The sequence below is a fragment of the Maledivibacter halophilus genome, assembly GCF_900167445.1.
Classification (GTDB): Bacteria; Bacillota; Clostridia; order Peptostreptococcales; family Caminicellaceae; genus Maledivibacter; species Maledivibacter halophilus.
This window is the reverse complement of record NZ_FUZT01000004.1, coordinates 114,973-345,658: the sequence shown is the minus strand read 5'-3', so window position 1 is coordinate 345,658 and position 230,686 is coordinate 114,973. Positions and strand designations below refer to the sequence as shown.

Genomic DNA, 230,686 nt, shown 5'->3' with positions numbered 1-230,686 from the left:
ATCAGAATATCACCATAGACTACTTGTTTTTCATCCATAGTTAATATCTTTCCGTTTTTTAAAAGCAGCATCCCGTTTTCCTCCAATCAAAGCCAACTATTTATATTTAACCTTCATAAACAATAATCCCATTAATGATAGTCATAACAACATTTGTTAAGGACTCTAAGGGCTCATTATCAAAAATAACTAAATCAGCATCCTTGCCTTCTTCTATACTCCCAATCCTGTCATCAATGCCTAAAGCTCTCGCAGGATTTATAGTTAAGGCCTTTAAAGCTTCCTCTTGACTAAATCCATATTTAGATAATAATCCTGCATATAGGGGCAAGTATTTACAATTAGTAAAGGGATGATCGGATATTAATGATACTAACATCCCACTATCTCTCAATATTCCTGCACACTTAGCTGATGCATTTTTTAGTTCATCCTTACTCCTAAAGGAAAATAGTGGGCCTATCATAACCGGAAAATCTTTATTCTTTAAATAGTCCTTTATTAAATACCCTTCCGTACAATGATCTAGGGTTGCCTTTAAATTGAACTTTTCAGCAATTTTTACAGCCATAGATATATCATCGGCCCTATGGGCATGGATTTTTAATGGCATTTTTCCTTCAAATACAGGAATAAAGGCTTCTAGCTTAGCATCATAGTCAGCTGCATTGCCTTCTTTTTTTTCCTTAAAGTACATATATGCTTTAGTTAATAATTCCTTTATAAGGGAAGCTGTAGCCATCCTGCTGCTTGGACTTTTGCCTTGAGCACTATATACATTCTTAGGATTTTCTCCAAATGCCATTTTCATAGCTGCCGGGCTTTTTACAATCATTTCTTCAACATCTTCACCCCAGGTTTTAATTATAGCTCCTTGCCCTCCTACTGCATTACCACTTCCAGGGCAAACCATAACTGTAGTTATCCCAGATGCATATGCATCCTTAAATGCAGTATCCATTGGATTAACAGCATCTATAGCCTTCATAGTAGGCGTCATAGGCTCAACGCATTCATTTGCATCATTACCTTTTTCAGTAAGGGTCCACATACCAATATGGGAATGGGCATCAATAAACCCTGGACATATTATTTTTTCTTTTACATCAATAACCTGTATTTTTGAGTCATGAATATCTATATTAGAGCTTACCTGCAAGATTTTTTTGTCACCTATAAGTATATCTTTGTCTATGTAACTACCAGTATCACAATCAAATATAGTCCCATTTTTTAGTAGTATCATCCTATACACCTTCCTTGTAAAGATAATCAACTCTAAAGTATTATAAATTCCATAGAAAAAATGTAAAATATTTCTTTATTTTCTATGAAATTTATATTAAGTTCTAATGTTGGTTATCTATATTAATCATAAACAAGCATGTCTAAAACCATTCCAGCATAGACTTTGGCTGCATTAATTACATCCTTTACATCTACAGTTTCATTGTAGGAATGAATACCTTCAGTATTAGCAGGACCATATTGAATGGTTGGAATACCTGCACTCCTAAAATACCTCGCATCGCTTGAAGCCCATTGATAAGTGGCTGATATATCAATACCTAGGACATCCTTTGTATTTCTTTTAACGGCCTTAACTATTTCACTGTTTATTGATACATTATTAGGCTCAGACCTCCAGCTGTAGGTGTATGTTATTCCTTTAAGATTTAAATCCTCTATAACCTTATCAATATTATCGATTACCCTTTGAGTACTTACTCCAAGGGGAATCCTTATATCCACATCGGCCTGGGCAGAATCAGGAACCATATTAGTTTTTGTTCCTCCTTTAATTTGACCGATATTCACAGTAACATGATCAATTATATTTTCTACTCCAGGTTTGTTTAAACATTCCTTAGCTGCTATTTTAGATTCCTTAATAACTTCCTTTACTTCTCCTTCATATTCACCATGCAATTTTGTAAGACATTTAATACCTTCTAAGACTTTAATAAGCTTTTCAATTGCATTGTCTCCAACATATGGTGAAAGACTTCCATGGGCAGATGTACCTTCGGCTTTAAGATTAACCCATAGAGTTCCTCTTTGCCCTACTTCGCAATTGTCATATCCCGTTGGTTCAGCTACAACACATGCATCTCCAGTTACTATATTGTTTTCCACAATCCATTTCGTTCCTAACTCCCCACTTATTTCTTCATCAGGAACAACAGTAAGAAACATCTGCCCATCTAGTGGTATTTTCTTTTCTGCTAAAAGCCCCATAACAAAAATCACTCCGCCAAGGCCTGCCTTCATATCGCTTGTTCCTCTTCCAAGAATCTTTCCATCCTTTACCTTTCCACAATATGGATCAAAATCCCATTTAGATAAATCTCCAGCAGGAACAACATCGGCATGTCCATTAAATATAAGTTTTTTACCTTTTTCATTTCCATATTTAGCTACAATATTAGGCTTATTTGGCTTTGGCCTATGTACTTTATTTTCAACCCCAAATTTTTCTAAATATTTGCAGATGAACTCTGTTATGTCCTCCATCTCTCCTGGAGGATTCTCAGTAGGCATTTTTATTAGCTGACAGCATAAATCAATAAGCTGCTCCTTTCTATTATCAATTTCCTTCCAAAGTTCTTTTTTAATATTCATTCTAATTCACTCCTTATGAATTTGAACTATTCAATTAGAATTTTTTTAATTACTTTTTTATTTGTATAAATAGCAGGCAACCTTATGATTATTAGCTACACCATCTAAGTTAGGGCTTACTTCCATACATTCCTTTTTAGCATAGGGACATCTATTATGAAAATGACATCCTTTAGGAGGATTTAAAGGACTAGGAATTTCTCCTTTTAATGCTATCCTATCTACCTTTACAGTAGGATCTTCAGTTGGAATAGCTGAAAACAATGCCTTGGTATAGGGGTGTAATGGATTTTTGTATATTTCATTGGATTCTCCCATTTCCACAATTTTTCCCAAATACATTATTGCAATTTCATCACTTAAATACTTAACCACACTAAGATCATGGGATATGAATAAATAGGTTAATTCAAATTTCTCCTGTAATTTCTTAAAAAGATTTAGTACCTGAGCTTGTACAGAAACATCCAGTGCAGAAGTAGGCTCATCACATATTAGCACCTGGGGATCTAACATTAAAGCCCTTGCAATATTAATTCTTTGTCTTTGACCTCCACTAAACTCATGGGGATATCTATTCATAAAATAATAACTAAGTCCTACAGTTTCCAATAATTCCTTTGCCTTTTCCATTCTTTCCTTAGGCGTTCCTATTCCATGAATTTGCAAAGGTTCCTTTACAATATAATTAATTCTTTTCTTAGGGTCCAGGGAAGAATAGGGGTCTTGAAATATCATTTGTACGTTTCTTCTAAATTCCTTCATTTTATTTTTATTAAAGCTGGTAACTTCTTCGTCTTTAAATTTTATAGATCCACCACTAGCTTTATTTAAGCCCATAATTGCCTTTCCAACTGTGGATTTACCACATCCTGATTCTCCTATTAGTCCAATGGTCTTTCCTTTTTGCACATCAAATGATATACCATCTACAGCTTTTAAATATCTATTTTTTTCGAATAATTTACTTCCGTGTACGGGAAAATATTTCTTTAATTCCTTTACCTCTAGTATGGGTTTAGTCAATTTAAAGTCCCCCCTTCCTTACTAGACGACTATCCTTAGTCTGAAAATGACATGCAGCAAAATGATTTTTTTCAATTTCTATTAATTCAGGCTGCTTTTTTCTGCAAATATCCTTTGCATAGGGACATCTGCCAACAAAGTTACAGCCTTCTCCGGTTGTCCTTAAATCCGGTGGATTCCCTTCAATAGTATTCAGAGGCTCATTTTTTTCAATATTTCTTTTTGGAATAGAGTCTAACAGTCCCCAAGTATAAGGATGTATAGGATTTTTATATAAACTTACTGTATCAGTGTATTCAACGGTTCTACCTGCATACATGACCATAACATAATCGGCAACTTCCCATATAACGCCTATATCATGGGTAATGATTAATATTGAAGTATTAAGCTGATTTTGCAGGTTTTTCATTAATTCTAAAACCTGAGCTTGAATAGTAACATCTAAGGCAGTTGTAGGCTCATCTGCAATAAGCAATTTAGGATTACAAGCCACAGCCATGGCTATCATAACACGCTGTCTCATACCACCGGAAAATTCATAGGGATAACTATTGTACCTTGAATCGGCATCAGGTATTCCAACTAATTTTAGCGCATCAACAGCCAGTTTTTTTGCTTCTTTTTTAGATATATTTCTATGGGCTAAAATAGCCTCTCTTATTTGAGATCCAACAGTAAATACGGGATTTAAAGCTGTCATGGGATCCTGAAAAATCATTGCTATATCCTTACCTCTTAAATCTAGAAGATCATTTTTTGACATATCTATTATATTTTTATCTTCAAAAACAATTTCTCCATCAACTATTTTACCAGGAGGCTGAGGTATTAATCTCATTATTGAAGAAGCAGTAACACTCTTTCCCGAACCGGATTCGCCAACTATCCCTAAAGTCTTCCCTTTATCAAGAGTAAAGCTTACACCATCTACAGCCTTTACTACTCCCGAAGCAGTATAGAAATATGTTTTCAAATTATTAACAGTTAATAGTCTATCTGTCAACTTTATCACCACCTTGCTTTAAAATAATTATTTATTGAGTTTAGGATCCAATGCATCCCTTACGCCGTCTCCAAAAAGATTAAATCCAATTACTGTAATTAATATTGCAAGACCTGAGAAGGTTGCAATATGAGGTGCAGTCAATAAGTAATCCTTTCCCGATTTTAATATGTTTCCCCAGGAAGAAATTGGAGGCTGAATCCCAAGGCCTAAGAAGCTTAAGCCTGCTTCCGATATAATAGTTCCGGCAATATTCAGTGTTGCATATACAATTATTGGTGATGCTATATTAGGAATAATATGATCCTTAATAATCTTAAAATTAGACGCTCCTAAGGCCTTAACAGCTTGACAATAGTCCTCTTCCTTTGCTATTAAAACCTGTCCTCTTACAATTCTAGCATAATAGGGTATGTTAGCTATTCCTATGGCAAAAATTACATTTTGCAGTCCGCTTCCTAAAACAGTCATCATAATTATTGCCAAGAGAATAAAAGGAAAGGCAAACATACCGTCCATAAATCTCATTATGATTGTATCTACTTTTCCACCTTTGTATCCCGATATTAAGCCTATTACAATACCAATTAATGCACCAAGTGCTGTTGCACACACACCCACAATTATGGAAATTCGTGATCCATATATCACACGACTGAGCATGTCTCTGCCAAATTCATCGGTACCAAGGATATGACCTTCTGTTCCAGGCTTTAAACATGGTTTTACAAGATTAATTTTATTTGGATCATGGGGAGCAAGTAAAGGTGCAAAAATAGCAGTGAAAATAACCACAAGAATTATTATTAATCCAGCCACAGCTGTTTTGTTTCTAAATAATTTCTTAATAAAGCTATTTGCCTTTGCCTCTCTTTTTATTATCTCTAAATCTTTTTTCTGCTGATCGACAAAATTCTTATCACTTTCTTTAGTCATCATTTTTATTCACCGCCCTTCATTCCCTGAAGTGAAGCTTTTACCTTAGGATTTAAAAATCCGTATCCTATATCTACTATTAAATTGACAATTATATATATGAAAGCCATATATATAACGCTTCCTTGAACTAATGTATAGTCTCTGTTTTGAATTGAATCAACTATAAGCTTCCCTAATCCAGGCCAGCTAAAAATAGTTTCTGTAAGAACTGCACCAGATAACGCAGCTGAAAATCTCATGCCTACGATAGTTGTTATAGGAGGTAGGGCGTTTTTAAATGCGTGCTTCCAAATTACTACTCTTTCCCTTAATCCTTTTGCCCTTGCAGTTTTTACATAATCCTGCTTCACAATATCTAGCATACTTGAACGGGTAAATCTGGCAAAAACTGCTGTTGGACCTGTAGCTAGACATAGAGAAGGAAGTATTAAATGTTTAACTGAATCAACAAAACCTCCATAGCCCATACCAACAGATGGGAGCCATCCTAAATTTACGCTAAACAATAACACAAGCATCATACCTAGCCAAAATATTGGCATGGAAATACCTATTAGTGCAATAACCATAGATATATAATCAAAGGCAGAATACTGCTTGGTAGCAGAAATAACTCCAACTGGAATTCCTACTAGCAATCCAATTATTATACTTATTACTGCCAATATTAAGGTATTGGGAAAGTGTTCTCCAATAAGCTTTGTCACCGATTCATTATAATAATAGGACTTACCTAAATCACCTTTAAGAATATCCTGAAGATAATGTCCAAATTGTTTAAGTATACTATCATTTAGTCCTAATTCCTCACGAAGTTCATTAACAGCTTCAACACTTGCCTGGGGGCCTAGCATAACTGCAGCAGGGTCTCCCGGTATTATACGAGTAATTGCAAATACTATGAACACAACTACAAACAAGGTAGGAATAAGCTGTAAAATTCTCTTTAATGCAAATCTAAACAATTTTATTTCACCTCTATTCTTATGAGTTGAGGAAATTGCAGTTATGCAATTATCTCATTTGAAAATTATTCAAAAACCCTATATGAGATAATATAGGGTTTTTGAATTTTATATTAATTAAAAGGGGATAATCAATAACAAATATTATTTTTGCATCCAAACATTTACTTCTGGATTAACTATAAAAATGCTTCCATCGGCTCCACGTTCAAAGCCGTGAACCTTGTCACTATATGCATCTATAATTTTTCCATTAGCAAAGTTTAATCTTCCATAATTTTCTGTAATGATTTTTAAAGCTTTTTTATAAAGTTCAGCCCTAGCCTGTTGATCTGCTGTTTCTGATACGGCCTTGTCAAGCAGCTGATCTACTTCAGGATTATTATAGCCTTGTCCATTTCCTAAAGATCCAATTTGATCACTGTGGAACATTTGATATAAGAAGAAATCAGGATCAGGATACCATGTCCATGACATACTATAAAGTGGTGCTTCGCCTTTAGAAACTGTTTCACTGAATGTTCCCCATTCAAGCAAGTTAATATTTACATCAATATTTAAATTTTCTTTTAGATAGCTTTGAATAATTACCCCTGCTTTATCACTACCTGATACATAAAAATCGATTTCAAATCCATCTTCATATCCTGCTTCCTTCATTAATTCCTTTGCTTTTTCAGGGTCATATTTAGGAATCAATGCTTCTAAGGATTCATCATATCCCCATGATCCAGGAGGCAATGATAAATATGCTCTTTGAGCTTCACCATATGGATAAAGTCCCTTAACCATTGCATCAACATCTATAGCTGAAAGAATTGCCATTCTAACTCTTTCATCCTTAGTAGGACCATTATCTAAATCCATTGACATATAAATTACCTTAAGTGCAGGTTTTTCATTTAATACTAAATTGTCGATTTTTTTAATTGCTGCAATACTTTCACCCTGTAGGTCTGTGGCAACATCAATTTCCCCAGTTCTTAGAGCATTTGTCATCATATTTACATCATTTATAAACTTAAATGTAACTCCATCAAGATTAGGCTCTTCTCCCCAGTAATTATCTGATTTCTCAAGTATTACACAGTCTCCCTTTCTCCATTCCTTAAAGGCAAATGGTCCAGTTCCAACTAAATTTCTACCAAAATCGTCTCCCCAACCTTCTACTTCTTCCTTAGGAACTATTACATTTCCTGAATCAGTTAATACTGTTAAAAATGCTGCATTGGGTTCATTTAAATGTGCTACTATTTCTGTATCAGAAATAACTTCCACATGGTCAAGCATTCTAAGTCTTTTCATTACAGATTCCTTTGCTGATCTTTCAAGACTGTATTTCACATCCTCTGCAGTCATTTTTCTTCCATCCTGGTATTTACCCTTTTGAAAATATACATCATCTCTAAGCTTAAAACTGTATTGCATTAAATCATCTGATATTTTCCACTCAGTTGCCAATCCTGGTATGATTTCATTTAAATCTTTATTATAATAAACTAGATTGTCACAAACACTATGAATAACATTTCCTTCATAAATACCTGTATATTTTACAGGATCCAATGTTTTAGGAACTGCTGCTAAAGCAACTGTAAGCATACCTCCATCTTGAGGCGTATTAGAATCACTTTCAACATTTGCATCTTCATTTTGACTACTATTAGCTGGATTCTCCTCTTGACTTTCAGTTTTATTACTACATCCTGTTAAAGCAAAAGAAAAAATTACAGCAACAACTAATACTACTGATACTATTTTGTTTCTCATTATTTGTCTCCTCCTTTAAATATATTTTTAAATTCCCCTTTTAATATAGATGTGTGATTTTGAAAATCAACTTGCTCCAGTAGCTACTGAGAATCCTTTTGGCTCATGTAATGAACCTGCAAGGAAACCTCAGAGTCTACTTCCGTTTCTTTAGTTTCTCAGCCACATATCTATATAGGGATTTAAGTAAAGACTTTAATTTGAAATTTGGTACTATTTCAATATAAAAAGGTTAAAAATTATGCTGAAACTATTTTCCCTTTGTTTGAAATCTCTTATTATCACCATAAAGCCTTAATAATGTTTCAAATTCATTTTTATCATAAAAACTACATTTACCTTCTCCAAAATCCTTTGCCACCTCAATTGCAAATCTTCCTGCTGCTTCAACATCTGCAAAATGAGTTGCTCCAGTAGCACATCCAGCAACCGATGCTTCTGTAGTTATTGCAACTCCAACAACCGGTGCTGTAGTAGACGTTGCCGGTTGAAGTATGCTATTTAAATGATATAAATCATTTCCATAGGGAGTAATATCCTGTTGAGAAAGGGGAAATACCTTTGGAAGCTTTCCAGTTACCCTTTTCATAATATTTGTTAAATCATGACTAACCTTTAAAATATACCCCTCTTTAACTGTTGGAGATATTGAAAAACCATTATAATTCATAATTTCATTTCCCTTGGTTGTATCTATGGCTAGAACAACATCCATCTCTTCTGTAACTTCAAGCTTATTCATAGTCTCCATATCAACTGGCGAATCCATAAAATAAACAGGAAAATGCTCTTGAGTTGGTGCATCTGGACAAATATGAGTTGTTACGATTATATCTCCCTCAAGTACATCACCATTTTTATTCATTTGAGCAAGTTTTAGTCCTGCAGATAAAGCTGTTAAAGCTCCATCTCCATCTGATACAAATCCAGTTTTTTCAGGTCTAGCCCCAAGCCCCCCTAATCTTCCTACTATACCAAGGGTTGGAACACTACCTTTATTACTTTTACCATTTTCTCCCTTAATTAATATTTTAACAAAATCAGTGCTACCTTTATCGCCTTTTACAGTATTTACTGTTACTTCACAATTTCCTTTACCCTTAAAATATTTTGATACTTCTTCACCATTAGCATTTGGTTTATCTAGAAGCTCAAATATTTCAATTACTTGTTTCAAAATCATTTTTTTCCTCCTAGCATAGTTAATTTTTAGTCATTTAAATTTATTTCTATCTCTTCCACATCCAATATAAGAACTTTATAAAAACCCATACAATTCGATCTTAATATTTGGATTTTAGTGGAAATATCAATAACTGCTTTTATAGATTTATCCCTTTAGCTTAAAGATAAAATTAAATCTATATAACCTCTGGATATATTAAAAAAAGATAAATTATTTTAAATATATCTTAATTGAATGTATTATAAATTTTCTAAAAATTTATAATACATCTCTCTTGTTCCTAATATTTAAAATTTTTAAAGATAAACAAATTAAGTTTTTAGATTGTTTATCTTTAGCTAAAAAGATTTTTATTAATTGAGGAAATTGCATAACTCTAATTTGGCAAAATTGCATATGCGAATATTATTCTTAATTTAATTATTTACAATAAAATATATTTTGATAGTATAGCTTCGAAGATTTTAAAACAATATATAGTAGTTAGTTTTTTTAAGAAGGTAATTATGCAATTTGCTCAATTATTAAGCAGTTGTTTTATAAAGATTATTGATGCATTTTGATATATATTGTCGAATCTATTATAAATATTATTCTTTTCCTAAAGTGGTTTTTCCTTTGTATAATTGAATATAAAAACACATAAAGCAATGTGCATAATGCACATTGCTTTATGTGTTTTTCCTTTATAGTCTTTAAAATCAAAGTAATGAAGACCTATTTAAAGTTTTAAATAGGTCTTCATTACAGTTTTAAATCTATTCTATCTTTATATAGGATTTAATTAAAATCTCAATTTTCATTATGTAAATCCTACATCAAGAATTGTATAATCATGACTTTATAAAATTAAATATTCACACACTCTTCAATATAATTATTTTATCCTAATATGGACTAGTTTGATAAGTAACTCCCTCTGCTGCTTTTCCTAAATCAAATTTAATCACTTCCCCAGTGCTTCTATCAACCACTACATTTACTTTCTTATTAGTATCATTTTCATCTTCATAGAAAAATGCAGCGGAATCATGGTCAAAACCACTAGTAAGACCATTCATATGACCTTGGAATTCTTCCTGTTTTACTAGTTTTAAATCTTTAATTCCATTAAGCTTATTGTTTTCTAAAAACTTTTCAGCTGCATTTTTAGCTTCTTCAATACTAATAAAGCTTTCAGCATCAACTGATCCAGAACCATCTTTAATTTCATAACCGGCACTTAATATTTCTTTAGTTTTATCATCAAATTTTACAGACCAGTACCCATCTTCTGATTCCCAGTTAAGATATATATGTCCATATTTGATTCCTTCCTTCATTTTTTCAAATCTTTTTATACTTTCCTCATTATTATTAATATTATTTTCTAAAACTTTTTTAGCTTCTTCAATACCTTGATTCTCTTTTATAGAGTAAAATCTCATAAGATTAAGATTTTTTATTAATTTATCCTCATCTTTCTCATTTTTATCAAATTTTTCTGAAGGCTTTTCTATATTATTAAGATCAATCTCCTTCAGGCCTTCTAGCATTTTTTTCTTGACATCAATTAGCCTATTAAAGGCTTCCATTTTATCCTCTTTAGTCTCTGTACTTGTATTAAACTTAAGCTTATCAAAATCTGGTGTTTCCTTAAAATACTTTTGCAAAGCTTTAACAGCTTCATCCTTTAGATCTACATTTGTTACTTCCTGACTTTTTTCAGCGTAAACCACATTTGGTCTAATGCTCTTTGCTATAATGCTTTTTCCTGCAAGATCGTAGATTCCATATCCTGACCCCATTAAAACACCTACTGCCAACATTCCTACCATAATTTTTTTTGCTTTCATTTACATTACCTCCATTAAATTATTATTTTGTTTCCTGCTGTGATTTTATTATACTTTTAAAATATCATGAATATTTCTGGAAGTTGTAAAATAGTTGTAAACTCTATTGAAATATGATTTTCACTTTTGTACCTTCATTTTCCCTGCTTTCTATTTTAAGTCTTGCTCCGTGGATTTCTACAATCCTTTTACATATAGCTAGTCCTAATCCAGCCCCGTTGTTTGCCCTTGTCCTTGATTTATCTACAACATAAAAGGGCTCTAATATCCTATCGATATTTTCCTTTGAAATTCCTATTCCATTATCGGCCACTTCAATAATTCTTTTATCGCCATTTTCATAATAAGACAATTGAATTTTTGAATTTTTTTCACAGGCTTTAATGCTGTTATCAATTAGATTTGTAAGAAGTATTTTCATTAAATCCTTCTCCAATGTCACTTCATCATTCTGCCCACTAATAATTAATTCGATATTTTTATCTTTTAATTTAGGCTTTAATCCTTTTTTAACTTCTTCAAAAAGATTTATGATTTTTTCTGACTTAAGTTCAAAATCATCGGCCCTTAGAAGAATTAAATCCATCATTTTAAAGGACAATTTTTCAAGCCGCTTCCCTTCTGAATAAATAAAATCTACTGAATCCCACAATATTTTGTCCTTTACTTTCCTAGTACGTAATAAGTCGGCATATCCTATTATAGAGGTCAAGGGTGTCTTTAATTCATGGGTCAAATTTTCTATAAACATCTTTTTTGCAGCATTATTTTTTTCAAGTTCATTGATTTTTTCTTCTATCTCTTGAGCCATTTTATTAAAATTACTGGATAATGTCCCTAGCTCATCCTTGCTGGTAATCTTTACCCTATCACAATAATCCCCATCGGAAATTTTTTGTGTAGTTCTAATCAATCTATTAACGGGTTTTGTTAACATATTACTAACAAAATAAATGAGAACAGCAAAAATCATGCAAATATAAAATTCAAATATAAAGAAAAAGCGATACTGATCTTTTCTTTCCTGATAAATATAGGATACATCCTTAATATAGGATATTTTATAGTCTTCTCCTAAATCCATTATGCCTGTTACAAACAAATAATTTTTATCATCTATTGTTCTTATAATGTATTTCCTTTCGTTTCTTGATAGAGCTTTTAATTCTTCCCGATACTTTGGAGGATTAAAATCCAGATTAGAAAAAATCTCTTCGTTCTTCATATCCAATATTTCTATATATTCTCCTCCTGTTCTAAATGTATTTACATATTCCTTTATAAGATCCTGTATAGATTTGCTTGAACTACTATGATCTATGCTTCTAATCCTATTGAACATATGAATACTTATATCAATTTCAGACACTATATTTTTATGCTCATCTAAGCTTTCTTTTACCTCTCTGTTAATTGATTTGTTATATATTCTTTCTATAATTGCAACTCCTGCCAGATTAAAGGATATGATAAAGCATATAAAAAAAATAATATAGATTTTTTTCCAAAGTTTCATTTTTTTTAATCCTCCAATCTATATCCTACTTTATATACTGTTTTGATATTTTTTGTAAGATCTAGCTTCTTTCTCAGCTTCTGGATATGATTGTCAATGGTTCTTGTTTCTCCAAAATATTCATATCCCCAAACCCTTTCTAAAATTTGATCTCTAGAAAAAACCATATTCTTATTTTTAAATAATAAAACCAATAGTTCAAATTCCTTTATAGTCAATTCAATTATCTGTTTATCCTTTTTAACTATTCTTTCTTCTAAATTAATAGTCAAATCCTTAAATTTTAAGATATTATTATCCTTAGAATAACGCCTTAAAACGACTTCTATCCTTGCAAGAAGCTCAAGAGATTCAAAGGGTTTTATTATATAATCTTCAGCTCCTAATTTCAGTCCCTTTACTTTATTTAAGACAGTATTTTTAGCGGTAAGAAATATTACTGGTATTTCAAGATGCTTAATTTTTTCTATAAGCTCAAAGCCATCTATATTTGGAATCATTACATCCAAGAGAATCAAATCAAAGGATTCCTTTTGGAGTATGTTATATGCATCTAATCCATCATATGTTTTTTGGGTTTCATATCCTGCTACATTTAAATTTATTTCTATCAAGTTAGCTATAGGAAATTCATCTTCTACAATTAATATTTTCTTATTCAAAATAACATCTCCCCTTTTTATAAAACACAAGTCTAAATTATATAAAATTGACAAAGGCTTATTTTTCAGAATAAATCTTTGTCAAATCCTTTGGTACATATTTTTATTTTTTCTTTCCTAATTGTTTCCATAACTGCACAAATGAAATTATCAAAAGAATAAACAATACTGGATAAATCATAACTAAATCTACTCTAATAATAGGGTCTGATTTGGGAAGTTTTTCTGCCCATATATATACTGCTCTTTCCCATATAGCATAAGCAATAAATGCTATAATAGTAGCTATTTGTATCTTGGTTATTCTATTTTTCATATTCTTCTCTTCCTTTCGCTATCTACATATCTCTTTATAATTCTATTTCCTATGGATGACCATAGTAAATATCGATGCTTCTAGGATTTTTTAAGGAAATATTATAATCCCTGATATAGAAACTAGTGCAACGAGTTGATTTATTAAAATATGATTCTTATTGCCGTTCCTTTATTCAGCTCACTTTCTATTTCTATTTCAGCCTTGTGTACCTTTACAATTTCAACACAAATAGAAAGACCTATTCCAGCACCATTACTTGCTCTCGCCCTAGATTTATCAACCATATAGAAGGGCTCAAAAACCTTATTTAAATCTTCCTTAGAAATTCCTATTCCCTCATCCTTTATTTCAAGAACAACTTTTGAATCATCATTTTTATATAAATTCAAATAAATTTTTGAATCATCATAGGAAGCCTTTATAGCATTATCTATTAGATTAATCACTAGGTTTTTTATTAAATCCTTTTCTACTAAGACTACATATTCTTCTGCTGAAATAATCAAATCTATGTTTTTACTTTCCAGTTTAGATTTTAATATTTCTTTTGTTTCTAAAAGTATATTTTTAATATTTTCCTTTTTCATGATGAAATTTTCTTTTTTAAAAAGTATTAAGTCCATCATTTTATCAGAAAGCTTTTTAAGTCTTTTACCTTCATTTATTATATAATTAACAGACAATAAAAATGTCTCTTCATCATATTTAGTTGACTTTAAAAACTCTGCATATCCAATTATAGAAGTCAGTGGTGTTTTTAATTCATGGGTCAAATTATCTATAAATCTTTGCTTTTGCTTGACACTTTTTTCCAGTTCAAATATTTTATCTTCTATTGTATCTGCCATTTCATTAAAATTTTGTGATAAAATTCCTATTTCATCATTTGTACTTATATCTACTCTCTGAGAAAAATTTCCTTCCTTTATTCTTTTAGTAGAATCTACTAGCTTATTAATTGGTTTTGTTATATGTTTACTTAGAGCATACATCCCAAGAGCCAATATAATGCAGATTATAATTTCCAATCTAATAAAGAAAGCAAGCTGTTTATTCTTTTCTTCATAAATATAAGTTATATCCCTTATATATGTAAATTTGAAATATTCTTTATCTGCCTTCAATAAATTGGTTATAAACATATAGGTTTTATCTCCTACATCCCTTATAATATATCTTCTTTTGTTTAAAAGAGGATTTACAAGCTCTACCCTTCTTCCCTCTATTTCAATATCCAAATCACTAAAAATTTCTCTATTATCACTATCTAAAATTTCTATATAGGTTTTTTTATCATTAAATTTATCAATGTAATCTTCAAGTACAAGATATATAATTTTTCTATAAAACAAATCGTCCAATTTACCTGTTATTGAATTTATTGAAGCTATACTGCTGGTTACTCCGGAGTAAATACTCAAATGTTCACTTAGACCTCTATCTACTTCTCTATTGAGACTCAAGTCATGACTTTTTTGTATTAAAAAATATGCTCCTATATTAAATATAATTAAAAATATAATTACTGAATATATAAGAATCCTCTGCCAAAATTTCATTTAGTCCTCCAATCTATAACCAACTTTATACACAGTTTTTATTTCATCAGATAAATCCAATTTTTTTCTAAGCTTTTGAATATGCATATCAACGGTTCTTGTTTCTCCAAAATAATCATATCCCCATACTTTCTCCAATATTTTATCCCTAGACAAAGCTATCCCTTTATTTTGAATTAATAATTTTAAAAGCTCAAATTCCTTTACCGTCAAATCTACTATTTCACCACTTTTCTTTATAATTCTTTCCTCTGAAAAAATTTCCAAATCTTTAAATTTTAAAGTACTGGCTTTCTTTCCATATCTTTTTAAGATAACCTCTATCCTTGCCAAAAGCTCTATGGCTTCAAAGGGCTTTACTATATAATCATCTGCTCCCATTTTCAATCCCTTTACCCTGTCTGAAAGGGAATCCTTAGCCGTTAGGAAAATTACAGGTGTATCTACGTTATTTATTTTCTCCATTATGCTAAAACCATCTAACCCTGGAAGCATTACATCTAGAATTATTAAGTCAAATTCTTTTTCTTCTATTAATTTTAGCGCCTTTTCTCCATCGTAAACTTGTTTTACTTCATAGCCTACCACTTTCAAATTAAGCTTTATTAAATCTGATATACCTAAATCATCTTCTACTATTAATATTTTTTCCAATTTAAAAACACTCCTTTTGTATCCTCAATAAGATACTAATATACCTATTATACATTAATCTTATAGATACATATTAATTTAGAATTATCCTATTTTTCCCTTCTAATCTTAAGGAAATTCATGTATTTAAATATTATTCACTACAAAAAGGCATTGCAATCCTGCAATACCTTTTATTTTATGGAATCCCATTACCCCAGTGCATTGGGATTTGGTTTATTTGTTCTTTCGTGATCTTTACTTTTCAATTGTTCATCGGTTTCAAGAACTTTGCCCATACTCCATATCTCTTTTGTACGCTTATTTACAGTAACCTTTATAACCTTTGTCTTCCCTGTTTTCTCATCCTTACCATATATGTAATCCACATGGAATAAAACTATTTGGGGATCTGCGTTCCAATATCTTAAAAATTTAATATCATCTATATTTTCTACGTACCCATGTTTTTTAATAAATTCTAAAGCTATTTTCTTACCTTCTTCTGTATCAAACTCTGGAAAAGTATTGGATTTATGTTCTTTTATAATATCATTTATATAGGTTATTGCTTTTATTTCATTAGTTTCCTTATCTATTGTTACACTATAGTTTATTGACTTTGTCTCTTTTATATCCCAATTCGTTTCATTATCCCAAAAAAATTTCCAACTGTCATCCTCCAAGCTTATTTCTTCATTTAAATTTGAAACATCTACTTTTTTTCCTGCAAATTTCTCCAGGGCATTAATAGCAATTGCCTTTTCCTTCCTTTTAACTTCTATTTCCTCTACTTCCTTTCCATATATATCCTCATCTTTAGCTCTATTTCTTATTCCTATTTTCTCTATATTACCCTTTCCTGCTCCTATAGCATAATAGGTTATAGCTTTATTATATCCTTTTTGGAGTTCCTTAATTTCTTTAAGTAATTTTTCCTTTTCTTCTTTTGAAATCTCTTTACCTCTCATATCAAACAATTTTTTATTAGCATCATCCAAATTTTTTTCATCAAAAGTCGACCAGGAAACCTGCCAGTAACCCTCATCTGATATCTCTATGTATTCAAATAAATCTTCTATGTCTACCTTTTTGTTAAAATATTCTTCAAATTTCTCGAGAACTATTTCCCTCAATTCTTGTTTACTTAAATTTTCCGCTGACTGTGTTTTTTGAATTGAACCTTCTTCTGTTATTAATTTATCTTTTTTAATCGACGCTTCACTTTGACAGCCTACTGTCACTAACATGCTTCCTACTAAAAATAAAGACATCGCTTTTTTCATCTTCATAAAAGCCATAGTTTGCTCCTCCTATGTATTCAACTTGTTCATTTATCTGAGCAAATTGCTTAATTACTTTCTTAAAACGCTAACTACTACATATTGCTTTAAATTTTTCAAAGCAATATTATATATATTATGCAATTTCATCACTTAAATTTATTATACAGATAAAATATATAAAAACTATATTTTTTTTGTAAAAAAGTTGTAAAATTATTTTTAAAATCATCTAAATTAAAGTTTTAATAAATTCCCCTATTTATATTCAATTACCCTTTACCCAATTTCTTTCCAAGGAGATTTTTCCACATTTTCTTTCTCTACTTTATATTCTTCCCTAGGTACATTCCCTTTATCTAAATACTTTTCAAGCTCTACTAATATATAATCTAATGATTTCTCATAATATTTAGAAAGAAGGGTATCTTTTTTAAGAAAATATTTCTCGGTATTTACTTTTCCATTTGTTAGTTTATGATTATTCTCTTTTTGATCCTCACAAGCTATGATATTTAAACTTATTAAAATAATTAATATAATTATAAATGCTCTTTTCATTTAACTTCCCCCTCTAGAAAAAAGCCTTTTTTAAAAGGCATTGCATCTTTGCAATACCTTTTATTGTATAGAATCCTATTACCCCAATGCATTTGGATTTGGTTTGTTTGTTCTTTCATGATCCTTACTTTTCAGTTCTTCATCACTTTCAAGAACTTTACCCATACTCCATATCTCTTTTGTACGCTTATTTACAGTAACTTTTATAACCTTTGTCTTACCAGTTTCTTCATCTTGACCGTAGATATAATCCACATGGAATAAAACTATTTGAGGATCTGCATTCCAATATCTTAAAAATTCAACATCATCTATCTTTTCCACGTATTCATGTTCTTTAATAAAATCTAAAGCTATTTTTTTACCTTCTTCTGTATCAAACTCTGGAAAAGTATTCGTTTTATGTTCTTTTGCAATATCATCTACATATGTTACTGATTTTATTTCCTTAGTTTCCTTATCTATTGTTACACCATAATTTATCGACTTTGTCTCCTTTGCATCCCAATCCGGTTCATTATCCCAGAAAAATTCCCAACTGTCATCCTTCATACTTATTTCTTCATTTAAATCTGAAACATCTACTTTTTGTCCTGCGAAATCCTCTAGAGCTTTAAGGGCGATTTCCTTTTCTTCCTTTTTAACTTCTATTTCCTTTACTTCCTTTCCATATATATCCTCATCTTTGGCTCTGTTTTTTATTCCTATTTTCATTATATTGCCATTTCCATTTCCTCTGGCATAATAGGTAATGGCTTTATTATAGCCTGTTCTTAGCTCCTTGATTTCCTCAAGTAGCTTTTCCTTCTCTTCCTTTGTAATTTCCTTATAATTACCCTTCATATCAAACAATTTTTTATTGGCCTCATCCAATTTTTTTTCATTGAAGGTTGACCATGAAACCTGCCAATAACCCTTATCTGATATTTCTATGTATTCAAATAAGCTTTCTGTATCTACCTCTACATCAAAGTGTTCTTTAAATTCCTTAAGAACCATTTCCTTTAATTTTTCTTTACTTAATTTTTCTACCACCTGGGTATTTTGAATTGCATTTTTATTTAATGCTAATTCATCTTTCTTCATTGCTGCTTCACTTTGACAGCCTATTGTTACTAACATCCCTCCCACTAATAATAGTGTTACTCCTTTTTTGATTTTTGTTAGATTCATAATTTCAGCCTCCTATATTTTAAATCTGTTTTTCTGGACTTATTATACAAATAAAATATATAGGAGTTATATTTTATTTGTAAAGAAATTGTAAAATAAAATTTAGATTTGTTTCATTATGTAAACTCTATATAGATATTCCAGTAAAACAGTTAATTTATACATATCAAAAATCCTTAGAAACATTGGATATTGTGATACGTATAAATTAAGTTTTACTATTGGAAATCTATATAATTGAGGAAATTGCATAACTCCAATTTGCTCAATTAAAAATAAAACTCCTCTATGGTTATAATTTGAAATACCAAATAAACCATAAGGAGTTTACTATACAAATTTACTAATAAATATATTTATAACTCTTCATTTAAAATATATTCTTCTAAAGTAATATCTTTTTCAAATATATCCTCTGCTGCTTCTTTCCCTACATATCTTATATGCCAAGGTTCATAACTATATCCTGTAATATGCTCCTTACCCTTTGGATATCTTATTATAAAGCCATATTTGTGACAGTTTTCCTTTATCCATTTACCTTCTTTTGTGCTTCCAAAGCTTTCAACTAATAAATTCCTACTGCCTGGACTGGATATATCCATGGCAAGACCAGTTTGATGCTCACTTTCTCCTGGATAGGCAACAAGTCTATTTGCTTCTTCTATACCTGCTTTTCTCACTTTATTATTGTAGATAGCCTCCTGCCTTTGATATGATCTGTACCCTGATATAGCATAGAGCTTAATCCCTTCTTCATTAGCTCCTTTAAACAAATTTTCCAAGGCAGTAGCTGATTCCTTTCTCATCTGCTTTTTAGAATGATATTCCTTAAAAGGAAATTGTACATTAGGAACTATTAAATCCTCCGGAGTATAATCCGACGATAAGGAATGATTTTTATTTACTAAAATAAGCTTGTGGCTATTTTCTATTGTTTCTTTTAAAGAGTCATCCTTTGCTTCGGTGAAATAGTTTTTATCTATTGCAAAGGTAATACTGAAAAACATCGTAATAAAAATAAATGCCAAAAATATTCTTCTTCTCTTTCTTTGTCTCATCCTTCTCTGTATTTTCTTTCTTATCAATATTGTTCTTCTTTTTCCTTCGTTCATAGTACTTACCCCCTATTCACCAACATTATAATACTAAATTTTATTAGAATTATATAATTGTTGTAAATAAGTTGTAAAATTATATATAAATTTGTCACTGGGCTATTCTTTTTTTAATATCTTCATATGTTTTACAACTATTTTACAACTTATTGATTATTTCAATACAACTATTCGTTATACTTTGATTGTGCATAATCAAGATGTACATAAAATTATTTTTAGGAGGAATGAATTATGAACTTTAAAAAAATCACAAGTCTAGCATTGCTAGGAACAATCTCAGTAGGAATGTTAAGTTCCAGTATTCCTGCATTTGCACAGTCTACACAATCTAATATGGAGGCTACTATCCTTAATGAGGCTGAGGAAATCAAGGCATTTGTACATCCTGCAATTCAAGGTAATACCATTAATGAAACCAATGAACAGCAGGCAACTAAAGAAGTGGTGGATACATTTGAAAAATATTTTGGAAAAGATATGCAGCCAAATGCAATAGAAAATCTTAGTCTTGTAAAAGGGTCTAAGGAACATGGGTCATACTTTTATAGCAAAATAGTAGATCAATCTAAACCAAAGGATGAAAATGATATAAATAAAGCTCTTGTTAAAATAAACCCTGAAACAAAAGAAATTGAAAATATTAGCATTTATTATACAATTGATTTTGAAAAATCTAAAAATCAAGAGGTAGAAACAGAGAAGGGTAAAAAACTGGCAGAAGATTTCATAAAAGAACATAACTTAGTTGAAAACACAGATGAAATAGAATATTTAGGAGAATTTAGAATGGGACCCCTTAGTGCTTCCATGATATATAAATATGGAGAAAATAAGGCTATACGTATTGTAATAGCTTCTACTGCCAAGCCTAAGGTTTCTGGATTCTACTATATTGATGGAGAACAGGCTAATGAATATGTAAATTATAGAGATTACATAGAAACTGGAGAAATTGGATAAGACTTAGTAGTATTAATAAAAAACTCCTTTTTAATTTATACTAAATTAAAAAGGAGTTTTTTATTTTAATTTTTTTTGTAATAGATAATTAAACTTCACTTTTATAATAATCAGCCTCTTGTTTACCTTCATAATATACTTTCCTTGTCCTCAAATTCTTTTTATCTTTGTAATTACCCTAATGCAACATCTAAAATCATCATTACAGAAAATCCAATCATAGATCCAATAGTCGCAATCTCTGTTCTTATATGTTCTTCACCCTGCTGAGCTTCTGGAATTAATTCCTCAACAACAACATAAATCATGGCTCCAGCAGCAAAGGATAGAGCATAAGGTAGTATAGGACGCATAGACACAATAGCTAATGCTCCAATTACACCTGAAATAGGTTCAACCACCCCAGAAGCCTGACCATAGAGAAATGCTTTCTTTCGAGAAAATCCTTCCCTTCTAAGGGGTATTGAAACTGCTGCCCCTTCCGGAAAGTTTTGCAGACCTATTCCAATCGCTAAAGCAACTGCTCCTGCCAATGAAGCCGAAGGCAATCCATAGGCAACAGCACCAAAGGCAACACCTACTGCAAGTCCTTCAGGAATATTGTGCAAGGTAATAGCTAATACTAAAAGCACACTTCTTTGCCAACTTGTTTTTATACCTTCTGCTTGAGAAGTATCTTTCCCTATATGTAAATGAGGTAAAAATTTATCTACAGCAAATAGGAAAGCTCCTCCAGCCAAAAATCCAACTGCAGCCGTCAGCCAGGGAATTTGACCTAATTCCTCTGCCATTTCAATACTAGGCGCTAATAAGGACCAAAAACTTGCTGCTATCATAACACCTGCTGCAAAACCAAGCATACCATTTAATAAATTTTTTTTAATTGTTTTAAAGAAAAATACTAAAGATGCTCCAAGGGCTGTAACTCCCCAAGTAAATAATGTACCAATTAAAGCTTGTTTAACTGGAGAAAATCCAGATAACCATTCAAACATATTTTTTCCTCCATTATTTTTTTTTAGCTATTCTTATAAATACCCAAAATTTTTCATTATAAATAAACAAATTTCAAATTTAATTTGTTTTTTCCTTCAAGTTTATATAAAAAAACGGGTTTATTGCATGAACAAAAAGGAAAAGTCGTAGCTTTTTTATACTACGACTTTTAGAAACAACATTTATAACCTCTTACAAATTAATTTTCTTTTCCAACAAATATCCCGATAGTAAAGTTAGTAATCCACACAGAACAATAGCTGTAACCATTGCAGGTGCAAATATATTGAGCATATCACTAACTTGAGGCACTTTTGTTATAGGTTCATAATTAGAATAATCTAATACATTGTAAGGAATTGTATGGATTTTTCCAGTTATATAATTAAGCAGAAGAAAAATTCCAAAGCTAATTAATCCTTTAAATTTAACATTAGATAAAATACTTTTTCTTATTGTAATAGCTGAATAAATGGTTAGTAAAAATTCAATGAACATAAGTAACACCGCTGTTAAAAATATAAATATATTAATAATAACCTCATTAAAAGGAATATCTATATTATGAAAATTCATATTAAAAACTTCACCTATTCCATGGACTATAGTACTATTTAATGTTATAACTAAAATAAAAAATATTAGCATAGCAAAGCCTTCTAATAATGCCGTTATTACCTTAGAGCCAATGATTGTATATCCACTATTTGGTGTCATAAAAACCATATAGCCGGTTTTTCTATTTATATCCTGGCTATACATCTGAACAACATCTACTGCATAAAGTATAAACAATCCAATTGATAGTATTACTGCAAAGATAGGAATTCCCATTTCCTCAAACTTAAGGCTGGTAAATATACCCGCTAGAATAGTTGTAATAATAACAATCATAAACATCTTATATTTTTTAACAAACTCATACTTTATTAAATTTAACATAGTTAATATACCTCCTTATATAAAGCTTCAATAGATTTTCCATTTTCTTCACGCATACTTTCAGCATCTCCCTTGAGCTCTATTATCCCATTTTTTAGAAATACAACTTCGTCTAAATAGGTTTCAAGTTCACTTACTAAATGGCTGGATATAATAATTACCTTATTTTCATTAAAGGCTTCAGATATTAAGTTCATTACTTTTTCCCTTGAAATAGGATCAAGACCATTTAATGGTTCATCAAACATATATATTGATGCATCCCTTGCAATAGCCAATGCTACCTTTAATCTGCCCTTTAATCCTGTAGAAAGCTCTGAAACTTTATTTTCTTTACTAATTTCAAGTTTTTCTATTAAATTAATGAATTTTGCTCTGTTAAAATCTTTATACATATCGCTAAAATATTTACCCAATGTTTTTGCCTTCATCCAAGGATACAAAAAGTCTTCTGTTGGCATAAAGGCAACATCTTTTTTTGTTTTATAGGATATGGGATTACCATTAACAAATACCTGACCTGATGTTTGTTTGTGGAGACCAGCTATGACCTTCATAAGAGTTGTTTTTCCACTTCCATTAGGACCTAGTAATCCATATATTTTTCCTTGTTCAAAGGAAATAGATACTTTATCTAATGCAACTTTATTAAAATACTTTTTAGTAAGCTCTTCCACTTTTAAAATATTTTCCATTATTTTTCCTCCTGATCATAATTCTTATATTTTTCTTTTTTGGTTATAATAATCTCTATCATCTCGTCGTATGAAAAACCTAATTTTTTCATACCTTCAATAAAATCTTCAATTATTTGGCTGGCCATTTCATCCTTGATTGTTTTAACTATATCTTCTGATTCTGTAATAAATGTCCCTAAACCTCTTTTCTTAAAGCATAGTCCCAATGCTTCCATTTCTTTATATACTCTTGATGCAGTATTAGGGTTCACATTAATTTCTTTAGCTAAATCTCTAGTAGATGGAAGCTTATCGCCAGGATTTAGCTTACCAGTAATAATATCCAATTTGATTTTTCTGATAACCTGTAAATAAATAGGGATGCTATTGTCAAAATCCATTAACTCCACCTCATTAGTTGTTTAATAGTGAACTAGTTATATAGTACACTATTGTTTTCAATTTGTAAAGACTTTTCTAATATTTTTTTAATTTAACTCGTTGTGCTGGTTTCCATATTAAAATCTCTTAAATTATATTTGATGTTAAATATTTAATTTACTAACACAATAGGTTAATTTAATACAGAAAAATAGCCAGTACTCTTTGGTTTATATAAGTATAAAATTACTATAAACCAATTAAGTTACTGACTAATTATAAATTCACTCTTTGTGCTAGTTGTTATGTCGGGAGTATTAATATTTCCTAGGTTATATTTTAATTTTAGAACAAAGAATTTAATAAGGAGGCTTACATTGTTCTTTCAAAGCTATTCTTATTTATTTAAATTCTTTTTGATATCAGTTTCACCATATATTGTATAACTGGGCTTTGATACCTTCTTTGCTTTATACATCGCTTCATCTGCTTTCTTTATAAGTTCTTCTAAATCTTCACTATCTAGTGGAAAAAAACTGCATCCAATACTTGCACCTACAACCACATTTATATTTCCACTTAGTTTTACTGGTTCAATAATTATTTTAATTATCTTTTCTATGATTACTGATATATTTCCTTTTTCTTTGATATCTTTAATTAGAATTATAAACTCATCTCCGCCTATTCGACATACTATATCGGTTTTCCTTAATACTTTTTTCAGCCTTTCACTAATCTCAATCAATAAAATATCTCCTGCATCATGCCCATAAGTATCATTAACAGATTTAAACTTGTCTAGGTCAACAAATAAAATGCCTAGTAAATCTTTGTTTCTTTTTGCATTCAATAATTCATTTTCTCCCAATTCCATAAACAATCTTCTATTCGGGAGATGGGTTAAGGGGTCATAATATGCTATTTGTTTTATGGCTTCTTCTGCTTTTTTTCTTTCTTCGATTTCTTTTTCTAACATTTCATTTGCTCTTTTTAAAGAATATGTTCTTTCATTTACTAATTCTTCAAGTTCCTTATTTCTTTTTCTAATTCTTATGGTCTTATATTTATATATCCAGATTCCAATTATTAAAAGGGTAAGCACAATCAAAATATTAAACCACTCTGTCTGCCAGAAAGCAGGAATAATATTTACCTTAATGGCTGCTTCCTTTTCACTCCATTTACCGTCACTATTGGTACCTCTAACACTGAATATATATGTCCCAGGCAATAAATTACTGTAGCTTACATATCTCCTATTTTCAGAATAGATCCAATCTTCATCAAGCCCTTCTAGTTTATAGGAGTATGTGTTTTTTTCCGGAGCAGAAAAGTCCAATGAAGAAAATTCAAAGGATATAAAATCGTCTTCATAGGATAATTCAATATAATCCGGTTCACTATCAGATAGGGGTTTTTCTGGTGTTATTTCCTCATTATATACTTTAACACTAGTTATGGCCACATATGGATTATAGTCACTTGTTTTTATATCTTCCGGATAAAATGAATTAAAGCCATTGACACCACCAAAGTACATTTCTCCATCCTTCGCCTTGTAATAAGCTCCATTATTAAACTCATTATTTTGCAATCCATCATTTATATTAAAATTTGTAAAGGTTTCATCTTTAGTATTGAACTTCGAAATTCCATTATTTGTACTCATCCATAAATTGCCTTTAGAATCCGATAATATTCCATATATAGTATTGTTGGGCAATCCTTCCTTTTCAGTATACAATTCAAAATCCTGAGTTTCTTCATCTAATATATTCAATCCCCCTCCAGTTCCTATCAAAATCTTTTTATCCTTCCACTCTAAAATAGATAAAACATTATTATTGACCAAACTGTTTTTATCTTCATTGTCATTCTGATAATTCTTAAAGCCTTCTATTTCTTTATCATATAAGCTTACTCCTCCTAAAACAGTACCTATCCATATTCTTTCCCTATTGTCCTCGTATATAGACATAATTCTATTGCTTAATAGACTATGTGGATTTTTAGGATCATGTTTAAAGGTCATAATCTTTCCTGTATCCGGATCAAGCTTATTTAATCCATTACGAGTTCCAACCCATATATTTCCATTGGAGTCAGCTAAAACCCTCCAAACCATATTGTTTGCAATACTATTTGGATTTTTGGGATCGTGGAAATAGTTGGTAAAATTCTCTGTTTTCATGTTAAATTTTGATAGTCCTCCATGGGTAGCTATCCATAGGTTTCCATTGCCGTCCGGTGATAAGCTTCTAACTGTATTATTAGGCAAGCTATTGGGATTGTTGGCTTCATAGGAATAATTAGTAAATTCCCCTGTTTTTTTATCTAATTTATCCAATCCCCCTTCTGTTCCTATATATAGGATATCATCATCTGTTTTATAAAAAGCTCTAATAGTATTGTCTTTAAGACTATTATCATTCCACCATTCTTTTCGATAGAGGGCAAATCGAGTTTTTTTACTGTCATATTTATTAACTCCTCCTACAAATGTTCCCACCCATATATTCCCATTGTCATCTTCATAAAAGGATCTTATATAGTTATCATTTAATGAATTTTTGATACCTTCCTTTGATTTATAATTATAAAATTCCTCATTTTCTCTATCGAATAGACTTAATCCTCCATCTTCCCGCATACCTATCCATAATCTTCCTAAACTGTCTTCAAACAGGGTATGTAATTTATTAGAACCAATACTATTTTTATCACTTTTACTATACTTATATACTGTAAATTCTTCAGTTTCCTTATTAAATTTATTTAGTCCTCCACCGTTTGTAGCTATCCATATTATATTCTTTTTATCAATTAACAGTCCATATACAGAATCACTACTTAAGCCATTAGTATTATTCTCATCATATCTATAGCGAGTAAAGGTTTTTGTTTTTTTGTCAAAGGCATTGAGTCCCCCATATACTGTTCCAATCCAAAGAATACCATCCTCATCCTCTACAATAGTTCTTACTTGGTCATTACTTAAACTGTTTGGGTCATTAGGATCATGTCTATAATGGGTAAATTCTCCTGTTTCTCTATTGAGTTTATTAAGACCGCCACCATTAGTTCCTATCCAAAACTCTCCATCTCTATCCTCATATATCGCTCTCACCTCATTATAACTAATGGTTTTATCATTATTCGGATCATGCTTATAGTGAAGAAAAGTCTCCGTCTTTCTATCAAAACGACTTAAACCTCCGGAATATGTTCCGATCCATAAATAATCATCTTTGTCCTCATATAATACATTGATTACATTGTCTGATATTCTGGTTGTATTATCATCCTTCTCTTCCTTCCTGTAAATCTTAAAGGAATAACCATCATATCTGTTTAACCCATCCTGGGTGGCAAACCACAAATATCCATGTCTATCTTGTAAAATTGAATTAACTGTATTTTGTGATAACCCCTCTGCTACAGTAAGATTTTCAAATATTAATTTGTCATATATATTTGAAGCAAATGAAATCTTGGGTGTTATAATATAAAATATTAGAACAACAGTAATAATAAGATTAAATTTTTTATGCATTTTTTTCACCCTTTCTCCAAATCTAAAATTGCATAGTCGTATTTTTATATTATTAATATTATAATATTAATGTCAAGTTTATTTGCTCTTGCTATAGCTATGTTAATATATAAATTTAAATCTGAATTGTTTTAATCGACATAATTCTGCTCTTATTTACAAAATAAAAAGTTTTATTATTTATAAATACCCAATCACCATATCATCAATCTGACACATACTATGGCAAATCTATAACATAAATTCAATTCTTTTTTATTTTTATCATAAAAATAAAACTAGCCATCAAAATATGATATGATACTTCCAAAGTAGACACTGTAATTAATTAAATTACTTGTCTACTTAACATGAGTCAGTTCATATTCTTACAGCTAGTTTTAAAAAATTGAATCATATATAGTTTTTGCCACTTAATTTTAAATACAAAAATACATTGTTTCACTATAATTCATTTCTTCATACTTATACTAATTATACGTGCTGTATTTTCTGCAGAGGCTTCTAAATTTTCTTTTCCTTTGCTTAAAGCCTCATCAAGACTTGATACCTCAGATAAAATCCCTACAAAGGCATCTATGCCCAGTTCATATAATTCTTCATATCCTCTACCAAGCTTTCCTGCAAAGGCAATTACAGGAATATTGTATTTCTTGGCAGTTTTTGCAACTCCAAAAGGGGTTTTTCCAAACTTAGTTTGGAAGTCGATACTTCCTTCTCCTGTAAATACATAATCTGCATTCTTTATTTTTTCCTCTAAATTAGAATATTTAACTACTAAATCTATTCCTTTTTCTAATTCGCAATTGCAAAAACCTATTAGAGCTGCTCCAAGTCCTCCCGCTGCTCCTGCTCCTTCAATATGGTCAACTTCTTTTCCTAAAACTTTTCTAATTATGTTTCCATACTGCCTTAGGTTTTTATCCAATATTTCTGCCATTTCCAAAGTTGCTCCCTTTTGAGGACCAAATACATAACTTGCCCCTTGCCCTCCTGAAAGAGGATTCTTAACATCACAGGCTCCCTTTATTTCTATATCTAGAACTCTTCTATCAAAATTACTCAAATCTATTTTCTCAAGACTTCCTAAGCTTCCTCCTCCAAAGGCAAGCTCCCTTCCTTCTTTATCTTTCAGGCTTACTCCAAGGGCTTGAAGCATTCCTGCTCCTCCATCATTAGTGGCACTTCCACCTAATCCTACTACTATCTTTTTTACTCCTTTATCCAGGGCTGCTTTTATAAGTTCTCCCGTCCCATAGCTGGTTGTAACCAATGGGTTTCTTTTTTTACTTTCAACCAGATGAAGTCCACTTGCCTGAGCCATTTCTATAACTGCCGTTTCTCCATCTCCTAGGATGCCAAATTTGCCTTCTGTTTTATTGCCTAAAGGTGCTGTAACTTCTACAGTATACAGCTTTCCTTTTGTAGAATCTACTAAAGCTTCCATTGTCCCTTCTCCACCATCTGCCATAGGCACATAAATACACTCTGCATCTTTAAATACTTTTTTTATACCCTTTTCCATGGCAATACAAGCTTCTTTGGCTGTCATACTTTCCTTAAAGGAGTCCGGTGCTAAAACAAATTTCACTTTATCCACCTCGATTCATATTATAAATACCTATAGCTATATTATATGAGCAAATTGCATAATTACCTTCTGTGAAAACTATCTACTACATATAGTTTAAAAATCTCCAAAGACATGCCATCGAAATATATTTAATTCTAAATAATTAAATTAAGGATAATATTCGCATATGCAACCCAGCCAAGTTAGAATTATGCAATTTCCTCATATATTTACTAACTTTATCTTTCACATGATTTCCCTTATTCAAAGAAGCTTAATAATTCTATTTTTCCTTTCAAAACCTATATAAAAATTTAGTACAGGAAATATTAATACTCACGATATACGACGAGTTCATTTGGTAAATCGCAATATATTTCATTTCATCACATCATAATAATTTATTAGTTTAATCTTTTTTTCTTTAATCAAATCCTTTAATTTTTGTGAAATAAGAAATTCTAACTCTTCTGTTCTTTGTATATTATAGGATGAATTTTTCATTACATAATTATCAACATAGCCTGGATGGCTCATTATTTCTACATGTTCATATTTTAATATATCTTCAATATTTTCTAATATATAATTTAACCCGGATCCTGAATTGAAACTTCTATGTTGTATAAATTCAACATGCTTTGTAAAATCCAAATCAAAGTTCCTCATGGGAATTCTTTCTTCTATGGCAAGCTCACTACATAGCATTCTCATCTCTGGTATTTTGTCACTACTAAATAAATGAGTGTCTATATGGGAAGGCTTCTTTCCAACCACTTCTATGAAACGATTATATTGTGCCTCAATTTCTAATCTCAGTTCTCCTTTATCATACCTATAGCCTTCTTTTAAGTTTTTCGGTTTAATAAATTTATTATTATTCCCCACTAAAGTTTTACCCTTAGTAATAGGTTCCCCTAAAGATATATTTAAATGAAGTCCAACTGCTAAACCTTTATTTTCTCTCATCAAATCAACAGCATGTTTTGTTCCAGGCATTGTTACCATTAATGTTGTCGATGTTAATACTCCACTTTTAAAGGCCTCAATAATACCATAATTTATACCCTTACTGTATCCAAAATCATCTGCATTAAATATTATTTTTGTCATAAAAACCTCCAGCAAAAAATTTTTATAGAAAATCAGTGATTTATAAATCACTGATTTTCCTCTATTATTTCAATTCTGGCCAATAAGCTTTATTGGCCTTTATTAATCTATCTAAAATTCTTCTTGCCTTCTTGGCATCTACAATTGTTCTATTTAAAGTCAATGCCTGTAGAGCTTTAGTATAGCTACCTTCAAAGAAAGCTTCCACCGTTAACCTTTCATATCCATATTGGTTTTCCAACAGACCTTTGTAGAATACATCAATTTCTCCCACATGAAAAGGAATAGGTCCTCTATTTCCAAGTACACAGGCCACCTCTACTATTGCATCTTTTGGTAAATTCGATACTATACCATTGTTTTCCACCATGACAATATAGGTTTTTTCTTTATTATTGTGTATAGTATCTGCTATTTCTACTATCATTTCTCCATGGGCATCGTTATGTACAACATTGCTGCCAAGTGTTGTTCCTGCTTTAACAGCATTATCACATTCTTCAAATACTCTCTTTTCCCTTCCATTTATCACTTCATTGGCCCTTGTATATTTAGGGTCTAATTTCTTTGTCTTATATTCGGGATATAAATAATATTGAACATAGGTGCTTGGAACATATTCAGGAAAATCCCTTACCATATCTTCCACCAAGGCATAGGTATCTAGCCATGACTTATCTCTTTGTTCAGCATCCTTAGGACTAAATCCCTTTTGGAGTATTTTTTCTTTCAGCTCCGGCAGTAGGTCTTGTCCATCTTTATTGTATAAACCAGTAAACCAGCCAAAGTGGTTTAGCCCAAAATATGATGGCTCAAGGGATTGTTCATCAACTCCAAGTATTTTTCCTATGGACATCAACATATTTATAGGCTGGTCACATATATTTAATATTCTTTTATCTTCCTTAAATTTCTTAGTTAAACCATAGGCCACTATTGCTGCGGGATTAGTGTAATTTAATATCCATGCATCTTTGCTGTACTTTCTCACATCCTCAACCATTTCTATCATATCCCTTAAGGATCTAAGTCCATAAGCAAATCCTCCTGCTCCACAGGTTTCCTGTCCTATAACGCCCTCTTCTAAAGGAATCTTTTCATCAAGCTCCCTCATCTTATACCCACCAGTTCTCATCTGACAGAAGATATAGTCAGCATTTTTATAGGCTAATTCCTTATCTGTAGTATATTCAAATTTTACATCGGGACATAGTTCATTAAATAATAATTTGCCAAATTCCCCAATATGTCTCTGTCTCTCTTCATTTATATCATATAATACTATTTCTTTAAAGGAAAGTGATTCTTTATACCTGGTCATTGCCTTTAATATACCAGGGGTCCAGGTTGATCCTCCACCAACTATAGTAATCTTTGTCTCTTTTAAGTTCATATCTTTTCCTCCATACTGTGTATATTTCTATATATTTTTTAAATAGGATTTAACATCAGTGGCTATTTGATCTACCTTAAGTCCATATACTATTTGTATATTATCCTTTGTAGGTCTTACAAATCCTGAAGCTCCTGTATCCTTCAATGCCTTTTCATTGATTAACTTTGGATTAGCCACCACAACTCTTAATCTTGTCATGCAATTTTCCACACTTAATATATTATCTTTACCGCCCAATGCATTGACTATAAGCTCAGAAAGCTTATCATCCTTCACTGCTTCTGTTATTGGCTCTTCATCTTCTTCCTCATCTTCTCTTCCAGGAGTCATTACATTAAATTTTTCTATAATAAATCTAAATCCAAAATAATAGACTACTGCCATTATTGCACCAATTACAAGGACTAAATACCACTTAGTATCTATCCCTCTAAATAGTCCAAATACTGTAAAGTCTATTAGCCCTGCTTGAACACCACCTACAGCTACTCCTAACACATCCATAATCATAAAACCCAAGCCATACATTATAATATGGAATCCAAATAAAATTGGAGATATAAACATAAATGTAAATTCCAATGGTTCTGTTATACCCGTTAATATAGATGATGCAATCCCTGCAGCAATTAAGGCTTTAACTTTCTTCCTATTTTTATCCTTAGCACAATGAATCATAGCTAGTCCAGCTGCTGGCAAACCAAACATAACTGAAATCATATGACCCTGACCCACATATCTACTTCCAATAGAAACTATATCATTGGAAACTCCTGCCACTGAGCCTATTGCTGAGTTAAATATATTAAGGGCTCCCACCACTGTTTCACCATCAATAACTGCAGTACCTCCAATTGGAGTAAATCTTACAACCTGATTTAATATATGATGTAATCCAGTAGGTATAAGCAGTCTATTTAATGAACCGTATAAATAAGGACCAAAAGCACCTGCATTTTCTATACCCTTACCTAAAGTTGAAATTATTGAATCTACTATAGGCCAAGCATAATATGAAATAAATGCCACAACTGGAATCCCAACAAGGGTTACCAGTGGAACAAATCTCTTTCCACCATAAAAATTGATAGAGCTTGGTAATTGAATTTTATAAAATTTATTATGGAAATATGTAACAACAAGGCCAACTATAATACCGGCAAATACATTCATTCTATAGGTAAAGTATCCTAAAACTGTTCCATACTTGGCATTTATAATACTTGCATCTACTTGTGAAAGCCCCTGATTCTCCATTAAATACTCTAGTGAAGTTGTTGCTGCTGTTAATCCATCTAATTTTAAAAGATAATTAAGGGTCAGATGAAAAACTAAAAATCCAATTAAAGAAGAAAATGCTGCTGTTGCTTTTTCTTCTTTAGCCATTCCCAGTGCAATTGATATTGCAAAGAATACTGGCAAATTTCCAAAAACCAATCCTGATAATTTTCTAATAAATCCTATGAAATTTTGTACTCCTTCCATACTTGCAAATGCTTCTCCAACAATGGCACTATTCTGTAGTGCTGCAGCCAAACCTAAAAATACCCCTGCTGCTGCTATGGTAGAAATAGGCAAAAGCAAGGATTTAGCAAATTTTTGCATAAAGCTTTTCATATCTTAACCTCCGTATATTAGTTTGATATTTAAAACATGCATGTTTACATTTACTAGTATAACAAGGGCTAAAATTTATAACAACGCTTACAAGACATGTTATACTTTTTACACAGTATAATACTTTTTTACATTTTGTGATATTTTTTCACAAATCTTATAATCAAAGGATTTTGACCTTGTATTTTAAAAAATCTTTAAAATATACAAGCTTTAGAAAATAAAAATACAGTATTAATTGGAAACAAACCAGATAATGTTATAATGAATAGTGATGGAAATAATAATATTCCTTAACTTAATTCGTTGTGCTAGTTCTTATATGGAGGCTTCTAATATTTCCTTTTCGTCCATGTAATAAACTAGATACATTTATATAGAAGGGAGAATTAAATTAATATGAAGTTTTTTGATTTGATTTCTAAGGATAATATCAGCATAAACAGTACCGAAAAACGTATTGTGGAATATATTTTAGAAAACTACAGCTCCTTTTCAAAAATGAAAATTACTGATATGGCTAATTCCCTTTATATTTCATCTAATACTATTATTAGACTATGTAAAAAACTTGGATATTCAGGATTTTCGGAATTAAAATATGATATTATTAGCTCAAACAACCTCCATGAAGGTATAAACTTAAATTCAGATCATATTTCAATACATAATTCTATTATCCAAACCCTCTCTTTAAATAGTTCTGAAGCTATACATGAAGCAGCAGAGCTTATACATAATTCAAATAGAATAGTTTTCTTCTCCTTGGGTTTATCTCAATATTCGGCTTTATCATTTTGTAAAAGGATACAATATTTTAATAAGATGTGTTTAGTTCCAAAGGATAGGGATGAAAATATCTTGTTTGCCAATAACTTAGGGAAAGGCGATCTCGCATTTATGATTAGCGCATCTGGCGAAACAGATATAATAAAGAAAATTATTGGAATTGTAAAAACAAAGAAGGTTAAAATTATTTCTATTACAGGTCTTTCACAAAATTTTTTATCTCAATTAAGTGATTTAGCCTTGTATGCTTATTTAAAGGAATACCATATAAAGAATCATGATCTTACATCAAGGCTTGGCTTTAATATAATTTTAGATTTAATTTTTGAAAAATTTACCAAATTACAGAAATGAAAAATAGTGAAACAAAGTAAAATGTACAAATTAACCTTTCAATTTGTTTCACTATTTCACTATATAATAAAACAGCAGCACATAAGCTTTTTATGTTTTATTAAAACATATTTTTTTACAAGGATTCTCTATATATTTTAGCCACAACTTCCTTTGTTGCTTCTATAGGTGAGCAATTTAAAAGCAACCCTAAAGACGGAGTATTAAAAGCAAGCTCTACTAATCTTTCTATATTTTCTTCTTTAAAGCCTAAATCCGATAAAGTTTCATTTATTCCTAAGGATTTTAACCATTTTCTTATTCCATCTCCTGCCTTTTCCCCTTCATCTTCATCACCCTTTAGCCCTGGAACAATAGGAGCTAGAACTTCTGCTAAAACTGCCGCCCTTGCCTTATATATATTTTTCACTACAGCGGGCAATAATAAGGCCAAACCTAAACCATGAGCTAAATCAGGTTTTATAGCACTTAACGGATGTTCAAGGGCATGGGTTAAATGAAGCATTCCATTGTCAAAGGCTATACCAGCAATTGAAGAAGCATATACAAGATAATATCTTGCTTCTAAATCTTTACCATTTTCTATTGCCCTTGGAAGATATTCTGATACCAAATCTACTGTTTCTTTTGCTAATAATACACAATATGGACTAGATACATTTGTAGTACAAGCTTCTACAACATGATTTACAGCATCAACAGAAGTAAATACTGTTTGCTTTTGTGGCAATGAAAGCATGAGCTTTGGGTCATTTATTGAATACATTGGATAGCTTAAATCATAGGCTATTGCCGGCTTATACTCTTTACCTTCTTCCAGCACACTTACAACAGCAAATCTATCGGCTTCAGTACCAGTCCCATGGGTTGTATTAATGGCTATAACAGGCAAAGCCTTTTTAGGAGTAAATTTATATTCATAAAGGTCTGCCGTTGTATATTCTGGATATAGAGTCATAATTGCAACGGATTTGGCTGCATCTATAGGACTTCCTCCTCCTATTCCTATTACAGCCTTTGCACCTAAATCTATTGCCTTTTTTGTAGCTTCATCTACATGGCCACTTTGAGGATTGGGAGTTATCCCATTGTACAAAATGTATTCTATATTATTTTCCTTTAAAGCCTTCTCAATTGGCTCCCAAGCTCCACTTCTTTTATAAGATGATTTCCCTGTAACAATAGCAACCTTATCAATACTCTTTTCCTTAAGTTCCTTGGCTATATCAAATATCTTTTCAATAGCTCCAGTACCTAGAAAAACACTTGTTTTTCCTCGTATTTCTCTTACTTCTCTAATAGGCATAGTTTTTTTCCACATTATAAATCATCCTTTCTTTTTTCATTTTTCAATTTTGAAAGAAAACATATAGATTTTCCATAGCAAAACTCAATTTATCCATATTAAAATAGCCAATGCTTTCATGGATTTCAAAGACAATCTTAGTATTCAGAATTTTGCTTTCACACACTTTCAAAATTATGTTTGTTATTTTTTTAACTAACATTTCATTTATGTATTCTTTTAGATATAGTAGACCACCTCCCTACTATAAATAATATTTATATATTATCATTTTTTATACATCAATATATTTGTATCTACAATTGAGATAATTAAAGGAATTCTAAAAACTTGAATTTAGCAAAGAAATGCAACTTTTTTTAATATCTAGATAAGATTCATCTATTGCCAAAATTTACATTTTAATTTTATTATAAAATTTTACTATAAATTTAAATAAGAGTTTTAATATTTCATTTGAGTGATTTTTATAAACCTGTTTTTCCCTTATAGATTTGTGATTCTGAAAATTAATAAAAAGAACGCTCAATATAAAACCTCTAATTTAAATCTCATTTAAATCTATATTATATTTTTTAATTTTTCTATATATTGTAGATTTGCTCATATTGAGATTTTTACCTGCTTGTATAACATTTTTCTGACATTTCATGAGCATCTTTATAATATTGTTTTTCTCTACATTTTCTACAGAAATAATTGGTGTATCGATAACTTTGTGAATACATTTTCTTTCCTCATTTAAAATAAATTCCGGCAAATGTTTTATTGTTATAAGGCTATCATCACATAAATAGTATGCTCTTTCAATAATGTTTTGAAGTTCTCTTACATTCCCTATCCATCTGTAATTTTCTAAGTATCTTATGGATTCTTCATCAACGCTCTTAAAGTTCCCTTCATTCTGTTTATTTAAATTATTCAAAAAATAATTTACACATATTCTTACATCTTCTTTTCTTTTCCTTAAAGGAGGTATTTCCAATTTAAATACATTTAATCTGTAATATAAATCTTCTCTAAAGTTCTTCTTTGTAACTTCTTTTAATAAATTTCTATTTGTTGCTGCTATTATACGTATATCTAAATTTTTCTCATAATCTCCACCTATTCTTCTTACCGATAAATTATCCAACACCCTTAAAAGTTTGGCCTGAAGCTCTAATGGAAGTTCTCCAATTTCATCTAAGAAAATGGTGCCTCCATTGGCAAGCTCAAATTTTCCAGGCTTACCTTCTTTTAAAGCTCCAGTAAATGAGCCCTTTTCATATCCAAATAGTTCACTTTCAATTAAATCCCTAGGCAAGGACGCACAGTTTATAGCCACAAATGGTCCAAGAAAGCGGCTGCTATAATTATGGATTGCATGAGCAAATAATTCTTTTCCCGTTCCACTCTCTCCTTCAATTAAAATACAACATTTAGTCTTTGCTATTTTTTTAGCTGAATTAATTAATTGTTTCATTTTTTTACTTTTGGATATAATATTTTCAAAGGTATAGATGGCAACATTTCCAGTTACTCTATTTACAGTTTTATGAAGATATTTTGTTTCTTTAAAAACTATGGCAAAACCAATAATTTCATTATTAGTAATCATTGGTACTATATTAGCGCTGCAAGCTATTCTTTTTCCATTTATATAGGCATTGCAATCAGTAAAATAGGCATCTTTTCTTTTATTATAAAAATCCATATCAAAATTAAAATTTATATCTTTAAATATTTCTCTTACATCTAGTTTATGAATATCTTCCTTGCTAATATCCAAAATTTTCAAAGCCTTTTCTTTAACCTTTTTAATCTTATAATCCTTATCAACTACTATAATTCCATCTGAGGTACTTTCGAAAATCGTTTCAACTAATTCATAGGATCTTAGCAGTGCAATTTGTTTTTCAATTGTATATGCTGCTGCAACAACAATCCCCAAAGTATGGGAATGGACCTTACTCCTATCACCAGACATATTTAAACACCCTATTACATTTCCTTCACCATCGTGAATTGTTGTTGCAGAGCATGTCCAGGGATGATGTGTTATGCAATAGTGCTGCTCTCCAAGGACTTGAATGGGTTCATCAATAGCTAGTGTAGTACCTATAGCATTTGTCCCTACAGCTTCTTCACTCCACAAGGCTCCCAAATTAAATCGAATTTTATTTGCTTCATTTTTTACAATGTTATTTCCTATTGTTTCTATAATATGTCCATTTTTATCTGTAAGAACCAGTGCAAAATCTGTGCCTACTACAATTTCATGGAGATTTGCCATAATTGGTCTCGCCACTTCCAAAAGCTCTTTATTTTCTTTTAAAATATAATCTAATTTTGCTGTAGACACTTTTTTACCTATTCCCTTTAAAGGATCTACTCCATATTTCTTACATCTTTTCCATGACTCTGCAATAACTGGGCTTACAGAAGAGTCTATATAACCTTCATTAATAAATCTTTTCCACACCTCTTTCCCATTATTATAATTATCCAAAATACCACCCTTTCAAAATGAAATAACAGGTTAATTTAATCATAATCTTCAAATCGAAAAGTATTATATTTATATATTACTATAAAAATACAATCCTAAAAAGGTCTTTAACATATAAAAACCTATTAGAATTTTAGGACTTTAACGTTCTAATATTTATCCGTCAAAGTCCTAAATATTTTATATTTACTTTTTTATTTAAATTTTAACATTGTCTAACTTTGGTAAATGTATGGCTAAACCGTGAACTGAGTGGGCTGCTTCATGCAGGGCTTCTCCCACTGTTGGATGGGCATGAATTGTTGTTATAATCTCGTGAACTGTTGCCTCTAATCTGAGAGCCAATGCCCCTTGTCCAATTATATCCGTTGCCCTTGGTCCTGCCATATGCATCCCTAATATTTCATCGGTTCTAGCATCTACCACAAACTTTACAATTCCATTTGACTCTCCCATAATCAATGATTTGCCGTTGCCATACAAAGGAAAATTCCCAACTTTTATCTCATAGCCCCTATGTTTTGCTTCTTTTTCTGTAAGGCCTACAGCTGCCAATTCCGGTTTAGTATATACTGCATAGGGTGTAGTATTAAATTTAATTTTAGACAATCTACCCATAATATTTTCTGCTGCCACTATCCCTTCAGCTGATGCAACATGGGCAAGCAAAACCCCTCCATTACAATCGCCAATGGCATATATATTTTTCACACTGGTTTCCATTGTCCTTCTATCAACTACAATAGCTCCTCTATCAACTTTTATTCCTATCTTCTCAAGTCCTAGGTTTTGAACAGAGGGTTTTCTTCCTGCCGCCAATAAAACTTTCTCTGCAGTAAATATTTTTTCCCTTCCTTTAACGATGGTATCAAGAATTAGCTTATTACTATCTTCTCTAATTCCTTTTACTTTTGTTTCAGTATATATTTCTACCCCCAATTCATAAAATTGATTTTTCAATACATCAACAATCTCTTTATCCATTGTAGGCAAAATATCTGGGAGCATTTCAATAATTGTAACCTTTGTGCCTAAAGAAGAATAAACACTGGCAAATTCACTGCCAATTACTCCCCCTCCTATAATACACATGCTTTTCGGTATTTCTCTTAAAGATAAGGCTTCATTACTTGTGATAACTCCCTCTAAATCAATCCCATTTACAGGAATTCTTGAAGCCTGTGAGCCAGTGGCAATTACTGCTTTATCGAACTTGATAATTTGCCTTTTTTCATTAGATAATTTTATTTCAATTTCCTTATCATTTATAAACTTTCCTTCTCCCTTTATTATTGAAATGTTGTGGGATTTCAAAAGAACTTCCACGCCACTTACCAACTGCTGAACTACAGCTTCTTTTCTATTTTGAAGTGCAGTCCAATCTATATCAATACTATCTAATTTTATCCCCAGCTCCTTAGATTCTTCTTTCATTGTATTGTATATCTCACTGGTATGTAGAAGTACCTTTGTTGGAATACATCCAACATTGAGGCATGTTCCTCCTAAAGCTTCTTTTTCTATAATTGTAACATCTGCTCCAAGTTGCGCCGCCCTAATTCCACATACATATCCTCCAGGTCCACCACCAAGAATAACTACTTTCATATATTTACGCTCCCCTCTATAGCATTAGTATTTCTGGTTTTTCAACATATTGTTTGACTTTATAAAGGAACTGAGCGGCAACTGCTCCATCCACTGCTCTATGATCTGCTGTAAGAGATAATTTCATAAAGGGTTTATTTATAATATTTCCATTTTCCAGCACAGGAGTTTCCTCTATTGTATTAACTCCAAGTATTGCTACCTCAGGTTGATTAATAATTGGTGAAAAAGAAGCTATTCCATACATTCCAAGATTGGTAATAGTAAAAGTACCTCCAGTTAAATCCTCAGTAGAAAGTTCATTATTTCTTGCCTTAAAAGCAAGCTCTTTAATTTCAGAAGAAATTTCCTTTAATCCTTTAACATTAGCATATTTAACTACTGGCACTATAAGTCCATTTTCTAATGCAACAGCTATACCAATATTTGTATAATTTCTATATACTATTTCTTCATCATCTATTGAGCAGTTCAATAATGGAAATTCTAAAAGAGCTTTTGAAAGAATCTTAACTAAAAGATCGGTATAAGTTACCTTATGAATCTCTTTAAGTTCATTTTTTAATCTCCTTAGATTAGTAATATCCACCTTTATATCATAAGTAACAGAAGGCGATCTTTCCCAGCTTTGAGACATCCTTTGAGCTATAACTTTCCTCATTTCATCCATGGGAACTCTTTCTTCCCTTGGGCTGGCTGCTTCAATTAGTTTAAGATTCCTGTCAAAACTTAATACATCACTTTTCATTATTCTACCGTCTTTATTGATATCTGAAAGTTTTACATTCAATTTTTCAGCATATTTTTCTGCCATTGGAGAAGCTTTAACTTTATCTTTATTTTCTATATATTTTTCTATATCGCCCTTTACTATTCTTCCCTGGGGTCCTGTTCCAACAACCTTTGTAATGTCAACACCATTTTCCTTTGCTAATTTCTTAGCTACAGGTGAAATTTTTATTCTCTCTGATTTACTTGATTTTTCATCTTTTTCTTTTGCTTTTTCTTTATCATTAGAAACTTTATCTGCCTTTTCTTTATCAGAATCTTCCCTTGAATTTAATAATAATGAAGATATATCTTCATCACTATCCCCTATAATAGCAATAGGTTCTAAACAGGGAACAACATCACCTTCCTGAGCTAACAGTTTTCTAACAACGCCACCTTTAATTGCTTCTATATCATTTGTTAATTTATCCGTTGCAACCTCAAGTAAGGTTTCACCTTCATTAATTTTATCTCCTTCAGATTTACACCACTTAACTATCTTTCCTTCCTTCATAGTAAGGCCAAGCTTAGGCATTACAACAATTTCTGCCATTAATATACCTCCTTGAATTTAATATTGTCTTCAAATAGTTTTAGATATTAAAAAATTTATTCTTTTGTGCTATTTCTAATGTCTTTATAATATCCACATGAAAAGGTCCATTTCTTGTTATTTTAAAAGTAAATTCATCACCTTTATTAAAAGCCACTTCTCTTTCACCATCTAAAGCGATTATCCCTTGATTCTCCAATACATATTTATACTCTTTATCTATTTCAATTATTTCAGGTTCCCCTAATGTTATTTCCTCCACCAGTCCAGCCGCTATAGGTGCCTTAATTTTATATTTGTCCTGTGTTAAGTCAATACAAATACCAAAATCATCTTCTTCCTTAACTATTTTCTTACATCCAACTAAGGAGGAAAAACCTATACTCGCTGGATGACCTCTAGTTACCATTATTTTTAGTATATCCCTACTATTCCATATTGCCTTGGCCCCTATAAATATATTTTTTGATAAAACAACATCTACTAAAGCAATATCAATAAGCTTATTGTTTTTGTATATCTCAATCCTTTTATCTCTTTTACAAATATCTTTGATATTATATTTCTTTGAAGCAGCTACTGCAGCTGCCATACCTGCCACTGTTCCCTCAATCATCTTTGGATAGACATTATTGGTACCAGTAGACAATCCTATAAATGGTATGTCTTTTATTCCTTTAGCAACAAGTCTGCATGTTCCATCTCCCCCAAGGGCAACTATACATCCTACCTTTATTTCTCCCATAATCTCAGCTGCATTTATTGTATCAAGTTGATTCCCTCTAAATTTCATTTTTAATACTTCTATATCAATATCCAGCTCCCCTGATGTAATTAAATTGTCCTTAACTTTATATCCTATTTGATAAGTATCCGGCATTATATACACCTTTGTAACGCCACATTTTTGTGCAGCAAGTGCTATTCTTTCCACAATATTGACTTTTTCGTTATTATCTACTACCGTGGCATGGGATACAAGCCTTCTAATATCTTTGCCCGATGCAGGATTCGCAATTATACCTATTTTTATCACGGATATTCTCCTTTAAAAGAGATAGCACCTGCTATCCCTTTCATATTCTTTCTTATATCATTTTCTTAATAGCATTAACTATATCTTTTTCATTTGGAATTACATAACTTTCAAGAACTGGTGAAAATGGTATCGGAGTATCTAGAGCTCCTATTCTCATTACAGGCCCATCAAGATAGTCAAAATATTCTTCCGAAATCATTGCAGAAATTTCTCCACCATAGCCACCTCGTTTGTTTTCTTCTGTAACCACCACCACTTTATTAGTTTTTTCAATGGATTTAGATATTGTTTCCTTATCAAGGGGATATAAAGACCTTGGATCTATTACTTCTATCTCTATTCCCTCCTGAGAAAGTAATTGAGCTGCCTTTAGTGCATCATGAACCATTTTTCCAGTTGCTATTACAGTAACATCTTTTCCTTCTCTTTTTATATCTGCTACCCCTAGTGGAATTGGCTTAACATTATCTTCAACTTCACCTGTAACAGAATATAGTAATTTATGCTCTACAAACATCACAGGATTATCATCTTCTATAGAACTCAGCATCAGGCCAAGGGCATCCTGTGGTGTCGATGGATAAACCACCTTAAGACCAGGCACATGGGTAAGCCAAGCTTCTAGAGACTGAGAATGCTGTGCTGCTGCTTGAACGCCTGCTCCAGCCGGTAATCTAACCACCATGGGAAGGGTGATTTTTCCACCAAACATATATCTCATTTTTGCAGCCTGGTTTACAAGCTGATCCATTCCAACTGTTAGAAAATCTATAAACATAAGCTCTGCCACAGGCCTTAATCCTGTAGCTGCCGATCCAACTGCACATCCTATTATAGCTCCTTCAGATATAGGAGTATCTCTTACCCTTTTTTCTCCAAATTCATCAAAGAGTCCAGCTGTTACTCCAAAGCATCCACCAAAGGCACCGACATCTTCACCGAAAATAAATACATTTGGGTCTTCTTTCATTTTTATTCTCATACCTTCTCTTATGGCCTCAGCATATGTCATTTTTCTCATCTTATTCTTACCTCCTCTTTTATGTCAGTGTATATATCTTCTACTACAGATTCTAATGAAGGATAGGAACTATTGTTTGCAAATTCTACAGCTTCCTTTATTTCATTATCAACTTCCTCATTTAAATTTTTTAATTCATCTTCCGTTACAATTTTATTATCCAGCATAAACTTCTCAATCCTTGGTATAGGATCCTTTTCTAACCACTCTTTTTGCTCTTCTTCTGGCTTATATGCACCAGGGTCCCCTTCAAAATGTCCTCTATGTCTATAAGTTTTACACTCTATTAATGTTGGGCCTTGTTTTTTTCTTGCTCTTTTTATTGCTTCATTCGCTGCTTCATAAACTGCAAATACATCATTTCCATCTACCGTAATCCCCGGCATATTATATGCGACAGCTCTGTCGGAAACATCTTTTATTGCCTGGTGCCTGCTTTGACTAACAGATATTCCATATAAATTATTTTCACAAACAAAAACCACAGGAAGCTTCCATACACTTGCAAGGTTTAATGCTTCATGAAATGTTCCCTGATTTGTAGAAGCATCTCCAAAGAAACAAACACAAACCTGATCAGTTTCTCTATATTGAATACTAGCTCCAGCTCCTACAGCAATATTATGGCCTGCTCCTACAATGCCATTTGCTCCCAATATACCCTTTGTGGCATCGGCAATATGCATTGATCCACCTTTACCTTTACAATAACCTGTTTCTTTTCCATAAAGCTCTGCCATCATATATTTTAAATCTCCACCCTTAGCTAATATATGTCCATGTCCTCTATGGGTACTTGTTATGTAATCATCGTCCTTAAGATTTGCACATGCCCCTGTGGCAACTGCTTCTTCTCCAAGGTACAAATGTACAAATCCTGGAATACTTCCCTGTGCAAAAAGATTCATAGCCTGGGTTTCAAACTTTCTTATTCTTATCATAGTTTTATACATATCAATAATTTTTCCATTTGATAAAGTCAAAATTAGTCCCTCCCATTTCATTGTTTTAGTATTTCTACCTCTATACAAGCCACAGCAACTTCAATACTATCATCTTTATCTCCAAAATTTGGAATATATAAACCTAAAACCGAATTCTATAATAAATCTTCTAATTTAACTGCCTCCTTTCATATTTTTTTATAAACCTTTCTTTAAAGCTCCTAGGCAATTTTTACTATACCTTTAAGACTGTCTTCCCTCCTTAACCATTGGAAATTCCTTTCACAAATAGTAAGAGCAAATTATATGCCAATTTAATAAATCAATAGAACAATGTCTATAATTATTTTATATACTGTAAATAAAAGAGCTAAATTTCAATATTATAGACTCATAAATTTTTAATGTTTTCTTTATTATATTTTCTATGTAGGGCTTGTTAAATTTTAAATAAGCCGTTTTTCCCAAAATTGACACTAGCCTATTCCCAATTTTGATACTTTTCCCAAAAACGGGAATGGTTTTAACTATACAATTTTTACAATTAGAAATAACAATAAAGAATCCTTTGACTATTTTAATAGTCAAAGGATTCTTTATTGTTATATCCATTTTAACAGTCCCACAAAGATCAAAATACCTCCAGGCAAAAGAGACGCCTTTAAACTTTTTTTATAACTCTTTATGGAGCTCCCCAAATATTTTCCATATAAAATTGAAAAAAAGTTAATACAAAACACAAAAAAGAGGAAATATGAAGGATTTATTCCCCCCAGTGAAATTCCAAAACCTGATCCTAGGGCATCAACTGAAAGTACTAATCCCAAATATAGAGCTTCTTTTATATTTATATCCCCCGATACATCCAAATCTGCTTTTGTGGAATCTAAAGCAATGTCTATTATGATCCCGAGCTTTGGTATGTACAATTTACCTAACCTATTACTGGACTTATTTTCAACCTTATATTTAATATATCCTTCTAACATAAAAAAAGACCCTAATCCAATTAATACAATACAGCTTATCAGTGAAGCAGTACTCTCTGAAATATATTGCTTTACCAATTGCCCAAAGGAAATAGATATCCCTAGATTAATAATAGTTATTAAGCTAATTATTAATATTGAAATCTTTGACACTTTGATTTGCTTAATTCCATAGGTTATCCCCAAAGCAAAGGAGTCGATACAAATAGCTATTGCTATTAACAAGGCTTCAGTCACTCTCACCACACCCTCAATAAAACAGGAAGTAATTATCAATTTCCTCAAACATAAAAGTTGTTTATTTTTATATTTGTATTTATATTATTCGCAAATAGTATTAATGTGACAGAAATAAGTTTTATAAATAAATTCTATACAATATAGTTATGTATGCAACATAAATAAACAGTAAAAAAGCAGATTGAACCCTGCTTATCCTGTTTCTTAAAAAACAGGGTATTGTAAGAATTAAAATCATTAAGAAGGATACGGGAAAATCCAAAAACAAATTTTGTTTCACTACTTTAAGGGGATTTACTATTCCAGAAACTCCTATAACTAATGTTATATTCAATATATTTGCCCCTATTACATTTCCAACCGATAGGGCTGTATGACCTTTTTTTAAAGCGGTTAGTGCTGTAGTCAGCTCCGGTAGGGAAGTTCCTAGAGCTATTATAGATAAACTTATTACTGATTCTGGAACACCTATAAATTCAGCAAGGATTACCCCATTATTAATAAGTAGATTTGAACCTATTACAATTCCTAATAAGCCTATGGTAAAAGATAGAAAAATTTCAAATTTACCTCTTAATCCAATTTTCATTTTATTATTTTTTAAATTTTGATTCTTTTTATATTTTAGTACAAATCCCTCTAATATTATGTATACAAATAAAAGTATTAGTAATATTATAGAATCACTAATATCAATTAGACCATCGTAGGATAAAATAATAATGATAATAAAATAAACTATTATTAGAACCGATTTCATTTTAAAAAATCTTCCCTTGATTTTACCGGGAATAATAATATTGCTAAACCCTAATACTAAGCCTGTATTGCATATTGTAGAACCAATTGCATTACCTATACTCATTGAAGTATATCCCTTTGCTGCTGCTGTAATAGATACAATGCCTTCTGGAGTTGTAGTAGCTATACTTACTATTGTGGCACCAATAAATATTTCTGGCAAATGGGTAGCTCTGGCTATATTAACTGAAGATTCAACAAACATATCTCCACCTTTTATAATTAATATTAGACCAATACAAAATAATAATATAGTCATTTCCAAATCAATTTCCTCCTTAATTCAAATTTTATAATTCTCATATACTTAATAATTTCTATGAAATTTCTAATTATAATATTCAATTTTAATTACCTTGATAAGTTAAATTTGATATAATTTTACTATACAATAATGATAAGGGGTTATGATTACTATGAAGTTAATGTTAATAGACTTAATTTACCGAGTTGGATTTATCATTATGCTTGCACTGATTCTCTCAAAGGCTAAAGTTTTCAAAAATATATTTGCAAAAGAAAATCAAAATACTAATGAAAAAATATTTATGGGTATTTTCTTTGGATTTCTGAGTATCGTTGGAACTTATACGGGTATATCTATAAGTGGTGCAATTGCCAACACCAGAGTAATAGGTGTAGCTGTTGGCGGCTTGCTAGGGGGACCACTAGTTGGAATATTATCCGGCGCAATTGCCGGCATTCATCGATTCCTTATCGACATTGGAGGCTTTACCAGTTTTAGTTGTTCCCTTTCTACTTTTACTGAAGGAGTTATCGCTGGACTAATGAGCTCTAGATTCAAAAAAAATACAAATAAAATAATTTATGCACTAGGTATTGGTCTGATACTTGAAACCCTACAGATGGTTATAATACTCACATTGGCCAAGCCCTTTGAAGTAGCAGTAGATCTTGTGGGAATTATAGGAATACCCATGATTATCAATAATTCTATTGGAATAAGCGTTTTTATTATGATTATACAAAACATTAAGGATATAACCTCAATAGAAGCAACCCACAGTGCAAAACAATCCCTTTTAATAGCCGATAAAACCCTTAAGTATTTTAAGAATGGCCTTACTTTGGAAACGGCAAATAAAGCAGCTGAAATAATTTATAGGTCCACCGATTTTAACGCAATAGCAATAACAGACAAATCGAAAATTCTAGCCCATATCGGTGTGGGAAGTGACCATCATCTTCCAGGAACATTCTGTAAAACAGCCGTTACTTTACAAACCTTAAAATCCGGCAGGATGACTATTGCAAATACAAAAAAAGGAATCGGCTGTACAAATAAAAATTGTAAATTAGTTTCATCAATAGTGGTACCTCTTAAGGATGGTTTAGAAACTAAAGGAGCCTTGAAGCTTTATAAAACAACGGCAGAAATATTGGCCCAGGATATAGAGCTAGCCAAGGGCCTTAGAAATTTATTTTCATCACAACTGGAACTAAGTCGCCTAGAAGAAATTTCAAAAGCCGCAGTTAAAGCTGAAATTAGGGCCTTACAAACTCAGATGAATCCTCATTTTTTATTTAATGCAATTAATACTATTATTTCTCTTAGTAGAACTAAACCAGAATCAGCAAGAAATTTATTAATTCATTTAAGCGATTATTTTAGAATGAATATGCAAAACAATAAAGCCTTTATTAGCTTAAAGGAAGAATTAAACCATGTAAAAGCATATTTAATCATAGAAAAAGCTAGATTTGGTGAAAAGCTTAATGTTAGATACGATATTAATTGTAGTATGGAATATCTCATTCCTCCCCTATCAATTCAGCCCCTTGTAGAGAATGCAGTTAAACATGGTGTTAACAAGAAAGTAGACGGTGGAAATATAAATATTAAAATCACCGAATTAAAATCATTTTACACCGTTGAAGTTACTGATGATGGTATCGGTATGGATAATGAAAAATTGGAAGAAGTAAGGAAATATGATGAAAGTACTGGGATTGGAATTTCTAATGTCTATAGACGTATAAAAAGTTGTTATGGAGAGAGCTGCAAATTTAGTATAGAGAGTACTATTCATTCTGGAACATCAATAAAAATGACTATTCCTAAATGAAAGGAGAGAAATATCTTTGATTAATTGTATTGTTGTAGATGATGAAAAACCCGCAAGGGATGAATTGAAATTTCTATTAGACAATCATAAGGATTTCAAGGTTATTGGAGAAGCTGAAAATGGAGTAGAAGCTTTGAATTTAATTCTGACACTTGAACCCGAGGTCGTATTTTGTGATATTAGCATGCCACTATTAGACGGTATTGAACTGGCTAAAAAAATCCTAAGTAAAAAAATAGATACCTATATTGTATACGTAACCGCTTATGATGAATATGCAATAAAGGCCTTTGAATTAAATGCTGTAGACTATCTTTTAAAGCCATTAAAAGAAGAACGTTTTTTAACATCACTTTCTAAATTGAAGGGATTAAAGGAACAAAAAAAGCTTAATATGAATAAAGTAGATAAATTTCTTAGTGAATTCAGTTTATCTCAAGAACGCAAAAGCCATTTATGTTTATATAAAGATGGTGTTTTATTTCCAGTTAAATCAGAGGACATAGTTTGTATTTACATTGAAGATAAAACCGTAAAAATTGTTACTTCAGATAAAGAATTTGAATGCTATAAATCCCTGTCTGAAATTGAACAAATATTGCCTGAAGATGAATTTTTGAAATGTCATCGCTCTTATATTATTAATTTAAATTATATAGAATCAATAATTCCCTGGTTCAATAGAACCTATAGAGTAAAATTAAAAGGGTTTAATAAGGAAATTCCCGTTAGTAGGAATCAAACTGCAGAGCTTAAAAACCGGATGCAAATTCTATAACCATTTAACTTATGATTTGTACTTTTCAATACTAATTATGTTCATTTTGGTATTAAATGTAATTAATTTTATCCGCTTCCTGTATAATTATATATAGGAGGCGGGTTTTATGTTTTTTGAACAAACACTAAGAAGAAAATTAGAGACTTATTATAATTTGGAAGATAATTTTTCCATAGCTGGCAAAGATTTTAATTTTATAGCCCGCTATAATCAAAGAAATTCTAAATATATACTTCATAAAAAAATAGAATTATATGCCTTTGAAAATAATGAATATATTCTATATAAAAAACTAGATAAAGGATTTGCTGAGGAAACTTTAAATGAAATTAAAAATTTAATCAATAATCACTATTCTCAAATAATTGATGTAAATGACGAACATATGTCTAGTACCATCATATTTATATTTGAAACAGATTTGCCAACAAATAAAAAATTAATTAACTCCATTAAAAAATTCAATTTTTATAAAAGTTTTAAATTTGGATTAAAGGGCTGGATTAATGTTGGACTTGTGCTGATAAATCCCGACAATAAAGAGGGATTATCAAATAAATACGCTAAGAAGGAACTTAAAAAGATTCTATCTTAGCAGAAGGAGGATTAATTTTTATGAACTCATTTGTATTACTTTTAATTTCAGCAATTGTTTTTTTCATTGCCTATGTAACCTATGGTGCCTACTTAAGCAAAAAGTGGGGCATTGACCCTTCTAGGAAAACACCTGCCCACACCATAAATGATGGTGTAGATTATGTACCAGCAAAGGCTCCTGTATTATTAGGACATCACTTTTCTTCTATTGCAGGTGCAGGTCCTATAGTTGGACCTATTAGCGCAGCCATCTTCGGATGGGTTCCTGTATTTTTATGGATTATAGTTGGATCAATCTTCTTCGGCGGTGTCCATGACATGGGTGCTCTATTTGCTTCAGTAAGGCATGAAGGAAAATCCTTAGGAGAGGTAATTGGCGTAACAGTTGGTAAAAACGGTAAAAAACTATTTGCTATCTTTGCATGGCTCACATTATTATTAGTAGTAGCTGCCTTTGCTAATATTGTGGCCGACACCTTTGTATCTGTACCTGAAGCAGCAACCGCTTCAGTATTATTTATTGCTGTTGCAATTGTCTTTGGTTTCTTTGTATATAGGAGAGGTGTAAGCCTTGGAATCGGTAGTGTTATTGGTGTGGCACTATTACTCCTAAGTATCTATCTAGGAACATTATTCCCATTACAGCTTGGAAAAACAGCTTGGCTATTTATTTTACTTGCTTATATCTTTATAGCCAGCGTAACACCTGTTTGGATTTTATTACAACCTAGAGATTATCTAAATTCATTCCTGTTATATGCTATGTTAATAGGAGGATTTATTGGTGTAATCTTTATGAGACCTACATTACAGCTAGCTCCAGTAACAAGCTTTACTATAGGAAAAGCAACACTTTTCCCAATGTTGTTTGTAACCGTTGCCTGCGGTGCTATATCCGGATTTCACTCCCTTGTTGGGTCTGGAACAACTGCAAAGCAAGTAGATAATGAAAAGGATGTTAGACTGATTGGTTATGGTTCAATGCTTATTGAAGGTATCTTAGCAGTGCTCGCTATAGTAACTGCTGGTTATATTGCTGGAGATAAATTAACTGAATTGCTTAATAATGGCGGACCAGTAAACGTATTTTCAAGTGGTGTTGGTAATTTTATGACTTCATTTGGATTACCCTTTGCCACAGGAAAAAGTTTTGTAGCCCTTGCAATATCAGCTTTTGCTTTAACAAGTTTAGATACAGCAACAAGACTTGCAAGATTTATATTCCAGGAATTCTTTGATACATCAGGTGAAGGTCAGCCATCTCCAATGACAAATAGATATGTATCAACATTAATTACAGTGGCTTTAGGTGGAGGCCTCGCTTTTAAAGGCTGGCAATCTATTTGGCCATTATTTGGATCAGCCAACCAATTATTAGCTGCCCTTGCACTATTAGCCCTTGGAATTTGGTTGAAAAAATCAGGTAGAGAATATAAAATGGCAATTATACCAATGGTATTTATGTTTGCTGTTACCCTCGTTGCCCTTATTCAATTGATGATTGCCAACCTAGGAAATATACTGCTATTATTATTATCTGTAGCATTATTCATATTAGCTATTGTTTTAATAATACAATCTCAAAAGGCCTTTAAAGAAATAGATTCTGTTGCTAAAGAATAATAGTTAAAGTTAAAAAGAAAAACAAATAATTTTATAGTGGGAGAAAATTGTAATTTTCTCCCACTATAATAATTTTTAAAAATTGCATAACTCTGATTTGGCAAAATTGCATATGGGAATATTATCCTTAATTTAATTATTTATAATTAAATATATTTCGATGGCACAGCTTCGAAGATTTTAAACCAATATGTAGTAGTTAGTTTTTTGAGAAGGTAATTATGCAATTTGCTCATTTAATTGAAAAGTGGTGATAATCATTGGGATAGTAGAAGCATTAGAGAATATAAAGTTATTTTTTGTTGGAGCTTTAGATATGCAGGGAAAGGCCCATGGTCATATAGAAAATGAAGCCTTTGAAACTATGGACCAATTTATGTTATTATGTTTTGGTGACTTACTGGGAATAGATTTACCTACAACTTATTATGCATTAGAGCTATTACCCTATTTAGGAGAAGATATTGTAAAATGGAATATGCGAATGTCGGACAAGAAATCAATATGGGAAGAAAAAGCAGGTAAATTAGACATAGACCCTTAAAGGAGATTTGTTATGGGAAAAATAATTTTTTTTGGTGGAAAAGGTGGAGTTGGGAAAACAAGCTGTTCTACAGCATTTGCCCTTTCAAAGGCTCGAAATGGATTGAAAACATTGCTTGTATCAACAGATCCTGCTCATTCAATTTCAGATTTATTTCATTGCAAAATCCAAGATAAAATGACTCAGCTGGAATCTAATTTATTTGGTATGGAAATTAACCCTCAGAAAGAAAGTAATGCTTATATAGAAAAAATAAGAAGAAATTTACATTCCATTATGAGTCCAATCATCATGGAAGAATTAAACAAGCAGCTTGACGCTGCCAGTGTATCTCCAGGCACCCACGAATCAGCATTATTCGATAAAATGATTGAACTTATTATTAATACATCTAAAGATTTTGACTACATTGTTTTTGATACTGCACCTACAGGTCATACTTTAAGATTATTATCACTCCCTGAAATGCTTGGTACATGGATGGACAGTCTAATTAATAAAAGAAGGAAAACCCTGAGCTTAAAAAAGATGATGGGAAAAAACAAAGATGATAAAGACCCGATAATTGAAATACTATCCAAGAGAAAGAAAAATCTTACCCTTGCAAGGGAAATAATGATCGATGGAGAAAACTTACAATTCATATTTGTATTAAATGCTGAAAAAATGCCTATAGAAGAAACTAAAAAAGCTGTAAAAATGCTGAAAACATATGATATAATAGTAAATTCTCTGGTTGTCAATAAGATTTTACCAGACAACAGTTCAGATGATTTTTGGAAGAGCAAAAAAGTTAAGGAAGAAAAATATCTAAAAGTTATTCAAGAAGAAATTCCTGTAAATAAAATATATAAAATACCTCTATTTAAGTTTGATATGGATGAATATACAATTAATGAAATGGTTCAGTATTTTCTTTAAAATTTATTAATCTTTAAAGTGTACGCTTATCAATAGATTCATAATAGCAAAACTTAATTTATGCATATCAAAATATCTGGTGTTTCTGAGAAGTTTTGATATGTATAAATTAACTGTTTTGCTGGAATATCTATAAAAATACTTTCAGTATTTTTTATCTAAAGATAAAAGTTTTTGTTATTGAAATCTCCGATTATTAATATAATTTACAAAGAACAAATTACTCTATTGGAGAATGATTATATGGAATCGGTTATAACTTTTTTGGATATCATAAAAGATATACTTAACTTTGTAAATAGCAAAATACTCATAACTGTTATATTACTAAGTATATGGTGGCTAATTCGTAAATTAATCAATAAAATTATTGAAGAAAAAATAGACAAAGTAAAAAAAATCCATAAAGCAAAAAAGAAAGCCTCAATCATTACAACTGCTTTAATTATTTTTCTATTATGCCTATTATGGGTTAAAGATTTTACTCAATTCATAGCAATTTTATCGGCGGGATTATCTATCACATTAAAGGAGCCAATAGAAAACATCTTTGGCTATTTCTTTATTTTGTTAAAAAAGCCCTTCAAAGAAGGGGATAGAATAGAGATTAATGGTGTTTCTGGGGATGTAATAAGTATAACGGCCTTTCAATTCACTGTTATTGAAATAGGTAACTGGGTTAATCCCGATCAAAGTACAGGGAGAATAATACACGTTCCAAATGGTAAAATTTTTTCTAAGGATTTAGCTAATTATACTAAAATATTTAACTATATTTGGGACGAACTAGAAGTATTAATTACCTTTGAAAGCAATTGGGTATCTGCTAAAAAAATTCTTTTAAATATTGTTAATAAATATTGCTTAGATGAAAGTAAAAATGCTGGTGTTAATTTAGATGAAATTTCTAAAAAACATATGATCTACTATAAAAATCTTACCCCTATTGTCTATACCGATGTAAAAAATAGTGGTATACTATTAACAGTTCGTTATCTTTGTAAGCCTCAGCAAAAAAGGATTTATCGCTCTTTAATATGGGAAGAAATGCTGTCTCAATTTAACACCAATAAAGATATAGAATTTGCTTATCAGACTATTAAAGTAAAATAGACATTGACAATACCTTCAATTAGATGAAAAGAGAAATTATATATGGGATTCTCCCCTTATAAAATCCGATATTATTAATATATAGTTTTCATATTTTTCTCCCCCATATTCCAATTCCTTTAATTTAACTTCTCCCCCCAGATATTCAGTTAATTTTTTTTTGATTTTTTCCTTGTCTAGTTTTCCATTTGTTTTTCCATCAATATAGTCTTTTATATAATCTACACTGACTTCAACAAATGCTGATTCAGAAGATACTGCCCAAACTGACATTCTTCCTCCCATATCTTTCTCTGATATTTTTCCCCTTGTCTCCTTAATTATATATTCAATATCGCCTTCTTTATCCTTTGGTATTTCTATTCCTAGGGCTTGAGGAAAGCCATGCTCTGGAGAAAGACAGCACCATGGATATATTCCTTCATTTTTTCTAACTAATGTACTTAATAATTTATCTACACTATAATTAGTAGTATAGAATATAGTTTGTTTACCATATTTTTCTATATTCTTAGGAACATCTTCAATAATAAATTTCTCAATCCCCGATATACTGCTTTCACCTCCAGGATCAGGAATCATAGCATCTATAAATTTAATTCCCAATTTTTCACAACCTCTTTTGAGAATATCTCTTTTTTGGGAAAGTAATTCATAGGACATATGCCTTGGAAAAGAATAATGTACAAAGGTTTTTGCTTCCTTTTCATTGGCAAATTCTAATATTTCTGAAGCAGTACCTATTGTATCTCTACTAAGTACAATATCAGCTTTAGAGGCTATAACATCGGGATCTTCTCCCGGAGAACATACAATTATTAATAAATCATTCCTTTTCTCTCTTATTTTATCTATTGCACCTGTTACACCAGGAATTCCCTGGGCTATAATAATTCCCTTTACATTAGGGTCTAATGCCATAAGAGTAATCTTATCTATAATTGCTTCCTGTTCAAGGTTGAATTTAACGGGAAAAACCTTATGTATTATACGGTCTTTGCCGTATCTCTTCACCATTTGCTCTGCCGACCTATATCCATCTTCATTTGCAATAAGGGGTGAAGTTATTAAACCTATTTTCCAATTATCTTTTTCTATAGAAGTTTGTTTATTACATCCAAAAGTACCTACTATCAACAGGGTAGTAATAAAAATTACGATACACTTTTTAAACATAAAACTTCCTCCTTTTATATTAAAATAGATTCTTACTAAATCCACCTTTATCCCATTATATTCCATAAGTTTATTGCTTTCAATATTTTTCAACATAAAGAACACTAGCTATCATTTTATTACAGCTAGTGTTTTTTGCCTCCTACTTGCCATATATCTTTACTTTCACTTCCTTGTGGCTAAAATCTCCTTTTCCATTTCTAATACTTCACTTTTTACTTCGTCACTCAATTTAGAAAAAATCTCGTTCCTATAAATTCTACTTAATTCTCCTTTATTTTTCACACCTTTTTTTATAACATCAGTCCAATAGGTTTTTCTTCTTTTATGGTATAAGTCAAGGTCAACAATTCGTGTTCCATCTTCTAAGTACTCCAGGCCTAATAGTATTTTCTTTATATATTTGGGATCATAATACGTGAAAAATCTGATTCTATATACACCTACCGACATTAAAATAGTTGCTGCATCCTTACCCCAAGCTTCTCCAAGTATAAATCCTACTTCCAGCTGCTCAAGAACTTTTAAAAGTCTTTTATAATGGAGCATATACTCTCCATAAATGTCATAGATTTTTATTATTAGCTCATACCAATCTTTATTGTCAAATCCAGTATTAAGATACTTTAAATCATGTATTTTCAATTCTTTTAGTACACTAGGATATTCTTTATTGATTATAATAGCTCTTTCATGAATCTCCGATAAAGAAATAGGTTCATTTAAACGTTTTTGTGTGAAAACAATAATTGTTCCAGTATTATTATTTTCAAGTATTTCGTGGAATTTTCCAATCTCTCCATTATAGTCCTCTGATATTTGTTTTATTACCTTCTCTGTATCTCCAAAGGTCTTCATTATAATTATCCTTGGTGCCATTCTTGAATAAGATATTAAATTATATCTATCATCATTTATTATTTTACATAATACTGACTCTGACTGATATTTTAAAAACAGAACTTTTGCAATATCTTTAGGCTTTATTATTTCTTCTTTTTTATCGGTCAAAAATATGATAGTTGTATTTTCTGTAGATTTCTCAAAGGCTGTATTCACATCATAATCTTCAGCTTCAAAATCCTCAAGAAATAAATTTCTCAACACATCCACATCTTGACTTTCTAAAACAATAATCTTAGGACCACTTCGAAAAATGGATAACATTTAAAAAACCCCCTTTAAAGGCCAATATTTGATTTACACATTCTAGCATCATCTGTTCCATAAGGATAGGGCAAAACAAATATCTTCTTGCTCCTTAATGTTATTATATTTATACCTATTATTCCATTTAAATAAACTATATCATTTTCCGTATCGGAAGTCATAGATAAATCATGACCAAATAAATTGTATTTTTCTGGTGATTTGCTGATTTCGCTATAAAAATGGCTAATTTTATAATTTTCCTCATCTATAACCATAATATCGCTTCCTTCAACTATAATACTCCTATTTATATATTCTGTTACAATGCTTGAATCATCATGATTTCCAATAGTTAAATATATTTTATGAGCAAAGGAATTTTCCAATATTTTTATTAGGTCCTTAACTTTTTTTCTGTACATATTTCTTCTCCTAGGATATAATTCAAGCTTAATATTATCAACTAAATCTCCCGTATGAACAATATATTTGGGTTTAAGCTCTTTGATGAGCAATTCTAAACTAGAATAAAAACTTGCTGGAGTATCAGAAATATGTAATAATATATCTTCACCAGATTCAAGAATATCTCTAGGTATATAAACTCTACCTAATAAAGAAAACAATATGTTTTTTATTTTTTTCATTTTTATCCTTTCTAGTTTGGCATTTTTACCTTTATATATATTATTATAGATAAACAAGATTGTCATTCAAAATAAATTTTATAGCTCTGACTTGACAAAATTGCCTAATTATATATGGGATGGCTTTAGGTGCTTTAAAACCATATGTAATAGATAGTTTTTAAAGAAAGTAATTATGTAATTTGCTTAATTGATACAATTTAGAGGCTTCTTTCCATTTAATGCTGCAATAATATTATCTGCTGCCATAACAGACATTTTCGTCCTTGTTTCATCAGTTGCACTTCCAATATGAGGACACAGCACAACATTATCTAATTCTTTAAGCTCCTTCTCTACCTTTGGTTCATTTTCATATACATCCAACCCAGCTCCCCAAATTTTCTTATACTTTAGAGCTTTTACCAGTGCTTTTTCATCTACTACCGGACCTCTTGATGTATTAATTAATATTGCTTCTTTCTTCATTATATTGAATTCATTATCACCAATCATATGCTTTGTATCCTTAGTTAGAGGTGTATGGAGGGAAATATAATCTGATTTTTTTAGTACTTCTTCAAATGATACAAACTGTGCTCCAGTTTCCTTCTCAAATTCTTTCTTTCTAGATCTATTGTAATACAAAATTTTCATATTAAAAGATTTTCCTCTTTTTCCAAAGGCTCTTCCTATACGTCCTGTTCCTATAATTCCAAGTGTTCTTCCACTAACATCCTTACCTAATAATAATTTTGGAGACCATGCTGTAAATTTATCATTTCTAATATATTTATCTCCTTCAACTACTCTCCTTGCCACAGCAAACAACAATGCCCATGCTAAATCAGCAGTTGCATCGGTTAAAACATCAGGGGTATTAGTAAGATATATATTTCTCTCCTTAGCTGCCTCTATATCCATATTATTATATCCAACTGCATAATTAGCAAATATTTTTATATTTGGCTCTATATCCATCAGTTCTCTATCAATTGTATCTGCCAATTGACATAAAACTCCATCCTTTCCCTTAACTTTCTTCTTTAACTCTTCATAGGTAAAAACCCTATCTAATTCATTAACTTCCACATCAAAATGTTCAAGTAACTTTTTTATTCCTTCTTCAGGTATTTTTCTTGTTACTAAAACCTTTTTCCTTGACATAATATCTCCTCCATTTTTTCTTTATAATATAATTATTGTATCATTATAATATGATTCTTTAGAAATGTTTTTTTAAAATTTTAATTTTACTGTATCCTTTAAATATTCTAGGGAAATAATAATTTTGAGGTGATTCATATGAAAAAAATCAAATTTATATTAATATATTTTTTGATGGCCTTTATTATTATAATGTCAGTATCTTCATGTACTCAACAAGCTCCTAAAAAACCAGCACCAACGTCTGATGAGCCAAAAGAAATGCCTAAGGTTGTGGAAGAAATTGAATCAGAAATCATAAGTATAATGTCTGAAGTAGATATGATCCCTTATTATGAAAAACAAATTCAAGAAAAACTTAAAAAGAACAAAGAGAAAAAAGAACTTTCTATTAAAATGGGAATGACCTCTCAAAGTGATAGTAGCCAAAGTCAAGAAGGCAATGGTCAGCAAGAGGGTACAGAAAAAAAGGAAGCAGGAGAAATTGACAAACTAGTTGAGTTTGAACCAAAGCCAATAACAATAAATGATATTCTACTATCTGAAATATTAGAATCTGAAACTCAAAAAATAAAAGGAAGCAATACTCAAGAAATTCCAAATCATATTGATTTTATTTGGGATAAAATAAATAAAAAGATTAGAGAGTTACATAAAAAGTGGAATTCTCTTGAATCTGACGTTATTAAATCAGGAGTTTCCCAAGAGCCTGTAATGGGATTTGAAAAGACTTTAAATAATCTAACCATTTCAGCAAATAATTATAATTTTTTAGATACCCTTGTTTACAGCAATAAATTAACCTCTTATATTCCCGATTTAGTAGAAAATTTTAAAAAGAAATTTCCAACACCTATATATTATATGAAATATTACCTTAGACAAACAGTATTGGCTTGTAAAATTAAAGATTATAATAGTGCGTCAAGCAACTACAGCAAATTAAATATTTACAAAGATGCTTTAGTATCCCAATTAGTAGATAAGAAACTTACCGAACTTGCTAATAAGCTCAATACTTCAATCAAGGATCTGGAAGATTCATTATTGCTAAAGGACTTAAATGTCATTAAAATAAAGGCCAGTGTAGTCATGAGTAATATACAATTAGTAAAGGAAGAATTATCAAAACAATAAATTTTAGGGAAATTGTATGATAAGTCTGTACAATTTTCCTAAATAAATAATTAATTTATATTGATTGAATATCATACCTTATTTATAATAATTATATAATTATTATATAATTGATATATACTTTCTTAAGAAAGGAGATTTATTGTGATTAAAATATTATTGCTTGCTGCTGCAAGCTACCTAATTGGAAGTATTCCTTTTTCTTTCCTGACAGCTAAATTTTTTGGCGGAATTGATATAAGAAATTATGGAAGCGGTAATTCCGGTGCAACAAATGTTTTCAGAACACTTGGCAAAAAGGCTGGAGCAGTGGCTTTTTTAGGGGATTTTCTTAAAGGTTTCATTACTATTCTTATTATTAAAATTTATATTGGTATAGATATATCAGTTATATGTTCAGCCTGTGTTGTCATAGGACACTGCTATCCAGCCTTTCTTAGATTTAAAGGAGGTAAAGGGGTGGCCACTGCAGGTGGAACTATATTTGCACTATATCCACTGGTTGGATTCATTCTATTATTTTCTTTAATTGTCATAGTCAAAATATCTAAAATGGTTTCTCTTGGGTCAATTTCAGCAGCTATATTGTTTCCTGTTATATCCCTACTATTGAAGACTCATAAATATTTTCTCTTTTACTCTATTGTAATTGGTTTATTTGTCATATACAAACATAGAACAAATATAAGTAGACTATTATCGGGTAAAGAATCAAAAATAAGCTTTAAAAATTAAACTTTTATAGGTGTACATTTGTATAAATTTCCCATAAGAAAATTTAATTCATTTATATCAAAATATCCAGTGTTTCTGAGAAGTTTTGATGTGTATAAATTAACTATTTTACTGGAATATCTATAGTTAGTTTTTAAGAAGTATTTATTTATACCATCAAACGCAAAAAGAGAATCCATCATAGAGGATTCTCTTTTTTATGGTATTAAATTCTATTCTGTCTAAATATTAAAAAATTGGCGGGAATATGTGGGAATCGAACCCACCTAAGAGGCTCCTAACCCCTCATGCTGGTTTTGAAGACCAGAGGGCACACCAGCACCCATCTACTCCCAAAATCCCTTTGTTTTTTGCGACTATTACATTATAGCATATAGATATAATCTGTCAAGGGGTGATTGGATCAGTGAATTTTGCCAGTTTTAATTGATGATTTAAATGTAAAGCAAAACGAGCTAATCTATTTTAACATTTCTTGGTTTTCTTTATAGAATTCCTTTTTAAAATTTTTAAAACGTTTAATTACATCGGGATTATTGTATAAAAATTCATTTAGCATATATATTTTTTTTAGAGTATTAATACTTACATCATGCTCTATCATTTCTGTATCCTTTAAAAGAGTTTTTTCTACTCCAAGGTTTTTCAGAAACTCTTCTATAATTCTATGTCTTTTTAAAAGAAATCTCCCAACTTCTTTTCCATTTTCAGTAAGCTGTACTATTCCATACCTTTGATAATCTACTAGTCCCATTACATTCAATTTTTTTACTACTTTAGTGGTTGATGATGGACGTACATTTAATTTATGGGCTAATTGATTAATACGAATATATCCCTCTTTAATACAAACCCGATAAATCATTTCCAGATAATCCTCCATACTGGAAGTCAATAATTTATTTTCTGAATTTAACATTTGGTATCCTCTTACAGTATGAAATTCCCTATCTTTTTCCATATCCCTCTTCCTTTCTTTTTTTATATTATATGTAAACAATATTGTTACTTAAGAATAAATTTCAAATAATAAATGCTCTCCTATTTTTTATTTGAAATTTATTAAACCTTAAAGCTCTTTATCTTTAAAATAAAAATTTAACTATAAGTGTAACAAATATAAATATTAATACATATTTTAATTATTAGCTAAAACCAATAAAGTTTCCTATGACTAACTTATGAAATTAAATTATAAAAAATTAATAAAATGGAGGTTTTTTTATGGAAAAAAATTTAATTCCTTTACATGAATTACCTAATGGCTCCTTTGGTATAGTTAAGAAACTTACTTCAAAGGGAAATGCTCGCAGAAGAATGTTGGATCTTGGTCTAATCCATAATACCTGTGTAGAATCATTAATGAAAAGTCCAGCAGGTGACCCCACAGCATATCAAATCAGAGGAGCTGTTATTGCTCTAAGATCAGAAGAGGCATCTAAAATTTTTGTTGAATCAATTCAGTAGTTTATCATAAATTTCATTGATTAAAGGCGTTTATTGACCAAAGCGGTCATTACCATAAAACTTTAATTAACTAGGGGGTTATAAAAATGGGTTTGACAAATAAATCTACTGGAATAGGAGCCTTAAATGAAATGTTTGAGGTTGAATTGGAATCACCTGACGATATTGTTGTTGCATTGGCAGGTAATCCTAACACAGGTAAAAGCACTGTATTTAACAGTCTTACAGGACTTAATCAACATACTGGAAACTGGCCAGGTAAAACCGTTACCAATGCCCAAGGAAAATACACACATATGGATAAAAAATATGTATTAGTTGATTTACCAGGAACATATTCTTTATTGGCTAATTCTGTAGAAGAACAAGTGGCTAGAGATTTTATTTGCTTCGGGAATCCACATGCAACGGTAGTTGTTACCGATGCAACTTGCTTAGAAAGAAATCTTAACTTAGTTCTTCAAATAATGGAAATAACTGATAAAGTAGTAGTTTGTGTAAATCTTATAGATGAAGCAAAGAGAAAAAAAATTAATATTGATCTAAAGAAACTGGAGAAGCTTTTAGGGGTACCAGTAGTTGGAACAATTGCAAGAAGTGGTAAAGGGCTGGATGAATTAAAGGATAAAATAGAAAAAGTTGCTTATGGAAAAATCAAAACTAACCCAAGACAAATAAATTATAGTGAAGTACTTAATAAAGCCATAAAAGAAGTTGATCCCCATATCAATGTTTTAGTGGGAAATAAAATCAACAGTAAGTGGACCTCTCTTCGTTTGATCGATGGAGACAGTAGTTTACTAAAATCAATAAATGAATATCTCAATTTTGATTTATCAAAGGATATGTTATTGAATAAAAAACTGTCTATTGCCCATCATGAGTTGAAAAAGGAAGATATCGAATTAGAAGTTCTAAGAGATCATATTGTTTCTAATATTGTTAAAACTGCTGAAAACATTAGTAAAGATGTAATTTCCTTAGAAAATAAAACCCATAATCATATTGACCGTAAAATTGATAATGTTTTAACCTCAAGATTATTTGGTATTCCCATTATGATTGCATTATTAGGTCTTGTTTTCTGGATTACCATTGAAGGTGCCAATATTCCTTCTGCTCTACTGGCAAATGGATTGTTCTGGATAGAAGGTCATTTAACTCTATTTTTCAACTGGCTTGGTACCCCTGATTGGATTCATGGTATTCTTGTATTGGGGGTATATCGTACATTGGCATGGGTTATATCTGTGATGCTTCCACCAATGGCAATCTTCTTTCCATTGTTTACTTTATTGGAAGATCTAGGCTATCTTCCTCGAATTGCCTTTAATCTGGATAATTACTTTAAAAAGGCTTGTGCCCATGGTAAGCAAGCATTAACAATGTGTATGGGGTTTGGCTGTAATGCAGCAGGAATCATTGCATGTAGAATTATTGATTCTCCAAGGGAAAGATTAATAGCAACTATTACTAATAATTTTGTACCCTGTAATGGACGTTTCCCAACCTTAATAGCCCTTGCCAGTATTTTTATTGGATCTGCCGCCGGCTCCTTTAGTTCTTTGGCAGCTACATTATCCATATTAGCAGCTATTGTGCTGGGTGTTATACTCACTCTTTTTATATCCAGATTATTATCAAAAACAATTTTAAAAGGATTGCCTTCCTCCTTTACTCTAGAATTACCTCCCTATAGGAAACCTCAAATAGGTAGAATAATTGTACGTTCTATATTTGACCGTACCTTATTTGTACTGAGTCGTGCTATTGTTGTTGCTGCCCCTGCCGGTTTTATTATCTGGGGTATGGCTAATATAACTATTGAAGGAGTAAGTATACTTACTCATTGTGCGGAGTTTTTAGATCCCTTTGGTAGATTAATAGGATTAGATGGATATATTATGATGGCCTTTATATTAGGTCTTCCTGCCAATGAGATTGTGGTTCCTATACTAATTATGAGTTATATGTCTAAGGGAGCTATGTTAGAACTTAATAGCTTAACAGAAATGAAACAATTATTTATCGATAACGGATGGACTTGGTTAACTGCTGTTTGCATGATGCTATTTTCTTTAAATCATTGGCCATGTGGTACTACACTTTTGACAATTCGCAAAGAAACACAAAGCTGGAAATGGACCTGGGTGTCCTTCTTGATTCCAACAGCCACAGGTATTGTTGTATGCTTTATCGTTGCTCAAGGAGCAAGACTGCTTGGTTTAGTATAGCAGAGGAGAATAATTAAGAAAAACAACTGTCTATATAACATTTGACTAAAATAATAAAGTAAATATAAGCTTTTCATACATCTAAAGCTACTATATAGCATCTTTAGATTGTAAAACCTGTATCAAAATAAAACATATGTTTTATTTTGATACAGGTTTTTGCAAACTAATCTTATTCTAGTGTTCTAAAAAAAAACATTTATATATAATATGAATAATACACAATAAATTTTAGTTTTTTATATTTTTTAAACAAAAAATTATATTAAGTAATATCAGTAAATTCTCTCTTTTAAAGATTATATTGGCATAAAAGTTGCTAGTAAATATAATATATATTTTGTTTTAGGGGTAACTTTTTTGTTTAAAATATTATTCTTTTTAGGAGGTATCAAATATGAACAAAGAAAAACAAAAAATTAATGGGATTATATGTGAATTTTTAATTTTACTTTTAGAAAAAGAAGCCAAGGATGTTTCTATAAAAATCAATGAACATGCAAATGAAACTAAAATAGAGATATCAAGTGAAAAAATAATTCTTAACAAAGATACAATATATGAGATTAATCAAATATTGAGCATGGAAAGAACTCTGGAAATTGAAAGCCTTTATTGGGGTTTATTGGGCAATATATATAAGAGCAGCAATCTTCATATAGTTGCAAATATGATAGATGATGCTGAAACATACTACCACGATAATAAATTCAAAATAATATTATCTCGAAAAAAAGATATCCTATAAAAACTTCAGGAGGACTCAATGGTAAATATTATGACAAATTATAAACTATTTATTACGCTTTTCATCTTTTGGATACTGTTAACTTTTGATTTCAGTTATTTGAATATAGTAGCTGGAATTATTGCCTGCTTTGTAGTTACTAAATTATCATATAAAATTCTCTATACTGATAAAGGCTTTGTTTTTAAAACAATAAAAATAAGTATTTTAATAAAATATTTCTTTAAATTAATATTTGAAATATATAAATCTTCATTCAGCTATATAATGCGTATAATAAAAAAAGACTGTGAACCTCGTATAGTTGAGATTCAATTGGATATTACCGACCCTTTAGCAATTACAATAATATCTAATTCAATAACCCTAACACCTGGAACTTTAACAATGGATGTCAATGATAATAGGCTCACTGTTTTATCACTACAACCCTGTAATATAGATGATAAAGCTATTGAAGCAGAAATAAAAAATAAATTTGAAAAATTCTTTATTGATGACTAATAAATACAAATAATGAAATTCTAATTACTATACTTTATACTTTTCCCATAAGAAAGGATTGTGAAATTATGTTTCTTCAAATTACTATGCTATTGCTAGTCGCAGCTATGTTTATTACTCTAATTAGAATGATAATCGGACCTACTATATGGGAAAGATTACTTGCATTTAATCTTTTTTCTGCAAAGATTTTGCTTCTATTATCTGTACACGGAGTATATAAGCAAAAATTGATTTTACTGGATATTGCTTTTACCTATGGAATTATAGGCTTTTTAACAATCACACTACTTTCAAGACTAATTTTATCAGGAGGTAGAGAAAAATGATAGGAAATGTACTTTTAGTTTTATCCTGGATTTATATTGTATTTGGAATAATCGGTATATTCCGCTTTTCAAATATGTATTCAAGACTATTAACCAGCAGTAAAATTGATACCGTTGCAGCTATAACTACATTTATAGCTTTGATTTTTTACAGCGGATTTAATGCCTTTTCTATAAGACTTGCTTTGATTATGCTATTTGTTATTTTTACAACACCAATAAGTAACCATGTTATTGCTAGATCAGCATATTTAAATGGAATTATTATTGAGAAAGAGGTAAAAAAATGAATTTTTTAATTGAAAATATGCTACAAATTATTCTCATAATTGTTACAATAACTATCGTAAAAAGTAAAAATAATATAAGACTAGTTGTACTTTTTTCATTATTTTCCCTTATCACCGCAGCTTTATATTATCTTAATAAGGCCCCGGATGTGGCTCTTGCTGAAGTGGCTATAGGCTGTGCCATTATCCCTCTAATTTTTATTATATCTATATCGAAACAGCAGGAATTTGTAGTTATCAATCATACAAATGATAATTTTTTAGAAAGTGAAATAGGACTGGGATATAGTTTACTACAAGACTTTACAAACCATTACAATTTAAAGCTTAGTATATATAATATTGGGCCCGATAATTTAAAGGGTGTATTCAGAAGTAGAAATGTTGATTTAATAGTAGAAAAATCCCAGTCCGATGATAAATATATTCTAAAGGGTAAGGAAAGTACTATTCTAATAAATAAACTTGAGCAAATGACTAAGGATATATCTAATATAGAAATTATAAAAGTTAGTGAGGATGAAACCTATGATTAAAAAAATACTTTTATTATTAATGCTCATCACATTATTTGTCTGTTTTTATGTATCAGTATATGATATCTCAGATTTTATTAGCTATTCCAGTAAAGAATATTTTATAAATAACGCAATTTCAGAAACTGGCTCTAATAATATTGTAACAGCAATTTATCTTGATTATAGACTCTTTGACTCTATATTTGAAGCTAGTATTCTTCTTATTGTTGTTTCAGGAATAATATTTATATCTAAAAAGGATGATGAAATAATATAAACTTTGATTTGAAAGGATGTATGCAATATGAAAATATCACCTCTTTTTATTTGTATAGGTAGGATACTATTTCCCTTTATGCTCATATTTGGATTTTATATAATAATAAATGGCCATGTCTCTCCTGGAGGAGGTTTCCAGGGAGGAGCAATATTGGCAACTGCAGTATTAACGAGTAATTATATATATCCTAGGAAAATTAGCAACTTAAATTCACTTATAAAGCTTGAAAAATTATCTTTTATATTAATATTGATTATTTCTTCATTAAGTTTCTTTACACGTAATGCCTATTTCACTAATTTTGTACCCCTTGAGGGATCTATAGACTTTAAAAAGGCTTTCCTCATAACATTAAACTTTTTAATTGGTATAAAGGTTGCTCTAGGCTTTGTTACTATCTTTTCAACTTTTATAAAGGAGGGAGAAAGCTAACATATGAATCTATTACTTTCATTTATTATTGTTTTAATAGGTATATATGGTCTAGTTACCAGTAGAAATATTATTAAGTCAATAGTTTGTTTAAATATTACTCAAACAGCAGTTATACTTCTTTTTTTAAATTTTGGAAATATTAATAATGGAAGTATTCCTATAATCAGTGACGGTACACTGGAAAATATTGTAGATCCTCTACCCCAAGCTTTAATGATAACTGCAATAGTGATAGGGGCTTCTATCACTGCCTTGTCCTTAATGGTCAGTATAAAAATATTTCATTATTATGGAACATTAAGCTGGGAAAAATTACTTGAAAGGAAAGGATAAAATGTCATTTATACCTATATATTTAATATTCATCCCCATAGTAGCAGCAATGATAATATACTTAATACATAACAGATATATGAACTATATAGTTTTTCCTGCTCAATTGAGCATCAGCATACTGGCTTTTAAGTACTATGATATTTACCATGGATTAAGTATACCCCAAGTAATTTCTTTAGGTAACTGGGATAAAAATATAGGAATAGCGCTCAAAAATGACCAGCTTTCAATGGCATTTATTTTTCTATCCATCTTTCTCTGGTGGGTTATATTAATCTATTCCTGGGACAAAAGAAAAAAAGATTTTAAGTTTCTTTTTTTCCTAATGTTTCTTGAAGGTACTTTCTTAGGCCTTCTTCAAACAAATGATCTTTTTAATTTATTTGTCTTTATAGAAATTATAACTATAATATCAACAATATTGATATTATATAAAAAGGACGGTCATTCTGTCAGAGCAGGTCTTTATTACTTGTTATTTAATACCGCAGGAATGCTCTTTTATTTGCTAGGATTAATATTAATATATAATGTTTCTGGAACCTTAAACATTGATATTATTGCTGAAAAGATAGCATCAATTAAAGATACTAGCTTTATTAAGCTAGGTTATATTTTTATTATGTCTGCTATTGGTGTAAAATCAGCATTTTTTCCAGTTTTCAACTGGCTTCCAAGAGCCCATGGCGCTGCTCCCTCATCGATATCAGCACTACTTTCAGGACTTTTGGTAAAAAGTGGACTATATGCATTTATTAGATTAAACGTGATATTTAAAATAGCAAATTTAGTAGACTTCTTTTTCTTTCTGGGATTTTTCACAGCCCTATGTGGAGTAGTATTTGCCTTAAGTCAAAAAGATATAAAACAAATCCTTGCATTCCATACTATTTCCCAAATCGGTATAATGTTAATGGGAATAAGTAGTTTAGAAAGCAAAATTTATATTGGAGGTCTAATGCATATTTTTAACCATGCCATGTTTAAATCATTACTATTCTTAGGAGCAGGAGTAATAATAAACACCTATGGCGTAAGGCAAATTACAGAAATAAGAGGTGTTTTTAAGAAACTGCCTTTTATATCCCTTTGTATGATAGTAGGTATGCTATCTATAACCGGTGCACCTTTATTTAATGGTTTTGTAAGCAAGTCCATTATAAAATACGGTATCCAATATTCTAGCCTAAAAACTATAATGCTATTTATTATAAACCTGGGTACAAGTATATCATTTATAAAGCTTTCACAAATATTTTTTGGGAAATCTAAAAAGAAGAATCCCATAGATATAAATATTTCTCTAGCTATGGCTTCTCTTACTATTATGTGTATAGTCTTAGGAATATACTATGTACCAATAATGAGTGCATTCTTTGGAGTAGATATTTCTTATATACAGGTATTTAAAATAAAAAATTTCATTAACTATATTTTTACTATGACAATCGGATATATAATTTATAAAAAAATTATAGAAAAGGATTACAGAATAATAAAATATTTTAGGCATGTTAATATTTCCTTTGCAAGCACAAATTTCCTTCTTATTACCTTTATCTTTATAATGATTTTATGGATTAGATGATAATATATCAATTTAAATCATTGGGCTAATTTATATCTCAGAGTTTTAAAAATAAAAATTTTATTTGCCAGTTTTTATTCTTAAAAATGAAAGGAATTGCAGATTGCAACGCCTTTCATTTTTACATAACTTAACAGTATCTTCTATATCTATACGGGCGACAAGGTCTACGGCATCTAGAATAATAGGTTGGACGTCGACATCGACGTGGACCATAATATCCTCCGCCAAATAGAAAAAGAAAAGGAATTAGATAACCGCCTCCACAGTAACCAAACATCAACTATACCTCCTCTTTTATAGTTTGTCTTGGTTCAATAGTATATTATTCCAAACTTTAGTAATATGTTAATCTTTGTATATAAATATAACCAACTCTAAAGTATTATAAATTTCATAGAAAAAATGCAGAAACCTTCATTATTTTCTATGAAATTTATATTTAGTTTTAATGTTGGTTATATATAGGTAATGTTGATCCTGCTGCAGGCATTATCATTATTTTTGACTTTGGCCCTAACTCTTCTAATGCCCTATCAACAGCCTCTTGTATAGTCTTAAAGGGTTTAAAATTTATTTTTTCTATTAATTTATCTTCCAAATCCGATACTATATATATCTGTGCTTTTTGAAGTATCATAGCTATTGCCGCTGCCTTGTGACCGCCAAGTTTAAAGTTTTCCTTTATTTCCTTAATCATTTCCTCAGGTGTTTTATTGAGCATCCATTTTTCAAAGGTTTTTTCTCCAAACCCTTCTTTTGCCGAAGCAACAAATATTATTATACCGCCTTCCCTAACAGCATGCTTTGCATTATCCAATCCTTTTTGTGATTGATATATATTTATATCCTTTGGGAAACCACCAGGAGATACTATAACTATATCAGCCTTTTCTTCTATTTCTATTCCATACATTTTGTCTAGAAATTTACATCCTTCTCTATGGGCTTTTATGTAATCCCCAGCCACTGCCTTTACTATTTCCTTTTTACTGTTTAATACTACATTTATTATAAAATCTATTTTTATAAAATCACCAGTTTGATCTATGTCCTGTCTTACTGGATTATTCTCCAGATTTCCTGCATGTGCTTCCTTTTTTACCATATTAGAATGGTTTGCCTGTATTGCTTGATGACTTGACACTCCAGGCATCAGTGCCTTTGATCCTCCGCTATAGCCTGCAAAATAATGGTATTCTATATTTCCCATGCATATTATTCTATCGGCCCTAGCAACGGGTCTAAATATATCTACTGGTGTTCCGTTTTTGCATTTACCAAGATTTATACATTCATTCATATTACTGTCTAATATTTTTATATTACTATAATATATCTCCTTTCCTACTAAATCTATTTTTTCTTCTTCAGTGTGGCCTCTATGACTTCCAAGGGCCAAAACTATAGTAATATTTTCTTCTTTAGCCTTTCCCCTCTTCAATTCCCTTATCACAGATGGGAGTACTCTAGAGCTTGGCATTGGTCTTGTTATATCACTAGTTACTATTACTATCTCTTCATTCTCTTTCACAATATCCTTTAACCTTGATTTTCCTATAGGATTCTTTAAAGCCCTTTCGACTTCTTCCTCATTTTTTAAATCACATTCAATTTCCTTTGGTAACAATTCCCCCATGAAGTTTTGATCATTGATTTCAAATTCAACTATACCTTTACCGTATTTTAATTTATATTTCATTAATCTCCTCCATAAATAATGTTCTAATAGTTTTATATTAAAGATAAACAACTTTGATGCTTAATAAATTTTAAGTCTTAATGTTAATACAAGCTATTAATATAATCCTCCTTATCTCCTAAAACTATTTTAATTTCATCATTTACTTCTATTAGCTTCCATGCTTGATAAAACCCAATTTCCTCATTTGTATTATCCTTTGAATATTTTAATAAAATAATCGTCTTATCACTATATTTTTGAGTGTTGTAAAGTACTATTTCATAGCCTCTTAGCTCTTTAATATATTCCGACATAAAAGTTATAAATTCTTGAAATCCTATTCTCATTCTACTTTCTTTGTCTAACATAGAATAGGCTCTATCATACCTCTCCATAAGCAAACTATCCAAGAAATCCTTTACAATTGTAAAATGAGTAACATTACGTTTTTGTATCAATTCTTCGTTTCTTGAAAAGGGTTGATTCAGTAAATCTTCATCATCCAAAAACTCAATCTTCTCACCTTCAACTAAGATTTGTACTTTTTGTATATAATCCAGCTGGGTTAAGGAATTTACAAGAGACCATATTACCAAGGGTTCTCCTAATTCCCGCAATTTATTATTTTTAATATATTCACTTGAAAAATTAACATAACATATATTTTCTATGGTTTCTATTGACAACAATCTAGTATCTTCTGGGATCGTTGCAGCCAATGTTTTGTTTCTGGGTCCATTAATTAGCTCTTCAACTATAACCTTTTCAAATGACATATTTTTCGTAGTAACAGCTCTATTTTCTACTGCTAAACTATTATCATTTACAAAATATAATTTAAATGTGGATTTTATTTCTTCAGGAACTGGAGGAATTGGTCTTACATTTTCTGATATACTAATATCCTCTCTAAAGGTTACTGCAAATAAAATTATCCCACAAAAAATAAGTAAAAAAACATACAATCTATAAAATGATTTCAAAAAATAACCCCCTAATTTAAACAGCTGACCTTAGTGGCAATATTATATAGAATGTACTCCCTTTATTTACTGTACTTTCTACTTTGACTTCTCCTTGATGTAGGGCAATAAGCTGCTGAGTTATTGATAAACCTAAGCCTGTTCCTCCTGTCTTTCTTGCTCTAGCTTTGTCAACTCTGTAAAATCTATCAAAAATAAAGGGTAATTCATCCTCTGGAATACCTATTCCATTGTCCTTAACCTTAATAACAAAACTATCCTGCTGGGTATATAATTCCACATCAACTCTTCCATTTTCAGGAGTGTATTTTATAGCATTTCCTATAATATTAATCAAGCTTTGTTGAACTTTAAATTTATCAAGCATAACTTGTATTTTAACCTTCTCATCAAAATTTAACGTTATATTTTTCTTATCGGCCAATGGCTTTAAATTACTTATTATTTTTTGTATTAAATAATTAACATAGGTTATTTGATAATCTAAATGAATATTTTCCTTTTCTAGATCTACTAAATATAATAGATTATCAATAATTTTATTTAATCTATCAACTTCAGAATCAATATCCTTTAAAAATTCTTTATATATTTTTTCTGGTGTGCTTTCTTGATGTATAAGTGTCTCTGATAATATTTTTATAGAGCTAAGGGGTGTTCTAAGCTCATGAGAAACATTTCCCACAAATTCTCTTCTTTGTTTATCAACCTGCTCAAGCTTTGTTGTCATTAGATTGAAGGCCCTTCCGAGATTGCTTATTTCATCACTTCCATATACCTCTACTTTTTGATTAAACTTCCCCCTTGCCATTTGCTTAACTGCTTCAGTTAATTTTTCTATTGGTTTAGATATTATATCAGCAAAAATAAAACTAATAAAAGCCGTTATCATTAAACCAAAAAAAGACAATATCATAAATTTTCGCATTGTGGTTTTAATATTTAAAAATATATCTTCTAATGAAGAAGATATAAAAACCGCTCCTAAAATCTTTCCTTTGTTTACTATTGGAACAGCAACATACATAACCTTACCATATTCTTCTAAATAATGGTGTCTTGCCACATTTTCTCCTAGTAAAGCAAGAGAAAGTTCTTCTTCATTTAGTGTATCCCCTTCTAATGTATTATATGAATCAACTAAAATATTTCCATCTAAATCCGAAACCATTACCCTGGATTTTATATCCATACTGGAGCTCTTTACTATTTCCCTAATAATTTCATTAACATATTTACTATTTATTTCCCTAATATAGTAAGATAACCTATCAGCAATAATATTGCTTTGGGTAAGAAGACTTATCTTCTTCTCGGTGATATAATTCATTCTAAGAGATTCATTGATAAAGGAATTTATTAATAAAATTGTTAGAAGTACCAATAATAAATAGGTGGAAACTAATTTCCACCTCAATCCTTTAAATTTTTTATTTATTTCTAAAATAGTAACCAACTCCCCATTTAGTTAAAATATATTCAGGTTGGCTGGAATTTGTTTCTATCTTCTCTCTGAGTCTTCTCACATGAACATCAACAGTTCTAACATCTCCAAAATATTCGTATCCCCATATTGTTTCCAGTAGAGCTTCTCTTGAATAGATTTTGCCTGGATTAGTTGCCAGTAACAATAACAAATCAAATTCCTTTGCTGTTAAATTTATCTCTTCCCCATGTAGGCTGACCTTTCTTCCTAGGGTATTAATAGTAAAGTCATCAATTTCTAACATATTAGTATGTACATAATTTTCTTTTAAATCAACTCTTCTAAAAATTGCCTTTATTCTTGCCTTTAATTCTAAAATATTAAAGGGTTTTGTTAAATAATCGTCTGCACCGTATTCCAGTCCCAGTACTTTATTACTATCTTCACCCTTCGCAGTTAAAATTATAATTGGAACCATTGACTGTTCTCTTATTTTTTTGCATACTTCTAATCCGTTCATTTTAGGAAGCATTAAATCTAAAACTATTAAATCATAAGTATTGTTAATGGCTTTTTCATATGCCTCTATTCCATCAACAGCAGTATCTATTTCATATTTTTCTTGTTCTAAGCTATATTTTAAACCTTTCAATAAAATCTCTTCATCATCTACAACTAAAAGCTTTTTCGACATTAAATAATCACCTCGATTCATCTATTTATTATATACCTAAAAAGTAATTCTATATTCAACAATACAAAACTCTTTTATTTTCAATTCGTTTAGTAAGTTTAATAGCATCAAAATGCTCTAAAAGCGGCAATACATATTTTCTAGATGTATTTAAAAGATCACGATACTCAGCTAAAGTTATTTCCTTATTTTTTGATAAATAATTCTTAAGCAGTTCCTTTGCTTTATTATAGGCCTGTGCATGAAATAAAATATCATCACTAATTTTAACTAATATATTCACATTTATCATAAAGTCAATAATATTTTTATCCTGTTTTGATATATTCATTGAATTAATAACATCCTTTAGTAAAGGGGGTTTGAACTCATTCTCTTTATATAAATTTTCTATTTTTTCCTTTAAAACAGCTTGTTTCTTTGACAGCTCAACTTCAAACCCTTTCAAAGCCACCACATCACCAAGAATTTTTAAAATATCATTCTTATAGTATACTTCCATTATTTCATCAAATAATTTTCCTTTAATATTATTAAAAAATCTACTTCTTATTTCTTCCTTTGACACTCCAGGTCTTAAAGTATTTTTTGTGTGAAACTCAGTTAAAAAGCTTATTAAATCTTCTTCATTACTTTCAATAAAATTTCTATGGACATATGTTCCGTTAGAAAATTTTACAGCTATTTTTTCCTTAACAAATTCTTGGAAAGCTTTCTCTACAAGCTTTTCAGACAGTCCAATTTGAATAGATATAAACTTAATATCGGGAAACTTGCTGCTGAATTTATTTAAAGCTCTTTCAATTATTAATTCTTTATTCCCCTCGCTTTTATCCTTTAGTTCATTTATTACATCTTCATTAGACATTTTATGTTTAATTGCATTTGGATCTAATATAACTCCGCCCCCTATAGTTTCTAGGGGAGAATAGTACCTCACTACAAATCTATCTCCATATTTACAAGCAGTTTCTTCCTCCAGACGTAATTGAGCATAGCAGCTTTCTCCAGGATTTAATTCATCTTTATCAAGTAAAACAACTCTACATAAAATCTCTTTTGTTCCATGGTAAAATCTTAGCCTTGTCCAATGTTCTATTTTTCTATTGGAGTTCTTTAATAGGTTCAATTTTACATCTATAATCATTGTATTTTTCATAGAATTTTCAGCTGCAAGAATATCTCCTCTAGATATATCTTCCTTCTTTACCCCAGTTAAATTTAAAGCCACCCTTTGCCCTGCATAAGCCTTGTCAACAGATTTACCATGAACTTGAATATTTCTAACCTTTACTTCCAGCTCTTCTGGATATATCATAAGTGACTGCTTCTCCTGTATAGTCCCTTCAATTAAGGTACCTGTTACAATTGTACCAAATCCCGAAATTGTAAATACCCTGTCTATTGGAAGTCTTAATGGTTCAGCAACATTTTTTTCCGGTATATCTTCGGTTAACTCAGCAATATACTTCTTTAGCTCATCAATTCCAGTACCTTCCATAGATGATACTGAAACAAGTGGTGAATTTTCTAAAAATGTTCCCTTTACTTTCTCTCTTATATCTTCCTTTACGAGACTTATCCATTCATCATCAACCAAATCACATTTTGTAAGTACAATAATTCCCTTCTCTATATCTAACATTGATAAAATATCTAAATGCTCTTGTGTTTGAGGCATAATACCTTCATCTGCAGCAATTACCAATAAAACCAGATCTATTCCACTAACCCCTGCAAGCATATTCTTTATAAATCTTTCATGACCAGGAACATCAACAATTCCTGCTTTTTTTCCATTGGGAAGTTCAAAAAAAGCAAAGCCTAACTCTATAGTTATTCCTCTTTTTTTTTCTTCTTTAAGTCTATCAGTCTCTATTCCAGTAATAGCTTTTATTAATGTAGTCTTTCCATGATCTATATGACCAGCAGTTCCTATAATAATATTTCCCATATTTACCTCCTGTTTTCAATGGCTCTAAGAGCCTTTACAATAATATCAAAATCATTTTCCTTTATTGTTCTTACATCTAATAACACTTTGTCATCATTGATTCTAGTAATTATAGCTGGATCATTATATCTTAAAAGCTCTTCTGTTTTTTTTGTACTTAAATCACTGGATTTAAGAGAAATTAAAAATGTTGGTAAATTAGTTAGAGGCATTGCTCCTCCTCCTACTTGAGAATAGCCCTCTGTAAATTCTACTATAAATTTACTTACCTCTTTTATTATTTTATCATATAAAACCATAGCCTTTTCTCTAATTTTCTCTTTATCCATAGTAAGCATTCTTAAAGTAGGGATATTATTTAAAGCTTGATTTTCATCCAAATATAATCTAAGGGTAGCTTCTAAGGCAATTAAAGTCATTTTGTCGACTCTTAAAGCCCTTGTGAGCTGATTTTTTTTCATCTTATCTATATATATCTTCTTGCCAACAATAACTCCTGCCTGTGGCCCTCCTAAAAGCTTATCTCCACTAAAAGTAACTATATCTGCTCCCTTCGAAAGACTTTCTAATACAGTAGGTTCATATGTTAATCCATATTTTGACAAATCTATTAATGTACCACTTCCTATATCTTCAATAACAGGTATATCAAATTTTTTTGCTAACAAACACAATTCCTCAATCTCTATTTCCTTTGAAAATCCTAATACCTTATAATTGCTTGTGTGCACTTTTAATATTGCAGCAGTTTCTTCATTTATATTGTTTTCATAATCAAAAAGATGGGTTTTATTTGTAGTTCCAACCTCTTTTAATATAGCACCACCCTGTAGCATAACTTCAGGTACTCTAAATGAACCTCCTATTTCAACCAACTGTCCCCTTGAAACAATTACCTCTTTATCCTTAGCAATTGTATTTAATACTAATAATACCGCTGCTGCATTGTTATTAACTACCAGTGCTGACTCTGCTCCAGTTAGTTTACATATTACTTCTTCTACATGGGAATATCTCGATCCTCTTTTTCCAGTATCAATATCAAATTCTAATGTTGAATAATTACTAGCCACTTCTGACAAATCCTTTAAAACTTTTTCGCTAATTAATGCCCTGCCAAGGTTTGTATGCAAAACTACTCCTGTCGCATTAATTACTTTTCTAAGCTTCATTTGATTTTCTTTTTCAATAACTCCTATTATATCATCAACTAATATATTTAAGTCTATTTCAAATTTGTCAAGATTGTCATTACTTGTATTTAAAATAAGTTTTCTTGTTTCATCAATTTTGCATCTAATTGCATCAACTACTGTAACTCTTGGAAATTTCTCCATTATCTCTTGTATCCTTATATCATTTAATATGTCATCCACCTTTGGTAGTTTTATAAGTAAGTCCCTTTTATTCATAATTCTCACCCCTATAATTAGTCTAAATCAATTTTTATAGATAACTTAACTCATTGTGCTAGTTCCCATATCGAGAGTTTTAATATAAATTTTGCAGAAAATAATGAACAAATTTACATTTTTTCTAGAAAATTTACATTACTTTAGAGTTGGTTACCTATATAAATATACGCCAATAAAATTTAAGAAAGAAACCTAATTTAACATCCTAAAATATCCATACTTATATGATCTTTTGATGTATAAATCTACTTTTGAATTTGTTTCATTATATATTTAAGATTATAAGTTTTTATCTATAAAATTATAACATAATTTTGTCCTTTTTAATAAAAATATCGGTGTTTTTAGAATATTTTGATATACATAAATTAAGTTTTGCTATGGAAAATCTATATGTATAATCAAACTAAAATAAATGCTCCTGTATTTTTTATTTGAAATTTATCAAGCATTAAAGTTGTTTATCTTTAAATACATAGTTTTCTAAAATTTTGCAAAACATATTAGTGAAGAAAAAAGTTTAAATTAAACACAATAAATCTATAAATATTATCTATATAAGGAGGCTTTTTTATGAATATATTTGATTTAATAATTAGCAAAATTAACAATTTTGCTTGGGGAGGCTTTATGATTGTCTTTCTAGTTGGAACTGGAATTATCCTTACGCTAGGTACAAGAATAGTTCAATTTAGAAAATTAGGATATGCATTTAAGCTTCTTTTTTCAAAAGAAGACATTGGCGAGGGAGATATTACACCTTTTCAAGCTTTAATGACTTCTTTGGCTGCCACTATTGGTACAGGAAATATTGCGGGAGTTGCTACAGCAATTGCAGCAGGAGGTCCAGGTTCTGTATTTTGGATGTGGGTTACAGCAGCTTTTGGTGGAGCAACAAAATACGGTGAAGCATTGCTGGCCATAAAATATAGAATAACAAACGAAAATGGCGAAAAATCAGGTGGACCGATGTATTACATAAAAAATGGTATGAAGGATAGATACGGTGGAAACTTTGCTTGGTTAGGCTGGTTATTTGCTTTATTTGGTTTTTTAGCTTCATTTGGAATTGGAAATATGGTACAATCCAACTCAGTTGCAGAATCCTTACAAACAACCTTTGGAATAAAACCAATTATATCTGGCATATTTATTGCTGTTGCAGTAGGATTAGTAATTCTTGGGGGGATTAAAAGTATAGCAAACGTTACTGATAAGATAGTTCCAGCTATGGCTATTATTTACATTCTAGGTTCTTTAATTGTTTTATTTAATAAAGCAACCTTAATACCAACGGCATTTTCCTCTATTTTTTCAAATGCCTTTACAGCTAAAGCTGTTGGAGGTGGATTAATTGGAACTGTCATTCGATTTGGAGTTTCCCGTGGAGTTTTTTCAAATGAAGCAGGACTTGGAAGTGCACCTATTGCCCATGCTGCCTCTAAAAATGATGATCCTGTTAAACAAGGTATAATAGGTTCTCTAGGGTCTTTCTTGGATACTTTAGTTGTTTGTACAATGACGGCTCTGGTTATTTTAGTATCTGATTTAATACAAATAGGTAGTGACAAAATAATGCTGGTTGCAACAAATACCGGTAATTTAGTTAAAGCAACAGAAATACCAGCAGGTGGAACTGAAGCTTTTACAAATTTTGTAGCACAATTTGGAGAGCCACTTACAGGAGCTGCCCTTACAACAACTGCCTTCAGTAGAGCTTTGCCTGGCTTTGGTTCATTTATAGTATCCTTAGGACTAGTCTTTTTTGCTTTTTCAACAATTCTTGGCTGGTTCTATTACGGTTCAAAATGTCTTGAATACATAGCAGGAGTAAAAATTGTTGGTGTCTATAAAATTGTATGGGTTATTTTATGTTGGATAGGTGCATTTATACCTTTAAGATTTGTATGGAATCTTTCTGATACATTTAATGGCTTAATGGCAATACCTAATTTAATTGGATTATTAACTTTAAGTCCATTAATATTTAAAATGACCTCTGATTATGAAAAAAGATAGAAGAAAATAGTAAAATAAGCACTCAATGTAAGTGCTTATTTTACTATTAAGTATTTATCCTGTTTTTCTGTTACTTCGCCAACTACATTAAATTCAGTCTTCAATTCTTTGCTATAATAGTCCAACAATTTCTTCGACTTTTCCTTTTTAAGGGAAATAAGTAATCCCCCTGAAGTTTGAGGATCAAACAGAATATCTTGAATATAAGTAGGTATATTCTCCTGAAATTTGATACTTTCTCCTAAATATTCCTGATTTCTATATGCTCCTGCTGGTACCAATCCCATTTGAGCATTTTCTATAGTTCCTTCAATAATAGGAACCTTATCTGAATCTATTACAATTGACACTTCACTTCCTTTAGCCATTTCAAAGGCATGTCCCAAAAGTCCAAAGCCTGTTATGTCTGTACATGAATTAACTTCAGTCAGCTTCATACCCTCAGCAGCAATATCATTTAAGCTTCTCATTGTATCAATTGCTTTTTGCTGTATATTTTCATCAAGCATTTCAGCTTTAATTGCAGTATTTAATATTCCAAGGCCTATGGGTTTTGTTAAAATTAAAATATCTCCAGGCTTTGCATTTGAATTACTTAAGACTTTGTCCGGGTGAACAGTTCCAGTTACCGACAATCCATATTTAGGCTCTTTATCATCTACACTGTGACCTCCAACCAATAAAGCTCCTGCTTCCCTCACTTTGTCGCTTCCACCCTTTAATATTTCAGCCAGTATATCCATGGATAAACAGGTTGGAAAACAAACTATATTCAAGGCCACTATTGGCTTTCCTCCCATTGCATATATATCGCTCAATGAATTTGCAGCAGCTATTTGTCCAAAAACATATGGATCATCTACTACTGGAGTAAAAAAATCTAAAGTTTCTATTAAAGCAGTATCTTCATTTAATTTATATACAGCAGCATCATCGGATGTATCTAATCCCACTAAAAGCCTATCACTTTCAAACTTTGGTAATTGACACAGAACCTGTGCCAAGGTCTCAGGACCAATTTTAGCTGCTCAGCCAGAACTGCTGCTTAACTCTGTAAGTCTTTTATTTTTAATGTCCTTCATTGATTTCACCTCCGTTAATTAATTTGCAAGTCATGTTTTATAAATTAAACAAAATAAACTATAAAAATCTTGCCACATCATTATCTTAACATATTTTACTTAACTTTTATACTATCTTTAATCTGATTAAACTTACTCTCTCCTATTCCACTTACTTTCATAATTTCATTTATATCTTTAAATCCTTTATTTGTTTCTCTATATTTTATTATTCTTTGGCTTATAGACTCTCCTATTCCATCTAACTTTATTAATTCCTCTTTGGAGGCAGTATTTATATTTATCTTTTCATCTATTCCTATATTATTTGATTCGTTAATTGTTTCTATATTAATATTTTCACCAATTTCTGGTATAATAATCTTTTCACTGTCATAAACATATTTAGATCTGTTAATTCTTAATATATCTGCCTTATCGGTAAGCCCTCCAGCCTTATTTATTGCATCCAAAATTCTATCGCCTTCCTTTAGAACAATCACTCCAGGCTTTTTAACAGCTCCACATATATCAACTTTTATATCAGCTGGTTTAGAAACTTCTTTTTCGGAATCTTCAGTACCTTTTTTATTGCTTTCCACATTTTCCCCATCTGCATTTTTACTTTCTTCACTATCTAAGCTTTCTTCTATTAAGAGTTTTTGGTTCATCTTAAAACTAAAATCTTTAATATTAAAAAATATAATTCCTAGAATTACTATTATAATCAAAACTATTTCCTTTTTCTTTAATTTTTTCAAACTATATTCCTCCTATCCAAAATATGCATTCCATAAAAGTTATATTATGGTAATTGTAGTTATTATTTCTTTTTTCTTTCATTAAAACCTTCTTTTTACCCTAAGAAAACCTTAAATTTTTATTGTTTTTTTGATATACTATATATGTTATGCTATTAATCCAGATTTCGCTATGCCAATCCATATTTAGACTAGAGGTGAAAGTTATGAAACGTTTATTTGTAATACTATTTATAGTTACTGTTCTGATTTCGTCTTCATTCAGTAGTTTTGCAATTACCCCAGCTGAAACAATAGATATTTCAGCAGAAAGTGGAATACTTATTGATTTTGAAAGCGGAGATATTCTATTTGAAAAAAATCCTCACAAACAAATGTATCCTGCCAGTACAACTAAAATCATGACTGCTATACTAACCCTAGAAAATACCAACCTTGATGATAAAGTAGTTATAGATAAAGAAGCGCCTTTTATAGGAGGTAGTCGTATATACGTTAAAGAAGGAGAAGTTTTTACTGTAGAACAATTGTTAAACGCTTTGCTGATTGAATCAGCCAACGATGCTGCTGTTGCATTAGCAAAACATATTTCAGGAAGCACTGAAGAATTTGCTAGGCTTATGAATAAGAGAGCTAAAGAATTAGGAGCTCTTAATACTCATTTTACAAATCCTAATGGTTTACCCGATGAAAAACATGTAACTACAGCTTATGATTTAGCTATGATATCTAAATATGCCATGACAATTCCAAAATTTAAAGAAATTGTTAAAACTGTAAGATATGAAATACCTGCAAATGAAAAAACTCCTGAAATTAGATATTTTAGAACTACAAATAGACTTCTTTGGGGAGTAGGTCCAAGCAATAGGATAGAATATAATGGAAAATGGGTTAATATTAAATATGATATAGTCGATGGCATTAAGACTGGATATACTGATGCGGCTCAACAATGCTTGGTTTCCACTGCAGCAAAAGATAACAGAAGAGTAATAAGTGTTGTCCTAAAAGCTATTAGAACAAATGTGTATGTAGATTCAAGAAAACTTATTGATTATGGTTTAGATAATTTTAAAATAATAAATCTTGTGAATTCTGGTACTTCACTAAAGACTATTGAAATTGAAAACGGAATAGAAAAGGATTTATCTCTTCTGGCTCAAGATAATATTACAAAAACCGTACCCAATAATTATAATGAAACAAATATATCATCAAAAATCGAATTGGATCCTGAGATTAAAGCCCCTATAAATAAAGGAGAGGTACTTGGAAAGGTTAGTTTCAGTTTAGACGGTGCAATTATAGGAGAAACAAATCTAATTGCCAATAAATCAATTGAAGAAAAGCAAATATATAAAATTATTAGAAATATTAAAGATCCAAAAAACATGTCATTATTAAAAATAATTCTTTCTCTAATACTTATTTTTATAGTTTGGAGAACTATAGTTACGGTAAAACGAATAAGAAGGAGAAGAAGAAGGTGGAAACTTTAAACTTACAACTTTGAATTGTAAAAGAGGTGCCTAAGGCACCTCTTTTACTAAACTACTGCTATCATTTCTATCTCCACATTCACATCCTTAGGTAATCTGGACACTTCAACACATGCCCTTGCTGGTTTATGATCATTAAAATACTCTCCATAAACCTTATTAATCCTATCAAATTGATCCATATCCCTAATAAAAACTGTTGCCTTTACTACATTTTCAAGGGAGGTACCAGCTTCCTCTAAAATTGCCTTTACATTCTCCAAACATTGTCTTGTCTCATCTTCAACATTACCCCTTACCATTTCCCCTGTTTCGGTATTAAATGGCATCTGACCAGATACAAACAATAAATTGCCTGCTGAAACACCTTGTGAGTAAGGTCCAACAGCTGCTGGAGCCTTATCAGTATGAACAATTTTCAATTTCATAGCAAAATCCTCTCCTTTTATAATAATTATTTATTATTAACTCTTATTTCATCTAAATAATTATAAATAGTGTACCTAGAAACACAAAGAACCTTCGCCACATAATCTATTGCACCCTTAATTAAAAAGGCCCCTTGATTGTCTAATTTCTTTACTATATTTACCTTTTCTTCTTTCCCCATGTATGCCACAGGTTTACCACTTTCTTCCAATGTAAGTTTGACTATATCAGTCAAAACATCATTAACCCTATTCCCACAATCATCTGTAATTTTCTCTTCCATAGAGACCTCTGTTTTAGTAAGATCATCTATTACTTTTTTCGCTACTACAAGCTCTGATAAATCAAAGTTAATACAAAGACAGCCTATAACTTCCTCATTCTCATCTTTAATAAACATTGTAGATGATTTTAAAACTCTTCCTTCAAGACTTTTACCCGTATAATTTATTATATTGTCTTTGGTATTACCTCTACGAACTGCCTTCAATCCTACTTCAGTCATAGGGCTTCCTACACTTCTCCCTGTAACATGTCCATTTTTAATAGCTATGATTGAGCTTTGCATTTTACTAAAGTCATGCAAAACAACTTCACAGTTTTCACCAAAGGTTTGGGCTATTCCTTCTACAACATGAATATAACTCTTTAAAATTGGATTTATTTTATTCAAAATCTAATTCTCCTCCTTGCATACTCATTATTTAGCTACAATATTAACTAGTTTTCCTGGTACACAAATTACTTTGACAATTTGCTTTCCATCAATAAAAGATTTTACTTTTTTGTTGTTTAAGGCAATTTTCTCAAGCTGGTCTTTGGAGGTATTCTTGCTAACTTTACTTCTATCCCTTACTTTACCATTTACCTGTATTACTATTTCTATCTCTTCCTTTAACAATGCTTTGTTATCATATTTAGGCCATTTCTCGTCATGTATGCTTGTTCTTTTGCCAATCTTATTCCAAAGTTCCTCTGTTATATGAGGTGCAAAAGGACATAAAAGCACTAATATAGTTTCTAAAGCCTTTGTGGTTAAATTTTGATTTATTTTTTCTTTATCATTTTCTTTATATTTATAAACTTCATTTACAAGTTCCATTATAGCACTGATAGCCGTATTAAAATTAAACCTCTGACTTATATCCTCAGTAACTCTCTTTATGGTATTATTTATGACAAAGTTTAATTCCTTATCTTCTTTACTAACAATATTATTAACTGTATTGGCTGAAGAAATACTATCTTTAAATTCGTCTACTAATCGCCAAACTCTATTTAAGAATCTATAAGATCCTTCTACCCCTGTATCACTCCACTCCAAATCCCTTTCAGGAGGTGCAGCAAACAATATAAATAATCTTGCAGTATCAGCTCCATACTTTGTTATAATTTCTTTAGGGCTTACTACATTTCCCTTGGATTTAGACATCTTTGCTCCATCCTTAAGGACCATCCCCTGGGTTAATAAATTCTTAAAAGGTTCATCTACCGGAGAAAAACCTATATCATAAAGAACCTTTGTGAAAAATCTTGCATATAAAAGATGAAGAATTGCATGTTCTACTCCACCAATATATTGATCTACATCCATCCAATATGAAGCTTTTTCTTTATCAAAAATCTCATTTTCATTTTTAGGATCAGTGTATCTTAAAAAATACCAAGATGAATCAAGAAATGTATCCATTGTATCAGTTTCTCTCTTAGCTAGTGAACCACATTTGGGGCATGGGGTGTTTTTAAAAGATCCACTTGTTGTGAGGGGAGATTCTCCTTTTCCACTAAACACAACATCAGTTGGTAAAAGCACAGGTAAATTCTCTTCAGGTACAGGAACAATGCCACATTTATCACAGTAAACAATAGGTATAGGAGTTCCCCAATATCTTTGTCTTGAAATCAACCAGTCTCTAAGTCTGTAATTGGTAGTTCTCTTTCCAAAGCCTTTATCTTCAATAAACTTTATAATTTTTTCAGAACCATCTCTATTTTCCAATCCATTAAATTCACCTGAATTAACCATTATTCCAGGCTCTGTATAGGGTAGCTCAATATCTTCAACTTTTTCTAACTCTTCTGGTTTTATTACAGGTATTATATCAATATCATATTTATTAGCAAATTCAAAGTCTCTTTCATCATGGGCCGGCACTGCCATAACAGCTCCTGTACCATAATCCATTAATACATAATTTGCAATATAAATTGGAATTTTATTATTATTAAGGGGATTAACAGCATATCTTCCGATAAAAATCCCTTCCTTTTCTACATTTCCTCCTGTTCTTTCAAGCTCTGATAAATGCTTTAATTTGTCAACAAATTCAGTAACTTGATCTTCATATTCTGTCCCCTTGACCAGTTCATTTACAAATGGATGTTCTGGGGCTAAAACCATAAAGGTAACACCATAAGTAGTATCTGGCCTGGTAGTAAATATTTCTAGGCTTTTATCACTACCTTCAATCTTAAATTTCATTTCTGCTCCATAGCTTTTTCCTATCCAGTTTTCCTGCATTATTTTAACCTTATCGGGCCATCCTTTTAGCTTTGATATATCATCTAATAGTTTTTCAGCATAATCTGTAATCTTAAAGTACCATTGGTCAAGATTTTTCTTAGCAACAACTGTATCACATCTTTCACATCTTTCATTGACAACTTGCTCATTTGCAAGGACGGTTTCGCAGGATGGACACCAGTTTACAGGAGATTTTTTCTTATAAGCTAATCCATGTTTATAAAATTGTAAAAAAATTGATTGTGTCCATTTGTAATAATCTGGAAGACAAGTAGTAACTTCTCTATCCCAATCATAGCTAATTCCTAATTCCTTTAGTTGCTTTTGCATTTCTGCTATATTTTCTCTCGTCCATTTATCAGGATGAATGTTGTTTTTTATTGCAGCATTTTCCGCTGGTAGTCCAAAAGCATCCCAACCAATTGGATGTAAGACATTATATCCATTCATAGTTTTGAATCTTGCAATAACATCTCCAATAGAATAATTCCTTACATGTCCCATATGGAGTTTTCCGGAAGGGTAAGGGAACATCTCTAAACAGTAGTATTTTTCCTTTTCAAATTCTTCATCTACCTTAAAAGCATTTTCCTCTTCCCATTTATTTTGCCATTTCTTTTCAATGTCACTAAAATTATATTTAGTCATTAATTTGCCTCCTTAAAATTACTATCTTGTTATTTATATGGATTTTTTCTACAAATAATAAAAAAGTGGCACCACAAAATCATCATCCCTTATTTATAGGGACGAGAAATTTCCCGCGGTACCACCCTACTTGACACTGTTGTCCACTCATATGGTTTTTTAAAGGTCACCAGCCTATATATTATTCTAGGTAAGTTCAAAAGCTAACTATATCGATTCCCACCAACCATCGACTCTCTGAAAAAGATTTTTATAATAAAACCTTAAATAGCATCACCTTCTAATACTCCTATACATTAATTTTTATATTAATATTAAATTTTCAAAAACATTTGCTGTATTATTCTTTATTGTAATAATTTTATTCATCTATGTCAATATCTAATTCAACATATTTTGCACCTTTCCAAATTCTTTCTATATCATAAAAACTTCTTTCATCCTTGGTAAATATATGAATAATTATATCTAAATAATCTAATAATATCCAATTACCTTCATCATGACCTTCTTTATGGTTTATAAAAATTCCATCTTTAGATAATGTTTTTTCAATTTCATCAGCTAAAGCTGCAGTATGTTTTGTTGAATTACCTGTTGCAATTACAAAATATTCTGCAAAGGTTGCTAGCTTTCTAACATCAAGTAATACAATATCATTTCCCTTTTTATTATCAATTATTCTGCAAACTTTCAAAGCAAGGTCCGATCCCATTTCTACCATCTAATATCCTCCCTTATATCTGGACAAATGTTTCCTGATGCATTCATTTCTAAAATCAAATTATTCCTAGCCAACAAACTATTACTGTGCAAAAGTAATCCCTTTATAATAATATATTTAATGGTATTGTCCAATGCCATTAATGTGGCTTTGTTTAAATCCTTTAATGCCATTTTTCTAATTTCTTCAATGCCAGGAAATTTTCTATTAGGTTCTATATAATCAGACAAATATATTATTTTTTCTAAATTTGTCATTTCCTTTCTTCCTGTTGTATGATATCTTATTGAATTTAAAATGTCTAAATCTTGAATTTTAAATTTGCGTTTAACGAGTTCCGCACCAATTAAGCCATGGGCTAAATCTTTTTGTGAATTTATAACTTCATCAATTTCTATTTTAAATTCTTTTATATATTTACACATTTCATCATTGGATAAATACTTTGCATAATCATGCAATAGACCTGCAATTTCTCCCTTGTCTTTACAAACATTATAAACTCTGCAAAGCTTTACTGCAGTATTGGAAACATTCAGTGAATGAATATATCTTTTAAGTGGTAATTTTCTTTTTAATTCTTTCTTTACTAATTCTAAATCAATCAAATTTTGCACCCCAATTTAAAAATTTTTCAAATGATATAATATTATAATTCTTAATATATCACATTCTATCTTATTTGTTTCTCCCTATATAAATTGTTTTTATATATATAGTACTCCACTGATTCAGGTAATATATATTTTATACTCTGACCTTTTTTTATTCTTTCACGTATATCAGTAGATGAAATGGCTAAGGCAGGAACAGAAGTTTCAATAATTCTACCATTATATTTTTCATTTAACATATGTATTTTTTCACTCAATTTATTTTTATCAACCCCTGGTCTACTTGCAGCAATAAAACTACAAAGTCCTAGAAGCTCCCTTACATTTTTCCATGTTTCCAATTCATATATTGCATCAGCACCTGTTATAAAATATAACTCAGAACTATTATCGATTGTTTCTCTAAATTTTTTTATAGTATTTACTGTATAGGATATATTGTCATCTTCAATTTCAATTTTAGATACTTCAAAATATGAATTTGTTATGGTTCCCAGCAATGTCATAAAATATCTATCCTTGCTGCTAGATATTTCCTTTTGCTTCTTATGAGGTGGAAGCCCAGCAGGAATAAAATATATCATATCCAATTTAAACCTAGTTCGCACTTGTTCAGCCAATACTAAATGACCATAGTGAATTGGGTCAAATGTTCCACCCATTAAACCAATCTTTTTCATTTTTTCCTCCAATTTTTTAGGCTCATAAATTATTATTAGTAATATTAATTAGGCAGATCAATTTTAGGATTATTTTTTGATTTTCTATATAAAACAAATTTTCTTCCAATGGCTTGGACAAATTCTGAACCTGTTAGTTTAGCTATTTCATTAGCAGCTTTCTTTGTATCAAGGATACTATTCTTTTGTATACTTACTTTAACAATTTCCCTTGCTTCCAGCGCTTCATCCAATTGCTTTAAAAAACCATCTGTTATACCCTCTTTACCTATATAAGTAATAGCTTCAATATTATTAGCTAATCCTTTTAAATATGATCTATTTTTGCTCGTTAACATTTAAATCTCTCCTTTCTATAAATAATTTCTAACCATAATATTCAAATTCAATATCATAGACTTTTACAATATCACCATCATTAATACCCAGCTTTATAAGTTCATCAAATACTCCTCGTTTTTTTAGAATGCTCTGAAATCGTCTTATGGAGTCTATATCACTAAAGTCCGTTGAATAAACCAGCTTTTCTATTGACTTACCTTCTACTATATAATTATTGCCTTCCTTTTTAACAATTAATTCATCTCTCTTTTCTTTTCCTTCTAATTTGAAGGTTCTATGGTCCGCCTCAACAGCTTCTATTGGAATATCTTCTATTTTATCCAGCTGCTCGGTAACATACAGCATTAATTCTCTTAGTCCTGTTTTAGCTACAGCAGATATAGGGAATACTTTATATCCTTTTTCTTCCATATTCAATTTGAACTTCTCAAATTTTCCTTTATCATATAATAAATCAATTTTATTTGCTGCAATTACTTGCTGTCTCAAAGCTAACTTAGGATTAAAGCGAGCCAATTCATTATTGATTTTTTCAAAATCCTTTAATGGATCACGACCTTCAATACCCGAAATATCTACAACATGTATAAGTAATTTTGTTCTTTCTATATGTCTTAAGAATTCATGTCCTAAACCAACACCTTCATGGGCACCTTCAATCAAACCAGGTATATCAGCCAAAACAAAGCTTTTTCCATCTATAACATCAACTACTCCTAAGTTAGGTTTAATAGTCGTAAAATGATAGTTAGCTATTTTAGGAGTGGCCTTAGTAACCACTGAAAGTAGAGTGGATTTTCCCACATTCGGAAAACCTACAAGACCCACATCTGCCAAAAGCTTAAGCTCTAGTATAACCCATCTTTCCTCGCCATAGTCTCCTGCCTCAGCAAAATTGGGAGCTTGTCTTGTAGATGTTTTATAGTGAACATTACCCTTGCCCCCCTTACCTCCTTTAGCAATCACCGCTCTTTGTTTATGGGTAGTTAAATCTGCTAATATAGCTCCAGTTTCTTCATCTTTAACAATAGTACCAGGAGGTACTCTTAGAATCAAATCTTCTGCATCCTTACCAAACATTTTCTTTCTTCTTCCGTTTTCTCCTGATGAAGCAATATACTTTTTCTTGTACCTAAAATCCATTAATGTCTTTAGTCCTTCATCAACCTCAAATATTACACTACCGCCTTTACCTCCATCTCCTCCATCAGGACCTCCAGCTGGTACGTATTTTTCTCTGCGAAAGGAAACGTTACCATTTCCTCCTTTTCCACCTTTAACAAATATCTTTGCTTTATCTATAAACATTATCATCACCTTTAAGTATATATAGAGATTTAAATAAAAACTTTAATTTATACATATAAAAACCATGAGTGTTTTTATATGTATAAATTAAGTTTTACTATGTAAACTCTACATAAGTATTTTTTTCCAAGATAATTATATCAATAATATTGTACAGTTCCAAGGTTTAAGTTATAGTCTTGTTAATTATAAAACTTTGTATTTTAGTTTTCCCTTATATCATTATGTAATTCATTACTGTACTTTAAATATTATACATTATTTTTTAACTATAGATATGTGATTCTAAAAATTAATCAAAATCTTCTTCATAGTTTTTAGATGTGGATTTTTCTTTTCATTGCTTTTTTAAGCACGCACATATCTATATATTTAAAAAACCCATACCTTGAAGTATGGGTTTTAGTTCCATTATTGTGCACTTGCTTGTTCAACAGAATATACACTAACTTGTTTTCTGCTTTTACCTTTTCTTTCGAATTTTACTACGCCATTTACCTTAGCAAAAAGGGTATCGTCTCCACCTCTGCCAACATTATTTCCTGGATGTATCTTGGTCCCTCTCTGCCTAACAATAATACTCCCAGCATTTACAAATTGTCCGTCTGTTCTTTTAACACCTAATCTTTTTGCTTCACTGTCACGACCGTTCTTAGAAGAACCTACACCCTTCTTACTTGCAAAAAGCTGAAGATTTATTTTAAATAGCATGGATTTACACCTCCTCATATTGAAGCTTTATATATTCAGAATACATTTCCAAAGTACCTTTTATTCCAATAAGCATAGTATCAAGTATTATATTAGCTCTCTCTCTCTTTAAACTGTCAATATTATCTGGAATTTGACAATATAGCCATCCATCTTCCATTTCATATACAATATCTATATCTGCAACTTCATATAGGGCTAAAACTGACGTTTGAGTAAGAATTGATATGCTAGCACATACTATATCCTTACCGTATTCATCGGCATCAGCATGTCCTTCAACACTAAAAGATATTATATCTTTATTTTCGTTTTGAATAATCCTTATTGTAATCATATTTAATGACCTTATGCATTAATCTTTTCAATCTTTATCTTTGTATGTGGTTGGCGATGTCCTTGTTTTCTTCTATAGTCTTTCTTAGATTTATACTTAAATACAATTATTTTTTTGCCTTTACCTTGTTCAACTACAGAAGCTGAAACCTTTGCTCCTTCAACAAAAGGTGTTCCTACAGATAATTTTCCTGCATTGGACACAGCTAAAACCTTATCAAATTCTACTGTTTCACCAGCATTACTATCGATTTTTTCAACAAATAAAGTGTCGCCTTCCTCTACTCTATACTGTTTTCCACCAGTTTCAATAATTGCGTACATACTTCCACCTCCTCAGTCCAGACTCGCCAAATCTAGGTAGATAAATCTTTTAAGACCTGATTTGAGCGGCTACAAGTGAATATTATTTAATCTAACATCCACAACACATATATGTTATCACAGCTAAAAGTCATTGTCAATAATATTATTTCTCGCCTTTAAGCATCTCTTTTATTTTGCTTAGTCTCCCCATTTCCTTAATTTTATAGTGATTAGAATGAATATTACTATTTCCATTTATAAAAATTCTTAAATTTAATGCCTTTTCCAATTCACCTAGGTAATCCTTTCTTTGATTTACCAATACTTTTTCTACCTCTAGATTTACTTCCACTATGACTGCTTCTGAATTAGTGTGCAGGGATACCCTTTTAAGCTCATTCTCTAAATTGTTTATAACAGTATCAGGGGTTAGTACCATTCCTAATCCGCCACAATATGGACATTTTTTTTCCAATATTGAACTAATACGATTACTCACCTTTTTTCTAGTCATTTCAACAAGCCCAAGCCCTGTCATCCCCACAATATTTGTTCTTACTCTATCCTTGGATAATTCCCTAGATAGTAGTTTTATAACATTCTGTTCAGCCTTCTTATCTATCATGTCAATAAAATCTATTATTATTATACCTCCTATATCTCTTAATCTGATCTGCTTAGCTATTTCTTTAGCCGCTTCTTTATTCACTTTAATGATAGTTTTTGATAAATCATTAACTCCAACGTATTTTCCTGTGTTTACATCTATAATTGTAAGGGCTTCCGTTTTGTCTATTACAATATATCCCCCACTTTTCAGCCATACTTTACTGCTTAATGCTTCTCTTATTTTTTTCTCTATTCCATAATAACTAAAAATATTTATACCGGGATCAAAATACTTTACTCTACCTTTTAACTCGGGAGAAATGAGATCTAGAAAATCTAAAATCATGTTATAATCATCTTTATCATTTACTACTAACTCATTTATATCATCTGTAAACAAATCTCTAATGGTTCTGTGAATCAAGTCCAAATCCTTATAGAATATCTTAGGTGGAAAGCCTAGGTTCTTTTCTTTTTCAATTTTATGCCAAAGTCTTAAGAGATATTTTAAGTCTTCTTCAAAATCCTTTCTATCCTTATTCTCTGCCTCTGTTCTTATGATTATACCCATACCTTCAGGTTTTATTTCTTCAACAATTTCCTTAAGTCTTTTTCTTTCATCTTCGTCTTCAATCCTACGGGATATTCCCACATAATCTACCTGAGACATAAGTACTAAATACCTTCCCGGAAATGAAAGATGAGTTGTCACTCTGGCCCCCTTCTTATCCATAGGCTCTTTAGTTACCTGAACAATAATTTCTTGTCCATTTTTAACAACATCTCTAATCCCAATATCCTTAATGTCTACTTTTTTATCAATTAATAGCTCTCGTGGAATGGCATCCTTAACGTACAAAAAAGCATTTCTTTCTAAGCCTATATCAACAAATGCTGCTTGCATTCCAGGCAAAACATTTTTCACTCTACCTTTATATACATTTCCTACAAGTCGTTTTAAACTTTTACTTTCAATATAATATTCAACCATTTCCTCATCTTCTAAAAGCGCAACACGACTTTGGCTGAATCCAGAATCAATAACTATTTTATTCATTGCTTAACCACCCTAATAATTAAATTGTAGCATCAATAGGAAGTAGTTTTTTATCTCCCTTTGATGAAAAGGTTTCTAACCTATGTACCCTTACTTTTTCTAAATCTATTTCTATTCCTTCCAGCTCCATAAGCTTTTCAAAAGCAACTTCAGGTTTTAAGTTCCCCTTACTTCCTGTGGAAACAGTTGTTTTGAAAATAATTTCATTCTCCTGCAGTGATAAAATAATTATTTCTTTAATATATTTTTTTATATTCACTATTTTCTCTTTTCCTCTTTTTCCAATTTTCTTATAAAGTATTTCTTCTCTTTTTAGAAATTTTTCTATAAATTCATCTATTTCTTTTAAGTCATATTGATTTTTTGTAATACATTTAACAATATAGGTAGATTCTTCAACTATGCTCATTAATGACTTGCTTTTTGGATCAATATATTTGCATTTAATAAATTTTATTCCCTCTGGCAGTTCCATATTTAACTTTTTTTCAAAATCTTTAACATTTATTTCTTTATTAATTTCTACAGTTAAATACTCTCCTTCACTTGAAACTCCCACTGCAAGGGGGGCAGCAAAGGAAATTTTGGGGTGTGGATTAAAGCCTTGAGTAAATCTTAATGGTATATTAGCTCTCCTAAGCGCTCTCTCAATTACCCTTATTAGTTCCAGATGAGATAAAAACTTCATTCTATCCATTTTAGTAAATTTTGCTAAAATCTTGTACATTAACAAACCCCCCCAATAAAACCATTGTTGATACCACAACCAGTACAACTTAATCTACAATCTCTAGTCAATTTTTCATCTTTAGCTTTTTCATTCTCATTTATTAAATATTTTTTTGTAACCCCAACATCAATATGGTCCCAGGGCAGAATTTCTTTATAGTCCCTTTTCCTATTTGCATAAAAGTGAGGATCAACTCCACACTCAGAAAAGGCTTCCATCCATCTATCATATTGAAATTGCTCTTGCCAACCATCAAATCTACAACCTTTTTCAAATGCTTTTATTAGGACATTACATAATCTTCTATCTCCTCTGGCAAATACTCCTTCTAAAAAGCTTGTCTTAGAATCATGGTAATTATATGTGATTTTCTTTAGCTTAAGTTTGTCTTTTAGATACATCTGCTTTTCTACCAAAGTATCTATTTCATCTTGAGGCTCCCATTGAAATGGTGTAAAAGGCTTAGGAACAAAGGATGAGGTGCTTATAGTAACCTTAAGGCCTTTCCTTCTATTCTCTTTAGGAGTTTTATAATAAATATCAACTACTTTTTTAGCTAAATCTGCAATTCCATCTAAATCTTCGAAGGTTTCTGTAGGCAAGCCTATCATAAAATATAATTTTACACTATTCCAGCCTAATTCAAATGCATTGGTTACTGCATATGTCAGATCCTTTTCTTCTATACCTTTATTTATTACATCCCTCAATCTTTGGGTTCCAGCTTCAGGCGCAAAGGTTAAGCCTGTTTTTCTTACCTTTTGTATTTCTTCTATAAGTTTTATTGAAAAGGAATCTAATCTCAATGATGGTACAGAAACTCCTATTCTTTTGCTTATATATCTGTCTATCAAACCTCTAACCAATTCATTTAACTGTGAATAATCACTTGTGCTCAGGGATGATATAGATATTTCTTCATATCCTGTACTTTTCAATAGTTTATCGGCTAATTCAAGAACCTTATCTGACTTTCTTTCACGAATTGGTCTATATATCATTCCAGCCTGACAAAATCTGCAGCCCCTTGTACAACCTCGGAAAATTTCTACCATAGCCCTATCATGAACAATATCTGCAAAGGGTACTATAACCTTTTCTGGATAAAAAGTTTTATTTATATCCTTCACAATTCTCTTTTTAATTTTAGCAGGATATTCTTCATTCTTAGGCACAAAAGCCTTTATTGTACCGTCTTCAGCATAACGAAATTCATAAAAGCTTGGTATATAAACGCCTTCTATTTTAGATACTTTCTCTAAAAGTTGTTTTTTTCCAAGTCCATCCTTCTTTATTTTTCTATAGATATCAAAAAATTCAATTAAGAGTTCTTCCCCTTCCCCCATCAAAAATATATCCACTATTTCTGCCAAGGGTTCAGGATTATATGCACAAGGTCCACCGGCGATAACAATAGGATCAGATTCATTTCTTTCTGAGCTCCTAAGAGGTATTCCTCCAAGATTCAGCATATTTAATATATTACTATAGCTAAGCTCGTATTGAAGAGTAAATCCTATAATATCTAAATCCTTTATTTGAGTATAGGTTTCTAATGTAAAAAGAGGTAAATTCTCTTTTCTTAATATTCCCTCCATATCTATCCAAGGTGCAAATATTCTTTCACAAAATATATCATCTACTTCATTTAGTAAATTATAAATTATATGCATACCTAAATGGGACATTCCAACTTCATATATATCAGGAAATGCAAATCCAAACCTAATTATATTTTCATTTATTTCTTTTTTATAGCTGTTCTTTTCTCCTCCAATATATCTACTGGGTTTTTCTACTTTATAAAGTATTTCTTCAATTTTTTCTTTCATTCATGTTCCTCCTTAATAATACGGGCTTATCTTTAGTATTGCATTATTGTATATTATACATGCTTTTTTAATTTAAAGATATATATTTTCAGATTTGAGAAACTTGCATAATTAACATTATTAATTTTAGAATACAATATGTAGATAACTCACCTGACTCTCTCTACTGTATTTTGTATTTTAAAATTCTTCACATGTATTATGCAATTTCCTCATTTATTTATAAACACAAAACCATTTTAACATCTTTTTCTAATTATTTGTAGGTTTTATAGAGATTTAAGTAAAGACTTTAGTTTATACATGTTCAAAACTCCCAGAAGCACTGAGTATTTACACCTGTATAAACTAAGTTTTACTACGTAAACTCTATATTGTTAGATTACAGTTCTTATTAAAATATATATTATATACTCACCGTACTATAATCTACATATAATTCAGGATCAACTGCCTCATCATTGATCCATAGTTCAAAATGTAAATATGAGGTCTTTATATCTCCTATTTTACCAACTCTTTGTCCACGTATAACCCTTTCATTTTCCTTTACATATATGCTTTCCAAATTACCGTATATTGAAAATATACCATCACCGTGGTCTATTTTAATAAATTTACCTAAGTTTTCACTTTCACCAGTTAGTATAACTACTCCATTTTCTACTGACTTAACTATATCTATATCTATTGCTTTTATATCTATTCCCCTTTGAAAAGTTTGTTTTTCAGTAATAGGATTCAATTTTTTCCCATATGATGAAATGATTATTCCATTTATTGGAGGTGACATTTTAAAATTTCCTTCTGTCTTTTTGAAAACAGGAATAGTTTCCGATGCATAATCTTTAAACTGAATTGCATATTCTTTTATTATATTAATACTTTTCTTATAGTTAAATTCAGTATACATTACTTTTTTTATAAAAGAAGATGTATTATTTCCAACTGCTGAGTCAATATTTTTAAGTAAAATTATAATTGATACAATTAAAATTGATACTAATATTTGAATTAATATTTTCCTTAATATATTAGAAGATTTTTTATTTCTCCTTTTAGAACCATATCCATAATAATTTCTCCTTTGTCTATTTACTAAATTTCGTCTATATGACTTATCCATAATTCCCCTCCTTATGTTTGGTGATTACTACAATATATTTTTAAGAAGGGATTTTTATTACTAAATATAGTAAAACAATGTCAAGCTTTAATTCATTCTCAATAAAAAAATTCCTTAATATTAAGGAATTTTTTAAAACCTAATTTTTTTCTTTCTCATTGAAACATTTAAAACTAATCCAAGGGCAATCATACTTGTTATTAAGGAACTTCCTCCATAGCTGAGAAAAGGAAGGGTTATTCCAGTAACAGGCATAATTCCTACAGTCATCCCAATGTTTTCGATTATTTGAAATGCAAACATAAATGTAATACCAGTAACAACTAACTGACCATAAATATCTTTAGCATCTTTAGATATTTTCACCATTTTATACAAAAATAGAAAATATAGTAAAAGTATTATGGTACAACCTATCAGGCCTAACTCTTCCCCTAAAACCGCATATATAAAATCAGTTTCCTGTACAGGTAAAAAGTCCCCTCTATGAAAAGTCCCTTTAAATAAGCCCTTTCCATATATCATTCCCGAGCCAATTGCTGTTTTTGATTGAGCTACATGATAATTGCCTGGTAAAGTAGGATCAGAAGGATTTAAAAAAGCATCAATTCTTTGTTGCTGATGAGGCTTTAAAAAATTATAAACTAACGGTAAGGATGATATCCCAATTAACCCACCATATAGCACAAGCTTGATATTAACACCTGCAACAAAGAGCATTCCAAAGGTTATGACAATAAATACCAGAGCAGTACCTAAGTCAGTCTGTTTTAAAAGAAGTATTACAAAAGGCAATACAAAAAGCATAGGTCCAATTAAATCTTTGATGGTCTCAAGCTTTTCATACTTCATTTCCAAATATTTAGCAAGAGACAAAATAAAACCCAATTTTGCTACTTCCGATGTTTGAAAATCTAAAGGCCCCAAATTGATCCAACTCCTAGCCCCTCCTCTAACTACTCCTAAGCCTGGAATATATACCATCAGCAATAATATAATTGATATGACATATAAGGGTTTATATGCATTACCAAAGCTATTATAATTTATAGTTAAGGTAGCTAATACAGCAATTACTCCAATAATGAAAGCAATTATTTGAATTTTAGGCTGTCTTTTAAGGCCGATGTCAATAATTTCACCTATACTTTCTTTGAATGTTGTATCCTTTGATAAATCTATAACATTAGTAGCACTAGTAATTATAATAACTCCAATAAAAAATATTACTATAACTACAGCAATTAGTCCAAAATCAATATTTTTAATTAATCTTCTTTCAATCATAAAGCACCTCTTAGTAGTTGTTGTATCTAAGAAAATTGTATAATTGTTTTTAGCACCTTAAGAAATTATAACATAAAAAACTTACTCTTCTCAACACTAATGTAAAACTAAAATATATTAATTGAGCAAATTGCATAATTACCTTACCTAAAAATTATCTACTACATGTGGTTTTAAAATCTTCAAAGCCATACCATATATATTATGCAACCCAGCCAAATTAGAATTATGCAATTTCCTCAATTATTGATTCAAACCAATAAAAATAAAAACCCCTATACTGGGGCCATATAATTACTATCTATTCTTCATCTTCTTTATAGGAATATTAGCAACAAGTGCAGGCATAATTTTGTCATCATCTCTTTTTGTCTTTGTAATTTTAATATCTAATCCCTCTTCGTCGATTTCCATATAGTCAGAAATAACATTAAGCAAATCTCCCCTTATCATTTCCAAAAAACTGTCTGAACAATTGGTTCGGTCATGAACCAGTACTAATTTTAACCTCTCCTTTGCCAGCTCTTTGCTAGTACCCCCCTCTTTACTAAAAAACTTAAATACATCTAACATATATTATCCCCCTTACTTATTTATCCCAAATAGTTTGGCAAGTTTCACCATAAAACCTTCTTGTATATCTAGTTCCATAAACGGTACATCTTCGCCAGTAATTCGTCTTGCAATATTTCTAAATGCTTGTCCTGCCATTGAATTCTCATCCTTGGCAGCAGGCTCGCCTTTATTGGTAGATATAACAATATACTCATCATCTGGTACAATACCTAAAAGGTCAATTGCTAGAATATCTGTCATATCCTCAATATTCATCATATCACCTTTTTTAACCATATCTATTCTTATTCTATTTATTACTAGCATAGGGTTGTTCAATTCAGCGGCTTCTAAAAGTCCTATAATTCTATCAGCATCTCTAACTGCTGATATTTCTGGAGTAGTTACTACTATAGCTCTATCGGCACCAGCTATAGCATTTTTAAATCCTTGCTCTATACCTGCAGGACAATCTACTAAAACATAATCATATATTTCTTTAAGTTTATTACAAAGATCCTGCATTTGTTTAGGTGATATAGCGTTCTTATCCTTCGTTTGTGCAGCTGGAAGCAGATAAAGTCCTTCAAACCTCTTATCTCTTATCAAACCCTGCTTTAAGCGGCAAACTCCTTCTACCACATCAACAAGGTCATAAACTATCCTATTTTCTAAACCCAATACAACATCTAAATTTCTAAGACCTATATCGGCATCAATAACCACAACTTTTTTTCCTAATATTGCTAAACTAGCACCAATATTAGCAGTGGTTGTTGTTTTACCAACTCCGCCTTTTCCAGATGTAACAACAATAACTTCGCCCATTATAATTCCCTCCTAATTATACATTATCTATTTTTTGTAAGGTACGGTTCAATCTGAATCATATCATCCTTTATAAAAGCTATTTCAGGATATTTAGGATCATATCCCCCACTATCTGGAGCTCTCGCTATATATTTTCCGATTCTTAACTGTGTAGGTAACAATTTTAATGCAGATACAAAAGCTTTATCATTACCATTTGAACCAGCATGGGCTGTACCCCTTAAAGCTCCCATTACAACAATATTGCCATAGGCAATAACTTTTGCCCCTGGGTTTACATCACCCATAATAATTACGTTACCTTTAAATTCAATTTTTCTACCTGACCGTAGGGTTGCCTTTACAAATTTAGTCATACCTTCCTCTAAGCCTGTAAATACTTCTTCTTTTTTCAAACATGTTATATTATTTTCTATCATAATCATTCCAAATCTGTTATTTATTAAATCAATTATTTCATTTTCTTCATCACTACTTAAATTTTTACCTTCTATTCTAGCTATTTTGGCTCCTATAAAAAAATCCTTGGCTTTTTCTAATCTTTCTATTAACTGTTCCTTGAGTTTTTCATATTCACAGGATTCATTGAAATGAATTATTAGTCCATCCTTTGTCCCTTTAAATTCAATATTATTCTTAAAACCCATCTAAATGCTACCTCCAAATCCATATATATCTGTATATAGATATTTAACCTCAAGCTATCTATATTTAAATACTTTGATTCTTTAAGCCTTATAGATTTGTATAAATTTAAATTTTACATCATTTAAGTTTAGGTACGATAAATTTGCTATATTAATAATTCTTCAATTAATAAGATATTCCTTCTTTTATAATAATAAATTTATTATAAATAATGCTGAGGTACTAGTATAATCCTCAGCTTTTATTTATTTATTACGTTTCTTTACATTATTCATCTAAATTCTGGTTATTTTTCATTGTAGCTCCATTTTTCGACTCCTGATATGTTCCAATTATTTCCTTAGCTATAGGTGCTCCATATCCTCCATGACCACCTTGAAATAATAATACTACAACTGCTATTTCTGGCTTTTCATAAGGAGAAAATGATGTGAACCATGCAAAATTATCATAATCGCTTTTAAACTGGTCAATCATTTCATCTGTGACTCTCTTATCAAGTCTTTTTATTGCTTCCCTCATCACTGAACCTTCTTCAAAATAGCCCCTTGTTAATTTGCCTATTATTTCATTATTCACTCTATTTTTTTTGCTCTTTAAATTTTCGATTTCATCATCTCTATTCTCATTAGCTTCTTTACCAGATACTTTCTCATTCTCTTGTTCCAATTCTTCAATCTTTTGTTGCAGCTCTTCCAGCTCTTTTTGCAATGACTCTAGTTCCTTTTTTCTTTGATTAAATATCTTATTGGATTCTTCCATTATTTTATCTAATGATATATTAGGAGCAATATATTTTAAATGTTTCTTTATATACTCTACCTCATCTAAAGGAGGAATTTTACCATCTCTTTCCGCTGTACCAGTTTTTCCAGCAACACCTTCAAAACCACTAAATGCGCTTCTTCCTGTGCCAGTTTCATTAACCCGTCTCATTCCTTCTCTTATATACTTAAGGTTATCATTATTATTAAGAGGAATTTTTTGTTTCTTATCGGCCTTAGATTGTTCCTCATTTCCAATTCTTTTTATTAGTGTTAATTCATTTAAGTATCCGTCATTGGCAATTGCAGAAATATATCTAGCCATTTGAACTGGTGTATACGCATGGGCTCCCTGTCCAATTGCCAGATTAAATGCATCTCCTTCTTTAAAATTCATTTGAATAAAATAGTCAAATTTTATAATATCAGCAAGATCATTTGCCTTAGATTCTTCTATGCCCATCTCTTTAAGCCTACTTAAAATAGTGCCCCTAGAAGGATTGTCCTTGGCCCAGCTCAATATTTCATCGATACAATTTTTGATTTCATCTTCATCCTCTAATATATTAGCTGGCAAATAGTCTTCACTAATTTCATAAAGTCTTCTTTCCAAATATAATAGCATATTTCTTGATTTTTTATCGGGATCCGGAGCTCCCGCTACAAACTCTGATATTTCTAAGCCAGTTGTTTTACCTAATCCAAACATTTTTATATATTCTATTAATTTATCTACATTCATATCTATTCCTAAAGGCTCATCCTTATAATAATCATAGCCATTTACTATATCATACATATAATAATTACAGGATTCTTCCAGAGCCTTTATTAAATCAACATAACCATGACTCGTCTTATATTGGTTCCAAATCCAGCAGCCAAAGGTTTCTGAACCTCTTCTAATAACACCGCCATCATAGAGTTTTCTATTAGGGTCCAACCCCTGATCTATAGCAGCTAATCCTGTAATCATTTTAAATATTGAGCCAGGCTGTACAGCTGTAATTGTGGCAATATTTAACATTGGGTTCGGCGCTATAGGATCTCTTTTGTTTTCGGGCTGCAAATTCTGCCACTCTTCATTAGATATCCCTGTAGAAAAAAGATTGGGATCATAGGCTGGATAACTTGCTAAAGCAAGAACTTCGCCTGTATTTACATCAGTAACTACTACAGCTCCCGTTTTTGCATTTGGAAAGCTTTCTTTGTAATCATAATCTCCCCATTTGCTTTTAAAGGCTCCACCTTTTTGTATTTCCTCTAATCCACGCTTTAAAGCTTCCTCTGCCACTTTTTGAAGCTTGGTATCTATAGTTAAATATATATTTTTGCCAGGCTTTGGTTTTTTTTCATATTCTAACTCTTTTACTGTTCTACCATAGGTATTAACCTCTACGGATTTCGCTCCATTCTCTCCTTTTAAGATTAGTTCATATTTACCTTCAATACCTGTTTTTCCAACAATATCACTTTTAGAATATTCATTTTCTTCAACATATTTTTTTATTTCACTTTCATTTGATATCTTCCCAAGAAAGCCAAGTATATGGGAAGCCATCTCACCGTTGGGATAGTATCTTTTAGGTTCTATAGCCACACCTATTCCTGGCAGATCCATTCCAGCTTCTTCTATAAGTATTGCAGTTTCTTCCGATATATCAGAAGCAATTCTAAGTGGCTTATATTTTAGATACCCCTGACTTGTTAAAGCATGTCTTATTGTTAAAATTTTTCTAGCATCATCATCCGTATATTCATCACCTATTTTATATTTCTCTCTTAACTCTTCAAATGCTTTCTTGGCATCAATATTAACATCCAATCCATAGCTTTTTAAAAAATCTTCTTTTTTCATCTGTGGTAAAAATTTCATTTTACTTATAGATATAGGTGGCGTTATTCCCATGGCTATTAGATATTCTTGTGCTTTCAGCTTATCTAAATTCTCAATGGGTAAATTATCTGAAACAATTTTATTAAAAACGGCTTCAGCATCTTTTAAATTATAATATTCTTCTCCCAAAGACAAAAGCCAATTTTCAATTTCTCTGTCGTAGGAATAAACAAAATTATTATTTTCTATTATTATTGGAAATTCTATATGCTTTTCATTGTTTTCTTCTAATATATCAATTACTTTGATAGCAACTTCATGAAGATCTTCTATAGGTAATTCGCTTCTGACTAATTGAACAGTAAAGCTAGGAATATTCCCAGCTATTAAAACTCCATTTCTATCTCTAATTTCACCTCTTGGTGCTACAATTGAAATATCCTTTATACGAATATTCTCTGATCTTTCTCGTCTATTTTCTCCTTCAACAATAGTAAGATTCAAAAGCCGAACAAATATAATAAAAAAAATTACTATAAAGCTAATTATAATTTGATTGTTTCTATCCTTTAATTTATCAAGCATATTTTTCCTCCAACTCCAACTTACTTATACCCATAAACACGATTAAAAAAAATCCTATATATTAAAATTCCTACAATTGAATTATAGATACTTTCTGTAAAAATAACCGTTCTTAAAATAGATATGTAATCTACTCGATGTCTTAAAAAATGCATTAATACGAAATATATACCATGATAGAAAAAGGTCGATAAAATCATAAGAATTAATGGGGTAATATAATTATCCTTAAACAATCTACTTTCTAATCCACCTATTAAATATCCTAGAAAAGAATATATCAGAATATTTATGCCAATCGCTTTACTAAAGAAAATATCCTGCAATATACCCGCTATTATTCCAGCTGTAACGCCTTTTTTCCTTCCTGACAATATACTTATGGAAACAACAATAATTAACGCCGTATTCGGTAAAATTCCTCCTATACGAAAATGTTGAAAGACTGTAGATTGTAAAATGAAATTAATTATAATTATAACAAACATTGAATATCCGCTCATCTTAAGCTCCTCTAATTTTCACTATTTTCTTTTTTGCTATTATTTGGTATTACAAACACCCTATCTAATTTCTTAAAGTTTACATTAGGCTCAACTATAATGTTTTCTAAAAGTTCATCTTCCTTTACTATAACGTCCTTTATCTTACCTATAATAATTCCCTTAGGATGTAAACCCAGTCCAGATGTTACTATGTAATCGCCAATCTCAGCCTTAGTCTCGGTATCAAATAAATACCCCTTTAAATTTTTGTCTCCACTTCCATTGATCAGTCCTATATTACTATTTGTATCACTAAGGATTTCAAAACTCACTCTACTTCTATTATCAATAATAGTTATAACCTTAGCCCATGTATCCCCAACTTCATATACCAGTCCAATTAAACCGTCACCATTCATTACCGTGCTATTTTTAGTTATACCATCCTTAAGGCCTGCATCTATTGTAAATAAATTAAACCAATTTCCTGGATCCTTGGCTATAACATTACAGGTAACATAATTCTCGATATTCTTCTCCTTCGCATAATTTAAAGCATTATAAAGATTCTCTAGATCATCAATTTCTTGCACCTTGAGTTTCAATTTAATAATTTGATTTTGAAGCTTAATATTTTCTTCTCTAAGCTTTTTATTTTGTCCATCAAGCTTCCATACGTTTGCAACAGGATGTATAAAATCTGATATGAAATCACTTCCAAGATAAAAGAACTTTTGAATTGGCGTTAGTATGTTTCCTGCTAAGTTTTCACCACTTGTTATATTATCCCTTCCTCCAAAGGTAATTCCAATTATAATTAGTAAAATGATAGTAACAATTGTTACTATCATTACTTTACTTTTAAAAATATTTCCCATCTAACTATCACCACTTTAACGATTTCTTCTTGGAGATATGAAAACTCTCTTAAGTAAATCATAATTTTCTAATGCTACACCTGTTCCTGAGGCCACACAGTCCAGAGGCTGTTCAGCTATTCTTACTGGCATGCCTGTTTCTTCTTTTATAAGCTTGTCTAATCCGTCTAATAATGCACCACCACCAGTAAGCATAATACCATATTCCATTATATCTGCAGCAAGTTCAGGTGGAGTTTTTTCCAATGTGATTTTTATTCCTTCTAAAATAGAATTAACTGGTTCATTTAATGCATCTAAAATTTCAGTCGATGTAATTGTAAGAGTTTTCGGTAGTCCAGAAACTAAATCTCTACCTCTTATTTCCATTCTTTCTTCCTTAGTCTTTGGAAAAGCTGATCCAATGGTTATTTTAGTTTCTTCAGCAGTTCTCTCACCTATCATCAAATTATATTCCTTTTTTATATAGTGAACAATTGCTTCATCCATTTCATCTCCACCGATTCTAATGGATTTGCTAGTAACTATCCCACCTAAAGAAATAACTGCTATTTCCGTTGTACCTCCACCAATATCAACAACCATACTACCCGTAGGGTCAGCAACCGGGAGTCCTGCTCCAATAGCAGCAGCCATTGGTTCTTCAATCAAAAATGCTTCTTTAGCTCCAGCCTGCTCAGTGGCATCAATAACGGCCCTCTTCTCAACTTCTGTAACTCCAGAAGGCACACAAACTAACACTCTTGGTCTAAAAACAACTGAATTCTTAGGATTCGCCCTTTTGATAAAGTACCTTAACATCCCTTGAGTTGTATCAAAATCTGCAATAACTCCATCCTTTAAAGGTCTAATGGCAACTATATTTCCAGGTGTTCTACCTATCATTTTCTTAGCTTCCAGTCCCACAGCAAGTACATCCTTAGTGTCTTCCTGTATTGCCACTACAGATGGTTCACGAATTACTATTCCTTTTCCTTTAACATTAATTAATGTGTTAGCAGTTCCCAAATCTATACCTATATCTTTAGTAAATAAGTTGAATAATCCCATTCATTTACTCCTTCCTAGTTGTCAACGATGACTATGGCTTTTATTTTATATTAAAGATTCTTCCTTTAAACTAAAGTAATTCCCGTCGCCAATAATAATATGATCCAATACTTCTATCCCAATTATTTGACCAGCCTCAATTAATCGTTTTGTAATATTAATATCTTCTTTACTAGGCTGTGGATTACCACTAGGATGATTATGTAGAAGTATTATTGACGCACTGCTCTTTTTTATTGCTCTTTTAAAAACCTCCCTTGGATGTACTATCGAAGCGTTCAAGCTCCCTATTGAAATGGTTTCAAATGTTATTATTTCGTTTTTAGTGTTAAGAAAAATTACTTTAAAATGTTCTTTTTCTAAAAAACGCATATCGTTAATAAACATATCAGTTACATCCTTTGGTGATTTTATAGTTCTTTTTATTTCTAATGAACTTCTTGATAATCTATTTCCAAGCTCTACTGCTGCAAGAATCTGGCAAGCTTTACTCGTTCCGATTCCTTTTATTTCACTTAATTCTTCTACTGTACAATTGGCTAAATATCTAATCCCTTTCTCATGATGACTTAACAAAACATTAGCAAGCTCAAGGGCCGATTGTTCCCTTGAACCAGTTCTAATTAGTATAGCTAAAAGTTCAATATTGGACAATGTCTGTGGACCATACCTTATGAGCTTTTCTCTTGGCCTTTCATTTTCTGGCATTTTTTTAATAGTCACGTTATATTTGTCCATATTTATCACTCCAAAGCTTGCTTAAATTTCAAAGTCATCAACTTATTTTTTGTCAATACTTTTTAGTCTCTTACACAAACTTTATAACTCTAAGTATATATTATAACAGATTATTTGTGGAATTTTAAGAAATGAAATATTTTATTTATTCTTGTCAATATCAAAAATATCTATATTAAAATAATTTAATAATATATTATCAAGCTTTGATACTGGTAAACCAACAACAGAAAAATAATCTCCCTTAATCCACTGTACAATAGTTCCTCCAAACCCTTGAATTCCATATGCTCCAGCCTTATCCCACACTTCACCAGTCTCAATATACTTCTTTATCTTAGTCTCAGATAATTTTTTAATCTTAACCATAGTCTTTTCATATGTAACGTATTTTCTATCAGTACCTTTTTCTATTACAGCTAATCCTGTATATACATAATGTACATCATCCTGCAATAAATTTAGCATATTAAATGCATTATTAAATGATTTAGGCTTTCCTAATACTGTATCTTTATAAACTATTGTATCAGCAGCTATTATTATTGTGTTATTTTCCACAGAACCAGCCACATCTAAGGCTTTTTCAAAAGCTAAAGCCATAACTATATGCTGTGGCTTTTCATCAGATCTAATTTTCTCATCTAAATCACTTTTCACTATTCTAAAGCATAGCCCTAGGTTTTTCAATATTTCTCGTCGTCTAGGGGAAGCTGAAGCTAAAATAATTTTTTTATTCATATAGCACCTACAGTCTATTAAATATTAATAATGCAATTATAAGGCCCAAAATACTTGTTAAACTAATGTTCATAGTAAATCCAAATGTTAGTTGTATAACATTTAAATCAAGAGTAGCAGGACTGATTCCTATAGATTTACTGTATCCAAGCCACTTTATACTATCTCCAAATATGTCTCCAATAACTCCACCAATAACTAAGCCTACTAATAGTAAAAGTAACAAAAGCCATGGATTCCTATTTCTTGATCTCACTAGAGATGCCCTCCTTCACAAGCTATTATATAGATTTTCCATAGTAAAACTTAATTTATACATATCAATATATCCAATGCTTCTAGGGATTTTTAATGTGTATAAATTAACTATTTCACTGGAATATCTATAATTACACAACAGAAATAGTTAAAATAAATTTAAAAGAAAATAGTGAAAACTTCTGCACTTCTATTTCAAATTTATTAAACCTTAAAGTTGTTTATCTTTAAATACATCTATTATGATAGTCCTATATATAATATAAGATGATTTTATATAGAAAAAATTGGATGCTTTTTATGTATAAATTAAGTTTTACTATGAGCTCTATAGAGATTCAAGTAAAGACTTTAATTTACACATATCAAAAACCCTTAAAACCATTGGATATTTTCATATGCATAAATTAAGTTTTACTATGAACTCTATATAGGTTATTATATCCAACTTATCCTGTATTATCTATTATTTCAATTTGAATGAAAAGAATTTATTGCTCCATTATAATTAGGAAACCATTGGAAATCTCGGTTTTAAACTTAGTACACAATTTAAGTTTAGCATTTAGGAAAAATTATTACAAGTAGTATTTTTTACAAATCAAAATAGAAATAAAAAAACCTATGATATCTTGACCAATAGGATATCATAGGTTTTTACAAATTGTCATTTTTGTAATTTATTTCATTTTTATTGCTTTTTTAGGACATTTTGCTTCACATGCACCACAGCCAATACATTTGTCCTCTATAACTTTATGCTTAACCTTTACTTCCCCTTCAATTGCTTCTGCAGGACAAACTTTCTTACACAATGTACAACCTATACAATCTTCTTCAGAAATTTCTGCTTTTCTGCGTTTTTCAAAATTAGCATAGATTGCTTTTGTAGGGCATTTCTCAGCGCATAGCATACAATTAGTACATTTTTCATAATCTATCTTGGCAAGATTATTTTCAAATTCAATAGCATCAAATGGACATGTCTTAACACATATCTTACAACCGATACAGCCTACACTACATTTTTCTTTAACAGCTTTACCAAATTCCTTATTGTTACAATCCACAATGACATTTTGTTCATATGGCACAAATTCAATAACGTTCTTTGGACAAACTTCAAGGCATTTCCCACAAGCTGTACATTTTTCAGGATCAATTACAGCAACATTTCCATCAGTTATTTTTATAGCATCAAACTGACATGCCTTAACACATGTTCCTAAACCCAAACATCCATAACTGCAACCCTTACTTCCACCAGCAAGCATAGCGGCCGCCTTACAATCCTGTATACCAAAATATTCATATTTTTCTTTACAGTTTTTATTATCACCTTTACAAATAACTCTTGCAACTTGCTTTACACCTTCGCCAACTTCAACACCCATTATTTCGGCAACCTTCTCTGCACACTCGGCACCACCAACTGGGCATCCATTAACAGGAGCCTTACCATCAGCCACTGCATTGGCAAAACCATCACATCCTGGATATCCGCAACCACCGCAGTTTGCGCCAGGAAGTGCATCTCTAATGGCAAGAGCTCTAGGATCTATTTCCACTGCAAACTTTTGTGAAGCAAAGGCCAATCCTGCACCAAATAAAAGACCTAATCCACCTAAGCTTGCACCTGCAAGAAGAATATTATTAAAATCCATAGTATCACCCTTTCTATATTACATTCAAAGATAATCAACTCTAAAGTATTATAAATTTCATAGAAAAAATGTAGAAACATTCATTATTTTCTATGAAATTTATATTTAGTTTTAATGTTGATTATCTACAAAAGGTTAAAAATTAAACTAAACCTGCAAACCCTAAAAAGGCTATTGACATTAGACTTGCAGTAATAAGTGCTATGGGAAATCCTTTAAAAGGAGTAGGCACATCAGCAATTTCTAATTTTTCTCTAATACCTGCAAACAGCACAATTGCAAGTGAAAATCCAACAGCTGCACCAATTGAATGGAAAATCGTTTGAATTAAATTTAATTTATATTGAATATTAAGTAACGCTAATCCTAAGACTGCACAGTTTGTAGTTATAAGTGGTAAAAAAACACCGAGTGCTTGATAAAGGGTAGGACTAATTTTCTGTAGCACAATTTCAACAAACTGAACAAGTGACGCTATAACTAATATAAAAGCTATGGTTTGTAAATACTCAATCCCAAAGGGCTCTAATATTAATTTTTGAACAAAATAAGTCATAATCCCAGCCATAGTCATAACAAAAGTAACTGCCATTCCCATTCCAGTTGCCGTTTCAACTTGCTTAGAAACACCTAAGAATGGACAAATACCTAAGAACTTTGATAAAACAAAGTTATTTACTAATATTGAGCTAACAAGTATTACAAATATACTTGCATTTTCCATAATATTCCCTCCTTACTAAGCAGACCTTGACTTTATTACATTATTTATTGCAAGCAGTATCCCTAGGGCTAAAAAGGCACCTGGAGGCAATATCATTATTAAAGCAGGTTTATAAGCACCACCTAAAATAGTAAAACCAAATATGCTTCCAGCTCCAAGGAGCTCTCTAATAGCTCCCAATAATCCCAATGCCCAAGTAAAACCTAGACCCATACCTAAACCATCAAATAAAGAATCCAATGGTCCATTTTTAGAAGCATAGGCCTCAGCCCTTGCAAGAATAAGACAGTTTACAACTATTAACGGTATAAATAATCCAAGTGCATTAAAAAGCCCCGGCATATATCCTTCCATTACCATCCCAACCATTGTAACAAATGTGGCTATTACAACAATATATATAGGTATTCTTATTTTACTAGGCACTACTTTTCTTATTAATGATATAACTAAATTGGAACAAATTAAAACTGCAGTTGATGCAAGTCCCATACCTAAACCATTCTTAGCAGAGGTTGTAACTGCCAAGGTGGGACACATCCCTAACAACTGAAAAAAAGTTGGATTTTCCTTAAAAAGTCCATTACTTAAATTTTTAAATGGATTCAATATATTTCACCTCCGCAATTATTTTCCTGTGATTTTCTTGAAGGTATCTATTGCCGTATTAACTCCTGATGTAACTGCACTCGAAGTAATTGTCGCACCTGAAATCGCCTGAATCTGGTTGTCCACTGTTGGTTTTGTTTTTATAACCTTAATTTCAGAATTGATACTCTTGTTTTCATATTGTTCATAGAAGGATGGTAACTGTGCATTGGCTCCAAGTCCAGGTGTTTCATGATGATTTCCTATTCTAACACCTGTAATTTTTCCTTCCAGATTTATTCCAGTCATAACCTCTACAGTTCCACCATAACCTGATGGAAGAGTCTTAAATGTATAGCCAATAATGCTATCTCCCTTAAGTCCAGCAAAAATCTCTGCTATTCCATTATTTCCCTTCATTAATTCATTGAATTTATCTTCATCTATTTCAGATAAGGGTTTAAAACTTTCTGCACTAGGTAAAATAGCAATACGTGCTTTTTCACTTGCCAAATTCCTTTGATAGTCAATTTGATCCTTAGTAAATTCATTTGTAAAAGCAAGGGCTAATGCAGCAATAACACAAATTAATAATAAAATTAATCCTAGTTTTGCTATTTCCTTCATATTACTTCACCTCCCCAAAAACTTTAGGGCTAGTATACTTATCTATTAATGGAGATGCCACATTCATTAGTAGAATAGAATATGATACACCTTCTGGATATCCTCCATAGAGCCTTATAATGCTTGTAATTATTCCACAGCCTAATGCAAATATTATCTGGCCTTTTGGAGTTACAGGAGATGAAGCGTAATCAGTAGCCATATATATAGCACCTATCATAAGTCCTCCTGCCAATACCTGGTACATCATAAAGTGTATATCAAATCCTCCGCCTCCAAGAACAAAGGTCAAGACAGCAACTGTTGAAATGTAAATAACTGGTACCCTAGGTGTTATTACTCCTCTATATACCAAATAAATTCCACCAATTATTAAAGCTAAAGCAGATGTCTCTCCTATACAGCCTCCATGATTCCCTATGAACAATTGAAATAATGATGGTACATTTGCTTGAGCTGCCTCAGTTCCACTTATTATTGCCAGTGGAGTTGCTGTACTTACAACATCAGGTCCTGGTACAATCCAACTAGTCATTTGAACAGGCCAAGATGCTAAAAGCATTGCACGAGCAGCTAAAGCCGGATTCATAAAATTATGACCAAGTCCACCAAACAACTGTTTAACAACTGCAATAGCAAAAACTGCCCCTATTACAGGTAACCACCAGGGTGCCGACGCAGGTATATTAAATGCTAATAATAACCCTGTAACAACAGCACTCCAATCATTTATTGTAACCTCTTGTTTCCTTATCCTTTGAATGACAGCTTCCGTTATGACTGCTGCAAGAATAGAAAATAAAATAATTTTTACTGCTCCTAATCGAAAATAATATATACCTGCAAGCGTTGCTGGTAATAATGCAATAACAACATCCCTCATTATGCGGCCTATATTTTCATCAGCTCTAATATGAGGGGATGAAGAAACTATAACTTTAGTATCCATCAAATTACCCCCCTAACTACTTTGTTTTCTCTTTTTAGCTATTATTTCACGTTTAGCCACGCGTATCGATTGTAAGAGTGGTCTTTTTGATGGGCAAATAAATGAACATGATCCACATTCTATACAATCTAATGCATTATATTTTTCTGCTGTTTCATACATATTATTTAAAGAATATGCACTTATATATAATGGCTGTAAAAATGCAGGACAAATTTCTACACATTTGCCACATTTAATACAGTTGTTTGGCTTTGGAAGCGTTGCTTCTTCAGGTGTAAACACCAATATACCAGAAGTCGCCTTTACAGCTGGTATTCCATCGTTGTGTTGAGCAAGTCCCATCATTGGACCACCCATAATTATTTTTCCAACATTGCCACTGTACCCTCCACACTGATCAATAATCTCCTTAAAACTTGTACCAACCTTTATCAATAAATTCTTAGGATTTTTTACACCCTTTCCTGTTACAGTACAAATCCTCTCTATAAGAGGCATACCTGTTTTGATGGCATTTGCAATAGTTGCTGCTGTTCCAACATTATTTACAACCACCCCTACAGCCATTGGAAGTCCACCTGACGGTACTTCTCGTTTAGTACAGGCATATATGAGCTGTTTTTCTGCTCCTTGAGGATATTTGGTTCTCAGTCCAACTACTTCAATTGTGCTTTCATTTTTAGCTGCTTCCTTCACTGACTCAATTGCATCGGGTTTATTGTCTTCGATTCCTATATAGCCCTTTTTCACATCTAGAACCTTCATCATAGCCTTTAATCCATAAACTATCTTTTCTGGACTTTCAAGCATTAGTCTATGATCAGCAGTTAAGTAAGGCTCACATTCTGCTCCATTTAAAATTATAGTATCAATTTTATTTTGTGGGGGTGGAGATAATTTTACATGAGTTGGAAAGGCAGCCCCGCCCATTCCCACAATACCGGCTTCCTTTATTATATTCTTTATCTCTTCTCCACTCAAACTTTCTATATCTCCCTTTGATACAACGCTTTCATGAAGAGTATTCAAGCCATCGGATTCAATGATTACACACAGAGCCTCCCCACCTGCAGTCAAGGATTGTTTTACAGCCTTTACTTTTCCTGAAACGCTGCTGTGAACTGGTGCCGATACAAAAGAAGCTGCCTCACCAATTTTTTGACCAACCTTAACCGTATCCCCTACTTTTACTAAAGGTTCACATGGAGCCCCTATATGTTGACTAAGTGGAATAGTAACAGTCTGAGGCTCAGAAGCCTTCTCAATCTTTAGTCTTGAAGTAGGCTCTTTAAAATGCGGAGGATGAACACCTCCTCTAAATGATAATAGTCCCATTTAAATCACTCCTTGTAAAGTAATTATAAACAATAAGAAAAAAATTACAAACTTCATACTATAAGTATACAGTATACATTATAAATTTTAAAGAAAAATTTTAGCTAATTCCAACAATATTAGCCAAAAACATTGTCCCTTAATATGGTAACCTTTATTATTTTCATTGTCAATCTTGAATAATATTTTAACATTCTATAAAATATAAACTTTTATTACAAATCATTAAGACCATCAATTATATTATTCTTTATCCACTGTAAAACATCTATATTATTTATAGAAACTTCACCTAAAATATCTTTTATTTCCTTAGTATTTATTACATATTCTTTATTATTTTTTATATGTTTATAAATAAAATCAATATTTATATCTGAAGAAATCAATACTACCATAGTATCTGCAATATTTCCAAGTGGTGCTCTATCAATATGACTATGTTTAAATATAGCTTCAACATAAGTTCCTTTACCTTTTGTAGATTCTATTCTAAAGCTTCCTTCACAACCTTCAGCAGAAGCTTTGAACATTGGTATTCCAAGCCCAACCTTTCTTGTGGTTCGACTTGTAAAAAAGGGATTAGTAACCTTAATCAATTTTTCTTCATCCATACCCTTACCATTATCTTTTATACTGATTGTTAATGTATCTTCTTTAAGGTTTTCATCTATAATAATCTGTATCTCTGAGGCACCTGCAACAATAGAATTTTGTGCAATATCTAATATATGCATAGATAATTCTCTCATATTTTTTCCCCTTTTATAAATAACCAACATAAACTTAATATCAATTTCATAGAAAAGATGAATAAGTTTTCATTATTTTCTATAAAATTGATATCATATTGGAGTTAGCTATTTTTCTAGTTATAAATGATTTTTTAAAAGCTCAAAAAATTCATCTATGTTTTTTGTGTGAACCTCTATATAATTTTCAGCTTCTGAAATATCTCCTAAATAATGAGCATCCGAATTAATAATAATATTATACTTCTCTAAATACCTATTTCTGTTGATAAAATCTTCTCTATTACAATTTTTTGAAATCTCTACAGTTGTTATATTTATGTCAAGAGGTAAAAATCCTAAATTAGATATAATACTAAAATTTCTTTTATCTATATGAGCTGGTATAACCGCCCCATTCAATGAAGACACCATTGAAAACACTTGATTTATATTTAAATTTGCCGATACTATTAATAATCTTTCTTCTTTATCTACGACATTATTCTTTTCGTCAAAGATCAACTGCTCTCCAAAAAATTCAGGATTGTTTAACTCTTTGGGCATATAGTCCTGTATATTATCCTCAAATTTTAATGCATCTCTTATATTTTTAAAAAGACAAAGCAAATGAACTTCTTCCTTTGTTTGAATTTCCATACCGGGTATGATTATTATATCCTTATCTTTAGCCATTTCTATACACGGCAAGCAATTTTTTACAGAGTTGTGATCTGTTATAGCAATAATATCTAATCCTTTAAGGATAGCCATATTTACTATATTCATAGGTGACATATCCCTATCTCCACAGGGAGATAGGGCTGTATGAATATGTAAATCATAATACATTTTCATTTATCTCATCCCAGCTTCATAAAACTTTACAAAGATTTTAAAAGTATCAAGTTCCGTTGAAAAAATGGCTATATTTTCTTCATTAGCCTTTGTAATTGTATCTTCCTCAACATCAATTGATTCAGGTACAATAATACAGGACAAATTTAGCAATGAAGCAATAGCAACAATATTTATATGGGTTTGAACAGTAATCCATGCATTACCATCCTTTGCATGGGACATAACCCAACTCAACAAATCCGAACAATATAGACCTTTGACTTCTTTTTCTAGCCCCGTATCACCAGTTAACAACTTAAAATTAAATTTGTCTTTGATATCTTTTACAAACATATAACTCCTCCCTATTTTGATTAATTAAAATTCTAATACAAATTATAATAAAATTATCATTTCAATAATAGTACCTACACCCAACTTAGATTCAATTTTAAATTCATCACAGGATCTTTTAATATTTGGAAGACCCATCCCGGCACCAAAACCAAGCTCTCTCACTTTATTAGAAGCAGTAGAAAAACCCATTTGCATAGCTTGATCTATGTCTTCAATTCCAGGACCTCTATCCTCTGCTGTAATATCTATTCTATCAGGTTTAATATAAACAGTTATTTTGCCACCTTCTGAATGAATAACAATATTGATTTCCGCCTCATATGTTGCAATAGCAACCTTTCTAATGATACCTGAATCAATTCCCAATTGTCTCAATACTTTTTTTATACCACTAGAGGCTTCTCCCGCTCTTTTAAAATCTTCTTTTATAACTTCATATTCAAGTTTAAGACTTGTATCTTTTTCATTCAAACTCATATTTCTATATGCCTCCAATTTTTATTCCCTTTAGTCCATTATTGTACAAAATACCACAGGCAGTATACATTGTATGCTTTGTTGCAAGTAGAATCATTTCCATTTCACTTGCCATGTCCACTACATCTTTCGGAGGAATCTTTCCTCTAACAAAAACAATAGTATTTATATCTAACATCTCAGCTGTTCTTATTACCTGAGGATTTGTAAGACCGGTTAATAATAAGGTTTTATCCTCAACAAATGCCAAAACATCACTCATTAAATCGCAGCCAAAGGCTGCAATTACTTCACAGTCAGAGAACTCTTCCCCTGACAAAAATTCTGCTTCAAGTAAATCTTTTATATCTTTTATTAACATTTATGTCTTTACCTCCTCATAGGCATAATTATACAATATCAGCGTAAGAATTAATACTCTCCATAAATATTTCAAATAATTGCTTTTCATCTGAAATGTTAGATTCTTTTACTTTTATCAGTTTTTCTTTTGATGTATTTACTAAATTGGTGATTTTATTATTAAAATTTGCAAATTCCTCAGAAGGACTAACTTCAGATATCGTGTTTGTTATTTTTTCAAGTCTGTTTACTTCACTGTCTATAAATTGTATTATCTCATTTGAATTAGAATTTGAAATCTCTTTACTGGCTAAAAATTTAGAGAAATTTTCATAATATTTTTTAAGTTCATCCAGTCCTTTTCCTGCTACTTCACTATATTTTTTCCCCTCATCCCCATAATTAATTGACCTAATTGATAGCTCTCTTGGTGAAATGAAAGCATCAGAATAATGATTTTGAATTTCTTCTTTAAATTTTTCAGCATCGCTTCTTTCTGTAAAAGACATAGTTACAACTCTAAAACGATCTGTATCAACAATATATCCTCCTAAACCTTTTTCATTTAAATTTTCAACCTGTTTTTGTGCGTGCTCCCTATTATCAAAACTTCCAACCTGAATACTATAGATACTCAAAGCTGGTATTTCGAAATTGTGTAACTTCTTTTCCACCGGTTCTTCTTTTAACTCTTCTTTGCTTTGCTGAGTTTCATTATTTTTATTATCAGATTCAGAAATTTTATTTTCAATTTTTTTCCTAAGTTCTTCAGTAGTATTTTCAGTATTTTGACTTACATTGCCACTAGCGGTACTTTCCCTGTCATTAAAAATCTTTGGAATCAAAATATACTTGGTACCTAAAAATCCTATTAATGGTGCACCAATAAATAATGCAGCTATTAGTACAATAATTGTTAAACTACCCTTCTTGTTTTTACTCCTGGTTTTTGTCCTATTTCGTCTCATATGTACCCCCTCCTAAGATAAACAATAAAGCTTCATTTCTTTAATTTAAATTATATTGCTTGCTAAATTTACATATATAAATATATGCAATTAAACCAATCAAATATATTATATCATATTATTTTTATATAGATTAGTCTAAAACATAAGATAATAAAGCCACGATTATAAATAACCATGGCTTTATTATCTACTATATTCTTTTTTCAAATTTACTCACAACCATTTGTATGGCTTCTTCAAGTTTATTTTTATTATCTTCATCCAACTTGTCATAGTAACCCTCTAGTTCTTCTAGTTGTTGTAAAAATTCCTTCTTTGATGGCATATAAATTACCTCGCTTTTTTCTGAATATTCTGTATTAATTATATAACTTTTTTTATTAAAACTCAATAGTTTTTATAATTATTTATTGTTAAAATTTTGTAAAAATTTTGTCATTTGAAATCCCCTTCAAAAATATAAAATAGCTACCTAATAAATTAAGGTAGCTATAGTGTATATAATTATGATCCATAATCCAAAATACCGTAACTCATCTTTTGACACCTATCACTCTCGACAGGTGGGTGCCCGCACAGATGCTTCTATCTCCTTCATTGCCATATATAGGTCTCACATAATGGTTCATATCCACATCTAAATATTGAGCTCCCTTTAAAATTCTGTAGGTTCAAAATATGAGCTATACGAATATTTCAGAAATTTATAACTGGTGCGGATGATGGGATTTGAACCCATACGAGCGTCGCTCACTACCCCCTCAAGATAGCGCGTCTGCCGATTCCGCCACATCCGCATAGTAAAATTACATTTGTAACGAACATTATTATATAATTTTTTTTAGATTTTGTCAAGATAGTCAAATATACCTGAACACCCCATTATAGGTTCTAAGATACAAGTTTTATTGCTCATAAAGATAAACAACTTTGAGGTTTAATAAATTTAAAATAAAAAATTGAGAGCCTATTGCTCTCAATTTTTTATAACTGAACATACTTTAGTTTTGGATTATCAACTAAACCGGGTAATCTTCCCCGTTTTGCAACTGGTTTGCCTTCTACCTCTTTTATATCCATTGTCATATCAATAGGTGATGCTGCTGAAATATAGCTTCCAACCCCAAATGAATCAGCACCAACCTCAGATAATTTCTTTATTCTATCCGGTGTTAATCCTCCTGAAACAAAGATCTTAACATAATTATATCCAGCCATATCCAACTTATATCTCAATTCTTTGATTAAATTAGGAGTAACTCCTCCCCTTTCACTTGGTGTATCAACCCGTATGCCATATAGATTTTTTCCTAAAGCTTTGGCAATTCTTAAACTCTCTTCTACTTCATCTTTAAAAGTATCTACTAAAACAATTCTCTTATGATCTTCAGGCATTACTTCATCATAGACCTCTGCGATTTTTTTTGTATCACCTGCTATAAGCATTGCAGCATGGGGTAATGTACCAGAAGGTTGAATATCTAATAGTTTTGCAGCTAAAATACAACTGGCTCCATTGGCTCCACCAATTACTGCTGCCCTCTCCATCACTGGAGCCACTGATGGATGGACATGTCTTGCTCCAAAGCAAAGAAAACTTTTTTCTCCACAGGCTTCTTTTATTTCCCTTGCAGCAGTAGCCCATCCACATGCACTTGCCAATGCTCCTAAAATTACTGTTTCATAGGCTCCAAATTCTTTATAGGGTCCCTTTATCCTTATGACAGTATCCTTAGGACTAAACTCTTCTCCTTCATCTAATGTCCACATTTCAATATCTTTATTTTTTAGTATATTTTTAACTTCTTCTATTCCAGCAAAGACTCCATGTTTTCTTGGAAAAATTTCAGCTGTTACCGTTGTACTATCTAAATCCATTTCCTTTAATATATCAAGAGTTCTCAAAAAATAAATATCTGTAGTTGCACCCTTTAATATCTCTTCATGGGTAGCAGAGTGAATTTTCCTATCTTGATTTATATGTATGCTATTTACATCATCAAGGCTCTTCATTGGTTTCATTAAATCAATCCTTTCACGGCTCATTCAAAACAAAATTTAACACAATTATATCTAAGTTTGACAAATTATTCAACAAATTTTTTGTAATCACTTTATTCATATAGATATTTATATATTTTAAAATTTCTATTGACTTTTTTAATATAGTCTCTAGTTTCCCCAAAGGGAATTTCTGTAAGCTCCTTTCCATCATCACTATATTTTTTATCACAAAGCCATTTATTCACATTTCCACTACCAGCATTATATGCCGCCAAAACATTTCCAATATTATTCTTAAACTCTTTTTTTAATTTATCGAGATACCAACAACCTATTTTAATATTTATATCAGGATTAAAAAGTATTTCTTCATGATATCCAGATATATTTAATTCCTCCGCCGCCCAATTACCAGTAATATTTGCTATTTGCATAAGACCCTTTGCTCCCTTATGAGAAACTGCATTTGTGTCAAATTTACTCTCTGCTTTAATTATAGATGCCACAAAAAAGGGATCTAAATCATACTGGCTAGCATACTTTTTTATAATGGCTTCATAGTGAAATGGATATATAATCTTCAAAACGTTTTTACAAGTATATATAAAAATACCCAATATTACACTAATAGCTATAAGTATGATTAAAATTCTATATTTTCTTAAATCTAAAACCCTCAATTAAGCACCTCCGAAAAACTATTATCCTATATCTCACTTATAAATCATATCTTATTGTATAGATCTTCTACTTGTTTTTTTAGATAATCAAAATCCTTTGTATTATTAATAATTATATCAGCATATTTTCTCTTTTGCTCCAAAGACATCTGAGCTTTTATCCTGTCCATGGCTTTTTCAACGGATAAATTATCTCGAAGCATTAATCTTTTTAATTGTGTTTCCCTATTTGTATCAACTAGCCATATTTCATCTGTTAGAATATACATCTTCATCTCAATTAAAAGTGCCGCATCAATAAATATAGCCTTTAAATTATTGAGGTGCCTATAGTATTCAATTTTATCTTCTATTTTTTTAATTATTTTTCTATGTGTAATATTATTAAGAACTTGTAGTTTTTCTGGATCACTAAAAACTATTGATCCCAACTCTTTTCTTTTTAAATTTCCATTATTATCGACAACTTCCTTACCAAAAAAGTCTATTATCTCTTTTAAAGCCGGTTCTCCCTTTTCGACTATTTCTCTAGCAACAATATCAGCATCGATAACAGTACCACCTAGCTGCCTCAAACACTTAGATACAGTACTCTTTCCTGTTGCTATTCCTCCAGTTAAACCAATTATCTTCATTATTTCTCCTCTTTATTTAGTATTATACCAATTTTCTCCTGTATTCATGTCAACTTTTAAAGGAACGTCTATATCTATTGCTTTCTCCATATTTTTCTTTAATAGCTTTTTAACTTCATCTAATTCGTCATTACAAGCATCTATAATCAATTCATCATGTACCTGTAAAATCAACTTTGACTTAAGATTTCTATTTCTTAGCTCATTAAAAACTTTAACCATAGCTATCTTAATAATATCAGCTGCACTTCCCTGGATAGGAGTATTCATTGCTGTTCTTTCTCCAAAGGACCTTATATTGAAGTTCCTTGATTTAAGCTCTGGTAAATATCTTCTTCTTTTAAGAATTGTAGTAACATAACCAAATTCCTTACCTTTTTCTACTTCATTATCCATATACTCTTTTACACCTTTATATTTTTTAAAATATTCATCTATATATTTTTTTGCTTCCTTTCTGGTTATATTTAAATTTGTTGCAAGACCAAAGTCGCTTATACCATAAACTATTCCAAAATTAACTGCCTTTGCTCTTCCTCTCTCCAATGAAGTTACTTTATCTATGGGAACATTGAACACTTGAGAAGCTGTAATAGTATGTATGTCATCATCCTCTTTAAATGCTTTAATTAGGTTTTCATCCTTAGACATATGGGCTAAAACTCTTAATTCTATTTGAGAATAATCAGCATCTATTAAACTATGGTTATCATCATGAGGTACAAATACCTTGCGTATTCTTCTGCCTATTTCCAATCTTATAGGTATATTCTGCAAATTAGGTTCAGTACTACTGATTCTACCTGTAACTGTAACTGTTTGATTAAAGCTAGAGTGAATTTTACCAGTTATAGGATTAATTAAATTAAATAGCCCATCAATATAAGTCGACTTTAATTTCACAAGCTGTCTGTATTCTATTAAAAGAGGTATTATTGGATGTCTCTTATATAGTTTTTCTAAAACATCATGGCTTGTAGAATAGCCAGTCTTTGTCTTCTTAATCACTGGTAAACCCAATTTATCAAATAGTATAACTCCCAATTGCTTAGGAGAGTTTATATTAAACTCTTCTCCTGACAGCTGATAAATTTCATTTGTTATCTCCTCTATTTTAACTGTAAGTTCCTCATCTAATTCCTTAAGTGCTTCTTTATCTACTTTGAACCCTTCATATTCAAGACTTGCTAAAACCTCAATAAGAGGCATTTCAATTTTTTCAAACAATTCTATCAATTCATTTTTTTCAAGTTCCTTATAAAGCAATTCTTTAAGCTTTAGCACAGAATAACAAGTATTACCCCCATAAATTGATAAATCCTCATGGGATAGATCACTATATTTCTTAGCATTTTTACCTTTACCTAAAATCTCTTCCTTACTGCTTATTTTGACTTCTAAATATTTTAACACTAAATCTGATATGTCATAATCATTTTGAGAAGGCTCTAGTAAATAAGCAGCTATAAAACTATCGAATTCTATTCCCCTAAGAACAATATCATATCTGAGTAGAGAAATTATTTCCTTCTTCAACTCATGTCCAAATTTTTTAATTTCTTTGTTCTCAAAAACCTCTTTTAAAGAATCTAACAATTTTTCATTATCTTTTATATTAATATAGAAATTATTATCCAAATCTACAGATATAGAAATCCCTATGATATTGTCAGTAATTATATTATTCTCTTCTTTAAAAATTTTAATAGCAAAGCTTTTCTTATTTTTTATCATCTTAATTATTTCATCAAGTCTTTGGGCTTTTTTTATAATTTCTACATTTAACTTTTTTATATCTTGAAGCCCATCATTATCCATACCCTCATCTTCATCGGTTAAAGTTTTAACTAAACTATTAAACTCATATTTTTTAAATAGTTCCATTAACTTTTTCTTATCAGGCTGTATTATTTTTAACTCTTCAATATCTATTTCAAGGGGTATATCTGTCTTAATAGTTGCAAGTCTTTTACTTAAAAGGGCAATTTCAATATTTTCTTCTATTTTTTTTCTATGGCTTTTACTTGAAATACTATCTACATTTTTTATTAATTCTTCAACAGTACTAAATTGATTTAGTAGTTTAGAAGCAGTCTTTTCTCCTACGCCAGGCACTCCAGGTATATTATCGGATTTATCTCCAACTAGTCCTTTAAAATCAATTATCTGCTCAGGAGTAACACCATACTTTTCCTTTACCATATCTCTATCATAAACCTCTAAATTTGTGATACCTCTCTTTGTTATCATAACCTTTACATTGTCAGATACCAGCTGAAGGGCATCTCTATCCCCAGTAACTATTATTACTTCAAAATCCCTTTCTTCACAAAACCTTGCAATAGTTCCTATTAAATCATCAGCTTCAAAGCCCTCAAGCTCCGTTCTATGTATTCCATAGGCATCCAATATTTCCTTTAAAATTGGCATTTGCTGTGCCAATTCCTCTGGCATTTTTTTTCTCTGAGCCTTATACTCCTTATACTGAATATGTCTAAAAGTAGGAGCCTTTAGGTCAAATGCAACACTTAAATAATTAGGCTTGTAATCCTCATGTATTTTATTAACCATTTTAATGAAACCAAATACACCATTAGTATGTATACCTTCCCTAGTTGTTAAATCAGGCAAAGCATAAAAAGCTCTATTAATAAGACTATTTCCATCAATTATTATTAACCTTTTCTTCAAATTACCATCTCCTTAATACTCAATACTAATATTTTATCAATAAAACTGGATTTTATGAAGTCATTTTAACTCTTATACACCTAAATATTCGTAATTTTATTCTAAAATCCTCTTTATAAAATAAAAAACTATTGTATAATACAAACAATGACCATAATAATCAAATTTATAAATCTGATTATTATGGTCATATTTATTATAAAAGTAACTATTAACCTAAAGCAATTTACTCAATTGAGCAAATTGCATAATTACCTTTAGCAAAAACTATCTACTACATATAGTTTTGAAATCTCCAAAGCTATACCATATATATTATGCAATTTTGCCAAATTAGAGTTATGCAATTTCCCCAATTAAATATTTTTCCACATCATCTTAATATTTATATTCAACCATTACTGTTGCAGTTATTTCCAGCTCTCCAGCTTCTACTGGTGTTTCATAGGCTTCTTCAGCCATTTGAGTCTTCATTAAATTATTATTCCTGTAAATAATGGGCCCTCCATAGCTATTTTCATTTATTCTATAGGGCTTCCCAGGTTTTGCACCAAAGGTACTTAATATGGCCTCAGCTTTTCCAGAGGCATTTTCCATTGCAAGCTTTAGTGCATCACTATAATATTTATCTTCATCGCTTATTCCAAACCTTATATTACTTATTCTATTTGCTCCTTCTTTTCCTGCTATATCAATAATTTTTCCTACTTTATCTATATCTCTGATAGTTATTTCGACTGAATTAGTAGAAATATAGCCTTCTATTCTTTTTTCTTTTTCTTTAGAAAAAGATGGCTCATTTTTACTAGTTTTATATATGGTATATCTTGTTGTCTTAATATCTTCATCCTTTATTCCATTTTCCTTTACAGCAATAATTATTTTATCCATTAATTTTGCATTATCATCCTGTGCTTTTTTTGCATCTGTATTAAATACCTCTACACCTACATTTATATATGCTATATCAGGCTTAACCTTTACTGTCCCTAATCCATTAACTGTTACAATGTTGCCTTCTGTCAAAGAGCTATTATTTGCTTGTGCTTTTCCACTAAAAATATCCATGGCATCTACTGCAAATAATCCAGCAATTAATATGGGAATGATCATTAAATATATTATTTTTTTCATAGCTTTTCAACCTCCAATATTATTGTTTTTATAAATATCTACATACACCTAAATTCTTAATTAAATCTTTGATTTTTAACCCCCTCTGCTTATTTTTTTTCTGAAAAAATTATATAATTATCTCATCTATCATAATTATTAATCTACTTCATCTATATAAATTTTTATTGTTGCTAAATCAGTAATATCATTTAATCTAGTGATCTCCTTTGATAATTCATCCTTTGCTTCTAAAACTTTGGTTAGCTTTCTTTTAACATTTGATATTTGTTCAGCATCTTCTTTTTTATTCACTTCATCTTTAAGCTTGTTTTCTTCCAAGTTCAAATTTTCCTTTTCAGCAACAGCTTTTATATACTCATCTGTAATATCATTAATATTTTGCTTTTCATCAATAATAGCATCCATAGTGATAATTTCGTTAAAAATACTATTAAATTTATCTTTAGGAATCCTTATTATAATATTACCTGTTTTTAGTGATTTTTCAGAATGTTTTTTTACAGGCTCTTTATATGATGTGCTTGAACTTTGGATAAAACCTTTATTGTCAGTGGTGATATTTACAATTTTTTCATAACTTAGAGCATATTCTTTGGTTTCAAGATGTATATGTCCATTTACTATTATCTTTTTATCTTCAAGATCTTTAATATCTTCTTGTTTTTCTTTCATAGGAGCTATACTTCTGTTTTCAGCTGTTAATTTTATATCTTTACTATTTCCCCTCGCCATGTTGTATTCCTTAGATTCTTCCATAGATTCTTCCATTTTTTCTTCAGCTGGACTCCCTGCTTCATGCTGGGATATACTAAACGGCATAGCTTCCTTAGGTGCTGCTTGTTCGGTTTCAGCTGATTTATCCATCATAAAATTATTATTTAATATAGAAGATACAGAAACAACCATAATAAAAATTCCAGCTGCAATACCAGATAAGATTCTCCAATTAATCTTTCTTTTGGTTTTAAATTTGTCTTTATCTGTTTGTCTAGAATTTATTAATTCTGCTTTTTCTAATTCTTTACATTTCACTAATTTATCATGAAGATCAGCTTTAAATCCTTCAGGCAATTGGGCTTGAGGCGTTTCGGATAATAATTTTTTTATGAATAATAAATCTTCGTACTCTCTATTACATTCTTCACACATTTTGATATGGTTCTCAATTTCTTTATTTTCTCCATCATCTAGCTGATTATCTATATAAAGTGATAATATTTCTTTAACCTTATCACATCTCATATTATCCCTCCTCTCATATACTTAGACTTAATTTTCAATGAAAAGTTCCGATTCCTTTATTAATATTTCCTTTAATATTGATCTGCCTCTACTTATTCTGGATTTTACAGTACCTATAGGATTTTCAGTTATTTTCCCTATTTCTTCATATGTAAACCCCTGTATATCCCTAAGAATTAAAACTCCCCGATATTTTTCAGGAATTTTATTAAGAGCTTTTTGAACTAACTCCTTCTTTTCTTTGATTTCATATAATCTATCAGGTAAGTACTTAGTATCAGCTATCTGAAAGTTGTAGTTTCCATTTTCTGTTTCAAATTCTTTATCTAGGGAATATGTTTTGATTTTCTTCATTTTTCTAATTGCATCTATACAGTTATTTTTTACAATTCTATAAAACCATGTAGAAAAATTTGAATCTCCTCTAAAGCTTTTCAATGATTTATAAACTTTAACTAATGATTCTTGAGTTACATCACTGGCATCTTCTTTATTTCCTAGCATTCTATATGCAATATTAAAAGCAACTACTTGATATTTCTCTATGAGCTTCTCAAAACTTTCTATATCTCCATTCTTACTTTTTTCAATTAATTTTTTCTCATAATCAGACAACTTATTCACTCCCTTCTTCAAATCTTAGCTTAACTTATTGTGCTAGTAAATCAAATATTTCATTTAAATGATTTCTATTGATCCATTTTTTCTTAAAAAGCTATATAAAAAAATACATTTATTCCATAAGCGAAAAGGAAATATTAAAAAACTCCATATAAAAACTAACACAACAATTTAAATTATATATTTCTAACTTTACTATATATCTTCTTTAAATATCTTCTTTTAATGTTATATTTCTTACCAAGTAATATAAATAATCCACATTATATTTGTGCAATTAATTACCCCTATTCTATATTTGACGAATCTATCTATTAAAAAGTTCCCTATAATATTAAAAAACCCTTTCTATTTTTTTGATTTTGATAAATAAAAAAACACCTGTTATTTTTAACAAGTGTCTAAAAACTATATTTCTTCAATAATGGGTATATATTTATTAATATCATAGGGTTGAATAAAAGATTGTTTTACATTCATTTGTTCATCAAAAACAACAGTTGCATGATGCATAAAATTATTTTTGAGATAATATCTTAAATCTATACATTTCAAAACCAAATTTCCCATTTCTTCAAAATAATCAATATGAATTATAGGAGAAAAATCCTTGAAGTATTTACCTGCATTTGTTTTATTAAATAATTCTACTATTTCACTTTTTGGTTTCTTAAACTTTTCCCGTACAAAAACTTTGCTATTAATCAGGTTTACTTGCCCTACTATGCTGTGACTATTTGTGTCTACTATAAAATCCCATTTATGAAAAGCCATTAAAGAAGGTAAAACATTAACTTTAATTAACTTATATCCATCAGTGTAATGCTTCTCAATAACCTTCTCAGCCCTCTTTCTCATTCCATATCTAGCACCAATATAAACAACAAATGTAATACCAACTGTTGTTAAGGACATATTGCTAATAGTCCTTTTGAAAATAAGAAATAAACAAAGTATTGTTATTACAGGATCATACAGCATTAATAAATTCATTTTGAATTTTTTTCTTGTAAAGGGAGCTAACAATTTTGCTCCATACGAATTTAATATGTCAAAGAAAGTATGGGAAAAGGCTCCTAAAAACGTCCATAAAAATAGTCTAAGAAAATCAACATTCTTAAACATTACCCCCAATCCCAAGGTAATTATACCTGATAGGGCCAATAACGATGGTAAGGAGTGAGAAACCCCCCTATGATGTCTTAAATAATAAAAATCATTCTTTACAAATCTTACAACTACATCTATATCTGGGGACATTGCACCTAATGCACATCCTATACTGATGGGATTACTTAGGCTAACAGGATCCCCACTAAAAGCAGAAATTGCCAGTCCAATAACCCCATGTGTGACTGGATCCATTAACTCACCACCCTATATAAATTTTCATATCTTATAGTATATCATATTATCTCATCTTCTTCAACATCCTTCGACAAGCATTATTGAAAATTCTTTTAAAAAATCTTGCATTATCAAATTATTTATGATAGAATATATTTTGTCACTAGCCGAAGTGGTGGAATTGGCAGACGCGATGGACTCAAAATCCATTGAGGTAACACTCGTGAGGGTTCGAGTCCCTCCTTCGGCACCATTGAAAAAACTAGGCTCTAGAGCCTAGTCATTTTTATTTTTTGTGTGTTTTTTTCTGATTTTCTAATCAATCTTCTAATAACTGAAAAATTTTTGATTAAAAATATCCGCTACTTCCTGCTTTATACATTATCGTTGCTTTTGTTATTTAAGACAACTCTACTAGATTTTTTCTCAGTATTCTAAAGGCTACATCTTGATTATACTCCCTTAGCAATCCCATAGAATATAATATATACTCTTTATCTAGTAATGTTTTAGCTTTTTCAGGAAGTAATATATTGGAATCCTTATCTTGAGTTTTTAAAACCTTTTGTAAAATTTTTTTTGGATTTAAACTATTTATTATTGGTCCACCAGTTCCAATAATAAATCCTACCCCTGAAAGATTTTTTCCTCTTTGTAAAAACTTGCAATTTGCTGAATGAACTGGTTCAAGGTATCCTGCATGTCTCCTAGCTGAAATACTAACAGCATAATTTGCCATAGCATTATCAATTTCTAACTCTTCATTACAAGTAGGAATATATTCAACTTGATCCACTCTTAAATTGATAGAATCCTTCAATCCATCTTTAGAAATTCCTAAAGAATTAGATATTTCCTCTATTCCAACCTCCTTTACAAGCAAGGCTGCAGATTCCCTTAACCCCAAATCACTTTCAACGGTTCTTTTTGAATAATTTTCTACACATCCAGCAATTCTCGACCCTTTATAAGGTACTTCGTTGGCATAGGAATGTACATCTGTTGTAGCACCACCAACATCAACGATCATCAAATCTCCAATACCTTTTTCATTATTTGATCCCTGTGACAAAAGCTCACCAGCCGAAAGTACTGCCGATGGAGTAGGCATCAGGATTCCATCTAATTGTTTTTTAACCTTTTCTAATCCCTTCATATTTATAATTCTCTTTAAAAACACCTCTCTAACAATTTCTTCGGCAGAATTTGTATTTATTACGCCAACCTTAGGAATTATATTATCTACAATATAACATTCCTTTCTGCCAGTCATTAATATATATCTTATTTCTTTAGATACATAACTATTGCCTGCATAAATTATTGGAATATTAAGCTTACTTTTTGCTAAAATATTTGCATTATATAATGGAATTGACTGATTCCCCTTCTCATATCCACCACAAAACAAAAGTATTTCAACTTTATCCTTTATTAAACTCTCAATATCCTTATCAGAAATTTTACCATTAAAAGTATGTAATATTTTCGCACCGGCTCCAAAGGCTGTATTTCTACCTGCTGAAACACTTAAGTTTTTGCTAATACCAATTACTGCCATTCTTAATCCACCAGCTGCACTGCTTGAAGATAGCTTTATTGCCCTATGGTAATTATTATTACCTAAAATATATTTTGCTTCTTTTAAGCAAAGCTCTAGTCCAACTCTTGCATCAGTTTTCACTGTAGATGAATGACAGGTCCTGTGAAGAATTCGCTCTTCATCTAAGGAAGCTATTACCATTTTAGTATGGGTACTACCAAAGTCAAGTAGTATTGCATTTTTCATCGTCTACTCTCCTCTACATCTAATTGGAATAAATATTACTAACAGTATCTACTAAGGTTTCCATATTATTATCACAATTAATATTGAGTTTCTTAATTTGATCTGTTACGTCAATCGCTAAACTACCACCATCCTGATTCTCATTAAGTAATCCACCCATTACAATTTTAGCTTCTAAATTACTCTCTTCAAGTTTCTTTAATAGTTCTTTTGCATATGTTAAGGCTATTCCATTATAAGTACTTATAACTATAGCTCTGGCTTCTGTCTCCATAAGGGTTTCAACAATTTCATTTGTGGTAACATAGGTTCTCAAATCAAATACAACTGCTCCTGCTTTTTGAAGAATTGATTTTGCAATTTCCTTACCATAATCATGTATATCTGTTGCTGCAACAATTACTTTTTTTCCATTGAGGGCTCCATCTATATTTTTAATTTTTGCTAGGGATTTTTCCTTTTTTTTCTGAAGATTTTTTATCATATCCGTTGGTCTTACTGGTATTCTCTTTCCTAGTCTATCCTTCTCTTTTTGTCCAACGCCAAAATACTTTTCCAATTGTTTAGGCCCAATGAACTTTAAAGCTGCAAAAACTTCGCCAGCATGTTCAATATCCACACCCAAATCATAAAGACCATTCATCATTCTTTCAAAAAACACTTTGCCGCAAGCACAGTATACATTTTTTTCACTTTCTATTTTATCCCAATTCATATAGGGCTCCATGAACTTAGATTTTTCAATCATCATATCCACACAAAGATGGCCATCAACGATTTCATCAGGAGTAGGTATTCGCGACGCTTCAGACACTGGTACTGAAGCGACAGCATGACCTGTGGGCATATGTCTTTGGAAAATAGCATCTGCTAATGAAAAAGAGGATAGGGCTCCAAAATTTCTATTATAATCAAGTCCATAATCCACTGTATTCCCAAAAATCATAGTCCCTGGTGTTTTCTTAGTATTAAGACTTTCCATAGTAGTATGAAATATAATCCTACCTATAGGGTCACTAAATAGATTTCCATAGCTAAATGTCATCCTTGCACCTAATAATTCCTCTACTAAATATCGTTCCATCATAGCCCAACCTGTTAGATTTACTAAATCCTCAAATTGATTTCCAAAACCATCATCTAAATTTGAATGTATAATAGTTCCTTCAAATTTTCCCATAAGGTTAAAAGCCTTCAAAGATGAAATAGTTCTCTCTCGCTCCAGCTCTACCCCAGGATATTCATATGTAAAGTAATGAGAAACATTCCCTATAGATGTAGCTCCTGCTTTTAGTCCTTGAATAGTATTTTGTAGTGCATTAGGTGAACCAATCATATGATCACTTAAATGGGGCTGCACTGGAACAATCTGTCCTAATAATTCCCATTCTTCAGGTGTCTCTAATATCAGTCCTGTACCCTTTGGCAACTTATGTCTATGTTCTTCAGGCACTCCCATAATCCAGTCTAAGATAAATCCAAATCTTGTAATATAACTACCTCTATTTTTCAACTCATTATAAATATATTTAATATTTTTAGCTGTTTCTTCCCAAGAATTCCACCCAACATGGGAATGCTTCGAAATTTTTCCCTGTTTAATAGCCAAACGTTTATATTCAGCTTCTGATTTTACACCATGCTCTTTAAAAAAAAGGGTTTTTCCAATAGTTATATTTGATGCAATCTTATCAACATCACTTAATATATTCTTCATGTCAGGTAAATCTTTATATTCAAATCTTTTATTTATTTTAATATCCATTTTATTTCCTCCTAATAAATTATATTTAATTCTAAATAATTAAATTAAGGATAATATTCGCATATACAACCCAGACAAATTAAAGCTATGCAATTTCCTCAATTAACTTCTAAAGAATTTTTACTTTCAATTTTAAGTTTGATATTTTTACTAATAATGAAGATTAGCAGTATTATACCAGCATATCCATTAATAACATATACAAAATTTATTAGACGATTAAAGGGTATGTTCATTGCTATGAAATAACCTAAAAGAGCTAAAGCTACTGTTATAATAGTAAATTTCTTACTTCTTTCTAATGCAAATCTTGATGATGCTGTCCAAAGCAATGGTACCGATGTTGTATATATTGCTATAAAAACAATAATTGAAAATACTGGAGCAAGGGGTGGAAAAATATTTTCTACAAGAATTAAATTTGGTATTTGTGCATTAGCCACCTGAGAAACGTTTGCCAGCAGTGCAAATCCTACTACCAATATGGCTAAAGTATTTAAAAAAGCCGCTAATACAACAGAACGTCTTAATTCTTTCATACTATTTTTAGCACCTAGCTTTGCCATAAAACCTCCGAACCACAGCATACAAAATCCTCCATAGGATCCCCCTGCTAATAACCAGTTATTTGATGCCTTCATAATTTGGATCTCTTTATTTTTAATTAAATTAACCCCCATAGAAAGATTTGATATTCCTTTAGCAAAGCTTACAGCTCCAACAATTAAACAAATAATAACGACCACTGGTCCAATTTTCCCAAGTATATTAACAAGGGTTTCTAGACCAAATACAACAGTAATACAAGCCAAAATAGTGAGAATTAAAGCTCCTATTACTAAAGGAATTTCGTACTGCTGTTGAAGGGTTGCAGCTGCTCCACCAACCATTACAATAAAGGACATATAACAAAAAAGCACTGAGAAATAATCATAAATAGTTCCTATCTTTTCTCCACAAAAATACCTATAAACTTCACTACCCTTTTCAAATTTCTTTTCATTCCCTGCTTTTGCATAGGCATAGTTCGAATATCCAAATATGGCTAAAAATATTAAACCAACTAGTATTCCTTCATATGCATAGGATGTAATGTACTGAATAACTTCTTGTCCAGTTGCGAAACCAGAACCAATAGAAAATGCTAATATTGCACCTGCCATAGTGATTATTCTAGAATAGCTTATTTTTTCACTCATAAAATTCCCTCCATTCATTTAGTTCGGGACCCCTTATAAAAAAATATGTCGACTTAGCTTAAATCTAACATAGTTTTTGTATAAGCTCAATCTAATTTTTTCACAAATTCTTAATTTCGACCCCTATTTTACCGATTTTTTTCATAATCATGAAATTATCTTCATGTTCTTTTAAGTTTCATAAATTAATATATAATTCTAAATATGTGTATCAATTTCCTAAAGTGAAATTTAAAATTTGTTTGAAATTTCAAATAAAATATGATATGTTTCTTTTGTATATTTATAATATTAATATAGGGAGTTGATTTATATGATAGGGGAAAGAATAAAACATCATCGAAAAAAGCTAAATCTAACTCTTAAAGAATTATCAAAGAGAACCGCTTTATCAGTAGGATACTTAAGCAATGTAGAAAGAAACCTTACTAGTCCTACATTTGACAATTTACTAAAAATATGCGAAGTCATGCCTATTAATATAATCGATTTAATAAACGATAGCATCCCTTTTGAGCCCTTTATAAAAAAAGGAGACAGGAAGCTAGTATATAGTAATGACTATAGATTAGGATATCAATACTTAACAGATATAAATCAAAAAATCGTTGGTAAATGTCAGATACTATATAAAGACCATAAAGGAACGGAATGCTGTTGGGGACATGAAACCGACGAATTTGGAATAGTAATTAAAGGAAGTATGATGATAGAAGTATATGATAAAACCTTTGTATTAAAGGAAGGAGATAGTATATACGTTAAAGCCTTTACAAAACATGTTATCAGGAAAATTTCAGAGGAAGAATGTATTAGCTATTGGGCTGCAATAAATAGTAAATCAGTAAAAGAATAAATTTGCATATTTTAATTAACTTGTTTTGATAGTAAACTAAATATTAAAACGCCTGATATAAGAGCTAGTACAACGAATTAATTTATAATAAAAATATTAATATCTTTAAATTTTTTCACAATATATAGATTAACTCTTTAGTTTGTTTAATTATATTAGAAACTTTTATGATAAAATATACATCATGAGATGAAATTTAAATCGATACAAAGGATGATTACAATGAACATTTTAACTGCTAATAATATATCCAAAAGCTATGGGGAAAAAAAGCTATTTAAAAATATATCATTCACCATAAATAATGGAGATAAAGTAGGTTTAATTGGTATAAATGGAACTGGCAAATCTACACTACTCAAAATAATCTCAGGATATGAAACTGCTGATTTAGGTGATATCAATATTCCTAATGGTATAAACATTGAATACCTTGATCAAAATCCTAAATTTGATTCACAGTCAACTGTTCTACAGCAAATATTTAAAAGCAATTCACCAACTATAAAATTAATTAAAAAATATCAAGAAACTCTTAAAACTATTGAAGAAAATCCAAAAGATGGGACTCTACAAAAACAATTATTAAAATTGACCAACGAAATTAACAATTTAAATGCTTGGGATATGGAAAGTCAAGTTAAAACAGTCCTGACTAAGCTTGGGGTTACTGATTTTAATAAAAAAATGGGTACATTATCGGGCGGACAAAGAAAAAGAGTTGCTTTAGCTAGTGCGTTATTGTCTCCATGTGACTTACTTATTTTAGATGAGCCTACTAATCACATGGATAACAAATCTATTGATTGGTTAGAAGATTATCTAAAAATCAGGAAAGGTGCCTTGCTTATGGTAACCCATGACAGATATTTTTTAGATAGAGTTGTAAATAAAACTATGGAGCTTGATCATGGTAAAATTTATACCTATACAGGTAACTATTCACAATTTATAGAAAAGAAAATTGAAAGAAAAAACTTTGAATCCGCCATTGAAAGAAAAAAACAGAATTTATATAAAAAAGAACTGAAATGGATTAAATCAGGTGTTAAGGCAAGAGGTACTAAACAAAAAGCTAGAATTCAAAGATTTGAAGAATTAAAAAATTCTAAAGTAAATATAGATGATTCAAAAATAGATATTTCCGTTGGTTACTCAAGACTTGGCAAAAAAATTATCCAAATGAAAGGCATATCTAAGAGTTTTGGAAAGAATCAGCTGATTAAAGATTTTAGTTATATATTCCTCAGAAACCATCGTATTGGAATAATAGGGGATAATGGAACTGGAAAATCTACTTTTTTAAACTTAATTGCTGGCAAGCTTATTGCAGATGAAGGTATTATTGATATAGGAAAAACAGTTAAAATAGGATACTTTGCTCAAACATCTGAAAATATAGATGAAAATTTACGAGCCATTGAATATATTAGAAAAAGTGCTGAATATATTAATACATCAGATGGTAATAAAATAAGCGCTTCTCAGATGATGGAACGTTTTCTATTTTCAAATGATATGCAGTGGACTTATATTTCCAGATTATCCGGTGGAGAAAAAAGGCGATTATATCTTTTAAAGATACTAATGAATGCCCCTAATGTATTAATATTAGATGAACCAACAAATGATTTAGATATTGATACCCTTAATATTTTAGAAGACTATATCGATGAATTTGATGGGGCTGTTATATCGGTTTCCCATGATAGATATTTTTTGGATAGAACCTGTGATAGAATATTTTTTTTCGAAGGTAGTGGATATATAACAGAATATACAGGTAATTATTCTGATTTTATAGCTAAAAGGAAAAACAATATTAAAGAAGAATTCAAGGATAAATTACCTAAAAGAAAAAATCCTCCTAATATTGAAACACCTAAGAAAAAGAAACTAAAATTTTCATATAAAGAAAAATTTGAATATGAGAGGATCGACTCTGAAATTGAATTATTAGAAAATGAACTTTCAAATATTGAAGATAAAATACAAGAATACTCAAGGGATTTTGAAAAACTTCAGGAGTTTATAGTAAAAAAAGATGAGATTGAAGAAAAACTCCTTTTTAAAATGGAACGTCAGGAATATTTAAATAATCTAGAAAAAAAGATTAGAAACTTCAAAGCCTAGTTTAAGTTATTTTAATATTATAGGAACTATTGAAACCTTTACCTATAAATATATAATCCCTGAATAAAAAATATATTCAGGGATTATATATAAAATCTACATTACATTAGACCTCTACCATTAGGGTTTTTATTTTGATTACCGCTTTTTTTAACTTTCTTCTTAGCATTTTGAAGCTCACTATTTCCTACTGCATTAGAGCTTTGTAGATTTGAGCCTCCACCTGCAGTAGTATTAGTCATATTTCCTCCACCATAAGTATTATTTACATTCATGTTTTCAATAGTATTGTTCATTTCACCTCTACCAACTGACTTGGAATTTGTCAAATTAGGTTTTTTCTTTTTAGACTTTCCCATAATATTTTTCCCTCCACTTTTAAATTCTAATATTATCCTTAATTTACAACAATATTATTCGCACTTTTAACAAATATATAATTGGTATATATTGTTAAAATAATTATTTTGTCTTATGTTGTTTAAATAGATTTATTCGAAATCATCTGGACTAAGTTCTTCAGAATATTCTAAAGCCATTTCTTCACAAATGTTTCTTTTTTTAGTTTTTTCATTAGTATCATTAATTTTATTTTTCCCATTTTTAACTTTAAAAGAAATAAAATCTGTATCTCTTGCATTATATTTTTCTCCCATAATTCCACCTCCATTTAATACTATTTTTTTCCTTCTATATTTTTTTATTCATTTGATTTTTTAATAAGTAGGCAAATTACATAATTACCTTCTGCAAAAAATCTTTACTAGATATGGTTTTAAAATATTTAAAGACAAACCTTAGATATTATGCAAATATTGGAAAATTAAAAAACATAATCGTGATTATAAATATTTGAAAAACATATGTTTTAATGGTAATATTATCTTATCATTATAATACTGAGGTGTTAGTTATGGATTTTAAACAATTAGAAACCTTTGTGGCTGTAGTAAAACTTAAAAGTTTTTCAAAAGCTGCTGAAAATCTCTTCATCACTCAGCCAACAGTGAGTAATCATATTTTAAACCTGGAAAAGGAATTGAATACTATTTTAATAAATAGAACTAATAAAAATATTACTCTAACTACTGCTGGTACATTGCTCTATAAATACGCTATTGATATTCTTAATAAACGTGATAACGCAGTTTTTTCTTTAAATCAATTTAAAGGTAAAATAGAAGGGATTTTAGAAATTTCTTCAAGCACTATACCTGAACAATACTATCTTCCACTACTTTTAAAAAAATTTAGTGCTCTTTATCCAGATGTTAAATATGATCTTAAAAAATATGATACAAGCCAGGTGATTGACAAAATATTATCAGGCGAAATTGATTTTGGCATTGTTGGAGCAAAAAAAGATTGTTGTCAATTGGTGTATATTGAAATTATGAATGATAATATTATCTTTGTCTCTCAGAATAAAGGTAAGTTTTCTAATATCGATTCTATAACTATTAATGAACTATCTAAATTTCCTATTATTATGCGAGAAAAAGGATCAGGTACTAGGAATGTTGTAGAAAATTCTCTTAAGAAGCATAATTTATCTACCGATGATCTAAATGTAATAGCTACTATAGAAAATACTGAAACAATAAAAGAATGTGTAAAGCAGGGATTAGGTTTTACATTTATTTCAGATAAAGCTATTACATATGACATTGAAAATAAATTTATAAAGAATATAAATATAGATGGTTTAGAATTTAAAAGAAAATTTTACTTTGTTTATCATAAAAGTAGAGCTCTTTCACCTTTAGCAGAAACCTTTAAAAAATTTGTTTTGAAATTTAAAAAGAACCAAGCGAATCCCACTATTTAATATGCAGTGGGATTTGTTTAGTTCATGAAAGATTGGATTAAAAATTTCAATATATTGCTATGAAAATCTTAACACTATTTAAGCATCTTTGAAGAAAGCTTTGTACCCTTTAAAGGTCATATAAAAATCAACTTTACTGATTATCTCAAAGGGAGCATGCATGCTAAGAACTGGCGTTCCACAATCTATTACCTCAGCTCCATAATTGGCTAATATAAAGGCAATAGTTCCCCCTCCTCCTTGATCTACTTTTCCTAATTCTCCAGATTGCCAAGATACATTATTATTATTAAATACTTTTCTAACTTTAGAAATGAATTCGGCATTAGCATCATTGCAGCCTGATTTTCCTCTAGATCCAGTATATTTAATTATTGTAACTCCTTTACCTATATATGCTGAATTCCTCTTATCAGAAACATCAGGAAAATTTGGATCAAAGCCAGCAGCAACATCTCCAGACAAAACCTTAGTTGAAGCAAATGATCTTCTTAAAAGTATTTCATTATAACCCTTGTTTTGTAACCCAATGAGCTCAGCTATCATATTTTGAAAAAACATTGATTCCATACCAGTATTACCCTGGCTTCCAACTTCCTCTTTATCAGCAAAAAATGCCACACAGGTCTTTTTAGGATTTTCTATATCCAAAATTGCTTTTAGAGATGCAAATGAGCATACTCTATCGTCGTGACCATATCCACCTAATAAACTTTCATCAAATCCTACATTTTTTGTCTTCCCAGCTGGTACAGCTTCAATCTCTGCAGATATAAAATCGTCTTCTTCAATACCATACTTGTAATTTAATATCTTCATTACATGAAATTTAACTTTTTCTTTTATATCTTTGTCCCCTAGAGGTATATTTCCTACAATTATATTTAAACCTTCTCCAGTTATCCCTTCTTTAAGGTTTTTCTCAATTTGATCCTTTGCCAAATGTGGAAGTAAATCCGTTATAAAAAAAACAGGGTCATTATCATCTTCACCAATAATTATATTAACCTTCTCACCATTCTTTTTATATATAACGCCATGTAATGCAAGAGGTAAAGATACCCATTGATATTTTTTTATTCCACCATAATAATGGGTTTTTAATAAAGCCAAACCTCCATCTTCATATAAAGGAAATGGTTTTAAATCAAGTCTTGGTGAATCTATATGTGTTCCTACTACATTCATACCAGTCTCAATTTTATCCTTACCTACTACTAATACCATAGCTGATTTTCCTTTATTATTTGCATAAATTTTCATGCCTGGCTTTATTTCTTCACTATTTTTGATAATCTCCTGCAAATTTTTAAATCCTTTTAACTCTACAGCTTTAATTATCTGTTCAACACATTCCCTTTCGGTTTTTCCATTATCTAAGAAGTTTTTATATTCGTCAGAAAGCTCGAATACATGTTTCTTTTCTTCTTCATTAATTTCTTCCCATGCACTTTTAAACTCGTGGGTTATTTTAGAATGGTTTTCTTTAAAATTTGTTTCCATAAGTTTACCTCCAATATAAATTTATTTTTATATATAATTTTTTCATAATTCAATAATATTTTTTATATAAAAAAAAGTCAATAGAATTTATGGGTTTTTATAAATTATATGGATTTTTTATAGTAGAACTTACTTTATAGATTTTAAAAAATAGATTCTTTTTCCCATTTTTCTTTTTGTTTTACAAATTCATCTTTTAATCTGTCCTAATATGTATTTTCCCCAAATTTAATACTTATATTTCTTTAAATTATTTTTACGATAAAAAAATTTAGTTTCTAGACTAAATTTTTTTAATATTATGCTTAAAAGCATAGATAGCCGCTTGTGTTCTATCGTTAACTTCTATTTTTTTAAATATATTTGACACATGGTTTTTAACTGTTTTTTCACTTATAAATAAATTTTCACCTATTTCTTTGTTATTGAGACCTTCAGCAATAAGTGTTAAAACTTCATATTCTCGTCTAGTTAATTTATTCTTCCCCTGTTCTTTACCAGTAGTTTTACCCCGATTTTTATACTCTCTAACAAATTCCGTGGCCAAACTTGGATGTATGTATGATTCTCCACCGTATACATTTCTTATTGCTCTAACTAGACTATCTGATTCTGCATCCTTTAAGACATATCCTTCTGCACCTATATTAACTGTTTCAAATAAATACTCTCTATCTTCATGTATCGTAAGCATGATGACCTTTGTATCAATACCCATATCCTTTATTCTTCTTAATGCTTGTATACCATTCATATGAGGCATATTTATATCCATTAGTATTACATGAGGCTTAAGCTTAAGGCACTTTTCCAATGCTTCTTCACCATCACCTGCTAAACCAACAACTTCTATATCACTCTCTATTTCTAATATTTGCTTTAGTCCCTGCCTCATAAGAGAATGATCATCAACTATTAAAATTCTTATTTTATTGTTACACATATTGCTCCTCCTCTTCACACAGCGGTATTGATACATTTATTTTAGTACCTTTGTCTTTTTTGCTTTCAATATCTATTTTCCCCCTTAAAAGATCTACTCTTTCCTTTATGCTGTAAAGACCAAAACCATTTTTATCATCTAATGAGTTAACCTTTTCATTAACATCAAATCCTATTCCATCGTCTACTATCTTTATATAAATCTTATCCATCCCAATATCTAGTTTAATCAAAACAATATTAGCCTTTGCATGCTTTTTTATATTATTAAGAGCCTCTTGGATTATTCTAAATATTGTAAGCTGAATAATGGATTCCTTTATATGACTCTCACCATTTACAACAAAATCAACTTTTACATTAGTCTCCTTTTTAAAGTTTATAACTAATCGTTGGATGGTTGGTATAAGACCTAAATCATCTAAAGACATAGGCATAAGATCATAAATAATTTTTCTAATATCCTTTAAACTATTCCTAACAATCTCTTTTAAAAGCCGCAACTCATTTTTAGCTCTTTCTTTATCCATATCAAGTAATTTATCGCATAGTTCTGCCTTCAAAACTATATTCGCCATAGTCTGAGCTGGTCCATCATGGATTTCCTTTGAAACCCTTTGCCTTTCTTCCTCTTGAGCTTTGATAATCTTTATTCCAAGAAATTGTCTTTGTTGCATATCTTCTAGCTGTTCAAAAACTCCCTTGAGGTTGCCGCTAAGATAACCTAAGGCTACCCCAACCTTTGAAGTCAAGGATTCAGCCTTTAATACAACCTCTTTAGATCTTTTATATCTCATTTCAAGATTATTTCTTTGTTTAATCAATTCCTTTTCTTCATGTCTTTTTAAAGTAAGTCTAACCTGAAGGTCATTTGCCACTTCATATGCTTCTTTAATATCTGCTTCAGAAAATTTGTTAAAATTTCTACTAACAACTAATAATCTTTGCCTGCTATTTATTTCTAATCTTTCTAGTTTTTCACACGCTTCAATTGTCTTTAATACTTTATTCTTCAATTCTAAAAGTTCATCTTCAATTTCTTTACATTCATTTCTAGCTTTTTCAGAAATATCGAATATTTCTTTTTTACCGGATTCAATGGCATGAATGGTTTTTTCCACTATTTCATTAAGATTCTTTATATCTACATTTTTGGACATTAATACACCTCGTAAAATATGTTAAAATTATGCTTATTATATTATTATATCGAATTTTGTCTCTTTATTAAATAGTATTATGCTTCTATTTTTACAAAAAGAAAATGTGAATATGGTATTCACATAGATAATATTCATATAACTTTATAATCACAAATTTTCCATTTTTCATCCTTCTTGATTAAGTTCATCCTATAATCCAGCTTTTCTTTATAATTCTCTTCAAATCCTTCCATAAGCCACTCAACTTTAATATCAATGATAATTTCTTTTTCATTTATTCTAATATTACTTATATCTAGAACATCAACTTTTAATATTCTTTCCATACTTGTATGTTTGTTTTTAATTTCACTAAATGCTTCCATATCATAAGTTAATAAGGGTTCCTCAACAATTTCCTTAAGCTCTTTGTTTATATCCACTAGATTTGACTTTGGAGAAAATAGTTGATTCCACAGATTAGAGCGTTTGTTTAATAAACTGTTTACATCTTTTTTTAGCTCTACTCTTTTTTCTTCTCCTATAGATTGTCCAGCATCTTCTACTGCAAAAATCATATTCTTATTAATTATCAAAGTAATTAAAATTAAAAAAAACAACAGCACCTTTTTCATCATTCGCACCTCTCTCGATATATTGTGTTACTGATATGATTATACACCATATATTGTGCGAATCATGGGTTATACTGTTGTCAACATGAATTTTTTTATCAACATTTAATTATATATTATTCCATATCTCCTAATTTTTCTTTTTCTTCATCCGTTAAGATTTTTTCCAAATCCAATAATATTATAATTTTTTCTCCTACTTTTCCAACACCTGTAATATATTGTCTCTCAACTCCAGCAATTATTTCAGGAGCCACATCAATCTCATCATCCTTTATTCTAAGCACCTGTGAAGCTTCATCGACAACAAACCCAACATTCTTGTCATTTATATTAATTACTATTATTCTAGTATCAGAGTTGACATTACCAAGGGAAATTTTAAATCTCTTTTTTAAATTTATTATTGGTATAATCTCTCCTCTCAGGTTAATTATACCATCAACAAAATACGGAGCATTGGGAACCTTAGTACTTTCTTTGAATTCACTTATTTCCTTTACCTTCATAATATCTACACCATATTCTTCAGTTTCTAATTTGAAAATCACATATTGTTTCTCAGACACTAATCTTCCCCCTTTATTATAAATATGCAATTAAGAAGTTAATTTAATTGTTTCTAATTTTCAAATTTGATACAATCAAGCTGCTTCTTAAAGTTTTGTCGAAATTTTCTTAAATATTCTTCCCTTAATTTTTTTTGTTCCTGTTTCTCTAAGTCATTCAATCCCTCTGTTTTTGATTTCTTTGCAAGATAGTTTATTCTGTCCAGTTTATCCTTTGATAACATTTACTACCACTCCATATATAATTTTATATTATTTATATTATATTATCACTTCAAATACTTACATGTCAATTATTTTAAAGTTATGGAATTTTAACACTCTATTATAAATAATTTATTATACTCCTTTTCTATTTTATTCTTCCATCGTTTCTAAATCAATTACAAATGTTATATTCCTATACTATATAATTATTCTTTATTATTAATTGTTTCCCTTCACGATTTTATAATTTATTGTATATCATCAAAGTTTTTTAATAGTATAATTTTTTATCCTCCTAAATCAATAAATGCTCAAAATCATTCCTAATGATTCTGAGCATTTATTTTATTTATATATTGATTCCTATAGTCGAATTTTTTTAGCAGATAGTATATTATCAATTTTTTTCACTTTATTCAGTGTCTCTATTGATACTTCATTATCAACATTTAAAATCATCAACGCTTCTTCGCCTACAAATAACCTTCCTACCTGCATTAAAGCAATATTAATCTTCTCAGTTCCTAAAAGAGTTCCAATTTTACCTATAACACCTGGAAGATCTCTATTTTGTATAAATATCATATGCTCTGTAGGAGTTACATCCACTTCATAACCAAGAATTTCTACAAGCCTGCCTTCCTTTTTAGTTGACAAATTCCCTGCCATAGTAAATACAATTTCTTTCCCTTTAATTTTAACCTTTACTAAATCATTGTATCCATTATAGTTTTCATTTAATTTTCTCTCATTTACAATTATTCCTCTTCTTTTAGCAGTCAATTTTGCATTTACATAATTAACTCTGTCTTTTATTATTGTTTCTAATAATCCCTTTAAAAATGCAACAGTAATCATTTCTACATCCTGATTAGCTAAGTCTCCATAATAATCTATTTCTATCATATCTATAGGTGATGTATAAAGTTGATAATATATTTTCCCCAATTTTTCCATTAAATCAAGGTATGGCTTTATATTTTTAAGATCATCTCTATTTAATGTTGGTAAATTTATTGCATTTGGAACAACTTCTCCTTCTAAAGCGGATAATACTTGTTTTGCTATGGTTGTTCCTACATTTTCCTGAGCCTCAACTGTACTTGCACCAATATGTGGGGTAACAACAGTATTTTGAATTTCAAAAAGTGGATTATTATTTGCTGGTTCCTCTTCATGTACATCTAATCCAGCGCTTACCACCTTACCACTATTAAGTCCTTTTAAGAGTGATTTTTCATCAATTATTCCACCTCTAGCAACATTAACAATTCTTGCACCTGGTTTCATTTGATTAATGGCCTCTTCTCCAATCATTCCAATTGTTTCTGTAGTTTTTGGCGTGTGTAAGGTTATAAAATCTGACTCCTTTAATAATTCCTCTAATGTTTCTTTTTTTTCTGCTCTAAATCTTTTAAATCTATCATCAGCAATATATGGGTCGTAGGCGATTATATTCATATCAAAAGCTGCCATTCTAGCGGCCACTAATCCCCCTATTCTTCCAAGTCCCACAATCCCTAATGTCTTACCATAAAGCTCTGAACCTATGAAACGCTTTCTATCCCATTTGCCAGATTTAAGATAGCTGTTGGCCTGTGAAATATTTCTGGCTGTGGCCAATAGTAGCCCTATAGTGAGCTCACAGGCTGAAATAGTGTTGCTATCAGGGGTATTTGCAACTACTACTCCTTTTTTGGTTGCTTCATCAATATCTATATTATCTATACCATTCCCGGCTCTTCCAACTACCTTAAGTTTCTTTGCTTTAGAAAGCAATTCTTTGTTCACTTTAGTACTACTTCTAATTACAAGACCATCATAGCTTTCAATTATTTTTAATAGTTCTTGTCTAGGTAGGTTAAACTTAACATCAACATCTACTTTTTCTTGTAACAATTCAATGCATTTTTCATCTACTCTTTCCGTAACAATTACTTTTTTCCTCTCATTCATGTTGCCACTCTCCCTTTTATTAGTTTAAATACTTTTTTATAAACGCAAAATATAAAATATATATGGTATTGATTGAAATAATTGCATAATTTAAATTTGGAACAATTGCATAATTTATATAGTAGTCCTTTAGAAATTTAAAAACTAGATATATTAGGTAGTTTTTGCAAAAGGTAATTATGCAATTTCCTCAATTATTAAAAATAAAAATCTCCGTTCTTGACTTATAGTCAAGGACGAAGATTAAAATCTACGTGGTGCCACCTTATTTTACTACATATAATATAGAATATAAAACAATTATATGCAGTCTTGAATTATTTAACGGTAATAACCCGGTATAGGTTTTTTACCCCTATACAGCTTAGGGTCGGATTCAATAATTCTCACTATCGATTTTCACCAACCATCGACTCTCTGAACGAAATATAGAAAATAAACTGTTATTACAACAAAACTTTCTTATATTTCTCAGCTCGAATTTATTTACTACTACCCTTCAAAGCAATTATATATAAACAATTCTAAACTAAGATTTAGAATTGTTTATTATTATATTTTTAATTTTCATATTATTATAATAGCTATGAACATAAAAATCAACACTTTAAGGTTTATTTTTATGTAAAAATTTGTTTATATATTCATACGCTTCTATTTTTCTATACTTTCCACCTTCAAAATGCTTGCAACTTTTTCCACAAATTCATATGAACTAACTACCTTCAAAGTATTATCTAGCACTTCCTTTTCAATATCATGGGTAATAAAAACAAGGGGAACACTTTTTTCATCTCTACCATTTTGCACCACTGAATCTAAGCTAATTCCATATTCTCCAAAGGTCATAGCTATCTTGCCCAATACACCTGGCTTATCTATCACTTGTAATCGAATATAATATTGACTTTTGCCAATGCCCCTTACTTCCATATTATTATCTAATCTATCACTTTTCTTGCTATTTCTTATATTATTATTAATTGATTTTGTTACTGACATAATATCAGATAAAACTGCACTTCCAGTTGGCAGAGATCCTGCTCCTTTTCCATACAATAAAACCTCTCCAACTGCATTTCCTCTAACAAACAAAGCATTAAACTCATTATTTATAGCTGCCAGCGGATGTTCATTAGGTACTAATGAAGGATAGACATATATTCCAACTGAATCATTAAAGCGTTTAGTAGCAGCCAATAGTTTTATCTTATATCCTAATTTTGAAGCATATTTGATATCATTTTTATCTATTTTTGTTATTCCTTCTCTTTCTATAATATTAGGTTGTACACTTATTCCATAGGCAATTGATGTTAAAATAGAAATCTTAAATGCTGCATCTTCACCTTCAATATCCGATGTAGGATCTGCTTCTGCATATCCATTATCCTGAGCCAATTTAAGTGCCTCATCAAAGCTCATATTATAATTGGTCATTTGAGTTAAAATATAGTTTGTCGTCCCATTTATTATTCCGATAATTTCTTCAATCTTGTTTGCTGCAAGGCTATCCATCAATGTATTAATAATTGGTATACCCCCACCTACACTAGCCTCATATTTTATAAATACTCCCTTTTGTTTAGCTAAGTCTTCAAGTTCTTTACCGTGGGTAGCCATTAATGCTTTATTGGCTGTTACTATATGTTTTCCCTTCATAATAGCTTGCTTAATATAATCAAAAGCCGGATGAATGCCTCCCATTAATTCCACAACAATTTTAATGCTTTCATCATTTAATATATCATCATAATTATCTGTTAATAGCTCACTAGGAATAAAGATAGCTCTATCTTTATTTATTGCTCTTACTAGAATCCTTTGAATTTCAATATCATTATCTAAATATTTATTAATCTCCTTCTTATTCTCTTGTATAATCTTATATACTCCAGCTCCTACTGTTCCCATTCCTAAAATCCCTATCTTCATATTTGTCTATTATCCTCCTAACTCATAGCTATTATATTTAACATATTCACTCCACTTGAATTTCTTAGTCTATCCATCAAAACTTCAAAATCAATGGATAAATTTGAAATATCAAAGGTTATGGTCACATTAGCTATATTATTTATTGGTATATTTTGATTTATAGTTAATATATTTCCATTCTTTTTAGCAATTCCATTTATAATATCTGATAATACACCTGTTTCATGTTCCAGAAGAAGAGAAATTGTTACCATTTTCCCTAAGTTTCCTTCTGATAAGGGAAATACATAATCTTTATATTTGTAAAATGTACTTCTACTTATTTCTACATTTTTAACAGCATCGGTTATTCCTTTTACTTTCCCCCTCCTTATCAGATCCTTTGCCCTTAAAACTTTTTCAAATACATCAGGTAATATTTCATTATCAATTACTATATATTTACTTTTCATATAAACCCTCCATGTGTTCATACCAAATACATTTGTTTTTATATTGTGGACTTAGCCATTATTATAACATAATATGATTATGTATACAATATATTTTTAGTAAAGCAAACTACAAGAGAATAAATCTATAAAAGACACATATAGTGTCTTTATTTATTTTTTCTTGAATACTTTATTTTTCTTAGATACTTTTCTTTTATTCCTTATACTTCTATTTTGTTTATTTTTCTTATTTTGCCTATTGTCAGGTCTTATTAAACATTTAGGACCATAACCTATTAAGTCTTCCCTTCCTTCAAGAATTAAAGCTCTTTTTACTAAATCATAATTTCTGGGATTTTTATACTGAAGTAATGCTCTTTGCATTGCTTTTTCAAGTTTGCTTTTAGGAATATACACTGGTTTCATTGTTCTTGGATCTAATGTAGTATAATACATACATGTAGATAAGGTTCCCGGTGTAGGATAAAAATCTTGTACCTGCTCTGGATAGTGATTTACACTTCTCAAATACTCAGCTAATTCTATAGCTGATTTTAAAGTGCTTCCAGGATGACTTGACATAAGATAGGGTATAATATATTGTTCTTTATTTAATTCTTTATTAATTTTTTCAAATTTACTTACAAATTCTTCATACACCTTTCTTTTAGGTTTTCCCATTAACTTTAAAACTTCATTTGAAATATGCTCTGGAGCCACCTTTAACTGCCCACTAACATGGTGCTTACAAAGCTCTTTAAAGAACTCTTCATTTTTATCGGCCATAATATAATCATATCTAAGTCCAGATCTTATGAAAACCTTCTTTACATCGGGGAGTTTCCTAAGTTTTCTTAAAAGCTCTAAATAATCTTTATGATCAACCTTAAGATTTTTACATGGGTTTGGAAATAGACACTGTTTGTCTTTGCACAATCCTTTTGTATATTGTTTTTCACATGCTGCATGTCTAAAATTTGCTGTTGGGCCTCCAACATCATTTATATATCCTTTGAAATCCTTGTCTTCAGTTATTTTTCTTGCTTCGTTAATTATAGATTCATGACTTCTGCTTCTTACTATTCTTCCTTGATGAAATGCCAATGAACAAAATGAACAGTTTCCAAAACATCCTCTTTCACTGATTATACTATGCTTTACTTCTGAAATAGCAGGAACTCCACCATATTTTTCATAGGAGGAATGATAATTTCTTTGATAAGGCAATGAATAAACTCTATCTAACTGTACCCTCGATAACGGCATTGCTGGCGGATTTTGTACCAAGAACCTGTTCTTATGCTTTTGTACCAGCATTTTACCTGTAACAGGGTCTTGTTCCTCATACTGAATTTTAAAAGCCTTCGCAAAATCCTTTCTATTATACTCTACCTCTTCAAAAGACGGTATAGCTTTATAATCATATAACTCTTCTAATTCTTCTACTATGAAGCAGGTCCCCGGTATATGTCTAATATATTGAATATCAAGTCCATTATTTAGATTATTGGCAATTTCAGTTATTTGTCCTTCACCCATCCCATAAACTAATAAATCCGCATTGCTATCAATTAATATAGATCTTCTAACTTTATCACTCCAATAATCATAGTGAGCAAATCTTCTGAGGCTAGCTTCTACCCCTCCAAGAATAATTGGTGTTTTTTTATAAGCCTGTCTAATCAAATTACAATATACTATGGTTGCCCTGTCAGGCCTAAGTCCAGTTTTTCCTCCAGGTGAAAAGGAATCTTTATCTCTTGGTCTTTTGCTTACTGTATAATGATTGACCATAGAATCCAGATTTCCAGCAGTAACTAAAAATGCCAGTCTAGGCTGCCCTAGTTTCCTTATATCATTTAAATTTTTCCAATTAGGTTGTGCTATAACACCCACTTTAAACCCCAGACTTTCTAAAGTTCTTGATATTATTGCTCCTCCAAAGCTTGGATGATCCACATAGGCATCTCCCATTACCAATATGAAATCCAGTTCATCCCATTGCCTTTTCTTCATATCTTCTTTACTTATAGGTAAATAGTCATTTATAATCATTTAATCCCCCGTTCATTTTAAAGTTCTAAGATTGTTTCACTATATAACACCAAAGTATATTTACATATACAAAAATATCTTAAAAATCACATGAATTCCCAGAACTTGAAACTTAACTTAAAACTGACTAAAGATTTCTGTTCTCAAAGAAATACAGACCTCCAAAAGGAGGCCTTATTCATTTCATTCGATTTTGAATTTGTCCATGTATATCCTCTGGTGATAATCCTTTTGCATATATCACAGTTCCTTTTGTAGAAGTATCGTGCATTCCTAAAAAATTACTATTTTGACCAGATACTACAATTGCATCAAAGGAACTAATTTTTTCTTTGTTATTCTCTAAATTTTCAACTGAATATCCTTGTTCCTCTAAATAGGATCTAACATTACTTAAAGACTTCTCTATAGCTATTCTTTTCAAAATTTCACCTCCTGGACTAAGGTATATGCAAAAACAAATTTTATTCTTAAACCTAAATTTATTATTAGTCAGAAGGAGAGAAAATATTCTCTATAGATAAGTTTACTTTATGCTTTTGCAGCTATCTCTTTCAATTAATTCATGGGGAAGAACAAAAATATTTTCTTCAATTTCTTCTCCCTTTATTTTTTTTACTATAGCTCTTATAGACACTGCCCCAATATCATACAGAGGTTGTCTTATTGTAGTTAATTTAGGCCTATATATTGAAGCAAGCTTTATATCATGAAAACCTACTACTGAAACATCCTCAGGTACTTTATAACCACTATCAATTAAGGAATTAATAGCTCCAAAAGCCATAGAATCTGCTGTTGCAAATATCGCTGTTGGCAATATGTCATCTTCAATCATTTCCTGTACAGCTTCATAAGCTAACTCTAATTTAAATTCACAATTTTTTATTAACCTCTGGTCAATTTCCAAATTATTTTCTTCCATAGCCTTTGCATATCCCTTATATTGGTCAATGCCAAAAACATAATTTTCTATCCTGCCTCTAATTAAGGCTATTTTTTTATGTCCTTTATCTATAAGATATTTTGTCATTTCATAGGCCGCCTTTTGATGGTCTATTGAAACTGAAGTAATATTAAACTCTGAAGTATCTCTATTAATCATAACAATAGGAATGTCTTCTTTATTAAAAAATTCTTTATGCTCTTCTTTAAGCTCCCATGTCATAAAAATTATGCCTTCAACTTGTTTTGATTTTAACAAGTTAAGATACCTCAATTCTTGATTAAGCTCCCCATAGGTATTACAAAGCAATATATCATAATTATACATTTTTCCAATCTCTTCTATACCATTTAAAACTTCTCCTATAAAAAAATTGGATATACTAGGTACAACAACCCCAATAAGCTGACTTTTTTTCATTACAAGACTTCTAGCAACAGGATTTGGTGTATAACCTGTTTCTTCTATAACCTTTAAAACTCTGTGTTTGATTTCATCACTAACGGGTTTTGAATCATTAATCACTCTAGAAACTGTAGAAATAGATACATTTGCTTTTTTTGCAACATCTTTAATAGTAACTGCCATAATTTTTCACCTCTTCATAAATTGTATATTTATTACATCATTGAAGCAATTACACCACTTAAGGAATTGATTAAATTAAAATTACTGAAATCAAATTCTTTTTCATTTATAGGCACTGATAAAAGTAGAATTCCTTTTTGCTCATTACTCTTAATGATTGGAATAATAATATATGAATTCCAGCTTGGAACACCTTTAAAGGTGTCAATTTGAGAAATATCATTCCAGTCTATAAAAAAATCTCCCTGTTTTTGGCCAATAAATTCTTCAATAATTTTGGGATTAAACTTAAAATCCTTCAACCATTTATTATTTGTCCTTTCTCTGGCATAAATATTCTTTATTACTTTACCTTCAATTTCAAAAATAGCTCCATATTTTGACTCAGAAATTTCTATCATATAGCCAAGGGCTTTAAATATTCTATCGGATTTAGGATAGGATTTCTTAAGAAGTTCTATTATATCTATAATTATATTAACATTTCGATAATCATTAGAAATATTACCAGTTATTATTCCTACCAATTTATCATATCTTTGTTTATTAAATCCAATATTTTCATTCCATATTGTTGTTTTATTTCTACCTGATTTTTTAGATTTATATAGAGCCTGGTCTGCTTTTTCTATAAGTTCCTCCTCACTTGCTCCATGTATTGGATAAGAAGAAATTCCAAAACTTAATGTTAAATCCATGTTATTATCCATTATTTTTGCTTCTTCAATACTTTTTCTTAATTTTTCACAAACTATAAATGCATCATTTGGATCAGTCTCTGGTAATATTATAATAAATTCTTCCCCTCCATATCGCCCTGCTAAATCTGTTTTTCTTAGATTTTTCTTTAATATCACACCTAGCTTTTCTAAAACTTCGTCTCCTTTTCTATGTCCATATAAATCATTTACATTTTTAAATTTATCAATATCACACATAATAACTGATAAATTCAATTCATTCCTTTTAGAAAACAGTAGTTCTTTCTTAAATAGATCTTCTATATGCTTTCTTAAGTACAATTTTGTTAATTCATCTATGCTTGATGTTTTCTTTAAATTATAATTCTCTATCATTATATATAATAGATTATCTAATAAACAGCATTTATTAAAGGTTTCATATGTAAAATTATTAAAAACACCCTTTGTATCCAAATAAAGATACCCTACTATTTCTTTTGAATAAACTCTATTTTCATGCTTTCTGCGATAGTTATTATTATGATAAAAATAATTATCTTTTTCTGATTTTTTAATAGGAATACAAATAAGAGATTTTATTTCACTGTGTCTTAAATCATCTTTATTAAATTGATTCTCATTAGTAACTATTATACCACGATCTTTATGATTTGCACTCCTTAATATATCTTTTATTTCTTCAGTTACTTTATGTTTTCCTAAATAAATAACTTCTTCAATATCATTATTTTCATTGGTTATGAAAACAAATCCTCTTTCTGCTAAGGAAAGATTAGCACAATATCTCATTATTAATTGAATATTATAAAGTTCATCTTTTTTCAAATTTTGAATAAGATCCTTAAGCTCAGTAATTTGACATGATAGTCCTCCTCTTGATTCTTTATATATTGATTTCATAAACTCTTTATTTTTAAAGAGTTTATTCAAATCTGAAAAATCGAAAAAGTCTTCAACCTCTATTATCTTTTGTACTTTAACCTCTTGAATAGTCTTACTGTTTTTATTATAAAGAATTTTTGACTTTAAATTTTCAATTCTTTCTTTAAGAACGTAATTGAGGTTATTATTAAATATATATTCTTCTCTAAATTCTTCAGGAATTTTATATGTCAAATTTTTTAGTATATCTAATGCTGTTACATAATTACTTAAGGCATTAAAATAATCGCTTTTCTTATAGTATTCGTCTCCTATAATCTTATATACTTTCCATTCATATATATACATTTTTTTAATTGATAAATCATTTAGTAGATTTTTATAATAATGGATTTTATTATCACAAAATAACCCTAATACAAAATCTCTTTTCAAATCAAATATTTCTGAATTAAAATTATTTATTAAATTGGCATCTAATTCAATAAAATACTTTGCTAAATCATATTTACTTTCCATTATTAATATATATATCCAATCATTCAAAAAGTATCTCACTGGCTTTGAATGAAGTTTATCAATATTACTGGATAAAAACTGTTTTATTTCATTTATATTTTTTGAATTAGTTTTGTGGAATTGTAAATTCATTCTATACATTTGAAACTCTTTAATCTTTTGTTGTAAATCAAAATCAAATTTCAATCCATTTAATTCTTTAGAGAGCTTATTATGCCATTCTTCAGCTTTGGAATAATTATATATCTGTGTAAAAAAATCAATATGAATAATATAGTAATCATAATAATAAACATCATTTCTACTGTAGTTATTAAATTCTAATTCCATCTTTTTAAGATAGTAATAGGATTTATCATACTCATATAAATTCAAATATGTATCACATAAATGAATATATAATGCAAATAATATATTTTTATCGTCGATGTCTAGACTTACATTGATAGATTCATTAAAATAATGTATAGCATCACTGTAATTATCTTCATATAAAAATGTTTCACCTATGTTAAGAAGAAATATTCCTTTATCAATTATATAATTATATTTTTCAAATAATCTCAAGGCTTTAAAGTAATATTTTCTAGCCTCTGATACTTTCTTATAAACCTTAAGATATATTACACCTATATTATTTAGTGGTCTTGTTGTTTTAATACTATTGTTTGATTTTTCGAAGAAAAAAATGCTTTGTTCATAACAATATTTTGCCTTTAACATTTTACCTTCATCATAATACAATTTTCCCTTTTCATTAAAGAACTCACCTGCATATAGGTATTTAGAATGCCTTAAACTTTTATCAATACACTCATCCAATATATCCTTAAGATTTATTTTAGTTTTTTCTGCAGCATATAATCTACACTTTACGAAAGAAGCTTCTAACTCTCCGTCAATATAATTAAGTTCCCTTGATAATATTAAAACATCCTTCAGTATTTTTCTAGTGACTTCATACTCATTTTTATAAAAATAAGTATTGGCTATTTTATTTTGTGCATCTACAAGCTCTTTTAACAACTGATTCTTAGATGCTATATTAGAGGCTTTAGAATAAGCTTTAAAAGCATCATTCAATTGACCTATCCTAAAATATATTAACCCCATTTTCATAAGAATATTAAATAAAATTTTAATATTTTTCCCCTGATCTAAAAGATATATAGCTCTATTGTAAAAAACATTAGCTTGATTATATATATGAAGCTCCTCCATTTTTTCTGCAGCCTTTATACAATATTTTACAGCTCTATCTAATTCATTACAATTTGTAAGATGATATATTAACTCTACAGTATAATCTCTACCTTCACTTATATAAAAATCCTCTAGAATATTAGATGCATGAAAGTGATAAACTTTCTTGTCATAATAATTAATATTATTATATATATTTCTTTTTAATTGTTTGTCATAATAATCATAAGAATATCCCCAGTCCTGAAAATTTTCATTAATAATTTTTAAGAATACAAGCTTTTTTAATATTTCATCTACAGTAACCTTATGAATATCTACTATTTTACTAATTATGTCCACCGATACTGGAGAATGAAAAATAGATATGACATTTAGAATTCTTCTTGAAATTGGATCAAGCAAATCTAACGACTTCAACCTAGCATCATCTATACTAGATGGTAACTCCAAATCACATATATCATCTATATCAGCTCCCCAAACCCTTTTATTATCAACAAGTATTTTTTTATCCATAAATAAACTCTTCATAATTTCTTCTACATGTCTTGGATTTCCATTGGTTTCTTCCATTATTTTAGTTGTTAACTTCAAGGGCCTATAAGCAACGCCAAGTATATTTTGTACCATTAAAGATATTTCCTCAAAATTCAATTTACTTAATTGAATAAATTTTGTTGTAATTTCTTTTTTAAATTCATTCAATAAAGCACCATTATTCACACTATCTTCATCAGTATATGTACAAATAATAGTCAGTAAAGTATCCTTTGCATTTCTAATTATATATTCCAATATATTCAAGTCATCCTTATAGGCATATTGTATATTATCAACAATTATAACTAAAGGATTCTTAAGAGTAAAATCCTTTATGAAATTATAAACTCGATTACTTATTCTTAATAACTCCTTTTCTTCTGATAAAGTCTCACTAGGCTTTACATTCCATTTCACACTAAGATCAGGTAAAATTTTTACTAATTCACTTCCATATTTTCTAATTAAATCATCATCTATTATATTATTTTTAACAATATATCTCAAAATTTTCTTACATACATATAAACTTTGATTACTTTCCTGGCTTAATTCAATAGAACAAACATTTATCTTTTTAATTTGTATTTGAAAATTTATTTCCTTTACAAATCTAGTTTTTCCTATTCCAGCTTCTCCATGGATAAATATAAAAATATTTTTTGTTCTTCCAAAGCAATTGTCCTTTATTGAATCCAAAACCAAGTCTTTTTCTTTTTTTCTATTAATAATTGGAATATTGAAATTCAGCCTTTCATAATACCCCTTATCAAAGAAATAGAAGTCTATAGATAAATACTGTTTAAGATCATTAATAACCTCTATAATACTCTTATACCTGCTAGTTGACTGAAAAGTAGTCATCCTATTAATTATTTCATCTAAACCATCAACTCTATTTTCTTTAAATATATCTCTAAAATTATTATTCTTATAGTCTAATCCACTTACAAGATAGAAAAAAACAACACCAAGAGAATAAATATCCGATGTAAAATCACCTTTTTCACCTAACCTGATTTCTGGGGCAATAAACTGGTTATTATACTTAACAATAGTATTTATATTTTTTTTCTGTTGGTATATATCCACTAAATTCATAATTTTTAAAGCATCATTACTTTTATTGCCATAGTTAATTATATTTTCAAAGTTTAATAATCTATAGCTTATACCTCTAAAATGTAAATAATTTAGAGCATAGCATAATTTTATAAATATTTCAAGGGCATTTTCCATAGATAATAATTTATAATCAATAGGTCTGCCTTCAATATATTCAGCAGTATAAAAATACTTTAAATCTACTAACTTTTTATTGTTTATTGTATCAATCACATTAAAACTTTTATTTTCTTGAATATATAAATGATTAATGGAGGCAATATATATAAATTTATTTGTTAAAAAATCTATAAATTCTTTATCATTACTCTCAGTTTCAATAGTTCTGAATAATATCTTCTTATTGTTGTTTGATAAATCAGAAGCCACATACATTTTCCCATAGTCATCCTTTTTAAATATATTTAAAAGCCTATATTTATTATTAATTATCTTCATAAGCTATGCCTCCTCAACAATAAAATCAATAAGTACATATCTTTAATTTTTTATTCTACAATTTTTCCAAAATTCCTTCATTTTAGTATTCCTTATCTTTATGTATATATTGTTATTTTTTGTCTGCTTTTAAGAGGATTTTTATATTTAATGTTGAATTAATAGTAAAGTAATTATTTTGTAATATTCTATTTATAAAATTGTAATATTTATTTTTTACTCGGAGGCTAATACTTATGAATATTCTAAAAAAAAGTAAAGATATGTTTAAAAATATATCAAAAGAAAAATTTACTTTTGTTATAATTCCCCATAGTGGGAAAAAAACTAGGCAGCTTAAGCTATATAAACCAATTGTCTATTTAATTTTAACCATATTTATATCTGCATTTATTTTCTTTATAATTTCAACTATTTATTTGTCCAGTAAAAAATCTTTTCTTGTAGAAGATTTACATACCAAAAAAGACAATATACAAAACCTAAATTCGATTATCGAACAGCAAAACATAGAAATAGACCAATTGAAAAAAACAACTCAAATTGTAAGGAATAAATTATCCCAGTTATACGAACTTGAAAATAAGATTCGAAATATGGTTGGGTTAAAAAGTAATAATAATGATAAGCATGTAGCCTCTAGATCCTTAACTGGTATACATAACATTTCAGTCAATGACCTCTATGATTTTACAGATTTAACTGATAGCAACTCAATTAATGCAATTACAAATCTAATAGAATCTGAAAAGCAAGAATATAATATTCTCATTGGGGAAGTTGAAAAGCAATTGAAGTATTTAGAATCAAAACCCAACAAATGGCCTGTTATAGGGAAAATAGCATCTAAATTTGGCTATAGAAGACATCCTATTTCAAACAGGATTGACTTCCATAAGGGTCTTGACATAGCCAACAATTCAGGAACAAATATTGTGGCAGCTGGAAAAGGTGTTGTAACATACTCTGGTTGGAATGGCGGCTATGGTAAGATGGTTATTATTGCCCACGGCTATGGTTATAAAAGTGTTTATGCCCACAATAGCAGTAATCTTGTAAAGGTTGGTGACAAGGTGGAAAAAGGACAAGTTATTGCTAAAATTGGTAGTACAGGAAATAGTACTGGCCCCCATGTTCATTTTGAGATTCGTTATAATGGAAAACAAATTGATCCAATGAAAGTTCTTGAAAATCTTAACAACTAAAATAAAACTATTGGAGGAATCAAAATGCTAAAGAAAAAAAATAATATATCTCCCCAAAACTTTGATACCTTAATTGGTAATAACGCAAACTTTGAAGGCACTTTAAAAACTAGTGGTCTATTAAGAATTGATGGTCTATTTAAGGGTGATATAGAAGTAAATGGAAACATCATAATTGGAAAAGAAGGTAAAATAGTAGGAAATGTTAAAACTGATGGTATCGAAATTTCAGGTATTGTTGAAGGAAACGTTATAGCTTCTGAACAACTTAAAATTTCTAGCAGCGGAAAATTGATTGGAGACATTGAAGTCGGCAGCTTTATTGTAGAAGAAAAAGCTATGTTTGATGGTAAATGTAAAATGAAAAATGAAAATTCTACCCAAATAAAAGATAATAAAAAAGTATCTAAAGAAAAAATCACAGCTTAAGGCGTGGAAAATGCACGCCTTTATTATTTTCACTTGATAAACTTGCATACTTAACATTGTCAATCTTAAAATACAATATGTAGACAACTTACCTGACTCTCTCTACTGCATTTTGTATTTTAAAATTCTTTACATGTATTATGCAATTTCCTCAATTATATAAACTTAAAAGACTTAACCATAAAAATCTCTTTTTTGTAGCTTGGAACATGGAAATTGTAACAAAAACGTCAAATATATCTTATAATATCGGTCTATAAGTACTTTTCCTTTCAAATCCAATATTACTTTTTTTATAATAATCTTTAATAGTTTCACACAATTTTTCAATGCCCTTCCTTATATCCGCGGGATAAACATCAGCAATACTCAATCTAAAACAATTACTGTCAATATCTTCTGGATAGAAAACTCCTCCAGGAATAAATACTATATCTCTATTGATACTCTGTGAATAAAGTTCACTTGCTGAAAATCCATTGGATAATTTTATCCAAAAGTTTATTCCTCCAAGGGGTTTAAGATAAGTAGTATCCTTTGGTAAGTTCTTTTCCAAGCTTTCTACCATTATATCGAATCTTTCTTTATATATTTTTTTCATATATGTTATATGTTTTCGCCAAATTCCCTTTCTTAAATATAAATCAAAGGCTCTTTGTATGAGACCTGAAGTTGAAATGTCTGAAGTTTGTTTAGCAATTAAAATCTGATCATTGAGATTCATTGGGACTATCAAAAAACCTAATCTTAAACCAGGCATAAATATTTTTGAAAAGCTCTTGATATATACTACATCTTCATGTTTATCCATACTTTTCAAGGTAAGATTATCGTCTGTATAAAAATTCAAATCAGTTAAATAATCATCTTCAACTATAAGTACTTTCTTTCTATTTACTAACTCTAAAAGCTCTCTTTTAGTTTCTAAACTATATGAATAACCAGTAGGATTTTGAAAATTTGGCATAGTATAAATCAATTTTGGATTATACTTATCTATGTATTTTTCTAAGATGTTAAGATCAATACCATCTTTAGTCATTGGAACTTGAACCATCTTTACTCCCCTGGACTCAAATATAGCAATCGCACCTGTATAAGTTGGTGATTCTACTATAACCGTATCTCCATGCCTTAATAAGGCTTTAGCTATTACATCGATTCCTTGCTGGGCCCCTGATATTATTTGAATATTTTCAACTGCCGTATTAATTTTATAAAAATCCAGATATTCCACAATATATTGCCTTAGTGGAAAATATCCTTTGCTTTCCTGATATCCGAATGCCATACCTTTATCTCTATCCAGAACCTCATTTAACACCTCTTTAAAATCACTGACAGGAAACAACTGGGGAGTTGGAGTCGCACTTGCAAAATTGATCATATTCTCTTTGACCTCTATTTGTCCTCTATCCATTAAGCTTATATCTTCATAGGCTTCATCTTGCAATACATTTATATTTCTTGGAGCAATATCCTTTTCAATAGAAGAAACATAGGTACCACTACCTATCCTTTTATATACGTAATTATTGCTTTCAAGAAGATTATAAGCTTTAACTACAGTTATATTATTGACACCCAATAAATCTGCAAGCTTTCTAATAGGAGGTAGCTTTTCATGGGTTTTAAGATTATTATTAATAATCAAGTTCTTAATCAAATTATATAATTGAGTATATAAGTGCTCAGGTGACTCTCTATTTAGTTTAAGCTTTTTGAACTTATCCATAATATACCACCATTTCTACATTTTTATTTGCTTAAGAAGCTTGCATAATTAATATTATTAATTCTAATTAATTCTAAAATTTTTTACATGTATTATGCAATTTCCTAGCTTCTTAAAGTTTCAAGTTTCATAGCTATAGTTCTATTATAAACTATAGCTATGAAACTTGAAACCTTAATTTAACCTGTTTATACTAGCAAATTAAATATTTTGCTTTAAATGCAATAACAATTTAATTTATCTGTCTACTACAAAAATAAAGTGTGGGAAACTCCACACTTTATTGATTATCGTATTTATCAATAAATTCTTGTAATTTTCTTGCCTGCATACCTGATTCTTCTGCAAATCTTTTGAATGTACTAGATAATTCAGCATCATCTACTTGTTTTGCAAACATCTCATAATCGCGTACATTTTCTTGAGCATCCAGTAGTTTTTTCATAATAGTATCACGAGTATTCATATTCATGGACTTAGCACCTCCTTATTCTCTTTATAGAAATTCAAGTAAAACTATTAATTTACATAAAGCCTTTTAGAATCCTTGAGTATCTTGATATATACAAATTAACTGTTTTGCTGGAATATCTATATGCACTCAATATTATTCTATCTTTATAAATTTTTTTTATGTATTAAAATACTTAAAATTAAGATATTATATTTTATCAATTGCAATTCTTTTATCATTATTACAATTTGAACATACAAATAGATGTACACATTTATCATATTCAACTTTATCTATTAATTCAGTTATATTCATGTCTAAGTATGAGCTGTAATTATCATAGTAATCTGCTATTCTACCCTTATCCTCCATTTTTTCATTACACAATCTACATTCTATATTATATTCTATTAATCCATTACATAGTGGACAAATCAGCTCCATATTTTCATCTCCTTACATGTATACTATTATTCTTCGGATCAGCTAAAAAAATTCATAAGTATATCTATTCTTTCAATATTTTATATTGTCATATTTCATCTATTTTAAGAATAATTATTATACCAATATTAAAAACTTGATGAAATGGCAAAATTGAATATGAAAAAAGGAAAGAGGGTTTATAATTGAAAAATAATTCATTTATATATAGTACAATTATATTAATAATGGCAAATTTTTTAGCAAGATTTTTAGGCTTCTTTTACAAAATTCTATTGTCACGTTTTTTAGGTTCTGAGGGAATCGGATTATACCATTTAGTTTTCCCTGTCTTTTTAGTAATTATTACTATAACTTCCTCAGGTATTCCAATTGCTGTATCTAAGATTATTGCACAAAAAATATCCCTAAATGATTATAGAGGGTGTAAGAAAACATTGTTTATAAGTTCAATATTAGGACTTACAATATCAATTATTTTATGTATTTTAACCTTTAACAATATTGAATTCATTACATCAAATATAATAAAAAGTAATAAACTTAAAAAAAGTCTATTGGTTCTTATTCCTGCTATTCCAATTGTTACTCTTTCCTCTATCTTTAGAAGCTATTACTATGGAATAAAAAAAGTTATGCCTGCGGCAAATGCTCAGATTGTAGAACAGCTTTTAAGGGTTTCATTTGTAATTAGTATTTTATATATTTTAAATCCTAATGATTTAGCTTTTTCTGTTATGATTGCCACATTAGGAATTTCAATAGGTGAAATTGGAGGCTTAATTCTTCTTGTTTCTAAATTCAAATCATATAGTATACATAATTTGAACAATAACAAATCACTTAACCTTACTAGTTCAGCTTCCCTCTTATGGAAAATAATTATTATTTCTTTACCAATAACCATATCCAAGCTAGTATCAGTAATTATGAAATCTGCTAATATGTTTCTTGTGCCTCGCAGATTACAAACTGCTGGCTATAGCTTAGAAGAATCCGTTGCAGCATTTGGAGAGGTAGTAGGAATGAGTCTTCCTCTACTATTTCTTCCTTTTATTGTTACTTCTGCCTTTGTTGTAAACCTTATTCCAAATATTTCATCAGAGAATGCTTTAAGAAAAACTAGGAATATTGAACTTAAATCCTTACTTGCTTTAAAAGTAACATTGATTATTTCAATCCCTATTACATTTATATTTTTTTTCTTTGGAGGCCCCATTTGTGGTTTTCTTTATAATAAACCTAGTGTAGGAGTATACTTAAGATATTTTTCCTTTTCTTTGATTTTTTTAAGTCTTCATCATATTATGGCAGGCATATTACACGGCCTAGGAAAACAAATTATTACGACAATTAATCATTTAATCGGTACAACAATACAATTAATCTGTATATATCATTTAGTAGCTATCCCTAAAATTGGGATACATGGGTTTATAATCGGCTTTATACTATCTTCTTTTTTAATATTCTTCTTAAATCTTACTACTTTAAAACACTTTGTGACTTTAAAGATAAAAATATTTAATGATGTACTAAAACCAATAATATCTTCACTACTCATGACATTAGCAATTTTTATATGTAATAAATATCTTGTGAATTTGGGCCTTTACGCAAATCTTGGTATTATAATTTCCATTTTAATTGGTGGTATAGTATACTTATTATGTATTATAATTACAGGGTGTATTAAATTTAAAACATTAAAATACCTTTTTTCCTTTAAATAAGACAAAAACAGTAAAAAACCCTCATTAAAAATGAAGGTTCGATAATATACCCAAGATGCCGTCACCTTGGAAATTCACACCCGGTATCAACTAGGTGGGTGTTCTATTCCATGCTTCAAACTTCCACAAAGCGAGGCCTGTTATCCACAGAGAAACCCGAACTCCCGGATGCTTATTGGTGGTTGAATTTCAAGGCTTTAACGAACATCCTAGGCTTATATTATTATATATATTATAACCTATATATATATAAAATAAAAGTGTCCATCTAAATCTTATTAATTTAAATAATAAAAATATAGTAAAAATAATGTATTATTTGTCCGAAATATATAATAGAGACAATTATATATATTATTTCAAAAATTACTTCTTTGATTTATAGTAATGCAAATGAGGTGTGAATATTATATGAAAATAACAGATATAAATAACCAAAATAATATTAATCCAATAATCAAGGATTCAAATAAAATTCAAAAAGAAATCCAAAACAATTTTTCTACAAAACTTAGTGATCTTAAGGGAGATTCCCTACAAGAAAAACTAACTATTTTATTAGATGAGATAAATACACAAGCTGAAAAAATAGAAAAAAAATTTTATTTGAATAATATCCTGAAATATAAGAAACTAGTAAAAGAATTTTTAAATTTGACAGTTAATAACTCACATAAATTTAAGAAAGAAAATTTTCTTGACAGGAGAGGAAGACATAGAATAATGTCTATGGTCAAGCTAGTTGATGAAGAATTAGAAAACTTAACAAAAGATTTCCTTAAAAATGAAAAGGACAAATTGAAAATTCTAAATAGATTAGATGAAATTAAAGGTATGTTATTGGACATTTTTATGTAATAATACCAAAGCGTGTTTGTCGCTTTGGTATTTAACTTTATTAATTTATTTCTTTAATTTTGTAATCAATTGCTCTATATCTTGAGGCATTTCAGCCCTTACTAATTTTTCTTCTCCTGTCCTTGGCTGATAGAATCTTAGAGTTTCAGCATGTAATGCCTGTCTATTGATTAATTCCTTATCTACATATCCATATAATTCATCACCGATTATTGGATGACCTATATATTTCATATGTACCCTTATTTGATGTGTTCTACCTGTTTCAAGAGTTAATCTTACTAGGCTGGCATCATTATAACTATCAAGTACCTGATAATGGGTAATACTTCTTCGACCATCTTTAATTACCTTTCTCTGTATTCGGTCCTCATCTGTCAAACCTATTGGAACATCTACTGTACCATATTTGTTTTTTATCACTCCCCTTACAACTGCTAAATATTTCTTTTCTACAGCATTTTTACTCATTTGATCAGACAATTTTTGCTGTGCAAAGGGATTTTTAGCTATCATTAATAACCCTGAGGTATTCATATCAAGTCTATTAATAAATCTTATCTTAAATACTTGTCCAGTTTTTTGTAAATAATTAGCTAATCCATTGGCTATTGTATTATCATAATGCCCCTTTGTAGGATGCACTACAATATTAGGTTGCTTATTTATGATTAGAAGATCCATATCTTCATAAGCAACGTCTATAGGAATATCCTGAGGTTTAAAATTGTTAGTTTCATTAGGCATTATAACCTTCACTATGTCCCCTTTTCTCAGACTGCTATCTAAAGAAATATTATAATCATTCACAAAGATATTTTTACTTCTTTTAATTTTCCGAGCTAATCTCCCAGAAAGCTTGAGTTTATCATATAAAACTTCCTTTAATTTTATACCTGTATCTTCTTTTTCTATTTTATATATCAATGTATTAGAGTTTATTTTATTGTTCATTTCATCACCCCAAAATTATATAAGTTGAAAGAGATGCTTAAATAAGTTAAAATAAAAACAATATTCCTATATATTATTTTATATGTTTCTAAGGAATTTTTATTTTATTCAACAGCAATACTAAGATTATTCTTCTGGTTTTAAAATAGATTGACTCAACACCAACTTTTAAATGTGCAAAAGGAGGATTATATATGTACTTAGCAAATAAAAAAATAAACATAGTATCAAATAACAAGTCGGTATCTAAAGAAACAGAAAGAATATTGAAACGAAAACTTGAAAAAAGTGATTTTATCGTTACTGAAAACTTTGAGCCAAATGCAGATTTAATTATATGTATCGGAGGTGACGGATCATTCCTTAGAACCCTCCACAAATATAATTTCCCCGACATTCCAATTATAGGTATCAATACTGGACACCTTGGTTTTTTCCAAGATCTATCTCCCCGCGAATTGGATGAATTCATATTTAAATATAAAAAGGGGGATTATAGAATCGATGAAATCAGCCCCGTTGAAGGTCTGATATGCACAGGTAATAGTTGTAATGAGATCCTTGGAATAAATGAAATTGTTATCAAAGGCTTTAAATCTAGAACAATACATTTAAACCTATCTTTAGCTGAAGATTTTTTAGAAAAATTCAGTGGTGATGGTATTTTAATATCTACTCCCACAGGCAGTACTGCCTATAATTACTCATTGGGAGGTAGTATAGTAGACCCTAGGCTCAATCTGCTACAAATTACACCTATAGCTCCTATAAATACAATTGCATATCGATCATTTACTTCAAGTATAATTGTTCCTGAGCATGCAACTATAAAAATTTTCCCTGAATATACATATGAGAATTCAGTTTTAATAGTAACTGATGGGACTGAACATAGATATAATGAAACAGTTGAAGTTCAAGTGAGATTATCGGAATTAAAGATAAAACTTCTAAGATTCAAAGAATATAATTTCTGGAATAAGGTCAAAGAAAAATTTCTATAATATTCATAATATACAAATAAATTGCATAATTTCTTCATATATTATAGAATTTTGCCAAATCATAGTGATAGGATTTCCTCAATTAATGAGACATCTATATTAATTGGCAAAATTAAATATTATATTTTATACTCCAATATTAAATATGCATTAGTTGACTCTTCTTGTAAAAGAATATAATATCTAAAAGTATTTTCACAAAATTTAACTATTTCTTTTGGACTTTTATAATCTCCCTTTACTTCAATTATATCTACTTCTACTTCCTTCCATCCACTACGCAAAAGAGATTTTATAGATTTTTCATTTAGTAATTCCTTTGGAACAGACCCAAAGACATTGCCTTTTATAGTTCTATGCTGAATCCAGAACTCATTATGGGCATGTAACGCTTTAGCCTCTTGCAAGTCCTTTGTTCTTTGTTCTGAAAATCTAATAATATAATCCCCTTCGAAATAATTTTTTACAAGCATAGGTTTATAAATAAATGAAATTGTGTTAATTCCTATACATTTAATATTCTTATACATATTTTTTTCTTGTTTTTCTATATTATGTTTAAGGCTTTCACAAATACTTATAATATTATCTATGTTACTTAATATTTTACTTTTATCATTGGAAGAATTATTTTTTTCTAGCTCAAAAATAGCTCTTTTTAAAGCTAGTATATCTTGTTCCATACAAAAGTCCCCTCCACTAATATTTCTATTGCTTTAATAAAGGTCCAATACATTTATTTAAGAATATCATAGTATTTTATATTTTTTACAAAACTATAAATAATAATCACAAAAAATAAAAATTGTGGAGCAACAATAGGTGCATCTACCATTCCATGTATAATTATAGAAAAAAAAGCTAAAAAACTAGATATAGAAATATCTTGATAAATTTCATCTTGGAACTTATACATTAAAAATATATCTTTTATTAGAGAAATAAAAAAAATACTAAAAAAAACTAATCCAACAAATCCTGTTTCACCAATTATATTTAAAATAATATTATGTGCATGATCCACTGGTGCTTCTATTACTTGTGAATAATTACTTATGTAGTGTTTCATAGTGTTTAGACCAGTACCAAATAAAAAATTCTGTCTTATTATCTCAAGGACAGATTTATATATATCAATCCTATAATGAAAACTGTGATCATTCAAAGCATTATTTAAACTAATTCTTTCCAGCCCACTGCTTCCGTTAATGATAGTTATAGCTACAAAAAAAACTAATGAATAGAAAATATATACTATTCTTTTTCTATGAAAGTACATTAAAAATACTACAACAAGCAAAGTTATCCATGCTCCTCTAGAATAGGTCAATATTAAACATAAACTAGACAAGATTAAAGATATTATATTTACTTTTCTAGATCTAATATTTTCAAGTGATTTTAACTGAAGACATATACAAAATACTAGATAACCTCCCAGAACATTTGGATTTATAAGACTTGAATATGCCCTCATATTAATACTGTATATGTTACTATCCACCCAACTGGAAGCAAAATATGCATCACTGATAAAATAGAACTGAATAATACCGTATATAGAAATTATTATATTACTAATAACAAAATATTTAAATATGTCTATAGTATCATTAATCGAATTAACATACTTTCTTATTGAAAAATAAATAAATATAGATATATAAACAACCATAGACCCTATTAAGCTATCAATCTTATAATTAGACTTAATTAATAAAAATAAAATGTATATAAGAAAAAATAGAATAAACTTATCTTCTTTTAACAAGTAAAACAGTTTATTCAGTCCTCCTCTAAATAGTAAGAAAGAAAATAATATAAAAAAAACTATATATCCAGAAAATGGCATAACCGAACTAGTCATTAATGCCAATATTAATACTAATTTAAAAACCATATTCTGTTTCACTTTTATTCCTCCGAAAAAAATAAATCCATATTATAGAATATCAATCGAGCAAATTTGAGTTATGCAATTTCTTCAACCTTTAATTTTCATATTTCTAACATATATTAATGAATCTAAGGTATAATAATTACTAACATTATTAAATTCTAATACAATAATATCAAAATGAAATCACCTAAATTTTATTTTACCATAAAAAACTATATTTTTTTAATGAATTTTTTGTTAACATTAATATCATACCTAATTATAAAGATTTAAGTAAAGACTTTAATTTGTTTCACTATATCATTGGAGGTTACACTTATGAATAAAGCTGTTTTCTTAGACAGAGATGGTGTTATAAATGACAATTATAAACCTGTAAATAGACCACAGGACTTAAAATTGTACCCTTGGTCTGCACAGTCTATATTACATTTAAATACTGCTGGATATTATGTTTTTATTGTTACAAATCAAGGTGGAATCGAAATGGGATACTTTAAAGAAAAAGATTTAAATGAAATCCATATAAAATTATTAAAGGAAATTGAAAAAGCAGGGGCAAACATAGATGAAATAGAATTTTGTCCCCATTTTAGGACAAAATGTAATTGTAGGAAACCCTCTCCAGGCATGATCAAAAAACTTGCTGAAAAATACAATATTAATTTGCAATCCTCCTTCATGATTGGGGATAGAGATGTGGATATTGAGGCAGGAATTAAAGCTGGATGTAAAACAATAAAAATAGGAAAATCTTATAAAAAAGCAGATTATACAGTAGAAAATCTATTAGAGGCAGTTAAAATTATTTTGCAATAACCAAATGCTTCTAAGAAGCATTTGGATTTGTAATTTCTAAATTTTTATGAATGGTTTTTTTATATTTATTATCCTACAATATGATACCCACAGTCCACATGGATATTTTCACCGGTAACGCCTGTTCCTAGATCACTACAAAGGAATAATGCCGTATTTGCCACTTCCTCTGTTTTTACCAGTCTTCTCATTGGAGCAACTTCCTCAAACCCCTTTAATAATGCGGAAAAATTTTTAACTCCCTTTGCAGAAGTAGTTTTTATGGGGCCAGCAGAAATAGAATTAACCGTAATATTACTAGGCCCAAGATCAACGGCCAAATATCTAACACTTGCCTCTAAAGCTGCTTTAGCCACTCCCATAACATTATAATTTTTTATTGCTCTTTCTGATCCAAGATAAGTCAGTGTAACTATACTTCCACCTTCCGTCATTAATGGTTTGGCATATCTTGAAACAGCCACCAATGAATATGAACTAATATCCTGAGCCATTAAATATCCTTCTCTAGAAGTATTATAATAAAACCCTTGCAATTCTTCTTTATTAGCAAAGGCTATACTATGGACAACACCATGAAGAACTCCCATTTTATCCTTAAGTTCTTCAAAGGCTCTTTGAATATCTTCATCCTTGGTAACATCACAAGAAATCAGGGTCGCATTTTCAATGCCTTCTTGCTTTAAAAACTTTTCTAAATTTGCTTTGCTTTTTTCCCCAAAGTATGTAAATGTCACATTAGCTTTTTCACCAATAAATTTCTTTGAAATACTCCAAGCAATACTCCATTTATTGGCAACACCCATAATTAAAATATTTTTATCTTTAAGTAAATTACTCATTTTTTTCCTCCTTAATATGTATAACAAATTTTACCTATTTTAAAAGCTCTAAACAGCTTTTAATAAAAAAATATAAGTACAAATAAATTATACAATATCACGACTCAAAACTCAAAAGTGAATAAATTTTTAACATTCATTTAATATTTCCTTCATTTGCTTGAGAACATATTTTATATCTTCTCTACTAACATCTTTATTTGTTACGTATCTATATTCTCCATCTTCTTTACCATTGATTTTTATATTTTTTTTAAGCATTTTGCAGACAAACTGATTTTCCTCAATAATTTCATCACCTAGTTCAAAAAAAATCATATTTATATCATTTCTATCAAACTTAACATTAATTCCTTCAAACTTTGACAGTTCTTCAGCTAAATATTTAGAATTTGCATGGTCTTCATCTAATCTATCAACCATTTTTTCTATAGCTACTATCCCAGCTGCAGCTATAACTCCAGCTTGTCTTAAACCTCCACCCATAAGCTTTCTATTTTTTCTAGCTTTCTTAATAAAGTCTTTATGTCCTGCTAAAATAGAACCTATAGGCGCAGCCAATCCTTTGGATAGACAGAACATTACACTATCTGTATGTCTAGTAACCTCTTTTACATCTACTTTTAAGGATTTAGCTGCATTAAATATCCTTGCTCCATCTAAATGAACAGGTATATTTTTAGTTACAGCTAATTCCTTTATTGCCTTCATATTGCTAATGTCTATTACAGAACCACATGAATGAGCATTTTCAATACATATTAATCCAGTATCAGGAAAATGAATATCCTTATCCCTTATGGCTCTTTTAACATCCTCAGGATCCATTGTTCCATTTTTCCCTTTTACTGCTCTAAGCTGTACTCCAGCAATTACTGAAGAGGCTCCTACTTCATGCATAATTATATGTGAATTGCTTTCTAAAATCACCTCATCTCCCCTTTTGGTATGGGTCATTACGGCCAACTGGTTTCCAAAGGTTCCACTGGGAACAAATAATGCATCTTCTTTGCCAACAACTTTAGCAGCTATTCTTTCTAATTCATTAACAGTAGGATCATCTCCATATACATCGTCTCCTACCTCTGCTGTAAACATGGCATTTCTCATTTCGTCAGTTGGTTTAGTAACAGTATCACTACGCAAATCAATTATTTTCATATATTCTACCTCCTATAATTTATATTCAATATTTTTTGAAGATAATTTGTTCATTTAAAAATCCAGAAACAACTTAATATTAGTATATCAAATAATTATATAAATTCTTTAGTTAATTGAGGAAATTGTATAACTCTAATTTGGCAAAATCGCATAATATATATGGTATAGGTTCGGAGATTTTAAAAGAATATGTAGTAGTTAGTTTTTCGAGAAGGTAATTATGCAATTTGCTCAATTGAATAGCTTTCTTCTTTATAAAAACTAATTATATAGTAATACTGCTCTAAAATTCAAAAATTATATTCAAACCATTTCTTTTTTTTAGTTTAATATTTATAATATATGTATATGATTAGAATAATTATATAATAATACAGAAGATTTATGTAGGAGGATACAATGAACAATATAGTAATTTCTAAACTCATGATAATTTTTATATTAATTTTAATTTATATTATAATTGCAAAATCTATAGTTCTTCTTTTACCTTTTATTTTTGGATGGATAATATCTATAGTTGTAGAACCTATGGTAATTTTCTTAAATAGAAAATTAAAAATATATAGAGGTATATCTTCATTTATATCTATCATAAGCTTTGTCTTAATAGCTGGACTTTTGATTTCTTCATTAGGTGGACTATTGATCTCAGAATTGACAAATCTTTCTAACAGACTTCCAGACTTAAAGCTAAAGGTAAATGATTTTATTGGATATCTTAACAATAAGTTCCAAACTTTTTCAATAGGTATTTCACCCAATATAGCTAAGTCAATATATGAAACACTGTACAATTTTTTTAATTCACTAATAAAGCATTTAGGTGTATTGGCTACATCAACATTAAATTTTGTAACAGCAATACCAAATTTTCTATTATTCATATTGTTTACTTTGCTATCAGCTTTCTTTATTTCAAAGGATAAAGAAAAAATATATAAATTTATTAGATTATATATTCCTAGTTCAGTATTTAGAAATAAAAAATTTAAAATTTTAAAGGATGACTTAATTTTTGCTCTTTTAGGATATATTAAAGCTCAATTGATACTTATGTCTATAACCTTTATTGAAAGTGTAATCGGCCTAACAATAATAGGAGTAAATTATTCAATTCTTATTGCATTTATAATAAGTTTTGTTGACGCTTTGCCAGTTTTAGGTTCTGGCTCTATATACATACCATGGATAGTAATTAAACTTTTGGCAAATGATTATAATACTGCCATCTTCCTTCTTATACTATATTTAACAGTTACCATTGTAAGACAAACCCTTGAACCTAAAATATTAAGTACACAAATAGGTTTATATCCATTGGTTACATTAATGTCTATATATATAGGCATTAAACTCTTTGGGTTTATTGGAATTATTTTGGGACCAATAATTGTAATTTCTATCCTAGCTCTTCAAAAAATGGATATAATACCGGGTTTCAAAAAACATACAAAGTAATAAAAAATAAATATTCTTTATGTTTTTTTATAAATTGTTCGTTATAATACGAATTTTGTTATACTTAAATTTGACTTGCTTTATTTCAGTATTTCTCTCTAAAACATGTAATTTTAAGTTGAAAACGTTATCTGTTTTTTGCATATATCTTTACATTTTATTAATATATGCTATAATTGTTCATAATATTAAAAAAGATGAAAGAAAATGAAAGAGGTGTTTCAATGGATAAACTTATATATTTTATTCCTCCAAAAGAACATGATTCTAAAACTTTAAAATCCTTACTTAAAGATCACAAAGAAATAAAATTTGTGTCACTTGTGGCTGTTGACCTTGGTAATAATAATACAGATGCTAAGATCCCTATAGATATAATGCTCGATGACATAGATAATTTCTTAGCTAACGGCGTTCAAACTGATGGTTCTAGTGTTTTTTTACCAGAAATAGCTGAATTGAACAATGCAAAGGTTGATATAATACCAGATCTTGAGGTTAAATGGTTTATTGATTATAACTATAATTTCATAGACTGTGAAACAAATCTTCCAACTGGAACTTTACTAATTCCATCTTACTTAAAACATGATGGTAAATTAGTTGGATCACGTTCTATTCTAAAATCTGCAGCAGATAATTTTAAAAAAGAAATTAAAAATCTTATTAAAAATAATAAATCTTTTATTGAAGAATTAAATCTAGGTTCTTCTGATGCCATTGATAATATATTGCTTACTACTGCTACCGAACTGGAGTTTTGGGTTCAAACTCCCGGTGATAGAGCCGTTTTTGAACATTTATCTACTTCTCAAATACTAAAAGAACAATATTGGAAACGCACAGTTGGCCCTGTTCGAACTGCCCTTGAAAAATCATTACTCCTATTAAATAAATATGATTATGAAGCTGAAATGGGACATAAGGAAGTTGGAGGTATACCATCGTCATTAACCAAAGATGGAAAATTTACTCATATAATGGAACAACTTGAAATTGATTGGAAATATAGTAATCCTATGCAGACAGCGGATAATGAACTTTTTGCAAAGGATATTATAAAGGAAACCTTTGTTTCTCATGGTCTTGATGTTACATTTTTAGCAAAACCAATAGAAGGAGTTGCTGGCAGTGGCGAACATACCCATGTTGGAGCAGCTGTAAAATTAAAAGATGGTTCAATAAGTAATTTGTTCAATACTTCTGACATGACTGAGCATTTTATGAGTTCTATTGGTTGGGGAGGATTAATGGGTTTTCTTAAAAATTACGAAGTTGTCAACCCATTTATAACTTCTACAAATGATGCATTAAATAGATTGAAACCAGGATTTGAAGCTCCTGTTTGTATTGTATCTTCCATTGGTCATAAAGTTGATACTCTTTCCAGGAATCGTACTATTTTAGTAGGCTTAATAAGAGATTTTAATAATCCATTGGCTACTAGGTTCGAAGTCAGAGTTCCAAACCCAACAACTAATACTTATTTAGCCACTGCTGCAATCTATCAAGCTATGTTAGACGGAATTAAAGCAGTTATTTCATCTGGTAAATCTAATGAAGAATTAGAAAAGGAATTTTCAAAATCAGCTGGTGAAGAAGGCTTTTATCTTGAAAAAGACAGAGCCTACAGAAGCGAATATAATGTCTTTGAATATTATACAGAAGAAGAAAGAAACAAATTATTTGGACTTCCACCAGCCACTGTTTGGGAAAACATATGTAATCTAGATAAATACCCTGAAAAGCTTAAAACCCTTTCACAAAATGACGTTTTCACAGAAAAAATTATTGCTTCATTTAAAACCAGTGCATTAATACAATGGACTACTGAATTAAAAAATAGAATAATTCCTCAAAATATAGATATAGTAAGAGAATGTAAGAAAGTTCATGACATAGAATTTGCCACTGATTTAGACGTAGTAAATTGGGAAAAAATAAATCATCTTAGAACCTATTTGATGAAAGACAGTCTTACTCAAAAATGTCTCTTTACTAGGATAAGAGAAGCCATTCATAATATGGAATATGATTTAGTATCTGAATTACAAATAGAAATGAGTGAAAAGATTATACAATTAAAAAAATTGTATGCAAGCTATAAACGAAATCTATTTAAAATGGAATAGCAAAATCCTGAATATGTTCTTTTTTCTAAGAACATATTCTTTTTTTATTCATTCTTTTCCATCCCTATTATCTGTATATTAAAAACCATACAGGAAAACATATATAATATTAAAACCAGATTATTCATAGAAAATTTAAAAATCTACTGCAGCTTAATTACTTGCAGCTTTTCAAACTTTCTATAAATAATCTAAGCTGAAATTTAAATAGAAATCAGTCCTTGTATATTGTAGAGGTGATTAAGTGAATCTAAATGTTATTGAGGAGCTAAAAAATTTAAATATAGATAAAATTAGTATAGGAATTAAACCTTTTGTTTCATCAATTATTGTACTTGTTTTAGCTTTTATTTTAATAAAACTTATAATGCTTCTAACTGCAAAAACCATTGAAATTACAAAATTTAATGAACAAAGAGAAAAAACTTTGAAAAGCATTGTAGATTCAGTAGCCGCATATTTTATAATGACCTTTGCAGTTTTAACTATTATGAGTGAATTTGGACTGATAAAAAAAGCCACAATACTTACTGGTGCTGGAATCTTTACTTTAGTGGCTGGTTTAGGAGCTCAAAATTTAATTAAGGACTTTATAAACGGATTTTTTTTACTTTTTGAAAGACAAATGAAAGTGGGAGATTTTGTTGCCATAAACGAAAAATTTTTTGGTACCGTTGAAGAGATCGGTCTTAGAGCAACTGCCATAAGAGAATGGTCTCTAACCAAAATATATATTCCCAATGGCGAAATAAAAACCTTAAAAAATTATTATAAGGAAAAATCAAGAGTAATTATTGAAGTAATAGTTCCCTTTGAACAAAATCATGACGAAGTAGAAAAAGCTTTAAAGGATGTTTGTTCCATTATAAATGAAAAATACGAAGACAGACTATATAGAATTGGAAATACAAATTATTCAGAATTTGATTTAGTTGGAGTAATATCACTAGATGGGCTACAAGGAGGCGCAAAATACATAATAACTGGAGTAGTACTTCCCCACTACAAATGGTCTATTAGAAATAGGACTTATGAAACCGTATTAAGGATATTTAATGAAAGGAATTTAAAGATTGGTTATCCTAGGATATGGTTCAATAAAGAAAATCCTAAGCATTAAAAAAGGGACAACAAAACAAGATACGGTAGGTATATTCATTTACTCACTTGACAAAGTAAATGCTTCAATGACTATAAATATTTAACTGCCTTGGCAAAATAATTGTTTGATATAGCTTATCTAAAGATTATACAAAATATAAAAATCTAGCTTAGAGGGCTAGATTTGTATTTTATAAATTCAGATAATAACAAAACTATTCTTCCCTCCGAAGATGTAAAATAACATAGGCAGGTTTCCTGACTCACACTTCAACCTACTCCCTCGCCTTCCCAGAATCCTAGTGGCTAGTAATGAGGTTTCGTCTGCGTTTACAGTAGCGGGGGCTGTGACGGATTCACACCGTACTTCCCTTTTATCCTCCTTTGAGGCACCTACATCTCTATTCTGCTGTCCAATTTAATTATATAATAGTTTATATTAAAATACAAGGTCTAGAGTAAAAAAATTGAAATCGTTTCTTAAATCTTTACATTAAAAAAAATTAAAATTTAATTCTAGATAATAAATTATTATACCTAAAACAATTGCTGGTATAGTAGTTATTATAGAAGCCCATAAAGAAGATCTCTTATCAATTGCTAGTAGAGGGAATAAAGCATCTCCATCTTGGGATATAGCATTAGCTAAAAGGGCAGCAAAAGGTATAGTTCCTTTAGTAAATAATGTTACAAAAATCACCTGTGGTCCACAGCCAGGAATTAATCCTATTAACGCCCCTACTAGAACAGCTGTAAATCCTGCAGAAGTCATAACATCAGTCATAATAACTTCTCCAGCTGCATAATTGCCTCCTCCTAATGAAAATACTCCTATCTCATAAATCAAATAGGCTACATAAACCCAAGTTGATACAAAGGCAGTTTCCTGGGCACTATGAATTAAAGTTTCTTTTAAAGACATAATCTTAAGTTCAGCTTCTTCGTGGGTTTCATCCTGTATAAACTTCTTTCCCATAATCATAAGGAATATAGAGAAAAAAGTTCCACCAATACCTATTATAGTTCCTAAATTAGGTATAAATAACCCATTTACATCTACTTGAAATAACAGGGCTATGCCCAAGATTAACCCTAATGTTATAACTATCCAATAAACTCCATATCCCTTATGGGTGATTTTATATCCAATTGAATTATAATCCTGATGACCCTTAGCTTTATGGTGAAGGGCTATGTCAATTTCATCTCCTTCACCATGGCCTATATGGGAAATCAAATCTATTTTACATTCCTTCATATTTTTACACTCATAGTTTTGTGTTATATGGTCAGCTTTTTCATGGATTTTCTCTATTTCACCCTCAGGTAATTTTTTCATTCTTAATAATAGTTTATCTCCAATTTTATAATAATCCACAATGTAACCTGTTATTATAGCCGCAATAAATGAAAATATACTAACTAAAATATAATGGAAAGGTAATGTGGAAATTATTACAAAGGCAGAATCACCCATAGTTGCTATTAAAGTTGCAACTACAGTCCCAAAGCTTACTTTTCCTTTAACAAATAGGGGCATAACAAATATTGCTCCTCCACATCCCGGAGTTAAACCCAAAGCCGCCCCTAAAACCGGTTGCCACTTCTTTGATTCCTCTATTTTTCTTACAAATTCACCGGACTTTTTATAATCAATATACCCAAAGAGAAGTAAAACTGCACCTACAAATACTCCCACTTGCAAAAATGAATTTTCTGCACTGACTAATATAATGTCTATAATATCCCTTAGCATATTTAGTCCTCCTTAAAAACAATTCACATGAAAAACATACCCTTTATTCTATATATTAAAACATATTTCCTTGGAAATAAGAAAAGCCTATTTTTAGGCTTTTCAATAAAGTATCTTTAATTTATTATTTATTATTCCATTTGTCAGCAGGATAAATAACACCCATTTGTTTCCTGGCTTTTTCCAGCACTTCCATTGCACTTCTAGAAATAGTATAGGAATTTACACTGGATTCTGTTTTACCTGCCTTAATAAGGTCTATAAACTCCTTTGCTTCATAGTACATATTGTCCTTTGACTGAGGAACTGTAATATCTTCCTCTTCCCCATTTTTATATAATATCTTTATGCTTTCTGGAGTATGTATCTTATCAATTATTATATTCCCTTCTTCTCCTTGTATTTCACTGGGAAGAGCTGAATTAGCTATTTTAGAATGTATTATTATAGCATCCATATCATCATAGGTTAATATTAAGCTTCCCTCTCCGTCAACCCCTGACTCTAGTATAACTCCCCTTGCACAAATGCTATTGGGCTTACCAAACAAATGTATCAAGGGATGTATACAATAAACTCCTATATCCATCAAAGAACCATTTGAAAACTCTGGATTAAAGGTGTTTGGATTTTTTCCCGATTTATATCTATCATATCTAGAAGAATATTGACAGTAGTTCGCGAAATACCTTCTTATTTTTCCAATCTTATAAAGATTTTCCTTTATAGTTTTAAAATTGGGTAGAAAAGAAGATTTCATAGCTTCCATTAATAGTACTTTGTTTTCTTTAGCTGCCTTTATCATTTGTTCCAATTCTAGTAAATTAGAACAAATAGGCTTTTCGCATAAAACATGTTTTTTCTTTTCTAAAAATAACTTCGCCTGATAGGCATGGCAGGAATTTGGACTAGCTATATAAACAGCATCTATTGAATCACTTTTAGCCATAGATTCTAAATCAGTAAAAATTCCTTCAACTGAATATTTCTCAGCAAATTTAACAGCCTTTTCCTTAGTTCTGGAATATACTGCATTCAATTTAAAATTTTTAGTTATCTTAGCACATCTTATAAATTCATCAGTAATCCAATTAGTTCCTATAACACCAAATCTTATCAAAAGATCCCCTCCAGTTAAATATTAATAATTATAAAAAATTCTAATTTGTTGACACAATAGCAACATCAGAATTATATTTTATTTGTCTACTTATTTGAATTAATATATTATTAGAATATAAATGATGTGTAGTTTGGATAGAATGTGTTATTTTTTCAGGTGTAAATTTATTAATAACGTGGTTTTCATCAACTAATACGCTTTTTAAAACTTTTCTATCGTGGGTTAGTGTTAAATTCATTTCATTTTGAAAATAATCTAAAATGCTCCCTTCACATTTCTTTATATTGAAGTTTTCAAATAAATCATATGGTAGATATCCTTCTTCATAAATCACATTATCCTTTGCTTCAATTATTCTTTTATAAGTAAATAAGTATTTTGAATTAAAATAATCCTTCATATCATTTAAATTTGTTTTAAACTCTAAAACAGTTGTAGAATGAATTTCTTTACTTTCAACACTTAATGATGCTATTGTTGTACTCAAATAGAATTCTTCAGGATTAATATAATATCCTTTTCCCTGTCTCGAATTAACATATCCTTTTTCCTTTAACTTTTTCAATGCTCTTCTTACCGGTTCCCTTGAAACACCGTATCTTTTACATATTTCATTTTCCGAAATCAGTAGTTCTCCTTCTTTAAACTCTCCCTTTAATATCAATTTTTTAAGTTCATTATATACATAATCCTTCTTTGTCATAAGCTTTACTCCTTACTTTAAAATAATTTATAGTAAAGATAACCAGTTCTAAAGCAATTATAAATTATATCCTCTCATTCTCAATTATACCATTTACAAGGCCATTTTTCTTTAAAATTTTCTTCCATCTATCTTTTCCTTCATCAGAAGGAACTCTATATCTAGTATGAGCATTTATATGTTTAAATTTATAATTTTTCACCATATTATGATATGGTAAAATGTCAACGTATCTTATATTATTATATTTATTTGAAATATCACAAATAGCTTTAAAATGTTTTTCTGTATCATTAACAGTTGGAATAATAGGACATCTTAAAATTACACTTTTATTATTTTTATCTAATATTTGAATAACTTTATTAAAGTCAAATTTCTTACCAATACAATCTTTAAACTTCCTTTGCTCTGATAATTTATAATCCAGTAAATATTCATCTACAAAATTTAATGTCTTCTCTATATTATTTTTAGGATCATAGCCGCTTATATCTAGACAAATATGAATACCCATCTTCTTTAATTTCAATCCAAGCTTGCAAAGAAAATCTATTTGGTTAATAGCTTCTCCACCACTAAAAGTAACTCCCCCACTTGAATTATCATAATAATCCTTATCCTTTAAAATAATTTCTAATAATTCATCTATTTTATACTCTTTTCCATACTTCCCATATGCCTTCATGGGACAAATATCAATTAACTTAAAATTTTGTTCATGCTTATTAAAGTCAATTTTAAGTTTACCATTTGATATTTTAATTCCATGGCCCTTGACATATCCAACGCATCTACCACACAATATACATTTTTTAGGATTATAATTTAATTGTATTTTAGGAGAAATTGATTCGGGATTATGACACCATTTGCATCTTAAAGAACAACCCTTAAAAAATAGGGTTGTTCTTATTCCTGGACCATCGTTAATAGAAAATCTTTGTATATCAAATAATATTCCTTTAGTATTCATTGGAAATTATCCACCTTCCTAATTCAACCATTATCAAATTTTCCCTTCTAAAATATAACTTAGGGAGTTTTAATATTTCATTAATTACAAGTTCTAGCCATAATTTCCCTTTGAACATCATCCTCTAAATTCACAAACCTTGCACTGAAACCACCTACACGAACTGTTAGATTCTTATGAGCCTGTGGATTTTTATATGCTTTTTCCAACTCATCTCGTCCTACAACATTTATCATTAATTGTGGTCCACCTTTTTTAAAGTAAGTAGAAAATAACATTTTAATTTTTTCTCTTTCCTTATTGAACATTTCTTTAGAAAATTTAATGTTTTGTACACTTCCGGCGTGAATATCTGCTTTTATTTTCGTCAATGAATTTAACATTGCAGTTGGTCCATTAACATCAGCTCCACTTTGTGGATTATTGGCATTACTCATATATAAACCAGCTATTCTTCCATCTGGGGATGACGCCGTTGCCCTTCCCCATTCTGTATTAACCTGATTATTAATAACAACCACAAGCCAACTATCAAGTCCAACTTTTAAAGCTTGCTTAGCTACTTCATTACAAGTAAATTCATGGAGCTCTACAGCAATATTATCTACATAGTCATCATCATTACCAAATTTAGGGCAATTCTTCATTTCCTGTTGCACGTCCTTATAATCATCAAAGTCCTTTGCAAGTATTTCCTGAATTTCTTTTAACGTATATTTTTTTTCATCAAATACCAATTTTTTTATTGCAGCTAATGAGTCTGCGGTACTCATATTTCCATACATTTCATTTGTCCCACCAAGATGTTTCACTCCACCATCTAAAGTCATTTTCCCTCTGCCAATACAATCATCTATTAAAATACTAGTGTATATAAATCCAACCTTTTTATTCATAATTTTATAAGAATATGCATGGGCCTTTGCTGTCAATTCGATATAATATGTTAACAGCTTTTTATACTCTTCAAAGAATTCATCAAATGTTTTAATATCATTCATTTTCTTTAACTTAAGCTCACCATATTTATATTTGTAATCCCATTGGTCAATCCCATCGTGTATAAATATTGTTAAAGCTTTTAATAAATTAATGCATGCATTTGGTGTACCTACTCCCTGGCCTGAAAGCACAAATTCTCCACAGCCAAAAGGAACATACTGCTCTGCAGTTTTTTCATCAACACCCATTGTTTTCATAACAGCAGGTATATTTACATCATCATTATAAAGAATTGGATAAGTTATACCTTCCCCTATACAGTCAAGAGCCCTGTCATATATTTTGGGGTCCATACCCTTATAAATTCTTAATGTAAATTGAGGCTCAACCAATTTTGCCCTTTTTGTTGCTTCTATAGCCAATTTACAAAAAACATCTGCATTTTTAGGATTTCTTCTTCCTCTTCCTCCAACTATAACACGTCCATTAACATTTGTCCTTTTAACTTCTATTAATCTCCATTGAGATTCAATATAATCAATTGCTTCTTCCTCTGTAATTATATTATTCTTTAAATCATAAGCCAAATAATCTCCCAAATAATCATCCATTCTACCATAATTGACTACACCAGCCATTGATGAATATAACCAGGCCAACTGCATTGCTGAAACAAAAGAATTGGGTCTTTCTTTTTCAATTATCCTAAGTGCTTCTAATAATCTTTCCATTTGTACTTTTCTTTTTGGTGAAAGTCTTTCATTTTGAAGCTTAGTTTCAACTTCCTTAATATGATGTCTAATTACATCCTGTAAAAGATTAAGGGCTTCAATCATAACATCATATTCCTCTTTTGAAGCAGGGTTAATTTCTCTTTTAAAATTTATTAGACCCTTTAATCCCTCTATTCCATTATCAAGTAATAAGTTATAATTTAGATACATTCCACTAAAACGTGCTGTAATAATAGCCGGGAATAATACATCAACAAAAGGGCCTAAAATATTTTCCTTTAGTTTCTCTTTATAAAATACTTCCCTTGTATCATTTTTCTTCCAGTATTCTTTTAGATATTCTATGTCCTTTTTATACTTAACTCCAAGCTTTTCAAGTAATGAGTCCAATTTCTCAAATCTGCAATAATGTCCTGGACCACCAACAGAAGTAACACTGCCAAAACCAATTGGTAATGCATCAAATCTTCCCAAAATTAAATCATCTTCATACATTGGTCTAAACACTTTAGGAAATAATACTTTTAAACATTCAATTTCTCTTCTGAGTTTTTGCTCATCTGTATATTGGCTGTGCAGCTTTGTGTACTCCATCATTGTTTTCAATTGTTCTAATTCATCCATGTATAAAGACTCTTTTGGAGCCACTGCCACATTAGTATCATTTTTTTTTAATTCTCTTATAACCATAATTAACTCCTCCCGGAATAATGTAATTCATGTTTTTAATATTTGTATATATTTCTGTTTGCCAGATATAGATTAATTTCTATGATTTAGTTCATATTCATTTCCTAACTTGTAATTACAAGTTAATTGTAACTCCTATTTTATTTCAAGTCAAGTAAAATCTAATTAAAAAACAGCAGTCTAATTTTTGACTGCTGTTTTTTTAGTTTATGCAGCTGAAACAGATTCTTTTCTTTTTTTACTAATGAGTTTTTTCATAAATATAGTTATGAATGCTGTCACCAGTGAACCTATTAACATTGCCAGTAATGCCAATAAAGGATTATTTATTGCTCCAAGAAATGCAACTATTGGGCCGCCATGTGCCACATTATTTGTTATTCCAAATAGAAACCCTAAAACACAGGCTACGGCACTTCCTATCATATTAGCAGGGATTACAGCCAAGGGGTCACTTGCTGCAAAGGGTATAGCACCTTCTGAAATTCCAACAAGACCCATGGCCAATGCAGCTTTACCGTTTGCAAGTTCCTCTTCATTAAACAGCTTCATTTTTCTGCCTACAAATGTTGCTATTGCCATGCCAAGAGGTGCAACGGGAATAGCACAAGCTTGTGCTCCCATAAATTGGGTCTGACCATTTGCTATTAAACCAACACTAAACATAAATGCAACCTTACCAAAGGGTCCTCCCATGTCAAAGCCTTGCATTAATCCTATGACAATACCTATAACTACAAGACTTCCGGAAGAAAGAGACGTAAGCATGTTAACCAAAGAATCCATAAGTGAAGCTATCGGTGCACCAATAACAAATATAAATAATAATGCTATTGCCAGAGAACCAAGAATAGGAATTATCATAATTGGAACTAAAGGCTGAATAATCTTAGGAAAACTCCATGATTTAATCCACTTAACAATATAACCAACGATAAATCCAGCTATAATAGCTCCTATAAAGCCAGTTCCTGCAGCTGCATTATAAAAAGAACCATCATTAGCTATCCATCCCCCTATCATACCTGGTGCTAAAGCTGGAGTATCGCCAATTGCATAGGCTATATATCCCGCAAGAATAGGTATCATAAGCTTAAATCCCACAACACCAACATTAAGTATTTGATTCCAAAAACTTCCCTCTGGTATTTGAAGTCCCTCTGGAGTAGGTTTACCTCCTATAGCAAGGGAAATAGCTATCAATAATCCTCCTATTACTACAAATGGTATCATGTAGGATACACCATTCATCAAATATTTATACAATCCCGTTTTTTCTTTGGAAAAATCATTATTTGAATAAGCTCTTTTACCACTAGATGAATATACAGGCACATCGCCATTTAAAGCTTTTTCTATAAGCTTTTTAGGTCTATTTATAGCTTCTTTTGTCCCTGCAAATATAACTCTTTTCCCATTAAATCTATCTAAATCAATTTGTCTATCACAAGCTATAATAATTGCCTGGGCTTTATCAATTTCTGATTTTGTTGGTGAATTTTCTACTCCCACAGAGCCATTAGTTTCTACTTTTATGTCTACTCCCATTTCCTCTGCATATTTTTTTAATGCATTAGCTGCAATATAGGTGTGGGCAACTCCAACGGGACATCCCGTAACACCTATCAAAAATCTTCCGTCTTTTCTTTTTTTATCAGTATCTTTTTTCTTTTCATTGAAAAGATTATAAACTTCTCCTTTATTTTTTGCACTAAATAATGTTTGTTTAAAAGAATCGTCTAATAATTTAGAAGTAATCTCTGATAATGTTTTTACATGTAAATCGTTTGAATTATGTGGCATGGCTATTACAAAGAATACTCTAGATTTTTTCCCATCTACAGAATTACAGTCTATTCCTTCCTTGCTTATACCAATAGCAACAGATGCCTCATTTACACTATTGGATTTAGCATGGGGCATTACTATACCATCTTCAAAAACTGTTGACATTTGTCTTTCCCTTGCTAAAACGTCCTTTTCAAAATCCTTTACATTTTTAATTTTATTGTTTGCATATAGAAGCTGTGACAACTCTTTTATTGCTTCTTCCTTTGTTTTTGCCTTTAGGCCAACTTTAATTAAATTTTCATTTATCATTTCGTTAATATTCATTTTTTCACTCCTCCGACTTGATTATCTCCATGAAGCTTTCAAAACAATCAGCTTTAATTAAATCCGATATTTTTTTTCTATCATCTAATATAAAAAAGAGTGTATTGAAAATATTTGTATAATCTTCATCTGTCATTTTTTCAAGAGCCAATAAAAATACCAGTTGAACCATATTTTCTCCCCATTGAATAGGTTTATCTAATACTCCTATTGCAATTTTTGAATGAATAACGTTTTCAAATAAGGCATGGGGTATTGCTACCAGATTACTAATAGAAGTTGAAGAAATTTTTTCTCTTTCTATAACCGATTGCAAAAATGCCTCCTTAACACAATTCTTGTCATAAAGTAATTCACTCAATCTTTTTATCACTTCAAATTTATCTTTAGTTTTTATTTTTTTTATATATAAATCTTTATCAAATAAATCATATAACTTGATTTTATCCTCTATCCTTTTTGAATTTTCAATTACATCACTTATTCTTTGTAGATCTATTTTATTAAGCAAAGCACTAACATGTATAACAGGAACTTCACAATCGTCTATAGGAATAGTACTCAATATTAAATCTGGTTTTGTAAGTAAAACTTTTCCTATTTTATATGAAGGGAATATCCCGGTTATTTTTATGTTAGGAAATGTATTCCTTATTTTAGAAGCCAATAATTGTGCAGTTCCTATTCCCGTAGAACAAACTATAGCAACTTTTTCAATTGAGTTCTTAGCTATATTATTTTTTCTCTCTAGAGAGGCCATCAAATGTATTGCTATATAACCTATTTCATTTTCATTAATCCTTAAATTCACCTTTTTCTCTAACACTTTACTAGCCACAACACCCATTTCAAAGGCATAGGGATATTCAGCCTTTATCTCATTTAATAATGGATTTCTTAAATTCATATTATATTTAAACCTATTAAGGGCAGGCTTTAAATGTAATGCCAATCCATAAATTAATTTTTCATCATTTAAAAAATTGATTTTATATACATCCTCTAATTTCCACAGCATTTCATGGATAATTGCAAGTAAATCCTTACCTATAGCAGTTTCAAGCTCTTTAATATTGAGCTTTTCATCTCTTAATGCTTTAATTCCAAGTAAATGTATTGTTATATATGCCTTTTCCCCTTCCGGCATACTAATACAAAATGTTTTTTCTAGATTTTCAACAATCTTTGCTGCCATCTCATATTCCTTTTTACTTTTCAAATTTCTAATTTCAGTTAATGGTAAACTAATTTCTTTACCTTCCTTAATCCTTTTAATTGCTATAGCAATGTGTATTATGAGATTGTTAAAAGTAACATCTGATAATTTTAATGAAATAACTTCATCGGTATCTAATATGATTTCTTTTATTTTGCATATATTTATCTTTAAAATATCTTCTATATACTTAGTGTCGCAAATACTCATAAGATAATCGGATATAGAATATCTTAACTGAATCTCATTTCCATAAATTTTTATTCCACAACTGGCTTTCTTAATTAATTCTAATTTATTCTTAGATAGCCATTTTTCAACTTTATTAATATCATTATCTATGGTCGATTTGCTCACATATAGCTCATTAGCCAGCTCTTCTATAGTAATGAATTCATTAGTATATAAAAGCCTTTCTATTATATAGAAAACCCTTTCCTCAGGAAGCACAGCTAAATTTTCCTTCGCTTCTTTTATATATTGATTTAATACAATTAAAGTATTTTTCCCACGTGGATTAATGGAGTATCCAATTCTAGGCTTAGATGTAATCTTTATGCCCTGTGATTTTAAATCATAATTTAGCAATTTTATATCTTTACGTATAGTCCGTGAAGATACTCCAATTATTTTTGACAAATATTTTCCTGTAATAGGCCCATTGTTTTTTATGAATTCCAGTATTATTTTTTTCTTGCGCGCATCATAACTCAAACTCATATCACCTCTCCTACACTTGTAATTATAAGTTATTTAATGTGAAAAGACAAATTAGAAAATTTCCGCATTTATTGCGGCATTTTTTATTTTGTATCTATCAAACCTTAGAATTGTTTATCTTTGAGGAAATTGCATAACTCTAATTTGGCTGGGTTGCATAATATATATGGTGTGGCTTTGAAGATTTTAAAACTATATGTAGTAGATAATCTTTTGGGAAGGTAATTATGCAATTTGCTCATTTAAATAAAAAATTTCAATGTTATAAAAAAAGAACATATAGGATAGATTTTTAACCTATCCTATATGTTCTGTTAAATTTTGAAGTATTATCCTCGATATAATGCTATTTCTTATTTACCAATTCTTCTGGAACACTTTCCTTTCCCTGACCATAATAGTCAAACACTTTAACTGCCTGTTCAATTTGCTCATCAGTCATCATAGCCACATCATTACTCATTGACTTAGCAACACAATAGGTTTTTGCAGCTTCTTCTAAATAAATACATGAATACAAGGCTTGCTTTAATGAATTCCCTACTGCTATTACACCATGATGTTTTAAAATTACAGCAAGCTTTCCCTTTAAATTTTCAACTGCTTCTATACCCATTTGTTCACTTGCGGCCGATGAAAAAGGGCATACATTAACTGAACCCTTTGTTGCATTGGCAAGGGTGGTTAAATTACATTTAAACTCATCCTGAACCAAACCTAAGGCAGTTGCATAGGGTTGATGGGTATGAATAACCGCTTTAACCTCTGGCATATTATTGTAGATATATAAAAGGGCCTTTGTATCTACCGATGCCTTTCGATTCCCCTCAATAACTTTACCAGATAAATCCATTAGAATAATATCATCTGCCACTAAATCTTCATATATCATTCCTGAAGGAGTTACTAAAACCTTGTCCTGATCAACCTTACAGCTTACATTCCCTCCAGAAAGTGCAATTAATCCGTATCTATCAAGCTTCAAGCCTGCTTTTATGACCTCTTCTTTTTCCTTTTGATACATCTTTCTTATTCCTTTCTTGATACATTTTATTATTCTTCTTTATTTTTGCTTTTAAAGAATTAGGGTGAACAATTTCTTCGATTTTTAAGAGATTTTCCTCTAAATCCTTGCAGTCACTATATGCCTTTAAATCTATCCAATACCTTCCCTTAAACAATGAAGGCTTATTAACTCTTATATACATTTTTCCTGCCAGTTTTTGTTCTTTAATCTTAAAACCCTTTAATTCTTTTCTAGAGTAAACATGGGCTTTATTAAAGGCTGAAAAACTTATTTGATTATTATCTATTACTATCTTTTTAGGATAACCGATAGCTACAAAATTGGTAATGATTGTGTATACACATAAAAAGCATATGAGCATCCATAAATATTTCATAGTTGAGCCTTTGCTTATACTGTAGATTCCAAATAGAAATATAACAGCTGCTAGAATTCCAGCATAAATTACTCTTATTAAAAAGATCTTTTTATCAAACAAATATTCTTTACCCATGTTTCCTCCTATTTTTTAAAGTGAGAAACTTGCATAATTAACATTATTAATTTTAGGATACAATATGTAGATAACTTACCTGACTCGCTCTACTACATTCTGTATTTTAAAATTCTTCACATGTATTATGCAATTTCTACAATTATTAAAGTATTTTTATTGCTGAGCACTTTTTAATTCTTTAGCTTCTTTTATTATTCTTCTTCTATTAATTAATGCAAGGGCCACTGCAACAACTGCAACTATACCCATTCCAATCCATCCAAAATCATTTAAACGTACGATTGCCCAAGTTAATGGATTTGCACCATCACAAATACTTGAAATTTGTGTTCCAGCTGAAGGCATTGTATATTCAGCATTAATAGCTGCCTCAGTCATTAATGGAGCTAAATTAGTAGCAATTAGTAAGCCTCCGGCTAATACAACAACACCATTTATTAATGCTCTAAAGCCATTACCTTTAACCACTGGAGTAATTAGAACAAACATCCATGGTATAACTGCTAAATCCGCAAATGGAAGAACCTTGTTTCCAGGAAGAATTACAGCCATAAACACTGTTAAAGGTATTAATATAAGTGATACAGAAAGTGTCAAAGGATGTCCTACACCAACTGCTGAATCAAGGCCAATATAAACCTTTCCTCTATTTGAAAATCTTTTATTTATAAATTCTGAAGCGGCATCAGAAATAGGAAGCAAACCTTCCATTAGTAGAGAAGCCATTCTAGGAATAAGAACTAATACACCACCCATTGTAATTCCAAGCTTAAGTACATCACCATATTCATAACCTGCCACAATACCAATAATAATACCTAAAGCAGTTCCTATAAGTATTGGCTCTCCAAATACTCCAAATCTTTTCTGGGCCTTCTCCATGTTAATATCTATATCTCTAATACCAGGAATCATATCAATAATTTTGTTTATTACTATAGCTATTGGTGCATATGCAGCGGTAAATCCGTGGGGAAGTGATACCCCTGGTAATCCTAAGGTTTCTTCAACTCCAGAAGCTGTATAATCGGCAATCACCATAATTATTACCATATTTAAAATAGCTGCCACTAAGCCCATAGCTTGACTTCCAGTTACAACTGCAACAAGGGCTCCAGTAAATGCAAAGTGCCAATAATCCCAAATATCAACATCTATTGTTTGTGTTGTGTTAGTAAGAAGCATTATAATATTTACAACTAAACAAACTGGTATTATTACCATACCTACAACTGATGCAAAGGCAATAGCTGCTGTTGCTGGCCAACCAACATCAATTACAGATAATGATATTCCAAAACGTTCAATCATTTGTTCTACTGCAGGTCCTAGATTAGTAGATAATGCACCAATTACAAGGTTCAAACCTATAAATCCAACACCCACTGTTAATCCAGCTCTTGCTGATTTACCCTTTTCTGCTCCTAAAGCTATTCCAAAAATACAAATTATAATAGGCATCATAACTGTGGGACCTAAATCTTGAATAATCTTAAAAAAGTCTAATATATATGACATGATTTTCACCTCATTTAATTATTTTGATGAGCAAATTGCATAATTGCCTTTTAAAAAATTAACTACTGCATATTGTTTTAAAATCCTATAAACTATACTATGGACATTATGCAATTTTGCCAATTTAAAATTATTTGATTTCCTATATTTTGATTGATATAATTTTATTTTTCCATAAGCTCCAATATTTCCTTAGTTGTTTTGTCAATTCCAACACCAGTTAGGAAGCACACACCGCTTACAAATGGGCACTTAACTCCATCTGGTTTCATAGTTGTTGAAATAACAAAATCAAAATTACTTGATCTTGATGGCACCTCTGCCACTTTACACTGATCTATTTTATATTGTCCTTCATAACCCTTTTCATTTAATAACTTTTCCACCTTTACTCTTGCTGCTGTAGATGTACAAACTCCTGCTCCACATGCTAATAATATTCTTTTCATTTTATTTCACTTCCCTTTCTTTTTTTATTTTAATAATTAATTAATTATGGACTTACAATCGTTTTCAAACTTCTGTTTATTTAATAATGGATAGTCTAATAATCATAAAATCAATAGTTTACCCATTATATATAATTAAATCATTAATGATGTTAAATAGGATACAATATTATTTAATTCTATTTATAATTTAAATAATCCGCGGATTAAAATTACTTCTTAAAATACTTTATGATCTATCTATTCACCTAATATGATTACTCTACATTTACGGCTTCGAGATCTTGTACGATCAAAATCTACAAAATAAACATAACCTGTTTTTCCAACTCCCAATTTTCCTTCATCAACCTCTAATATCTGACTGGAACCAAGCAATGTTGATTTTAAATGGGCATCACAATTAAATAGGGCTGAGCGGTCACCATTTGGAAGATAATCTTCCGCATTTGGCCATGATTCAACGGCTTCATAATGCTTTTCTCCAGGATAATTGTACTGACCCTGTGCAACATTGTCTGGAATAATTTTTTGAAGTACATTATTTAAGTCGACTTGAAGAAATTCATCACCGTCTTCAGTATAATCATGGACGAATTCTTCAAAGAATACTGAGCATGTAGTGTGGGGTGAAACCACAACACAAATACCATTTTGAATTTTACTTTTTTTAATTGCTTCTTTTACTGAATCAGTGATATTAAAAAAACTTGGAGTTCCCCCATGGGAGGTTAAATTAATTTGCTCTTTATAAATATTCATACCTATACCTCCAATTTAATTTATTTTATTTTTCATTCTTTGCTTTAACAATTGCTTGTATCATTTCTTCTAACCTTTTTGCTTTATCTGGAGCTTTAAGTATCCCACTTGTTGCACCTGTTCCATCTGCACCATGAACTATTGTTTGATATACATCTTCACCTGTTGTGATTCCTGAAGCTTGCATTACTAAAATATTTTCATCAATTTCCTTTATTCTAGTTGTAGTTTCAACTATGTAATCATAACCACTTGTTTGTCCAGTTCCAATTAATGCAGTAGGTTCACATAATAATATATCAGGACTCAATTTAGCTATAGCTATAGCTTCTTCTAAACAATCTGCACAAACAATAGTAATAATTCCTAGTTCCTTTGCCCTATTAATAGTCTTTACTAAATCACTTAGTTTAAGAGAGTGCTCTGCATGATTTAAAAACACTGCTTCAGCACCAGCTGCCTTTAATGATTCAGGTAACACATGTCCCATTCCACGGCCTGGAACTAACGGGTCCATATGTTGAGCTGTTACTCTAAGATTTTTTGTGTTGGCCTTGATATTAGCTAAATCTGCAAAGGGTGCAGTGAAAAATATTTCCACTCCATATTCCTCAGCAAGCCTATCTGCAACTAGGGCCAGCTTTAAGCTTTCTTCTCCATATAAATATGATTTTGGATTGACAATGAAAAATGGCGCTTTTATTTTCTTCATTTTTTCACCTCCTATTTAAACTCTTTTGTTTGAAATACACCATAATAATGTTCTAAGCATTCCTTCATGCCTTCGATTTGTGCGTTTCTAAGCTCAAAATAATCACTTGATTTAGTACTTTGTGACTTGTTGAAGGCAGCAGTCACTAAATCTGTAAAAATATTTATCTTACTAATTCCTTCGCTGGCACATCTTCTAAGATTATCATCTCCCGATGATGAACCTCCATGAAGTACCAAAGGAGTATCTATAGCGTTTCTAATTTCCTTTAATCTATCAAAATCTATAACAGGTTTGCCCTTATAAGCTCCATGGGCAGTTCCTATAGATATTGCTAGTGAATCCACATTTGTAAGGTCAGCAAATTTCTTTGCTTCTTCAACAGTAGTATAAATACTATCACTATTATCATTACTTTTATAGCCTTCACCATTACCAACATGACCTATTTCAGCTTCTACAACTACTCCCTTAAGGTGAGCATAATCAACAATTTCCTTTGTTTTTTTAACATTATCCTCAAAGGAAAGCATAGAAGCATCTATCATAACTGATTTAAAGCCTTCATCTATGGCTCTAATTATTAGTTCTTTAGTAGTACCATGATCAAGATGCAATACTGCTGGAACCTTAGCCCTTTCTCCATAGTACTTACCTAAAAATAATGCCTCATCAAATGATAATAAATCCTTATGCACTTCTGCATAGCCTAAAATAATTGGTAAGTTTAGTTTTTCTGCAACTTCTATATAAGCTTTAATAGAATTTTGATCTACAAAATTTGTTGCTGGTATTGCAAAATTACCTTTTCTTGCTACCTTAAATAACTCCTTTGATGAAACTAACAAAATATCATCTCCTCTAGAAAATTAATTTATATTAGCTTTTTTCATTATTTCCTTAAATTCATCAATATTTTTACAAGCTGTAATTTCTTTTAACAATACTTCACTTTGAAATAAATCCATAAGCTTTTGAAGTATTTGAACCTGCTGTTCTGATTTTGCTAATCCAAGCATAAAAATTGTATTTACTTTTATTTCATTTTGACTATCTACCATATCCTTGAAAATTACTGGTTCCTTTAAGGTCATAAATCCAATTTGAGGTTTAATTATATGAGCACTATCGGTATGGGGTATAGCTACACCGATTCCATTTACATTTAAACCAGTTGGGTAACCCTCTTCCCTATCTACAACTGCTTGAAAAAATGTGTCCTTTACAAGGCCCTTTTTATAAAATTCATCTGCTAATTTTTTTATGGCATCCTCCTTATTATTGAAGGATTCCTTAAAAAAAACAATTTCTTCATCGAAAAACATGTTTTAGACACCTCCAGTTTTTTCATTGTATTTTTCTTTCAAATATTTCAATAATCTTTGCCACATCTTTACTGGTTTTTGCTTCATTTAAAGCTTCTTTAAATTGGCTAATTTGAAGCAAATTAATTAAATTAAACATTGCATTTAGATGTCTTTCGTTATCTACAGCACTTATAACACATACATACTTAATTGGATCTAAAATTCCAGCATTAAAGGACACAGGATTTTTCAATCTAATTAAATTAAACCCAAGCTTCATACTTCCTTCATCAACTGCTGAATGGGGAATAGCGAAGCCCTGTGAAATTACAATATAGGGTCCATTTTCTTCAACATTTCTAATCATGGATTTTACATAATTATCATTTATATATCCTTTATTCAATAAATTTTGAGAAGCCTTTTCTATTGCCTGCTGCCATGTATCTGCCTCTAAATCCAACTGAATAAACTCTTCAGTCAACAAATTCGAAAGACTCAAATCCAATTTATTCTTTTTAGCAAAGTAATTATTCAAACTGTCTTTAATTACATCCAAAAGTTCATCATTATTAACTATAGGTTCTATCTTAGTAATAATATCCAAATACTCATTTTTAACAAATTTTACAGAGTTAATACATCCATAATCATCGATCATTTTCCTCATTCTAAGAAAATCACTATCGGGTAGTTGAGGAGAAATCTTAATATATGGCACATCAATATCTTCTAAATCCACTGTAGAAATAACAAAGTCCACTTCTCTGCTTATAAAGTCCCTTAATCTATGCTTAGGCATAACATTTATTACATTAATATCAAATCTTTCAAGCAATTTTGATTTTAACAGCTGACTTGTTCCAATACCACTATTACATACTAAAATTACATTACACATAGTTGTTTGATTCTTTATTTTCTCAATAGATGCGCAAATATATATTACGATATATGAAATTTCTTCATCTGTAATAGTTCTGTTTACGTATTGTTCTAAAATTTCTATATTTTCTATAACGACTTTCTTTATGTCATCATATTTTTGCAAAATAGAATTAATCTCGTTATATTCATTAAAATTATTGAATCCATCATTAAATATCCTTTGTAAATGGTTAGATAAACTTTGAAAAAGTTCGTAATCCTTATATAAAGGAAGATTTAAAGACTTAGATACATTCATAATAAATAATCTAGTTATAATTTGTATATTTACTATTTCTTTGCTGTCGTCAACAGAACTGTTTTGTTTCAAATAAGTTAAATTTATTGAAAAGCTTTTCAAATATGCCAGTTCGTTTTTGTTCTCTTCAATGTCAAAATGCTGACAAACAAGCTTATATAATCTCTCAATTAATTTACTTTTAACATCCGTATTTTTTTGTTCATAATTTTCTAGAACTTTACCTGATTTTATTCTAAAAATAGCCATATACAAGTAGTTTATGAGCACATTAAAGGAAGATTCTGTCAAATGAAGCCCGGAATACCCTTCAGCTTCAGATGTCAAATTTTGCAGAATTATATTCTTTTCCCTAGTATTAATCCTTGTTTCTCCACCATTTGAATTCACTTTTCTTTCCTGATGAGAAAACAAACTGTATAAATACCCATATTTCATTAAAAAACTTGTAAATAAATTTCTTACATTTATTTCAGGTCCATTAAGGCAAATCCCTGCATTGGGTTGTGCATATGTTGAAAGACCATAACCATCCAAATAATCATTCAGATATTTTAAATCCCCAATGACCGTTGAACGAGATACATACATGAATTCAGCTATATTAGATAAAGTTACATATTCAGGAGTAAATATAAGTAAAAGAGCTTCTATCACTAAACGTTCATCTCTTGACAATCTATAATCATAAAAGCTAAGGGTATTAAGTGAATCATATATAGATTTATTTGTTTTTTCTATAGAGAGCTTGTTCTCTACCACTTCCAATGAAGCAATACCTTTAGAAGCAAAATATTCATTAATTTCCTGAATATCTGACTGAACTGTTTTTATGCTAACATTTAGAAGTTGTGCTAATCCCTTAATATCAAAAGCATTTGGTCTTTCATATACTTTTTTTATAATTTCACAAGTTCTTCTATTCAAATTTAACACCTGCCTCAGCACTTATATTTCTCAATAAATACTCTATCATTATTTGTCGAAATATAAAAGATTAAAACATTTCCAGTTGATAGAAGGATTTTGTTCTAATTATAATTACTACTCTTAATACTAGTGTTTTTATAGCTTATAACCCTCAAATCATATTTAAAAAATACATGAAAGTATAATCAATTCCATTTCATATAGAATAATAAACAGATAAAAGAAGTAGTCTGAATTCTTTATTAGACTACTTCTTTTATAGTTTACATAATATCAAGTTAACTCGTTGTGCTAATTCCTATATGGGAAGTTTTAATATTTTCTTTTTGTTCTTTTTCCATAATTGACAATTAAGCAAATTGCATAATTACCTTCCCAAAAAATTATCTACTACATATAGTTTTAAAATCTTCAAAGAACCACTACGCATATTATACAACCAACTCAAATTTGAATTATGTAATTTGCTTAACTATTTATATTTAATTTCTTTACAAGACTAATTCCTATAATACCACCAATAGTAAGTGCAACCATAAACACCCATCCAGAAAGCGAGAAGTTAGAAAGAGCTGAATATAAAGCTCCAACATTACATCCTAGAGCTATCCTTGCTCCATATCCCATAAATATACCACCTAATGCAAAATATAATATATCCTTCAAATTAAAATTTGTATCAAAGGAAAAATGTCCCGTAAATAAAAGAGATAGAGCTGCACCTATTATTATTCCTATATTTCTCATTGACTTAGGGTCGTTAAAAAATCCTCCATTTATAGCATCCATTCTTCCTGCAAACCACTCCCAATTAGAAACGTCTACAAGTCCAATCTTTTCAAATATCCATGCTCCCCAATAGGCAAATGTAGATGTAACGCCCCAACTTGATCCTGTTGTAACTAATATTGTTAAAAATAATATGCTAAGTAAAGTACCTCCTGTATAAAAGGACCATCTCTTCACAAAAAACTTATGATAGGTTTCCTTACTAAAAAATTTATATTCTTCTTTTTCCGGGATAGCTTTTTCAAAATCAGAATATGTTTCAGGAATATATGTATTTTGTTTTTTTCTTTTTTCTTCATATTTTTTTACAAAAACATATATTCCCAAATATCCAAGCAAGGATATAATGATACTTCCCATGTATCCTAATATATCGGGTAAATATACTTTTCCACCTGCAAAAAATATACTTCTTTCCCACATAGGCAAATCATGAACTCCCCATAATGAACCAATAATAAAGAAAAATAATACTATAAGTGATCTTATATATCCTTCACCTAAATCTGTCAATGTTCCTGAAGCACATCCTCCACCAAACATCATTCCTATACCAAAAATTATTCCGCCAATTACTGTAGCCATATTTACAGGCTTTACAGACTTAAAACCCGGTATAACTTCTGAACCACCCATCACAGCCCCATAGTGAATGGCAACTGTACCAATCATTGAAATAATAAACACAAATAATACGGCTCTAGTTAGATCACCATTTCCCATAATATACATTTTTCTAACGGTACCTGCAAAACCAAATCTGGACCTTTGCATCACATACCCTATAGCTAAACCAGTTATTAAGTACATGGCTAATTTATAATTTTTTGCATATTGGAAAACACTAAACCCCCCCATAATTACTAGAACCACAATTCCCAGATAGGTTTGTTTTATATTTATTTTAAAACTGGGACTCTCTTTAATATTTCTAATTTTTCTTTTAGCTTCCATATTCCTTTCCCCCGTTTGCAAATATTTTAATACTGAATATTTTCATAATAGTTTGTTAGTTATTTTTCAAACTATATATTAATTATAGTATCATTAATATACTTCTGTATAATAATTATGGCTTATTAACCTTAACAATTAATTATTGATAAACAGATATTATGCAGTATAACATCCTATTATATATTTATTTTCATTGATATAAATGCTAATATAAATATAGTAAAATAAACTAATTAGTTATATTTAAAATGTGAGGTTATAAAAATATGAATCTTGAATATCTACGCTCCTTTTATATGATTGTCCAATATGGTAATATGACAAAAGCGGCTAAAGCTCTTCATTTTACCCTTCCCGGACTTAGTGTGCAACTTAAAAAATTAGAAAAAGAATTTGACTCTAAACTATTGATCCGCAGTAATAAAGGTATCAGGCTTACAAAATCAGGAGAAATAGTATATAAATATGCAGATGATATCTTAAACCTCGGGAAAAATATACAAAGAGATCTTAAATATTTGATTGAAAATAAAATCAAATTAAATATTGGCTGCTGTAAGAGTTTTGGATTACATGACTTTCCCTATTGGATTTATACTTTTAAAAAATTCCATAAAGAAATAGACATAAATATAGAGCTTATAAATTGCAGTGAAGTTATAGAAAAATTGTGTAATCATACTATTAATATTGGATTTGTTAAAGACATTCCCCCAAAGAATTGTATAGTCACAAAATACATAAACTCCGATGAATTAATTTTAGTGGGAAATAAAAACTATAACACTGAAATAATTTCCATAGAAAAATTAAAAAATATGCCTCTAATTTTAAGAGAAAAAACATGTTATACAATGCCTATATTAGAAAGGGAATTTGAGAAAAAACACATATCCTTAAAAGACTTCAACATTATTTATAGGATAAACTCATCAGAAGCAATTAAATCTTCTGTTTCTGCCGGAAAAGGATTCTCCTTCCTGCCAAAATCAGCAGTTGAAGCTGAAATAGAAAGAGGATATATAAAACAAATTCAATTAGATAGAATTGAAATAAAGTTTAATCACTATTTAGCCTTTAGAAAAAAACACAAATTTGCTTCCTTTGAAAAAAAATTTGTAAATTTTGTAATCTCGACTTCTTTTAAAAAATAAAAGATAAAGAATTTAATCTTTATCTTTATAGATAGACTTTATACCTGGTAATATAATTTTAAATAGATTTTTCTTTCTAAGATTCAAAAATCTCACTTTACCGATTCCTTTAAAAGAGTCCTTTATTTTCTTTAATCCCAGACCTGTTTTTAAAAATCTATTTTTATCATCTAAAACTAATAACCTGTGATACAGCCAGTTATTTCTTCTAAAGGGATTGTTTTCTGTAACTATATTGTTAATGGTATCTTTTTGAGATATACTTCCGGGGTTACTGATTTCAATTTTGTTTTGACCAATATATATAACAGTTTCTCTAGAACAGTCAAAATAATCCCTATGAACTACTGCATTAGAAATACATTCTTCCATAAATTCTACAGGATATGAATAAGTATCCAATAATTTTTTTGCAAATCTTGTTGAATTATCTATAAGAGTTAGTAAATTTCCTTCAAAATAATTACTTATTGGTTTGTTTTCCTGGTAGTAAATAATCCTTATTCCCGTATGGGGTAAATAAAGCTGGGGGTTTTTACAAAATAATAAAAGCCCTCCTATTGTTGGATAATATTCATCACTATCCTTATCATAATATACTATACCCAAATTACTTAAAAGCTGGTTATCATAACTATCATTTATATTCATCTTTTTTAAATATTTATTTACTAAATCCTTATCCAATTCCTTTAATGCCACATTTGGTACAGGCATTTGCTCATTATTTATGATACCGCTTTTTTGCAGCATGCTTGCAATTTCATCTCTTCTAGCTATATCAGTGGTAGAGCCTCTTCTTATGTAAAAAGCTCCATTCTGTCTCATTTGATGAGGTCTTTTATTGCTTCTAAATATTGTTATTACCCCTATTTTTTTTATATCAATTTCTATAAATTCTACTCTTATGTTTATAGGTGGATCACATCTCTGGCTAATAATCTGCTGAATTCTTTCTTCATTTATATATTCAGGATCAACACCAATTATTTCTTTTGTTTTATCCTCAATACCTATTACTAAATGACCTCTACCACCTTGGCTGTTAGCTATTGCTATGACATCTTTTACAAGTTCCTTTTTTCCTGATTCTAAGCTTATGTCAATTTTTTCTTTATAATCTAATTTAGGACCTTCTTCTCTGTTTAACAATATTTTCAGTTTGCTTTGATCCAAGGTATATCCCCCTTATGCCCAATAATGAAATATATTATAATCCATTGTTATATTTAGTATATCACATAGCTTTTTCCTTGGATATCGTAAAACATTAGAAAAAAAACAAAAATTCTGGAACCGAAGTCCCAGAATTTTTATATTTAAAATATCATTGCACCTATTACACCAAATATTATTAATGGTATATTAAAATGCAGAAAAGTTGGAACACATGTATCCCAAATATGATTATGTTGTCCATCAACATTAAGACCTGCAGTAGGTCCAAGTGTACTGTCCGAAGCCGGTGAACCAGCATCTCCAAGGGCAGCAGCAGTACCTATTAATACAACTGTGGCAAGAGGACTAAAGCCTATGGAAGATGCTAAAGGTACATAAATAGCCGCAATTATTGGAATTGTACCAAAAGAAGTACCTATTCCCATGGTTATAATTAATCCTACAAAGATCATGATGATAGATGCTATAAATTTGCTACCACCTAATATTCCTGAAGCTGCATTTACTAAAGTCTCTACTCCTCCAGTTTCTCTTATTACAGATCCATAACCTGAAGCAACAAGCATAACAAAAGCTATAAAGCCCATCATTGAAATACCACCTGACATTAGTTCATCAACATCTTTCCACTTAATAGCTCCAAATATAACCATTATTGCAAGGCCTACTATCGCTCCTAGAGGCAAGGATTCCATTGTAAGTTGTACTACCAATGCAGCTACGGCTCCTATTAATGCCACATAATGATTCTTCGTCATTTTATCAGAACTGTTATTCTTTTCCTCAGACATTGATGAAGCAGATACTTCTTCATTTGCCAGGGCATTATATTCCCTGGGCTTCCTATAGGTAATTAAAACAGCAAATAACAATCCTACAAGCATTCCTAATCCTGGAAGCCACATCCCCTTCCATATAGCCCCTTTGGCAATTTCCATTCCATTTGCAGTCATTTCATCACTGATTATGCCATGAAAAATAAGTCCAAAGCCTGCTGGAATAGCCACATAGGGTGCCTTTAATCCAAAGGTTAATGCACAAGCAACAGCCCTTCTGTCAATTTTCAATCTATTCATTACTCCTAATAAAGGTGGAATTAATATTGGCACAAAGGCTATATGCACTGGTATAAGATTTTGTGAAAACATACTTACACCAGCAATTATCAATACTAGAGCAACTGCTTTCCCCTTTATTGCACCAGCAATTTTTTTTGCTAACATTCCAGCTAATCCCGTCTTATTTATAGCTACAGCTAATGCACCCAATAATATATAACTTAATGCTGTCTCTGCATTTCCTCCCATACCACCAATTAAGGTTTTCATCGCTTCACCTATTGGCATTCCCGCCAATGTACCGCCAACCAATGCAGCAATAATTAAAGAAATAATAACATTTAGATTCAAAAGACATAATATTACCATTACAAGAACCGACAATATAACCGGATTAAACAGCATACACATTTCCCCCTTTTTAAATTTAAATGTTGTGGATTTTCAGATTGATGACTTAAAAAAATTTAATAATATCAAATAATAAGTCAATCAACTTTCTTCAATATTCCCCATTTACCCTTCAACTTTAATTTAGTTTACCAATAGCTCCTTCTACCACTTTTACTATCTCATTTTCCTCAATTAATGTAGCACTTTTATTAATATCAAAATACATTATTCTATCATCTACCAAGGTCTCTACAGTTTCTCTTATTTTTTTATATGCCTCTTTTGTACCTTTTCCAAGCTTACTAGGATCTTGAAAGTCTATAGCTTGGGAAGCTGCTATACACTCAATAGCTAAAACCCTTGTAGTATTATACAATATTTCCCTAGCTTTCCTGGAAGCAATTGTTCCCATACTTACATGGTCTTCTTGATTTGCAGAAGAAGGAATGGAATCAACACTTGCTGGATGGGCAAGAACTTTATTTTCTGATACTAAAGCTGCTGCAGAATACTGGGCTATCATAAATCCAGAATTCAATCCGCCCTTTTCGGTTAAGAATGCAGGTAAACCACTTAATTGTGGGTTTACAAGTCTTTCTATTCTTCTTTCAGATGAATTGGCTAGTTCGGCTATAGCTATTCCTAAATAATCAAAGGCCAATGCCATCGGTTGCCCATGGAAATTTCCACCAGAAATTGCTTCCTTGTCATCGGCGAATATCAATGGATTATCGGTTGCTGAATTTATTTCTATGGTTACCTTTTCCTTTATGAAATTTATGGCATCTTTACTAGCTCCATGTATCTGAGGTATACATCTTAATGTATAGGCATCCTGAACTCGTATTTCCCCTTGCTTAGTAGTTAAATCGCTTCCCTGTAATAATCTTAGTAAATTTTCAGCTGAACTCATTTGCCCTATATGAGGTCTAACTTTATGAACTCTAGAATCATATGCATCAGTTATACCATTTAGAGCCTCAACTGTTAAAGCAGCAGTTATATCTGAAAGCTTTGCAAGGTTTATAGCATCGTAAACAGTAAGAGCCCCTACAGCTGTCATAACTTGAGTACCATTTATAAGTGCCAATCCTTCTTTAGAAGTAAGGTGAATAATGTCTATACCAGCTTTTTTCATAGCCTCCTTTCCTGACATAAGTTCTCCTTTATAATATGCTTCACCTTCTCCCAACATAACTAAAACCATATGTGCTAATGGTGCCAAATCTCCACTTGCTCCTAAAGATCCCTTTTCAGGAATAGCTGGATGGACTTTTTTGTTTATCATTTCAATAAGTGTTTCTAAAGTATTTAATCTAATTCCTGAAAAACCCTTTGCAAGGGCATTGGCTCTAAGCAACATTATTGCTCTAACTACTTCCTCTGGAAAATGTTTTCCTACTCCGCATGAATGACTTATTATTAAATTTCTTTGAAGATCCTTTGCTTCATCTTTTGTGATTACAACATCACTAAATTTCCCAAAACCCGTTGTTATACCATATACAATTTTTTCATTTTCAACAAACTCATCTACAACTGTTCTGGATTTTTTAATTTTTTCTATTGCTTCATCAGTTAATGCCACTTCTGTAAGGTCTCTGGAAACTTTAACAATTTCCTCTATAGTTAAACGCTCCCCATCAATTAAAATTTTATTCATTTAATCTTCCCCTTTCACAACAATTTTAATATTTTAATTAAATTTGAATTTAACAAGTAAAAACCTACTGTGTTTTGTAGATTTTTACATTCTTTAGTAGTAAATAGTATTAAAAATTTACTGCAGAAATATAAAGAATTTTATATATTTTTAGAAAATTGTTTTTAAAACACTAATTTATTAAAAATGGTTATAAGAAATTGCTTGAGTCAAAATTTTTAAAGGAATCTCTAGAGAAAGATAATTAAATCTTATTATGGATAAATAACACTAAAACTTAAGATAAATTTCAAAGAAAATAATGAATACTTCTGCATTTTTTATTTGAAATTTATTAATCTTTAGAGTTGTTTATCTTTAGGTAATTTGCATATCATAAAAAATGAATGAGTATATTTATTTTTATTAGATGTACAAAGCAAAGCTTCAAATTGAATTGAGATAATTACATAATTAGAATTGAGGACAATTTCATTTTCCCCAATATTAATATTTATTCAATGTTCTATTTACATTTTAACATATTATGAAACTCTTGAAAACCATAAAAATCATTGCTTTAGCTACTTATTGCACTATTGCTTTAGCTTAATAAATTTTAATTTGTGAATTTTTATAAATCAAATAGCATAGATATACATATAAACTTATTGTTATTTCCGTTTTTATCTATTTTTATCCTGTGAACTGTTTCTTGCTTTTAGAAAATCTTAAATTGAGTCAAAAAAATATGGGTCTATTAAAGTAAATAGACCCATATTTCTAAATTTTACTCTATTGTACATATGCTTTGAGGTCTTTTTATTCTCAAAGCTATACTTTCCATAACTCTAAATAAATGATTCAGGTTTTCATCACCCATATATGCAGTTACCATATCCTCTCCTATAGCCAAATCTAAATTTTGAGCCCCTATTGATATGACAGCAGCTTTACCCTCCTCAATCATAGGACTTTGATAAACTTTTCCATCAACTAATTCCTTAACCCTAGATAATACTGTAACACCTGTTCCCTCTTGTATTCTTTGCATTTTTATATATAAATCAGTACTTACTACAAGGGCATAGGGTCCATAGGAATCGGCCTTAATTAGTTGCTCAATGGCCTTTGCAACATCCCTATAAGGATGTTCTCCTTCACTCCAATCATTGGCTTTTACACAGAGTCTTCCTTCCACATTCATGATTCCTTGATTTTCTTTAGTCCCGTTAAATATTATATTATCTTCCTTTTTAGCAAGAGAAGTAGTGGCAGCCGCAACTAAAGAATAATCCAAGGGTCTATTTGATGATTTCAGATTTTCTAAATCTCTCCATGTAATCATAAAATCCTTGTATATAAGTGGAACTGGTATAAATCTTCTTTCTTTAATTTGGATTTGTCCATCTTCATCACCACTGAACTTACTTAATTCAGCTTCACCATTTAAATCTACCCTATCTATTTCTATACTTTGAACTCCCCCACCCAGTGGGCCATATGTATGTACAACTTTTCTTCCTATCAGTTTCTTTCTAGCCACATCAACAACAACATCATCAATTTCATCCCACTGTTTATCACTTAACGGAGAATCTTCTCTCATCAAATAATCTTTCACTTATTATCCCTCCTATTAATTTATTCTTTCATTAAACTTCCCACGGATTTTGGATCTTTTTCCGTTTCTAATTTGATTTCATCCTTGGGCATTTCAAGTTCTAATTCTTCCATCATCTCTTTTACTTCTTCCTTACCATTTGCAAACAATCTTGCTTCATTTGGGTCCAATATATTCAATAATGTCATAAGCTCTCCTACATGCTCTCTTTCTTCATCCCTTATATCTTCTAATATTTTTTTAGCTCTAATATCATCTGTTGCCTGAGCATGGGCATCATAAAGAAATATAGCTTCAAGCTCCCCTACTATATCCTGTCTTACTGCATTAATCAATTCTTCTTTAGTAATTTTTCTTGGAACATTCATCCCAAATGGATTAGGCATGTTTGGCATAATAACATCTCCCTTTGATTAAAATATTTAAAGAATATAAAAATTCCAGTTGTCATAGTCTCCTTACCAATTGAAATCTTCATATTCCCTATTTAAATATATACCAATAGAAGCTTTCTTTTAAACAAAAAAGAATAAAAGCTATGACTATTATTGAATTGCCACTTTCTTCAGTCTAGTTATAAGATAATAAAGATAATTATTTTGCCTAAGTCTTAAAAAATAAATTACCCACTTTTAATAGTGGATATAATAAAAAAATTTGTTTTCTAATTTTTACTATAAATAACCTTGTCATTTAAAATTTTTTAAACCTTAAAGTTGTTTATTTTTATTTTTTATAAATATTTCTTAATATTAAATAATGAATCTAACACTAACCAGTTTTGAGGAAAATATCTATTAATGGTCCAATAGCTTACTCCTCCAAGATTTTTTCTGTTTGCTAGCTTTAATTTGGACTCTATACTTCTAGCATCTTCAAACCATACTATATGCTGCTTGCCATCACTATCATAGTAGGTAAAGAAAGGAGCCTGAGATTGCTGGTCATACTGTATAGCTGCCCCAACATTCACAGCAAGATCCACTGCTCCAGTATTAGTTACTGTTTTAGCCGCTGTCCCCCTAACGTAAGGGAGCGTCCAATCATATCCATAGTTTGGTATACCCATTAATATCTTTTCACTTGGGATTTCAGTTATAGCATAATTTATAACCTTCTCAACTTCATTAATTGGTGCTACTGCAAGTGGAGGTCCATAGGTATATCCCCACTCATAAGTCATTATTACAACATGGTCTACAAGGGCTCCATGAACAGGGTAATCATGTCCTTCATAAACTACTCCTTTTTGATCAGCTGATATTTTGGGAGCCAAGGCTGTTGTTACTGTATATCCAAGAGGCTTAAGTCTACTGGTAACTTTTCTCAAGAAATCATTATATAATTCTCTGTCCTCTGGATAGATATACTCAAAGTCTATATCTAATCCATAATAATTTTTTTCCTTTAAAATATTGATAATATTGTTTATGAGTGTTTCTTGAATTTCCTCATTACTAAGTATACTTCTAGCTATATCGCTACTAAATCCTCCACCACTTTCCAAATTAGTTATTACCATAATAGGTGCTACTCCTGCTTCTCTTGCTACTTTGATTAATTCCTCATCTTCAATAGTATTTAATGTACCATCTGGATTAACTTCATAGCTGAAAATACTGAGATAAGTTAAATATGGCAATGTTTTTTTGAGCACATCCATATCAATATTAGGAAATGCATATCCATTCACCTCAATAGTCCCTAGTTCCTTTGTCTTTGATGGTATATCAATTATTTGTCCTGGATAGATTGTCATTGGACTTGTTATTTGTGGGTTCATATCTACTATGGATTGAACTGTGACTCCATACTGCATCGCAATAGAATATAGTGATTCACCAGGCATCACCCTATGCTTTCTTATTCCTTCTAATATAACCAAAGTTTGACCTACTGCAAGTCTACTTGGATCTGTGAGCTCATTATCATCAGCAATTTTAAAAGGCGGTACATTATACAGCTGTCCAATACTATATAAGCTTTCACCAGGTCTTACAACATGAATTATCAAAAAATCATCCCCTTCATTCTAGTATATGTGATATTAATATATGTTGTTATATTTTATTTAGAAGATGATTTTTAAATCGCTAAAGTATTGAATTCAAGTTTTTAATTCTAGGTTCAAAGTTCAAAAACTTAAGTATTAAATAAAAAAAATCACAGCCATTATTCACTGTGATTTTCATTTCGAATTGATTTTTAAAATTCTAAGAGAATATACTAAAAACTTAGAACCAACAAAGGGGAATTGAATCCCTTTGTTTTAGTCCCTTAATCTATGAACAAATAATCCACTCCTAAGCTTTGGTTCAAACCAAGTAGATTTTGGAGGCATTACCCTTCCCGCATCCGCTATTGATAATAAATCTTCCATAGTAGTAGGATACATTGAGAAGGCAATTTTCATATCTTTAGCTATTCTTCTTTCAAGCTCTTCAAGTCCTCTTATTCCACCTACAAAATCTATCCTTTTATCGGTTCTGGGATTTTCTATTCCTAAAATTGGACCCAAAAGATTCTCTTGTAGAATCGATACATCTAGTCTATCAACAGGATCATTTGTATTATAAATACCATCTTTTGCAATTAATTTATACCATTTGTTATTTAAATACATTCCAAATGTATGTTTTTCTATAGGCTTATATTGTCCTTTTCCATTATATTCTTCTACATCAAACTTCTCTTTAATCTTTTCCATAAACTCTTCTTCAGATAAACCATTGAGATCTTTTACCACCCTATTATAATCCATAATAAATAAATCCTCATCAGGAAAAATAACCGATAGAAAATAATTAAATTCCTCTTTTCCCGTATAATTTGGATTCTTTTCTCTTCTTTTTAGTCCAACTTTTACAGATGAAGCTGATCTATGGTGCCCATCAGCTATATATAAATAATCTATTTTTTCAAAGATTCTATTTATTCTAATATTAGTGTTATCATCATCCATAACCCATACTATATGGGTTATTTCATCTTCGCTAGTAAAATTATAAACTGGCCTATGGAATTTTATCCAGTCATTTATTATTTTATTCAATTTATCATTTTTTCTATATGTTAAGAAAATTGGCGCCGTATTTGCATCACAATAATCAAAATTATTTATCCTATCTACTTCTTTTTGTGGTCTAGTAAATTCATGCTTCTTAATAATATCCTTTAGATAGTCATCAATTGAAGTACATCCAACTAGTCCAGTCTGAACCCTACCGTCCATTATCTGTCTATAGATATAGAATTTTGGAACTTCATCCTGAACTAGTATACCATCTTCAATCATTTTATCTAAATTTTTCCTAGCAGTTTTATAAACAGTTTCATCATATTGACCTACAGAATCATCGACGTCAATTTCTGACCTTACTACATGTAAAAATGAATATTTATTGCCCTCTGCCATTTTTTTTGCTTCTTCTCTATTCATAACATCATATGGCAAAGATGCTACCTTTGATGCCAAGTCAATCTTTGGTCTTATTCCTTTAAACGGTTTAACAACAGCCACAGCTTTTACCTCCTATGAATTTTATATTATACTCCAAGAATTTCTTCAATAACTTTAAGCAATTGTTTTACATCATCCAAAGTAGTCTCAGCCATATGTGCAACTCTAAAGGTTTTCTCCTTAAGATCTCCATAGCCATTGGATATCATATATCCACGTTTACCTAGTTCTTTATTAAGCCCTTCAACACTAATGTTTTTAGTGTTCTTAATAGTTGTCAATGTATTTGAAGCATATTTCTCTTCAGCAAACATTTCAAAATACTTCTTAGCCCAATCACGGACATAGTTTGCCATCTCTAAGTGACGACTAAATCTATTTTCAAGTCCTTCCTTTAAAATCTTATCTAATTGATAGTCTAAAGCAAACATATGGGGAAGAGAAGGAGTTGATGGATACTGATAATCCTTCTTTTGTATATATTTATATAGATTTAATAAATCTAAATATAGCCCTCTATTTGGAACTTCCTTTGCTGCATCAAGGGCTTTCTGAGAAATTGAACAGATTGCCAAACCTGGAGGAAGCCCAAGACACTTTTGAGTTGAGGTAATACAAATGTCAACACCAAGCCTATCTACTTCAATTCTTGTTCCACCCATTGAGCTTACTGTATCTAAACAAAATACTACATCGGGATACTTCTTTAAAACTCCAGCAATACCCTCTACAGGATTCATTATCCCCGTTGAAGTTTCATTATGGGTAATAGTAACTAAGTCATATTTTCCAGTTGATAGTGCTTCATCAACCATTTCAGGAGTAGTAGGTTTACCAAGCTCGGAAGAAAATTTATCTGCAGGAACAGCATTTGCCTCTGCCATCTTGTACCATCTATCGCCAAAAGCCCCTACAGAAAATATAGCCGCTCTTCTTCTTGTACAACAACGAACTGCTGCCTCCATTAGTCCACTACCAGAAGTAGTAGATAGTATGATCTCATTTTTAGTATACATCAATTTTTGCATTTTTTCTGAAATGCCCCTTTGTAAGTCAGAAGCATCTTTAGTACGATGTCCTATCATTGGTGTTGCTAATTTTTGAAGTACATCCTGTGCAACATCCACTGGCCCAGGTATAAATAATTTCTTGTGCATTGATTTACCTCCTATACAAATAATTTTTACATTCTATGATAATGTTTTTTGAAAATTTTTAATTTACTAGCTCAACAGGTTAATTTAATCTATACTTGTCTCTTTTATATCATATAAATCTACTCTTCTATGTTTTAATAAAGGTAATTCATTCCGTATCTTTTCAATTTTTTCCAAATTTATTTTTCCATATATTATTGCTTCTTTTTCATCGGCCTGTGAAATAATATCTCCCCATGGGTCAACTATTAAAGAATGTCCATATGCAACATATGGAGAATCCAGTTTTCTAGAAGGTGATGCTGCTATGAAGTATACTTGATTGTCTAAGGCTCTTACTCTGGCCAGAGAATGCCAGTGGGCTGGCCCCGTAATCATATTAAATGCTGCCGGAACAATAAGAACCTTAGCACCCTTTAAAGCCATTAATCTCATAAGCTCTGGAAACCTCATGTCATAACAAATAGCCACTCCTATTTTGCAAAACTCTGTTTGAAAAACTGTGACACTATTCCCATATCCTAATGCATCTGATTCCTTAAATCTTATACCATCTTTAACATCAATGTCAAAAAGATGCATTTTTCTATGTTTATCTATTAGTTTTCCATTTCTATCAAAAATATATGAAGTATTATAAATTTTTTCTTTTTGCTTTTCTGGAATGGAACCGCCAACAATATAGATTCGATATTTTTCAGATAATTGCGATAGTAACCTGGTAGTAATACCCGGATACTCCTCTGCATATTTCGGAAAAAAACTATTGTTATATGGACAATTGAACATTTCTGGCAATACAACTAAATCTGAACCGTTACAAGCTGCTTCTACTATTAATCTTTCAGCTGTTTTGAGGTTTTTTTCTTTATCATCTATAACTTTCATTTGGCAGATTGCAATTTTAAATTTAGACATGATAATTCCTCCCTTCTATTGTTTGTTTTACCATTTTTTATATGATAAATTAACTATTATTAAATAGTATCTCATACAGATAAAAAATAATGCCATATTAGCCAGATCAATTTTGTCAATATGGCATTATGACAATAATTTAGAAATAATTATTTCCTGAGGGTATTAAGTATTTCTATTTCATATCCTTCCTTTGCTTCTCTAAGATATTTAATTCCAATATCACAGTATTCATTTAAAGGTAATTCAAGATATTTTGAAAATTTCTTTTTTAAATCCTCATTATTTATCATATTTGCTTTAATTTCTGCTTTGACTCTATAAACGATTCCAATTTCTAAGGGACTCTTTAACTTTTCTGAATAATACTGGGCCTTTTTTAAATGATCCAATGCACAGTTATATTTACCTTCTTTTGATTTAATTAAAGCAAGAAATCCTTCGGCGGTAGATCTTCCCCATAAGGTATCAATTCGAGCATATATTTCTATAGCCCTCTCAACATATCCCTTAGCCCTTTCATAGTCCCCCTTCTCAAAAGCAGCTTGTCCTGCATTTGTATTAAAAATAGTCAGTCCTCTTAAAAGCTTCTTCTTTTCACATATTCTCATGGCTTTATCATAATAAACTAAAGCCTTTGAAAACTGCATATTATGTCTTCGTATTTCACCAATATAATTGTAGCAAGCAGCAATATTCAAAGAATATTTCCCAGAATCGGTATCTATACTATTAAAAGTTCTAATTGATTCTTTTAATAACACTTCTGCTTCCCTATATTTTTCCATCATAATTCTATTTAAACCCTTTAATCTTAAAAATATAGCTATATCTTCTTTCAAATCTTGTTTACAAGCTATATCTAATCCTTTTTCTACATTTCCCTTCATAAATTCAATATCGTGAACCTGAATTCCATAGTATATATTCTGTCTATATCCTTTTAATGCATATTTAAATGATTCTATGCTAATGGATTCATTTATCATTTCTTCAATATTTTTCTTTCCTTCTTCATATTCTCCTTCTCTAATTAAATATCTGCCTTTTATATGTAGATATGCAATTCTTAACTCAATAATTTCTTTATTATCCTTTTTAGTTTCTTTTAATCTTGTAAAAAGTGTTTCAATATCACTAAAATATTTTAAAACCTTTTTTTTACTCATATTTTTCAAATTAGGTTCATCAAAATCAACATATCCTATAATGGGAAAAAGTTCATGCTTTATATCCAAGTATATATCCAAGTATTTTATAGTATATTTTAAAGTACCAAAGGTGTTACCAGAGTTGGAATAATGATAAATCAGTTTTGGATATATGGATACATCCCTTTTATCATTCTTAAGAGTTTTAAGTATGTTATTGCCTATTTTATTATGTAATATTCTTCTTTTAGCCAATGTTAAGCTAGTATATACATATTCTCTAAGTTTCTGATGAGTAAATCTATAGCTTATTTCTTCTCCATCAATTTCATTAATTATATATTTATTTTGTAATGCTTCCATAATTTCAATAATCTCAAGCTCATTTTTTCCTGATAGATCTTTTATAGTATTTAATGTAACCTTATCAAAAAACATAGATGCAATATTTAGTATCTTTTTACCTTCATCTGATATATCTAAAAATTTGCTTTTGAGAATATCCTTCATTTTAGGAGAAATTATATTTTCAAAATCATTTTTTTCTTTAATCATATTCAAATATTCAATAAGAAAAAAAGTATTACCTTCTGTTGCCTTATATATTTTTTCTTTAATTTTGTTTTTTATCTTACGCCCTTTAAGGTATTGGTGAATAAACTTTTCCACTTCATTTTGTGTAAACCTTCGAATTTCAATAATTTCAAGCAAATTATATGCCTTTAGCATTGTCATAAACCTATCTATTTCTTCATAGTTTCCATTTCTACAGGTGCTTATAAGAATTATATTATTATTTCTTAGTATAATATTTGATAAAAATGATAAGCTTAAATCATCTATCCATTGTATATCTTCAAAAATTAGAACAACTTTTCTTTTTTGCATTATTTTTTTAAAAACACCATGAATTGCTTCTTCAATAACACTTAATTTTAAGGTGTCTAGTACTTCTACAGGATTTTTATTATCTATCAAATGCTCTCTATCGAATATAGGGAAGAGATATGAAATCATTTTTCTCCATGTTAAAGGTATATCTATATTATCTTTAACAACTATTTCAGATAATTGAGAAAATACTTCATTCCATGGCTTTAAAAAATAGGGTTTTTCTGCTTGATAGCAATTAGTCTCAAAAATATATATATCTTCTTTTCCTATAAGCTCTTTAAACTTATCCTTCAATTTAGTCTTCCCAATTCCAGCTTCTCCTCTAATTAAAACCGAGCTATATTTCTCATTCTTTAGAAAAGAATCAAAATTTTTCTTTAGAAAAGCAATTTCTTTTTCTCTTCCAAAAAATAAATCATATGAAGTTTTTTCATTAAAAATTTCTTTTGCCTTGTAAATTTTCATTATTTCATCAATTATTTCTTTGGTTTTTACATCTGGGGTAATTCCCAGCTCTTTCTTTAAAATTTTTTTCAATCTATCATATAATTCAATAGCTTTACTATAAATACCTTGTTCCTTATAAATGTTCATTAATATTCGATAGGGTCTTTCATCGAATTCATCTTTAGATATAATAAGTTTTGCATAGTTCACTGCTTCAGCATAGTCCTTTCTATTTAAGGACCTATCAATAAGATCAAATAATTTTGAAATATATGTATATCTATAGTATTCTCTTTTGTCAAATAGCCATTTTTCAAATTCTTCTGCATTTTTTACTCCAAAACCCTTTAAAAATTCATCTAAATATACATTTGAACATTCAGTATCTTTATTTAATAATGATTCTAAATCACTTTCTAATTCAATATCTGGATTCAACATCACAGTTGATTTCTGTGGAGATATGATGATATTCATATCAAAAGCTTTCCTTATTTTATACATTGCATTCCTAAGATTTTTCTTAGCAGTTTTTTCGGTAGATTCACCCCAAAACAGAGAAACCAATTCATCTCTTGTGGCATGCTTATTAACAACTAAATAGTAAAAGAGTGCTTCTGCCTTCATAAATGGAAAGTTGATTTTTTTATTATCCTTCATTGCATAAGGAGTATCGAATAATTTTACTTTTATTAAACTCATCCTATCCCCTTCTTCATGTTTATTTCTCCAACAGCTATAGTGAAACAATGTCAAAACTTACTCAGATAGCCCCCAAAAATCCTTTTGCATTTCCCCTATAAACTCTTTTTATTCTAGTTAATAAAATTTTGAAATGAATTGATAGTTTCTAAAATTCTATAAGCGTTCATCTATATAGATGGACGCCTCATGGAAGCGCCCACACTTTTCTCAAATATTGAAGATTAAGTTTTTCTATAACACATAGGAAATTATGTTCATTCATCTATTATAAAATAATATAATTTCCTATAATAATATTTAAGGATTTGTTTTTATAATATCCCTACCATAATAAATCAAAAAGCAATTATTATGCCACCATCATTAGCATAAACAGTACTTATTCCAGCAGTTTCTACTATGATAATGTCTTTGAAATTATATCTTTTTATTATCTCTTTCTTAAGTTTTTGTGCCTTTTCTAAACAGTTGCAATGGGCAATTCCAATAATTTTTTCTTCAATTTTTTCTCCGCGCTCTCCAATAATATCAACTAAACGTCTTAATGCTTTTTTGGACCCCCTTGCTTTTTCAATTAATTTAATTGATCCTTTTCCATTTGACCCCATAATCGGTTTTATTGAAAAAGCGGTTGCAAGCTTTGCAACTATCTTATTAATTCTCCCTGCCTTTATTAGATTGTCAAGGGACTCTAATAAGAATATCGTTTTCATTTCATTTATGTATTCATCAATTTTCTCTACAATTTGTTCTTTTTTATAACTGAGTTTTGATAACTCTAAAATTTTAAGGCCCACTAAAGTCTCTCCAATTGAGGCACTAAGAGAATCAAAAACATGTATAAACTTTTCCCTTGAATTTTCAAGATACATATTTTTCCCTAAAACAGCACTGTTATAGCTGCCGCTCAATTTGGAAGATAAGGTCACTACAAAAACATCCTCCTTTCCTTCATATTCTTTCATATAATCATTTGGTGAAGGACTTGCTGTTTTGGGTACATTATTGGATTCTTTCATGAGTTTTAATAAATCCTTTGTATCCAAATTCTCATCATCTTTAAACACTTTCCCATCAATATCTATTTTTAATGGAGCTAAGCTTATTTGTGGTATTTTTCTTAATTCATCGTTCATATCAAAGCAGCTGTCTCCTACTATCTTAATATTCATAAAGTATCTCCTTTCAAATATATTGCTATATACAATTATATTGTATATACTACTTCACATGCAATGAAAATTTGCAAATTTTATTTTTTTTTGATATTTTATCACTTTTTTTGTTTTTTGCTATATAAAAGGAGACTAAGCATATCTTTTTTGCTTAATCCCCTTTTTCTTTATAAGTTTACTATTTTCTTTATAAATCTACTTTTGCTAAAATTTTCTTTTCCAGTTCACAGGCCTTTCTCTCTAGCTCTTCAACTTCATTCTTTACCTTCTTTACAAATTCTTCATCCTTTATGGAGCTTAAATTAATCTTAACATTAAACAAAGCCGAAAGCACAGAAGTTCTTGCCATCATAGCTGCCACTGCTCCGTCAGTCACAGCATTTTTATTTCCCATTTCCACTACTTTTGTAATTTGTTCCATCATTTTAAAAGCTTTTCTTGCAACTTCCAAAGGAACATTTGCTGCATTTTTCATGCTGCTTTGAATAGTTTCTTTTCTTATCTTCTTTTCTTCATCAGTATCCTTTGGTAACTTAAAAGCTTTCATAACCTTATTAAACGCCTCTGCATCCCTATCAATGTCTTCTATAAAACCAATCCTGCTATTTGGTAAATACGATAATAATTTTTCCATTTCCCCTTGAGCAGCTTCATATCCCTTCTTGCCAACTGTAAGATTTGCCACCATTTCAGTCAAAGCAACAGCTGTGGCAGCACTCATAGCTGCAATACTTCCTCCACCAGGAACTGGCGATTTAGAAGCTGTCTCTTCTAAAAAATTCTTTAAGGTCTTATCTCCTAACATTTTATCCTCCTTTAGATTATGCTTTTATTATATGCTTTCAAAAACTTTATTCTTATCATAAACCATTATACCATTTTTAATAACCATCTCTACTGTACTCACCCCTATATGATAAGGCAAAAACTTATAGGAAGGAAATTCATGAATTACAATATCAGCTTTTTTGCCTACATCAATACTTCCTATTTTATCAGCTTTATCAAGGGCGGCTGCTCCATTTATTGTTAGTGCAGTTATTGTTTCCTCAGGTGTCATTTTCATATATAATGTGGCTAAGGATATAATTAATGGTATTGATTCAGTAAAGCAGCTTCCGGGGTTAAAATCTGTGGCCAATGCCACAGCACAACCGTTATCTATCATAAATCTTCCCCTAGCAAACTCTTCTTTTAAGCTAAAGGCTGTACCTGGAAGTAAAGTGGCAATAACGCCCTTTTCTGCCATGGCTTTTATTCCTTCATCAGAAGCTTGTAGAAGGTGATCAGCCGAAACAGCTTCAATCTCAGCTGCAAGCTCTGCTCCACCTAGTCTTACTATCTCGTCAGCATGAAGCTTGGACTTCAGCCCCATTTCCTTTGCTTTTAGCAATAGTTTTCTTGACTGCTCAATAGAAAATACATTCTTTTCACAGAAAACATCACAAAACTCTGCTAGATTTCTCTTTCGTATAATAGGCAAAACTTTTTCTATTATGAAATCAATAAATTCATCTTCTTTTCCTTTATATTCCTCGGGTACAGCATGGGCTCCTAAAAAGGTTTTTACTATATCTAATGGATGAACTTTATCTAACTGTTCCATAACCTCTAACTGTTTTATTTCCGTTTCAAAATCCAATCCATATCCACTTTTACCTTCAACAGTTGTAACTCCAAAGGAAAGCATTGAATTCAGTCTTTTTTTACCAAGCTGTATAAGCTCTTCTTTAGAGGCTTCTTTAGTTCCTCTTACGGAATTTATTATGCCTCCGCCACGATTCATAATTTCCATGTAGCTGTCCCCTCGAAGCCTCCATGAAAATTCCTCCGCCCTATAGCCTCCGAAAACTAAATGGGTGTGGGAATCTACAAATCCCGGTAATAAAGTTTTTTCAGAGGCATCAATTACTTCATAATTTTCTTCTTTAATATTTTCTAATATTTTCTCAGTACTGCCAACTGCTTTAATGATTCCATCCTCTATAACTACTGCACCATCATGTATGATATGCAAATCATTCATTTCATTACCTTTTTTTGTCTTAAAGCCCTTACAAGTCACTACTTCAGAAGCATTTTTTATTAATAAGTTTTTATTATTCATTTTATCACTACTCCATTAAACTAGTTTCTAATACTTTATCCATTGAGAAACCATATAAACCTAAATAATATGACGCTGTATCAATTAACGCTTCCATAGGTACAAGTCCTACTATTTCACTACCTAAAACATTTACACCATATCTTTTAGCTTCCATTTTAACTGCTTCAAAAGCTCTGTAAATTGCTGTTTTAGTATAATCAGTAAGATTCATAGTCACCTGTGTTATTCTTCTTTCTGGTATCTCTACTCCACCAGCTTTAATAAATCTATATCCCCCACCAGAATGTCTTATGGTCCTTGCAATTCTGTTGGCAATTTCAATATTATCTGTGTCTAAATCTATATTATATGCAACTAATGGCATTCTTGCACCAACTGCAGTAACTCCAGCTGTTGGATGGATTTTTGCTTCACCAAAATCCGGCTTCCATTCTGGATCTTTAAGTTTTTCAGCCATTCCCTCAAATTGGCCTTTTCTAACCTTTGCAAGATTTTCTCTTGCTGGCTTTGTGGCCGCCTTTTCATATAAGAAAATAGGTATATTATATTTTTCACTGATTTCTTTACCAGTTTCCTTTGCAAGCTCTATAGCTTCGGTCATGGTCATATTCTTAATTGGTATAAAAGGCACAACATCGCTGGCACCCATTCTCGAATGCTGTCCTTCATGCTTTGTCATATCAATAACCTCACTAGCAACACCTACAGCCTCAACAACAGCATTTTTTACTGCCTTAGGCTCTCCTATAACAGTTACAACAACTCTATTATAATCCTTGTCTGCTTCATAGTTTAAAAGCTTCACCCCTTCTTTTCCTCTAAGGGGCGATACTATTTTATCTATTTTATCAAAATCTCTACCTTCACTAAAGTTTGGTACACATTGTACTATTTTTTTCCCCGCGGCCATTTTGATAACATCTCCTTTGCTTTTTATTTTATTTTTTCCCAAGCTTCACTTACTAAATTCTTTACTAATTCTTCTTTTGGTTGGTAAGGTATAGTTATATGATCTTTTCCGGCCATAATGTCATTGTATTCTACACAAGTGCTTATAGCATTTTCATTTCTTGCCCAAGCCCGTCTGGCAACTCCACCCATTACGTCCCAAGGCATAGAAGATCTTAAAATATTGTCTACCCTATCACTGCCATCTAAAACCATACCAAATCCACCATTAATTGATTTACCAATTCCTACACCACCGCCATTGTGTAGAGCAACTAGGCTCATACCTCTAGCAGCATTACCTGCAAATATTTGTGTTGCCTGATCTGCCATGATATTACTTCCATCCTTAATATTAGAGGTTTCCCTAAAGGGTGAATCAGTTCCACCAGTATCATGATGGTCTCGCCCTAACATAACAGGTCCTATTTCTCCTTTTCTAACCATGTCATTAAATTTAAGGGCTATATTCATTCTTCCCAAGGCATCTTGATAAAGAATCCTTGCCTGTGTTCCAACAACTAATTTATTTTTGTCCGCATCTCTAATCCAAACCCAATTGTCTCTATCCTGATATCTTCTATTAGGATCAATTACATCCATAGCAGCTCTATCGGTTTTTAGTAAATCTTCACGTTTCCCACTTAAGCAAACCCATCTAAATGGTCCATATCCAAAATCAAATAATTGTGGTCCTAATATATCTTCAACATAAGAAGGCCAAATAAATCCATCTTTATCATCTCTACCATTTTTAGATATTTCTTTAATTCCTGAATCATAAATAGCCTTCATAAAGGAATTACCATAGTCAAAGAAATATGTTCCACTATTTGTTAATTTCTTTATAAGCTCAAAATGATGTTTTAAAGTCTTATCTACCAATTTTGTAAATTGAGACCTATCTTTCTCCAATAACTCTGTTCTTTCTTCAAATGTAATTCCTTGTGGACAATATCCTCCAGAATAAACCTCATGGCAGGAAGTTTGATCGGATAATAAATCTATATGAACATCATTTTGGGCTGCATACTCAAGTAGGTCCACAATATTTCCACAAAAGGCAATTGCACAAGCTTCTTCTTTTTCCATATATTTCTTTGCCAAGCTAAATGCTTCCTCAGGCGTTTTAGTTATTTTACTTACCCATCCCTGTGAATATCTTGTTTCAATTCTAGAGTAATCAACTTCAGCAATAATACCTACTCCATTGGCTATTTCCACAGCTTTACCTTGAGCTCCACTCATGCCTCCAAGACCAGATGTTACAAATAATTTTCCTCTTAAGTCCCCATCCTTTGGAACTCCAAGCTTTATTCTTCCAGCGTTAAGAATTGTACTATATGTTCCATGAACTATACCTTGAGGTCCAATATACATCCAACCACCAGCAGTCATTTGTCCATAGTTGGCAACCCCTAAGGCTGCAGCTCTATTGAAGTTATCTGGATCATCAAACATTCCAATCATTAAACCATTTGTAATAACAACTCTTGGTGCTTCAGGCTTTGAATGAAACAAGCCTAATGGATGACCTGATGCAATTACTAATGTTTGGTCTCTTGTAAGCTCTTGCAAGTATTTTTTTATAAGTCTATACTGCATCCAATTTTGACATACCCTTCCCGTTTCACCGTAAGTAACTAATTCATAAGGGTATAATGCAATATCAAAATCTAAATTATTATCTATCATTACTTGAAAAGCTTTTCCTTCTATGCATTTCCCCTCATATTCATCAATTGGCTTTCCCTTGATATGTCCTTTTGGACGAAAACGGTATCCATATATCCTTCCCTTTGTTAAAAGTTCATCCAAAAACTCCGGTGCCAGTTTCTCATGAAGCTCTTCTGGAACATAGCGAAGAGCATTTTTTAGTGCAAGTTCTGTTTCCTCCTTAGTCAAGGTAAATTCTCTTTTTGGTGCACGTCTTATACCCTTTTCAAATTCTGGATACTCTGGTAGTACTGAATCCAATTTGATTGTCATAGCCTTAGATACATCCATATTATTTATCATTATAACACCCCTTTTACACTTGAGAAAATTGCATGTTTAATTTAATACAATCACATACACAATTTTCTCATTTAATTTATTTTATAATTATTTTTATTCTTCTTACTATTATTTTAATATCCGCACGTCCCTAATTCGTCTAATTTTAAACAAAATATTTTAGACATTTTATTCCCAACAATTTGATTTAATATTCAATAGAAGCTTGATCTAATATTTTTATTTGAGGAACACTTTCTAAATCCTTCATTAAATTAAAAAGAGCTAAATCCTTATTTTTGGCTTCTATCATTACATCAAAATTATTATTCAACTTTTTTGTTTTATTTAAAAATTCAAGGAAAAAATCTTTATCAATATTATCTGCGTGACTTCTAAAATTCTTTTTATCCTTGGGACTAGAAAGATGAATCTTAGGTGGAACTCTTTCATATTCCCATGTATTAAAAATATCAGCTATAAAATCCGATAAATCTTCTCCATTATTATTACACCAATGATGATGGATATCTAAAACCATAGGCACATTAACCTTTTGACAAATATTTAGAACTTCTTTAGCTGTATAAACTTTATCATCATTTTCTAGTATTAGTATTTCTTTAAGATGCATAGGTAAATTATTATAATTTTTAATAAATCTATCTATTGAGCTTTCTTTATCTTTATATTTCCCACCAATATGTAATATTAATTTTGCAGAAGTATCTAGTCCCATTCCTTTAAATATTTTATAATGATAATCTAAATCCTTAAAGGAAGATTGTAGAACATCTTCTTTCGGTGAATTCAATAGTGTATAGTGATCAGGATGGGCGCTTATTCTAAAATTATTTTCATTTGCATAATTTCCTAAAGACCTTAAATCATCTTTTACATCGGCAAACCAATCCCAATCTTGAGTAAGGGGATGGGTGGCAAGGGGAATTAATTTTGAAGTAAGTCTATACATTTTTATATCATGAGCTTTATTATGATAAAAAAGCCTTTGGGTATTTTGAATATTTGTTTTGGCAAGGGATCTAAGTTTAAATAGTCTTACTTCTTCATCTTCAATTTTATTTAGGTATTTAGCAGTTACAGTTTTAGATGGAGAGCAGTCTTTAATCATCATAGACATAGCCACATATCCAAAGTTAATTCTCAAAATATCACCTACATTCTTTAATATTGTATATAAGATAAATTTTCCCATAAACAAAAAAAATATTTATGGAAACAAAAAAAGAACCCCCAAAGGCTCTTATGCTACATCTAATTTTATTTTTTCGTAGTAATATTTTTCTATTTCTTCATATATACTATCCCAGCCTTTAACCCGTATTATCTCTTTTGGAATAGGATATCTATTATAATTACAATCTATTAGCAATACCTTAAAGCCCGCATTAAAAAGTTCTAATGCATTCTCATACCTGTCTTCAATAAATATATCGCAGTTTAATTCTTTAGCCTTTTGGACTTTGTGATGACTTCCTAAAAGACATAGTCCGTTACAAGGCAAATTTCTTTTACTTATCCAAGAGTAGGTTACTTTTGTCATTCTTTCTTCTCTAGCTGTTACATAAAATATATTGTGATATAAAGATAATTTATATAGTACCCTCTTTGCTCTACTTCTCAATTTTGCTTTGCTATGCATTAACTCACCTATATTCTTATAAAATTCCATATATTCTTTCCTAGATACACCTAGAACATTGTGTATTTCATATTCATTTACATCCTCTGGTTTTACATTAGTATTAAAGTGATTATTAGCATATTTTATCCAATAATAGGGTGTAGTTACTGTTCCATCAATATCAATACATAAATTTAATTCAATCATAAAATCCTCCTTTCTTCTGTTCAAATAGTATCATTTAAACAAAATATGTACTATCTAATAAACTTCTAATTATATAATAAGATATTTAAATTAAATCCATTTTAAAACTAAGTTAAATCTTAGTAAAAAAATATATCAACTTTCTTTGCAAAAGAACCATATACAAATATTTTAATAACGATTAAAATTTATAAACAATAGTTAAACCCTTGAAAAAACTAACTTGTACAGTTTAGCATTTCGACATAATTTGATGTTTTTCGACTTTTGTGTTATAATAATTTCAGTGCTTACGTAAATTTTCAATCTAAAAATCAAATTTTAAATAAAATATTTAGTAAAACTTACTTTTCACTATTCAAATTATAAATAATATCAAATCATTATCAAATCTATTTTTTAAAACTTCTAATTAATTAAACACTAATTAATATTTAATAGAATGAGGAAAATGTATAATTCTAATTTGGCAAAATTGCATAATATATATGGTATAGCTTCGGAGATTTCAAAACAATATGTGGTAGTTAGTTTTTTGAAGAGGTGATTATGCAATTTGCTCAGTTATTAGGATAATATATATTTTGATCATATAGCTTTAAAAATTTTAAAGAAATATACATTAGCTAGTTTTTCAAAAAGGTAATTATGTAATTTACTTAAATGATTATCTTTTAAATAAGTCTTGTAATCAAATAATAACTTAAGGCTTAATAATTTTACGTAAGTTCTGACAATAGCATAATACAGGGAGGAATATTATGGATCCAAGAGCAAAAAAAGAAATCACTATCTTTCAAGCACTGATTCCAGTAATTTTTTTAGTAATATCATTATTCTTTACTCTACAAAAATTTGAGGGAGATCCTCATATACCAATTCTCGCATCGGCAGGAGTTGCAGCCCTTGTTGCTATGAAATCAGGATATCAGTGGAATGAACTTGAAAATGGTGTAGTAGAGACTATTAAAATGTCCATGTCTGCTATTTTGATTCTAATGATTATAGGAATGATTATTGGTACCTGGATTCTTTCTGGTGTGGTACCTACAATGATATATTACGGTTTACAAATTTTATCACCGGGTATATTTTTAGTTGCAACCACTTTAATTTGTGCAGTGGTTTCTCTAGCCACAGGTAGTTCTTGGACTACTGCTGGAACGGTTGGTATTGCACTTATAGGTATTGGACAAGGTCTAGAAATACCTTTAGAAATTGTTGCAGGTGCAATTATCTCAGGAGCCTATTTTGGCGACAAGATGTCACCACTTTCTGATACAACAAACCTTGCCCCTTCAATGGCAGGATCCGACCTATTTGATCACATAAGACATATGATCTATACTACAGGTCCAAGTTTAATTATATCTCTTATATTATTTGGAATATTAGGATTTAAATATGCCGGAAACAATATGGATACAGCTTCTATAAATGTTATCTTAGATGGCTTAACAGGCCAGTTCACTATTTCACCCCTTCTATTAATTCCACCAATACTTGTTATTGGTATGGTAATATTAAAAATACCCGCAATCCCAGGACTAATTGGTGGTACAGTTATAGGTGGTGTTTTTGCCACTATTTTTCAAGGTGCAGGAATGTCAGATATTATTAATGCGGCACATTATGGATTTGAATCAAATACTGGATTAGAATCCATTGACAATCTTTTAACACGTGGTGGATTAGATAGTATGATGTGGACAGTATCTCTTATTCTATGTGCAATGGCCTTTGGTGGCATAATGGAAAAGTCAGGTATGCTTCATGCTATCGCTAAACAGATATTAAAATATGCTAATAGTACAGGATCAATTATTCTATCTACAATTCTCACTTCAATAGCAATGAACTTAATAGCAGGAGATCAATATTTATCAATTGTAATCCCTGGTAGAATGTATAAGGACATTTATGATGAAAAGGGGTTACACCCAAAGAACTTATCAAGAGTACTTGAAGATTCTGGTACATTAAGTTCACCTCTTATTCCGTGGAACACATGTGGTAGTTTCATGTGGCAAACATTAGGAGTACACCCTTTTGCTTATTTACCATATGCATTCCTTAATCTTATTAATCCAATAGTATCTATTTTCTATGGATATACGGGAATTACAATGGAAAGGATTGATAATGGCTCTTCTAAAGAAAATGAGCATACTGCATAAAAAATATATAATCATTTATAGCTTTAAATTTCAATTATCTGAAATTTAAAGCTATTTTTTATGCGATGAAATCTTTCTAAATTTACAAATTATAATTTTAGCATTTACTATCTTACATATTAGGGTATAATATAAAATAAATCAAATTAAAATAAACATATTAGGAGGTTCACAGTTGAGTAAATTAGATTTCATTTATAAGAGACACAGCATCCGAAAATTTAAAGATATTGATGTTCCAACTGAGGATATAAAGGAATTGATCAAAGCAGCTACATATGCTCCTTCAGGTAAAAACCTTCAAAACTGGCATTTTGTTGTTATTAAAAACAAAGAAAAAATTGAGGAAATTGCAAAAATAGTAGAAAGAAAAAATGCTGAACTAGCTAGTTATGCTGAAAATGAACGTATGAAAAAGACCTTTACTAAATACTTAAAATACTCTACATTATTTAGAAATGCACCTGTTCTTATATTAATTTATGCAGGTCCTTATTCTTTTACAGCACTAGATCTATTAAAAGCTAAAGGAGCTTCAAGTGAAGAAATACATAATCTTCTAAGACCAGCTACTGATATACAAAATATTGCTGCCGCCATGGAAAATCTATTGTTAGCTGCAGCTAATACGGGCTATGGTGGATGTTGGATGACTAGTACAAATTATGCAAGTAAAGAAATCGAAGAATATGTTGGTCTCAAAAAAGAAGGTTTCTTCTTAGCTGCATTAACCCCTCTAGGAGTTCCTGAAGAATCAGAACTAAAAAGTCCTAAAAGAAAACCTCTTGAAGAAGTTTTAACTATTATAGAATAGTGCAAAAATGCTTTTGTAGTTCTAAGTTGAAAGTTCTAAGTGTTTAGTCATTCTTTTAAGAATAACAAGTAATGCTAACCTTATATTTTACTAACATTGTACTTTACATTTTTACAAGTATTTTGTATTACCTTAAAAGAATAACCTATTCCTTAGAACTTACAACTTTGAACTTTGAACTTTTTTTACCCTCCCAAGGTTATATCCTGATTTTCATACCATTTCAAAGCATTATAAAAATGGTCTGGTTTAAAATCTGGCCAAAAGTCATCGATAACATAAAAGTCTGAATATATTGATTGAACAGGTAAAAAACCACTCAATCTCCTTCTACCACCCCATCTTATTATTAGATCAACTCTACTTATGTCAGATGTATAGATTGAATCCATTATATTTTTCTTACCCTTCTTTTCCTTATCACCTTCTAAAAATAGGTTTTCTAAATCCCAGTGCCAGCCATAATTCACGAGAAAATTAACCTTTATACCTCCATTACCAAATGTCTTTCTTTTTGTATAAGCTTTCAATTCTCTTGGGAATACTGGAGATTCAGTATTCCCAACTACAAGTAAAGACGCATCTTCCTTAGAAAGCATTTCAACAGCTTTCACACAAGCTTTAGTAAAGGCTTCAGTTTGCTGCTTTGGTCGTTTAGTATTATCGGTAGTAAAACCATAATATGTAAGTTCCTTTACTCCTGCCTCTTTACATAGTTTAAACATCTCAAGACCTGGACTTAAGCCATAGTCATACCCCATTTCCTTAGCTAACCCCATATTTACCGACCATCTTCTATTTCCATCTGGAATAATTCCTACATGATTAGGAACCCTCATCCAATAACCTCCATTCATTTGTGAATAAAAAAGTTTTACTTAATTGAGCAAATTGCATAATTACCTTTAGCAAAAACTATCTACTACATATAGTTTTGAAATCTCCAAAGCTATACCATATATATTATGCAATTTTGCCAAATTAGAGTTATGCAATTTCCTCAATTATAATTTATATTTTTGTCAAAATAATTTCTATTTATACTATAATCAAAATTATTAGCTTGGAATATGAACATATTCATATATATAAATTTAAGGTAAAATATTATTTTATCCAATAAAAAAAAGCCTAACCTCCTCAGGCTAAGCTTTTTTAGATTTTATTCAGCATCATCTGCTGGTGGAGTAAAGGTTCTACTAGCAAGCTCCTTGTCTAATTGCATTAATCCATTACTATTTTCTCCTACCATTTTAACTTTTTGTATAAGCTTTTTAAACATACTCTCTTCTTCTACCTGCTCATCTATAAACCATTGTAACATACTTATAGTTGCATATTCTTTTTCTTCCTGTGCTAAATCCATAAGGTCATAGATTCTCTTTGTTACAATTTGCTCATGACCTAAAGCTTTTTCTAAAGCAGACAGTAATGATTCATATTGATTTTCAGGTTCATTGTAAGAAGAAATTGTAGCCCTACCATCCACTTCATTAATATAATTATAAAACTTCATTGCATGAAATCTTTCTTCTTCCGCTTGTACTAAAAAGAAATTTTCAAATCCATCTAAATCAATAGAAGCAGAATAAGCTGCCATAGCTAAATAAATATTAGCTGATTCAAATTCAAAATTCATTTGGTCATTTAATTTTTTAAATAATTTTTCAGATACCATTGATATGCCTCCTCTTTTCATACATTATGAGCTAAATTTTTACCAATACTATAAGTGGTAATTTAAAAATATAAAATCCCCATAATTAGTATGTACATTTAATTTGTATTTATTAGTATAAATTACCACATGCTATTATAATATAGAATCTCCCAAAATTTTTCAATAGCAAATTCTATAATTTAAAGCTTTACTAAATCTTAAAGCTCTTTATGTTTTATTGCCTATTACATTGATACCCAAAATATAAATAATAAACATTTTTTTAAAAATTTTTTTGAAAAATAACTTTTTGATATACTTTATAATAATATATATAATATAAGATACAACTATTTAAATATGAGGAGGGAGATACCTATTATACTAATAGAAGAAGTATTAATAAGAATAGTACTGGCTTGTTTTTTAGGAGGTCTAATAGGTTTAGAAAGAGAAAGTGTAAATAGACCAGCAGGCTTTAGAACTCACATGTTAGTTTGTATGGGATCGACATTAGTTATGCTGACAGGCATTTTCTTATTTAACAATTATAAAAATGTAACAGATCTTGATCCCGCAAGGCTAGGTGCACAAGTCATTAGCGGCATTGGCTTTCTTGGTGCAGGAACTATACTTAGGGAAGGATTAAGTGTAAAAGGGTTAACTACAGCTGCAAGTTTATGGGCTGTTGCATGTATTGGCCTCGCAATTGGCAGTGGATTTTATACAGGAGCAACAATTTCAGCAATTCTGGTATTAATTATATTATTTTTCTTTTCCAAACTCGAAAGATTTGTAAGTAAAAAGCACAATGAAATTTATATAAAAGTTATAGCTATTAATAAACCTGGACAATTAGGTAAAATAGGAACTGAACTTGGTAATATGAATATCTCTATATTAAATATCAAATTAAAGTCCATCGATAATATAATGTTAGAAATTGATATAAGAACTAAAATTCCTAGAGATATAAATACTTCTAAAATTATAGAAACGTTATTAAAAATTGAAGGTATAGATAATGTGCAATTAGTTGAATAAACAGCTCTATCATAAAGAATATTATTCATAAAAGATTTAAGGATGTATTTAATTAAAACTGGATACAACCTTTTTTTCTTTTACATCTTCTTTCACAAAAATTACTCTTATCTATACAAAGAACTTCTGTAGAATCACACTGAGGACATTTATGGATATCTTTTTCATAAGGCTCACTAAATACATGTCCGCATTTTTCACACTTATATTTACATATGTTAAAGGTATAATTTCCTCCTTCAATACTTATAGCCATTCCTTTTGTCAAGGCTTCTGCTATCTTCTTTCTAGCTTTATCAATTATTAACTGAAAGGTTTGTCTTGATACATTCATTTTTTTAGCACATTCTTCTTGACTAAGATTCTCAATATCTTTTAATCTCATGGCTTCCAGTTCTTCTAGCTTTAATAATATCACTTTTAATTCACATTTTGGTTTATAGGCAGGAATAAAATATCGATTTTGAGGCATAAAAGAAATTCTCCTGGGTTTTACAGGCCTTGGCAAAAAATCACCTCCTACATTTATTACATACACCATTTAATATAACCACTATATCATATATTATAGTATTATATTGTTTCTCTATTTTTTCCTTTTCGTCTAAAAGTTTTACCATCATCCAACTATCGTAACAATCATATATAGTATTGCATTTGTCACATTTAAAGTGAATATGAAAACATTTTCTGCTATATATTTTTAACTCATAATATCTTTCTTCATTGATAACTATTTCATTTATTATGCCAGTATGTTTTAATATTTCAATAGTTCTATATACCGTTGGTAAGCTGATTTTATCTTTAATTAAATCATATATTGTATTAACTTTCAGGTGTCTATCATCATAATGCACGAAAATTTCTATTATTTCTTTTCTGCCTTCTGTAATTTTATAATTGTACTCTTTTAATATGTTTTGAATTCTTTCAATTCTGGGATCCAACACAATCCTCCTTTGGATAAAAGCCTCTAATGAGGCTTTTATAGTTGTTCGTATTAAATTCAAATTTCTAAGCTTTCTGGTTCTTCTTAAAAGAGTTAACATTAGAAAATTTTGAAATTTAAGATTAAAGCAGAATATTTCATTCTGCTTTAATCATTGCAATGTCCTTCATTCATATGGTCTCTACAAACTGTATTTGTTGATTTTAAATTACCTTGTAAATAATTATTTATAACATCATCCAAATCCCCTTCAGCTCCTACTATTACTTCAATATTGTTTCTACCAAAAAGTTCTTGAGCTGTGGCCCCCATACCCCCTGCGATTATAACATTAATATTTTTTTCTGAAAGATACTTAGGCAAAAATCCTGGTCTATGACCTGGATTTGGAAGAAATTCTCTCTTCAAAACATTCTTTCCTTCTAATTCCAATGTCTCAAATCCTTCACAATGTCCAAAATGTCCAGATACAACATTTCCATCCTTTGCTATTGCAATTCTCATATTAAACTCCCTCCTTAATTTTTATTATTTTTTCCCACATTTTCTTTATTTCATCTGATGCAGGACCATCATAGTTAACCAAAGGTTTTAATTCATTTAATGCCACTTTAACATTATCATCAAAGGGGATTTTTCCAACAACCTGAATATTTTCCCAATTACAAAAAGACTCTATTTTTTCAGTAATTTCATTATTGATATCGAATTTATTTATGCAAACCAAAGATTTTAAATCAAAGGATTTACACAAGGACAACACCCTTTTAAAATCCTCTAAACCCGATTGAGTAGGTTCAACCACAATAAGTGCAAGATCACATCCAGTTACAGATGCCATAACTGCACACCCTATGCCAGGGGAACCATCTAAAATAATAAGCTCATCATTTTCTTTGTATTTCATTGCTTTTTCCCTTACTTCAGTAACTAGCTTACCTGATCCCTCTGCACCAATTTCCATCTCTGCCCTTGATAATATACCACTACTATCATCTGTGATTATGGTTTTTCCAATTACTTCATCCTCTAGATGAATGGCATCATAAAGGCATGCTATTCTGCAAGCCCCACAACCTTCACAAGCTAATTCATCTACAACAAAATCCTTTATGGCTCCAAATCTACAAACTTCTACACAGTTGGAACATTTAACACATTTACGGGGATCTATTTTTGCTATTTTAGCTCCTATGAAATCATCTTCCTCTATATCTTTTCCACCTAAAATCAAATGAAGATTTGAAGCATCAACATCACAATCAATTTTTAATCTGGTTTTGCCAAGACTGGCTAATGATGACGCTATAGTTGTTTTTCCAGTTCCCCCTTTACCACTTATTATTACTAACTGCATTTCATCACATCCTTAAGCCTCTTTACAATTCCATAAAACATTTCTCTATATTCTTCATCCTCTATAAGAAGCTTTCCCTTTGAATACAATTTAGCTATTCTTCTATCAAAGGGAATCTGCCCTAATACTGTTATATTATATTCTCTGCAAAAGCTTGTTATGATATGTGAATCTTCATCAGCTCTGTTAACAATAACTCCAAAGGGGATTTTCATCTTCTTTACCAGCTCAACAGCTATCTTTAGATCATGTAAGCCGAAGGGAGTTGGCTCTGTAACTAAGATTGCATAATCTGTATCTTTAATAGCTTTAACTACATTACAGGAGCTCCCAGGTGAACAATCTATAATAGCATTTTTATTATAGATCGTCTTTTTCAATTGATCTATTATTGATACTGCCATAGGTTCTCCAATATTTAGCATTCCTCTATTACATTCTATTTTATCGGTCTTGCCAAAATCTATTTTCCCAATTGATCTATTTATTTCTTTAATAGCATTTTCCGGACATACTAATGTACATGCACCGCAACTATGACACAGCTTTTCAAACACCATTATCTCTCTTCCAGTATTGGCTAAAGCATTGAACTCACAAGCCTTTACACATCTACCACACAATGTGCATCTATCAGATATAATCTTTGGAACTAGAACCTCAACATCCTTTGAATTTGTAATTTCTGGTTTTAAAAATATAAAACCATTTGGTTCTTCCACGTCACAGTCAACATACATATAATCAAGTATTTGTGCAAGATTTGTTGCTACTGTTGTTTTACCAGTTCCTCCTTTGCCACTCAAAATTGATATTTTCATCTAATTATCTCCACCCTTATTTCTAGTGTTTTTTCAATTTTTAAGACCTGAATGTGCAGAAACAGGAGTATTTATTTTAGATAATTTGTTTTCTTTAAAGGATTTTACAGCTTCCTCTACTGTGCCTTCCTCAAATCTATATACATCAATATTTGATGCCTCAATTATTTTCATGGCATTTGGACCCATTTTTCCTGTAACAACAGCTCCAGCTCCTATATCGATTATTTTTTGTGCTGCTGTAATTCCAGCACCTTGATTTGCACTTATTGATGAATTGTCAATATATTCTATTTCTTCCGTTTCGTCATCATAGATTGCAAAATATTTACATCTCCCAAATCTTAAATCCGTAGGTGAATTCTTTTCTTTTCCTTTACTCGTAATACATACTTTCATTGCTAAACCTCCTCTACTTTTGACAATATTTTATCTCCAAAATCTTCCATTAAGCCATATTTAATTTTCCCATACAACTCAATTTTCCCTTCATCACTTAATTCAACAAATTCTGGATCAATAGGAATACTTGCTATATAATCTACACCCATTTCCTCAGCTATTTCTTCTACTTTACTTTCACCAAAAATATTTATTTTCTTACCGCATTCAGGACACTTAAAATAGCTCATATTTTCAATTATACCAAGTACTGGTGTATTCATCATCTTTGCCATATTTAGTGACTTTTTAACAATAAGTTTAACCAAATCCTGGGGTGAAGACACTACTATTATCCCATCTAAAGGCAATGATTGCATAATAGTTAATGAAACATCACCTGTACCCGGTGGAAGGTCAATAAGTAAATAATCTAAATCTCCCCAATTCACCTCAGTATAAAATTGTTTTACTGTATTTGCAATTAATGGCCCCCTCCAAACTACTGGAGAATCTTCCTTATCAATTAAAAGATTTAATGATATAACTTTTATTCCAGTATGGGTGATTACCGGATTTATTCCAGCATCATTTCCTTTAGCTCTCTTATTATTGATCCCAAAGACCTTTGGAATACTTGGACCAGTAATATCTGCATCCATTATACCTACTTTATATCCCTTTTCATTTAAAGTTGTTGCAACTAAAGAAGTTACAGAGGATTTTCCTACCCCACCTTTACCACTCATTATTGCAATAACTTTCTTAATATTAGTTTTTTCATTTGTTTTTTCCTTTTCAATCATATGTTTTTAACCTCCTATTTTGGCATATGCTAATTATATTATACTCCTTTTTTTGTTATTGTCAAATGCCAATAACTATTTTTAGAAAATAAAAAAATCTATACACAAAAGTATAGATTTTTTATGCATATTCATTATTAACTTTTTTCTGCCATTTTCCCCTCATATATATAATCATTCCAAAGCAACATATAATAAAATTACTAATAACCATTGCAAACCATACAGATTTACTACCTAAATCCGTAAAATTTTTAAACAGTAATATCATTGGTATCCTCAATCCCCATAATCTCCCTAAATTCATATACATTGTGTAAATTGTATGCCCTGACCCTTGGAAAACCCCCATTAAACAATTGAATACTCCCATAAGGGGCATGGAAGCAGCAATTAATTTTAAATAGTAGGTTCCTTCTGATATTACTACTAAATTTTCTGCAAATATTTTAATGACATTTTCTGAAAAAGGAATTAATACTATTGAACCGATAAATAGAAATCCTATAACCATTAATAAGCTTTGTTTAAAGGCTTCACGGGTCCTATCAATATTATCTGCCCCCATATTTTGTCCTATAATTGTGGCCAATGCACTTCCTACACCCATTGCAGGCATAAGAACAAGAGAATTAATCCTATTACCAATTCCAAAGGCTGCTAATGTATAATCTCCAAAGGATACAACAAAGCCATTTAATACTATAAAGCCAAAGGCCGATCCTGCTTGCCCCAATGATGCCGGCAACCCTACTCTAATAATTTTTGATATTATTTCTTTCTTTAATTTAATATCCTTAAGAGTAATATGTATGCCATTTTTTCTAAAAAAAAGAAGGTATATAATATAAGCGGCAAAAACTGCTTTCGATAGAATTGTAGCTATAGCTGCTCCTTTAATTCCAAGGTTTAGTGTAAATATAAAGATTGGATCTAAAATAACGTTCAATATAACACTTGATACATTAATAACCATCGGTGTTGTTGTATCTCCTTGACCTTGTCTTATAGCAGTAAATACAAATACTATAAAAAGAATTGGAATATCAAAAAACATTATGCCTAGATACTCTCTACTAAAAGTAAATAAATTTCCCTGGGCACCCATTAATTTTATAATATAAGGAGTAAGAATAAATCCTATTACAGCAAATAACAAAGATATAATTATAGAAAAAATAAACAATTGACCAGCAACTTTATTGGCTTCCTTACTCTCGTTTGCTCCTATATGCTGGGAAATCAAGGCAGTACCTGCAATATTCATTCCCATTCCTAATGATATAATCAAGAAAAGCACAGGCCACACAAAAGCTGTTGCAGCAAATTCAATTTCACCTATTTTACTTACCCAAAATGCATCTGCTAAATTGTATAGTGTTTGTGATAAATTATTAAGCATTATAGGCAATGCCAGAGTATAAATAACTTTTGACATTTTCCCTTCAAGAATGAATGTTCTTTTTTGTAAATGATTCATTTTTCCTCCATTATCCAGTAATTTTATACTAACTATATTATAACATTATTTCTATATATTTAATATTGTTTGAGAAAATTGCATAATTACCTCTTGTAAAAACTACCTGCTATATTGGTTTTTAAATCTCTAGAGTTTTACTATCAAAATATATTCCATTATAAACCACTATATTAAGGATAATAATTGTATATGCAATTATTACCATTCTAACTTTCTTTATTCTGGTGATATTAATACTATAAAGAATAAAAATACTAAAAATATATAGCCAAAAAATTTAGGAGATGGGATTATGAGAAAAAATGTTGGAGATACTGATGCCTTTTTGAGAATAACAGCCGGTTTATCAATGCTTGGAATCGGCATTAAAAAACATTCCAATTCATTTATATTTTTAGGATCTATGAAGGTTGCTGAAGGAATAACAAAATTCTGCCCTTTACTATATGCCTTTGGAGTCTCTACACGTAGGAATAGCATAATGGAAATAAAGAATAATATTATTAAAAAATAGAATACTGTGAGGTGATTAGTTGTGAAGCTTCAATACGATGGAAATGGCAGTTCAAAGGAAAAAGCAATATATTTTACCAATGCTAAAACCTTTAATGATTATATTGAAATGGAGAATCAATATATTAAACAAAATAATTTAGTTGTGAAAAGCATAAGAAATGCCGGAGAGATAAGAGACGAATATTCATACGATGTATACCAAACAAACAATGGTAATGTATGGTTTAAAGTTCCCAATAATTTTGTTGAATAGCAATATTATATCAGAAAATAAAAAAATAGCTCTTTAAAAAAGCATGACCATAATAATGAAAAACTATAAATCCAATTATTATGGTCATATTTCTTATGAAAAATACTATCAAACTAATTAATTAAATTATTTCACAACGCCTCTTCTATCGTTCTTCTCTAAAATAAGGATTACCAAGACCTTCAGGAGGCATATGTTCTTTACCCTTCTTTGTAGATACTATTATCAGTACTAGTATGGTAACCACATATGGAAGCATATCAACAATATACTGGGAAATCTTTATATCATATTTTTGAAGCCTAAAGCCTATTATATCTAAACCGCCAAAGAAATATGATCCAATTAAAGCTTTGTATGGACTCCATGTGGCAAATATAACCAAAGCCACTGCAATCCACCCTCTTCCTGCTGTAACATTTTCCTGCCAAGCAGGCACATAAACCAATGAAAGATAAGCTCCACCAAGTCCGCACAATGCTCCTCCAATTAGAATATGAATATATTTATATAAATCGACATTTATACCACTTGCAT

The 230,686-nt window shown here is 30.3% G+C and carries 211 protein-coding genes, 3 tRNA genes, 2 other RNA genes, 1 riboswitch and 1 other annotated feature (2 of these 218 running past the window's edge); of the genes, 43 read left to right on the top strand and 173 right to left on the bottom strand.

Features of this window, described 5'->3' with window-relative positions; all coding sequences use genetic code 11:
- The 19 genes from B5X81_RS09785 to B5X81_RS09695 form a co-directional block, all read right to left on the bottom strand.
- A protein-coding gene (locus B5X81_RS09785) for an amidohydrolase family protein (RefSeq protein WP_079491331.1) crosses the window boundary here: on the bottom strand, nt 1-71 show its 5' portion. Its footprint begins 1,078 nt before the window's first position; 71 of the gene's 1,149 nt are visible here — the first part of the coding sequence; the start codon lies at nt 69-71; the stop codon falls past the left edge of the window.
- 35 nt (nt 72-106) lie between these two features.
- Nucleotides 107-1,246: an amidohydrolase gene (locus tag B5X81_RS09780; RefSeq protein ID WP_079491329.1), complete on the bottom strand. Its 1,140-nt coding sequence runs from the start codon at nt 1,244-1,246 to the stop codon at nt 107-109.
- Nucleotides 1,247-1,368: 122 nt separating this feature from the next.
- Nucleotides 1,369-2,622, bottom strand: coding sequence for an ArgE/DapE family deacylase (locus B5X81_RS09775; protein ID WP_079491328.1), 1,254 nt, complete (start codon nt 2,620-2,622; stop codon nt 1,369-1,371).
- A 57-nt stretch (nt 2,623-2,679) separates the two neighbouring features.
- Nucleotides 2,680-3,648, bottom strand: coding sequence for an ABC transporter ATP-binding protein (locus B5X81_RS09770; protein WP_079491326.1), 969 nt, complete (start codon nt 3,646-3,648; stop codon nt 2,680-2,682).
- Between the two features lies 1 nt (nt 3,649).
- Nucleotides 3,650-4,654, bottom strand: a complete 1,005-nt coding sequence (locus tag B5X81_RS09765) for an ABC transporter ATP-binding protein (RefSeq protein ID WP_079491325.1) — start codon at nt 4,652-4,654, stop codon at nt 3,650-3,652.
- 27 nt (nt 4,655-4,681) lie between these two features.
- Nucleotides 4,682-5,593 (bottom strand): ABC transporter permease, encoded by a 912-nt coding sequence (locus B5X81_RS09760; RefSeq protein WP_244282047.1) that lies wholly within the window; start codon nt 5,591-5,593, stop codon nt 4,682-4,684.
- A 2-nt stretch (nt 5,594-5,595) separates the two neighbouring features.
- A complete protein-coding gene (nikB, locus tag B5X81_RS09755) occupies nt 5,596-6,558 on the bottom strand; it encodes a nickel ABC transporter permease (protein ID WP_079491323.1) in 963 nt (320 codons plus the stop codon).
- A gap of 144 nt (nt 6,559-6,702) precedes the next feature.
- A complete protein-coding gene (locus B5X81_RS09750; protein ID WP_079491322.1) occupies nt 6,703-8,328 on the bottom strand; it encodes an ABC transporter substrate-binding protein in 1,626 nt (541 codons plus the stop codon).
- 250 nt (nt 8,329-8,578) lie between these two features.
- Nucleotides 8,579-9,511 (bottom strand): DUF1177 domain-containing protein, encoded by a 933-nt coding sequence (locus B5X81_RS09745; protein ID WP_079491320.1) that lies wholly within the window; start codon nt 9,509-9,511, stop codon nt 8,579-8,581.
- A gap of 890 nt (nt 9,512-10,401) precedes the next feature.
- Complete coding sequence (locus B5X81_RS09740) at nt 10,402-11,349, bottom strand: hypothetical protein (protein WP_079491319.1); 948 nt, start codon at nt 11,347-11,349, stop codon at nt 10,402-10,404.
- Between the two features lie 103 nt (nt 11,350-11,452).
- Nucleotides 11,453-12,865: a sensor histidine kinase gene (locus tag B5X81_RS09735; protein WP_079491317.1), complete on the bottom strand. Its 1,413-nt coding sequence runs from the start codon at nt 12,863-12,865 to the stop codon at nt 11,453-11,455.
- Between the two features lie 5 nt (nt 12,866-12,870).
- Nucleotides 12,871-13,527, bottom strand: a complete 657-nt coding sequence (locus tag B5X81_RS09730) for a response regulator transcription factor (protein WP_079491316.1) — start codon at nt 13,525-13,527, stop codon at nt 12,871-12,873.
- Nucleotides 13,528-13,630: 103 nt separating this feature from the next.
- Nucleotides 13,631-13,843, bottom strand: coding sequence for a hypothetical protein (locus tag B5X81_RS09725; RefSeq protein WP_079491314.1), 213 nt, complete (start codon nt 13,841-13,843; stop codon nt 13,631-13,633).
- Nucleotides 13,844-13,986: 143 nt separating this feature from the next.
- Nucleotides 13,987-15,405, bottom strand: a complete 1,419-nt coding sequence (locus tag B5X81_RS09720) for a sensor histidine kinase (RefSeq protein ID WP_079491313.1) — start codon at nt 15,403-15,405, stop codon at nt 13,987-13,989.
- On the bottom strand, nt 15,406-16,059 hold the full coding sequence (locus tag B5X81_RS09715; RefSeq protein WP_079491311.1) for a response regulator transcription factor: 654 nt from the start codon (nt 16,057-16,059) through the stop codon (nt 15,406-15,408). It abuts the gene before it with no gap.
- Nucleotides 16,060-16,250: 191 nt separating this feature from the next.
- Nucleotides 16,251-17,339: a hypothetical protein gene (locus tag B5X81_RS09710; RefSeq protein WP_079491310.1), complete on the bottom strand. Its 1,089-nt coding sequence runs from the start codon at nt 17,337-17,339 to the stop codon at nt 16,251-16,253.
- 261 nt (nt 17,340-17,600) lie between these two features.
- Nucleotides 17,601-17,882: a hypothetical protein gene (locus B5X81_RS09705; protein WP_079491308.1), complete on the bottom strand. Its 282-nt coding sequence runs from the start codon at nt 17,880-17,882 to the stop codon at nt 17,601-17,603.
- A gap of 78 nt (nt 17,883-17,960) precedes the next feature.
- The gene (locus B5X81_RS09700; RefSeq protein ID WP_079491307.1) at nt 17,961-19,055 is read right to left on the bottom strand and encodes a hypothetical protein; all 1,095 of its coding nucleotides are present in this window, start codon (nt 19,053-19,055) and stop codon (nt 17,961-17,963) included.
- Nucleotides 19,056-19,411: 356 nt separating this feature from the next.
- Nucleotides 19,412-20,170 (bottom strand): M15 family metallopeptidase, encoded by a 759-nt coding sequence (locus B5X81_RS09695; RefSeq protein ID WP_079491305.1) that lies wholly within the window; start codon nt 20,168-20,170, stop codon nt 19,412-19,414.
- Nucleotides 20,171-20,407: 237 nt separating this feature from the next.
- On the opposite strand from B5X81_RS09695, the gene B5X81_RS09690 reads away from it, so the two are divergent.
- Nucleotides 20,408-21,136 carry a hypothetical protein gene (locus tag B5X81_RS09690; RefSeq protein ID WP_079491304.1) on the top strand — a complete coding sequence of 243 codons (729 nt, stop codon included), beginning with the start codon at nt 20,408-20,410 and terminating at the stop codon, nt 21,134-21,136.
- A gap of 173 nt (nt 21,137-21,309) precedes the next feature.
- Here B5X81_RS09690 and B5X81_RS09685 read toward each other — a convergent pair whose 3' ends face one another.
- The 9 genes from B5X81_RS09685 to B5X81_RS09645 all read right to left on the bottom strand — a co-directional run bounded on the left by B5X81_RS09685 (nt 21,310) and on the right by B5X81_RS09645 (nt 33,387).
- Nucleotides 21,310-22,131 (bottom strand): ZIP family metal transporter, encoded by an 822-nt coding sequence (locus B5X81_RS09685; RefSeq protein WP_079491302.1) that lies wholly within the window; start codon nt 22,129-22,131, stop codon nt 21,310-21,312.
- Nucleotides 22,132-22,324: 193 nt separating this feature from the next.
- Nucleotides 22,325-23,074, bottom strand: a complete 750-nt coding sequence (locus B5X81_RS09680; RefSeq protein WP_079491301.1) for a hypothetical protein — start codon at nt 23,072-23,074, stop codon at nt 22,325-22,327.
- Between the two features lie 2 nt (nt 23,075-23,076).
- Nucleotides 23,077-23,769: an ABC transporter ATP-binding protein gene (locus B5X81_RS09675; protein ID WP_079491299.1), complete on the bottom strand. Its 693-nt coding sequence runs from the start codon at nt 23,767-23,769 to the stop codon at nt 23,077-23,079.
- Nucleotides 23,769-24,152: a GntR family transcriptional regulator gene (locus tag B5X81_RS09670; RefSeq protein ID WP_079491297.1), complete on the bottom strand. Its 384-nt coding sequence runs from the start codon at nt 24,150-24,152 to the stop codon at nt 23,769-23,771. The genes B5X81_RS09675 and B5X81_RS09670 overlap by 1 nt, the downstream gene beginning before the upstream one ends.
- 377 nt (nt 24,153-24,529) lie before the next feature.
- A complete protein-coding gene (locus tag B5X81_RS09665; RefSeq protein WP_079491295.1) occupies nt 24,530-27,688 on the bottom strand; it encodes a ligand-binding sensor domain-containing protein in 3,159 nt (1,052 codons plus the stop codon).
- A gap of 451 nt (nt 27,689-28,139) precedes the next feature.
- Nucleotides 28,140-29,279, bottom strand: coding sequence for a glycerate kinase family protein (locus B5X81_RS09660; protein WP_079491294.1), 1,140 nt, complete (start codon nt 29,277-29,279; stop codon nt 28,140-28,142).
- A gap of 360 nt (nt 29,280-29,639) precedes the next feature.
- Nucleotides 29,640-30,374 carry a ChbG/HpnK family deacetylase gene (locus tag B5X81_RS09655; RefSeq protein ID WP_079491292.1) on the bottom strand — a complete coding sequence of 245 codons (735 nt, stop codon included), beginning with the start codon at nt 30,372-30,374 and terminating at the stop codon, nt 29,640-29,642.
- Nucleotides 30,375-30,438: 64 nt separating this feature from the next.
- Nucleotides 30,439-31,767 (bottom strand): family 4 glycosyl hydrolase, encoded by a 1,329-nt coding sequence (locus B5X81_RS09650; RefSeq protein ID WP_079491291.1) that lies wholly within the window; start codon nt 31,765-31,767, stop codon nt 30,439-30,441.
- 27 nt (nt 31,768-31,794) lie between these two features.
- On the bottom strand, nt 31,795-33,387 hold the full coding sequence (locus B5X81_RS09645; protein WP_079491289.1) for a PTS transporter subunit EIIC: 1,593 nt from the start codon (nt 33,385-33,387) through the stop codon (nt 31,795-31,797).
- Nucleotides 33,388-33,786: 399 nt separating this feature from the next.
- Here B5X81_RS09645 and B5X81_RS09640 point away from each other — a divergent pair, with 399 nt between their 5' ends.
- Nucleotides 33,787-34,530, top strand: a complete 744-nt coding sequence (locus B5X81_RS09640) for a MurR/RpiR family transcriptional regulator (RefSeq protein WP_079491287.1) — start codon at nt 33,787-33,789, stop codon at nt 34,528-34,530.
- 115 nt (nt 34,531-34,645) lie between these two features.
- Here the strand turns inward: B5X81_RS09640 and B5X81_RS09635 are convergent, their stop codons facing one another.
- The 9 genes from B5X81_RS09635 to B5X81_RS09590 form a co-directional block, all read right to left on the bottom strand.
- Nucleotides 34,646-35,851: an iron-containing alcohol dehydrogenase gene (locus tag B5X81_RS09635; RefSeq protein ID WP_079491286.1), complete on the bottom strand. Its 1,206-nt coding sequence runs from the start codon at nt 35,849-35,851 to the stop codon at nt 34,646-34,648.
- A gap of 529 nt (nt 35,852-36,380) precedes the next feature.
- The gene (locus B5X81_RS09630; RefSeq protein ID WP_079491284.1) at nt 36,381-38,327 is read right to left on the bottom strand and encodes a sigma-54-dependent Fis family transcriptional regulator; all 1,947 of its coding nucleotides are present in this window, start codon (nt 38,325-38,327) and stop codon (nt 36,381-36,383) included.
- A gap of 198 nt (nt 38,328-38,525) precedes the next feature.
- Nucleotides 38,526-39,935: a dihydrolipoyl dehydrogenase gene (gene lpdA / locus B5X81_RS09625; protein ID WP_079491283.1), complete on the bottom strand. Its 1,410-nt coding sequence runs from the start codon at nt 39,933-39,935 to the stop codon at nt 38,526-38,528.
- 16 nt (nt 39,936-39,951) lie between these two features.
- On the bottom strand, nt 39,952-41,259 hold the full coding sequence (locus B5X81_RS09620; RefSeq protein WP_079491281.1) for a dihydrolipoamide acetyltransferase family protein: 1,308 nt from the start codon (nt 41,257-41,259) through the stop codon (nt 39,952-39,954).
- A 40-nt stretch (nt 41,260-41,299) separates the two neighbouring features.
- The gene (locus tag B5X81_RS09615; RefSeq protein ID WP_079491280.1) at nt 41,300-42,295 is read right to left on the bottom strand and encodes an ATP-NAD kinase family protein; all 996 of its coding nucleotides are present in this window, start codon (nt 42,293-42,295) and stop codon (nt 41,300-41,302) included.
- Between the two features lie 52 nt (nt 42,296-42,347).
- Entirely contained in the window at nt 42,348-43,319 is a 972-nt protein-coding gene (locus B5X81_RS09610) for an alpha-ketoacid dehydrogenase subunit beta (protein ID WP_079491278.1), read from the bottom strand.
- Nucleotides 43,316-44,302 (bottom strand): pyruvate dehydrogenase (acetyl-transferring) E1 component subunit alpha, encoded by a 987-nt coding sequence (pdhA, locus tag B5X81_RS09605; RefSeq protein WP_330397364.1) that lies wholly within the window; start codon nt 44,300-44,302, stop codon nt 43,316-43,318. Before pdhA ends, B5X81_RS09610 begins: the two co-directional genes overlap by 4 nt.
- Before the next feature lie 563 nt (nt 44,303-44,865).
- A complete protein-coding gene (gene ytaF, locus B5X81_RS09595) occupies nt 44,866-45,489 on the bottom strand; it encodes a sporulation membrane protein YtaF (protein ID WP_170917350.1) in 624 nt (207 codons plus the stop codon).
- A 121-nt stretch (nt 45,490-45,610) separates the two neighbouring features.
- Complete coding sequence (locus B5X81_RS09590) at nt 45,611-46,552, bottom strand: calcium/sodium antiporter (RefSeq protein WP_244282055.1); 942 nt, start codon at nt 46,550-46,552, stop codon at nt 45,611-45,613.
- Between the two features lie 157 nt (nt 46,553-46,709).
- Here B5X81_RS09590 and B5X81_RS09585 point away from each other — a divergent pair, with 157 nt between their 5' ends.
- The 7 genes from B5X81_RS09585 (at nt 46,710) to B5X81_RS09555 (ending at nt 53,959) form a co-directional block, all read left to right on the top strand.
- Complete coding sequence (locus tag B5X81_RS09585) at nt 46,710-48,380, top strand: LytS/YhcK type 5TM receptor domain-containing protein (protein ID WP_208985028.1); 1,671 nt, start codon at nt 46,710-46,712, stop codon at nt 48,378-48,380.
- Between the two features lie 16 nt (nt 48,381-48,396).
- A complete protein-coding gene (locus B5X81_RS09580) occupies nt 48,397-49,158 on the top strand; it encodes a LytR/AlgR family response regulator transcription factor (RefSeq protein WP_079491268.1) in 762 nt (253 codons plus the stop codon).
- A gap of 109 nt (nt 49,159-49,267) precedes the next feature.
- Nucleotides 49,268-49,756: a hypothetical protein gene (locus B5X81_RS09575; RefSeq protein ID WP_079491267.1), complete on the top strand. Its 489-nt coding sequence runs from the start codon at nt 49,268-49,270 to the stop codon at nt 49,754-49,756.
- Between the two features lie 20 nt (nt 49,757-49,776).
- The gene (locus B5X81_RS09570; RefSeq protein WP_079491265.1) at nt 49,777-51,381 is read left to right on the top strand and encodes a carbon starvation CstA family protein; all 1,605 of its coding nucleotides are present in this window, start codon (nt 49,777-49,779) and stop codon (nt 51,379-51,381) included.
- Between the two features lie 247 nt (nt 51,382-51,628).
- Entirely contained in the window at nt 51,629-51,925 is a 297-nt protein-coding gene (locus B5X81_RS09565) for a hypothetical protein (RefSeq protein WP_139380291.1), read from the top strand.
- Nucleotides 51,926-51,937: 12 nt separating this feature from the next.
- Nucleotides 51,938-52,846, top strand: coding sequence for an ArsA family ATPase (locus tag B5X81_RS09560; RefSeq protein WP_079491262.1), 909 nt, complete (start codon nt 51,938-51,940; stop codon nt 52,844-52,846).
- 243 nt (nt 52,847-53,089) lie between these two features.
- Complete coding sequence (locus B5X81_RS09555) at nt 53,090-53,959, top strand: mechanosensitive ion channel family protein (RefSeq protein ID WP_079491260.1); 870 nt, start codon at nt 53,090-53,092, stop codon at nt 53,957-53,959.
- A 36-nt stretch (nt 53,960-53,995) separates the two neighbouring features.
- Here the strand turns inward: B5X81_RS09555 and B5X81_RS09550 are convergent, their stop codons facing one another.
- The 4 genes from B5X81_RS09550 to B5X81_RS09535 form a co-directional block, all read right to left on the bottom strand.
- Nucleotides 53,996-55,135, bottom strand: coding sequence for a DUF3798 domain-containing protein (locus B5X81_RS09550; RefSeq protein WP_170917348.1), 1,140 nt, complete (start codon nt 55,133-55,135; stop codon nt 53,996-53,998).
- Between the two features lie 165 nt (nt 55,136-55,300).
- Entirely contained in the window at nt 55,301-56,302 is a 1,002-nt protein-coding gene (locus B5X81_RS09545; RefSeq protein ID WP_079491257.1) for a hypothetical protein, read from the bottom strand.
- Between the two features lie 14 nt (nt 56,303-56,316).
- Nucleotides 56,317-56,934: a metallophosphoesterase gene (locus B5X81_RS09540; protein ID WP_170917347.1), complete on the bottom strand. Its 618-nt coding sequence runs from the start codon at nt 56,932-56,934 to the stop codon at nt 56,317-56,319.
- Between the two features lie 186 nt (nt 56,935-57,120).
- Nucleotides 57,121-58,080 (bottom strand): 2-hydroxyacid dehydrogenase, encoded by a 960-nt coding sequence (locus B5X81_RS09535; protein WP_079491253.1) that lies wholly within the window; start codon nt 58,078-58,080, stop codon nt 57,121-57,123.
- A 138-nt stretch (nt 58,081-58,218) separates the two neighbouring features.
- Between B5X81_RS09535 and B5X81_RS09530 the strand changes: the two genes are divergently transcribed.
- Nucleotides 58,219-59,217: a hypothetical protein gene (locus tag B5X81_RS09530; protein ID WP_079491251.1), complete on the top strand. Its 999-nt coding sequence runs from the start codon at nt 58,219-58,221 to the stop codon at nt 59,215-59,217.
- A 144-nt stretch (nt 59,218-59,361) separates the two neighbouring features.
- Nucleotides 59,362-59,952, top strand: coding sequence for a glycerol-3-phosphate 1-O-acyltransferase PlsY (plsY, locus tag B5X81_RS09525; protein ID WP_170917346.1), 591 nt, complete (start codon nt 59,362-59,364; stop codon nt 59,950-59,952).
- A gap of 237 nt (nt 59,953-60,189) precedes the next feature.
- On the opposite strand, the gene B5X81_RS27370 is transcribed toward plsY, so the two are convergent.
- A tRNA-Sec gene (locus B5X81_RS27370) sits at nt 60,190-60,286 on the bottom strand.
- A gap of 126 nt (nt 60,287-60,412) precedes the next feature.
- Entirely contained in the window at nt 60,413-60,913 is a 501-nt protein-coding gene (locus tag B5X81_RS09515) for a metal-dependent transcriptional regulator (RefSeq protein WP_079491246.1), read from the bottom strand.
- 263 nt (nt 60,914-61,176) lie between these two features.
- On the opposite strand from B5X81_RS09515, the gene B5X81_RS09510 reads away from it, so the two are divergent.
- The 11 genes from B5X81_RS09510 (at nt 61,177) to B5X81_RS09460 (ending at nt 68,681) form a co-directional block, all read left to right on the top strand.
- Nucleotides 61,177-61,419, top strand: coding sequence for a FeoA family protein (locus B5X81_RS09510; protein ID WP_079491245.1), 243 nt, complete (start codon nt 61,177-61,179; stop codon nt 61,417-61,419).
- 86 nt (nt 61,420-61,505) lie between these two features.
- A complete protein-coding gene (feoB, locus tag B5X81_RS09505; RefSeq protein ID WP_079491243.1) occupies nt 61,506-63,653 on the top strand; it encodes a ferrous iron transport protein B in 2,148 nt (715 codons plus the stop codon).
- Between the two features lie 397 nt (nt 63,654-64,050).
- Nucleotides 64,051-64,401 carry a hypothetical protein gene (locus B5X81_RS09500; protein ID WP_079491241.1) on the top strand — a complete coding sequence of 117 codons (351 nt, stop codon included), beginning with the start codon at nt 64,051-64,053 and terminating at the stop codon, nt 64,399-64,401.
- A gap of 18 nt (nt 64,402-64,419) precedes the next feature.
- The gene (locus B5X81_RS09495) at nt 64,420-64,905 is read left to right on the top strand and encodes a Na+/H+ antiporter subunit E (protein ID WP_079491240.1); all 486 of its coding nucleotides are present in this window, start codon (nt 64,420-64,422) and stop codon (nt 64,903-64,905) included.
- An 86-nt stretch (nt 64,906-64,991) separates the two neighbouring features.
- Complete coding sequence (locus B5X81_RS09490; RefSeq protein WP_244282045.1) at nt 64,992-65,234, top strand: monovalent cation/H+ antiporter complex subunit F; 243 nt, start codon at nt 64,992-64,994, stop codon at nt 65,232-65,234.
- A complete protein-coding gene (gene mnhG / locus B5X81_RS09485; RefSeq protein ID WP_079491236.1) occupies nt 65,231-65,524 on the top strand; it encodes a monovalent cation/H(+) antiporter subunit G in 294 nt (97 codons plus the stop codon). Before B5X81_RS09490 ends, mnhG begins: the two co-directional genes overlap by 4 nt.
- Nucleotides 65,521-66,060, top strand: a complete 540-nt coding sequence (locus B5X81_RS09480; protein WP_079491235.1) for a Na(+)/H(+) antiporter subunit B — start codon at nt 65,521-65,523, stop codon at nt 66,058-66,060. The genes mnhG and B5X81_RS09480 overlap by 4 nt, the downstream gene beginning before the upstream one ends.
- A complete protein-coding gene (gene mbhE, locus B5X81_RS09475; protein WP_079491233.1) occupies nt 66,053-66,319 on the top strand; it encodes a hydrogen gas-evolving membrane-bound hydrogenase subunit E in 267 nt (88 codons plus the stop codon). The genes B5X81_RS09480 and mbhE overlap by 8 nt, the downstream gene beginning before the upstream one ends.
- Nucleotides 66,320-66,346: 27 nt before the next feature.
- Complete coding sequence (locus B5X81_RS09470; protein ID WP_079491231.1) at nt 66,347-66,754, top strand: MnhB domain-containing protein; 408 nt, start codon at nt 66,347-66,349, stop codon at nt 66,752-66,754.
- A 3-nt stretch (nt 66,755-66,757) separates the two neighbouring features.
- Nucleotides 66,758-67,090, top strand: a complete 333-nt coding sequence (locus tag B5X81_RS09465) for a sodium:proton antiporter (protein ID WP_079491230.1) — start codon at nt 66,758-66,760, stop codon at nt 67,088-67,090.
- 79 nt (nt 67,091-67,169) lie between these two features.
- Entirely contained in the window at nt 67,170-68,681 is a 1,512-nt protein-coding gene (locus tag B5X81_RS09460) for a complex I subunit 5 family protein (protein ID WP_208985027.1), read from the top strand.
- 130 nt (nt 68,682-68,811) lie between these two features.
- On the opposite strand, the gene B5X81_RS27365 is transcribed toward B5X81_RS09460, so the two are convergent.
- From B5X81_RS27365 to selA, 7 genes are all read right to left on the bottom strand, one after another.
- On the bottom strand, nt 68,812-68,961 hold the full coding sequence (locus B5X81_RS27365; RefSeq protein ID WP_170917345.1) for a hypothetical protein: 150 nt from the start codon (nt 68,959-68,961) through the stop codon (nt 68,812-68,814).
- A gap of 168 nt (nt 68,962-69,129) precedes the next feature.
- Nucleotides 69,130-70,383, bottom strand: a complete 1,254-nt coding sequence (locus B5X81_RS09455) for a nickel-dependent lactate racemase family protein (protein WP_079491227.1) — start codon at nt 70,381-70,383, stop codon at nt 69,130-69,132.
- Between the two features lie 83 nt (nt 70,384-70,466).
- A complete protein-coding gene (locus tag B5X81_RS09450; RefSeq protein WP_170917344.1) occupies nt 70,467-71,348 on the bottom strand; it encodes a GerMN domain-containing protein in 882 nt (293 codons plus the stop codon).
- A gap of 16 nt (nt 71,349-71,364) precedes the next feature.
- A complete protein-coding gene (locus tag B5X81_RS09445) occupies nt 71,365-72,678 on the bottom strand; it encodes a sensor histidine kinase (RefSeq protein WP_079491485.1) in 1,314 nt (437 codons plus the stop codon).
- Between the two features lie 100 nt (nt 72,679-72,778).
- Nucleotides 72,779-73,468, bottom strand: coding sequence for a response regulator transcription factor (locus B5X81_RS09440; protein ID WP_079491224.1), 690 nt, complete (start codon nt 73,466-73,468; stop codon nt 72,779-72,781).
- A gap of 55 nt (nt 73,469-73,523) precedes the next feature.
- Nucleotides 73,524-75,422 carry a selenocysteine-specific translation elongation factor gene (gene selB / locus B5X81_RS09435; RefSeq protein WP_079491222.1) on the bottom strand — a complete coding sequence of 633 codons (1,899 nt, stop codon included), beginning with the start codon at nt 75,420-75,422 and terminating at the stop codon, nt 73,524-73,526.
- A gap of 2 nt (nt 75,423-75,424) precedes the next feature.
- Nucleotides 75,425-76,834 carry an L-seryl-tRNA(Sec) selenium transferase gene (gene selA / locus B5X81_RS09430; protein ID WP_079491220.1) on the bottom strand — a complete coding sequence of 470 codons (1,410 nt, stop codon included), beginning with the start codon at nt 76,832-76,834 and terminating at the stop codon, nt 75,425-75,427.
- A 576-nt stretch (nt 76,835-77,410) separates the two neighbouring features.
- Between selA and B5X81_RS09425 the strand changes: the two genes are divergently transcribed.
- On the top strand, nt 77,411-78,856 hold the full coding sequence (locus tag B5X81_RS09425) for an alanine/glycine:cation symporter family protein (RefSeq protein ID WP_079491219.1): 1,446 nt from the start codon (nt 77,411-77,413) through the stop codon (nt 78,854-78,856).
- A gap of 35 nt (nt 78,857-78,891) precedes the next feature.
- Here B5X81_RS09425 and selD read toward each other — a convergent pair whose 3' ends face one another.
- Together selD and B5X81_RS09415 are read right to left on the bottom strand one after the other, a co-directional pair.
- Nucleotides 78,892-79,938 carry a selenide, water dikinase SelD gene (gene selD / locus B5X81_RS09420; protein WP_079491217.1) on the bottom strand — a complete coding sequence of 349 codons (1,047 nt, stop codon included), beginning with the start codon at nt 79,936-79,938 and terminating at the stop codon, nt 78,892-78,894.
- A 95-nt stretch (nt 79,939-80,033) separates the two neighbouring features.
- Complete coding sequence (locus B5X81_RS09415) at nt 80,034-80,678, bottom strand: helix-hairpin-helix domain-containing protein (protein WP_079491216.1); 645 nt, start codon at nt 80,676-80,678, stop codon at nt 80,034-80,036.
- A 206-nt stretch (nt 80,679-80,884) separates the two neighbouring features.
- Between B5X81_RS09415 and B5X81_RS09410 the strand changes: the two genes are divergently transcribed.
- Complete coding sequence (locus B5X81_RS09410; RefSeq protein WP_079491214.1) at nt 80,885-82,180, top strand: D-alanyl-D-alanine carboxypeptidase family protein; 1,296 nt, start codon at nt 80,885-80,887, stop codon at nt 82,178-82,180.
- 47 nt (nt 82,181-82,227) lie between these two features.
- Here B5X81_RS09410 and B5X81_RS09405 read toward each other — a convergent pair whose 3' ends face one another.
- The 49 genes from B5X81_RS09405 to B5X81_RS09170 all read right to left on the bottom strand — a co-directional run bounded on the left by B5X81_RS09405 (nt 82,228) and on the right by B5X81_RS09170 (nt 126,796).
- The gene (locus B5X81_RS09405) at nt 82,228-82,608 is read right to left on the bottom strand and encodes a RidA family protein (RefSeq protein ID WP_170917343.1); all 381 of its coding nucleotides are present in this window, start codon (nt 82,606-82,608) and stop codon (nt 82,228-82,230) included.
- Between the two features lie 26 nt (nt 82,609-82,634).
- On the bottom strand, nt 82,635-83,282 hold the full coding sequence (locus tag B5X81_RS09400) for a helix-turn-helix transcriptional regulator (RefSeq protein WP_079491212.1): 648 nt from the start codon (nt 83,280-83,282) through the stop codon (nt 82,635-82,637).
- A gap of 27 nt (nt 83,283-83,309) precedes the next feature.
- The gene (gene leuS, locus B5X81_RS09395; protein ID WP_079491209.1) at nt 83,310-85,781 is read right to left on the bottom strand and encodes a leucine--tRNA ligase; all 2,472 of its coding nucleotides are present in this window, start codon (nt 85,779-85,781) and stop codon (nt 83,310-83,312) included.
- Between the two features lie 361 nt (nt 85,782-86,142).
- Nucleotides 86,143-86,505, bottom strand: coding sequence for a ribosome silencing factor (gene rsfS / locus B5X81_RS09390; RefSeq protein ID WP_079491208.1), 363 nt, complete (start codon nt 86,503-86,505; stop codon nt 86,143-86,145).
- Complete coding sequence (gene yqeK / locus B5X81_RS09385) at nt 86,499-87,113, bottom strand: bis(5'-nucleosyl)-tetraphosphatase (symmetrical) YqeK (RefSeq protein WP_170917342.1); 615 nt, start codon at nt 87,111-87,113, stop codon at nt 86,499-86,501. The genes rsfS and yqeK overlap by 7 nt, the downstream gene beginning before the upstream one ends.
- 65 nt (nt 87,114-87,178) lie before the next feature.
- Entirely contained in the window at nt 87,179-87,799 is a 621-nt protein-coding gene (nadD, locus tag B5X81_RS09380; RefSeq protein ID WP_079491205.1) for a nicotinate-nucleotide adenylyltransferase, read from the bottom strand.
- Nucleotides 87,800-87,843: 44 nt separating this feature from the next.
- A complete protein-coding gene (gene yhbY, locus B5X81_RS09375) occupies nt 87,844-88,137 on the bottom strand; it encodes a ribosome assembly RNA-binding protein YhbY (RefSeq protein WP_079491203.1) in 294 nt (97 codons plus the stop codon).
- 28 nt (nt 88,138-88,165) lie between these two features.
- Complete coding sequence (obgE, locus tag B5X81_RS09370) at nt 88,166-89,449, bottom strand: GTPase ObgE (protein ID WP_079491201.1); 1,284 nt, start codon at nt 89,447-89,449, stop codon at nt 88,166-88,168.
- Between the two features lie 411 nt (nt 89,450-89,860).
- Nucleotides 89,861-90,160: a 50S ribosomal protein L27 gene (gene rpmA, locus B5X81_RS09365; RefSeq protein WP_079491200.1), complete on the bottom strand. Its 300-nt coding sequence runs from the start codon at nt 90,158-90,160 to the stop codon at nt 89,861-89,863.
- Between the two features lie 4 nt (nt 90,161-90,164).
- Nucleotides 90,165-90,497: a ribosomal-processing cysteine protease Prp gene (locus B5X81_RS09360; RefSeq protein WP_079491198.1), complete on the bottom strand. Its 333-nt coding sequence runs from the start codon at nt 90,495-90,497 to the stop codon at nt 90,165-90,167.
- Nucleotides 90,498-90,508: 11 nt separating this feature from the next.
- Entirely contained in the window at nt 90,509-90,820 is a 312-nt protein-coding gene (gene rplU, locus B5X81_RS09355; protein ID WP_079491197.1) for a 50S ribosomal protein L21, read from the bottom strand.
- Nucleotides 90,821-90,829: 9 nt separating this feature from the next.
- Nucleotides 90,830-90,901, bottom strand: a sequence feature (ribosomal protein L21 leader region).
- A 64-nt stretch (nt 90,902-90,965) separates the two neighbouring features.
- Nucleotides 90,966-92,468 (bottom strand): Rne/Rng family ribonuclease, encoded by a 1,503-nt coding sequence (locus B5X81_RS09350; RefSeq protein WP_079491196.1) that lies wholly within the window; start codon nt 92,466-92,468, stop codon nt 90,966-90,968.
- A 19-nt stretch (nt 92,469-92,487) separates the two neighbouring features.
- Nucleotides 92,488-93,195, bottom strand: a complete 708-nt coding sequence (locus B5X81_RS09345) for a TIGR03936 family radical SAM-associated protein (protein WP_079491194.1) — start codon at nt 93,193-93,195, stop codon at nt 92,488-92,490.
- The gene (locus B5X81_RS09340) at nt 93,195-95,030 is read right to left on the bottom strand and encodes a TIGR03960 family B12-binding radical SAM protein (protein ID WP_079491193.1); all 1,836 of its coding nucleotides are present in this window, start codon (nt 95,028-95,030) and stop codon (nt 93,195-93,197) included. Before B5X81_RS09340 ends, B5X81_RS09345 begins: the two co-directional genes overlap by 1 nt.
- 406 nt (nt 95,031-95,436) lie before the next feature.
- Nucleotides 95,437-96,156 carry a M23 family metallopeptidase gene (locus tag B5X81_RS09335; protein ID WP_079491191.1) on the bottom strand — a complete coding sequence of 240 codons (720 nt, stop codon included), beginning with the start codon at nt 96,154-96,156 and terminating at the stop codon, nt 95,437-95,439.
- A gap of 132 nt (nt 96,157-96,288) precedes the next feature.
- On the bottom strand, nt 96,289-97,443 hold the full coding sequence (gene rodA / locus B5X81_RS09330) for a rod shape-determining protein RodA (protein WP_079491190.1): 1,155 nt from the start codon (nt 97,441-97,443) through the stop codon (nt 96,289-96,291).
- A 297-nt stretch (nt 97,444-97,740) separates the two neighbouring features.
- Nucleotides 97,741-98,016, bottom strand: coding sequence for a cell division topological specificity factor MinE (gene minE, locus B5X81_RS09325; protein ID WP_079491188.1), 276 nt, complete (start codon nt 98,014-98,016; stop codon nt 97,741-97,743).
- A 12-nt stretch (nt 98,017-98,028) separates the two neighbouring features.
- Nucleotides 98,029-98,826, bottom strand: coding sequence for a septum site-determining protein MinD (gene minD / locus B5X81_RS09320; RefSeq protein ID WP_079491186.1), 798 nt, complete (start codon nt 98,824-98,826; stop codon nt 98,029-98,031).
- 23 nt (nt 98,827-98,849) lie between these two features.
- A complete protein-coding gene (gene minC / locus B5X81_RS09315; RefSeq protein ID WP_079491185.1) occupies nt 98,850-99,476 on the bottom strand; it encodes a septum site-determining protein MinC in 627 nt (208 codons plus the stop codon).
- Between the two features lie 268 nt (nt 99,477-99,744).
- On the bottom strand, nt 99,745-102,663 hold the full coding sequence (locus B5X81_RS09310) for a penicillin-binding transpeptidase domain-containing protein (protein ID WP_079491183.1): 2,919 nt from the start codon (nt 102,661-102,663) through the stop codon (nt 99,745-99,747).
- Between the two features lie 20 nt (nt 102,664-102,683).
- Nucleotides 102,684-103,166, bottom strand: a complete 483-nt coding sequence (mreD, locus tag B5X81_RS09305) for a rod shape-determining protein MreD (protein ID WP_079491182.1) — start codon at nt 103,164-103,166, stop codon at nt 102,684-102,686.
- A gap of 11 nt (nt 103,167-103,177) precedes the next feature.
- Nucleotides 103,178-104,026, bottom strand: coding sequence for a rod shape-determining protein MreC (gene mreC / locus B5X81_RS09300; protein ID WP_079491181.1), 849 nt, complete (start codon nt 104,024-104,026; stop codon nt 103,178-103,180).
- A gap of 15 nt (nt 104,027-104,041) precedes the next feature.
- Nucleotides 104,042-105,076 (bottom strand): rod shape-determining protein, encoded by a 1,035-nt coding sequence (locus tag B5X81_RS09295; protein WP_079491180.1) that lies wholly within the window; start codon nt 105,074-105,076, stop codon nt 104,042-104,044.
- 45 nt (nt 105,077-105,121) lie between these two features.
- Nucleotides 105,122-105,814 carry a RadC family protein gene (gene radC, locus B5X81_RS09290; RefSeq protein ID WP_079491178.1) on the bottom strand — a complete coding sequence of 231 codons (693 nt, stop codon included), beginning with the start codon at nt 105,812-105,814 and terminating at the stop codon, nt 105,122-105,124.
- Between the two features lie 141 nt (nt 105,815-105,955).
- On the bottom strand, nt 105,956-106,555 hold the full coding sequence (locus tag B5X81_RS09285; protein ID WP_079491177.1) for a Maf family protein: 600 nt from the start codon (nt 106,553-106,555) through the stop codon (nt 105,956-105,958).
- 7 nt (nt 106,556-106,562) lie between these two features.
- Entirely contained in the window at nt 106,563-106,811 is a 249-nt protein-coding gene (locus B5X81_RS09280; RefSeq protein WP_079491176.1) for a DUF4321 domain-containing protein, read from the bottom strand.
- 682 nt (nt 106,812-107,493) lie between these two features.
- Complete coding sequence (gene rnfB, locus B5X81_RS09275) at nt 107,494-108,477, bottom strand: RnfABCDGE type electron transport complex subunit B (protein ID WP_079491175.1); 984 nt, start codon at nt 108,475-108,477, stop codon at nt 107,494-107,496.
- A gap of 142 nt (nt 108,478-108,619) precedes the next feature.
- Entirely contained in the window at nt 108,620-109,201 is a 582-nt protein-coding gene (rsxA, locus tag B5X81_RS09270; RefSeq protein WP_079491173.1) for an electron transport complex subunit RsxA, read from the bottom strand.
- Between the two features lie 15 nt (nt 109,202-109,216).
- On the bottom strand, nt 109,217-109,810 hold the full coding sequence (rsxE, locus tag B5X81_RS09265; RefSeq protein ID WP_079491171.1) for an electron transport complex subunit RsxE: 594 nt from the start codon (nt 109,808-109,810) through the stop codon (nt 109,217-109,219).
- Nucleotides 109,811-109,828: 18 nt separating this feature from the next.
- Nucleotides 109,829-110,416, bottom strand: coding sequence for an RnfABCDGE type electron transport complex subunit G (locus B5X81_RS09260; RefSeq protein ID WP_079491170.1), 588 nt, complete (start codon nt 110,414-110,416; stop codon nt 109,829-109,831).
- Nucleotide 110,417: 1 nt separating this feature from the next.
- Nucleotides 110,418-111,365, bottom strand: a complete 948-nt coding sequence (locus B5X81_RS09255; RefSeq protein ID WP_079491168.1) for an RnfABCDGE type electron transport complex subunit D — start codon at nt 111,363-111,365, stop codon at nt 110,418-110,420.
- A 12-nt stretch (nt 111,366-111,377) separates the two neighbouring features.
- On the bottom strand, nt 111,378-112,703 hold the full coding sequence (rsxC, locus tag B5X81_RS09250; RefSeq protein ID WP_079491167.1) for an electron transport complex subunit RsxC: 1,326 nt from the start codon (nt 112,701-112,703) through the stop codon (nt 111,378-111,380).
- A gap of 215 nt (nt 112,704-112,918) precedes the next feature.
- On the bottom strand, nt 112,919-113,455 hold the full coding sequence (locus B5X81_RS09245) for an ATP-binding protein (protein ID WP_079491165.1): 537 nt from the start codon (nt 113,453-113,455) through the stop codon (nt 112,919-112,921).
- 120 nt (nt 113,456-113,575) lie between these two features.
- Nucleotides 113,576-114,292, bottom strand: coding sequence for a PHP domain-containing protein (locus tag B5X81_RS09240; protein WP_079491164.1), 717 nt, complete (start codon nt 114,290-114,292; stop codon nt 113,576-113,578).
- On the bottom strand, nt 114,293-114,628 hold the full coding sequence (locus B5X81_RS09235) for a DRTGG domain-containing protein (RefSeq protein ID WP_079491162.1): 336 nt from the start codon (nt 114,626-114,628) through the stop codon (nt 114,293-114,295).
- 42 nt (nt 114,629-114,670) lie between these two features.
- Nucleotides 114,671-115,108: an ATP-binding protein gene (locus tag B5X81_RS09230; RefSeq protein WP_079491161.1), complete on the bottom strand. Its 438-nt coding sequence runs from the start codon at nt 115,106-115,108 to the stop codon at nt 114,671-114,673.
- 4 nt (nt 115,109-115,112) lie between these two features.
- On the bottom strand, nt 115,113-115,469 hold the full coding sequence (locus B5X81_RS09225; protein WP_079491159.1) for a hypothetical protein: 357 nt from the start codon (nt 115,467-115,469) through the stop codon (nt 115,113-115,115).
- Nucleotides 115,470-115,497: 28 nt separating this feature from the next.
- Nucleotides 115,498-116,418: an SPOR domain-containing protein gene (locus B5X81_RS09220; RefSeq protein ID WP_079491158.1), complete on the bottom strand. Its 921-nt coding sequence runs from the start codon at nt 116,416-116,418 to the stop codon at nt 115,498-115,500.
- A gap of 193 nt (nt 116,419-116,611) precedes the next feature.
- On the bottom strand, nt 116,612-116,746 hold the full coding sequence (locus B5X81_RS28395) for a hypothetical protein (protein WP_280175260.1): 135 nt from the start codon (nt 116,744-116,746) through the stop codon (nt 116,612-116,614).
- 186 nt (nt 116,747-116,932) lie between these two features.
- A non-coding RNA gene (ssrS, locus tag B5X81_RS09215) (6S RNA) lies at nt 116,933-117,127 on the bottom strand.
- Nucleotides 117,128-117,132: 5 nt separating this feature from the next.
- Nucleotides 117,133-117,218: transfer RNA gene (locus tag B5X81_RS09210), tRNA-Leu, on the bottom strand.
- A 187-nt stretch (nt 117,219-117,405) separates the two neighbouring features.
- Nucleotides 117,406-118,467 (bottom strand): nicotinate phosphoribosyltransferase, encoded by a 1,062-nt coding sequence (locus tag B5X81_RS09205; RefSeq protein ID WP_244282044.1) that lies wholly within the window; start codon nt 118,465-118,467, stop codon nt 117,406-117,408.
- Nucleotides 118,468-118,535: 68 nt separating this feature from the next.
- Complete coding sequence (locus B5X81_RS09200) at nt 118,536-119,105, bottom strand: lytic transglycosylase domain-containing protein (RefSeq protein ID WP_079491155.1); 570 nt, start codon at nt 119,103-119,105, stop codon at nt 118,536-118,538.
- Between the two features lie 44 nt (nt 119,106-119,149).
- Entirely contained in the window at nt 119,150-119,740 is a 591-nt protein-coding gene (coaE, locus tag B5X81_RS09195) for a dephospho-CoA kinase (RefSeq protein ID WP_079491153.1), read from the bottom strand.
- A gap of 12 nt (nt 119,741-119,752) precedes the next feature.
- On the bottom strand, nt 119,753-122,431 hold the full coding sequence (gene polA / locus B5X81_RS09190) for a DNA polymerase I (RefSeq protein ID WP_079491151.1): 2,679 nt from the start codon (nt 122,429-122,431) through the stop codon (nt 119,753-119,755).
- A 378-nt stretch (nt 122,432-122,809) separates the two neighbouring features.
- Complete coding sequence (locus tag B5X81_RS09185; protein WP_079491150.1) at nt 122,810-123,565, bottom strand: SIMPL domain-containing protein; 756 nt, start codon at nt 123,563-123,565, stop codon at nt 122,810-122,812.
- 138 nt (nt 123,566-123,703) lie between these two features.
- Nucleotides 123,704-124,810 (bottom strand): DUF4349 domain-containing protein, encoded by a 1,107-nt coding sequence (locus B5X81_RS09180; RefSeq protein WP_079491481.1) that lies wholly within the window; start codon nt 124,808-124,810, stop codon nt 123,704-123,706.
- Between the two features lie 27 nt (nt 124,811-124,837).
- A complete protein-coding gene (locus B5X81_RS09175; RefSeq protein WP_408606790.1) occupies nt 124,838-125,434 on the bottom strand; it encodes an RNA polymerase sigma factor in 597 nt (198 codons plus the stop codon).
- A 405-nt stretch (nt 125,435-125,839) separates the two neighbouring features.
- Complete coding sequence (locus B5X81_RS09170; protein WP_079491146.1) at nt 125,840-126,796, bottom strand: metal-dependent hydrolase; 957 nt, start codon at nt 126,794-126,796, stop codon at nt 125,840-125,842.
- A 148-nt stretch (nt 126,797-126,944) separates the two neighbouring features.
- On the opposite strand from B5X81_RS09170, the gene B5X81_RS09165 reads away from it, so the two are divergent.
- Nucleotides 126,945-127,031: transfer RNA gene (locus B5X81_RS09165), tRNA-Leu, on the top strand.
- 147 nt (nt 127,032-127,178) lie between these two features.
- Here B5X81_RS09165 and B5X81_RS09160 read toward each other — a convergent pair.
- From B5X81_RS09160 to B5X81_RS09150, 3 genes are all read right to left on the bottom strand, one after another.
- A complete protein-coding gene (locus B5X81_RS09160; RefSeq protein ID WP_079491145.1) occupies nt 127,179-128,567 on the bottom strand; it encodes a glutamate mutase L in 1,389 nt (462 codons plus the stop codon).
- Nucleotides 128,568-128,586: 19 nt separating this feature from the next.
- On the bottom strand, nt 128,587-130,332 hold the full coding sequence (locus B5X81_RS09155) for a cobalamin B12-binding domain-containing protein (RefSeq protein WP_079491143.1): 1,746 nt from the start codon (nt 130,330-130,332) through the stop codon (nt 128,587-128,589).
- A gap of 98 nt (nt 130,333-130,430) precedes the next feature.
- Nucleotides 130,431-131,531, bottom strand: coding sequence for a YkvI family membrane protein (locus tag B5X81_RS09150; protein ID WP_079491142.1), 1,101 nt, complete (start codon nt 131,529-131,531; stop codon nt 130,431-130,433).
- Nucleotides 131,532-131,844: 313 nt separating this feature from the next.
- Between B5X81_RS09150 and B5X81_RS09145 the strand changes: the two genes are divergently transcribed.
- Nucleotides 131,845-132,387, top strand: coding sequence for a helix-turn-helix domain-containing protein (locus B5X81_RS09145; protein ID WP_079491140.1), 543 nt, complete (start codon nt 131,845-131,847; stop codon nt 132,385-132,387).
- A 222-nt stretch (nt 132,388-132,609) separates the two neighbouring features.
- Entirely contained in the window at nt 132,610-134,520 is a 1,911-nt protein-coding gene (locus tag B5X81_RS09140) for an ABC-F family ATP-binding cassette domain-containing protein (protein ID WP_079491139.1), read from the top strand.
- 101 nt (nt 134,521-134,621) lie between these two features.
- Here the strand turns inward: B5X81_RS09140 and B5X81_RS09135 are convergent, their stop codons facing one another.
- Both B5X81_RS09135 and B5X81_RS27360 read right to left on the bottom strand, forming a co-directional pair.
- On the bottom strand, nt 134,622-134,879 hold the full coding sequence (locus B5X81_RS09135) for a hypothetical protein (protein WP_079491137.1): 258 nt from the start codon (nt 134,877-134,879) through the stop codon (nt 134,622-134,624).
- Between the two features lie 132 nt (nt 134,880-135,011).
- Complete coding sequence (locus tag B5X81_RS27360; protein WP_170917341.1) at nt 135,012-135,176, bottom strand: hypothetical protein; 165 nt, start codon at nt 135,174-135,176, stop codon at nt 135,012-135,014.
- Nucleotides 135,177-135,391: 215 nt separating this feature from the next.
- Between B5X81_RS27360 and B5X81_RS09130 the strand changes: the two genes are divergently transcribed.
- A complete protein-coding gene (locus B5X81_RS09130) occupies nt 135,392-136,348 on the top strand; it encodes a selenium metabolism-associated LysR family transcriptional regulator (protein ID WP_330397363.1) in 957 nt (318 codons plus the stop codon).
- 78 nt (nt 136,349-136,426) lie between these two features.
- Here the strand turns inward: B5X81_RS09130 and B5X81_RS09125 are convergent, their stop codons facing one another.
- From B5X81_RS09125 to B5X81_RS09065, 13 genes are all read right to left on the bottom strand, one after another.
- Nucleotides 136,427-137,851: an aminopeptidase gene (locus B5X81_RS09125; RefSeq protein ID WP_079491134.1), complete on the bottom strand. Its 1,425-nt coding sequence runs from the start codon at nt 137,849-137,851 to the stop codon at nt 136,427-136,429.
- A 283-nt stretch (nt 137,852-138,134) separates the two neighbouring features.
- Nucleotides 138,135-138,794: a response regulator gene (locus B5X81_RS09120; RefSeq protein WP_079491133.1), complete on the bottom strand. Its 660-nt coding sequence runs from the start codon at nt 138,792-138,794 to the stop codon at nt 138,135-138,137.
- Nucleotides 138,787-139,953 (bottom strand): sensor histidine kinase, encoded by a 1,167-nt coding sequence (locus B5X81_RS09115; protein ID WP_079491131.1) that lies wholly within the window; start codon nt 139,951-139,953, stop codon nt 138,787-138,789. The genes B5X81_RS09120 and B5X81_RS09115 overlap by 8 nt, the downstream gene beginning before the upstream one ends.
- A gap of 134 nt (nt 139,954-140,087) precedes the next feature.
- Entirely contained in the window at nt 140,088-140,570 is a 483-nt protein-coding gene (locus B5X81_RS09110) for a hypothetical protein (RefSeq protein ID WP_079491130.1), read from the bottom strand.
- A 116-nt stretch (nt 140,571-140,686) separates the two neighbouring features.
- On the bottom strand, nt 140,687-141,139 hold the full coding sequence (locus B5X81_RS09105; RefSeq protein WP_079491128.1) for a chemotaxis protein CheW: 453 nt from the start codon (nt 141,137-141,139) through the stop codon (nt 140,687-140,689).
- Nucleotides 141,140-141,192: 53 nt separating this feature from the next.
- Nucleotides 141,193-141,363, bottom strand: a complete 171-nt coding sequence (locus B5X81_RS09100) for a DUF896 domain-containing protein (RefSeq protein WP_079491127.1) — start codon at nt 141,361-141,363, stop codon at nt 141,193-141,195.
- Between the two features lie 346 nt (nt 141,364-141,709).
- Entirely contained in the window at nt 141,710-143,302 is a 1,593-nt protein-coding gene (serA, locus tag B5X81_RS09095; RefSeq protein ID WP_079491125.1) for a phosphoglycerate dehydrogenase, read from the bottom strand.
- A 654-nt stretch (nt 143,303-143,956) separates the two neighbouring features.
- Nucleotides 143,957-145,237, bottom strand: a complete 1,281-nt coding sequence (locus tag B5X81_RS09090) for a homoserine dehydrogenase (protein ID WP_079491124.1) — start codon at nt 145,235-145,237, stop codon at nt 143,957-143,959.
- Between the two features lie 17 nt (nt 145,238-145,254).
- The gene (locus B5X81_RS09085; RefSeq protein WP_079491122.1) at nt 145,255-145,692 is read right to left on the bottom strand and encodes an ACT domain-containing protein; all 438 of its coding nucleotides are present in this window, start codon (nt 145,690-145,692) and stop codon (nt 145,255-145,257) included.
- Nucleotides 145,693-145,845: 153 nt separating this feature from the next.
- On the bottom strand, nt 145,846-147,729 hold the full coding sequence (locus B5X81_RS09080; RefSeq protein WP_079491121.1) for a YgiQ family radical SAM protein: 1,884 nt from the start codon (nt 147,727-147,729) through the stop codon (nt 145,846-145,848).
- A 178-nt stretch (nt 147,730-147,907) separates the two neighbouring features.
- A complete protein-coding gene (locus B5X81_RS09075) occupies nt 147,908-148,153 on the bottom strand; it encodes a YkuS family protein (RefSeq protein ID WP_079491119.1) in 246 nt (81 codons plus the stop codon).
- A gap of 102 nt (nt 148,154-148,255) precedes the next feature.
- Nucleotides 148,256-149,263 (bottom strand): LacI family DNA-binding transcriptional regulator, encoded by a 1,008-nt coding sequence (locus B5X81_RS09070; protein ID WP_079491118.1) that lies wholly within the window; start codon nt 149,261-149,263, stop codon nt 148,256-148,258.
- Between the two features lie 32 nt (nt 149,264-149,295).
- Nucleotides 149,296-154,677: a diguanylate cyclase gene (locus B5X81_RS09065; RefSeq protein ID WP_079491116.1), complete on the bottom strand. Its 5,382-nt coding sequence runs from the start codon at nt 154,675-154,677 to the stop codon at nt 149,296-149,298.
- Between the two features lie 236 nt (nt 154,678-154,913).
- Here B5X81_RS09065 and B5X81_RS09060 point away from each other — a divergent pair, with 236 nt between their 5' ends.
- Both B5X81_RS09060 and B5X81_RS09055 read left to right on the top strand, forming a co-directional pair.
- Complete coding sequence (locus B5X81_RS09060; protein WP_079491115.1) at nt 154,914-155,882, top strand: M23 family metallopeptidase; 969 nt, start codon at nt 154,914-154,916, stop codon at nt 155,880-155,882.
- Nucleotides 155,883-155,906: 24 nt separating this feature from the next.
- Entirely contained in the window at nt 155,907-156,311 is a 405-nt protein-coding gene (locus tag B5X81_RS09055; RefSeq protein WP_079491113.1) for a bactofilin family protein, read from the top strand.
- A 241-nt stretch (nt 156,312-156,552) separates the two neighbouring features.
- On the opposite strand, the gene pdxR is transcribed toward B5X81_RS09055, so the two are convergent.
- The 3 genes from pdxR to B5X81_RS09040 form a co-directional block, all read right to left on the bottom strand.
- Nucleotides 156,553-158,046 (bottom strand): MocR-like pyridoxine biosynthesis transcription factor PdxR, encoded by a 1,494-nt coding sequence (gene pdxR, locus B5X81_RS09050; protein WP_244282042.1) that lies wholly within the window; start codon nt 158,044-158,046, stop codon nt 156,553-156,555.
- 280 nt (nt 158,047-158,326) lie between these two features.
- Nucleotides 158,327-158,518: a hypothetical protein gene (locus B5X81_RS09045; RefSeq protein ID WP_079491110.1), complete on the bottom strand. Its 192-nt coding sequence runs from the start codon at nt 158,516-158,518 to the stop codon at nt 158,327-158,329.
- A gap of 189 nt (nt 158,519-158,707) precedes the next feature.
- The gene (locus B5X81_RS09040) at nt 158,708-158,944 is read right to left on the bottom strand and encodes a hypothetical protein (RefSeq protein ID WP_079491108.1); all 237 of its coding nucleotides are present in this window, start codon (nt 158,942-158,944) and stop codon (nt 158,708-158,710) included.
- A 185-nt stretch (nt 158,945-159,129) separates the two neighbouring features.
- Here B5X81_RS09040 and B5X81_RS09035 point away from each other — a divergent pair, with 185 nt between their 5' ends.
- Nucleotides 159,130-160,677, top strand: a complete 1,548-nt coding sequence (locus B5X81_RS09035; protein WP_079491106.1) for a putative polysaccharide biosynthesis protein — start codon at nt 159,130-159,132, stop codon at nt 160,675-160,677.
- A 43-nt stretch (nt 160,678-160,720) separates the two neighbouring features.
- On the opposite strand, the gene ssrS (B5X81_RS09030) is transcribed toward B5X81_RS09035, so the two are convergent.
- Nucleotides 160,721-160,896, bottom strand: a non-coding RNA gene (gene ssrS, locus B5X81_RS09030) — 6S RNA.
- Between the two features lie 192 nt (nt 160,897-161,088).
- Between ssrS (B5X81_RS09030) and B5X81_RS09025 the strand changes: the two genes are divergently transcribed.
- Nucleotides 161,089-161,535, top strand: coding sequence for a YaaR family protein (locus B5X81_RS09025; RefSeq protein ID WP_079491104.1), 447 nt, complete (start codon nt 161,089-161,091; stop codon nt 161,533-161,535).
- 45 nt (nt 161,536-161,580) lie between these two features.
- On the opposite strand, the gene B5X81_RS09020 is transcribed toward B5X81_RS09025, so the two are convergent.
- A complete protein-coding gene (locus tag B5X81_RS09020; protein ID WP_079491103.1) occupies nt 161,581-162,489 on the bottom strand; it encodes an RluA family pseudouridine synthase in 909 nt (302 codons plus the stop codon).
- A gap of 194 nt (nt 162,490-162,683) precedes the next feature.
- Between B5X81_RS09020 and B5X81_RS09015 the strand changes: the two genes are divergently transcribed.
- Entirely contained in the window at nt 162,684-163,493 is an 810-nt protein-coding gene (locus tag B5X81_RS09015) for an NAD(+)/NADH kinase (RefSeq protein ID WP_079491101.1), read from the top strand.
- 119 nt (nt 163,494-163,612) lie between these two features.
- On the opposite strand, the gene B5X81_RS09010 is transcribed toward B5X81_RS09015, so the two are convergent.
- On the bottom strand, nt 163,613-164,176 hold the full coding sequence (locus tag B5X81_RS09010) for a hypothetical protein (RefSeq protein WP_079491099.1): 564 nt from the start codon (nt 164,174-164,176) through the stop codon (nt 163,613-163,615).
- A gap of 53 nt (nt 164,177-164,229) precedes the next feature.
- Nucleotides 164,230-165,405, bottom strand: a complete 1,176-nt coding sequence (locus B5X81_RS09005) for an O-antigen ligase family protein (protein ID WP_079491098.1) — start codon at nt 165,403-165,405, stop codon at nt 164,230-164,232.
- 306 nt (nt 165,406-165,711) lie between these two features.
- Here B5X81_RS09005 and B5X81_RS09000 point away from each other — a divergent pair, with 306 nt between their 5' ends.
- The gene (locus tag B5X81_RS09000) at nt 165,712-166,212 is read left to right on the top strand and encodes a D-glycero-alpha-D-manno-heptose-1,7-bisphosphate 7-phosphatase (RefSeq protein ID WP_079491096.1); all 501 of its coding nucleotides are present in this window, start codon (nt 165,712-165,714) and stop codon (nt 166,210-166,212) included.
- Between the two features lie 68 nt (nt 166,213-166,280).
- On the opposite strand, the gene B5X81_RS08995 is transcribed toward B5X81_RS09000, so the two are convergent.
- Nucleotides 166,281-167,054 (bottom strand): enoyl-ACP reductase FabI, encoded by a 774-nt coding sequence (locus tag B5X81_RS08995; protein ID WP_079491094.1) that lies wholly within the window; start codon nt 167,052-167,054, stop codon nt 166,281-166,283.
- A 129-nt stretch (nt 167,055-167,183) separates the two neighbouring features.
- Complete coding sequence (ltaE, locus tag B5X81_RS08990) at nt 167,184-168,215, bottom strand: low-specificity L-threonine aldolase (protein WP_079491093.1); 1,032 nt, start codon at nt 168,213-168,215, stop codon at nt 167,184-167,186.
- 402 nt (nt 168,216-168,617) lie between these two features.
- On the opposite strand from ltaE, the gene ytvI reads away from it, so the two are divergent.
- The 3 genes from ytvI to B5X81_RS08975 all read left to right on the top strand — a co-directional run bounded on the left by ytvI (nt 168,618) and on the right by B5X81_RS08975 (nt 172,931).
- A complete protein-coding gene (gene ytvI / locus B5X81_RS08985) occupies nt 168,618-169,679 on the top strand; it encodes a sporulation integral membrane protein YtvI (protein ID WP_079491091.1) in 1,062 nt (353 codons plus the stop codon).
- Nucleotides 169,680-169,903: 224 nt separating this feature from the next.
- Nucleotides 169,904-171,811, top strand: a complete 1,908-nt coding sequence (locus B5X81_RS08980) for a type I glutamate--ammonia ligase (protein ID WP_139380286.1) — start codon at nt 169,904-169,906, stop codon at nt 171,809-171,811.
- A gap of 244 nt (nt 171,812-172,055) precedes the next feature.
- The gene (locus B5X81_RS08975) at nt 172,056-172,931 is read left to right on the top strand and encodes a mechanosensitive ion channel family protein (protein ID WP_079491088.1); all 876 of its coding nucleotides are present in this window, start codon (nt 172,056-172,058) and stop codon (nt 172,929-172,931) included.
- Nucleotides 172,932-173,143: 212 nt separating this feature from the next.
- Nucleotides 173,144-173,324, bottom strand: a riboswitch (cobalamin riboswitch).
- A gap of 81 nt (nt 173,325-173,405) precedes the next feature.
- Here B5X81_RS08975 and B5X81_RS08970 read toward each other — a convergent pair.
- The 17 genes from B5X81_RS08970 to B5X81_RS08890 all read right to left on the bottom strand — a co-directional run bounded on the left by B5X81_RS08970 (nt 173,406) and on the right by B5X81_RS08890 (nt 194,017).
- Nucleotides 173,406-174,668 (bottom strand): putative manganese transporter, encoded by a 1,263-nt coding sequence (locus B5X81_RS08970; RefSeq protein ID WP_079491086.1) that lies wholly within the window; start codon nt 174,666-174,668, stop codon nt 173,406-173,408.
- A gap of 124 nt (nt 174,669-174,792) precedes the next feature.
- Entirely contained in the window at nt 174,793-175,788 is a 996-nt protein-coding gene (locus tag B5X81_RS08965; RefSeq protein WP_079491084.1) for a Gfo/Idh/MocA family protein, read from the bottom strand.
- Between the two features lie 40 nt (nt 175,789-175,828).
- Nucleotides 175,829-176,494 carry a GntR family transcriptional regulator gene (locus B5X81_RS08960; RefSeq protein ID WP_079491083.1) on the bottom strand — a complete coding sequence of 222 codons (666 nt, stop codon included), beginning with the start codon at nt 176,492-176,494 and terminating at the stop codon, nt 175,829-175,831.
- Between the two features lie 64 nt (nt 176,495-176,558).
- On the bottom strand, nt 176,559-177,470 hold the full coding sequence (locus tag B5X81_RS08955) for a glycyl-radical enzyme activating protein (protein ID WP_079491081.1): 912 nt from the start codon (nt 177,468-177,470) through the stop codon (nt 176,559-176,561).
- A gap of 80 nt (nt 177,471-177,550) precedes the next feature.
- Nucleotides 177,551-179,836: a pyruvate formate lyase family protein gene (locus B5X81_RS08950; protein ID WP_079491080.1), complete on the bottom strand. Its 2,286-nt coding sequence runs from the start codon at nt 179,834-179,836 to the stop codon at nt 177,551-177,553.
- Nucleotides 179,837-180,043: 207 nt separating this feature from the next.
- Complete coding sequence (locus B5X81_RS08945; RefSeq protein WP_079491078.1) at nt 180,044-181,951, bottom strand: PTS fructose transporter subunit IIABC; 1,908 nt, start codon at nt 181,949-181,951, stop codon at nt 180,044-180,046.
- Nucleotides 181,952-181,955: 4 nt separating this feature from the next.
- Nucleotides 181,956-183,887, bottom strand: coding sequence for a BglG family transcription antiterminator (locus B5X81_RS08940; protein ID WP_079491077.1), 1,932 nt, complete (start codon nt 183,885-183,887; stop codon nt 181,956-181,958).
- 346 nt (nt 183,888-184,233) lie between these two features.
- The gene (locus B5X81_RS08935) at nt 184,234-184,911 is read right to left on the bottom strand and encodes a class II aldolase/adducin family protein (protein WP_079491076.1); all 678 of its coding nucleotides are present in this window, start codon (nt 184,909-184,911) and stop codon (nt 184,234-184,236) included.
- Nucleotides 184,862-185,407 (bottom strand): hypothetical protein, encoded by a 546-nt coding sequence (locus B5X81_RS08930; protein ID WP_079491075.1) that lies wholly within the window; start codon nt 185,405-185,407, stop codon nt 184,862-184,864. The genes B5X81_RS08935 and B5X81_RS08930 overlap by 50 nt, the downstream gene beginning before the upstream one ends.
- Before the next feature lie 156 nt (nt 185,408-185,563).
- The gene (locus tag B5X81_RS08925; protein WP_079491074.1) at nt 185,564-186,928 is read right to left on the bottom strand and encodes a PTS galactitol transporter subunit IIC; all 1,365 of its coding nucleotides are present in this window, start codon (nt 186,926-186,928) and stop codon (nt 185,564-185,566) included.
- 164 nt (nt 186,929-187,092) lie between these two features.
- Nucleotides 187,093-187,377, bottom strand: a complete 285-nt coding sequence (locus B5X81_RS08920; RefSeq protein WP_079491072.1) for a PTS sugar transporter subunit IIB — start codon at nt 187,375-187,377, stop codon at nt 187,093-187,095.
- 240 nt (nt 187,378-187,617) lie between these two features.
- Nucleotides 187,618-188,139 carry a YjbQ family protein gene (locus tag B5X81_RS08915; RefSeq protein WP_079491071.1) on the bottom strand — a complete coding sequence of 174 codons (522 nt, stop codon included), beginning with the start codon at nt 188,137-188,139 and terminating at the stop codon, nt 187,618-187,620.
- Between the two features lie 25 nt (nt 188,140-188,164).
- Nucleotides 188,165-188,851, bottom strand: a complete 687-nt coding sequence (locus B5X81_RS08910) for a triose-phosphate isomerase (protein ID WP_079491069.1) — start codon at nt 188,849-188,851, stop codon at nt 188,165-188,167.
- 11 nt (nt 188,852-188,862) lie between these two features.
- Nucleotides 188,863-189,699, bottom strand: coding sequence for a class II fructose-bisphosphate aldolase (locus B5X81_RS08905; RefSeq protein ID WP_079491067.1), 837 nt, complete (start codon nt 189,697-189,699; stop codon nt 188,863-188,865).
- A gap of 21 nt (nt 189,700-189,720) precedes the next feature.
- Entirely contained in the window at nt 189,721-190,176 is a 456-nt protein-coding gene (locus B5X81_RS08900) for a PTS sugar transporter subunit IIA (RefSeq protein ID WP_079491066.1), read from the bottom strand.
- A 22-nt stretch (nt 190,177-190,198) separates the two neighbouring features.
- A complete protein-coding gene (locus B5X81_RS08895; RefSeq protein ID WP_170917339.1) occupies nt 190,199-192,271 on the bottom strand; it encodes a BglG family transcription antiterminator in 2,073 nt (690 codons plus the stop codon).
- Nucleotides 192,272-192,742: 471 nt separating this feature from the next.
- Nucleotides 192,743-194,017, bottom strand: a complete 1,275-nt coding sequence (locus tag B5X81_RS08890) for a YeeE/YedE family protein (RefSeq protein WP_280175259.1) — start codon at nt 194,015-194,017, stop codon at nt 192,743-192,745.
- A 269-nt stretch (nt 194,018-194,286) separates the two neighbouring features.
- Between B5X81_RS08890 and B5X81_RS08885 the strand changes: the two genes are divergently transcribed.
- Entirely contained in the window at nt 194,287-195,174 is an 888-nt protein-coding gene (locus tag B5X81_RS08885; protein WP_079491063.1) for a LysR family transcriptional regulator, read from the top strand.
- Between the two features lie 12 nt (nt 195,175-195,186).
- Here the strand turns inward: B5X81_RS08885 and B5X81_RS08880 are convergent, their stop codons facing one another.
- The 17 genes from B5X81_RS08880 to B5X81_RS08800 form a co-directional block, all read right to left on the bottom strand.
- Entirely contained in the window at nt 195,187-196,350 is a 1,164-nt protein-coding gene (locus B5X81_RS08880) for an AlbA family DNA-binding domain-containing protein (RefSeq protein WP_079491062.1), read from the bottom strand.
- Nucleotides 196,351-196,493: 143 nt separating this feature from the next.
- Nucleotides 196,494-197,816, bottom strand: a complete 1,323-nt coding sequence (locus B5X81_RS08875; RefSeq protein ID WP_079491060.1) for a Na+/H+ antiporter family protein — start codon at nt 197,814-197,816, stop codon at nt 196,494-196,496.
- 124 nt (nt 197,817-197,940) lie between these two features.
- Nucleotides 197,941-199,467 (bottom strand): histidine ammonia-lyase, encoded by a 1,527-nt coding sequence (gene hutH / locus B5X81_RS08870; RefSeq protein ID WP_079491058.1) that lies wholly within the window; start codon nt 199,465-199,467, stop codon nt 197,941-197,943.
- A gap of 769 nt (nt 199,468-200,236) precedes the next feature.
- The gene (locus B5X81_RS08865; protein ID WP_079491057.1) at nt 200,237-201,070 is read right to left on the bottom strand and encodes a family 1 encapsulin nanocompartment shell protein; all 834 of its coding nucleotides are present in this window, start codon (nt 201,068-201,070) and stop codon (nt 200,237-200,239) included.
- Between the two features lie 20 nt (nt 201,071-201,090).
- A complete protein-coding gene (locus tag B5X81_RS08860) occupies nt 201,091-201,465 on the bottom strand; it encodes a ferritin family protein (protein ID WP_079491055.1) in 375 nt (124 codons plus the stop codon).
- A 338-nt stretch (nt 201,466-201,803) separates the two neighbouring features.
- The gene (locus B5X81_RS08855; protein ID WP_079491054.1) at nt 201,804-203,084 is read right to left on the bottom strand and encodes a glycosyl hydrolase family 18 protein; all 1,281 of its coding nucleotides are present in this window, start codon (nt 203,082-203,084) and stop codon (nt 201,804-201,806) included.
- Between the two features lie 255 nt (nt 203,085-203,339).
- A complete protein-coding gene (locus B5X81_RS08850) occupies nt 203,340-204,590 on the bottom strand; it encodes a DUF1015 domain-containing protein (RefSeq protein WP_079491052.1) in 1,251 nt (416 codons plus the stop codon).
- A 26-nt stretch (nt 204,591-204,616) separates the two neighbouring features.
- Nucleotides 204,617-205,687 (bottom strand): pyridoxal-phosphate-dependent aminotransferase family protein, encoded by a 1,071-nt coding sequence (locus tag B5X81_RS08845; RefSeq protein WP_079491051.1) that lies wholly within the window; start codon nt 205,685-205,687, stop codon nt 204,617-204,619.
- Nucleotides 205,688-205,771: 84 nt separating this feature from the next.
- Nucleotides 205,772-206,605 (bottom strand): carbon-nitrogen hydrolase family protein, encoded by an 834-nt coding sequence (locus B5X81_RS08840; protein WP_079491049.1) that lies wholly within the window; start codon nt 206,603-206,605, stop codon nt 205,772-205,774.
- A gap of 149 nt (nt 206,606-206,754) precedes the next feature.
- On the bottom strand, nt 206,755-209,799 hold the full coding sequence (locus tag B5X81_RS08835) for an AAA family ATPase (RefSeq protein ID WP_079491048.1): 3,045 nt from the start codon (nt 209,797-209,799) through the stop codon (nt 206,755-206,757).
- 338 nt (nt 209,800-210,137) lie between these two features.
- Nucleotides 210,138-210,974 (bottom strand): DegV family protein, encoded by an 837-nt coding sequence (locus B5X81_RS08830; protein WP_079491047.1) that lies wholly within the window; start codon nt 210,972-210,974, stop codon nt 210,138-210,140.
- A gap of 190 nt (nt 210,975-211,164) precedes the next feature.
- A complete protein-coding gene (locus tag B5X81_RS08825; RefSeq protein ID WP_079491045.1) occupies nt 211,165-211,782 on the bottom strand; it encodes a cyclodeaminase/cyclohydrolase family protein in 618 nt (205 codons plus the stop codon).
- Nucleotides 211,783-211,809: 27 nt separating this feature from the next.
- Complete coding sequence (gene hutI / locus B5X81_RS08820; RefSeq protein WP_079491044.1) at nt 211,810-213,084, bottom strand: imidazolonepropionase; 1,275 nt, start codon at nt 213,082-213,084, stop codon at nt 211,810-211,812.
- A 7-nt stretch (nt 213,085-213,091) separates the two neighbouring features.
- On the bottom strand, nt 213,092-213,997 hold the full coding sequence (gene ftcD / locus B5X81_RS08815) for a glutamate formimidoyltransferase (protein ID WP_079491477.1): 906 nt from the start codon (nt 213,995-213,997) through the stop codon (nt 213,092-213,094).
- A 23-nt stretch (nt 213,998-214,020) separates the two neighbouring features.
- The gene (locus tag B5X81_RS08810; RefSeq protein WP_079491043.1) at nt 214,021-216,054 is read right to left on the bottom strand and encodes a urocanate hydratase; all 2,034 of its coding nucleotides are present in this window, start codon (nt 216,052-216,054) and stop codon (nt 214,021-214,023) included.
- Between the two features lie 187 nt (nt 216,055-216,241).
- A complete protein-coding gene (uvsE, locus tag B5X81_RS08805; RefSeq protein WP_244282041.1) occupies nt 216,242-217,249 on the bottom strand; it encodes a UV DNA damage repair endonuclease UvsE in 1,008 nt (335 codons plus the stop codon).
- Nucleotides 217,250-217,297: 48 nt separating this feature from the next.
- Nucleotides 217,298-217,885: a 5' nucleotidase, NT5C type gene (locus tag B5X81_RS08800; protein ID WP_079491042.1), complete on the bottom strand. Its 588-nt coding sequence runs from the start codon at nt 217,883-217,885 to the stop codon at nt 217,298-217,300.
- Nucleotides 217,886-218,646: 761 nt separating this feature from the next.
- Here B5X81_RS08800 and nhaC point away from each other — a divergent pair.
- Nucleotides 218,647-220,062: a Na+/H+ antiporter NhaC gene (gene nhaC, locus B5X81_RS08795; protein WP_079491040.1), complete on the top strand. Its 1,416-nt coding sequence runs from the start codon at nt 218,647-218,649 to the stop codon at nt 220,060-220,062.
- Nucleotides 220,063-220,237: 175 nt separating this feature from the next.
- Nucleotides 220,238-220,876, top strand: a complete 639-nt coding sequence (locus tag B5X81_RS08790) for a nitroreductase family protein (RefSeq protein ID WP_079491039.1) — start codon at nt 220,238-220,240, stop codon at nt 220,874-220,876.
- A gap of 185 nt (nt 220,877-221,061) precedes the next feature.
- Here the strand turns inward: B5X81_RS08790 and uppS are convergent, their stop codons facing one another.
- Together uppS and B5X81_RS08780 are read right to left on the bottom strand one after the other, a co-directional pair.
- Nucleotides 221,062-221,715 carry a polyprenyl diphosphate synthase gene (gene uppS / locus B5X81_RS08785; protein WP_079491037.1) on the bottom strand — a complete coding sequence of 218 codons (654 nt, stop codon included), beginning with the start codon at nt 221,713-221,715 and terminating at the stop codon, nt 221,062-221,064.
- Between the two features lie 323 nt (nt 221,716-222,038).
- The gene (locus B5X81_RS08780; protein ID WP_079491036.1) at nt 222,039-222,554 is read right to left on the bottom strand and encodes a ferritin; all 516 of its coding nucleotides are present in this window, start codon (nt 222,552-222,554) and stop codon (nt 222,039-222,041) included.
- Between the two features lie 342 nt (nt 222,555-222,896).
- Between B5X81_RS08780 and B5X81_RS08775 the strand changes: the two genes are divergently transcribed.
- On the top strand, nt 222,897-223,580 hold the full coding sequence (locus tag B5X81_RS08775) for an MgtC/SapB family protein (protein ID WP_079491034.1): 684 nt from the start codon (nt 222,897-222,899) through the stop codon (nt 223,578-223,580).
- A 52-nt stretch (nt 223,581-223,632) separates the two neighbouring features.
- Here the strand turns inward: B5X81_RS08775 and B5X81_RS08770 are convergent, their stop codons facing one another.
- The 8 genes from B5X81_RS08770 to B5X81_RS08735 all read right to left on the bottom strand — a co-directional run bounded on the left by B5X81_RS08770 (nt 223,633) and on the right by B5X81_RS08735 (nt 229,377).
- Complete coding sequence (locus tag B5X81_RS08770; RefSeq protein ID WP_079491033.1) at nt 223,633-224,088, bottom strand: DUF134 domain-containing protein; 456 nt, start codon at nt 224,086-224,088, stop codon at nt 223,633-223,635.
- Between the two features lie 4 nt (nt 224,089-224,092).
- Nucleotides 224,093-224,530 carry a Fur family transcriptional regulator gene (locus tag B5X81_RS08765; protein WP_170917338.1) on the bottom strand — a complete coding sequence of 146 codons (438 nt, stop codon included), beginning with the start codon at nt 224,528-224,530 and terminating at the stop codon, nt 224,093-224,095.
- A gap of 149 nt (nt 224,531-224,679) precedes the next feature.
- On the bottom strand, nt 224,680-225,036 hold the full coding sequence (locus B5X81_RS08760) for a NifB/NifX family molybdenum-iron cluster-binding protein (RefSeq protein WP_079491030.1): 357 nt from the start codon (nt 225,034-225,036) through the stop codon (nt 224,680-224,682).
- Between the two features lies 1 nt (nt 225,037).
- On the bottom strand, nt 225,038-225,889 hold the full coding sequence (locus B5X81_RS08755; RefSeq protein WP_079491028.1) for an ATP-binding protein: 852 nt from the start codon (nt 225,887-225,889) through the stop codon (nt 225,038-225,040).
- On the bottom strand, nt 225,880-226,710 hold the full coding sequence (locus tag B5X81_RS08750) for an ATP-binding protein (protein ID WP_079491027.1): 831 nt from the start codon (nt 226,708-226,710) through the stop codon (nt 225,880-225,882). Before B5X81_RS08750 ends, B5X81_RS08755 begins: the two co-directional genes overlap by 10 nt.
- 33 nt (nt 226,711-226,743) lie before the next feature.
- A complete protein-coding gene (locus B5X81_RS08745) occupies nt 226,744-227,109 on the bottom strand; it encodes a NifB/NifX family molybdenum-iron cluster-binding protein (RefSeq protein WP_079491025.1) in 366 nt (121 codons plus the stop codon).
- Between the two features lie 2 nt (nt 227,110-227,111).
- Complete coding sequence (locus tag B5X81_RS08740) at nt 227,112-227,897, bottom strand: Mrp/NBP35 family ATP-binding protein (protein WP_079491024.1); 786 nt, start codon at nt 227,895-227,897, stop codon at nt 227,112-227,114.
- Nucleotides 227,898-228,018: 121 nt separating this feature from the next.
- Nucleotides 228,019-229,377: an MATE family efflux transporter gene (locus B5X81_RS08735; RefSeq protein ID WP_079491022.1), complete on the bottom strand. Its 1,359-nt coding sequence runs from the start codon at nt 229,375-229,377 to the stop codon at nt 228,019-228,021.
- 295 nt (nt 229,378-229,672) lie between these two features.
- On the opposite strand from B5X81_RS08735, the gene B5X81_RS08730 reads away from it, so the two are divergent.
- Together B5X81_RS08730 and B5X81_RS08725 are read left to right on the top strand one after the other, a co-directional pair.
- The gene (locus B5X81_RS08730; RefSeq protein ID WP_208985026.1) at nt 229,673-229,894 is read left to right on the top strand and encodes a YgaP family membrane protein; all 222 of its coding nucleotides are present in this window, start codon (nt 229,673-229,675) and stop codon (nt 229,892-229,894) included.
- Between the two features lie 21 nt (nt 229,895-229,915).
- Nucleotides 229,916-230,149 (top strand): hypothetical protein, encoded by a 234-nt coding sequence (locus tag B5X81_RS08725; RefSeq protein ID WP_079491019.1) that lies wholly within the window; start codon nt 229,916-229,918, stop codon nt 230,147-230,149.
- A 145-nt stretch (nt 230,150-230,294) separates the two neighbouring features.
- Here B5X81_RS08725 and B5X81_RS08720 read toward each other — a convergent pair whose 3' ends face one another.
- Nucleotides 230,295-230,686, bottom strand: partial view of an ABC transporter permease gene (locus tag B5X81_RS08720; protein WP_079491017.1) — the 3' end only. It continues 541 nt past the right edge of the window; the window shows 392 of its 933 coding nt (coding positions 542-933); the start codon falls outside the window, past its right edge; its stop codon occupies nt 230,295-230,297.

Coding starts and splice junctions, on each gene's coding strand:
- B5X81_RS09780 (WP_079491329.1), bottom strand. CDS start 1,246: ATGATACTACTAAAAAATGGGACTATATTTGATTGTGATACTGGTAGT.
- B5X81_RS09775 (WP_079491328.1), bottom strand. CDS start 2,622: ATGAATATTAAAAAAGAACTTTGGAAGGAAATTGATAATAGAAAGGAG.
- B5X81_RS09760 (WP_244282047.1), bottom strand. CDS start 5,593: ATGATGACTAAAGAAAGTGATAAGAATTTTGTCGATCAGCAGAAAAAA.
- B5X81_RS09750 (WP_079491322.1), bottom strand. CDS start 8,328: ATGAGAAACAAAATAGTATCAGTAGTATTAGTTGTTGCTGTAATTTTT.
- B5X81_RS09745 (WP_079491320.1), bottom strand. CDS start 9,511: ATGATTTTGAAACAAGTAATTGAAATATTTGAGCTTCTAGATAAACCA.
- B5X81_RS09740 (WP_079491319.1), bottom strand. CDS start 11,349: ATGAAAGCAAAAAAAATTATGGTAGGAATGTTGGCAGTAGGTGTTTTA.
- B5X81_RS09735 (WP_079491317.1), bottom strand. CDS start 12,865: ATGAAACTTTGGAAAAAAATCTATATTATTTTTTTTATATGCTTTATC.
- B5X81_RS09725 (WP_079491314.1), bottom strand. CDS start 13,843: ATGAAAAATAGAATAACCAAGATACAAATAGCTACTATTATAGCATTT.
- B5X81_RS09720 (WP_079491313.1), bottom strand. CDS start 15,405: ATGAAATTTTGGCAGAGGATTCTTATATATTCAGTAATTATATTTTTA.
- B5X81_RS09710 (WP_079491310.1), bottom strand. CDS start 17,339: ATGGCTTTTATGAAGATGAAAAAAGCGATGTCTTTATTTTTAGTAGGA.
- B5X81_RS09705 (WP_079491308.1), bottom strand. CDS start 17,882: ATGAAAAGAGCATTTATAATTATATTAATTATTTTAATAAGTTTAAAT.
- B5X81_RS09700 (WP_079491307.1), bottom strand. CDS start 19,055: ATGAATCTAACAAAAATCAAAAAAGGAGTAACACTATTATTAGTGGGA.
- B5X81_RS09695 (WP_079491305.1), bottom strand. CDS start 20,170: ATGAACGAAGGAAAAAGAAGAACAATATTGATAAGAAAGAAAATACAG.
- B5X81_RS09690 (WP_079491304.1), top strand. CDS start 20,408: ATGAACTTTAAAAAAATCACAAGTCTAGCATTGCTAGGAACAATCTCA.
- B5X81_RS09685 (WP_079491302.1), bottom strand. CDS start 22,131: ATGTTTGAATGGTTATCTGGATTTTCTCCAGTTAAACAAGCTTTAATT.
- B5X81_RS09680 (WP_079491301.1), bottom strand. CDS start 23,074: ATGTTAAATTTAATAAAGTATGAGTTTGTTAAAAAATATAAGATGTTT.
- B5X81_RS09675 (WP_079491299.1), bottom strand. CDS start 23,769: ATGGAAAATATTTTAAAAGTGGAAGAGCTTACTAAAAAGTATTTTAAT.
- B5X81_RS09670 (WP_079491297.1), bottom strand. CDS start 24,152: ATGGATTTTGACAATAGCATCCCTATTTATTTACAGGTTATCAGAAAA.
- B5X81_RS09665 (WP_079491295.1), bottom strand. CDS start 27,688: ATGCATAAAAAATTTAATCTTATTATTACTGTTGTTCTAATATTTTAT.
- B5X81_RS09655 (WP_079491292.1), bottom strand. CDS start 30,374: ATGACAAAAATAATATTTAATGCAGATGATTTTGGATACAGTAAGGGT.
- B5X81_RS09650 (WP_079491291.1), bottom strand. CDS start 31,767: ATGAACTTAAAAGAGACAAAGATTACTATAGTTGGTGGAGGATCAACC.
- B5X81_RS09645 (WP_079491289.1), bottom strand. CDS start 33,387: ATGAAAAGCTTTATGCAAAAATTTGCTAAATCCTTGCTTTTGCCTATT.
- B5X81_RS09640 (WP_079491287.1), top strand. CDS start 33,787: ATGAAGTTTTTTGATTTGATTTCTAAGGATAATATCAGCATAAACAGT.
- B5X81_RS09635 (WP_079491286.1), bottom strand. CDS start 35,851: ATGTGGAAAAAAACTATGCCTATTAGAGAAGTAAGAGAAATACGAGGA.
- lpdA (WP_079491283.1), bottom strand. CDS start 39,935: ATGAAAGTAGTTATTCTTGGTGGTGGACCTGGAGGATATGTATGTGGA.
- B5X81_RS09620 (WP_079491281.1), bottom strand. CDS start 41,259: ATGGCAGAAATTGTTGTAATGCCTAAGCTTGGCCTTACTATGAAGGAA.
- B5X81_RS09610 (WP_079491278.1), bottom strand. CDS start 43,319: ATGAGAAAAATGACATATGCTGAGGCCATAAGAGAAGGTATGAGAATA.
- B5X81_RS09590 (WP_244282055.1), bottom strand. CDS start 46,552: ATGACTATATTATTATTTTGTATTGGTCTAATATTAATTATAAAAGGT.
- B5X81_RS09585 (WP_208985028.1), top strand. CDS start 46,710: ATGAAGTTAATGTTAATAGACTTAATTTACCGAGTTGGATTTATCATT.
- B5X81_RS09575 (WP_079491267.1), top strand. CDS start 49,268: ATGTTTTTTGAACAAACACTAAGAAGAAAATTAGAGACTTATTATAAT.
- B5X81_RS09570 (WP_079491265.1), top strand. CDS start 49,777: ATGAACTCATTTGTATTACTTTTAATTTCAGCAATTGTTTTTTTCATT.
- B5X81_RS09560 (WP_079491262.1), top strand. CDS start 51,938: ATGGGAAAAATAATTTTTTTTGGTGGAAAAGGTGGAGTTGGGAAAACA.
- B5X81_RS09555 (WP_079491260.1), top strand. CDS start 53,090: ATGGAATCGGTTATAACTTTTTTGGATATCATAAAAGATATACTTAAC.
- B5X81_RS09550 (WP_170917348.1), bottom strand. CDS start 55,135: ATGTTTAAAAAGTGTATCGTAATTTTTATTACTACCCTGTTGATAGTA.
- B5X81_RS09545 (WP_079491257.1), bottom strand. CDS start 56,302: ATGTTATCCATTTTTCGAAGTGGTCCTAAGATTATTGTTTTAGAAAGT.
- B5X81_RS09540 (WP_170917347.1), bottom strand. CDS start 56,934: ATGAAAAAAATAAAAAACATATTGTTTTCTTTATTAGGTAGAGTTTAT.
- B5X81_RS09535 (WP_079491253.1), bottom strand. CDS start 58,080: ATGTCAAGGAAAAAGGTTTTAGTAACAAGAAAAATACCTGAAGAAGGA.
- B5X81_RS09530 (WP_079491251.1), top strand. CDS start 58,219: ATGAAAAAAATCAAATTTATATTAATATATTTTTTGATGGCCTTTATT.
- B5X81_RS09515 (WP_079491246.1), bottom strand. CDS start 60,913: ATGGAAAAAGATAGGGAATTTCATACTGTAAGAGGATACCAAATGTTA.
- B5X81_RS09510 (WP_079491245.1), top strand. CDS start 61,177: ATGGAAAAAAATTTAATTCCTTTACATGAATTACCTAATGGCTCCTTT.
- feoB (WP_079491243.1), top strand. CDS start 61,506: ATGGGTTTGACAAATAAATCTACTGGAATAGGAGCCTTAAATGAAATG.
- B5X81_RS09500 (WP_079491241.1), top strand. CDS start 64,051: ATGAACAAAGAAAAACAAAAAATTAATGGGATTATATGTGAATTTTTA.
- B5X81_RS09495 (WP_079491240.1), top strand. CDS start 64,420: ATGGTAAATATTATGACAAATTATAAACTATTTATTACGCTTTTCATC.
- B5X81_RS09490 (WP_244282045.1), top strand. CDS start 64,992: ATGCTATTGCTAGTCGCAGCTATGTTTATTACTCTAATTAGAATGATA.
- mnhG (WP_079491236.1), top strand. CDS start 65,231: ATGATAGGAAATGTACTTTTAGTTTTATCCTGGATTTATATTGTATTT.
- B5X81_RS09480 (WP_079491235.1), top strand. CDS start 65,521: ATGAATTTTTTAATTGAAAATATGCTACAAATTATTCTCATAATTGTT.
- mbhE (WP_079491233.1), top strand. CDS start 66,053: ATGATTAAAAAAATACTTTTATTATTAATGCTCATCACATTATTTGTC.
- B5X81_RS09470 (WP_079491231.1), top strand. CDS start 66,347: ATGAAAATATCACCTCTTTTTATTTGTATAGGTAGGATACTATTTCCC.
- B5X81_RS09465 (WP_079491230.1), top strand. CDS start 66,758: ATGAATCTATTACTTTCATTTATTATTGTTTTAATAGGTATATATGGT.
- B5X81_RS09460 (WP_208985027.1), top strand. CDS start 67,170: ATGAACTATATAGTTTTTCCTGCTCAATTGAGCATCAGCATACTGGCT.
- B5X81_RS27365 (WP_170917345.1), bottom strand. CDS start 68,961: ATGTTTGGTTACTGTGGAGGCGGTTATCTAATTCCTTTTCTTTTTCTA.
- B5X81_RS09455 (WP_079491227.1), bottom strand. CDS start 70,383: ATGAAATATAAATTAAAATACGGTAAAGGTATAGTTGAATTTGAAATC.
- B5X81_RS09445 (WP_079491485.1), bottom strand. CDS start 72,678: ATGAATTATATCACCGAGAAGAAGATAAGTCTTCTTACCCAAAGCAAT.
- B5X81_RS09440 (WP_079491224.1), bottom strand. CDS start 73,468: ATGTCGAAAAAGCTTTTAGTTGTAGATGATGAAGAGATTTTATTGAAA.
- selB (WP_079491222.1), bottom strand. CDS start 75,422: ATGGGAAATATTATTATAGGAACTGCTGGTCATATAGATCATGGAAAG.
- selA (WP_079491220.1), bottom strand. CDS start 76,834: ATGAATAAAAGGGACTTACTTATAAAACTACCAAAGGTGGATGACATA.
- B5X81_RS09425 (WP_079491219.1), top strand. CDS start 77,411: ATGAATATATTTGATTTAATAATTAGCAAAATTAACAATTTTGCTTGG.
- B5X81_RS09410 (WP_079491214.1), top strand. CDS start 80,885: ATGAAACGTTTATTTGTAATACTATTTATAGTTACTGTTCTGATTTCG.
- B5X81_RS09405 (WP_170917343.1), bottom strand. CDS start 82,608: ATGAAATTGAAAATTGTTCATACTGATAAGGCTCCAGCAGCTGTTGGA.
- leuS (WP_079491209.1), bottom strand. CDS start 85,781: ATGACTAAATATAATTTTAGTGACATTGAAAAGAAATGGCAAAATAAA.
- rsfS (WP_079491208.1), bottom strand. CDS start 86,505: ATGGTAGAAATGGGATCGGACCTTGCTTTGAAAGTTTGCAGAATAATT.
- nadD (WP_079491205.1), bottom strand. CDS start 87,799: ATGAAAAAGATTGGTTTAATGGGTGGAACATTTGACCCAATTCACTAT.
- yhbY (WP_079491203.1), bottom strand. CDS start 88,137: ATGTTAACGAGCAAAAATAGATCATATTTAAAAGGATTAGCTAATAAT.
- obgE (WP_079491201.1), bottom strand. CDS start 89,449: ATGTTTATAGATAAAGCAAAGATATTTGTTAAAGGTGGAAAAGGAGGA.
- rpmA (WP_079491200.1), bottom strand. CDS start 90,160: ATGCTATTTAAAATAAATCTTCAGCTTTTTGCAAGTAAGAAGGGTGTA.
- B5X81_RS09360 (WP_079491198.1), bottom strand. CDS start 90,497: ATGATTACAATAAGGATTATTCAAAACGAAAATAAAGATATAATATCT.
- rplU (WP_079491197.1), bottom strand. CDS start 90,820: ATGTACGCAATTATTGAAACTGGTGGAAAACAGTATAGAGTAGAGGAA.
- B5X81_RS09350 (WP_079491196.1), bottom strand. CDS start 92,468: ATGAATAAAATAGTTATTGATTCTGGATTCAGCCAAAGTCGTGTTGCG.
- B5X81_RS09345 (WP_079491194.1), bottom strand. CDS start 93,195: ATGTACAAGATTTTAGCAAAATTTACTAAAATGGATAGAATGAAGTTT.
- B5X81_RS09340 (WP_079491193.1), bottom strand. CDS start 95,030: ATGAAAGAAAAAATTGAAGAAATACTTTATAAAGTAGAAAAACCCAGT.
- B5X81_RS09335 (WP_079491191.1), bottom strand. CDS start 96,156: ATGGATAAGTCATATAGACGAAATTTAGTAAATAGACAAAGGAGAAAT.
- rodA (WP_079491190.1), bottom strand. CDS start 97,443: ATGATTGAAAGAAGATTAATTAAAAATATTGATTTTGGACTAATTGCT.
- minE (WP_079491188.1), bottom strand. CDS start 98,016: ATGTTAGATGTATTTAAGTTTTTTAGTAAAGAGGGGGGTACTAGCAAA.
- minD (WP_079491186.1), bottom strand. CDS start 98,826: ATGGGCGAAGTTATTGTTGTTACATCTGGAAAAGGCGGAGTTGGTAAA.
- minC (WP_079491185.1), bottom strand. CDS start 99,476: ATGGGTTTTAAGAATAATATTGAATTTAAAGGGACAAAGGATGGACTA.
- B5X81_RS09310 (WP_079491183.1), bottom strand. CDS start 102,663: ATGCTTGATAAATTAAAGGATAGAAACAATCAAATTATAATTAGCTTT.
- mreD (WP_079491182.1), bottom strand. CDS start 103,166: ATGAGCGGATATTCAATGTTTGTTATAATTATAATTAATTTCATTTTA.
- mreC (WP_079491181.1), bottom strand. CDS start 104,026: ATGGGAAATATTTTTAAAAGTAAAGTAATGATAGTAACAATTGTTACT.
- B5X81_RS09295 (WP_079491180.1), bottom strand. CDS start 105,076: ATGGGATTATTCAACTTATTTACTAAAGATATAGGTATAGATTTGGGA.
- radC (WP_079491178.1), bottom strand. CDS start 105,814: ATGGACAAATATAACGTGACTATTAAAAAAATGCCAGAAAATGAAAGG.
- B5X81_RS09285 (WP_079491177.1), bottom strand. CDS start 106,555: ATGAATAAAAAAATTATTTTAGCTTCAGCTTCCCCTAGACGACGAGAA.
- rnfB (WP_079491175.1), bottom strand. CDS start 108,477: ATGGATTTTAATAATATTCTTCTTGCAGGTGCAAGCTTAGGTGGATTA.
- rsxA (WP_079491173.1), bottom strand. CDS start 109,201: ATGGAAAATGCAAGTATATTTGTAATACTTGTTAGCTCAATATTAGTA.
- B5X81_RS09260 (WP_079491170.1), bottom strand. CDS start 110,416: ATGAAGGAAATAGCAAAACTAGGATTAATTTTATTATTAATTTGTGTT.
- B5X81_RS09255 (WP_079491168.1), bottom strand. CDS start 111,365: ATGGATACTAAAGTTATAGTTTCTTCATCCCCTCATATTAGAGCTGAT.
- rsxC (WP_079491167.1), bottom strand. CDS start 112,703: ATGGGACTATTATCATTTAGAGGAGGTGTTCATCCTCCGCATTTTAAA.
- B5X81_RS09245 (WP_079491165.1), bottom strand. CDS start 113,455: ATGAGAGAATTATCTATGCATATATTAGATATTGCACAAAATTCTATT.
- B5X81_RS09240 (WP_079491164.1), bottom strand. CDS start 114,292: ATGAAAATGTATTATGATTTACATATTCATACAGCCCTATCTCCCTGT.
- B5X81_RS09235 (WP_079491162.1), bottom strand. CDS start 114,628: ATGTTTGTAAAAGATATCAAAGACAAATTTAATTTTAAGTTGTTAACT.
- B5X81_RS09230 (WP_079491161.1), bottom strand. CDS start 115,108: ATGAGTTTGAATGAAAAAGATACAAGTCTTAAACTTGAATATGAAGTT.
- B5X81_RS09225 (WP_079491159.1), bottom strand. CDS start 115,469: ATGTTAATAAAAGATATAAAAGATTTACTTGAAGCAGAATTTTTGTCA.
- B5X81_RS09220 (WP_079491158.1), bottom strand. CDS start 116,418: ATGAGACGAAATAGGACAAAAACCAGGAGTAAAAACAAGAAGGGTAGT.
- B5X81_RS28395 (WP_280175260.1), bottom strand. CDS start 116,746: ATGCCATCAAAGAAGGAATTTTTACAACAACTAGAAGAACTAGAGGGT.
- B5X81_RS09205 (WP_244282044.1), bottom strand. CDS start 118,467: ATGAGCCGTGAAAGGATTGATTTAATGAAACCAATGAAGAGCCTTGAT.
- coaE (WP_079491153.1), bottom strand. CDS start 119,740: ATGAAGATAATTGGTTTAACTGGAGGAATAGCAACAGGAAAGAGTACT.
- B5X81_RS09185 (WP_079491150.1), bottom strand. CDS start 123,565: ATGAAAAAAATAATATATTTAATGATCATTCCCATATTAATTGCTGGA.
- B5X81_RS09180 (WP_079491481.1), bottom strand. CDS start 124,810: ATGAGATGTGATAAGGTTAAAGAAATATTATCACTTTATATAGATAAT.
- B5X81_RS09170 (WP_079491146.1), bottom strand. CDS start 126,796: ATGGATCCAGTCACACATGGGGTTATTGGACTGGCAATTTCTGCTTTT.
- B5X81_RS09160 (WP_079491145.1), bottom strand. CDS start 128,567: ATGAAAAATGCAATACTACTTGACTTTGGTAGTACCCATACTAAAATG.
- B5X81_RS09155 (WP_079491143.1), bottom strand. CDS start 130,332: ATGGATATTAAAATAAATAAAAGATTTGAATATAAAGATTTACCTGAC.
- B5X81_RS09150 (WP_079491142.1), bottom strand. CDS start 131,531: ATGAGTGAAAAAATAAGCTATTCTAGAATAATCACTATGGCAGGTGCA.
- B5X81_RS09145 (WP_079491140.1), top strand. CDS start 131,845: ATGATAGGGGAAAGAATAAAACATCATCGAAAAAAGCTAAATCTAACT.
- B5X81_RS09140 (WP_079491139.1), top strand. CDS start 132,610: ATGAACATTTTAACTGCTAATAATATATCCAAAAGCTATGGGGAAAAA.
- B5X81_RS09135 (WP_079491137.1), bottom strand. CDS start 134,879: ATGGGAAAGTCTAAAAAGAAAAAACCTAATTTGACAAATTCCAAGTCA.
- B5X81_RS27360 (WP_170917341.1), bottom strand. CDS start 135,176: ATGGGAGAAAAATATAATGCAAGAGATACAGATTTTATTTCTTTTAAA.
- B5X81_RS09130 (WP_330397363.1), top strand. CDS start 135,392: ATGGTAATATTATCTTATCATTATAATACTGAGGTGTTAGTTATGGAT.
- B5X81_RS09125 (WP_079491134.1), bottom strand. CDS start 137,851: ATGGAAACAAATTTTAAAGAAAACCATTCTAAAATAACCCACGAGTTT.
- B5X81_RS09120 (WP_079491133.1), bottom strand. CDS start 138,794: ATGTGTAACAATAAAATAAGAATTTTAATAGTTGATGATCATTCTCTT.
- B5X81_RS09115 (WP_079491131.1), bottom strand. CDS start 139,953: ATGTCCAAAAATGTAGATATAAAGAATCTTAATGAAATAGTGGAAAAA.
- B5X81_RS09110 (WP_079491130.1), bottom strand. CDS start 140,570: ATGAAAAAGGTGCTGTTGTTTTTTTTAATTTTAATTACTTTGATAATT.
- B5X81_RS09100 (WP_079491127.1), bottom strand. CDS start 141,363: ATGTTATCAAAGGATAAACTGGACAGAATAAACTATCTTGCAAAGAAA.
- serA (WP_079491125.1), bottom strand. CDS start 143,302: ATGAATGAGAGGAAAAAAGTAATTGTTACGGAAAGAGTAGATGAAAAA.
- B5X81_RS09090 (WP_079491124.1), bottom strand. CDS start 145,237: ATGAAGATAGGGATTTTAGGAATGGGAACAGTAGGAGCTGGAGTATAT.
- B5X81_RS09085 (WP_079491122.1), bottom strand. CDS start 145,692: ATGAAAAGTAAATATATAGTAATTGATAATGAAATATTACCTGATGTA.
- B5X81_RS09080 (WP_079491121.1), bottom strand. CDS start 147,729: ATGATTATAAATGACTATTTACCTATAAGTAAAGAAGATATGAAGAAA.
- B5X81_RS09070 (WP_079491118.1), bottom strand. CDS start 149,263: ATGGCAGTTACTATTAAAGATGTTGCAAAAAAAGCAAATGTATCTATT.
- B5X81_RS09065 (WP_079491116.1), bottom strand. CDS start 154,677: ATGAAGATAATTAATAATAAATATAGGCTTTTAAATATATTTAAAAAG.
- B5X81_RS09060 (WP_079491115.1), top strand. CDS start 154,914: ATGAATATTCTAAAAAAAAGTAAAGATATGTTTAAAAATATATCAAAA.
- B5X81_RS09055 (WP_079491113.1), top strand. CDS start 155,907: ATGCTAAAGAAAAAAAATAATATATCTCCCCAAAACTTTGATACCTTA.
- pdxR (WP_244282042.1), bottom strand. CDS start 158,046: ATGGATAAGTTCAAAAAGCTTAAACTAAATAGAGAGTCACCTGAGCAC.
- B5X81_RS09045 (WP_079491110.1), bottom strand. CDS start 158,518: ATGAATATGAATACTCGTGATACTATTATGAAAAAACTACTGGATGCT.
- B5X81_RS09040 (WP_079491108.1), bottom strand. CDS start 158,944: ATGGAGCTGATTTGTCCACTATGTAATGGATTAATAGAATATAATATA.
- B5X81_RS09025 (WP_079491104.1), top strand. CDS start 161,089: ATGAAAATAACAGATATAAATAACCAAAATAATATTAATCCAATAATC.
- B5X81_RS09020 (WP_079491103.1), bottom strand. CDS start 162,489: ATGAACAATAAAATAAACTCTAATACATTGATATATAAAATAGAAAAA.
- B5X81_RS09015 (WP_079491101.1), top strand. CDS start 162,684: ATGTACTTAGCAAATAAAAAAATAAACATAGTATCAAATAACAAGTCG.
- B5X81_RS09010 (WP_079491099.1), bottom strand. CDS start 164,176: ATGGAACAAGATATACTAGCTTTAAAAAGAGCTATTTTTGAGCTAGAA.
- B5X81_RS09000 (WP_079491096.1), top strand. CDS start 165,712: ATGAATAAAGCTGTTTTCTTAGACAGAGATGGTGTTATAAATGACAAT.
- B5X81_RS08995 (WP_079491094.1), bottom strand. CDS start 167,054: ATGAGTAATTTACTTAAAGATAAAAATATTTTAATTATGGGTGTTGCC.
- ltaE (WP_079491093.1), bottom strand. CDS start 168,215: ATGAAAATAATTGATTTGCGTAGTGATACTGTTACTAAACCAACTGAC.
- ytvI (WP_079491091.1), top strand. CDS start 168,618: ATGAACAATATAGTAATTTCTAAACTCATGATAATTTTTATATTAATT.
- B5X81_RS08980 (WP_139380286.1), top strand. CDS start 169,904: ATGGATAAACTTATATATTTTATTCCTCCAAAAGAACATGATTCTAAA.
- B5X81_RS08970 (WP_079491086.1), bottom strand. CDS start 174,668: ATGCTAAGGGATATTATAGACATTATATTAGTCAGTGCAGAAAATTCA.
- B5X81_RS08960 (WP_079491083.1), bottom strand. CDS start 176,494: ATGACAAAGAAGGATTATGTATATAATGAACTTAAAAAATTGATATTA.
- B5X81_RS08955 (WP_079491081.1), bottom strand. CDS start 177,470: ATGAATACTAAAGGAATATTATTTGATATACAAAGATTTTCTATTAAC.
- B5X81_RS08950 (WP_079491080.1), bottom strand. CDS start 179,836: ATGGTTATAAGAGAATTAAAAAAAAATGATACTAATGTGGCAGTGGCT.
- B5X81_RS08945 (WP_079491078.1), bottom strand. CDS start 181,951: ATGAATATTAACGAAATGATAAATGAAAATTTAATTAAAGTTGGCCTA.
- B5X81_RS08940 (WP_079491077.1), bottom strand. CDS start 183,887: ATGAGTTTGAGTTATGATGCGCGCAAGAAAAAAATAATACTGGAATTC.
- B5X81_RS08935 (WP_079491076.1), bottom strand. CDS start 184,911: ATGTATCAAAAGGAAAAAGAAGAGGTCATAAAAGCAGGCTTGAAGCTT.
- B5X81_RS08930 (WP_079491075.1), bottom strand. CDS start 185,407: ATGGGTAAAGAATATTTGTTTGATAAAAAGATCTTTTTAATAAGAGTA.
- B5X81_RS08925 (WP_079491074.1), bottom strand. CDS start 186,928: ATGTCATATATATTAGACTTTTTTAAGATTATTCAAGATTTAGGTCCC.
- B5X81_RS08920 (WP_079491072.1), bottom strand. CDS start 187,377: ATGAAAAGAATATTATTAGCATGTGGAGCAGGAGTTTGTACATCTACA.
- B5X81_RS08915 (WP_079491071.1), bottom strand. CDS start 188,139: ATGAATATTTATAAAGAGCAAATTAATTTAACCTCCCATGGGGGAACT.
- B5X81_RS08910 (WP_079491069.1), bottom strand. CDS start 188,851: ATGAAGAAAATAAAAGCGCCATTTTTCATTGTCAATCCAAAATCATAT.
- B5X81_RS08900 (WP_079491066.1), bottom strand. CDS start 190,176: ATGTTTTTCGATGAAGAAATTGTTTTTTTTAAGGAATCCTTCAATAAT.
- B5X81_RS08890 (WP_280175259.1), bottom strand. CDS start 194,017: ATGGAAGCTAAAAGAAAAATTAGAAATATTAAAGAGAGTCCCAGTTTT.
- B5X81_RS08885 (WP_079491063.1), top strand. CDS start 194,287: ATGAATCTTGAATATCTACGCTCCTTTTATATGATTGTCCAATATGGT.
- B5X81_RS08875 (WP_079491060.1), bottom strand. CDS start 197,816: ATGCTGTTTAATCCGGTTATATTGTCGGTTCTTGTAATGGTAATATTA.
- hutH (WP_079491058.1), bottom strand. CDS start 199,467: ATGAATAAAATTTTAATTGATGGGGAGCGTTTAACTATAGAGGAAATT.
- B5X81_RS08860 (WP_079491055.1), bottom strand. CDS start 201,465: ATGCCAAACATGCCTAATCCATTTGGGATGAATGTTCCAAGAAAAATT.
- B5X81_RS08845 (WP_079491051.1), bottom strand. CDS start 205,687: ATGCACAAGAAATTATTTATACCTGGGCCAGTGGATGTTGCACAGGAT.
- B5X81_RS08840 (WP_079491049.1), bottom strand. CDS start 206,605: ATGTCTAAATTTAAAATTGCAATCTGCCAAATGAAAGTTATAGATGAT.
- B5X81_RS08835 (WP_079491048.1), bottom strand. CDS start 209,799: ATGAGTTTAATAAAAGTAAAATTATTCGATACTCCTTATGCAATGAAG.
- B5X81_RS08830 (WP_079491047.1), bottom strand. CDS start 210,974: ATGAATATTAAGATAGTAGGAGACAGCTGCTTTGATATGAACGATGAA.
- B5X81_RS08825 (WP_079491045.1), bottom strand. CDS start 211,782: ATGTTAGGAGATAAGACCTTAAAGAATTTTTTAGAAGAGACAGCTTCT.
- hutI (WP_079491044.1), bottom strand. CDS start 213,084: ATGAATAATAAAAACTTATTAATAAAAAATGCTTCTGAAGTAGTGACT.
- ftcD (WP_079491477.1), bottom strand. CDS start 213,997: ATGGCCGCGGGGAAAAAAATAGTACAATGTGTACCAAACTTTAGTGAA.
- B5X81_RS08810 (WP_079491043.1), bottom strand. CDS start 216,054: ATGATAAATAATATGGATGTATCTAAGGCTATGACAATCAAATTGGAT.
- uvsE (WP_244282041.1), bottom strand. CDS start 217,249: ATGGGAAAATTTATCTTATATACAATATTAAAGAATGTAGGTGATATT.
- B5X81_RS08800 (WP_079491042.1), bottom strand. CDS start 217,885: ATGATTGAATTAAATTTATGTATTGATATTGATGGAACAGTAACTACA.
- nhaC (WP_079491040.1), top strand. CDS start 218,647: ATGGATCCAAGAGCAAAAAAAGAAATCACTATCTTTCAAGCACTGATT.
- uppS (WP_079491037.1), bottom strand. CDS start 221,715: ATGAGGGTTCCTAATCATGTAGGAATTATTCCAGATGGAAATAGAAGA.
- B5X81_RS08780 (WP_079491036.1), bottom strand. CDS start 222,554: ATGGTATCTGAAAAATTATTTAAAAAATTAAATGACCAAATGAATTTT.
- B5X81_RS08775 (WP_079491034.1), top strand. CDS start 222,897: ATGAGGAGGGAGATACCTATTATACTAATAGAAGAAGTATTAATAAGA.
- B5X81_RS08760 (WP_079491030.1), bottom strand. CDS start 225,036: ATGAGAATTGCAATAGCAAAGGATGGAAATGTTGTATCTGGACATTTT.
- B5X81_RS08755 (WP_079491028.1), bottom strand. CDS start 225,889: ATGCAGTTAGTAATAATAAGTGGTAAAGGGGGAACTGGAAAAACAACT.
- B5X81_RS08750 (WP_079491027.1), bottom strand. CDS start 226,710: ATGAAAATATCAATTTTGAGTGGCAAAGGAGGAACTGGTAAAACAACA.
- B5X81_RS08745 (WP_079491025.1), bottom strand. CDS start 227,109: ATGAAAGTATGTATTACGAGTAAAGGAAAAGAAAAGAATTCACCTACG.
- B5X81_RS08740 (WP_079491024.1), bottom strand. CDS start 227,897: ATGATTGAAAAGGAAAAAACAAATGAAAAAACTAATATTAAGAAAGTT.
- B5X81_RS08735 (WP_079491022.1), bottom strand. CDS start 229,377: ATGAATCATTTACAAAAAAGAACATTCATTCTTGAAGGGAAAATGTCA.
- B5X81_RS08730 (WP_208985026.1), top strand. CDS start 229,673: ATGAGAAAAAATGTTGGAGATACTGATGCCTTTTTGAGAATAACAGCC.